The 180,871-nt window shown below is 46.9% G+C and carries 156 protein-coding genes, 6 pseudogenes and 1 CRISPR repeat array (1 of these 163 running past the window's edge); of the genes and pseudogenes, 64 read left to right on the forward strand and 98 right to left on the reverse strand.

The features are described 5' to 3' along the window. A protein-coding gene (locus B0180_RS04225; RefSeq protein WP_078255812.1) for a multicopper oxidase family protein crosses the window boundary here: on the forward strand, window positions 1-459 show its final stretch. It extends 1,089 nt beyond the left edge of the window; 459 of the gene's 1,548 nt are visible here — the last part of the coding sequence; its start codon lies off the left edge, out of view; the stop codon is at window positions 457-459. Window positions 460-781: 322 nt separating this feature from the next. Here B0180_RS04225 and B0180_RS04230 read toward each other — a convergent pair. The 9 genes and pseudogenes from B0180_RS04230 to B0180_RS10150 all read right to left on the reverse strand — a co-directional run bounded on the left by B0180_RS04230 (window position 782) and on the right by B0180_RS10150 (window position 8,140). Continuing rightward, window positions 782-2,115 (reverse strand): annotated as a pseudogene (locus tag B0180_RS04230) (IS3 family transposase). A 53-nt stretch (window positions 2,116-2,168) separates the two neighbouring features. After that, window positions 2,169-2,333 (reverse strand): alcohol dehydrogenase catalytic domain-containing protein, encoded by a 165-nt coding sequence (locus B0180_RS04235; protein ID WP_013746103.1) that lies wholly within the window; start codon window positions 2,331-2,333, stop codon window positions 2,169-2,171. A 453-nt stretch (window positions 2,334-2,786) separates the two neighbouring features. Next, window positions 2,787-4,883: pseudogene (locus B0180_RS04240) on the reverse strand (copper-transporting P-type ATPase); the annotation flags it as partial. Window positions 4,884-4,934: 51 nt separating this feature from the next. Next, window positions 4,935-5,120, reverse strand: a pseudogene (locus B0180_RS10405) (YHS domain-containing protein); the annotation flags it as partial. A 3-nt stretch (window positions 5,121-5,123) separates the two neighbouring features. Next, on the reverse strand, window positions 5,124-5,318 hold the full coding sequence (locus B0180_RS10190) for a DUF2933 domain-containing protein (RefSeq protein WP_420866056.1): 195 nt from the start codon (window positions 5,316-5,318) through the stop codon (window positions 5,124-5,126). Then, a pseudogene (locus B0180_RS10235) lies at window positions 5,304-5,516 on the reverse strand (heavy metal-binding domain-containing protein); the annotation flags it as partial. The pseudogene B0180_RS10235 and the gene B0180_RS10190, both read right to left, overlap by 15 nt. 301 nt (window positions 5,517-5,817) lie before the next feature. Beyond that, entirely contained in the window at window positions 5,818-7,302 is a 1,485-nt protein-coding gene (locus tag B0180_RS04250) for a multicopper oxidase family protein (RefSeq protein ID WP_233424922.1), read from the reverse strand. Between the two features lie 135 nt (window positions 7,303-7,437). Further along, the gene (locus B0180_RS04255) at window positions 7,438-7,923 is read right to left on the reverse strand and encodes a DUF411 domain-containing protein (protein WP_078255814.1); all 486 of its coding nucleotides are present in this window, start codon (window positions 7,921-7,923) and stop codon (window positions 7,438-7,440) included. A gap of 70 nt (window positions 7,924-7,993) precedes the next feature. Then, window positions 7,994-8,140 carry a hypothetical protein gene (locus B0180_RS10150; protein ID WP_005612067.1) on the reverse strand — a complete coding sequence of 49 codons (147 nt, stop codon included), beginning with the start codon at window positions 8,138-8,140 and terminating at the stop codon, window positions 7,994-7,996. A gap of 190 nt (window positions 8,141-8,330) precedes the next feature. On the opposite strand from B0180_RS10150, the gene cueR reads away from it, so the two are divergent. Further along, window positions 8,331-8,720 carry a Cu(I)-responsive transcriptional regulator gene (gene cueR, locus B0180_RS04260; protein ID WP_078255815.1) on the forward strand — a complete coding sequence of 130 codons (390 nt, stop codon included), beginning with the start codon at window positions 8,331-8,333 and terminating at the stop codon, window positions 8,718-8,720. Between the two features lie 48 nt (window positions 8,721-8,768). Then, entirely contained in the window at window positions 8,769-8,942 is a 174-nt protein-coding gene (locus tag B0180_RS04265; RefSeq protein ID WP_208609381.1) for a hypothetical protein, read from the forward strand. Here the strand turns inward: B0180_RS04265 and B0180_RS10045 are convergent. Beyond that, window positions 8,927-9,097: a hypothetical protein gene (locus B0180_RS10045; protein WP_208609382.1), complete on the reverse strand. Its 171-nt coding sequence runs from the start codon at window positions 9,095-9,097 to the stop codon at window positions 8,927-8,929. The two genes, B0180_RS04265 and B0180_RS10045, sit on opposite strands and share 16 nt — an antisense overlap. 171 nt (window positions 9,098-9,268) lie before the next feature. On the opposite strand from B0180_RS10045, the gene B0180_RS04270 reads away from it, so the two are divergent. The 3 genes from B0180_RS04270 (at window position 9,269) to arsB (ending at window position 11,060) form a co-directional block, all read left to right on the forward strand. After that, on the forward strand, window positions 9,269-9,571 hold the full coding sequence (locus B0180_RS04270; protein ID WP_078255938.1) for an ArsR/SmtB family transcription factor: 303 nt from the start codon (window positions 9,269-9,271) through the stop codon (window positions 9,569-9,571). Between the two features lie 64 nt (window positions 9,572-9,635). Beyond that, window positions 9,636-10,040, forward strand: coding sequence for an arsenate reductase (glutaredoxin) (arsC, locus tag B0180_RS04275; RefSeq protein ID WP_047977621.1), 405 nt, complete (start codon window positions 9,636-9,638; stop codon window positions 10,038-10,040). A 3-nt stretch (window positions 10,041-10,043) separates the two neighbouring features. Then, the gene (arsB, locus tag B0180_RS04280) at window positions 10,044-11,060 is read left to right on the forward strand and encodes an ACR3 family arsenite efflux transporter (RefSeq protein WP_078255816.1); all 1,017 of its coding nucleotides are present in this window, start codon (window positions 10,044-10,046) and stop codon (window positions 11,058-11,060) included. Window positions 11,061-11,143: 83 nt separating this feature from the next. Here the strand turns inward: arsB and B0180_RS04285 are convergent, their stop codons facing one another. Beyond that, window positions 11,144-11,758, reverse strand: a complete 615-nt coding sequence (locus B0180_RS04285) for a cation diffusion facilitator family transporter (RefSeq protein WP_078255817.1) — start codon at window positions 11,756-11,758, stop codon at window positions 11,144-11,146. A gap of 72 nt (window positions 11,759-11,830) precedes the next feature. Between B0180_RS04285 and B0180_RS04290 the strand changes: the two genes are divergently transcribed. Next, on the forward strand, window positions 11,831-12,229 hold the full coding sequence (locus tag B0180_RS04290; protein WP_078255818.1) for a Cd(II)/Pb(II)-responsive transcriptional regulator: 399 nt from the start codon (window positions 11,831-11,833) through the stop codon (window positions 12,227-12,229). Between the two features lie 50 nt (window positions 12,230-12,279). Next, the gene (locus B0180_RS04295) at window positions 12,280-12,609 is read left to right on the forward strand and encodes a bile acid:sodium symporter family protein (RefSeq protein ID WP_208609383.1); all 330 of its coding nucleotides are present in this window, start codon (window positions 12,280-12,282) and stop codon (window positions 12,607-12,609) included. A 52-nt stretch (window positions 12,610-12,661) separates the two neighbouring features. Here the strand turns inward: B0180_RS04295 and B0180_RS04300 are convergent, their stop codons facing one another. Continuing rightward, complete coding sequence (locus B0180_RS04300; RefSeq protein ID WP_005631031.1) at window positions 12,662-13,483, reverse strand: zinc-dependent alcohol dehydrogenase family protein; 822 nt, start codon at window positions 13,481-13,483, stop codon at window positions 12,662-12,664. On the opposite strand from B0180_RS04300, the gene B0180_RS10335 reads away from it, so the two are divergent. Further along, the gene (locus B0180_RS10335) at window positions 13,416-13,634 is read left to right on the forward strand and encodes an efflux RND transporter permease subunit (protein WP_276526506.1); all 219 of its coding nucleotides are present in this window, start codon (window positions 13,416-13,418) and stop codon (window positions 13,632-13,634) included. The two genes, B0180_RS04300 and B0180_RS10335, sit on opposite strands and share 68 nt — an antisense overlap. Window positions 13,635-13,683: 49 nt before the next feature. Here the strand turns inward: B0180_RS10335 and B0180_RS04310 are convergent, their stop codons facing one another. The 7 genes from B0180_RS04310 to uvrA form a co-directional block, all read right to left on the reverse strand. Continuing rightward, window positions 13,684-14,094, reverse strand: a complete 411-nt coding sequence (locus B0180_RS04310) for a hypothetical protein (RefSeq protein ID WP_078255820.1) — start codon at window positions 14,092-14,094, stop codon at window positions 13,684-13,686. A gap of 1 nt (window position 14,095) precedes the next feature. Continuing rightward, window positions 14,096-15,301 carry a hypothetical protein gene (locus B0180_RS10245; protein ID WP_233424923.1) on the reverse strand — a complete coding sequence of 402 codons (1,206 nt, stop codon included), beginning with the start codon at window positions 15,299-15,301 and terminating at the stop codon, window positions 14,096-14,098. Between the two features lie 12 nt (window positions 15,302-15,313). Then, window positions 15,314-16,132, reverse strand: coding sequence for a hypothetical protein (locus tag B0180_RS10250; RefSeq protein ID WP_233424924.1), 819 nt, complete (start codon window positions 16,130-16,132; stop codon window positions 15,314-15,316). Between the two features lie 2 nt (window positions 16,133-16,134). Beyond that, window positions 16,135-17,583: a site-specific integrase gene (locus tag B0180_RS04320; RefSeq protein WP_338065586.1), complete on the reverse strand. Its 1,449-nt coding sequence runs from the start codon at window positions 17,581-17,583 to the stop codon at window positions 16,135-16,137. A gap of 58 nt (window positions 17,584-17,641) precedes the next feature. Further along, the gene (locus B0180_RS04325; RefSeq protein ID WP_208609385.1) at window positions 17,642-18,928 is read right to left on the reverse strand and encodes a site-specific integrase; all 1,287 of its coding nucleotides are present in this window, start codon (window positions 18,926-18,928) and stop codon (window positions 17,642-17,644) included. A 144-nt stretch (window positions 18,929-19,072) separates the two neighbouring features. Continuing rightward, the gene (gene ssb, locus B0180_RS04330) at window positions 19,073-19,780 is read right to left on the reverse strand and encodes a single-stranded DNA-binding protein (RefSeq protein ID WP_078255821.1); all 708 of its coding nucleotides are present in this window, start codon (window positions 19,778-19,780) and stop codon (window positions 19,073-19,075) included. Window positions 19,781-19,918: 138 nt separating this feature from the next. After that, the gene (gene uvrA, locus B0180_RS04335; protein WP_078255822.1) at window positions 19,919-22,816 is read right to left on the reverse strand and encodes an excinuclease ABC subunit UvrA; all 2,898 of its coding nucleotides are present in this window, start codon (window positions 22,814-22,816) and stop codon (window positions 19,919-19,921) included. A 299-nt stretch (window positions 22,817-23,115) separates the two neighbouring features. Between uvrA and B0180_RS04340 the strand changes: the two genes are divergently transcribed. The 3 genes from B0180_RS04340 to rsfS are packed head-to-tail and all read left to right on the forward strand — an operon-like array spanning window position 23,116 to window position 24,528. Next, window positions 23,116-23,466, forward strand: a complete 351-nt coding sequence (locus B0180_RS04340; RefSeq protein ID WP_049238170.1) for a hypothetical protein — start codon at window positions 23,116-23,118, stop codon at window positions 23,464-23,466. Window position 23,467: 1 nt separating this feature from the next. After that, entirely contained in the window at window positions 23,468-24,130 is a 663-nt protein-coding gene (gene nadD / locus B0180_RS04345; protein WP_233424925.1) for a nicotinate (nicotinamide) nucleotide adenylyltransferase, read from the forward strand. A 32-nt stretch (window positions 24,131-24,162) separates the two neighbouring features. Beyond that, window positions 24,163-24,528: a ribosome silencing factor gene (gene rsfS / locus B0180_RS04350; protein ID WP_049238169.1), complete on the forward strand. Its 366-nt coding sequence runs from the start codon at window positions 24,163-24,165 to the stop codon at window positions 24,526-24,528. Between the two features lie 10 nt (window positions 24,529-24,538). Here rsfS and B0180_RS04355 read toward each other — a convergent pair whose 3' ends face one another. Beyond that, on the reverse strand, window positions 24,539-25,321 hold the full coding sequence (locus B0180_RS04355) for an NUDIX hydrolase (protein ID WP_078255824.1): 783 nt from the start codon (window positions 25,319-25,321) through the stop codon (window positions 24,539-24,541). 128 nt (window positions 25,322-25,449) lie between these two features. On the opposite strand from B0180_RS04355, the gene B0180_RS04360 reads away from it, so the two are divergent. Further along, entirely contained in the window at window positions 25,450-26,025 is a 576-nt protein-coding gene (locus B0180_RS04360; protein WP_078255825.1) for an NUDIX hydrolase, read from the forward strand. Window positions 26,026-26,060: 35 nt separating this feature from the next. On the opposite strand, the gene dtd is transcribed toward B0180_RS04360, so the two are convergent. The 6 genes from dtd to B0180_RS04390 all read right to left on the reverse strand — a co-directional run bounded on the left by dtd (window position 26,061) and on the right by B0180_RS04390 (window position 31,038). Beyond that, a complete protein-coding gene (gene dtd / locus B0180_RS04365; protein ID WP_078255826.1) occupies window positions 26,061-26,513 on the reverse strand; it encodes a D-aminoacyl-tRNA deacylase in 453 nt (150 codons plus the stop codon). Between the two features lie 11 nt (window positions 26,514-26,524). Then, a complete protein-coding gene (bioD, locus tag B0180_RS04370) occupies window positions 26,525-27,229 on the reverse strand; it encodes a dethiobiotin synthase (protein WP_143821268.1) in 705 nt (234 codons plus the stop codon). Continuing rightward, entirely contained in the window at window positions 27,226-28,014 is a 789-nt protein-coding gene (locus tag B0180_RS04375; RefSeq protein WP_078255828.1) for a methyltransferase domain-containing protein, read from the reverse strand. Before B0180_RS04375 ends, bioD begins: the two co-directional genes overlap by 4 nt. Then, window positions 28,011-29,204, reverse strand: a complete 1,194-nt coding sequence (locus tag B0180_RS04380; RefSeq protein ID WP_078255829.1) for an aminotransferase class I/II-fold pyridoxal phosphate-dependent enzyme — start codon at window positions 29,202-29,204, stop codon at window positions 28,011-28,013. The genes B0180_RS04375 and B0180_RS04380 overlap by 4 nt, the downstream gene beginning before the upstream one ends. Then, window positions 29,197-30,507, reverse strand: a complete 1,311-nt coding sequence (bioA, locus tag B0180_RS04385; protein WP_078255830.1) for an adenosylmethionine--8-amino-7-oxononanoate transaminase — start codon at window positions 30,505-30,507, stop codon at window positions 29,197-29,199. The genes B0180_RS04380 and bioA overlap by 8 nt, the downstream gene beginning before the upstream one ends. A gap of 105 nt (window positions 30,508-30,612) precedes the next feature. After that, window positions 30,613-31,038: a YbaN family protein gene (locus B0180_RS04390; RefSeq protein ID WP_078255831.1), complete on the reverse strand. Its 426-nt coding sequence runs from the start codon at window positions 31,036-31,038 to the stop codon at window positions 30,613-30,615. Window positions 31,039-31,207: 169 nt separating this feature from the next. On the opposite strand from B0180_RS04390, the gene asd reads away from it, so the two are divergent. Continuing rightward, window positions 31,208-32,041, forward strand: a complete 834-nt coding sequence (asd, locus tag B0180_RS04395) for an archaetidylserine decarboxylase (protein WP_078255832.1) — start codon at window positions 31,208-31,210, stop codon at window positions 32,039-32,041. 173 nt (window positions 32,042-32,214) lie between these two features. Here asd and B0180_RS04400 read toward each other — a convergent pair whose 3' ends face one another. Further along, a complete protein-coding gene (locus B0180_RS04400) occupies window positions 32,215-35,187 on the reverse strand; it encodes a hybrid sensor histidine kinase/response regulator (protein ID WP_078255833.1) in 2,973 nt (990 codons plus the stop codon). Window positions 35,188-35,304: 117 nt separating this feature from the next. Here B0180_RS04400 and cysM point away from each other — a divergent pair, with 117 nt between their 5' ends. Continuing rightward, window positions 35,305-36,234 carry a cysteine synthase CysM gene (gene cysM, locus B0180_RS04405; RefSeq protein ID WP_078255834.1) on the forward strand — a complete coding sequence of 310 codons (930 nt, stop codon included), beginning with the start codon at window positions 35,305-35,307 and terminating at the stop codon, window positions 36,232-36,234. A gap of 8 nt (window positions 36,235-36,242) precedes the next feature. Next, window positions 36,243-37,016: a 3'-5' exonuclease gene (locus tag B0180_RS04410; RefSeq protein WP_078255835.1), complete on the forward strand. Its 774-nt coding sequence runs from the start codon at window positions 36,243-36,245 to the stop codon at window positions 37,014-37,016. Between the two features lie 45 nt (window positions 37,017-37,061). Here the strand turns inward: B0180_RS04410 and B0180_RS04415 are convergent, their stop codons facing one another. Beyond that, complete coding sequence (locus tag B0180_RS04415) at window positions 37,062-37,784, reverse strand: sulfite exporter TauE/SafE family protein (RefSeq protein ID WP_049238145.1); 723 nt, start codon at window positions 37,782-37,784, stop codon at window positions 37,062-37,064. Between the two features lie 218 nt (window positions 37,785-38,002). Here B0180_RS04415 and rlmD point away from each other — a divergent pair, with 218 nt between their 5' ends. Further along, window positions 38,003-39,493 (forward strand): 23S rRNA (uracil(1939)-C(5))-methyltransferase RlmD, encoded by a 1,491-nt coding sequence (gene rlmD / locus B0180_RS04420; protein WP_078255836.1) that lies wholly within the window; start codon window positions 38,003-38,005, stop codon window positions 39,491-39,493. 52 nt (window positions 39,494-39,545) lie between these two features. Here the strand turns inward: rlmD and B0180_RS04425 are convergent, their stop codons facing one another. Then, window positions 39,546-41,363, reverse strand: coding sequence for a DEAD/DEAH box helicase (locus tag B0180_RS04425; RefSeq protein WP_078255837.1), 1,818 nt, complete (start codon window positions 41,361-41,363; stop codon window positions 39,546-39,548). Window positions 41,364-42,046: 683 nt separating this feature from the next. On the opposite strand from B0180_RS04425, the gene B0180_RS04435 reads away from it, so the two are divergent. Both B0180_RS04435 and mutM read left to right on the forward strand, forming a co-directional pair. Beyond that, a complete protein-coding gene (locus B0180_RS04435) occupies window positions 42,047-44,413 on the forward strand; it encodes a RelA/SpoT family protein (RefSeq protein ID WP_078255838.1) in 2,367 nt (788 codons plus the stop codon). 7 nt (window positions 44,414-44,420) lie between these two features. Further along, window positions 44,421-45,326, forward strand: coding sequence for a bifunctional DNA-formamidopyrimidine glycosylase/DNA-(apurinic or apyrimidinic site) lyase (mutM, locus tag B0180_RS04440; RefSeq protein ID WP_078255839.1), 906 nt, complete (start codon window positions 44,421-44,423; stop codon window positions 45,324-45,326). 42 nt (window positions 45,327-45,368) lie between these two features. Here the strand turns inward: mutM and B0180_RS04445 are convergent, their stop codons facing one another. From B0180_RS04445 to pheS, 5 genes are all read right to left on the reverse strand, one after another. After that, the gene (locus B0180_RS04445; RefSeq protein WP_078255840.1) at window positions 45,369-46,328 is read right to left on the reverse strand and encodes a cell division protein ZipA C-terminal FtsZ-binding domain-containing protein; all 960 of its coding nucleotides are present in this window, start codon (window positions 46,326-46,328) and stop codon (window positions 45,369-45,371) included. 333 nt (window positions 46,329-46,661) lie between these two features. After that, window positions 46,662-46,922 carry a type B 50S ribosomal protein L31 gene (locus B0180_RS04450; RefSeq protein WP_049238136.1) on the reverse strand — a complete coding sequence of 87 codons (261 nt, stop codon included), beginning with the start codon at window positions 46,920-46,922 and terminating at the stop codon, window positions 46,662-46,664. 212 nt (window positions 46,923-47,134) lie between these two features. Next, the gene (locus tag B0180_RS04455) at window positions 47,135-47,431 is read right to left on the reverse strand and encodes an integration host factor subunit alpha (protein ID WP_078255841.1); all 297 of its coding nucleotides are present in this window, start codon (window positions 47,429-47,431) and stop codon (window positions 47,135-47,137) included. A gap of 152 nt (window positions 47,432-47,583) precedes the next feature. Next, window positions 47,584-49,980, reverse strand: a complete 2,397-nt coding sequence (gene pheT, locus B0180_RS04460; RefSeq protein WP_078255842.1) for a phenylalanine--tRNA ligase subunit beta — start codon at window positions 49,978-49,980, stop codon at window positions 47,584-47,586. Window positions 49,981-50,034: 54 nt separating this feature from the next. Continuing rightward, on the reverse strand, window positions 50,035-51,066 hold the full coding sequence (gene pheS / locus B0180_RS04465; protein ID WP_078255843.1) for a phenylalanine--tRNA ligase subunit alpha: 1,032 nt from the start codon (window positions 51,064-51,066) through the stop codon (window positions 50,035-50,037). A 388-nt stretch (window positions 51,067-51,454) separates the two neighbouring features. Here pheS and B0180_RS04470 point away from each other — a divergent pair, with 388 nt between their 5' ends. Next, window positions 51,455-52,552 carry a porin gene (locus B0180_RS04470; protein WP_078255844.1) on the forward strand — a complete coding sequence of 366 codons (1,098 nt, stop codon included), beginning with the start codon at window positions 51,455-51,457 and terminating at the stop codon, window positions 52,550-52,552. A 155-nt stretch (window positions 52,553-52,707) separates the two neighbouring features. Here B0180_RS04470 and rplT read toward each other — a convergent pair whose 3' ends face one another. Beyond that, entirely contained in the window at window positions 52,708-53,064 is a 357-nt protein-coding gene (gene rplT, locus B0180_RS04475) for a 50S ribosomal protein L20 (RefSeq protein WP_049238130.1), read from the reverse strand. 30 nt (window positions 53,065-53,094) lie between these two features. After that, window positions 53,095-53,289 (reverse strand): 50S ribosomal protein L35, encoded by a 195-nt coding sequence (gene rpmI, locus B0180_RS04480; protein WP_049238129.1) that lies wholly within the window; start codon window positions 53,287-53,289, stop codon window positions 53,095-53,097. Window positions 53,290-53,605: 316 nt separating this feature from the next. Here rpmI and hisIE point away from each other — a divergent pair, with 316 nt between their 5' ends. The 5 genes from hisIE to B0180_RS04505 are packed head-to-tail and all read left to right on the forward strand — an operon-like array spanning window position 53,606 to window position 56,327. Beyond that, entirely contained in the window at window positions 53,606-54,394 is a 789-nt protein-coding gene (gene hisIE / locus B0180_RS04485) for a bifunctional phosphoribosyl-AMP cyclohydrolase/phosphoribosyl-ATP diphosphatase HisIE (protein WP_078255845.1), read from the forward strand. Window positions 54,395-54,447: 53 nt separating this feature from the next. Continuing rightward, on the forward strand, window positions 54,448-54,672 hold the full coding sequence (gene tatA, locus B0180_RS04490) for a Sec-independent protein translocase subunit TatA (RefSeq protein ID WP_049238127.1): 225 nt from the start codon (window positions 54,448-54,450) through the stop codon (window positions 54,670-54,672). Between the two features lie 8 nt (window positions 54,673-54,680). Continuing rightward, a complete protein-coding gene (gene tatB / locus B0180_RS04495; RefSeq protein ID WP_078255846.1) occupies window positions 54,681-55,229 on the forward strand; it encodes a Sec-independent protein translocase protein TatB in 549 nt (182 codons plus the stop codon). Then, window positions 55,226-55,987, forward strand: coding sequence for a twin-arginine translocase subunit TatC (gene tatC / locus B0180_RS04500; RefSeq protein ID WP_078255847.1), 762 nt, complete (start codon window positions 55,226-55,228; stop codon window positions 55,985-55,987). The genes tatB and tatC overlap by 4 nt, the downstream gene beginning before the upstream one ends. Before the next feature lie 16 nt (window positions 55,988-56,003). Beyond that, the gene (locus B0180_RS04505) at window positions 56,004-56,327 is read left to right on the forward strand and encodes a DUF4298 domain-containing protein (RefSeq protein WP_078255848.1); all 324 of its coding nucleotides are present in this window, start codon (window positions 56,004-56,006) and stop codon (window positions 56,325-56,327) included. A gap of 64 nt (window positions 56,328-56,391) precedes the next feature. Here B0180_RS04505 and B0180_RS04510 read toward each other — a convergent pair whose 3' ends face one another. Further along, window positions 56,392-58,092, reverse strand: a complete 1,701-nt coding sequence (locus tag B0180_RS04510; protein WP_078255849.1) for an FMN-binding glutamate synthase family protein — start codon at window positions 58,090-58,092, stop codon at window positions 56,392-56,394. Between the two features lie 307 nt (window positions 58,093-58,399). Here B0180_RS04510 and B0180_RS04515 point away from each other — a divergent pair, with 307 nt between their 5' ends. From B0180_RS04515 to B0180_RS04525, 3 genes are all read left to right on the forward strand, one after another. Beyond that, a complete protein-coding gene (locus B0180_RS04515; protein WP_078255850.1) occupies window positions 58,400-59,131 on the forward strand; it encodes a UTRA domain-containing protein in 732 nt (243 codons plus the stop codon). Window positions 59,132-59,340: 209 nt separating this feature from the next. Next, window positions 59,341-60,861 (forward strand): UvrD-helicase domain-containing protein, encoded by a 1,521-nt coding sequence (locus B0180_RS04520; RefSeq protein ID WP_078255851.1) that lies wholly within the window; start codon window positions 59,341-59,343, stop codon window positions 60,859-60,861. Window positions 60,862-60,864: 3 nt separating this feature from the next. Continuing rightward, the gene (locus B0180_RS04525) at window positions 60,865-61,839 is read left to right on the forward strand and encodes a tRNA dihydrouridine synthase (protein WP_078255852.1); all 975 of its coding nucleotides are present in this window, start codon (window positions 60,865-60,867) and stop codon (window positions 61,837-61,839) included. On the opposite strand, the gene B0180_RS04530 is transcribed toward B0180_RS04525, so the two are convergent. From B0180_RS04530 to B0180_RS04550, 5 genes are all read right to left on the reverse strand, one after another. After that, window positions 61,836-62,594 (reverse strand): iron ABC transporter ATP-binding protein, encoded by a 759-nt coding sequence (locus tag B0180_RS04530; protein ID WP_078255853.1) that lies wholly within the window; start codon window positions 62,592-62,594, stop codon window positions 61,836-61,838. The genes B0180_RS04525 and B0180_RS04530 overlap by 4 nt on opposite strands. Window positions 62,595-62,603: 9 nt before the next feature. Beyond that, window positions 62,604-63,611 carry an iron chelate uptake ABC transporter family permease subunit gene (locus tag B0180_RS04535; RefSeq protein ID WP_078255854.1) on the reverse strand — a complete coding sequence of 336 codons (1,008 nt, stop codon included), beginning with the start codon at window positions 63,609-63,611 and terminating at the stop codon, window positions 62,604-62,606. 3 nt (window positions 63,612-63,614) lie between these two features. Beyond that, window positions 63,615-64,619 (reverse strand): ABC transporter permease, encoded by a 1,005-nt coding sequence (locus tag B0180_RS04540; RefSeq protein WP_078255855.1) that lies wholly within the window; start codon window positions 64,617-64,619, stop codon window positions 63,615-63,617. A gap of 60 nt (window positions 64,620-64,679) precedes the next feature. After that, a complete protein-coding gene (locus B0180_RS04545) occupies window positions 64,680-65,687 on the reverse strand; it encodes a siderophore ABC transporter substrate-binding protein (RefSeq protein WP_233424926.1) in 1,008 nt (335 codons plus the stop codon). 263 nt (window positions 65,688-65,950) lie between these two features. Next, window positions 65,951-66,499 carry a hypothetical protein gene (locus B0180_RS04550; RefSeq protein WP_233424927.1) on the reverse strand — a complete coding sequence of 183 codons (549 nt, stop codon included), beginning with the start codon at window positions 66,497-66,499 and terminating at the stop codon, window positions 65,951-65,953. A 310-nt stretch (window positions 66,500-66,809) separates the two neighbouring features. Between B0180_RS04550 and argA the strand changes: the two genes are divergently transcribed. Further along, window positions 66,810-68,141, forward strand: a complete 1,332-nt coding sequence (argA, locus tag B0180_RS04560) for an amino-acid N-acetyltransferase (RefSeq protein WP_078255856.1) — start codon at window positions 66,810-66,812, stop codon at window positions 68,139-68,141. Window positions 68,142-68,206: 65 nt separating this feature from the next. On the opposite strand, the gene B0180_RS04565 is transcribed toward argA, so the two are convergent. The 3 genes from B0180_RS04565 to B0180_RS04575 form a co-directional block, all read right to left on the reverse strand. Further along, a complete protein-coding gene (locus B0180_RS04565) occupies window positions 68,207-69,478 on the reverse strand; it encodes a sodium/glutamate symporter (protein WP_078255857.1) in 1,272 nt (423 codons plus the stop codon). A 352-nt stretch (window positions 69,479-69,830) separates the two neighbouring features. After that, a complete protein-coding gene (gene purL / locus B0180_RS04570; RefSeq protein ID WP_078255858.1) occupies window positions 69,831-73,775 on the reverse strand; it encodes a phosphoribosylformylglycinamidine synthase in 3,945 nt (1,314 codons plus the stop codon). A gap of 214 nt (window positions 73,776-73,989) precedes the next feature. Beyond that, window positions 73,990-75,213 (reverse strand): multidrug effflux MFS transporter, encoded by a 1,224-nt coding sequence (locus B0180_RS04575; protein ID WP_078255859.1) that lies wholly within the window; start codon window positions 75,211-75,213, stop codon window positions 73,990-73,992. A gap of 156 nt (window positions 75,214-75,369) precedes the next feature. Here B0180_RS04575 and pilB point away from each other — a divergent pair, with 156 nt between their 5' ends. From pilB to coaE, 4 genes are all read left to right on the forward strand, one after another. Beyond that, complete coding sequence (pilB, locus tag B0180_RS04580) at window positions 75,370-77,067, forward strand: type IV-A pilus assembly ATPase PilB (protein ID WP_078255860.1); 1,698 nt, start codon at window positions 75,370-75,372, stop codon at window positions 77,065-77,067. Window positions 77,068-77,073: 6 nt separating this feature from the next. After that, window positions 77,074-78,360, forward strand: a complete 1,287-nt coding sequence (locus tag B0180_RS04585; protein WP_078255861.1) for a type II secretion system F family protein — start codon at window positions 77,074-77,076, stop codon at window positions 78,358-78,360. Further along, window positions 78,360-79,130: a prepilin peptidase gene (locus tag B0180_RS04590; RefSeq protein WP_078255943.1), complete on the forward strand. Its 771-nt coding sequence runs from the start codon at window positions 78,360-78,362 to the stop codon at window positions 79,128-79,130. Before B0180_RS04585 ends, B0180_RS04590 begins: the two co-directional genes overlap by 1 nt. A 134-nt stretch (window positions 79,131-79,264) precedes the next feature. Next, the gene (gene coaE, locus B0180_RS04595) at window positions 79,265-79,900 is read left to right on the forward strand and encodes a dephospho-CoA kinase (protein ID WP_078255862.1); all 636 of its coding nucleotides are present in this window, start codon (window positions 79,265-79,267) and stop codon (window positions 79,898-79,900) included. On the opposite strand, the pseudogene B0180_RS04600 reads toward coaE, so the two are convergent. From B0180_RS04600 to B0180_RS04610, 3 genes and pseudogenes are all read right to left on the reverse strand, one after another. After that, window positions 79,892-80,439 (reverse strand): annotated as a pseudogene (locus B0180_RS04600) (DUF924 family protein). The gene coaE and the pseudogene B0180_RS04600 sit on opposite strands and share 9 nt — an antisense overlap. Before the next feature lie 129 nt (window positions 80,440-80,568). Beyond that, window positions 80,569-80,811 carry a DUF2789 family protein gene (locus B0180_RS04605; protein WP_049238104.1) on the reverse strand — a complete coding sequence of 81 codons (243 nt, stop codon included), beginning with the start codon at window positions 80,809-80,811 and terminating at the stop codon, window positions 80,569-80,571. A gap of 30 nt (window positions 80,812-80,841) precedes the next feature. Further along, window positions 80,842-81,444: a glutathione S-transferase family protein gene (locus tag B0180_RS04610; protein WP_049238103.1), complete on the reverse strand. Its 603-nt coding sequence runs from the start codon at window positions 81,442-81,444 to the stop codon at window positions 80,842-80,844. 291 nt (window positions 81,445-81,735) lie between these two features. Between B0180_RS04610 and B0180_RS04615 the strand changes: the two genes are divergently transcribed. The 3 genes from B0180_RS04615 to B0180_RS04625 all read left to right on the forward strand — a co-directional run bounded on the left by B0180_RS04615 (window position 81,736) and on the right by B0180_RS04625 (window position 85,558). Further along, complete coding sequence (locus B0180_RS04615; RefSeq protein WP_078255863.1) at window positions 81,736-83,874, forward strand: circularly permuted type 2 ATP-grasp protein; 2,139 nt, start codon at window positions 81,736-81,738, stop codon at window positions 83,872-83,874. A gap of 3 nt (window positions 83,875-83,877) precedes the next feature. Further along, window positions 83,878-84,708 (forward strand): transglutaminase family protein, encoded by an 831-nt coding sequence (locus B0180_RS04620; protein WP_078255864.1) that lies wholly within the window; start codon window positions 83,878-83,880, stop codon window positions 84,706-84,708. A gap of 115 nt (window positions 84,709-84,823) precedes the next feature. Next, window positions 84,824-85,558 (forward strand): proteasome-type protease, encoded by a 735-nt coding sequence (locus B0180_RS04625; protein WP_078255865.1) that lies wholly within the window; start codon window positions 84,824-84,826, stop codon window positions 85,556-85,558. Between the two features lie 15 nt (window positions 85,559-85,573). On the opposite strand, the gene B0180_RS04630 is transcribed toward B0180_RS04625, so the two are convergent. The 7 genes from B0180_RS04630 to B0180_RS04660 form a co-directional block, all read right to left on the reverse strand. Then, a complete protein-coding gene (locus B0180_RS04630; RefSeq protein WP_078255866.1) occupies window positions 85,574-88,633 on the reverse strand; it encodes an efflux RND transporter permease subunit in 3,060 nt (1,019 codons plus the stop codon). A gap of 9 nt (window positions 88,634-88,642) precedes the next feature. After that, complete coding sequence (locus B0180_RS04635; protein WP_143821271.1) at window positions 88,643-89,848, reverse strand: efflux RND transporter periplasmic adaptor subunit; 1,206 nt, start codon at window positions 89,846-89,848, stop codon at window positions 88,643-88,645. A gap of 65 nt (window positions 89,849-89,913) precedes the next feature. Further along, a complete protein-coding gene (locus B0180_RS04640; RefSeq protein WP_078255868.1) occupies window positions 89,914-90,561 on the reverse strand; it encodes a Crp/Fnr family transcriptional regulator in 648 nt (215 codons plus the stop codon). Next, entirely contained in the window at window positions 90,554-92,650 is a 2,097-nt protein-coding gene (gene recG, locus B0180_RS04645) for an ATP-dependent DNA helicase RecG (RefSeq protein WP_078255869.1), read from the reverse strand. The genes B0180_RS04640 and recG overlap by 8 nt, the downstream gene beginning before the upstream one ends. 110 nt (window positions 92,651-92,760) lie before the next feature. Continuing rightward, window positions 92,761-94,062, reverse strand: a complete 1,302-nt coding sequence (locus tag B0180_RS04650; RefSeq protein ID WP_078255870.1) for a sulfate adenylyltransferase subunit 1 — start codon at window positions 94,060-94,062, stop codon at window positions 92,761-92,763. Between the two features lie 114 nt (window positions 94,063-94,176). After that, the gene (gene cysD, locus B0180_RS04655) at window positions 94,177-95,100 is read right to left on the reverse strand and encodes a sulfate adenylyltransferase subunit CysD (protein WP_143821272.1); all 924 of its coding nucleotides are present in this window, start codon (window positions 95,098-95,100) and stop codon (window positions 94,177-94,179) included. 87 nt (window positions 95,101-95,187) lie between these two features. Continuing rightward, a complete protein-coding gene (locus tag B0180_RS04660) occupies window positions 95,188-95,919 on the reverse strand; it encodes a phosphoadenylyl-sulfate reductase (protein WP_078255944.1) in 732 nt (243 codons plus the stop codon). 337 nt (window positions 95,920-96,256) lie between these two features. Between B0180_RS04660 and B0180_RS04665 the strand changes: the two genes are divergently transcribed. After that, complete coding sequence (locus B0180_RS04665; protein WP_078255872.1) at window positions 96,257-97,408, forward strand: patatin-like phospholipase family protein; 1,152 nt, start codon at window positions 96,257-96,259, stop codon at window positions 97,406-97,408. A gap of 50 nt (window positions 97,409-97,458) precedes the next feature. On the opposite strand, the gene B0180_RS04670 is transcribed toward B0180_RS04665, so the two are convergent. From B0180_RS04670 to fadB, 3 genes are all read right to left on the reverse strand, one after another. Further along, the gene (locus B0180_RS04670; RefSeq protein ID WP_078255873.1) at window positions 97,459-97,920 is read right to left on the reverse strand and encodes a hypothetical protein; all 462 of its coding nucleotides are present in this window, start codon (window positions 97,918-97,920) and stop codon (window positions 97,459-97,461) included. Between the two features lie 100 nt (window positions 97,921-98,020). After that, window positions 98,021-99,193: an acetyl-CoA C-acyltransferase FadA gene (fadA, locus tag B0180_RS04675; protein ID WP_078255874.1), complete on the reverse strand. Its 1,173-nt coding sequence runs from the start codon at window positions 99,191-99,193 to the stop codon at window positions 98,021-98,023. Window positions 99,194-99,222: 29 nt separating this feature from the next. Then, complete coding sequence (gene fadB, locus B0180_RS04680) at window positions 99,223-101,376, reverse strand: fatty acid oxidation complex subunit alpha FadB (protein ID WP_078255875.1); 2,154 nt, start codon at window positions 101,374-101,376, stop codon at window positions 99,223-99,225. 276 nt (window positions 101,377-101,652) lie between these two features. Between fadB and B0180_RS04685 the strand changes: the two genes are divergently transcribed. The 3 genes from B0180_RS04685 to B0180_RS04695 all read left to right on the forward strand — a co-directional run bounded on the left by B0180_RS04685 (window position 101,653) and on the right by B0180_RS04695 (window position 103,876). After that, window positions 101,653-102,774, forward strand: a complete 1,122-nt coding sequence (locus B0180_RS04685) for a J domain-containing protein (protein ID WP_078255876.1) — start codon at window positions 101,653-101,655, stop codon at window positions 102,772-102,774. Window positions 102,775-102,799: 25 nt separating this feature from the next. Then, the gene (locus B0180_RS04690; RefSeq protein ID WP_078255877.1) at window positions 102,800-103,252 is read left to right on the forward strand and encodes a surface-adhesin E family protein; all 453 of its coding nucleotides are present in this window, start codon (window positions 102,800-102,802) and stop codon (window positions 103,250-103,252) included. Between the two features lie 66 nt (window positions 103,253-103,318). Then, window positions 103,319-103,876, forward strand: a complete 558-nt coding sequence (locus B0180_RS04695) for an acyl-CoA thioesterase (RefSeq protein ID WP_078255878.1) — start codon at window positions 103,319-103,321, stop codon at window positions 103,874-103,876. Between the two features lie 21 nt (window positions 103,877-103,897). On the opposite strand, the gene clpX is transcribed toward B0180_RS04695, so the two are convergent. The 5 genes from clpX to B0180_RS04720 all read right to left on the reverse strand — a co-directional run bounded on the left by clpX (window position 103,898) and on the right by B0180_RS04720 (window position 108,873). After that, a complete protein-coding gene (gene clpX, locus B0180_RS04700) occupies window positions 103,898-105,199 on the reverse strand; it encodes an ATP-dependent protease ATP-binding subunit ClpX (protein ID WP_078255879.1) in 1,302 nt (433 codons plus the stop codon). Window positions 105,200-105,208: 9 nt separating this feature from the next. Next, window positions 105,209-105,862: an ATP-dependent Clp endopeptidase proteolytic subunit ClpP gene (gene clpP, locus B0180_RS04705; protein ID WP_049238075.1), complete on the reverse strand. Its 654-nt coding sequence runs from the start codon at window positions 105,860-105,862 to the stop codon at window positions 105,209-105,211. An 88-nt stretch (window positions 105,863-105,950) separates the two neighbouring features. Further along, window positions 105,951-107,285 (reverse strand): trigger factor, encoded by a 1,335-nt coding sequence (gene tig, locus B0180_RS04710; RefSeq protein WP_078255880.1) that lies wholly within the window; start codon window positions 107,283-107,285, stop codon window positions 105,951-105,953. A 192-nt stretch (window positions 107,286-107,477) separates the two neighbouring features. Beyond that, on the reverse strand, window positions 107,478-108,080 hold the full coding sequence (rdgB, locus tag B0180_RS04715) for an RdgB/HAM1 family non-canonical purine NTP pyrophosphatase (RefSeq protein ID WP_078255881.1): 603 nt from the start codon (window positions 108,078-108,080) through the stop codon (window positions 107,478-107,480). A 40-nt stretch (window positions 108,081-108,120) separates the two neighbouring features. Next, a complete protein-coding gene (locus B0180_RS04720) occupies window positions 108,121-108,873 on the reverse strand; it encodes an endonuclease/exonuclease/phosphatase family protein (protein WP_078255882.1) in 753 nt (250 codons plus the stop codon). Window positions 108,874-109,025: 152 nt separating this feature from the next. Here B0180_RS04720 and B0180_RS04725 point away from each other — a divergent pair, with 152 nt between their 5' ends. Then, entirely contained in the window at window positions 109,026-111,152 is a 2,127-nt protein-coding gene (locus B0180_RS04725; protein ID WP_078255883.1) for a M3 family metallopeptidase, read from the forward strand. Window positions 111,153-111,154: 2 nt separating this feature from the next. Continuing rightward, complete coding sequence (locus tag B0180_RS04730; RefSeq protein ID WP_078255884.1) at window positions 111,155-111,388, forward strand: YheV family putative metal-binding protein; 234 nt, start codon at window positions 111,155-111,157, stop codon at window positions 111,386-111,388. Window positions 111,389-111,566: 178 nt separating this feature from the next. Here B0180_RS04730 and lpdA read toward each other — a convergent pair whose 3' ends face one another. The 7 genes from lpdA to sdhC all read right to left on the reverse strand — a co-directional run bounded on the left by lpdA (window position 111,567) and on the right by sdhC (window position 121,285). Then, window positions 111,567-113,015, reverse strand: coding sequence for a dihydrolipoyl dehydrogenase (gene lpdA, locus B0180_RS04735; protein ID WP_078255885.1), 1,449 nt, complete (start codon window positions 113,013-113,015; stop codon window positions 111,567-111,569). A gap of 96 nt (window positions 113,016-113,111) precedes the next feature. Next, entirely contained in the window at window positions 113,112-114,338 is a 1,227-nt protein-coding gene (gene odhB / locus B0180_RS04740; protein WP_078255886.1) for a 2-oxoglutarate dehydrogenase complex dihydrolipoyllysine-residue succinyltransferase, read from the reverse strand. Window positions 114,339-114,433: 95 nt separating this feature from the next. Continuing rightward, on the reverse strand, window positions 114,434-117,280 hold the full coding sequence (locus B0180_RS04745) for a 2-oxoglutarate dehydrogenase E1 component (protein ID WP_078255887.1): 2,847 nt from the start codon (window positions 117,278-117,280) through the stop codon (window positions 114,434-114,436). Window positions 117,281-117,849: 569 nt separating this feature from the next. Beyond that, window positions 117,850-118,560: a succinate dehydrogenase iron-sulfur subunit gene (locus B0180_RS04760; protein WP_078255890.1), complete on the reverse strand. Its 711-nt coding sequence runs from the start codon at window positions 118,558-118,560 to the stop codon at window positions 117,850-117,852. A gap of 65 nt (window positions 118,561-118,625) precedes the next feature. Continuing rightward, entirely contained in the window at window positions 118,626-120,476 is a 1,851-nt protein-coding gene (gene sdhA / locus B0180_RS04765) for a succinate dehydrogenase flavoprotein subunit (protein WP_078255891.1), read from the reverse strand. Between the two features lie 66 nt (window positions 120,477-120,542). Then, window positions 120,543-120,878, reverse strand: a complete 336-nt coding sequence (sdhD, locus tag B0180_RS04770) for a succinate dehydrogenase, hydrophobic membrane anchor protein (RefSeq protein WP_192831320.1) — start codon at window positions 120,876-120,878, stop codon at window positions 120,543-120,545. Between the two features lie 17 nt (window positions 120,879-120,895). Continuing rightward, window positions 120,896-121,285, reverse strand: coding sequence for a succinate dehydrogenase, cytochrome b556 subunit (sdhC, locus tag B0180_RS04775; protein ID WP_078255892.1), 390 nt, complete (start codon window positions 121,283-121,285; stop codon window positions 120,896-120,898). 722 nt (window positions 121,286-122,007) lie between these two features. Between sdhC and gltA the strand changes: the two genes are divergently transcribed. Beyond that, the gene (gene gltA / locus B0180_RS04785; protein WP_049238053.1) at window positions 122,008-123,297 is read left to right on the forward strand and encodes a citrate synthase; all 1,290 of its coding nucleotides are present in this window, start codon (window positions 122,008-122,010) and stop codon (window positions 123,295-123,297) included. Window positions 123,298-123,505: 208 nt separating this feature from the next. Beyond that, window positions 123,506-124,204, forward strand: a complete 699-nt coding sequence (gene copM / locus B0180_RS04795; protein ID WP_078255894.1) for a CopM family metallochaperone — start codon at window positions 123,506-123,508, stop codon at window positions 124,202-124,204. Between the two features lie 60 nt (window positions 124,205-124,264). Here the strand turns inward: copM and B0180_RS04800 are convergent, their stop codons facing one another. Further along, window positions 124,265-126,631, reverse strand: a complete 2,367-nt coding sequence (locus B0180_RS04800) for a Tex family protein (protein ID WP_078255895.1) — start codon at window positions 126,629-126,631, stop codon at window positions 124,265-124,267. Window positions 126,632-126,896: 265 nt separating this feature from the next. Here B0180_RS04800 and ompR point away from each other — a divergent pair, with 265 nt between their 5' ends. Together ompR and B0180_RS04810 are read left to right on the forward strand one after the other, a co-directional pair. Beyond that, window positions 126,897-127,631, forward strand: coding sequence for an osmolarity response regulator transcription factor OmpR (gene ompR, locus B0180_RS04805; protein WP_078255896.1), 735 nt, complete (start codon window positions 126,897-126,899; stop codon window positions 127,629-127,631). Between the two features lie 63 nt (window positions 127,632-127,694). After that, window positions 127,695-128,720 carry a CobW family GTP-binding protein gene (locus B0180_RS04810; protein ID WP_078255945.1) on the forward strand — a complete coding sequence of 342 codons (1,026 nt, stop codon included), beginning with the start codon at window positions 127,695-127,697 and terminating at the stop codon, window positions 128,718-128,720. A gap of 49 nt (window positions 128,721-128,769) precedes the next feature. On the opposite strand, the gene sstT is transcribed toward B0180_RS04810, so the two are convergent. After that, window positions 128,770-129,981, reverse strand: a complete 1,212-nt coding sequence (gene sstT / locus B0180_RS04815; protein WP_078255897.1) for a serine/threonine transporter SstT — start codon at window positions 129,979-129,981, stop codon at window positions 128,770-128,772. 342 nt (window positions 129,982-130,323) lie between these two features. Between sstT and B0180_RS10055 the strand changes: the two genes are divergently transcribed. Then, on the forward strand, window positions 130,324-130,653 hold the full coding sequence (locus B0180_RS10055) for a hypothetical protein (RefSeq protein ID WP_143821273.1): 330 nt from the start codon (window positions 130,324-130,326) through the stop codon (window positions 130,651-130,653). 41 nt (window positions 130,654-130,694) lie between these two features. Here B0180_RS10055 and B0180_RS10155 read toward each other — a convergent pair whose 3' ends face one another. The 12 genes and pseudogenes from B0180_RS10155 to B0180_RS04875 form a co-directional block, all read right to left on the reverse strand. Further along, window positions 130,695-130,844 carry a DUF7336 domain-containing protein gene (locus tag B0180_RS10155; protein ID WP_167366919.1) on the reverse strand — a complete coding sequence of 50 codons (150 nt, stop codon included), beginning with the start codon at window positions 130,842-130,844 and terminating at the stop codon, window positions 130,695-130,697. Between the two features lie 76 nt (window positions 130,845-130,920). After that, a complete protein-coding gene (locus tag B0180_RS04825) occupies window positions 130,921-131,178 on the reverse strand; it encodes a type IV secretion protein Rhs (protein ID WP_078255899.1) in 258 nt (85 codons plus the stop codon). 62 nt (window positions 131,179-131,240) lie between these two features. Continuing rightward, window positions 131,241-131,896: pseudogene (locus B0180_RS04830) on the reverse strand (IS1595 family transposase). Window positions 131,897-131,999: 103 nt separating this feature from the next. Then, a complete protein-coding gene (locus tag B0180_RS04835) occupies window positions 132,000-133,205 on the reverse strand; it encodes an MFS transporter (RefSeq protein WP_143821275.1) in 1,206 nt (401 codons plus the stop codon). A gap of 23 nt (window positions 133,206-133,228) precedes the next feature. After that, window positions 133,229-133,738, reverse strand: coding sequence for a hypothetical protein (locus B0180_RS04840; protein WP_078255901.1), 510 nt, complete (start codon window positions 133,736-133,738; stop codon window positions 133,229-133,231). 41 nt (window positions 133,739-133,779) lie between these two features. Then, complete coding sequence (locus tag B0180_RS04845; RefSeq protein WP_078255902.1) at window positions 133,780-134,532, reverse strand: helix-turn-helix transcriptional regulator; 753 nt, start codon at window positions 134,530-134,532, stop codon at window positions 133,780-133,782. Continuing rightward, entirely contained in the window at window positions 134,529-135,443 is a 915-nt protein-coding gene (locus B0180_RS04850) for a DMT family transporter (protein WP_078255903.1), read from the reverse strand. Before B0180_RS04850 ends, B0180_RS04845 begins: the two co-directional genes overlap by 4 nt. Beyond that, window positions 135,440-136,330, reverse strand: a complete 891-nt coding sequence (locus B0180_RS04855) for a 2OG-Fe dioxygenase family protein (protein ID WP_208609386.1) — start codon at window positions 136,328-136,330, stop codon at window positions 135,440-135,442. The genes B0180_RS04850 and B0180_RS04855 overlap by 4 nt, the downstream gene beginning before the upstream one ends. A 283-nt stretch (window positions 136,331-136,613) precedes the next feature. Then, on the reverse strand, window positions 136,614-137,117 hold the full coding sequence (rraA, locus tag B0180_RS04860; RefSeq protein ID WP_078255904.1) for a ribonuclease E activity regulator RraA: 504 nt from the start codon (window positions 137,115-137,117) through the stop codon (window positions 136,614-136,616). 152 nt (window positions 137,118-137,269) lie between these two features. After that, window positions 137,270-138,166 (reverse strand): pseudouridine synthase, encoded by an 897-nt coding sequence (locus B0180_RS04865; protein WP_078255905.1) that lies wholly within the window; start codon window positions 138,164-138,166, stop codon window positions 137,270-137,272. Next, the gene (locus B0180_RS04870) at window positions 138,166-138,492 is read right to left on the reverse strand and encodes a TraR/DksA family transcriptional regulator (protein ID WP_078255906.1); all 327 of its coding nucleotides are present in this window, start codon (window positions 138,490-138,492) and stop codon (window positions 138,166-138,168) included. Before B0180_RS04870 ends, B0180_RS04865 begins: the two co-directional genes overlap by 1 nt. 414 nt (window positions 138,493-138,906) lie before the next feature. Then, window positions 138,907-139,497 (reverse strand): YigZ family protein, encoded by a 591-nt coding sequence (locus tag B0180_RS04875; RefSeq protein ID WP_078255947.1) that lies wholly within the window; start codon window positions 139,495-139,497, stop codon window positions 138,907-138,909. A gap of 162 nt (window positions 139,498-139,659) precedes the next feature. On the opposite strand from B0180_RS04875, the gene B0180_RS04880 reads away from it, so the two are divergent. From B0180_RS04880 to B0180_RS04895, 4 genes are all read left to right on the forward strand, one after another. Beyond that, window positions 139,660-140,364 carry a pseudouridine synthase gene (locus B0180_RS04880; protein WP_049238036.1) on the forward strand — a complete coding sequence of 235 codons (705 nt, stop codon included), beginning with the start codon at window positions 139,660-139,662 and terminating at the stop codon, window positions 140,362-140,364. Window positions 140,365-140,381: 17 nt separating this feature from the next. Continuing rightward, window positions 140,382-141,371, forward strand: a complete 990-nt coding sequence (locus B0180_RS04885; RefSeq protein WP_078255907.1) for a thioredoxin fold domain-containing protein — start codon at window positions 140,382-140,384, stop codon at window positions 141,369-141,371. A gap of 210 nt (window positions 141,372-141,581) precedes the next feature. Next, window positions 141,582-142,739, forward strand: coding sequence for a molecular chaperone DnaJ (gene dnaJ / locus B0180_RS04890; protein ID WP_078255908.1), 1,158 nt, complete (start codon window positions 141,582-141,584; stop codon window positions 142,737-142,739). 143 nt (window positions 142,740-142,882) lie between these two features. Further along, window positions 142,883-143,830 (forward strand): bile acid:sodium symporter family protein, encoded by a 948-nt coding sequence (locus B0180_RS04895; RefSeq protein ID WP_078255948.1) that lies wholly within the window; start codon window positions 142,883-142,885, stop codon window positions 143,828-143,830. 13 nt (window positions 143,831-143,843) lie between these two features. On the opposite strand, the gene B0180_RS04900 is transcribed toward B0180_RS04895, so the two are convergent. Then, complete coding sequence (locus B0180_RS04900; RefSeq protein ID WP_078255909.1) at window positions 143,844-144,947, reverse strand: RNA-guided endonuclease InsQ/TnpB family protein; 1,104 nt, start codon at window positions 144,945-144,947, stop codon at window positions 143,844-143,846. A 245-nt stretch (window positions 144,948-145,192) separates the two neighbouring features. Between B0180_RS04900 and B0180_RS04905 the strand changes: the two genes are divergently transcribed. Further along, window positions 145,193-146,386: a PLP-dependent transferase gene (locus tag B0180_RS04905; RefSeq protein ID WP_078255910.1), complete on the forward strand. Its 1,194-nt coding sequence runs from the start codon at window positions 145,193-145,195 to the stop codon at window positions 146,384-146,386. A 44-nt stretch (window positions 146,387-146,430) separates the two neighbouring features. Further along, complete coding sequence (dapB, locus tag B0180_RS04910; RefSeq protein ID WP_078255911.1) at window positions 146,431-147,228, forward strand: 4-hydroxy-tetrahydrodipicolinate reductase; 798 nt, start codon at window positions 146,431-146,433, stop codon at window positions 147,226-147,228. Between the two features lie 117 nt (window positions 147,229-147,345). On the opposite strand, the gene B0180_RS04915 is transcribed toward dapB, so the two are convergent. The 5 genes from B0180_RS04915 to B0180_RS04935 all read right to left on the reverse strand — a co-directional run bounded on the left by B0180_RS04915 (window position 147,346) and on the right by B0180_RS04935 (window position 153,268). Continuing rightward, complete coding sequence (locus tag B0180_RS04915) at window positions 147,346-148,200, reverse strand: alpha/beta hydrolase family protein (RefSeq protein ID WP_143821276.1); 855 nt, start codon at window positions 148,198-148,200, stop codon at window positions 147,346-147,348. A gap of 94 nt (window positions 148,201-148,294) precedes the next feature. Next, window positions 148,295-149,398, reverse strand: coding sequence for a metallophosphoesterase (locus B0180_RS04920; RefSeq protein ID WP_167366920.1), 1,104 nt, complete (start codon window positions 149,396-149,398; stop codon window positions 148,295-148,297). Window positions 149,399-149,400: 2 nt separating this feature from the next. Further along, on the reverse strand, window positions 149,401-150,387 hold the full coding sequence (locus B0180_RS04925) for a YheT family hydrolase (protein WP_078255914.1): 987 nt from the start codon (window positions 150,385-150,387) through the stop codon (window positions 149,401-149,403). A 93-nt stretch (window positions 150,388-150,480) separates the two neighbouring features. Continuing rightward, entirely contained in the window at window positions 150,481-151,320 is an 840-nt protein-coding gene (locus tag B0180_RS04930; protein ID WP_078255949.1) for a J domain-containing protein, read from the reverse strand. 7 nt (window positions 151,321-151,327) lie between these two features. Further along, window positions 151,328-153,268: an ATP-binding cassette domain-containing protein gene (locus tag B0180_RS04935; protein ID WP_078255915.1), complete on the reverse strand. Its 1,941-nt coding sequence runs from the start codon at window positions 153,266-153,268 to the stop codon at window positions 151,328-151,330. 185 nt (window positions 153,269-153,453) lie between these two features. Between B0180_RS04935 and B0180_RS04940 the strand changes: the two genes are divergently transcribed. The 6 genes from B0180_RS04940 (at window position 153,454) to B0180_RS04965 (ending at window position 160,020) form a co-directional block, all read left to right on the forward strand. Then, window positions 153,454-153,999, forward strand: coding sequence for a carboxymuconolactone decarboxylase family protein (locus B0180_RS04940; protein WP_078255916.1), 546 nt, complete (start codon window positions 153,454-153,456; stop codon window positions 153,997-153,999). A 238-nt stretch (window positions 154,000-154,237) separates the two neighbouring features. Next, window positions 154,238-155,410, forward strand: coding sequence for an acyl-CoA dehydrogenase family protein (locus tag B0180_RS04945; RefSeq protein ID WP_078255917.1), 1,173 nt, complete (start codon window positions 154,238-154,240; stop codon window positions 155,408-155,410). Beyond that, the gene (locus tag B0180_RS04950; protein ID WP_078255918.1) at window positions 155,407-156,786 is read left to right on the forward strand and encodes an FAD-dependent oxidoreductase; all 1,380 of its coding nucleotides are present in this window, start codon (window positions 155,407-155,409) and stop codon (window positions 156,784-156,786) included. Before B0180_RS04945 ends, B0180_RS04950 begins: the two co-directional genes overlap by 4 nt. 85 nt (window positions 156,787-156,871) lie before the next feature. Continuing rightward, a complete protein-coding gene (locus tag B0180_RS04955) occupies window positions 156,872-158,284 on the forward strand; it encodes a CmpA/NrtA family ABC transporter substrate-binding protein (RefSeq protein WP_078255919.1) in 1,413 nt (470 codons plus the stop codon). 1 nt (window position 158,285) lies between these two features. After that, window positions 158,286-159,170, forward strand: coding sequence for a nitrate ABC transporter permease (ntrB, locus tag B0180_RS04960; protein WP_078255920.1), 885 nt, complete (start codon window positions 158,286-158,288; stop codon window positions 159,168-159,170). Next, window positions 159,160-160,020, forward strand: coding sequence for an ABC transporter ATP-binding protein (locus B0180_RS04965; RefSeq protein ID WP_078255921.1), 861 nt, complete (start codon window positions 159,160-159,162; stop codon window positions 160,018-160,020). The genes ntrB and B0180_RS04965 overlap by 11 nt, the downstream gene beginning before the upstream one ends. Before the next feature lie 237 nt (window positions 160,021-160,257). On the opposite strand, the gene B0180_RS04970 is transcribed toward B0180_RS04965, so the two are convergent. Further along, window positions 160,258-161,376, reverse strand: a complete 1,119-nt coding sequence (locus B0180_RS04970; RefSeq protein WP_078255922.1) for an RNA-guided endonuclease InsQ/TnpB family protein — start codon at window positions 161,374-161,376, stop codon at window positions 160,258-160,260. A gap of 97 nt (window positions 161,377-161,473) precedes the next feature. On the opposite strand from B0180_RS04970, the gene erpA reads away from it, so the two are divergent. The 4 genes from erpA (at window position 161,474) to mpl (ending at window position 165,638) form a co-directional block, all read left to right on the forward strand. Beyond that, a complete protein-coding gene (gene erpA / locus B0180_RS04975) occupies window positions 161,474-161,806 on the forward strand; it encodes an iron-sulfur cluster insertion protein ErpA (protein WP_049238016.1) in 333 nt (110 codons plus the stop codon). Window positions 161,807-161,853: 47 nt separating this feature from the next. Continuing rightward, window positions 161,854-163,518 carry a glutamate--cysteine ligase gene (gene gshA, locus B0180_RS04980; protein WP_078255923.1) on the forward strand — a complete coding sequence of 555 codons (1,665 nt, stop codon included), beginning with the start codon at window positions 161,854-161,856 and terminating at the stop codon, window positions 163,516-163,518. A 114-nt stretch (window positions 163,519-163,632) separates the two neighbouring features. After that, entirely contained in the window at window positions 163,633-164,142 is a 510-nt protein-coding gene (locus B0180_RS04985) for a disulfide bond formation protein B (RefSeq protein WP_078255924.1), read from the forward strand. A 95-nt stretch (window positions 164,143-164,237) separates the two neighbouring features. Further along, window positions 164,238-165,638 carry a UDP-N-acetylmuramate:L-alanyl-gamma-D-glutamyl-meso-diaminopimelate ligase gene (mpl, locus tag B0180_RS04990; protein ID WP_078255925.1) on the forward strand — a complete coding sequence of 467 codons (1,401 nt, stop codon included), beginning with the start codon at window positions 164,238-164,240 and terminating at the stop codon, window positions 165,636-165,638. Between the two features lie 89 nt (window positions 165,639-165,727). Here mpl and B0180_RS04995 read toward each other — a convergent pair whose 3' ends face one another. Both B0180_RS04995 and B0180_RS05000 read right to left on the reverse strand, forming a co-directional pair. Beyond that, complete coding sequence (locus tag B0180_RS04995) at window positions 165,728-166,210, reverse strand: acyl-CoA thioesterase (protein WP_078255926.1); 483 nt, start codon at window positions 166,208-166,210, stop codon at window positions 165,728-165,730. 70 nt (window positions 166,211-166,280) lie between these two features. Next, window positions 166,281-166,571 (reverse strand): oxidative damage protection protein, encoded by a 291-nt coding sequence (locus tag B0180_RS05000; RefSeq protein WP_078255927.1) that lies wholly within the window; start codon window positions 166,569-166,571, stop codon window positions 166,281-166,283. A 120-nt stretch (window positions 166,572-166,691) separates the two neighbouring features. Between B0180_RS05000 and B0180_RS05005 the strand changes: the two genes are divergently transcribed. Beyond that, window positions 166,692-167,255: a cob(I)yrinic acid a,c-diamide adenosyltransferase gene (locus tag B0180_RS05005; RefSeq protein WP_078255950.1), complete on the forward strand. Its 564-nt coding sequence runs from the start codon at window positions 166,692-166,694 to the stop codon at window positions 167,253-167,255. Here B0180_RS05005 and cas6f read toward each other — a convergent pair whose 3' ends face one another. The 5 genes from cas6f to cas1f all read right to left on the reverse strand — a co-directional run bounded on the left by cas6f (window position 167,256) and on the right by cas1f (window position 174,019). Further along, on the reverse strand, window positions 167,256-167,846 hold the full coding sequence (cas6f, locus tag B0180_RS05010; protein ID WP_078255928.1) for a type I-F CRISPR-associated endoribonuclease Cas6/Csy4: 591 nt from the start codon (window positions 167,844-167,846) through the stop codon (window positions 167,256-167,258). It abuts the gene before it with no gap. A 7-nt stretch (window positions 167,847-167,853) separates the two neighbouring features. After that, window positions 167,854-168,876 (reverse strand): type I-Fv CRISPR-associated protein Cas5fv, encoded by a 1,023-nt coding sequence (gene cas5fv / locus B0180_RS05015; RefSeq protein WP_078255929.1) that lies wholly within the window; start codon window positions 168,874-168,876, stop codon window positions 167,854-167,856. Window positions 168,877-168,900: 24 nt separating this feature from the next. Next, window positions 168,901-169,842 carry a type I-Fv CRISPR-associated protein Cas7fv gene (gene cas7fv / locus B0180_RS05020; RefSeq protein ID WP_078255930.1) on the reverse strand — a complete coding sequence of 314 codons (942 nt, stop codon included), beginning with the start codon at window positions 169,840-169,842 and terminating at the stop codon, window positions 168,901-168,903. A 165-nt stretch (window positions 169,843-170,007) separates the two neighbouring features. Continuing rightward, complete coding sequence (locus B0180_RS05025) at window positions 170,008-173,064, reverse strand: CRISPR-associated helicase/endonuclease Cas3 (RefSeq protein WP_078255931.1); 3,057 nt, start codon at window positions 173,062-173,064, stop codon at window positions 170,008-170,010. A 1-nt stretch (window position 173,065) separates the two neighbouring features. Next, window positions 173,066-174,019 (reverse strand): type I-F CRISPR-associated endonuclease Cas1f, encoded by a 954-nt coding sequence (cas1f, locus tag B0180_RS05030; protein ID WP_078255932.1) that lies wholly within the window; start codon window positions 174,017-174,019, stop codon window positions 173,066-173,068. 284 nt (window positions 174,020-174,303) lie between these two features. Beyond that, window positions 174,304-180,813: a CRISPR direct-repeat array (repeat unit 28 nt; unit sequence CTTCACGACCGCATAGGTCGCTTAGAAA). Window positions 180,814-180,871: the final 58 nt, after the last annotated feature.

Below are 180,871 nucleotides of genomic sequence, written 5' to 3' on the forward strand. Positions count from 1 at the left end.
AAGCAGGTTCGCCAAATTCGCTTTAGTGAAAAAATGATGAACCATACGAATATGCCAATGATGAATCACGGTACACATCACGCTACTACAACACCAACGGACAACCCTATTCCACCAATGATGAATGGTATGTTCTTAATCAACGGTCAAACCTTTGATATGAACCGTATTGATTTTGTTGCCAAATTGAATGAAGTGGAACAGTGGGAAATTTTCAATGAAAGCCATATGGATCATCCGTTCCATTTGCACGGCACTCAATTTGAAGTGATTCAACATACATTAAACGGCAAAACCTTCAAGCCAGAAGGCAGGGCGTTAAAAGATGTAGTCAATTTGCGCCCTTATGAAAAAGTGATTATTCGCTTTAAGCAAGGACACACTGGGTTGAAAATGTACCATTGCCATATTTTGGAACATGAAAATCTCGGTATGATGGGGATGTTTAAAGTGGAATAGTGGTATCTAACCATAAAAAAAACAGAGGGATTTTCGTGAAAATTTGTAAATCGCGAAAATCCCACTGCTTATCACTGCCTATTCCAACGGTTTAACAATGCAACAAGTGAGAGCATCACAGGCACTTCAACCAATACACCGATAACAGTGGCTACATATGAACTTATTTAATAACCTATCTGGTAATTCACTTTCCGGTTATATAGATAATATTTTATGGTCTTGATGCTTTAATAAAAGTGAGTATTTTCTTCTCTTGGTTTTTTATGATTTATTTTTACAAAATTTAATTATTGATCTGCCCCCAAAAAGTTAGACTACGTTAATTCAAGGACTGAGTTCTGTATTGCACAGGGCTTAGCCCTTTTAGTCTCACTTGAATACGCTCGTGATTGTAATAATGAATATATTTGTGAATAGTTTGTTCGAGTTGCTCAAATGTTTCAAATCGTTTACCAAAATAACATTCCGTCTTCAATCGCCCGAAAAAGCTTTCCATCGCACTGTTATCCAAGCAATTTCCTTTTCTTGACATACTTTACACGATGCCATTTTGTTTCAATATCGCCTAATAACCTGCCATCTGATATTGCCATCCTTGGTCGGAATGTAAAATCGGGCTTGCTCCTTGCGGGAGCTTTGCGACAGATTGTTTCATCATTCGCATTATTTGCTCAAAGTTTGGGCTTCGGGCAAGGTCATAGGCGATAATTTCGCCATTAAATAAGTCCTTAATCGGCGAAAGATAAAGTTTGCCTTCCGCACATTTAAACTCGGTAATATCCGTGACGAGCTTTTCATTTGGAGCGTTTGTGTGAAAATCCTGTCGCAATAAATTCTCGGCAATTTTACCCACTTCGCCTTTGTAAGAACGATATTTTCTCTGCTTACATTTTCCTTTTAAATCAAGCTGTTGCATTATCGCTTGCACACGCTTATGGTTAATTGCACCGAACATTTTTCGCAATGCTAACGTAATACGACGATAGCCATAATTGCCGTCATTTTTGCGATAAATCTCAACAATTTCCTGCCTAATTGCCACATTTTTATCAATTTTAAGCTGTAAATGATAAAAGAATGAACAGCGTTTTAAACCTGTCAAATGGAGTAATATTTCCAAGGAAAAATTTACCCTCAACATTTTCATGATGGCTACTTTTTCCGCATTTTTGCTTGGTTGAGTTCCCGCAAATTTTTTAGGTAAGCATTCTCCGCTTCCAGTTCCAAAATCCGATAACGCAAGCGTTCTTCTTCGGTTTTGGGTGGGGGAGGCATTTTCGGGTATTTCGGTTTCATTGCTGGTCGTCCTTTCGGCTTTGGAAATAAGCCGTTTATACCTTGTTTTTCAAAGGCTTGCAACCACTGGCTAATCACCCCTGAATTAGCAATACCAAAATGCAGACAAGCACTTTCTGCAGAAAATTGCCCCTTTTTGACCGCTTGTATGACGGTTAATTTAAATTCTGAGGAATATTTTTGCTTCTTACCCAGTACGGCTAAACTATTGATTCCATTATAGTTATATTGCGAAATCCAACGACGTAGCGTGGAGGCTTTAAGCTGAAATTGCTGGCGAGTGAGTGAGCAATTTTTCCCGTTTTGGAGAAAAAATGCGATCACTTCTTGTTTGAAAGATTGGTTGTATTTCGTCATAAAAAATCTGCACCTTAATCAGTTGGTTTTTAGTCCAACTTTTGGGGTGCAGATCAGACGCTCACTTTGTCGCCGATTTGAAATTCGCCAGCGTCATCGCCCACCGCCACGACCACGCCTGCCCCTGCATAACCCAAAGTCGCAGGGAACACAGGGTCAATCACATACGCCCCTTCCCGATACATCATCTCGGCACGGTTTAGTCCCAAAGCGTGCATTTGGATTTGCACTTCGCCCGATTTTGGGCGGGGATTTGTACATCAACGATTTGCAGGACATCAGGCGAACCTGTTTTTGTAAATTGGATTTGTTTGCTCATTGTTTTGACCTATATTAAAAATGGGCGTATTTTAGCGTTTTAAAATAACAATAAGAATGGCGAAAAATGGGAAGTTGGTTTTTAAAAATGGAAAGATTGGGCGTTTTAGTCCGTCTGAAAAAAATGCCGTCTTAAAAAAGCATCAAAGATGTAGGGTGCAACTTGTTGCACCATTTTCCTGATGAAATATTGGGTTGGTGCAATGACGCACACTGCGAAACTGTTTGAAAAACACAATGCCGTCTGAAAAAGTATTAAAGACCTTTTCAGACGGCATAAAAAAACACCGCTTTATCAAAAGCGGTGTTTTTGAGGTCGTTTTGTCATTGGAAGAAGCCTGCGGAGCTGTGGTCTACAACTTGCTTTTGCGCAGCCGCAGTGCGTTGCCGACCACGGATGCCGAGCTTAGGCTCATCGCCAGTGCGGCAATCATCGGCGAGAGCAGCCAGCCGGTAAAGGGGTACAGCACGCCGGCGGCAACAGGAACCCCTAGGCCGTTGTATAAGAAGGCAAATAACAGGTTTTCCTTCATATTGCGCACGGTGGCCTCAGACAATTTGCGTGCGGTGGCAATACCCCGCAAATCGCCTTTGACCAGCGTGATTTGCGCACTGCTCATTGCCACATCGGTGCCGGTACCCATTGCGATGCCGACATCGGCTTTGGCCAGTGCGGGGGCATCGTTGATGCCGTCGCCTGCCATTGCGACCACCCGCCCTTCGTTCTGAAGCCGCTCGATCAGTGCCAGTTTGTCGGCGGGCTTGACTTCGCCGTGCACTTCGTCGATGCCCAGTTTTGCGCCCACGGCGTTTGCCGTGGTCAATCCGTCGCCGGTTGCCATAATGATGCGCAGGCCGGCTGCTTTGAGCGAGGCCAATGCTTCGGGGGTGCTGTCTTTTACAGGATCGGAGACGGCAAGCAGTCCCGCAAGATGTTCGTCCGCAGCCAGATATATCACGCTGGCACCTTCACTGCGCAGGGATTCGGCCTGCTCGATCAGTGGTTCGACGCTAAGCCCGTTCTGCTGCATAAACGCCGTGTTGCCCAGTGCCAGCGCACGCCCTTCAACCACGCCGCTCACGCCGATGCCGCTGCCTGAATCAAACTGTTCGGGTTTGCTCAGCTTCAGCTGTTGTGCCCGTGCGGCCTGCACAATGGCGTCGGCCAGCGGGTGTTCGCTGCCCTGATCCAAGCTGGCGGCCAAACGCAGCACTTCTTCGGCGGAAAAGCCTGCTGCCGCAACGGCACGGTCAAAGGCAGGTCGGCCTTCGGTGAGTGTGCCGGTTTTATCAATCACCAAAGTGTCTACTCGCCGCAAGTTTTCGATAGCGGCGGCATCACGGAACAATATGCCCCTGCCTGCCCCGCGTCCTGTGGCGACCATCACCGACATCGGAGTGGCCAGTCCCAGTGCACAGGGGCAGGCGATAATCAAGACCGCAACGGCGTTGATCAACCCGAACACCCAAGACGGTTGCGGGCCGAACACGCCCCAGACAAAGAAAGTGGCAACGGCAACGGCGACAACCGCCAGTACGAAATAGCCTGCCACCCCGTCGGCCATACGCTGCATCGGTGCTTTGGAGCGCTGCGCCTGGGCCACCATCTGGACAATCTGCGAAAGCACGGTTTCCAAACCGATGCGCTCGGAGCGGATGACGAGCGCACCGCCGGTGTTGAGCGTGGCGCCGATGACTTTGTCGCCGGTGGCTTTGCGCACCGGCAGCGGTTCGCCGGTCAGCATCGATTCATCTACCGAGCTTGCGCCCTCAACCACCACGCCATCGACAGGCACTTTTTCGCCGGGGCGTACACGCAGAAGGTCGCCGATGTGGATGTGGCTGAGCGGCACATCTTCTTCAGCACCGCCCGGGCCGATACGCCGTGCGGTTTTGGGCGCCAGTCCGAGCAGGGTCTTGATTGCCGCCGAAGTCTGCGACCGGGCTTTGAGTTCGAGCATCTGGCCGAGCAAGGTCAGCGAGATGATGACGGCCGCCGCCTCAAAATACACGCCGACCCGCCCCATCGATACAAACGATGCCGGAAAGATGCCGGGTGCAGCGGTGGCAACAACGCTGTAAACGAAGGCTGCACCCGTTCCCAGTGCAATCAGCGTCCACATATTGGGACTACGGTTTGCCAGCGACTGCCAACCCCGTGAGAAAAACGGCAGTCCCGCCCACAGCACGATCGGCAGCGACAGCACCAGCTCTACCCAGCTTTGTGCGGCCATATCCATCAGGTTCAGACGCTCGCCGAACATGGCCAGGATGGTGACCACCACGGTCAGCGGCAGCGTCCACCAGAAGCGCCGCTGAAAATCCTTCAACTCGCTGTTGTCCTCTTCATCCAGCGGAATGATCGGCTCCAGCGTCATTCCGCATTTGGGACAGTTGCCGGGATGATCCTGCTGCACTTCGGGGTGCATGGGGCAGGTGTAGATGGTGCCGGCCGGCTCGGGCGCGGTGTCCTCGGGTGCAGTAGATACAAGGTATTGCAGTGGGTTCGCTGCGAACTTGCCTTGGCACTTGGCGCTACAGAAATAGTAGGGCCGCCCTTCGTGCGTCAATTTGTGTTCAGACTGCTCCGTAACGATCATGCCGCACACCGGATCCTTTAGATCCTTTGGCGAGGCTGGCTCGGCAGGGGGGTGACTGCCGTGATGGTGGTGTGAATGTATGTCCATTGCTTACTCCTTGTTGTTGGTGCGCCGTGGCGGCTGCGCATGGTTGCCGTGCCCACCATGGCCGCCGTGGCCGTGCATCAGGTGCATTAGCGGACAGGCGAGCAGCAGCAGGTAGGGCCAATAACCCAGAACATGGCCCCAGTGCTCTCGCAGCAGATAAAAACCAGCGATCACGGCAGCCGTTGCCAGCACCAGCACTGCCGCCGTCAGGGGCAGCGTGTACCAAAAGCGTCGGGAAAAATCACGCAGCTCCGGATTGTCGTCGTCCAATTCAGGCATCAGCGGCTCCAATGCCATACCGCAAAGAGGGCAGTTGCCGGGGCGGTCTTGCCGGATTTCCGGATGCATCGGGCAGGTGTAGCCCGAAGCAGCCGCTGCATCGGACGGTGTCTGCACAGGGCGGTGCTGTCCGTGTCCGTGTCGGCACTCGTGGTGTTTGGGCGGTTTGTGTGTTTCTTGCTTCATCACAATTTCTCCTGTTGGGTTCATAGGGTCATCACCGGTCGTTTACCGAAAAAGCAGGTACGCATTGGGTCGGTCAGAATGACGGTTTTTTCAGGCTGCCTGCAAATACCGATGCCGTCTGAAAAAGCAGAAGGTTCAGAACATCGCTTGCCGATGTGTCCGACAAGTCGGCATCATCATTTCCTTGGGGCTTGTTTTAAAGGCTGCCTGAAAGCCGCCTTGGCAAACCCGGTTATGCTTTCACTTCCAGCATGCCCATCATGCCGAGGTTTTCATGTTCGAGAATGTGGCAGTGGAACATTTTCAGGCCGGGATGGTTTTGCCGGGTGCGGATCCATACCGTTTCGTTGGGGCGCAGGTTGACGGTGTCTTTCAGGGCGCGATACGCGGCGTTCTCGCGCTTGCCCTGCCATTCGCGGCGGATGATTTCAAACTGGGTGCCGTGCAGATGGAAGGGGTGATCCATATGGGAGAGGTTTTGCAGCATCCATTCTTCGCTTTGCCCCGCCCGGGTGTGCAGATCAATGCGCTTCATGTCGAAGGTTTTGCCGTTGACCAGAAACATGCCGGTCATCATCGGCGGCGGGGTGTCGGCGCCTACCGTGCCCGTTGCCGTGCCGTGGTTCATGCTGCCATGGTTCATGCCGCTGTGATTCATCATGTTCATCACTTCGCTGAATGCCACGGTCTGTTGCGCTTGGATGTCTCCCCATGGTGGCAGGGTGCGCAGTTTGGGCGGGATGTCGGCCTGCTCCCCGGCAAAACGGACGTGGGCCAGGGTGAGCGTGGACGGTGTTTCCTGTACCATCATTTTCTGGCGATCGTAATACAGGCTGTGCAGCGCCGCCCGGGTTGGCGCCGTGCCCTGCAAAATCACTTCCACCCGTTCGGCGGGCGCCAGAAACAGTTCGCTGACCGCAGGCAACGGTTGTTCCAGCAATCCGCCGTCGCTGCCCACCACGATCCATGAGATGCCGGGTATCTGCAAACGCAGGTAACGGGCGCTGGTGGCGTTCCAGATGCGGATGCGCTCGTTTCCCTGCACACGGATGTCGGGGCGGTATTGGCCGTTGATGAGCACAAATTCGCCTTCGCGTCCGTTCATCCAGTCGGTCGGGGTGTTGGGCGGAATGCTGCCGTCTGCCGCCAGCCGCAGATCGGAAATCAGCCAATGCTGCTCCGGCCTGCCGGCCAAGGGATCATCTTTGGCCCGGACAATCAGTGTGCCAGCCAATCCCCGGTATACCTGCTCCGATACATGCTCGTGCGGATGGGGGTGATACCAGTAGGTGCCCGCGCTGCCTTCCGGCAGGGTGAAGCGGTAGACGCGCTGGTCGCCCGGCGGCACCGGGTCTTGCGGGTTGCCGTCCGCCTGCGCCGGGACATCCAGCCCGTGCCAGTGGAGGGTGGTTGGCTGCGGCAATGCGTTGCGAAAACGGATTTCCACCGTGTCGCCTTCCTGCACCACGATTTGCGGGCCGGGCAATTGGCCGTTGTAGGCCCAGATTTCGGTTGTTTTGCCGCCTGCCAGCACGGTGTGCGTTACTTGCGCGGTCAGCTCGGCCTGAAAATGAGCGCTTCGGGCAGAACGGTTGGCCAGCAGCGGCAAGGCAGACAGGGCGGCGCCGGCGGGCATGGCTTCGGACGGCATCAATGCCGTTGCGCCTGCCGGCGCCGATCCGGCGCTGGCCGGCGTGCCGTGCATGGCGTTGCGCATGTCATGTCCCTGGTGTGCGCCGCCCGGCATCTGCTGCGTTTCACTGTTGCGCGAGCAGGCGGCCAGCCCAATGCCAGCCCGATGCCGTATTGCAGTATCCGACGTCTGCTGATGGGTTGCATATGACGCTCTCTTTCAGGGTTGGGCCGGGTAGGACTGAAAAACCTGATTGCCGCCGTTGGCTTGCACCAGCAGCACTTGATACGCCATGCGGCGGTTGCCGTAGGCGGGGCCGTCCATGCCGGGAGAACCCAAGGGCATGCCGGGCACGGCTAGGCCGACGGCGTCAGGTTGTTGCTGCAACAGCCGCCGAATATCGGCTGCCGGCACATGGCCTTCGATGACGTAGCGGCCGATTTTGGCCGTATGGCAGGAGGCGTGGCGATCGGGCATGCCCAGACGGCTGCGCGCTTCGCGGTTACCGGTTTGATGAACGGTGACTTTGAAGCCGTTGGCTTCCATGTGTTTGATCCAGTCGCTGCAACAGCCGCAGTTCGGATCTTTCCACACTTCCACGTCCGCCGCTTGTGCGGAAACGGTCGGAATCAGCGCCGCCAGACCGGCAGCGACCAAGGCGGCCGGCAGCAGCAGGCGGACGGCACGGTTTTTGATGAATGTCATTGGATTCTCCTTGTCAAAATGGGCATTGATAACATTGGGCAAATGACAGATTCGCCCAATGTCCATTTCACTATTTGGTTTTACGATTCACACGCACAGCCGTTGCAAGTGCAGTCATCACAAATGCAGGGCTTGCCGTTTTGGCATTGGCAGTCCGGACGGCAGTTTTGCCCCGTGCAAGACTGGCAGCCGCAATGGGCGTGTCGGTTTTGAACAAAATCAACGTTCATAACAGTTTCTCCGAATGTTAAGTTAAAGTGGATTATTAAAACAAAGTGCTTTTAAGCGATTAAAAGCATTGATTTTTTGTTTTGATGTGTCTATCATAAACCATAACCTTGCGTTAGGGTCAAGGGTTATTTTTACTTGATAACATTTTTTTACACACCACTCAATAAGGAGCAACAATGAACATCGGACAAGCGTCTAAATCTACCCAACTTTCCGTCAAACAAATCCGTGATTATGAGAAAGCAGGCTTATTAATTAACCCATCACGCAGTGAAGCAGGTTATCGGATTTATAACTCCAATGACATCGCTCGGCTAAAATTCATCGCCAAAGCAAGGGGCGTGGGCTTTTCGCTTGCACAGATTGGCGAGCTTTTGGCACTGCAAGACAATCCACACCGCACAAGTGCTCAGGTCAAAACGCTCACCGCCAGTCATATTGATTTTTTATCCAATAAAATCAAAGAATTAAAATCAATGCAACACACCCTGCAAGTGTGGAGCGATGCCTGCGGGGGCGATGACAATCCCGACTGCCCCATCTTAAAAGGCTTGGGCGATTTTTAACCACCATCAAAGCAAATGAATGCCATAGCTTGATAACAGCCTTTTACGATGGCACTTGTGGGCTGGTTGTTTTTTCGGGTGTTTTTTGCTGGCTGGGTAGATGAACAATCGGCAGGCGAGTACATTGCAGGTATGATTTTGCTTGGGGTGGCGCCTTGTACGGCAATGGTTTTTGTGTGGTCGCAACTGATCAAAGGCGACCCCAATTACACGCTGGTGTAAGTGTACTTAAATGATGTGATTATGATTTCTGCCTTTAGCCCCAAAGCGTGCATTTGGATTTGCACTTCGCCCGATTTGGGGGCGGGGATTTGTACATCAACGATTTGCAGGACATCAGGCGAACCTGTTTTTGTAAATTGAATTTGTTTGGTCATTTTTTTACCTTATTTATGAAATGGAATGAGCGTATTTTAATGTATTGAAATTAGGATAAGAATAGCGAAAAATGGGAAGTGGGTTTTTGGATTTGGAAAGGTGGCTTCGGACAATTAAAAAACATTTCAATCATACTTGAAATATTGAAATTTCTTGTTATAATTACGCCTATGAATACGATACAAGCAAGCAAACTCTTTGAGAGCCTGTCTTCTCCGATAAGACTGGCGATTTTTCAACAACTTACCGCCGCAGGCAGTACTGGCATGATTGCTGGCGACTTGGCAAAACAGCTTAACCTTGCCCCGAATAATGTGTCTTTTCATCTAAAAAACCTGTTGCATTCGGGGCTTGTGCGTGTGGTGCAGGAAGGACGGCACATGCGTTATTTTGCCGAGCTGGATTTGATGATGGCATTGACCCATTTTCTGACCCAAAACTGCTGTTCTCAAACAGGCGAATCTTGCCAGTGATTTTCAGGCAGCCTGAAAAATTATTGCCAAATATTTCTATATTTCTTGAAAGATTGGAGTAACTATGAACATTACCATTTATCACAACCCAAACTGCGGTACTTCACGCAATGTGCTGGCACTCATCCGCCACGCTGGTATTGAGCCACAAGTGATTGAATATTTGAAAAATCCGCCAAGTGAAACGACCTTGCGTAATTTAATCAAACGCATGGGCATCACGCCCCGCCAGTTACTTAGGACGAATGTAGTGCCGTATGAAACGCTTGGTTTGCAAAACGAAAAGTTAAGCGATGACGAACTCATTTCCGCCATGCTTCGTGAACCGATTTTAATCAATCGTCCGATTGTGGTGAGCGAAAAAGGCGTGAAATTATGCCGTCCGTCCGAAACAGTTTTGGCATTTTTACCGCCTTTTGCGATCCCGTTTGTCAAAGAAGACGGCGAAATTATTAATCATAAGGAGTAAATCATGGGGTTGTTTGAACGTTTTTTAAGCCTTTGGGTGGCGTTGGCGATTGTGCTGGGCGTGGTTTTGGGTGTTTGGTTGCCCAATGTATTTCAATGGGTTGCATCTTTGGAAGTGGCTCATGTGAATTTGCCTGTGGCGATACTGATTTGGCTGATGATTTATCCGATGATGATTCAGATTGATTGGTCGGCAATCAAAGACGTGGGCAAAAAACCAAAGGGCTTATTTTTAACCTTATTTATCAACTGGTTGGTCAAGCCGTTTACGATGGCGGTGTTCGGCTGGTTGTTTTTTCGGGTGTTTTTTGCAGGTTGGGTGGACGCACAGTCGGCACAAGAATACATTGCCGGCATGATTTTGCTGGGTGTGGCACCGTGTACGGCAATGGTGTTTGTGTGGTCGCAACTGGTCAAAGGCGACCCCAATTACACTTTGGTGCAGGTTTCGGTCAATGATTTGATTATGATTGTGGCGTATGCTCCGATTGCAGGCGTATTGCTCGGCGTAAGCGACATAGAAATTCCGTGGAATACCTTGATTTTAAGCACGGTTTTGTATGTGCTGTTGCCCTTGCTGGCAGGCTGGCTTACCCGCTCTTATTTACAAAAATCGGGTAAATCGGTGGCACAATTTTCAGGCAGCCTGAAACCTTTTTCCATTATGGGTTTGATTTTGACGGTGGTGTTGCTGTTTGCCTTTCAAGCCCAAACCATTATTGCCAATCCCTTGATTATTTTGCTGATTGCCATTCCCTTGCTGGCACAGACTTACGGCATTTTTGCCTTGGCTCACGTTTTGGCAAAATGGCTCAAATTACCACACGAAATTTCCGCCCCTGCGTGCTTGATTGGCACGAGTAATTTTTTTGAATTGGCGGTGGCGGTGGCAATTTCTTTGTTCGGTTTGCATTCTGGGGCGGCATTGGCAACGGTGGTCGGTGTGCTGGTGGAAGTGCCTGTGATGCTCTCGCTGGTGTGGTGGATAAACCGAAAATCGCTGGGGAATAAAGGGGTGTAGGTTTTTCAGGCAGCCTGAAAGTTATTTTGCAAAATTTAAAAATAAAAACACCGCTTGAACATCAATCCAAACGGTGTTTTAAATTAACTGACTTTTAATTCCGCCCAAGCCCTTTTGATGATTTCTTGACTGGCTTGTAATGCCAAAAATGCCAAAACAAACGCCACAATTAAATCAGGATATTTTGATTGAAAAAAATAAACTGCCATACCCGCCAAAATTACCGCCACATTACCAATCGCATCATTGCGAGAACAAAGCCATACACTTCGGACATTACTGTCGCCATCACGAAATTTTAATAATATCAACACCGCTGACACATTCACCAACAACGCCAAAAATCCCACAATGCTCATTTCAGAATAACTGGGCATTTCCCCATAAAACACACGATAAATGGTTGTCATTAAAATAAATAAACCAAAACCGCCCATCGTTAGCCCCTTAACCATAGATGCTTTGGCTCGGTAACTTAACGCCATTGGCAAAACAATCAAACTTATCAAATAATTGGCACTGTCGCCCAAGAAATCCAAACTGTCCGACAACAGCGAAGTTGAACCTGATTTAACCCCCATCACAATTTCCACAAAAAACATTGATAAATTTAATATCAAGACAATCCACAAGGCTTTTTTGTACTTGGGCGATTGATGAATGGGCTGATTTGAACCACAACAATTTTGGCACGCCATTTTTTTTGATCCTGTTTTAAGATGAAATTTGCTATACTATAAACTCCGTAGTCATTACAGGGTCAAGCCAAAATGTCAAAATTTTTTAAAATAAAACAAGCCAGTGAACAAACAGGCGTACATTTGGAAACCATTCGTTATTATGAAAAACAAGGCTTAATCGCCCCTACACATCAACAAAACGGCTATCGTGTGTTTGATGACAATCAGTTAGAACAATTACGCTTTATTAAAACTTGCCGTAATATCGGTCTTTCTTTAAGTAACATCAAAACGCTGTTGCAATTACAACAAACGCCTAACAAACAATGCAATGAAATCCATGCACTTGCCGAGCAACATTTGGCATATTTGGACGAACAAATCACAGAACTACAACAAGTTAAAACTTTTCTAATGCAATTTGTGGGTTGTGAAAATAAAACGGTTGATAAGTGTCAGATTATTCAAGGTATTAAAGAAAAAGAATAGCGGAATATTTTTCAGGCAGCCTAAAACCCTTTTCCGTGATGGGCTTGATTTTGACGGTGGTGTTGCTATTCGCCTTTCAAGCCCAAACCATTATTGCCAATCCCTTGATTATTCTGCTGATTGCCATTCCCCTGCTGGCACAGACTTACGGCATTTTTGCCTTGGCTCACGTTTTGGCAAAATGGCTCAAATTACCACACGAAATTTCCGCCCCTGCGTGCTTGATTGGCACGAGTAATTTTTTTGAATTGGCGGTGGCGGTGGCAATTTCTTTGTTCGGTTTGCATTCTGGGGCGGCATTGGCAACGGTGGTCGGTGTGCTGGTGGAAGTGCCTGTGATGCTCTCGCTGGTGTGGTGGCTTAATCGGCAGGTAAAATAACGATGTGCCGTCTGAAACTTATTTTTCAGACGGCACATTTACCTTAAAACAATCAAACCTTTACCAAAATCTTCCCAATCTGTGCATTGCTTTCCATATAACGGTGAGCTTCCGCCATTTCATCAAAAGCAAAAACTTTGTCAATTTCTGGTTTTAATTGACCGCTTGCTAAGCCGTCAAACACGAATTTTTTCGCTTGAGCGAGTTTTTCTGGTACGGTAGTGATTTCAAACAATTCATAGCCTCGCACGGTTAAGTGTTTGCCTAAAATTGGGAACACAGGCACGGCGATATCATCGTGGCTTAATGCACCGTAGATGATGTATTTGCCGTCTTGTGTCATTGCGTTGATAATTTTTGCTGCTTCTTTGTCACCCAAAGGGTCGAACACCAAATTCACGCCTTTGCCGTTTGTAATTTCTAGTAATTTAGCCGTAACGTCATCTTCTTTGGTGGCAATCACAAAATCCGCCCCTTTCTGTAAAAGCACATCGCCTTTGGCGTGCGTGCGAGACAGAGCAATCACGTTTGCCCCTTGCATTTTGGCGATTTGAATGGCGGCAATGCCTACCGAGCTGGTCGCTCCGCCCAATACAACAAAATCGCCTTTTTGCACCTTGCCAAATTCAATCAAACCGCCGTATGCGGTTACAAACATCATCCAACTTGCCGCAGCTTGTTCCATTGTGAGGTTTTCAGGGTGTTTTACCACAGCGTGAACGGGCATATTTACGATTTCGCCATAAGTGCCGTATTCGGAACGTGTCCGCCCGATTTTAATGACCACCATTGCAATGGTAGCGGGAATGATCCCGGCCGTGTTTGCCAGCGGTGCAGGCGCGGCATTTAGAGCACCTATGGCAATCGCTGTCATTTGTGGTTTAGTCGCCTCAACCTTGTTGAGCCTAGTATTTGTGCCTGTAGTTTATTCCTTAATGGATGACCTCAGAGAATGGCTAGCCCCGAAATTAGCCAAATTAACATCAGTAACACCGGAGGATAGAATCCCAAGAAGAGAAGGATAATCTTTTTGAAAAAATACTGTTTGAAATTTAAATTTCAAACGGTATCTCTTTATCGATGCTGGCGATTAACTGCAATAAGTGGCTTATTTAGCTTATCTTCTGTCATCCCATGCATATATGCATTATATTGCCATACAATAAATTGCTGTTTATATCGCTCATTAATTTCTTCCAAACGTTGTACTTGAGCTTTTAAATTCTTAACTTGCTTTTGCAGATAATCCATTGTTACATTCGGTTCTGGATTAGCTTTAGTACTTTCTTTTATTTTTTGTTTTCGTCTAGTAAAGGCTGTTTGAATATCTGAATAATTTGCAAGAGACTGTCTCTCAATACTTTTAACATTCAGTAGTTCTGCCACTTTATGACAGAGTAAATCCCATGTTAATTTACCCTCCCAAGTATTAATCAACATGATTATATCTTCTAAATTTTCTTCTGTAATAAGAATTTTAGGCATACTATAACTCCATTAGTTTATATAAATCATCGTCTAACTTAGCTGTTTCTTTCTTCTGTATATCTAGATCCATTCCTCTTTCCAACAAAGCTAATTTAATAGGGGAAGGATCATACTCATCAGGCATCCTTAATAATGAACCATTTGGGATGCTCTCATCTTCTAAGAATTTAATTTTAGTTTTTATGTGAGTTAGTCTCCATCCTAAATTACTTATCCAGCGATCTGCACCAAAAACACCTATTTTATGGTGCTCTTTAGCTTTATTAAATTGTTCGGTTATCTGGGATTCACGCACCTTTAAGATTTCTAAGGAGTGCTCTAAACCTTTAATACAAACAAGCTCTTTACATGTTTCACAATCTCCATGACGAGAACATGGAGACATTGCATAATCATGTTCACAGATCCCTATTTCTGTTACCGTTGCGATTCCAATTCTATCTTTCCCTAAGTCTTCATAGGTAATAGGAAGATTCAAATGAATTTTATCTAAGATAGAAATATCTTCGGGAATGAGTAAATTCCTAACTGATTCACTTTTTTCTTCTTCTGTTCTGTGATCATAAGCCTTGTTATCTGCAACTCTTGCTCGTCCTGCCCAATTAGCTAAAGTTAACTCATCCATTCCTCCTCGTTCAGCTTTTGTACTTAACCAATGTCTTGCATTGTGTGATGGTAATCTTATGAATTCTCCTTTGGATGTGCCTATACAATGTTTTTCCCATAATGATGTTTTAGGACGAGTTTCAGAATAGCAAAACCTATCATTAATTTGATTCACCGTTGGTAACACAAAAGAAAAACTTTTAGGGGAAAAGTCATCATGAAATTCATTTTCTCTAAATAATAATAAAGCTTCAGAAACCTTAACATTTTTATGTTTATCGACATAAGGCCAATTATGAAATTTTGATGTATATTTTTTATATAAAAATTTTCCTAACACCTCATAAGTTATAATTCCATCATTTTCACTTATTAAATTTTTAAACCATTTAGCATTAGTGCTATTTTTGCCAATATCTAGTACTTCAGCAATTTCACTTTTAGTTAAAGGCTTTTGGTATAAAGAACGGGATAGAGCAGCCTCTTTATTGGATAACATCAATATATTAGGATTTTCTTCTGCAAATTTAGCAACTCCTCTTGCTAGGGTGCCTATATTTGTTAAGCGTTTAACGGCTTCAACAACAATATCTTGCATACAGCTAGGAACCTATTTTAATCCCTCTTTACCATTTTTTGCAGGTATCCATCGAATACCTAACTGCTTATTTCCCAAGCTATCATCCTCCCATTCTAAGCAATTAACAGATAACGACATTAACTCAGAACAACGGGATGGAGCAACCATAAGTAGAACCATAACAGCTGTGTAATATTCAGTTTCTTTGCCTAAATTGGGAGCATCATGAAAGAGTTTAGCAACCAACATCATTTCTTCATCAGTTGGCATTTTACTTGAGCGGTATTCTTTCCCTTTTTCATCCAGTAATATAGTCAAATCTCTAGGGCGTTTGTAAGGACTTTTCCATAAAGGTAGTTGAGGTGTAATTTGATTTTCTCTACAAAAATCAAATAATTTTTGAATTTGATAACCTAATTTATTGACTGATTTTGTACCTTTTTTATATTTTTTTGATACGATATTTTCTACTTCATGAATAACTAAATAGTCAAGCTGAAGTATGTCAGCCTTTCCTTTAATATTGTAGAGAGCCATTTCAACTATACGTAAAGATTCAGTATGTCGGGCTAAATTCCGAATGGGATTTAGAGAATAAATATAACGAATATAGGCTTTGGCAAATTCAATGAATGGTGCAGCTAATGGCTCATATTTATAAGTTGTAGATTTAATTCTTTCTGTGGAAAAACGAACCTGAACTGGATAAATGCTGAATGTTGTTTTCCATTGGTTGTTTTCCCAGCAATCATTTCCAAAGGTAGTAAGCTGATTTTTACTGAAATTAATAAATTGCTCTAAATTAGATTTAGGATTATTATCTTTCGGAGTAAAAATTAGATTGTTCATAATTAGTAGCTCCCAATAGTTCTTTTCATATCATTGCAAGCTTGAACAACATACTCAACAGCTAAAATAATACGATCTTTGGATGATGCATAATCTATGCTTTTGGTTTGTTTTAAACGCTCTTCCTTTTCCTTATACAACTTATTTAAGATTTGTTGATGAGGACCATCAACGAGCGGTCTAAACTTAGGACATAAATAACAAGTTTCATAGCCAGTTATACAAAAATCATTTGTACCACAAGCACCTATTGTATCTATTCCGTTATTGGTTATTAAAGATGTTGGATCGTACCCCCTCTCGCTTTCATTTAAGTTAGAAATAATTCTACCTGTAAATGCTTGAGCTAGTTTTCCCATTTCAGCACCCATAACACGATCAATGTATTGCACTGTATCAGCTGTATTTTCAGTATAAACTTTAACGTTTTGTGTATCTGTATGATCTAGGAGCTCTGCTATAATCGTTGCCCCAACCCCTTTTCTTCCTAGATTTGTTCCTCTAGTATGGCGAAAACGTCTTGCTGTTACATGAATAATTTCACCTGTTCGTTCTGAAATTGCTTTTTGGTGAATACAGAATTTTCGTAATGCGTATAGCTCCAACGAAGAAGCAGAATAATGAAAAATATCTTTGTTTAATAATGAAAGATCAAAATTCCTATTTTTGATATTCTTCTTTAAACAATTCCAATCAATAAACATTGGTAATTTCATTTTATAACTAGAAATAAAGGTTTCATCAACCAGACTAAGCAATTTCTTATATTGATGTTCCATAAAGTTTAGGAGAATTAAATATAAGTCCTCTGTGATAGCAAGCTTTTTAAACGTTTCTCTAAATAGCCCTCCTCTTTTTTTTGCACTAGGGATATTTAGAAAATAATTCCATGTTCCTTGAGAGATTTCCTTTCTTAGGTCTTCAAATTTTAAATGGCGTATTTGAATGGGTCTTCTAGCTGTAGATTGAAGTAAGTGAATATATGCATATGTTTCAAATGAAATAAGATCTTCTCTCCAAAGTCTAGCAAGTTCAGCCATTAAAGCCAAAATTTCATTTTCGGTAAATGCTCCTGTATAAGGGCATCTCATTAATACCGATTTACCTTTATCATTTCCACTCAACGTAAAGCTTTCTAGCAATGACACAACAGATTTATCAACTCCATAATAGCCATACTCATGCCATGACAGTAAAAAACCCTTTAATGCTCCTAAATGCCACTCACGCTCTTTACCTAAAGTAGCTTTCCAATTTATTATCACAGATGTATCAATAATATTTGAGTTAGTACTTATTACGAATTCTTGGAATCGACGATGCATATTAAAAGTATGGTAGCTAGAATATTTTTCAGCATAAATAGCAAGTGTTTTTTTAAATCCTGCTAGTGTTTTATGATCTATATCTAATACAGCTTGAGAGAAATTAATTGTAATATCTTTACTTATATGCTAAGAGTTTTCATTTTCATCAAATACATACCCATCTCTTGACTGTCTAAGACGTTTATTCTGATTCATAATTATCAACCTTTTTTTGAAACTCAATCTGAAGATCTAATAATATCTTGTTAGCTTTTTCTCTTATATAACGTTGATTATAAATATTTCCTGATTTTTCGGATGTATGTCCCATAAGATGTTGTCTCATCTTTGCTTCTTTTTCGGAAGAAATAAAATCTTTATGAGAGAAATCATGATTTATATTTTGATTATTTTTATCCACCTTTCGTGAAAAATCTAAGTTCCATTCATGACGAAAAATATGCGGATGAATAATAGAAAATTTAGGATCTATCTTTTTCATTGTTGGTACAATAACGTTATCAAAAGAACTGGTACTAATTGGGTTTCCTTGCGTTTTTCCTTTTCGATGGGTTACAAATAAATATGGATGTTTATTAGCGTTAGGAATCTTAGAGCGATAGTTCATAATATAGTCATTGATAAGTTGAGCTATATTTTGTGAAATAGGAAGTCGCCTTTCTTTCGTTTTACTTACAGCTTGCTTCTTCCTTGTGTCAAATTTATCATCATGTGTTCGTCTAATTGTAATTGAGGATTTAGCTGTTCCTATATCAATAAATGGGATTTGAATTGATAATAGCTCTCCTCTTCTAATCCCTAATTCCTTTAATAAGATAAACATCAAATGGTTTCTTTTTCTAATTCCAATATCTTGAAATGGATTATTAGGATTAGAAAAGTTCGCAATAGACATAAACTCATCTAACAATCCATCAGGTAGCTCACTTTCTGGTTTGATAGATAATGTTTTATGATTTTTAGGTCTTGACTCTTTAATTAACGCAATTAGTTTCGTCAATTTTTCAATATATTCATTAGGTACATTAATTACTTTAGATAGAAATAATATGTATTCTGAAAGCGTTGTTAGTCTATTATATTGATGACTAAGAGATACGGCAGAATAAATATCAATAAATTGAGTCCTACCTTTCATTAACACACTTTTTTTTGTATTGATTACATTCTTTCGCTTTTTTACATTTATTCTCATATGTTGGATAAGAGATTCTAATTGGTTTTCTGTTAAGAGTACTTTGTTATGAATTAGATCACTAATAACAAGATTATTCTGTTTTTCCCAATTCATTATCCACTGTATAGTTCCCAGCTTATTTCTAATTGTGTTTACTGCGGATTGATTACGTAGTTCTACAGTTACCCATAAGGTTGAATAAAAATCAGGAATACCAGTTTTAACATTAACCAATATAGGAAAACGTTCTCCATTTGAAAAAAGGACTGTTTCTAATCTATGCATATTCATTTAATTTACAAAAATATCATATATAAATACTATCAAATAAAGATGTTTTGTCAAAAATAATGTAAAAAAAAGAGAACCCTTTTAAAATAAAGGGTTCTCTATATTTATATGGATTTTATTTTACAGTTTTAAATTATATGTAACTCAAAAAGGCATATCATCATCCGACAAACCTTGTGATGGCGTGATCACGGGCTTATTCGCTGGTGGCGTATTTGGCTTTTGGGTAGACGGTGCGTCTGTATTTTGCTCAATGTGCGCTGGCTGCCCAAAAGAGTGGTTTTGTGCCATCGGGTTACCCTGAGCCTGAGGCGCTCGCTCTTGGGGATAGCCTGAATTTGGGTAAGCTTGGTTTGGCTGAGGCGGCGCATATCCTGATGAATTTTGACCACCAAATTGATTGCCTTGTTGATAGGCGTTATTTGGATATTGCCCACCTTGATTTCTTGGATTTTGATATGGCTGATTACCAGCGTAGCCACCTTGAGGATTGGCATAGCCGCTATTATCACCGCTGGCACGGCTGCCAAGCATTTGCATATTATCAGCGCGGATCTCTGTTGTATAACGCTCTTGACCTGTCTGGGCATCTTGCCACTTGCGTGTGCGCAAACTGCCCTCAACATAAATCTGTGAGCCTTTACGAAGATATTGTGAGGCGATCTCCGCCAATCGGTTGTTGAATACCACACGGTGCCATTCGGTATGCTCTTTACGCTCGCCCGTATTTCTGTCCGTCCAGCGCTCAGAAGTAGCGATCGATACCGTTGCGATCATGCCACCATTATCAAAATTACGAACTTCTGGGTCGTTACCTAAATTACCCACAAGAATGACCTTATTCACACTCATAAGATTTCCTTTGCTAGTTTTTTAATAAATTTTAATCATTAAATGGTTGGAATTAAGCATACTTTACGCAATTTTTGGATAAATTGCCATCAGTTTTTGGCAAATTTACAAAATAATTCTGTAAAATCTCATCCTTGGCTAATCTTCAGACAGTGACTGCGCCTGCTCAAGCATGGGCTTTAAAAATCTGCCCGTATGTGAGCGATCATCTTGGGCGACGGTCTCAGGCGTGCCAGTAGCGACAATCTCGCCGCCGCCGCTGCCACCTTCATAGCCCAAATCCACAATCCAATCTGCCGTCTTAATCACGTCCAAATTATGCTCAATCACGATCACCGTATTGCCGCGGTCGCGCAGCGTATGCAAGATATGTAACAGCTTGGCGATATCATGAAAATGCAGACCTGTCGTCGGCTCATCCAAGATATATAAAGTTTTGCCAGTATCTCGCTTGGCAAGCTCTTTGGCAAGCTTGACGCGCTGAGCTTCACCGCCTGACAGTGTGGTCGCCGACTGACCCAAGCGGATATAATCAAGACCCACTTCGTGTAGCGCTTCTAAGCGGCGATGGATCGCAGGAATGGCTTCAAAAAACACCATCGCTTCTTCGACAGTCATATCAAGCACATCACTGATGGATTTGCCTTTGTATTTAACTTCAAGCGTTTCACGATTATAACGCTTGCCATGACACGCATCGCATGGCACATACATGTCTGGCAAAAAGTGCATCTCAACCTTAATCAAACCATCACCTTGGCACACCTCACAGCGACCACCTTTAACATTAAAGCTAAATCGCCCTGCTTTATAGCCGCGCGCTCTGGCTTCTGGCGTTTGGGTGAATAGATCACGTATCAAAGTAAATACGCCTGTATACGTCGCAGGATTTGAGCGCGGTGTCCGACCGATGGGGCTTTGGTCAATATCGACCATCTTATCCAAATGCTCAAGCCCTGAGATTTTTTCGTATTTTTCGGGGATAAGCGTAGTGGCGTTATTTAAGGCGGTGGCAGCCAGTGGCATGAGTGTACGATTAATCAGCGTCGATTTGCCCGAACCTGAGACACCTGTAATACAAGTCATCACACCGATCGGGATTTGCAAGCTGACATTTTTAAGATTATTGCCGCTAGCGCCGTCCAAGCAAATGTGCAATGGCTCTTGAATGGTTTTTTTGCCTTTGGTTTTTTCGATGGTTTTAGGCGAATGGCGAGTGCTTGGCACCTCGATGCGCCGCTTACCCGACAAATACTCACCCGTCAGCGACCCTTTGGTTTTGGCTACTTGGGCTGCTGTACCCGACGCCACAACGCGTCCGCCATGCACGCCTGCACCCACGCCAATATCAATGATATGATCAGCTTGTCTGATGGCGTCTTCGTCATGCTCGACAACCACCACCGTATTGCCCAAATCGCGTAAGTGCATCAAGGTGGATAATAAACGGTCATTATCGCGCTGATGCAGACCGATGGATGGCTCATCAAGCACATACATCACGCCCATCAAGCCTGCACCGATTTGGCTTGCCAATCGAATGCGCTGCGCCTCACCGCCCGACAGCGTCTCAGCCGATCGCGCCAAGGTCAAATACTCCAAACCAACCTTTGTTAAAAAGCCTAAGCGCTCTTTGATTTCCTTAAAAATCTTGTCAGCGACCTCGCCTTTTGCGCCTTTGATTTTTAAGTTTTCATAATATTGCCAAGCCTCTCCGATCGGCAAGTGAATGATGTCGCCGATCGCTTTATCCTCAACGCGTACATGGCGCGCGATGTCATTAAGGCGCACGCCATGGCACACGTTACACTCGGTATCCGACAGATATTGTGCCAATTCATCTCGCACCAAATTGCTCGTCGTCGTGGCATAGCGGCGCTCCAAATACGGTAAAATCCCTTCAAATGGCGCAGTCTTAGTCGTTTTGCGTCCCCGTTCATCGGTGAAATTAAACTCAATTTTTTCTTTGCCTGAGCCTTTTAAAATCAGGGCTTGCTGCTGATTTGGCAGGCTTTGCCAAGGGGCATCCATATCAATCCCAAAATGGCGGCAAACCGTCGATAGCAAGCCAAAATAATACGCATGACGCTTATCCCACCCATGGATCGCACCTTGATTGAGTGACTTTTCAGGGTGAGTGACAATGCGCTCAGCGGCAAAATACTGGCGTTTGCCCAAGCCATCACACGCAGGACACGCACCAGCAGGATTATTAAAACTAAACAATCTGGGCTCAAGCTCACTCACCGCACGATCGCATACAGGGCAAGAATGCTTGGCAGATAATATCTGCTCATCTTCGCCCTCAGGATTGCCGTCCATGTGATATAAAATGGCAATATCGTGACCCAATTTAAGTGCCACCTCTAAGCTTTCGGCGACGCGATTGCCCAAGTCCTCACGCACTTTGAAGCGATCAACGACCACTTCGATGCTGTGTTTTTTGTTTTTTTCAAGGCTGGGCAAATCATCAGTTTCATAAATCACCCCATCGATACGCACGCGCGTAAAGCCCTGAGAAGGCAGCTGTTCAAGCAGCGCGGTGTGCTCGCCTTTACGCTCACGCACCACAGGCGCCAGTATCATCAGCTTGGTATCCACAGGCAAGCTCATCACCCCATCCACCATCTCACTGACGGTCTGTGCGACCATCGGCTCGCCATGCTCAGGGCAATACGGCACGCCCACACGCGCAAACAACAGGCGCAAATAATCATACACCTCGGTAATGGTGCCCACCGTTGAGCGTGGGTTGTGGTTGGTGGATTTTTGTTCAATGGCGATCGCAGGTGACAAGCCTTCGATACTATCGACTTCAGGCTTTTCCATTTGACTTAAAAATTGGCGCGCATAGGCTGATAAGCTTTCTACATATCGGCGCTGACCTTCGGCATACAGCGTGTCAAAAGCAAGCGACGACTTGCCAGAGCCTGACAAACCAGTAATCACCACGAATTTATCTCGAGGGATATCCACATCAATATTTTTTAGATTGTGTGTGCGTGCACCGCGGATACTGATTTTGTCGTGCGCCATAGACTTACCTTTTGATATGTTAAACAGATAGTATAAGGCATAATGGGGTAGTTTTGATGCATTTTAAAGTGAGAAATTGTAAGGGTTTTATGATCTTTGCAATATTGATTTTACATCTTTCCGTAGTAAGCCAATACCGACTTTTTATATTACAGCGATCATTAAGCAATAACCTAGATAGGGTTTTAAGTGAGACATTGTAAGATGTTACAACAAATTTTATACCATAAATTGTCGTGATTTTTGGCAAATTTGGGTAAGATAATGACACATTTTTTCAATTTTAAGCATGATTAATTATGTTTTTTATCGCCGTTGATCCCAATGATTTTTCAGTCACTTATGCCAAACGAATCGCCGAGCGCATCATCGCCTACGACCAAAAGCACGCTGTACTAAGTGATGAACAGCGTCAGACGCTACACACCATTACTCGTCCGACGATGGGTAATCATGAAGATGAAATTAAACAGTTGTGTGAGCATTTGATCCAGACTTTGGTCATCACCGATTCCAAGGGCGAGACCCTGAAATTTTATCGGGATGATGAACAAGGCTTGTTGTATTTTGGTGATGAGGCGGGTTGGCACGCTGGACGAGCACTGCACAAGCACCCCACCCTTGATCCAGACCATCTCAATCAAGACTAAAATGACCCATCGCATTTATCTTGGTGGTTCATTTGACCCCATCCATCGGGCGCACCTGCAGATGATGCTAAGCGTACATGACGCCATACGCCAAAAAACTGCTGACAAGGTCTGCCTTCATCTGCTACCGACCGCCGGCAACCCCTTTAAGGGCGCGCCGACATCGCACGCGCACCGCGTCGCCATGCTCAAGCTTGCCATCGCACCCTTGATAAGGCAAGGCATGGATGTATCAATTGATGAGCGTGAGCTGTCTTTGACACCCCCTGTGTACACCATCGACACCATACGACAGCTTAAGACAGCTTATCCTGACGACTCTTTGATTTTTATTATTGGGGGCGACAGTTTGGCGAGTCTGCACCGCTGGAAGGCGTATGATGAGCTCATTTGCCAAGCCAAATTGTGGGCATTTGACCGCGCTGCTACTACGCCAGCTGATGAGACTGTGGCTACAAAATGTACCACCGATTTGGATGAATTTTTGGAAAATGACAAGACCATCTATCTGGATCCAACGCCCATCTTAAACATCTCATCCAGTCAGATCCGCGCCCTGATCGGTGCTGGTCACCCTAAGCTTGCTGCACCACTGCTGGATGAGCGCGTCTTGGCGTATATCCATGAAGAAGGCTTATACCAAAGCCCTAAAAATATGCTATAATCAAAAGTTACCCATCAAATTATCAATCAATTATGACCACATTGAATTTAGACCAAACGCTGTCACTTGTCACCAAAACGCTTGATGACTTAAAAGCAAAAAACATCACCACCCTTGAAATCGAACATCTCACCGAAGTCGCCGAACGCATCATCATTTGTGAAGCCACCAGTAAACGCCATGTCAAAGCTTTGGCGGACAAATTGGGTGCTGCAACCAAAGAAGCGGGGCTGATGCCGCTGGGTCGCGAAGGGGATAAAGACAGCGATTGGACACTGGTGGACTTGGGCTCGGTGGTAGTGCACATTATGACCCCGCAAGCGCGAGAATTCTATGATTTAGAAGGCTTGTGGTCATCTCCAGAAGCACTAAAAGCCTTAGTAGCCCAAAGAGACTAAGCCTGCTTAATTAGCGGTGTGCCTGCAAGTGATAATACCACTGATAGCGCACCCCATAGCCGATGTGCAGCAGATTGGCGATGATACGCCCTGTCAATCCCCACACCACTTCAGGCTCGCCAATCTGCCGATCATCGATCAGCCATGCTGGGGTGTGCAAGTGCGTGCGCCCAAGCTCAGGACGCTCAAAGCGATAGTCCATAGGCGGCGTTGTTTTTAGGTAGGTCAAATCAGCCCAAAATAACCGCTGAATTTCATCTTCGCTGGCGATTAAACTGTCCGCTGTGGCAGGCGTAATACTGGCAACGACAGGGCGCACCAATAAGCCTTTTTTGGAGATTTGCATCGGCAAAAACCCAAGCAGTGTACTGGCATCATTTACCAAACCCACCTCCTCAAATGCCTCTCGTATCGCCACCTCATAAGAAGATCGATCCGTCTCATCGCGCTTACCTCCCACCAGTGACACCTCGCCTGCATGGCTGGATAAATTACTTGCGCGACGAGTCAATAACAGCCTTGGGCTTGGCTCGTCAGTGATAGCAACAAGCACGCAAGCATGGGGCAGCGGCTTGTCAATGAGCAGCTGCTCATAGGCTTGATTCAGCTGCTGTCTATAAGCCCCTTCAATCAGATCATTATTCTGCGTCAAAGACAAAATATCCACGCCTTGATAGCCAGATAATGAACGGCTAAGCCTAGAGAACCGATGCTCCGATGGCAGATAGACTGCTGTTTTATCGACAAAATTTGGATCAGTATGCGCCTTAATTTGGCTTGAAAAATAGTTCATAAAGTTTGTATTTTTGGTGAAATTGGCTTAAACTGAATCAGTCACGACAATCAAAGCTATCCTTGCCAATAAGGTTTGGGTAGTATTTACTTAATTAGCCAGTTTATTATAGACCTATGCCCTACTGTATGCAATGCGGACATACCGCCACCTACACCATCCCTGAAGGCGACAGCCGTCAGCGCCTCGTCTGCCCAGCGTGTGGATTCATTCATTATGATAATCCCAAGATGATTTGTGGGGCTTTGGTGCGCCATGAGAATAAAATTTTGCTGTGTCGCCGCGCCATTGAGCCTCGGCATGGCTACTGGACGCTGCCAGCAGGATTTATGGAAATTGGTGAAACGATGATGGAAGGTGCGCTGCGCGAAACCATCGAAGAAGCCGCCGCGATCGCCACCGATGCCAAGCTGTATTGCTTATTTGACATTCCGTATTTGGGGCAGATCCATGCCATGTACTTGACCAATTTATCTCGTGATGGGCGATTTGGGGTTGGTGTTGAAAGCTTAGAGTGTGCCTTGATTGATGAGCAGGATATTCCGTGGCAGGATTTGGCATTTCGCACGATTCGCTTGACGCTTGATCGCTATCTGGCGGATAAAGCTGCGATCATCGCCCAAGGCAAGGATGCTGATGAGTTTGCCAATTATCCGATCCATCAAATCACTTTGGACGAAATTGTCGCGGACGAATTACAATAAAAGGCGCACCCCATTTTATCCCAACAGCTGCCGATTCATACTTCTAGGATAAAGTTGATCGGACCATCATTATGGGCGATCACTTGCATATGAGCGCCAAATTGACCTGTCGCCACAGGCGTATGGCGCTGTTTGGCGTACTCAACCAGCTGCTCAAACAGTAGCGCCGCTTGATCGGGTGGCATCGCTGGTCCAAAGTCAGGACGGCGACCTTTGTCGGTTAGTGCCATGAGCGTAAACTGCGACACCAAAAGCAAACCGCCGCCCACATCAGCCACGCTCTTATCCATCTTGCCAAGCTTGTCTGCGTCGGTGGTATTTTCAAAGATGCGATAGCTTAATATCTTATCCACCAAGCGCTTTGCTTGCTCAAAATCATCCGACTTGCCAATACCGATATAGGCAAGTATCCCACCATCGATCTTACCGACCACCTCCCCTTGTACTTCGACGCGCGCATGGTGCACTCGCTGTATCAATGCTTTCATGATTGCCCTTTTTAAGAGTGTTGAAGACCAAAACTGTGCTCATCCACTCTGGGAATTTCCCACCAAAGGGCGTCACTGTGGTGCGTTTTTAGATAAGCTTGTAAATACTGCTTGGTATCAGCGGCGATCACCTCATCGCTGCTGTCATCGGCTTGATTATACGCCAGTGCATGCAGATGTATGCCATAAGACTTTAGGGCGCTCAAGCTAAGCAAGGTGTGATTGATGCTGCCAAGCCTGCCTGATGTCACCAAAATGACAGGATAGCCTTGGCTTTGGATGTAGTCGATGATCAGACCATCGTTGGTATCAGCCTTGAGCGGCACCATCAGACCGCCTGCACCTTCGATCAGCACAATATCATGACGCGCCAATAATTGCTCTGTGCATGCTGTGATGTGGTCGGTATCTACAGCGATGCCATCAATGCGACTTGCCAGATGCGGTGAAGCAGGATAGCTGAGCACCAATGGCATCGTCAAGCGCGCGTCATCATCAGGCAGCATACCCACGCCCATCATTTTGCGATGCTTTTCGATGTCTTCACTGATCTTTGCATTGCCAGTTTGGATCAGTTTTTGGGTGATGACTTGCTGGTGATTATCCAAAAGCCTGCGCGCAATATAGCCTGTTACGATAGTTTTGCCGATATCGGTATCGATACCGCTGATAAAATAAGCGCCTTGCATTTGGTGAAGATTGGGTAATGTATTCATAAAGGTGAGTTTTTTGGTTTATGAGCGACAAAAAGTAGCGGCTGATAAGTCAGGGTATAGCCGCTTTGGGTATTAAATTGTTGATACTCTTGACAAAACGTCGCCAAGCGCTGTTTTGTCCAAAAAGCTTTTTGTGAGCCTGTGGCTGTTACGCCTGTAGCTTGCAGATGGCGAAGTACTGCCATCGGAGAATCAAAAGTCAGCACGCAAGCCTGAGTCTCGATGACATCAATCACAAAGCCTGCTCGGTACAGACGCTCACTGAGCACTTGGGGCGTATCATAACAGAGCCCCTGCCCTGTCAGCGCTCGTATTTCGTGCAAATTGCCTTGAACAAAAGTACCGACTGCCAAAAATCCACCTACCTTTAGATGCTCAAAAATTTTGGCAAACAGCACATCGGGTGGATAAATCCACTGAAATACCGATGAAGAAATCACGCCATCTAGCGCCAGCGGCAAATCAAGCGTCTGAATATCGCCGATCAGATATTCAGCACAAACACCTGTCGGCAGTGCATTGGCTTGAATGCCTGCATATAAGTCATTCAAATAAAGCTCATCCACACTAAAACGACTTAGTAAAGCATCGGTCAAAAATCCGCTACCCACCCCAATCTCAAGCAGTCTTGGGATGTTTTTATGTGTGTAAATGGTCTGTAGATGCGCAATGAGCTTGGTAGCCATGTCGGCTTGGACGGTGGCGTGCTGCCGATAGCCAAGATGCGCTCGGCAAAATCGCTGGGCAACCGTCGTCAGATGGGGTGTCAAAACAGGCTGAGTCACACCTCACCCCCAACGACTTGCTGCAGCGCTTGGATAAACCCTGCCATCTCATCATCACTGATCGCTTCGGTCAAGCAGATGCGCAGGCGCGACTGACCTTTTGGTACTGTCGGCGGACGCACCGCCAACACATAATAACCTTGCTGCTTTAGGGCATCGGCTGCCTTGAGCGTGCGCGCGTTTTCTCCCAAGATCACTGGCACGATCTGACTGGCAGACGGGCAGGACAGCTGCATGGCGATCAGCGCCTGTGATACTTGATCACTCATCGCCGCCAAGCGCAATCTTGCTTGGGTCATATTGACTATTTTTTCGAGCATAAACGCCGTCCAAGCCATATTGACAGGCGCCAAAGCCGTACTAAAAATCAGCGGACGCATCGTATTAATCAAATAATCGCGCAAAATCTCATGGCAAATACAGTAGCCACCCACAGACCCCATCGCCTTACCAAAAGCACCGACAATAAAATCGATCTGCTCAATCACGCCATACTCTTCGGCGCAGCCCAATCCGCGAGCGCCGCGTACACCGACGGCATGAGCCTCATCGACATACAGCATGACTTTTTGAGATGCCGATTTTAAGCTGACAAGCTGCACCAAATCGGTCACATCACCATCCATGCTAAAGATACTCTCAGTGGCGATGACGATGCGCTCAATACGGTCATCTGCGTGATATTTTTCGATGAGATGTTTTAATTGATCAAAATTTTGGTGCTGATAGCGGACAGTTTTGGTGCCATTTTGGGCAGCCAGTCGCATCCCATCAATGATACTGGCATGAACCAATTTATCCGCCAAAATCACCGTCTTGGCGTCACAGATGGCAGGCAAAATGCCGATATTGGCATGATAGCCGCTATTAAACAGCAGGCATGGGCGACCAAACAGCGATGCCATCTGAGCCTCCAAGCGCTCAAAACTGTCAAAATTCCCTGTCAACAGCCTCGATGAAGACGACCCAAATGGCTGACGCTGCTCATGCAAAACATCCAAAAATTCCTCATAAAGCTGCCGATCTTGAGCAATGCCTAAGTAATCATTGCTCGCTAAATTGAGTAAAGGCTTGCCGTCATTAACACAAATAAAGCGCCCGCGGTGTTGCAGTGCTTGAAATTGGCGGTGGTTATGGCAAGATTTTAGGGCGGACAGTTTATCGGCATAATGATTTATTAACTCACTCATCGCGCGCCTCGACACTGTCTTTGGGCGTGGGCGCAAGTGTGGTGCGTACCAAGTCTACCACCTCATCAAGTAAAGCTGCAAGCTCATCATCACTGATAATAAATGGCGGCATCAAGTACACCAGCCGCCCAAATGGTCGAATCCAAATTCCGCGCGCCACACATTCGCGTTGAATGGTCGGCATATCAACCGGATGACGCATCTCAATCACCGCAATCGCGCCCAAAATACGCACATCTTGAACATACCAAAGGCTCTTAAGATCGCCAAACGCCGTGCGGCAAGCTTGAGCGATACGCTCAACATGATGCTGCCACGGACTTTGTAATAACAGCCGAGTGCTTGCCAAAGCCGTCGCGCACGCCAAAGGATTCGCCATAAATGTCGGACCGTGCATGAACACGCCAGCTTCGCCCTCACTAATGGTATGCGCAACCTGAGCGGTCGTCAGCACTGCCGACAGCGTCAGATAGCCGCCTGTCAGCGCCTTACCCAAGCACATAATATCAGGTGTAACATCGGCATGCTCGCAAGCAAACAGCTTACCTGTGCGCCCAAATCCTGTGGCAATCTCATCAAAAATTAATAACACACCATAGCGATCGCACAATTTGCGCAGATGTTTTAAATAATTGACATGATAAAAGCGCATACCGCCTGCACCCTGAACGACAGGCTCAATAATAAACGCCGCCAAATGCTCATGGTGCTTTTCAAATGCCGATCGAATGCCGTCCATCACTGCCTCATCCCAAGGCTCATCCATGCCAATGGTAGGCGCCTCAACAAAAATACGGCTTGGCAGCGCATTTCCAAAAATCTGATGCATGCCCGTCACAGGATCACAAACACTCATGGCATTCCAGGTATCGCCATGATAACCTGAACGAGTGGTCATGATATTGTGCTTGGCAGGCTTGTCTAAGGCGTGTTGGTATTGGATCGCCATTTTTAGCGCCACCTCAACCGCCACCGAACCTGAATCAGCATAAAAGATATGCTCAAGGGGTTTTGGGGTGATGTCAAGTAGCACTTTGCCAAGCTCAATGGCAGGCTGATGGGTCAGCCCCCCAAACATAATGTGAGACATTTTGGTGAGCTGATCGGTGATGGCGTCATTTAAGACAGGATGATTATAACCGTGAATCGCACACCACCACGATGACATGCCATCAATGAGCACCGTGCCATCCATCAGATGAATACGACAGCCCTCAGCACGCTCAACCGGCAGTGCCGGCAAAGGGTGCGTCATAGAAGTATAAGGATGCCACAGGTGTTGGATATCAAATGCGTCAATCATCAGCCAACTCTTTCGTCAAATATGGCTTATCATAACGAATTTAGACAAAAAATGATAGGGCTTGAAGGCGTTAGAGTGATCGCTTAGGTAAGGTACGCTCAATCATCATGCGTCAGGCAGCCTTGCCATCCAAACGCCCACAGCAAGACAAAAAATCGCCACAAGCCAAGCCACCCAAAGCCATTGACTTGACAGCTGCAAAAAAAGCGCCACCGTTGATACAGTCATCATCAGCCAAGCCAAATATTTGGCAAATCTTGGCATGGCGCGGCGAGTCTGCCAATCAACAATCATCGGTCCAAAAATACGGTGCGCCAACAGCCATGCATAAAACCGACGCGAACTTTTTGCCCAAAAATAAGCACAAAGCAGAATAAATACCGTCGTTGGCATACCTGGCACCACCACACCAATCAGCCCCAAAATCAAGCACACCAAACCCAACACAAAAAACAGTGCGCGCATAAGACTGTTTTGGTGAATGGGCTGATCAGGCGATGAGGTCATGGCTTTGGGAGTTGGGTGGTTCATGATAACGCATTATAGCGCATTGTCCTATAAGTTTACATTTGAAAATATAAATCATTCTCATTATAGCAGTTGATTGTCACAACCAATGCTGCCGCTTTTTCAGAACTTAAACGGTTTTTGATCAGGCTTTGTGCTAAAATAAAAAATATTTATACTCTTAGGCGGTCTTATGAATCCTTTTGCACTCATCCAAAATCTCGTTCCGCAGCAAGCATTGAGCGAATTTGCAGGCAATTTAGCGGCGAGCGAAAATAAGTATGTTAAAAAAGCGCTCATTCAAGCTTTTGCCAAGGCGTATGACATTGAACTGGATGACTATGCGCGCGGTCGGTTGAATGACTATGACAGTTTTAATGATTTTTTTACGCGTGAACTAAAACAAGGCGCGCGCCCCATTGATGATCAAAAAAACCATCTCATCTGCCCTGCTGATGGCACCATCTCGCAAGTTGGTCATATCCGTCATGGGGCGATTTTGCAAGCCAAAGGTCGGGATTATGATGTCGGTCAGCTACTGGCTGATTATGATGATGGTCAGTATTTTATGGACGGCAGTTTTGCGACGATTTATTTGGCACCAAGCAACTATCACCGTGTCCATATGCCATTTGATGGCAAATTGGTGGCGACGCGCTATGTGCCAGGGACGCTGTTTTCGGTGAATAATACCACCGCAGAGCATGTCCCTGATCTGTTTGCTCGTAATGAGCGCTTGGTGTGCTTATTTGATACCGATTTTGGGCGCGCGGCTGTGGTGCTGGTTGGGGCGATGATCGTGGCAGGTATTGAGTCGGTCGCAACAGGCAAAATCCGCCGTACACCATACATTCAGCATCGTACACATGATTTGGCACTGGCTAAGGGCGATGAACTTGGGCGCTTTTATTTGGGCTCAACCGCCATTGTGTTGTTACCGCAATCAGCAAATAATGACTGGCTTGCACACATCAGCCACGGCGAAAAAGTCATGATGGGGCAAGCGATTGGGAACATGGCGCAATGATCTTTTGACTCATTTGTCATTAGGGCAGTGGTGTACGGCACTTATTTTTAAAAAGTGTTTTAAGCGCTTGCCCACCAGATTAAGCGCAGTCGTCTATAATGACCTAACAATGACCAAAACCAACTTGGTGCTAGCCGCAAGTTGGTTTTAGTATTTATTGATATGCGCGGCTATTATGTTACATCCACATCAGCAGGTACGATCTTGGATAAATCCACCGCTTGCAGCGCATCAAGTGCATCAATCAAAGCGCGATAAGTTGGGCGCATGGCGATGAATTGACTGGCGCTGACCGCGCTAAGATCACGCCGACATTCTGATTCAAACCGCTCTGATACCGCTCGCAATCTTGGCACGCCTGCATAGCGCGCCGCCCCGACCATGCGATGGCTGATGTCTGCCAGACTCTGCCTGTCGCGATCCGCCCAAGCACGCTCAATCGCTTGCCGCTCGCCATCGGCGCTGTCAATGATCATCTCAAGCAGTTTATAAGCCAGTTTGGGCTTATTGGCTGAACGCTCAAGCGCATCTTGCCAATCCACATCAATCAGCCCATCTGCCGCATCGCTTGACTGATCGGCGACATCGACCACAGGTAGCGACTCAAACACAGCGCTGACATCAAGATCATCAGCTGACTCACCGCTGCGACCAAGCCACTTTTGCAGCGTCTGCACCAGTTGCATCTCTCCGATGGGCTTGCTGACATAATCATTCAGCCCTGCTGCAACCAACCGATCTTTTTCATCCGACAGACCGTGCGCTGTGAGTGCCACGATTGGCACAGGCTCTACCAGATGCGTCTCTTCAATTTTACGGATCTCAATGGAAGCTTCTAGCCCTGACATTCTGGGCATTTGAACATCCATAAAAATCATATCAATCGGGGGTATGGCGCCTGTGATGCTTTGGGTCATTTTTTCTATGGCGTCAAATCCGCTGTTGGCTGTCACCACTTCAACGCCCAACTCCCCAAGCAGCGCATCCAACACCAAAAGATTTGGTAAATGATCATCCACCGCTAAGATACGCCGCCCCACAAATCTGGCTTGGCGTGATGACTGCATTGCCATGATGTTTTGCTGATTTGACAGCATCGCATACAGCTGCCTTTTGTCCATCGGCTCGTGCAAGGCATGGGTTTGATAGCGTGAGATGAGCTGCTCATTGATACCCACTTGATAACCAAAACTGGCAAGCTTACCCTGATAACGCAAGCGAATTTGGCGTAAAATGGCGCCGACATCATCCTTGGCGGCATCTTGACCAAAATTATCTACGATAACCCAGTCATATTCCGTGTCTTTTTTATCAAGTTTTTCTAATAAGTCTGCAAGACCGATGGCGATCGTTAATTGCACTTTGGTGCCCATCAAACTGGCTCTGAGCACTTGCAGTGCTGGTGCATGGTTAATCCACACCAATAGATGCATGGGCAGGTTTAAGGTTTCAGGAATCTGAATCGATGCCTCATCAAATGACGCTTCATGCACACCTGTGGGCATCTCAAACCAAAATGTCGCACCAGCATTTGCGATATTTTCGCTGCGATTATCAAAAAATCCAATCGCCCCACCCATCAGATGCGTCAGCTGCTTTGAGATGACCAAGCCCAAGCCTGTGCCGCCATAGCGCCGCGTTACACTCAGATCACCCTGACCAAAGCTTTGAAAGAGCTGAGCTTTATCGCTTTCACTGACGCCTTTACCTGTATCTTCAACTTCGATGCGCAGATAGCCTGATTGATCTGCTAAGCTTGCGCGGACGACCACCCCACCTGTATCCGTGAATTTAATGGCATTGCCGACTAAGTTTGTTAGAATTTGCTTAACTCTTAGGCTATCTCCGACCACGCGCGTCGGCACATCATCATAATACAAAACCGCCAAACGCAGCCGCTTCTCAAGTGCTGCAGGTGAGAGCATATCAACCACATCATACACCGCCGCATACAGATCAAAATCATGACTGTCCAAGATCAGCTTGCCTGCTTCCATCTTAGAAAAGTCAAGCACATCATTAACCAGTGCTAATAAATGGGCGGATGATTTTTTGATGGTTTGTACATATAGGTTTTGTTCGCCCGTCAGCTCGCCTTTGCGCGCAAGCAAATTGATAAAGCCATCAATGCTATTCAAGGGCGTGCGAAGCTCATGGCTGATATTCGCCAAAAATGCGGATTTGGCTTGACTGGCTGAAATCGCTGCATCACGGGCATTGCGGATAGAGATGTTTTGCATCTCCATCTCATCAAACGCTTGCTGCAAGTCGCGTTCGGTCTCGTCGGCATGATTTTTAAGCTCGGTAAAACTGGCATGCAGCCGCCGAACCGCACGCGCAAAATCATCTCGCAGCAGGGCAAACTCGCCGTTGGTTCTGAGCTGAGGCACGCGCGATAAATTGTCGGTATTGAGCCTTTGTAGATACAGGCGCATCTCATACAGCGGCGCAATCCAGCGCTTAGAATATATATTTAAAATCAAAAGCAGTAATAAAATGGTCGTCAAGCCAATGATGGTGAGCGCCAGTGCCACCCGATATGAGGTAATGGTCAGTGGCGTATTATCCATATCAACCACAAGCCAGTAGCGCTCATTATCAAAAATAAACGACTTGCCATAGGCAGTGCCTACAGCGGTTGGCACGCGATAGATTTGTTCGGCTTGTAAATCAAAATCCCCCCACGACAAATCCGTCTGCATCCCCGTACTAAACAGCACTCGCCCAATGCCATCCATCACCGCAACCCGAAGCACATGCTGATTACGCGACTGCTGAAGCTGCACAAACCAATTTTCATTAAAAAACCGTGAGTCATCTGCATTGCTGCGAATGATCACACCATTTAGGGCAGGGGCGTCGTGTGGGGCGATGGCGCTTAGAATCTCATCTTCATTCATCTGAGCCACGCGCTCATCCATGCGATTTTGGCGATGCTGAATGTCAGTCAATAAAGGGCGCACCATGGCATCATAGCGCACCAAAGCCGCTTGCGCCATCGTGTCTTGCTCAGCAAGAATGGCGCGGCGTATCTCGCTCATTACCAAATACGAACCCACGAATGCCAATACGACGATCGGCAAGAACACCAACAAAATCAGCTGCCCATAAGCGCTTTTTATGCCAAATGCTTTATTTACCTGCATGGATGATTACCCCAAGATTTTGTAGCACTATACCAAAAACCTTACCATAAGTACACCAAACCCCGTCGAACAATGCTGATGGCGCGGTTTTAATTATGCTATAATTTGGCATAATCAATGATTCATGAGACACCCAAAATGACCAAAGATTTTATCCATCAAACCACCACACTCTCTGACTGCGTGGGCAACACCCCGCTTGTCAAACTCAATACACTTGCCAAAGACACCCAATCTGTGCTACTTGCCAAACTTGAGGGCAATAATCCAGCAGGCTCGGTCAAGGATCGCCCTGCTTTTAATATGATTTATCAAGCTGAAATGCGTGGACAAATCAAGCCAGGTGATACACTCATCGAAGCCACCAGTGGCAATACCGGCATTGCTTTGGCGATGGTTGCAGCGATGCGCGGCTATCAGATGACGCTGCTGATGCCTGCCAACTCTACCCAAGAGCGTAAAGACGCCATGGCAGCTTATGGCGCAACACTCATCGAAGTGGCTGACGGCATGGAAGCGGCGCGAGATATGGCGCTAAAGATGCAGGCTGACGGTCAGGGCGTTGTGCTTGATCAATTTAATAATACCGATAATAAACAAGCCCACTATCTGACCACAGGTCCAGAGCTTTGGCAGCAAACTGGCGGTAAAATCACGCATTTTGTGAGCAGTATGGGTACGACAGGCACCATCATGGGTGTCAGCCAATATCTCAAAGAACAAAATCCAGCCATTCAAGTCATTGGACTTCAGCCAGATGAACATTCATCCATCGCCGGCATTCGCCGCTGGCCGGCTGAATATTTGCCAGGGATTTTTGATGCCTCTTTGGTCGATACGATCATGGATGTCAGCCAAGCCGATGCCGAGCGTTATATGCGCAAACTGGCGCGCGAAGAGGGGATTTTTTGTGGGGTATCGTCTGGCGGTGCAGCGTGGGCAGCCCACCAAATTGCCAAAAACACACCTGAGGCGGTCGTCGCCTTCATTGCCTGCGACCGAGGCGACCGCTATTTATCCACTGGGTTATTTGGTGTTATTGACTAAGGCTTGGTATGATTTCTACCCCTATTTTGGTTTTTGATATTGAGACCATTCCTGATATTGACAGCGGTAAGCGGCTGTATCCAAATTTGCGCGCCTTGAATGATGCCGATGCCTTGAGCGCACTCATCGCCCTGCGCCAAGCAGAAGCAGGTACGGAATTTATGCGTCTACCTTTACATAAAATTGCTTGCTTATCATTTTTATGGTTTGATGGCGATCATTTTCATCTAAAATCATTGACGCTACAGACGATGGATGAGCGTCAGATTTTGGTCAATTTTTTTAGAGCCTTTGACAAAAAGCCCACGCTCATCAGCTGGAATGGCTTAAACTTTGATTTGCCTGTCGTCATGTACCGAGCCATGCATCATAAGCTGTCAGCGCCTGCACTGTTTAACAGCGCCCAAAAACCAGATTATTTATATCGCTATGGTGAGATGCACATTAATTTGATGGACAAAACTTCCCTATACCATCACCAACAAAAGCAGTCGCTTGACACCGTGGCAAGCCTGTGTGGTTTTGCTGGCAAAGGCGATATCGACGGTACTCAGGTTCTGCCGATGGTGCAGGCATCTGAGTGGCAAAAACTGGGGACTTATTGTGAATCTGATGTGCTCAATACTTGGCTGATTTATTTAAGATGGCTGACTTTGACAGGCAAATCTTCTGCCGACGAGTGCCAAATGCTCATCGACAAAACCGACCAATTTATACAAACCTTGACCAATTCAGATGGCAAACTGCGCCATCAAAGCTTTTTGGATGCTTGGGTGCGCTAGGATTTAGCTGTTTTTGGTTTTGGGATTGTCGTTGATATCAAGCAATCAGCCCATTTTCACGATAAATCGGATGATGATCTGCACAGCAATGAGCGTCAAAATCCAAGGAATGGCTGTTTTTAGCCACGGCATGGGCAAGCGCTTGCGCAATTTGACGCCCAGCCAAGACCCTGCTGTCGCTGATACCGCCAAAATGGCAATGATCTGCCAGTATTCCATAAACACAAAACCAAGCATCACATAGGCGATGATTTTGAAAGTATGAAAAAAGGTCATCATCATCGAGGCGACCGTCACGACCGTGTGCGTATCTTCGTATTTTTTGGTCAATAGTGGCATGTGTAAAGGTCCTGGACTGCCCACAAACATGCCTACGCCCACTTGAATAAAACCAATCAAATAAAAATTTTCACGGTGTTTGAGCCAATGATTGACTGGACGCACCCATAAAGTTATCAAAATATACGCTGCGATAAATAAAGGCACCCACTCAAGATTGATAAATCGCACAACAAGCCAAAATGCCGCCACGCCTGCCAGCGCACCGACCACATAAGGCGGAATGTATCGCCAATCCATCTGTTCCCGCCCAAACCAAGTGCGACTGGCGTTGCTTGCCAGCTGTGCGGTGGCGTGCACAGGCACAATCACCGCCGCCGGTAAAAATAAAGGCAACAGCCCCACCAAAATCATCCCACCGCCCATGCCTGCGATACCCGACATCACCGAAGTCAGCAGACTGGCCAGTGCAAGCAGCATCTCATTCATGGGGCATTCCTTGAGTGTTGATAAAAGATGGGATCATTATAACCGCTGATCGTCCTTTTCCCAATCAAATTCACAGCCAAAGCGCGCTATGGTATAATATGCGTTTAACTAAAGTTTATCATGGCTTAGCTTGGTGCTTATGATTGAATCATTTTGCCAAAATCGCTTTCATGATAACCCAAGTCCAATACCCATCTAACGACAGGCATATTTTTCATATGACAGCGCATTCACTCATCGCAAGTCCCAGCAAAAAAGGCAAACCCACCGCTCGCGCGCGCAAGCGTTTGGCGGATGCGCCGCCCCTAGAATTTCATATCACAAACTTAGCGCACGATGGGCGCGGGGTGGCGGTGTATGATGCCGATAACACCGCTCATAATCCCGATAAAGCAGGCAAAAAAGTCTTTGTCAGCTTTGCTTTGCCGGGCGAAACTGTCTTGGTGAAGATGACCAATTCTAAGAAGAATTTTGAAGAAGGCGATGCCTTACAAGTCATCACTCATCCCCACCCCCAGCGCCAAACGCCGCCTTGCCCGCATTTTGGGGTGTGTGGCGGATGCAGCCTGCAGCACTGGCAAGCAGATGCGCAGATCGCCTTTAAGCAGTCCGTACTCAAAGAGCTGCTCATACACCAAGCAGGCGTAGAGCCTGATGAGTGGCTTGAGCCTTTGGTTGGTGACCGTCTTGGCTATCGCACTAAGGCGCGCATGGGTGTTCGCTATGTCGCCAAAAAAGACTCGGCACTGGTGGGCTTTCGCGAACGCGCCAGCAATTTTTTGGCAGAGCTTCATGAGTGCCATATCTTAGATGAGCGTATCGGCTTTGAGATTGAAAATTTAAAAGTGCTTATCACCAGTCTGAATGCACGCGACAGCATCCCACAGCTTGAGGTTGCGATGGGGCAGACGCTGTCGCACGTGCCTGACAGTGCCAAGTCAGTTGCGGTCATCGTGCGTCATATGGTCGAGCTTGATGATGAAGATTTGGCTAAGCTGCGCCAATTTTTTGCAGCTCGTAACTGGCAGCTGTTCTTACAGCCAAAAGGGGCGGACAGCGTGCATCGCATCGATACCGAAGGCGCGCGCCCAACTTCGCTGACTGTGCCACCTACAGGCGGTTTGTTTTATCACTTGCCAAATTTTGATTTGACTTATGAATTCTCACCTTTGGATTTTACGCAAGTCAATCTTTCTGTTAATCAAAAAATGATGGATTTGGCCAGTAAGCTTTTAAATCTACAAAAAGGCGAGCGTGTACTGGATTTATTCTGCGGCTTGGGGAATTTTAGTTTGGCTTTGGCAAGACAAGTTGGCGAAAGCGGCTTTGTGGTGGGTGTTGAGGGCAGTCAAGAGATGACCGAGCGCGCCAAAATGAACGCGGCAGCCAACGGCATCGCCCATACCGAATTTTATGCCAAAGATTTGACCCAAGATTTGAGCGATCAGCCGTGGGCGACGGGTGATAATCGCTTTGATGCGCTGTTGATCGATCCACCGCGCTCGGGTGCTTGGGAAGTCATGGCATACTTACCCAAATTTAATGCCAAGCGTATTGTCTATGTATCGTGCAATCCTGTCACGCTAGCGCGAGATACCAAAGCGCTCATAGAGGCCGGCTATCGGCTGACACACGCTGGCGTGATGGACATGTTTAGCCATACAGGCCATGTCGAGAGTATCGCGCGCTTTGAGCGCAGTGACGCTTAAGCCAAAAAACACCCTCAAAGATATCTTTGAGGGTGTTTTTTAGAGTTAAGGATTAAAAGTCGCCAAATCTGCGCTTGGCTTTTTTGTCTTGACGCTTGGCAAAAAACACTTCTTCAACCGCCTTTGGACGAGATTTGCCACCAAATTTATCAAACCCTGTATTTGGCTTGGCTTTATCACCAAAGGCTTTGCTGCGTCTTGGGCGATCAAAGTCGGCTTGTGTGCCAAATTTGGCAGGCTTATCAAATCGAGTATCGCGGCGATCGTTGTCGCGGCGGTCAAAATGACGCAGACGATCTTCTTTGTCTTGGCGGCTCATGCCATCAGCTTGATAATAACCTTGTCTATTTTTATCAAAACGGCGATCAGAGCGAGTCTCAAAACGACTGTCGCGGCGCTCACGATTTTCATGATTTTCGCGACGACCAAAGCTGCGTTCACGATCCTCAAAGCGTCCTTTACGGTTGTCAAATTGATCAGCTCTTGACTCATGACGCGGCTCACTACGACCCTCGAAACGCTCACGCTTGCCCTCAAATGGGCGCTCATGGCGATGTTCGTGGCGAGTGCGACCACCGAATTTATTGTCAGTGCGATCAAAGTTTTGTCGTCCTTCTTGACGCGTACGACCTTGAGGCTTACCACGACCACGGCGACGCTCTTGTGATTGAGCACCAAAATTACGGCGCGGCTCTAGACCTTCGATGGTCGCAACGCTCATCTGACGCTTCAGATAGCGGTTGATGTGCTCAAGCTGACGATTGTCATCAAGACTGCATAAGTTCACCGCCACGCCAGTGCGGCCTGCTCGGCCACAGCGGCCAATACGGTGTACATAATCTTCAACTTGACGTGGTAAGTCATAATTCACCACATGGCTGATCGCCGAAATATCAATGCCTCGCGCGGCAACATCGGTGGCGACAAGCAGATCACATTTGCCTGATTTCATGTCGCTTACGATGCGATTACGCTTGCCTTGTGGCAAATCACCGTGCAAATAGCGTGCCTTATGACCTGCTTCGACAAGTTGCGCTGCCAATTTTTCTGTGGACATTTTTGTTGCCGCAAAAATCACCGCTTGCTTAATTTCAGGGTTATTTAATACCTCAAGCAAGATTTTGTTTTTGTGGTTAAAATCATCACAATAATATACGCTTTCATCGATGTGCGCCGACTCCACCTTGATGGCGACTTTTTCAGGATTGACCGTGAAGCTTTCGGCGATTTTGCCAACCGCGCCATCCCAAGTGGCCGAAGACATCACCGTTTGGCGCGTCTCAGGGGTATTTTGCAGGATTTCTTTGATATCATCTGCAAATCCCATGTCAAGCATACGATCAGCTTCATCCAAAATCAGCATGTCTAATTTTGATAAATCCACGCGGCCTTCGCGCATGTGGTCAATCAAGCGACCTGGCGTTGCGATGATGACTTGCACGCCTTTTTTTAGGGCGCGCAGCTGACCGCCATAAGGCGCGCCGCCTACCAAAGGCACGCTAAACATATTGCGCATACCATCACCATAGCGTCGAACGCTGTCTTGAACTTGCAGTGCCAGCTCACGCGTTGGCGTTAAGATGAGCGCTTGTACATGCTTTTCGATGGTTGGCTTGCGGCTCATTTTATCCAAAACAGGCAAAACAAACGCCGCCGTCTTGCCAGAGCCAGTTTGAGCTGACAAAAGCAAATCACGACCATTTAGAGCGTGCGGAATGGCTTGGGCTTGGATGGGCGTAGGTGTGGTATAGCCACTTCTTGCCAGTGCTTTTAAGATGGGTTTATTCAGTCCCAAATCACTGAACTGTAGCACAAAATTTTCGGTGGCGCCGTCAGTGGTTTGGGCAGTTTGGGTGGTTGATTCGGTCATAATTATCTCAACTGATATGCCCCACTGATGAGCCAATGCAATTGTGTTTATTGAATAAAAAACACAGACCGCCGAAGTCGCCAAGCCGATGGGCTTAAGCCTTGGGTCTTATCAATGGCATTTTGAATGTGGTGGCAGGTTTGTCGCTGTTGCTTGACTACTCAAAAAAGGGCTGATCCCCAAGTCTTACAAGCCAAAATCATCGCGACAGTAAATTAAGATAATCAATCAAAAGCTGATTGTATTGAACTTATCAAAAACTGATAAAAATCTAGAATGATCGGGAAATCCCGCATCAATATCGGTGCGATGTCATCAAATAGCGAGTGTGAACGATTCACGAAAGATGAGAGTATAGCATACATTTTGGGCAAATGCTCGTTTTATTTCATCAAAATTCAACATATCCCGTTTATGATATACAGCCGTAGATTTGCGTCGATATGGATGCGGTCGGCTTATCTTGATGTTGGCTGAGTGGATCTTTTTGACGGTTGAGATTTTATGACATTTTAAGAGCATGATCGTCTTTTTTGGAATAACGATTTGTTTGAAAATTACGCTTTTGTTCTTTAAAATTTGATGGCAAGGTGCGATAATAGCCTAATACATCAACGATTTATAAAAATACACACCCAGAAGTAATTGAAATTATTTGATTTTTAGATTTACAAGGATTTGCCGTGGTTCAGATACGTGACAGCCTGCCTTTATTGGGCGGTAACACTAGCAGCATGGACAGCGCAACTTTGGCAGCAAGTCTGGTTGCCAAGCAGCTGCATCCGGATTTCAAGGCGCAGCTTGCCAATCACAAGCTTATCAGCGCAGTTGATCACAGTAGCGGCACCACCAATCCTTGTGATATCAATGTGTCAGATATCGATATTGAGGCTTGGATTTGTAATGTTGCCGCCCGCATTGGCAAAGAAGATCTGCCCATCTTGCGCCAAGCCTGCCAGTTTGTACAAATCCATGCCAACAAGCCCCATGTCACCCGATCGGGCGCCTATATCACTGGCATCGGCATGGCGGATATTTTGGCATATCTATTCCAAGATGAAAATGCCTTGGCTGCTGCCATGCTCTATCGTGCGGCGCGCCGTGAGCTGGTCAGCATTCAGACGATTCAGGCAAATTTTGGGGAGGACATCGCCCATTTGGTGATGGATGCGCTTGCCATGGGTCGGTTGTCTGAAAGTATTGAAAGCAATCAAAGACTTGAAGATTATTTTGAATCCAATCAAAGAGAGCAGCTGTCTAATATCTATAGCATGCTCATCAGCACCACCAATGATGTGCGTGCGGTACTCATCAAGTTGGCTGAGCGCACCTTTGCGATGCGCGAACTGTCCTTTGCGCCCCCTGATCGCCAAAAACGGGTCGCAAGAGAGGTGATGACCATTTATGCGCCGCTTGCGCATCGGCTCTCTATCGCTCAGCTCAAATGGGAGCTTGAGGACTTGGCATTTCGTTATCTTGCCCCTGATGAATACAAGAAAATCGCAAGCCTGCTTGCCGAAAAACGCAGCGAACGCGAAGCTTATATTCAGCTGGTCAAATCCAAGCTCAGCGAAGAGCTTGAGCGTGCGGGTATCCAAGGCGAAGTATCAGGGCGTGTCAAGCACATTTATTCCATTTGGCGTAAGATGAAGTCAAAGAATCTTTCTTTTGATCAGCTTTATGACATTCGTGCTTTGCGTGTGATGGTCAATACTAATGCCGAGTGCTACTATACGCTAGGGATTGTGCATGGTTTGTGGCGACATATTCCTGAGCAATTTGATGACTACATCACCAATCCCAAGCCAAATGGGTATAAATCACTGCATACAGCAGTCATCGCCGAGCAGCGCACGCTTGAGGTTCAGATTCGCACCTTTGATATGCACTTTGAGGCGGAGCTTGGCAAGGCATCGCATGTCAATTATAAAGAAGGTCTCAAAGCCAAAAAGGATGATTATCTCACCCAAAAAATCAGCTCGCTACGTCAGCTTTTGGGCAATGAAAAAACAGACAGCGAAGAAGATGTCGAGCTAGATATCGATAATGCCGAGCGCATTTATGTGTTTAGCCGTGATGGTGACATCACCGAGCTGCCAAAAGGCGCAACGGTGCTCGATTTTGCGTATTATGTGCATACTGAAGTGGGTAACCGTGCTCAGGGTGCGCGAGTCAATGGCCGCTATGTGCCACTGACTCATCAGCCAAAAACAGGCGATCAAATTGAAATCATCACCAAATCCAATCGTGAACCAAATCGCGATTGGTTGATGCCGTCGCTTGGGTATATCCATACCGCACGCGCCAAATCCAAGCTGCGCCAGTGGTTCAATAAGCAAGATCGCGATAAAAACATCGAGACAGGCAAGGCGTTATTGCTCAAAGAATTTGATCGTTTATCAATTTCACCCAACCAAGTCAGCTTGTCAGAATACTTCACTGATCTGAATGTCAAAACTGAAGACGATCTGTATGTGGCACTGGTCATTGGCGATATTACCGTCACTCAAATCAGCAATTTGGTCGCCCAAAAGCTCAATTTGACCGCCCCAGTACCTGATGAAGCCGAAATTGAAATCAAAAACCCAATTCGCCCTAATAAATACAAGATTGAGCTTGAGGGCTTTGATAATGTTGAGATGCATCTGGCAAGGTGCTGTAACCCTGTGCATGGCGAGCCGATTGCAGGATTCATCACCTTATCAAGCGGCGTCAGCATTCACAATGAAGGCTGCCCTGAGTATCTACGCCTGATTGAGCGTGAGCCGGAGCGCTCCGTGATCGCACGCTGGCAAGAAAGCTTTGGTCGCTATCAGCCTGTGGTCATCCATGTCGAAGCCCAAAATACCAACGGGCTGCTGCGTGATTTGGTGCATGTGATTGATCGTGAGAAGGTGAACATTCACCGTGCCGAAACTCTCTTTAACGATGGCGCGATCAGTCATATGAAGTTTTATGTTGAAGTGGCGGGCATTGCACATTTATCGCGCTTACTCAATAAAATTGAGCAGCAGCCAGGCGTGCTCCATGCTCGCCGCGCAACCGCTTAGGAGCATCATGCCAGAGTTACCCGAAGTTGAGACGACAAAATTAAGCCTAAAGCCATTGATCGGTCAAACTGTCACGCGCGTTCAGGTGAGACATCCGCGCCTGCGCTATGACATTGCCAAAGATTTGGACAGTTTGGTCGGCTTTGTATTAACTAAAATACATCGGCGCGCTAAATATTTGCTGTTAGAGTTTTATCACGCCCATGACAATCGCCAAAAAACCTTACTGATTCATCTGGGCATGTCGGGCAGCCTACAGCAGCACATCGATGAGCCACCTCGTAAGCACGACCATGTCTTGATTGATTTTGCCAATTCTCATGGTCAAATCATTACCTTGCATTATCACGATCCCAGACGCTTTGGGATGATTCTTTGGGTGGTTAATGATGATTATATCGATCAGCCAGATACCCAAGCGCGATTTTTGGCGCACTTAGGACCTGAGCCTTTGAGCGATGATTTTGATGCCGACTATTTGATTGGGCACATCATGCGACCCAAATCCCATAAAAAGCCCTTAAATAAGCCCATCAAATCCCTGATTATGGATCAGTCAGTTGTGGTTGGCGTGGGGAATATCTATGCAGCTGAAAGTTTATTTTTATCAGGCATACATCCGCTTACGCCTGCTTATTTGGTTGATGAAGACAAGCTTAAGCTGCTGACCCATCACATCAAACAAATATTGGCGCGTGCCATCACCCAAGGGGGCTCAACCCTTCGAGATTTTACTGTTGGCGGTGGTAAGACTGGCTATTTTCAGCAGACTTTACTGGTCTATGGCAGGCAGGGAGAATCATGTACCACCTGTAATAACCCCCTTGAGAATGTCAAGATCAGCGGTCGGGCAAGCGTCTATTGTCCAAACTGCCAACCTTATCACACTCACCCAAACCGTGATCAAAATTAAGTTTTAAAAAATAGCCCGTATTGGGCTATTTTGGATAAGTCATCAGTTGGCGTTATACTCTGCGACCACCGAACGAAGCTTAGCAAAATAAGTATCATCAAACAAATTACCCTGCTCATCAAGCATATCTGCTGACAGATCCTGAGCAATCATATGCGCCACCGAAACCATGCTGTCAAATCCGCGCAGTGCATGCGGATGCGGTAGTGCCAAAAATACTGTCAATCCCATAAAATGCGATTCTGGTAAGCTATTGAGATCAAAAGCACAAACGCCTTCATGCCCAACACCCATCATGCTAAACCATAAATCACCAGTACCATCTTCATTTTCGTAGCGATGAAACAGATTCATCACCCCATATTTCATGCCATAGGTGCGCACAATATCAAGCACCGTACGACCTGGTAAGCCAGCAAACGAGTTACGCGGCATGATGGTAATACTCACCGTTTCTGTTGCATGAAGCAAAGGGTCGTTATTTTGATCAAAAGCTCGGCGTTCGTCCAAATGCTCATCAAGCACAGCTGAGTGCTTATCGAATGTCATATCAACCACATACTCGGTATCATGGCTTTCATCACCATGATCTTGCCAGGCTTCATCGTACGACGGATTATCACTTGGATTATTGATGCTTGTGCTGTTTTGATCTTGTGTATAGTCACTCTGCGCCTCATCTGCCTGATCCTGCTTATCATCTTCTTTCACAGGCTGATATGCAGCTTCTGCTTGCGGTGTTTGTGTCATCACAGGCGCAGCAGCCACAGCGGCAGCCATGCTAGATAACGCATCTTCCTCTGCGCCTGTATCTAGATGCTCCACCCTGGGCGGTATTACCCTTTCATCCCTTGGAATAATCGGCAGTCCATATTTGGTTTTGACACCCAAATCTTCAGACTCTAGCGCCAAATTGTTGCGGCGCAAATTGCGCATCACAAAAAATACGCCAAGAATCACCACGATCAGCGCCAAAATTAACCAAAGACCACTCCACTGCATAGCTACCCCAAATCATTCCCAGCCATCTCATTCCACTTGATGGGCAAAAATTGTACAAAATCGAAAAACCATTCAAAAACTACAGAAAAACATCCCTAAAGTTGACACAAAACAAGCGCAATCTGGGTATTTTATGTTAGTTTAGCAGACTTACACTATTTCGTCATCCTTTGCGTGAATAATCCTAGAAATTTGTTACAATTTAACGCTTAGGCACCTGCATATATTTTCATAAATATAGACTATCTACCCAGCCTCATCTCAATTCGCCTTAGTTTAGACATAAAAAAAATCGCCCAATAAGAGCGATTTTTAGCAATAGCTGACAAAGGCTTATTTTTTGCCACGGCTTGCAAATGCGCCGAAACGCTTGTTGAAGCTTGCCACGCGACCTTCGTTAGCTGTTTTACGTTGCTCACCTGTGTAGAATGGGTGAGAAGCACTAGAAATATCTAGTGGGAAATATGGGTATTCTTGACCTTCGTATTCACGAGTTGTTTTGGTTGCAACAGTTGAGCGAGTCAAAAAGTACACATCAGCATTGGTGTCGTGGAACAATACTTCGCGGTAATCTGGGTGAATGTCTTTACGCATGATAACTCTCTATCCAATAAACCTAAGCACTAATAAGCATCGCTGATCACACTCACACGATGGAACATAGCCACGCCATCACCAACCAACTTTGGCATCGCGCACCATGCTGTTCTATGTTATTAGCCAACTTAAGTGGGAAAATAAAGCAGGTATTCTAACAAAAAGCGATTAGGCTTTCAAGTCAGATCGATGAAAAAAATCCAAGCTGATCAGCCTTCATTTTGGCTATCTATCCAACCACGCAGCTTCTGACCGGCTTTAAAGGTGACAACTCGGCGCGCCTCAACAGGGATGCTTTCGCCAGTTTTTGGGTTGCGACCAGGGCGGGATTTTTTATCTTTTAACTCAAAATTGCCAAAACCTGACAATTTGACCTCATGTCCTTGGGCAAGACTCTGACTGATTTCCTCAAAAAAGCCATCGACCAATTTTCTTGACTGCTGGCGCGTCAATCGCAGTCGAATGGTCAATTCATCAACCATATCCGCCTTTGTCAGTGCACTCATGATTTATCCTTATTTATCAATCAGCTACCGAAAATACTTTATCATTTTACAGCAGATTTATTATTTTACACTTGATGATATACTTAATGCAAATTAATTTGTGTTAAAACTCAAAAACCGCCATAAGTCATCATTATGGCGGTTTTTTTAGGTTAGTCGCGCAAATGGGCAGCGTGTTTATCTGCCAGATTTTGGATCACCTTATCAACTGCTGCTTTGATTTGCTCATCTTCAAGTGTGGCATTTTGATCCTGAAAAACCATCGCAAAAGCAAGCGATTTTTTGCCTTCGGGCAGTTTGTCGCCGACATAGACATCAAACAGCCAAACATCTTGCAAATATTTGCCCACTGCTTTATGAATGTCTTTTTCAAGCGTTTGCCAAGCGACATCCTGATCCACCAACACCGCCAAATCTCGGCGAACCGATGGGAATTTGCTAGGCGCTGTGATGGCGTTAGATCGACGGCTGAGCGCAATTAACTTATCCAAATCCATTTGAGCAGCCCACACCGTTGGCAAGTCCAAAGCCTTACAGATGCTAGGGTGCAGCTGACCAAACCATCCCAAATCTTCGCCGTCAATCATCAGATGGGCGCTTTGACCTGGGTGCAAGAAAGTCAAAGCGGTACGCTCATAGGTCACTTTGGTTTTATCCAAAGTGCTTGGTAGCAGGCTTTCAATGTCGCGCTTTAGATCATAAAAATCCATCGGGCGCGCGCCATGACTTTGTTCAGCGGTCAGATCGCCTGTCGCAACAATAGCAAGGCTTGGTGTCTGAACCAAATGCTCAACATCACCACCAACGAAACTTAAGCCAGTTTCAAACAGACGGACACGCGACTGCTGACGGTTAAGGTTATGGCTGACAATCGGCAAAAGACTAGACATCAAAGTGCGGCGCATCACCGCAAGCTCACTTGAGATCGGGTTGGCAAGTGGTAGTACCGCGCCAAGACTTTCGTCATCAAAAAGCGCCTCGATTTTGGCATCACTAAAGCTAAAGCTCACCGCCTCATAGTAGCCTGCATTTGCCAAGGACAGCTTGACCAGATGAATCAAATCCGCCGTATCATCATAGCGCATATCTACAGAAAGCTCTGGCAAGGCAGCAGAAATATTGGCATAGCCGTACATGCGAGCAATCTCTTCAACGATATCTTGATAAATCGTCAAATCAAACCGGTGGCTAGGCACCTGACACACCAAACTGTCTTGTTCCACCGTGGTGGCAATCTCAAGACGATTAAGCATCTCTGCCATCTGCTCGGGTGCGATGCTTACACCCAAAAGCTTTGAAACCTTATCCACAGGGACAGTGATCTTGTGTCTGACAGGCAGCGCGTCTGGATGTTCGACAGTGGTAAGTTGACTGACCTTGCCGCCTGCGACCGAAACAATCAAGCTTACGGCGCGATCCATGGCAAGCTTTGGTAGCTCAAAATCTACGCCGCGCTCAAATCGCTGAGAAGCGTCCGTATGCATACCAAAACGGCGTGCGCGTCCTGCGATGGTGAGCTGATCAAAATGTGCGCTTTCCAGTACAATACTGGTTGTCTCATCACTCACCGCTGAGCGCGCCCCGCCCATGATGCCTGCCAATGCCAACACACCAGCATCATCTGCGATCACCAACTCATCCCCACTGAGGGTGATGACTTGGTCGTTTAATAATTCAACCGTCTCGCCAGAGTGTGCCAGACGCACGATGATATCGCCTTGAATTTTATCAGCATCGAACGCATGTAGCGGCTGACCCAGCTCAAGTAATACAAAGTTGGTCACATCCACCAAAAAATTATGACTGCGCACACCAGATGCCACTAACGCATCGGTCATCCACTGAGGCGTCGGCTGGCTGCGGTCAATGTCATCAATGCGCTGCGCCAAATACCTAGGGCAAGCGTGGGTATCCAAAACGCGTACGCTCGGAGCGGTATCAGTGACCGCATCGGCAGCTTGGATGGCGGGACGATCTAGCGGCATCTGATTGATGGCAGCGATCTCACGCGCCAAACCCAATACGCTTAAGCAATCACCGCGGTTAGGCGTAATGGCGATCTCAAAAATCTTAGCATCTAAGTTCAAATAATCACGCACATCCATACCAATCGGCGCGTCATCGTCAAGCTCTAGTAAGCCATCGATTTTATCTTCAAGTCCCAGCTCCGAAGCGCCGCACAGCATGCCTTGTGATTCAACACCACGCAGCTTGCCTTTTTTGATTTTAAAGCCCTTATCATCCTCACTAGGTAGCACCGCACCGACAGTCGCTACGGCAACTTTGAGCCCAACACGCACATTGGGCGCGCCGCAGACGATTTGCAGCTGCTCGCCACTGCCGATATCAACCTTCGTCACGCGTAAGCGATCGGCATCTGGATGCTGCTCACACTCAGTCACCACGCCTGTCACCACGCCACTAAATGGCGGCGCGACGGTCTCAACACCATCTAGCTCAAGCCCTGCCATGGTCAGCTGCTCGCCAAGTGTCTCACTGTCGACACTTGGATTTGCCCACTGTCTTAGCCAATTTTCACTGATTTTCATTTGCTATCTCTGTAATAAATTCATCAAAATTAAATAATAATACGTTAAACAATATTAACTAAATTGCTTTAAAAAACGCAAATCATTCTGGAAAAATAGGCGTAAATCATCAATACCGTAATACAGCATGGCAAAGCGTTCGACACCCATACCAAAAGCAAAACCAGTGTATTCATCAGGATTAATGCCGCAGTTTTTGAGCACCTGTGGATGCACCATGCCGCAGCCTAATACCTCTAGCCATTTACCGCTGTCAGACAAAATATCCACCTCCGCAGACGGCTCAGTGAATGGGAAAAACGACGGACGAAAGCGAACCGTCATTTTCTTACCAAAAAAAGCATCCAAAAATTCATGGATTAGCCCTTTGAGCTCTGCAAAATTGCTTGACTTTGAGATCATCAAACCTTCCATTTGATGAAACATCGGCGAATGCGTTTGATCTGAGTCGCAGCGATACACACGACCTGGACAAATGATGCGAATCGGTGGCTCGGTCTTCTCCATCGTACGAATTTGCACACTTGAAGTATGCGTACGCAGCAAATAATGTGCATCAAAATAAAATGTATCATGCATCGCACGCGCAGGGTGATGGCTTGGAATGTTGAGCGCTTCAAAATTATAATAATCACTCTCAACCTCTGGACCTGTCGCGACGCTAAAGCCAGCTTGAACAAAAAACTGCTTCATACGCTCAGTGGTTTGGGTAATCGGATGCAAGCCCCCTGGCAAAATACCGCGCGCAGGTAGACTGATGTCAATTTGCTCGCTGGCAAGCTTGGCATTGAGTGCAGCTGCAGCAAGCTGTTGCGCCTTGGCATCTAAGGCTTGGTTGATACGCGTGCGCAGTTCATGTAGATACGCACCGTATTGTTTTTTGGCGTCAGCATCAAGTGCGCCCATCTGCTTTGAAAGCGCGGTCAAGGCTGATTTTTTGCCGCTTAAGCTAACGCGCAATTCTTGAAGTGCACGTTCATCGGCTGCCGTCTCAATCACTGCAATCGCACTGTCTGCAAATGCCAAAAAATCCTGTTCGCCAAGCGTTGCCAAAGGCTGATCTAAAGTGGGTATGGTGGTCGTCATAAAAAGCGCAACTTTCTTTAATTTGCTAAGAATATAAGGGACTCATTGTAAATAATTCACCCAAAAATGTAAACAAGCGATTCAGATTATTCATACCACTGCCCCAAATATTTTGCGATCTTCATTGTTTATCGGTATCAAGCTCATGGCTATTTTTAAATAAAAATCTGATAAATATACCCAAAAATACATGACAATTTGATGACTTTCTTGCCAATAACTATAAAATTTTTGAAAAAATGTTGCCAGATGTTAATAAATTGTGTATATTTACCTTCCGCTTATGACATGTATTACATAACTGCATAATGATATAGCGTATTCATCATACTACCTTTCGGCAGGCATGATGTTTCTATGGAATCTCAACCAAAAGGAAGAAGTCTTTATGAAGAAGTCAGTTTTAGCGACTGCTGTGAAAGCTGCAACTTTACTCACCCTAACAGCGCTATCCTCAACCGCATTTGCCGATCCTAAAATTTCAGGTCGTCTGTACACAAGCGTCTTATATGAAGATGCAGATACCACAGAAACCAATACCGTAACAGGCGCTGCAACCAAAACCAACAGTGATCGCACGACGCTAAACTCTGGCGGCTCTCGTATTCGGTTTACTGGCAGCGAGCCATTGACAAATGATGTGGATTTGGAATATTGGCTTGAGTATTCAATCTTTTTGGATAATGATGGTGGCGATAACAATTTTACTTCACGCAACACCTATCTTGGCTTAAAACATAAAGACTATGGATCGGTTCGTATCGGTCGCTTATACACCCCTGACGATGATATCGACTATGTTGACAGCGGCTATCTATATGCATCAGGTGCATCGGTACCCTACAGCTACTATGGTCAGCGCACCAACAATACCATTCAATACATCTCACCAAAAATCAATGACAAAACGCAAATTAAATTGCATTATGCCATGGATGAAGATAGCACCGATGTGATGACTGGCGTAAATAATCATGGCGGCAGCTTTACTGTCTTTAATGATCAGGGCAAGCCGACCACTCAAAAACGCGATCTGATCTCAGGTCATATCCTGCATAATGATGATAAGTTTGATGCAGGTATTGCTTATACTTATGCAGGCGATTTTAACTCACTTCGTGCGATGATTTGGGCAAAGGCAACGGATGACTTAAGAGTCGGTGTGATGGCTCAGCAAGTTGATTATAACAGTGGCGATAAAGAATTGGGCGCTTTGGTGACTGGCTACTACAACATTGACGGCATGACTGATGTCTATGCTCAAGCTGGCTATGCCGATAACTACAAAGGCTGGAAAGACGGTGAGCGCACAACAGCAAGCTTAGGTCTGATCAAGTGGCTAAAACGTGATGGAGCACGTGTGCGCGCCTTTGGCACAGTATCTTATAATGACGAAACCAGCTTTAAACACAGTGATGCCAACGAATTGGTTCGTATCGATAAAGATGCTTTTTCTGTAGAAACTGGGCTTCGTTACGACTTTTAAACTTTAACGTTTAATAAGCTTTTAATAAAACGGCTTGCTGATTGGCAAGCCTTTTTTTATCTTAATCATTTTTTATCTTAAAACGGATAAATAAAAAACCGTAATACACAGTGCGTATTACGGTTTTGGTTTAGTCATTAAACTGACTCATCAGCTTATGCCAAAGCAGCCTTTGCTTTTTCTGCGATTGCAGTGAAAGCAGCTGCATCATGCATTGCGATGTCAGCCAAGATACGGCGGTCGATTTCAATGTTTGCCTTTTTAAGGCCATTGATCAGACGGCTGTAGCTTAGACCATTTAGACGAGCACCAGCATTGATACGAGCAATCCACAGACGGCGGAAAGAGCGCTTTTTGTTACGGCGGTCACGATAAGCATATTGACCAGCTTTCATAACAGCTTGTACTGCAACACGATACACACGAGAGCGTGCACCATAGTAGCCTTTTGCACGAGCTAGAACTTTTTTATGACGGCGATTTGCTTGTACACCACGTTTTACACGAGCCATGTTATTCTCCTAAAATATCCGAAAAGTTGATTAGATGTATGGGCACATACGACGGATTGCAGCCACGTCTGATGCATGAACCATAACGCAACCACGCAATTGACGGATACGCTTTGGAGATTTTTTGGTCAAAATGTGACGCTTGAATGCTTGCTTACGCTTGAAGCCATTGGCAGTTTTTTTGAAACGCTTCGCGGCACCACGTTTGGTTTTAAGTTTCATAATAACCTCTTAAATTAAAGTTGGTATCCCAACAATGAACCTTTTTGCCTAATGCCATACGGACACTGACGGAAGGTGGGACGCAAATTATAGCAGATTAAACTTGCCAAAACAAGCACCCTTTGCCTTTACTTAGCTCTTAGCAAGCGTTACAATAGCACTATTATCTCAATGTACGAACCGAAGTGTCCATAAAATACTGATTTTATTGTGCCGAAGCTCATTCGTCATTAGATTGACACATTTTTGGCGTAAGATTTGTCATAATTTTGGTGACCAATTTTAACGCCGTCATACTTAAACCTTGGCATAAACTGATATGAACTGGCTTGAAACCCTAAAATTCAATGATGACGGACTCATTCCTGCCATCGCGCAAGACCGAGAAACAGGGCGCGTGATGATGGTGGCTTGGCAAAATAAAGAAGCGCTCAAGCTCACTTATGAGACCAAAGAAGCGGTGTACTTTTCGCGTTCGCGCGGCAAGCTTTGGCATAAAGGCGAAACTTCAGGTCATACGCAGATTGTTCATGGCATTTTTACCGATTGTGACAGTGATGTGATCATTTTGTCCATCACTCAAATCGGCGGTATTGCTTGCCATACAGGGCGCGAGTCGTGTTTTTTTAAACAGCTTGATGATCAAGGTGAATGGCAAATCATCAGTGATGTCATCAAAGATCCCAGTCAAATTTATGGGGAAAATCAGCCGACAGCCACTGATGCTGAAAGTACACCTGTGACACATCAGTCGTCATCTGATGTCCTAGCAAGTCTTGATGCGATATTAGATGAGCGTAAATCCGCCGATAAACACAGCTCGTATGTGGCAAGCTTATATCACAAAGGATTAAATAAAATCCTAGAAAAAGTGGGCGAAGAAGCAGTTGAGAGCATCATCGCCGCCAAAGAGCTTGAGCGTGCCAAAAACGCTGATGAAAACTGCGATGAGATGGCGCATGACTTGGTCTATGAAGTGGCAGATACTTGGTTCCATCAAATGGTGGCATTATCAGCATTAGGGCTGTCTGCTCAAGATGTCATCAATGAGCTGGCGCGCCGTTTCGGCGTTTCAGGCATTGACGAAAAAAATAGCCGTACAAAATAGCGCTTAATATTTAAGCTTGGCTTACTAATTTAACGACGATTAAGGGGTAGTTTATGGGTTCACTTTCTATCACACATTGGCTGATTTTGCTTGTGGTGGTGGTCATTGTCTTTGGCACCAGCAAATTAAAAAATGCTGGTAAAGATTTGGGCGGTGCGGTTAAGGGCTTTAAAGATGCCGTCAAAGAAGAAGACAAGCCAAAAATTGCTAATAATAATGATGAAAAAGTCATTATTGCCGAAGAAGTCAAAGTCGAAAAAACCAAAGACAATAGCTAAGTTTTACTATGATTGGAAGCCTTGGGTTTTTTGAGCTGACCTTATTTGGTATCATTGCCTTGATTGTTTTGGGTCCTGAAAAACTGCCTGTCGCTGCACGCACGCTTGGGCGATGGTATGGCAATTTTCGCCGTGCCAGTCAAAGACTACAAAGCGAGATCACCAGCGAGCTGCAACTGCTAGAGACCCAAGAACTGCTCAAAAAAGAGCTTGATGAGATTCGCCAGTCTGAAGCACGTATGAAGGCTCAGATGGATGCTTTACAGCAGTCGCTCAATCGCACCGAAGCGACTTTGCAAACCTCCAAACGACAAACTATGGACGCTTGGCAGAGCGATTCACCAACACACGATGCCTCGCATCAGCACAATTTGGCATCATCTGACGAGAAAAACCATCAAGAAGTCCATGCCATTGCCACAGCGATCACGCTGCCGATGACCAACCGCTGGTTTTTGTTGAGTGACTATGACCGACGTCGTCGCCTGCCGCCTGCGCCTCATTTGCCCAATTATGCTGCCGATCCTTTATTGAATCAACCTAACCAAACCCTATGAATCAAGCTGACTTACCCACAGATGACACGCCGCTGATGTCACATTTTATCGAACTGCGTGGGCGATTTATCCGCATATTTTTGGCAGTTTTGGTTGTTTTTTTGGCATTGGTTGGTTTTAGCCGCGAGCTTTATGATTTTATCTCAGATCCTTTAGTGGCTCTTCTGCCCAGTGAGGCAAGCTTGATTGCAACCGATGTTGCCTCTGGATTTCTTGCTCCGATTCGATTGACGTTTTTTATTGCGCTGTTTGTGACCGTTCCGTTTATCTTAGCTCAGCTTTGGGGCTTTATCTCACCTGGGCTTTATAAACATGAAAAGCGCGCCGCCTTACCCTTATTATTTTCGTCCATCGCTTTGTTTTATATTGGTGTGGCTTTTGCGTATTTTGTTGTGCTTGTGCCTGCGCTTAAGTTTTTTATCATGTTTGCCCCTGATAATGTCCTACCGATGACCGATATTGACAGCTATCTTAGCTTTGTGATGAAGCTGTTTTTGGTTTTTGGTATCATGTTTGAGATTCCGGTCGTGACGCTGATTTTGGTGCTGATGCGCCTTGTCACTGTGACAAGCCTTGCAGATAAGCGCCGCTATATCATCGTGGGCTGCTTTGCGGTGGCTGCCGTGGTAACGCCGCCTGATGGCGCCAGTATGCTCATGCTTGCCATTCCGATGTGTTTGTTATTTGAATTGGGATTGATGATGGCAAGAATGCTAGTAAAAGACAACCCAGACAACACCGCTATAACTCATTCTTAATCACCAAGAGTCTACCATGTCAGACATTCAACATCTACAAGAAAAACTTGACCACATCCAATCGCTGTATCGCCAATGGCTGGCTGCCAAAGAAGTGCTCGAACGCTCAAGAAGTGAGCTACAGCAAGCCCTTAAAATCATGGGTGAGCTTGAAGCTGCCTATTATAGCCCAGAGTACTCCGATCTACTTCATGCTGATGCCCAAGGCTTGCTTGACACAAAAACGCCTGGCGAGTACAGCGTCATGAGTGAAGATACCATTTTTGATGAGCTGATTGATAAAGATCAAGCCCTGTGGGCGACGCTCAGACTGTGCATTGATCATTTAGATCGCCAATAATTTTCAAAAAATAAAGCCAAGGACATTCCTTGGCTTTATGACTGGTTCCACGTGAAACCTGTTATCATTGGCAATTTTCTGCCAAACGATTACGCTCATTGACCGCATCCACAATTTCATCTGCGATCGTCATCGCCTGAAAACTATTTGGGTCGGCAAGCTTCCACATGTCATCCAAAATGCGTCTCCCGCAGTCGCCCGTCAGCAGCGAGCCTGATTCAATGAATTGATAATGCTCTGATAAAAGCTTGATCCATCCGTCGGGCTGACGACGCACAATGTGATGTGGCTTGAGCTCAGATGGATGCCAAAGCCCTGCAGAGCCGACGATTTCGGCGAGTGCCTTGAGTGTGTTTTGATGGAAATTTGCCACGCGTCGTGATTTATCAGGGACATCAATGGCTTTTTGGCGGACTGGGTCTTGGGTCGCCACGCCAGTTGGACATTTGTTGGTGTGGCATGAACGCGACTGAATACAGCCAACCGCAAACATAAAGCCGCGCGCTGAATTACACCAATCAGCGCCTAAGCTCATCATTCTTGCGATGTCGAATCCTGAAATTACTTTACCGCTCACGCCGACTTTGATCTTGTCACGGATACCCGCACCAACCAGCGTATTTTGAACAAAAATCAAAGCGTCCACCAAAGGCATGCCAACTGAGTCCATGAACTCAACAGGTGCTGCACCTGTGCCGCCTTCCGCCCCATCGACGACGATAAAATCTGGGTAGTTGTCTTCTTTGATCATGGCTTTGACAATTGCCATAAACTCCCAAGGCATGCCGATACACAGCTTAAACCCCACAGGCTTACCGCCAGACATCTCACGCACACGCTGCCAAAAATGCACAAGCTCAGTGGGTGTGCTAAATTCTGGATGAGTTGGCGGTGAAATGCAGTCAATCCCCATCGGAATGTCACGCGTCAAAGCAATTTCTTGGGTAATCTTTGAGGCAGGTAATACGCCGCCTTTACCAGGCTTGGCGCCTTGTGACAGTTTAATTTCAATCATTTTGACTTGAGGCAATGTCGCTCTTTGGCGAAAAGTCTCAGGATTAAAGCGTCCATTGTCATCACGGCAGCCAAAATAAGCTGTACCCAATTGCCAAATCAGATCGCCGCCATGCTTTTGGTGATAAGGGCTAATACTCCCCTCGCCTGTATCATGCGCAAAACCGCCTTCTTTGGCACCTTTATTGAGCGACTCAATCGCCGCCGCTGACAGCGCGCCAAAACTCATCGCCGAGATATTAAACACCGATAAGTCATAAGGCTGCTCACAGCGATCACCGCCCACGCGCACACGAAAATCATGATCGCTGATCTTGTGGCTTCTGCCTGAATGCAAAAACCAATCCGTGCCAGGCTTGGTCAAGTCATTCAAACTACCAAACGCAGTCGTGCTATCGACATCTTTGGCGCGCTGATACACAATCGAGCGCTGCATCCGCGAAAATGGCACTTCTTCACGATCACCTTCGATGAAATATTGACGCACTTCTGGACGAAAATTTTCAAACAAAAAGCGAATGTGTCCACTGATGGGATAATTACGCAAAATCGCATGACGCTTTTGGTTGATATTATAAATACCAAGACAAGTCAAGCAGGTGGCGATAAAAAGCAGCCACCAAATTTTAAATAAAATCGAAATAGGAATCAGTGCCACACAGACCCAAAGGAGCGCAAAGCGTGGCAAGACTAAAAATAGATAATTGGCTGAATCTTGAGAAGGTTTTGAGGGTGTCTTTGATGGTGTCATGAGGCAATGAGGTTAATTATGTTATAAAACGATGCGCAGATTAAATACATCTACTCTGTCAGTCGCTGATATTCGGCTATTATAACATAGCTAATTTATCATAATCATTTGCCAATAGTAATAAAGTCATCAAAGATTTTGATAAATCTTAATCCAAACAATCCAAAGTTTTAGCACGCGATTTTAAATTATGATAAAAATCAGCATTTAGCCGCTTTATTTTTAGTCAAATATTGGCTACAATGACAAGAATTTCAGTGATTTATCATCACGCATCATTCCACCTCATTTGGTTCATTAGCCGATTATGTCAAACAAAACCCCTGCTTATTTGCGCATCAAAAATGCCATTTTGGACAATATTCATGCTGGCACTTGGGCTTCTGGCACTGCCATTCCTGCTGAGATTACGCTTGCTGAAGATTTTGGCGTATCACGCATGACAGTCAATCGCGCGGTCAAAGAACTTGAAGCTGAGCGTGTGTTGGAGCGTCGTCAAGGTTCGGGCACCTATGTGGCTCAGCAAAAGTACAATAATGCGCATATTGAAATTCGCAATATCGCCAAAGATATCAATGAGCGATTTAATCACTATCGCGCTCAAGTGATCGCACAAAAGACGCTTGATTTTGAGGCATTGAATCAACCTGAAAATCATTGGCTGAATGCGCTGTTTTTTCACAGTCAGCCTGCTCACACTGACAAACTCTATCAGGTGTGTATCGTGCATTATGGCGACGACCTGCCCATTCAGTATGAAGATCGCTGGGTGAATGCTGCCATCATTCCTGAATTTATCAATCAAGATTTTAGTATTATCAATACCAGTGATTATTTGATTGACCATGTGCCACTTGAGTATGGCGATTATCAAATCCAAGCCAAGCTTGCACCCATCAATGTCTGTGAAGCGCTGCAAATGCAAGCGCATGAGCCAGCACTCTTACATGCTCGGCACACCAAATCCCAAGGGCAGCCTGTCACTTTTGTGAATATGTGGCACCCTGGTAGCCGTTTTTCATTTGGCGGTCGGTTATAATTCATCAAATACCCAACCACTGCTGAGATGACGCCGATCATCTCAGCAGTTTTTATTAGTCTTAAATTCGTAAGCCGTTTAGCTTAAGGATGCACCGACGCCTAATGGCTTAGATCAATCCTAAACTGCAGTTTGACTTAGGCAGATGAAATCTGCTCAGCGATCATAAGCTATGGTATAATAAGCTTTTGTCAATCTTTTGCCCCATGATGCACAGCGATTACCAAAGCCCTGCGATATACGGGGCAACTCAAGCCCACGACCGTCCAACGCCCACCGAAGAGCAGTTGGCGGCACTTGATATGGCAAAAACAGGGCAATCTTTCAAAATCGTTGCTTATGCTGGTGCAGGTAAAACGACGACGCTAAAGCTCATCAGCGAAAATCTGCGTGGTCGGGGGCTATATTTGGCATTTAATAAAGCCATCGCTACCGAAGCCCAGCAAAAATTTCCACCCAATGTGCGCTGCCAAACGTTTCACTCTTTGGCATTTCGTCATGTCAGCCGCGATGTGACTGCCAAAATCAGCTTGCCCAGACTGACGCCATCGCGCTTGGCAAGCGAGCTTGGGCTTGGCGCTATCAGCACTGAGCGCCTCGTGGATGGCATCAAAAAACCTGTTACGCTCACGCCTGCTAAGCTTGCTAATATCATCAGTGAAGCCATCACCACTTTTTGCAAGACCTCTTCTGCCTATCCTGCGCCGCGTCACATCACTGCGCCGAGTTGGATGAGCGAATCTGATGCCGAAGCGCTTCAGATGACTTTATATCCTGCTTTTGAGCAGCGGTGGCTTCAGTCGATCGATCCACGCCATCAAGCGGGTATCAGTCACGATATTTATCTAAAATTATGGACGCTGTCAAACCCGATCATTCCCGCTGATTTTATTTTATTTGATGAAGCCCAAGATGCCGACCCTTTGATGATGGGGGCATTGATTCGCCAAGATAAGCAAACCATTTATGTTGGCGATGCTCATCAGCAGATCTATGAATGGCGCGGTGCGCTCAATGCCATGAAGCGTCTGCCCTATCCACAGACGCTTTTGACGCAGTCATTTCGTTTTGGTGAGCCGATCGCCGAGATAGCCAATGTGTTTTTAAAGGCGCTTAACGAAGATATCCCGCTTAAAGGCAATCCCAATCAGCGCTCGGTATTAGCCAAAAGTCTCGTACATGGCGCCAAAGATGCCATTTTATGTCGCACCAATGCCACTGCGATGGGTCATTTGCTTGACGGCTTAAAGCTTGGGCATAAAGTTGCGCTGCAAGCAGACAGTCATCGGATTTTAAGATTTTGTCAAGGTGCTGAAAGCCTTAGAAATGGCAAATCGGCATACGGCATACCTGAGCTTGCTTATTTTAATCACTGGGCAGAAGTTCAAGAATTCAGCGAAACTGGCGAAGGCGGCGATCTTAAGACTTGGGTAAGGCTCATCGAAGAGCATGGCACCGCCACCATCACCAAAGCCATCAATAGCTTAACCACACCAAGCCATGCCGACTATGTCGTCTCAACTGCGCACAAATCCAAAGGGCTTGAGTGGAATCGTGTGCAGATTAGCGATGATTTTTTGTACGACATCAACCCCATGGCGGTCAAAATTACGCCTGAAGAGCTGCGCCTATTATATGTGGCTTGTACGCGTGGCAAAAATCTTTTGGACATTCACCATATCACCGACCTGATACACAGCTTGCAGCACAAAAAGCTGATCATTGGATAACACATGAGCTTTAGACATCTGTTTCACACGCCGGTGCGCTTGCTTGCGCCGATGGAGGGATTGACCGATCCTTTGATGCGCCGAATCCTGACCCAAATCGCGCACGATCTGGGCGCACCTTATGATTGGGCGGTCAGTGAATTCATACGAGTGACGCATTATCCGCTGCCTGCGCATGTGTTTTATAAATATGTCCCAGAGCTGCACACCCAAGGCTGCACCGCCAGCGGTACGCCTGTCCATGTACAGCTGCTAGGCAATAATCCTGAAACGATGGCAGCTAGTGCTTTGGTAGCAGCAAACCTTGGTGCTAAGGCGATTGATTTAAATTTCGGCTGCCCTGCCAAAACAGTCAATAATCACAAAGGCGGCTCGGTGCTGCTTGATGAACCCGAAACGCTGTATGCCATCATTCGGGCAGTGCGTGAAGCGGTGCCAAGCCATATTCCCGTATCTGCCAAAATTCGCCTTGGCTATACCGATACCAGTAAATCTGGTGAGATCGGTCAAGCTGTCGCGGACGCTCGTGCAGACTGGCTAACCATCCATGCACGCACCAAAGTTGATGGCTATAAGCCGCCTGCTTATTGGGAAAAAATTGCGCCCTTTAATAACTTGGGATTACCGATCATTGCCAATGGCGAGATTTGGAATGATGAGCACGCCATGCGCTGCATCAGCCAAGCCAACACCCCGCATCTGATGCTTGGGCGCGGTGCAGTCACTCGCCCTGATTTGACTGCGCTGATTGCAAAGCAGGCAGGCTTGGATTGGTCAAAGCTTTGTGAGCATCAATTGGCATTTTTGGCAGATCAAACAGACAATCAAAATGGGCTCATTGGACGTTATAAGCAGTGGCTTGGGATGCTCACCAAAGGCTACGATCAAGCCGACAAGCTTTGGCACAGCGTTAAAAAACTCAAAACCAGAAGCGACATCGAAGCGCTGATCACTCAAAGCGCCAACGATCACACCTAAATGGCATCAATGATGACAGGCTTACCCTGATGCTGTATGACAGTGACATCCACTTGATACAGCCTACGGATATTATCCGCGGTCAGCACTTCTTTTGGCGCGCCGACTGCAGTGATTTGTCCTGACTTCATCATGACCACAGTATCAGCAAACTGCGCCGCTTGATTGATATCATGTAATACGATGACGATCGTCTTGCCTTGGGCGGCGAGCGATTTGAGCTGTCGCATCAGCTTGCCTGCATGGTACATATCCAGATTGTTGAGCGGCTCATCCAGCAGCACATAGGGGGTATCTTGGCAAACGATCATCGCAATCAACACACGCTGACGCTGTCCGCCTGATAAATCCGATAAAAATCGCTCTGCCAATGGCTCAAGCTCAAATACCTGCATGACTTGTGCCACTTTGTCATGATCAGCTTGGGTGGGACGACCTTGATGATGTGGATAACGCCCAAACATCAACAGTTCTTTAACCCTAAGCCGACCTTGAATGTGGTTTTCTTGGGTGAGCATCGCCAAAGTCTTGGCAAGCTGTTTGGACTCGGTATGGGCAACCGATGCCCCGCCAAAACACACCTGCCCTGTTTGTAGAGGTAAAATCCGCGCCATCAGGCTAAACAATGTCGATTTGCCAGCGCCATTAGGTCCGATCAATGCGATGATTTGCCCCGCCGATAAAGACAAATTAATACCATCCAAAATCGTAAAATCCCGCCCTACTTGATACGATACACCTGACACTTCTATCATGCTGCTGCCTTATCTTGCTTTTGCATATTGATGAAAAATAATCCATAAAAAGACCAAACCGCCCACCAGTTCGATGACGACTTCAAGGACGCCTGCCATTTTAAAGACTTGCTCAAACATCAGCTGACCTGCCACCAAGCACAGCATCGCCACCAAAGCCACCAAGACCAAGCGGATGCCGTGGTGCATACTTGGGGCGATGCGGTTGGTCAAAGCACAAACCAATAATCCAAAAAAAGTCACAGGACCCACCATCGCTGTCGAAACTGCCACCAAAAGCGCGATCATCGCAAGCAAGCCAAATCCCAGTCGCTGATAATCAATACCCAGATTGATCGCAGGCAGCTTACCAAGCAGTAAAATATCCAACTGATGACGCAGCCGATACATGACCACAGCGCACAGCACGCACAGCACGACCGCCATGCCAAGCACTTGGGTGTTAATGGTATTAAATCCCGCATAACTCACCGCCTGAATGGTTACAAATTCTTCAGGATCAATCATGCGCGCGACCAAATAAGATAGGCTACGAAATAAAAGCCCAAACACCACTCCCACCAAGATCAAGCGTGTCAAATCCTGTGTCTGCCGACCAAATAGCAGCCGAAACATCGCCAAGGACAAAAGCAGCATGATGACCACTTCCAAAGCAAACTTACCAATGGCAGGAATTGCAGCCATGCCCACTGAACCTAGCACAAACACCATCAAGCTTTTGATCAAGATATATAAGCTATCAAAACCTAGCAAGGCAGGTGTCAAAATGGGATTGTGCGTGAGCGTTTGAAATAATAAAGTAGACGTACCAATCGCAAATCCCACCATCATCAAGGCAAGCAGTTTCTTACCGCGCAGCGATAAAATAAACTCCCAACTGCCTGACGCATTGAGGGTCAAAAATAAGACGCTTGCCGCAATCAGTAGCATACCCATGATAATCGCAGGATAAGATTTCATAGTCTGTGTAAATGTCGATAAATGCATGGGCTTATTAATCAATGAACGATTTGGCATGGGTTATTTTTGTTGATACAGCAGCCACAAAAACACGCCTGCACCAATCACGCCAAATATGACAGTCACAGGGATTTCAAAAGGATAAATAATCAGCCGCCCAATGATATCGGACAGTAGCACCGCCGACGATCCAAGCAGCGCCACTGCCGGCAAAGACAGTCTCAGCCAATCGCCCACCAGCCGACTGACGATATTTGGAACCACAAGCCCCACAAAAGGAATCATGCCCACCGTCGCCACGACGACTGCACTGGTGAGTGCAATCATCACCACCGAAAGCTTGAGGACAGTCTCACGATTGACGCCCAGATTGGTGGCGATATGATCACCAAGTCCGATAATTGTCAGCTTATCTGCCAAGACATACGCCAACACAGACACACCGCCAACCAACCACAGTAGCTCATAACGCCCTGCCAAAATCGCCGAAAAATCCCCAAATCGCCAGACATTTAAAAGCTGGAGCATCTCGGTCTGATAAGCGATAAAAGTGCTCACCGCCTCGATGATGCCACTAAATACAATCCCCACCAAAGGCACCATCAGATAATCTGTGGCAGGCAGGCGCTGAACGAGCTTCATAAAGATCATCATGCCGATCATCGCACAGACTGTCGCAATGGTAATTTTTATGCCGACAGCAGCGCTAGGAAACATCAAGGCAGTGATTAGCATGCCCAGTGCTGCACTTTGGGTTGCGCCAACCATGGATGGTTCAACGAAGCGATTTTTTAGCACAACTTGCATCATCATGCCGCTGATCGCCATCCCTGCGCCTGTCAAGATGATCGCAGCGGTACGCGGAATGCGGCTTTGGATAAGGATTTGGGCATCGCTGGCAGTCGCTGAAGTTCCAAATAATCCAGACACTAGACCCTGCCAGCTAAAATCCGCCACACCAACAGATAAACTGATGACAATCAGCACTCCTAAGATTACAAGGCTTAGGAGATTGGCAAAGACAGCCTTTTGCCAAGGTGCACGATGGGCTATGTGCTCAGTCATTACAGGCCCATACCAATTGCATCATCATAAAACAACACAGCTTATCTGGGGTAGTTTTATTTATTGTGAATGCTTGGCAGCGAACGCATCACGCACCAGCTGAGCGTCGGTCAGCCATTGATAATAACCACCAAATGCCAAGTAGCTGTCAGCACTCAAATAAACGATTTGCTGATTTTTCCATGCTTTGGTGCCGTGCATTAGCGGGTTATCTAGCACCGCTTCAGCCGATTGACCTTCTTCACCGATAGCAGCGCCGCGATCTAGCACAAATAGCCAGTCTGGATCGACTTTTTGTAAATATTCAAAACTGATTGGCTGACCATGGCGTGCCTCCTCAATATTACTATCTGCCATCGGAATGCCAAAAGTGGTATGCAAAAAGCCATAGCGTGAGTTTTGACCATAGGCAGACAGCTTATTACCATTCACCAAAATGGCAAGACCGTTACCCTTACCAGCGACTGCCGCCTGAGTTTCAGCGATCGCAGCATCAATCTCACTGATGGCTGCCTGTGCTTCGGCTTGCTTACCAAATAATTGACCAAAATCGGTAAGCTGCTGCTTGGTGGATTCATAAACATTTTTGGTATCGATCGTCAAATTCACCACAGGCGCCACCTTGGCGATCTCTTCGGCTTTTTCTGCCATACGCGAACCTACAAAAACCGCTTTTGGCTGCAGGGCATTGAGCGCTTCTAAATCAGGCTCAAATAGCGTCCCGACCTCCGCCGCTTCAGGCGTGTTGGCAGCCTTTAAATTGGTCAAGCGCAAATTAGTAGGCATCCCTTCTACTGGCACGCCCAGCACCGCCAAATTTTGCATCGCGGTCATATCATAGACTGCCAGCGGATGCGGATTGGCTGGCAAAGTCTGCTTGCCTGTCGCGGTCTGAATCGTCACAGTGTCGTTAGACATCGCAGTATCAGCAGTTTGGGTAGGCTGAGCGGTGGGCGCCATCGGCTCTTCGGCGACAGCTTCAGCGGGTTTTTCGCTACAGGCTGCCAGCCCAATCGCTGCCACCAAAGATGCTGCTAATGGCAGCATTTTATTTTTAGACAATGTCATAATCATACCTCAAATTTTTATCATTTATCTTACCATCACATCTTATGAGTGCATGGCTCAAGCAGGCATCTATTATAAAGGAGGCTACACAATGATTCAAATTAAATGCGAATATTTTTTATTTGCAAATGATTAATACTACAAAAATAGTACACGGGGGAGATGTTTGGTAAGTTTAAGTCATAGAATCGCTTTATCATAAAAAACACCAAATCAAAGTGATTTGGTGTAATAAGTCAGCAACAATAACGGGCAGATTTTATTTACTTAATGATTGCTCGATATTTGACAACCGCCGTTGCGCCAATGCCAAGCTCTTGGATATTCCAGCGCAGGGCTTGATATTGATTAAAAGGCAAGTTTTGGACAGAGCCATCAGCGGCGGTGGTACGAATTGGCATGAACACAAAGCGTGAACCATCAGCACTGGCTTGGGTGCCCATACTTGGTGAGACCACACCAGTAAATTCAGCCCCTTGAGGCAAGCTCAAAGCCACACGCATATCACGCACGCGATCTTTACCATTATTGGTGAGCAGCACTTGATATTCGATCAGATCGCCTGCCTTGATGGTGCTCTGAGCAGTCACAGGCTCAAGCACCTCTTGACCGTTATCCATGCGCACGATGAATGCATTCATCACGGTGCCAACCTCGTTACTCGTTACAACTGTCGGCGTGGTCTCAGGCAGCTGAACGGCTGACACTGTCGGCTGAGTGGTGGTCGATGGCGCTGTGCCCATAGGCGCTGTCGCACACGCAGACAATGCCAAAGCCATCACACCCAAAGAAAAAGCAGCAGAAATTTTCATAAATTCATCCTTTGTTTGTCAAATTTTTATGCGTCCATAAGCATAGCACAGCTGATCAGCGGTGTGAATTTCTCGACTGTTTAATTATGGTAACCGCCGACAAATGCTTAAGATCGTAGGCGATGATGACAGATATCACCCTATGTCAATCTTATCAAAAAGCAGATAAATCACTTGGCATCCGCCCAAAACTTTGCTATGGTATCTTGATGAGTATTCATAGGACATTTGACCAAAATCAGGCACCCTAGCCGCATATATTTTCCGCCATTTTATTAGTTTATCAGCCATTGAATCATTTGGAGCATTCATGAATTCTGTTAGCACCTCTGAGAACGCGCCTGCACTAACACCTGTGCATTGGTTTCGTAATTCTGCCCCTTACATCAATACCCATCGCGGCAAAACCTTTGTGGTCATGTTTGGAGGTGAGGCGGTCGCTCGTGATAATTTTAGCACGCTGATTCATGATTTTGCGCTGCTGCATAGCTTGGGCATCAAATTGGTGCTCGTGCATGGCGCACGCCCACAAGTGGAAAAAAACTTGCAAGGTCGCGGATTGATGTCAAGTCTCCATGAGGATGTGCGCGTGACACCGCGTGAATCCATGCCTGCCATCTTGGAGGCAGTCGGCTCAATTCGCCTACAAATCGAAGCGCGGCTGTCGATGGGGCTTGCCAACTCCCCCATGTACGGCTCTCGCATTGATGCCATTTCAGGCAATTTTGTGACCGCGCGCCCTTATGGCATCAGAGGCGGTGTAGATTATCAGATGACAGGTGAGGTGCGCTCGATTGATGTGGATGCCATCCGCCACAATTTGGATAATGACCACATTGTCCTACTCGGACCGACGGGTTTTTCGGTTACGGGTGAAATTTTTAATCTACTGGCAGAAGATGTGGCGCTGACCACGGCAGTTGCCCTACAGGCTGATAAGCTGATTTTCTTAGGTGAGCAAGATGGCATCATCAGCCGTGATGGTCGCTTACTGCATGAGCTGATCCCTAATGAGGTCGATCGCCTGCTGCGTGATCGTGATGATCATGAAGAGATTGCGCATTTTCTGCGCTGCGCTGCCAGTGCCTGCCGTCAAGGCGTACACCGCACCCATATCATCTCGTATGCCAAAGATGGTGCGTTGATTGAGGAGCTGTTCACGCGTGACGGGTCGGGCACTTTGGTCAGTCATGATCCTTATGAGGAGATCCGCCGCGCGACCGTCAACGATGTCATCGGTCTGCTTGAGCTGCTAAAACCTCTTGAAGAGCAAGGCATCTTAGTGCGTCGCAGCCAAGAGCGCCTAGAGCAAGAGATCGAGTTTTATAATGTGATTGAGCGTGATGGCACCATTTTGGGCTGTGCGGCGCTTTATCCGCTAGATGCCCAGTCGGCAGAAGTGGCAAGCCTTGCCATTCATCCTGATTATCGCAAAGGCAGCCGCGGCGCTGATTTGTTGGCGTTTTTGGAGCAGCAAGCCAGAAGTCATGGACGCCATCAGTTATACGCTTTGACGACTCATACCGCACATTGGTTTGTTGAGCAAGGGTTTGGCGAAGTGTCGGTAGATGAGCTGCCAAAAGATCGTCAAGACAGCTATGATCATAGCCGTAACTCAAAAGTGCTCAAAAAATTATTATAATTTAGGTATCAAAAATCCCAAGCAATGTGCTTGGGATTTTTATTGATGGGTGATCAGCGGTCAGCTTAGCCAAGCACACTAATGAAGGTTTGTAAAATTGCCACGTTCATGATATCAACAAAGAACGCACCGACCATCGGAACGATCAAGAATGCTTTATGAGAAGGCATATAGCGGTCTGTGATCGCCTGCATATTGGCGATGGCAGTTGGTGTTGCGCCCAAGCCAAAGCCGCAATGACCAGCCGCAAGTACCGCGGCGTCGTAATCTTTACCCATCACACGGAATGTCAAGAAGTACGCATAAGCAACCATCGCGATCGTCTGTGCCACTAAAATGATCAAGATCGGACCTGCCAAGTCGGTCAGCTCCCACAGTTTGAGCGACAATAAAGCCATCGCCAAGAACAATGACAGCGCCGCGTTACCAAAGACATCGATGGCGCGATCAAACATATCAAAATTAAAAATCGTGGTCAAAGTATTACGAATCACCACACCGCCAAACAGCGCCCAAACAAAGGTCGGTAGCTCAAACCAAGTATCTTTTGCCACCCCAGTCATAATATCAGCAAATGCCAAACACGCCGCAAATAGCGCCAGTGTCTCAATCGCCGATGATGCCGTGATCAGACGGATATTATCAGGTCTTTCAAACATCTCTTTGTGCGCGGTATCGTCATCAAGATCATGCTTGGTGCTGTAAAGTGAGTGCTTGGCGGCAAGCTTTTCAACTTCTGATTGATCGGCTTTTTTGGCAGTTGGTTCAATCCCCAACTGATTGGTCAATCGCTTGGCGACAGGACCGCCGATGATACCGCCTGCCACCAAACCATAGGTAGCACAAGCAATGCCCAAAGTCGTCGCACCCACTAAGCCATATTTATCTTCAAAGGTCGATCCCCAAGCGCCTGCCGTACCATGACCGCCTGTCAGCGATACCGAGCCTGCTACCAATCCCATCAAAGGATCTAAGCCCAGCACTGTCGCCAAACCGACGCCGACGGCATCTTGAAGCAAGATAAAGCCTGATACGACAAATAGGAAAATGAATAAAGGTTTACCGCCTGCTTTTAGTCGTCCAAAATCTGCCGACAAGCCAATAGAAGCAAAAAACATCAGCATACACGCTGTCTGCAATTCTCTTTGAAAGGTAAAACTGTAGCCAAAAAAGAAATTCAAACAATACACGATGACTGCAGCAATCAGACCGCCTGCCACTGGCTCAGGGATGTTAAAATCCCCCAAAAATTTAATTTTCTTGACCAAAAAACGCCCCAGCAACAATACCAGTGTCGCCAAGATCAGCGTATAATAGCCGTTTAAAGTAATTTCCATAAGTGCTCCTATCAGGGCAAATTTCACACCTTATCATGCACGCTCATACTGCTGCACCAGCCAGTCATGATAATCCCAAGTTGTTTAGTCAATTCAATAGACGCGGGCAATTATAAGGCATATTCTTTGCAGTCATCAGTGTATTTAAAAAATTACAGCATTCATTTGTTACAATATATTTCAAAAATGGCAAGTCATCGCTGTTTAAAACCTATGCTAATCCATCAAAAAGATTCAGCCAAGCCGCTAACCGCCAAATACTAAGCCAAAAACATCTAAAAAACCCCAAATCGCACAGATTTGGGGTTTGGGTCATGGTCATCATAAGCTAAATTTAGCTTACCACATTTAATCAGCGCAAAAACGCACGCGCATTGCGGAACAGTCGCATCCAAGCACCATCTTGAGCCCATTCATCAGGCTTCCACGAGTGATTGACCGCACGCAGAGTACGCTCAGGGTGCGGCATCATCAAAGTGACACGACCATCGTTACTACAGATGCCCGTCACACCTTCTGGTGAGCCATTTGGGTTTAAAGGATAATGTTCGGTAGGGTTGCCTTGGCTATCAACATAACGCAGTGCAATCTGACCATGGCGAGCCAACTCTGACAGGGATTTATCATCCAAATTGGCATAACCCTCACCGTGTGCAATCGCAATCGGCAAAATGCTGTCTTGCATGCCTTTTAGCAGTACCGACTTGGTGCGCTCAACTCGCACATTGACAGTACGCGCCTCAAAACGGGCTGATTTATTGGCAATAAAGCGTGGGAAATGTTCAGCGCCAATCATCAGGTCTTTTAGCTGACTCATCATCTGACAGCCGTTACACACACCCAACGCGAAAGTCTCAGGGCGATGGAAGAATCTGGCAAATTGCATCCGTAGCTCATCGTGGAACAGCACTGAGTTTGCCCAACCAGAGCCCGCCCCCAAAACGTCACCGTAACTAAAGCCGCCACACGCCACCAAGCCTTCAAAATCACGCAAATTAATGCGCCCGCTCATTAAGTCGCTCATGTGCACATCAATGGCATCAAAGCCTGCGCGCACAAAGCCTGCACCCATCTCTAGGTGTCCGTTCACCCCTTGCTCACGCAAAATGGCAACTTTTGGTAAGCTGGTGCGACTGTTTACATACGGCGCTTCTACCGCCAAATCCAAGTCATAATTGGCATCAGCAATCAAGCCATGATGAGTGATATCATCAATGAGTGCAAATTCTTGATCGGCGCATGCAGGATTATCACGCAGACTTTGGATGGCATGGCTGACTTTTGACCACTGCTTTTGAAGTTCGCTGCGGCTAAATGACCATGATTGGCTTGGCGTTTCGATGCTTAATACATCGATGCCAGCGCCGCCTGCAGGCGTCGTTTTGGCTTGACCAATCAAGCTGACAAACTCGCTCACCTGATGGGTTTGGGCTAATTCAACAAATGCCGCCACATCTTCAGGCAGGACTTGAACGACGGCGCCCAATTCTTCGGCGAACAGCTGACCTAGTAGATTATCATCGCTCAGCGCAAGACCAATCGCCATGCGACTGGCGAACTGCATCTCTGCAACCGACGCAATCAATCCGCCATCACCGATATCATGATAAGCTTGGATGATGCCTGCTTTTGCCGCCGCTTGAATGAAAGCAAAGAAATTAGCCAAATCCTCGGGACGCTCTAAATCTGGACACTGGTCACCAAGCTGACTTAAAGTCTGCGCTAAAATTGAGCCGCCCAAACGAAGCTTGCCTGCCGATAGGTCAATGCGATATAGCACCGAATCGGTATTTTTTAGAGCTGGGGTGAGTGTGCCTGCCACATCTTGGACAGGCGCAAATGCGGTGATAATCAAGCTCATCGGTGACGTGACTGACTTGTCTGCGCCATCCTCATTCCAAACCGCTTTCATAGATAAGCTGTCTTTACCCACAGGGATGGTAATGCCAAGCGCAGGACACAGCTCCTCGCCTACAGCATGAACGGCGTCAAATAAAGCTGCGTCTTCTTTTTCGTCGCCACATGCTGCCATCCAGTTAGCTGACAAGGTGACATCACTGATTTTGGCAATCCGAGCTGAAGCGATGTTGGTCACCGCCTCACCAACTGCCAGACGTGCCGATGCCTTAGGATCGATGAGCGCAACTGGCGCACGCTCGCCCATTGCCATGGCTTCGCCTGTGATGGCGTTAAGTGCGGTGCTCGTCACGGCACAGTCTGCCACAGGGACTTGATAACGCCCAACATATTGATCTTGGGTCACCATACCAGTAATCGAGCGGTCGCCAATAGAAATTAGGAATGACTTACTGGCAACTGTCGGATGGCGCAGAACATCTTTGATGCTGGTGGCGATATCTACCGAGGCGGTATCAAGCGGCTTGAGATTTGGTGCTGTACGGCTAAAGCTTCGCTTCATCTTTGGCGTACCGCCTAACAATACCTGCATCGGCATATCCACAGGCTGCTCTGGCAACAAACTGTCATCCACCGTCAGCTGGCGCACTGTAGTCGCTGTACCCAAAATGGCATAAGGGCAGCGCTCACGAGCACAGATACTATCAAATAACGCCTCACTTTCTGGACGGATGGCGAGCACGTAGCGCTCTTGAGCTTCGTTTGACCAAATCGCCATCGGTGACATGCCTGCCTCAAGCGACGGCACCTTACGCAGATTCAGATGCGCGCCAAGCTCATGATCATCGACCAGCTCTGGCATGGCATTTGATAAGCCGCCAGCGCCGACATCATGGATTGAGACGATTGGGTTATTATCCACTCCGTCTTTGGTCATCGCCCAGCAAGTATCAATCACCTCTTGGCAGCGGCGTTCCATCTCAGCATTGTCACGCTGCACCGACGCAAAATCAAGCCCTTCATCCAGCTCACCGCTATCAACCGAACTGGCTGCACCACCGCCCAAACCAATCTGCATGGCAGGACCGCCCAACACGATCAGCAGATCGCCTTCTTGGATGGTGTTTTTTTGGACCAAATCACGCTTGATATTCCCATAGCCGCCTGCGATCATGATGGGCTTATGATAGCCACGCATTTGGCTGCCATCTTGGGCATCGGAGGTGTCTAGCTGAAAAGTACGAAAATAGCCATTTAAATTAGGACGACCAAACTCATTGGCGAACGCAGCGCCGCCCAGCGGTCCTTCAATCATGATATCAAGTGCCGATGCCATGCGCGCAGGCTTGCCATAGTCGGCAGCAGAGACTTGACCTGAAGTTTCCCATTTTTCAGGCATATCAGGCAGATGCAGATGTGAGACGCTAAAGCCTGTCAAGCCTGCTTTGGGCTTACCGCCGCGACCTGTAGCGCCTTCATCACGGATCTCGCCGCCTGCGCCTGTCGCCGCGCCTGCAAATGGTGCGATGGCAGTTGGGTGGTTGTGGGTCTCAACCTTCATTAGGATGTCAATTTGCTCATTATGAAAGCCATACTGAGCCTCGCCCTCGGCGTTTTTGGTTGGATAAAAGCGCTCAGCCACAAAGCCTTCCATGACCGCAGCGTTATCCTTATAAGCCGATAAAATGCCGTCAGAATTTTTTTCGTGCGTATTACGAATCATCTTAAACAAAGACTTCGGCTGCACATCACCGCCGACCGTCCACTCAGCATTAAAGATCTTATGTCGACAATGCTCGGAGTTGGCTTGGGCAAACATCATCAGCTCAACATCAGTTGGGTTGCGACCAAGCTTGGTGAAATTATCCACTAAATAATCGATATCTTCAGCCGACAGCGCAAAGCCGTATTCGGTATTTGCCGCCACCAAGGCATCTTTACCAAAGCCCATGATATCCACCGCGCCCAAATGCGCAGGCTCGCCGTCAATAAATAGCGCCGACACATCCGCCAAATCATACACCAAGCTTTGGGTCATGCGATCATGCAAAATGGCTTCGGCAGCTGCAGGCAAGCGCTTGGGCAAGTTTTCACCTGTCAGCGTGTACACGATCACACGCTCGACACGCCCAATCGCCACGCCGCAGTTATTAAAAATATCGGTCGCCTTAGATGCCCAAGGGCTGATCGTCCCAAAACGCGGTGCAACCACCACCTGCACTTGTCCGTCGTCAGCACCGTTTAGGCTTGGTGCTTGACCTTGATTTAATAAATCAATCGCTTTTTTGTGGTCAGACTCTGACAGCGGTTCATCAAACACATAAACCTGCTGACTGCTCAAGGCATGAATAGCTAGCCCAGCTTTTTGTTTGAGTTGGTCGGCTAATTTTTGTGCTTGGAAATCGGTCAAAAACCCTAAGCCTGCGATGGTGCTCATCATGGTGGTTACCCTTTGCTAAAGACGCCAAAAAGGTGGCAATATCATCAAAAATAAATGTTTTTTATTATAACAGATTTTAAGGCGATGTTTTCATGAAATCAAAAAAGGGATGAAAATTTCATCCCCCTTTCATGGCATAATCGGCTTGATCATTGATCACAAAATCGGTCTTTATCAAGATCATTTTGGGCTTGGTGGCGCCCTAAAGAAGTGCTCAGTCCATGCTAGATAAATCAAGCTTTGGATCAATCAAAAACACCATAAAAGTACCAATCGCCACCAAAATACTGGTCGTGATGCCAAGCTTAGTGACAGGATCCAAATCAAACAAGCCAATGAGTAGACCGCCAAAAATACCTACCGAAAACTGTAGCGCGCCTTGTAGCGCACTTGCCAAGCCTGCACGCTTTTTTTGAAATGCTAGCGCGATGGCGGTCGCGTTCGGCTGCGTAAAACCTAGCCCTGCAATACAAATAAAGATACTGGCAAATACCCAATAAAAATTCGCCGCACCGCCAAAACTTAGACCCAGTATCAGTAGCACCGCAGCAGCGATCAACTGAATCAGCGCCCCAGTGCGTAGCAAATTCACCAAATGAAAACGCTTGGTCAAGAACTGATTCACTTGGGTTAGCGCAATGAATCCAAAGGCATTCATCCCAAAAGCGATGGCAAACTGATGCTCGGTTAGGTGATAATTCACCATAAACAGCTCACTTGAGATGGATAAATAAATAAAAAACGCACCTTGCAGTAGCCCTGCCGCCACTGCAGGCAGCATAAAGGTACGATCTTTCATCAAGCTAAGATACTGCCCAAAGCTTTCGGACATCGGGCGGGTATTGCGATTTTCAGGCTTTAGGGTTTCTTTTAAGAAAAATTTGGTCAAAAGCAAGTTTAGCACCCCAAAGCCTGCCAAAAACCAAAATACGCCGTGCCAATCTGCCACTCTTAAAATCAGCGCACCCAAACTGGGTGCCAAGATCGGCGCAATGCCCATCACCAGCACCATTAAGCTAAAAGCACGCGCCGATTGGACTGGATTAAGGGTGTCTCTGATGGCAGCTCGGGTTACGACTGCGCTCACGCAGGCGCCTAATGCTTGCAAGGTTCTTGCAGCGAATAATACATATTCGTTATTGGTCATGGCGCAGATGATCGATGCAATGATAAAAATGGTCATGCCCAAGTACATGGGCTTAACCCGTCCAACACGGTCGCTGAACGGTCCATAAAACAGCTGCCCGAACACCAATCCCAAAAAATACGCCGGCACAGATTTGGCAATGGTGCTGACACTGACGCCAAAATCTTCTGCCATGCTCGGAAAAGCCGGCAAATACATATCAATTGATAACGGTCCGATGGCGACCATCACGCCCAGCATCATCACCCAAAGTGCGGGAAACTTTGTATCGTGGTTATTTGTTGTTGTCATTTTAATCTATAATTATGTATGGGTTTATCGTAAAAATCATTATTGTATCACAGCTGTGTTAATTTTAATTTTTAGAAACTGTCAAAATACCTTGCGCACAGTTTGCGTTTTCGATGATAATAAGTCCTTTATGATCCAATCAACCTAAGCCATCTCATGACCACCGCCCTGCCGCCCCTCGCTCGCCTTATCTTACAACATCAGCTGATGGCAGAAGACGACTTATCAAAAGCCGCCGCCGACGCCAAGCAGTTGCAGCGCTCATTTGCTCAGCATTTGGTCACAAGCCAGCTCATGGACGCAGCCCAGCTGTCGCGCCTCCAAAGCTTAAGCCAAAATCTGCCCATTTATGAGCTGCCCAATCAGCTTAATCAAGCCATCGAAACTGGCCTGGACCCTGCGCTGTTTATCAAATATCGGATGCTGCCTTTAAGCTATGATGAGCACACGCTGACCCTAGCCATGAGTGATGTGACCGATAAAGATGCCATCGCTGCCATTCGCTTTCATGCGCGCCGTCAGATCCGACCTGTGCTTGTCGAAGAAGATAAGCTCTCCGCCTTATTAGATGGGCTGTATCTGGGTGCAGGCACGTTTGATGATGCCCAAAAAACAGCATCAAGCCCCCAATCTCAAGCGGACGACGCCCCCACCGTACGCTTTGTCAATCAGCTGTTCGCCGACGCCATCCGCCTAAAAGCCTCCGACATTCATTTTGAGCCTTATGATGCCAGTTATCGCATCCGCTTTCGCATTGATGGCGTGATGCAAGTGATACATAATCCACCCAAATCTTTGGCTGCCAAGATCGCCTCTTATATCAAAGTGATGGCAAATCTTGATATCGCTGAGCGTCGCCGCGCTCAAGACGGGCGCTTGAAGTTTGATGCTCAAGACGGGCGCTCGGTGGACTTTCGTGTCAGTACGCTGCCCACTTTATATGGCGAAAAGGTGGTGCTAAGACTGCTTGACTCTGCTCATGCGCTCATTGGGCTAGATGCGCTTGGGATGGATGACGCCCAAAAACAGCTATTCATTCATGCGCTCTCGCGCCCTCAAGGCATGATTTTGGTGACAGGTCCCACAGGCTCAGGCAAGACAGTTTCGCTGTACACCGCTTTGATGCGTCTCAATCAGCCTGAAATTAATATTTTAAGCTGCGAAGACCCTGTTGAGATTAATTTGCCTGGTGTCAATCAGGTTAATATCAATCCCAAAGTACAGCTGGATTTTGCCGATGCGCTCAGAGCATTTTTGCGTCAAGATCCCGATGTAATTATGGTCGGAGAGATTCGCGATACTGAGACCGCCCAAATCGCCACCACCGCTGCCCAAACAGGGCATTTGGTCTTATCAACGCTGCACACCAACTCAGCCAGCGATACCATCACGCGTATGCACAGCATGGGCGTGCCATCTTTTCATTTGGCAAGCAGCTTAAGCCTGATCATCGCCCAAAGGCTGGCTCGCCGACTGTGCGACGCCTGCAAACAGCCCACCACCTTACCAGATGATGTACTCAGATCGGCAGGATTTAGCGATCAAGACATCGCTAAGCGTCCAACGCTTTATACGCCTGTCGGCTGCCATAAATGTAAGGACGGTCATCAGGGGCGAGTGGGTATCTTTGAAGTGCTGCCCATCACACCGCCCATGGCTGAACTGATTTTGGCACAGGCATCCGCTACCAAAATCGATGCTTGGGCGCGTGCTCAAGGTCATGACAGTCTCAGACAAGCGGGCATCAAAAAAGTCATTGCTGGTCAGATCAGCCTCACTGAGATGCATCGCGTCACTTCTGAATCATGGCAAAGCCGTTCAAGCTCTGTGGATAATCCTGTGGATAAAGTATAATTTTTAATGAAAAAATTAAATAAACCTTTGATTAATCAAGGCATTAAGAATAAGATCATCTCAGATCGCCCTTCTGTGGATAACTTATCCAAATCGCCAAAAATGCTCACATTTGATTACCGTGCCAAGTCTCATGATGGTAAATCGGTCAACGGTCAAATCAGCGCCCATAATGTCAGCCTAGCCAAGGCGCGTCTGCGCAAACAAGGCTTTTATCACATCCATCTGACTGCCAAGCGGACACGGTGGCACTTTGAGCGCCCGATTGCCAATAAGCAGATTTTGCTTAGTCTTCGCACTTTGGCGACGCTGTTAAAATCAGGGGTCGTTTTGACCGATGCACTAGATATCGCTGCCAACACCACGACGAACCGCCGCCTATCAAACAAACTGATTCAAATTAAGCAGCGCATCGAGCAAGGAGAAAGCTTCGCCCAAGCGATCAGCGCTCATCCAGAATTTGGCAGCCTCACACTGGCGCTCATCGATGCTGGCGAAAAATCTGGTGCGCTTGATATCATGCTTGAGCGAGCCGCCGAACACGCCGAACACCAAGCACTTCGCCAATCTCAGCTCAATCAAGCTCTACGCTATCCTGCCGCCATCGCATTGACCGCGATCATCGTCAGCACCGTGATGCTTTTAAAGGTTGTGCCAAGCTTTGCGGCAAGCTTTGGCAGCATGGGCGATGAGCTGCCGACCGTGACGCTGTGGGTACTGTCGCTGTCGCAGTGGCTGTCAGCGTATTTTTGGCAACTGCTTTTGGTGCTGACAATGAGCATTGGGCTATTTGTTTATGTTTATAAGACCAGCGCCCGCCTAAGACTTTGGTGTGCCAAAACTGCTTTTGGCTTGCCGATTTTTGGTAAGCTGATCCAAGCGGTTGGTAGCGCGCGTTTTGCACAGACATTGTCCACCACCTTTGGCTCGGGCGTTCCTTTGGCAGAGAGTATTTTATTGGCGGGGCGTGCCTGTGATCATGTGCTGTATTTAGATGCGAGCGAAAAGATCGCAAAAGCTGTTAAAACTGGCACGCCTTTGGGGCAAGCCATGTCAGATGCCAAACTATTTTCACCCATGAGCGTGCAGATGGTGACGGTGAGTGAAGCCTCAGGTCGGCTGTCTGAGATGCTTGATCAAGTTGCCAAGCACCATGACAAAGAAGTCAAGGATAAAACCGATGCCTTAATTGGCATGATTGAGCCTGCCATCATCCTTATCATGGGCGTGCTAATCGGTGGGCTTGTGCTGGCGATGTATTTACCAATATTTAATATGAGCATGGGCGCATGATGGCTTTGATATTGGCATCTTTGCCTGACTGGGCGTGGTATGCCCTAGCCGCACTGCTCGGCGCAGGGGTGGGCGGATATCTGACACATTTGATGTATGCCCTGCCCCATCGAATGATGCTTGAGTGGCAGGCAGAGACGACGCAGATGATCGATCCTGTCGTTTCAATAGACGCTCAAGATAAGCTTTTGACAGGCTTTGGGTCGCCTTATCATCAAAAAGTGGCACCTGCTTATTTATATACCATCATGATCCTGCTCAGCGCCTTGCTCAGCGTAGGCACACTGGCTATTCAAGGCATATCCATTACTGGTGCTTTGTCGGTGATTTTTGTGTGGTTTGGTCTTGGGCTATCAAGCATCGACTATCGCGTGCAGCTGCTGCCCGATCGCCTTGTACTGCCGCTTGGCATGATTGGCTTGACGGCAAATGGCTTTGGGGTGTTGACCACGCCTTCGGATGCCATCTTTGGGGCGGTGGGTGGGTTTTTGGTGCTTTGGCTCATCAATGCCTTGTATCGCTTGGTGCGCCGACAAGATGGCATGGGGCTTGGCGATGCCAAACTCTTGGCTGCTTGTGGGGCTTGGCTTGGCGCATGGCAGCTGCCTATGATTGTGTTTATTGCCGCAGCGCTGGGCGTGGTGGCAGGCATCATCATTCAACGACATCAAGGCAAGGCATCTGCTTTTGCTTTTGGACCCTATCTGATAATGGCAGCGTGGTTGGTTTTGCTCTTTGGTGAATACTTAAAGTCTGCTGGGATCGGATAAGGGCTTTGATCAAATCTTTTTCATTGCTTTGGTCAGATATGCTACACTTTTGGTCGCAGGGCTTTTGTTCATTCATATCAAATGATAACGACAGTGAATTTAGCATAAATTTAGACATATCATAAGGAGAAAGGATGTTCATCTTGGGTTTAACTGGTGGCATTGGCAGTGGCAAAAGCGCTGTCAGCGACTATCTTGGCAAGCAAGGCATCACAGTGGTCGATGCCGATATCATCGCTCATCGCTTGACGGCGGACGGTAGCCCGCTTTTGATTAGCCTAAAAGAGGCGCTCGGGGACTGGGTGCTTGATGGTCAAGGACGATATGATCGCGCGGCGGTGCGGGCGCGGGTATTTAACGACCCACAGACTTTGGATCGGCTAAATGCCATCATACACCCTGCCATTCATCAAGCCATCTTAGATGAGCTTAACGGTTCGCAGTCTGCTTATACGATACTTTCGGTGCCGCTGTTGTTTGAGGGGCGACATAAATCGCCTAATCTTTTGTCGCTTTGTGATCATGTGCTCGTCGTGGATACCAGCGCTGAAACTCAAAGGCAGCGTGCCGCCAAGCGCGATGGTCATGATCCTGCTCAGATCCAAGCCATCATCGATAAGCAAATCAGCCGAGCGCAGCGACTGGCGTTGGCTCAAGACATCGGTGCAGATATCTTAGTCAATGATAAAACGCTGGACGACTTACACCAAGCTCTTGATACGCTTCACCAAAACTATCTGGCGATGGCAGCACAGCATGGATCAAAATGACGTATTCGGCTTTTTTAAGAACGCCTGCTCTTGTGTGCGGTAGAGGGTCGCCCAAGTATCGCATTGCGATGGCGATAGCGCCCAAATTCATCAATGATCAGCTTATGCTGACGCTCATAGTCTACTGTTGTCGCATCGGTGAATTGCTCAAACAGCGTCATGGCTTTTTCGTGAATCTGCTTAGACTCTGAATGCATATACGGCATGAGCATAAACCTGCGCTGATCTGGGTTTAAAGACTCAAACTCAGGTAATGCGATCGCTTCTTGTGCCAGTACCAGTGCCATACCATCGGTCTCAAAGGCTTGGGGTGTGTCTCGATGGATATTGCGTGAAAACTGATCAAGCACAATGATCTCAGCCAGCCGACCCAACATCTCACTGCGCCAATCCGCGCATTCGCCCGCTGCCGCCGACTCTAGCACTTCATCAAACTGATCACGAATCTTTTGATCAAATTCAGCAGATTTGGCGAACCACAGCGGCTGAGCGTCTTTTGAAAACCAAAATTCCAATACCGATTGTGCCAAAGGATGCATTATCTTCTCCTTAATAGTACAGTATGGCTGATCTAATAGGCGTTACACTAAAAGCCTATATAAAATAAAAAGATGATCATAACGACCATCTTTTTATGGTGAAGAGTCTTGGCAATGACGATGAAGTCATTAATTCCCATGAATGCGTGCGTTCAGCTCTTCTACAGCCATCACAAATACCGCATCCATTTTCCACGCTTCAGAAATAAAATTGCGCTGCGACTCATTAAAAAATGGCGCTTCATTCAACGGCACATCTTCTGGCAGCTGATTATCTGCGATAAACTGCTCAATGGCTTCATCGCTACTATCCAAGCCCAGCTGCTCAAACAGCTCATTGATGGTGTGGTGATCGCCGGTATTTAATAACATATTTTCTCCTTGGGTTGATTTTAAGCCGTCTTAGGCGTTTTTAAGCACATATTGCGTCGCTTCGTCGGCATTCATGGCGTGCATAAAGCGAGCGATGTTTGGATATGCTTCCCAAGATTTTTCTAAGTTTCTTGACCAGCGCACCATCACAAATGCCAAAGCATCGGCGACCGTTTTTTTATCTTGAAATACATGCGTGCCATCACCGATGAGCTTATCTAAATGAGTCATCGCACGGTCAATGCGCGCATACGACGCTTCTTTTGCCTTAGCGATGTCAGCATCACTTTCGCCTGTGGTATAACGCTGTGGACCAAAATATGGCCAAAATGCAGGGTGCAAATCAGAGCTTAAAAAGCTCATCACTTCATCAAATTCAAATTTATCCAAAGGATCAGCGCCTGCGCCCAAGTCTGCCTGCGGATAAGTATCCACGATATATTGCAAAATCGCACCTGCTTGCCCAAAAATGCGTCCATCAATATCCACCGCTGGCACTTGCGCCAAAGGATTGATTTTGGTGTATTCATCAGAATGCGGATCGACCTTTTGGACGGTGTAGTCAGCACCCGCCCACTCAAGCGCAATCCAGCAAGCCATCGCACAGGTACCTGGGGCATAATACAGTTTCATGTTTCTTCCTTTGTGTTGTTGAAATCAATTTGTCAGTTAGATGGTTTCATTGTAACAAGATTTAACGGTCGGTGGCAGGGTTTATTGTGTATTTTTATCAATAAATGTTGGCAAATGTTACCAAAAAATTAAGCAGTGTTTGGATAAATTTTAATCAGGCATTCGTTGGTCATTTTCGTAAAACAGCACAAAACTCGATCAGATAGTAATTTTGAATAAAAAGTTTTCATTATTTGGCTCAATGTATGCTAAACTCAAAATAACTCGGTCAGTACGGACAAGGATGATAAGATGACACCCAGTTTTGATGAATTACTCAACCCAGATGGTAGCTACAGAGCAGGTGCCCAAGGGCTTGGTGAATGGCTGTCTGCCACCAATAATGACACACTAAACGGGCTCAATGAGCAAGCGGCAAATATTTTTTATCGTAAGGGCGTGACTTTCACGGTCTATAGCGATGCCAATAACATCGAGCGGATGATTCCTTTTGATATCATCCCGCGCATCATCGAGCTGTCTGAATGGCAGACCATTGAGGCAGGCTGTCAGCAGCGTATTCGTGCGCTCAATCATTTTTTGGATGACATTTATCATCACCAACAAATCATCAAAGATGGCATCGTGCCCGCCCAGTATGTCTATGCCAGCGGCTGCTATGAGCCTTGGATGATGAATATTTCGCTTGCCAAGCCCATCTACTCTCATGTCAGTGGCATTGACTTGATCCGTGATGAGCAGGGTCAATATCGCGTTTTGGAGGATAATTTGCGCACGCCTTCGGGAGTGTCTTATATGCTTGAAAGCCGCGGCATCTCTGAAAGCCTGATGGGTGAGATTTATCATAGTATGGCGATCCAGCCAATCTCTGACTATCCGCAGCGCCTAAAAGCGTGCCTGACCAGCGCCACCGACAAATATGATCCGCAAATCGTTGTGCTGACGCCCGGTCGATTTAATTCCGCCTACTATGAGCATGCTTTTTTGGCGCGTGAGATGAATGTGCCATTGGTGCATGGCTATGATTTGATCGTTGAAGACAATAAAGTCTATATCCAAGGCGTGCGCGGTAAGGTGCAGGTCGATGTGATTTATCGGCGTATTGACGATCCTTTTTTGGATCCCTTGGCGTTTCGCTCAGATTCCATCTTAGGCGTGTCAGGGCTGATGAGCGCGTATCGCTCCGGCAATGTCGTCATCACCAATGCCCCCGGTACAGGCGTGGCAGATGATAAAAGCATGTATCCGTTCGTGCCTGCGATGATTGAGTATTATTTGAACGAAAAACCCATTTTGCCCAATGTTGAGACTTATCAATGTCGCAATCCTGATGAGCTGGGTTTTGTGTTGGATAATTTGGCTGATCTGGTGGTCAAAGAAACCCAAGGCTCGGGCGGCTATGGCATGCTGATCGGACCTGCCGCCACCAAAAAAGAAATCGATGCCTACCGAAAGCGTCTGCTTGACAATCCAGAAGGCTTCATCGCTCAGCCGACGCTGGCGCTGTCCACTTGTCCTACCGTCACAGAAGACGGCATCGAGCCGCGTCATATTGATTTGCGTCCATTTATTTTATCGCATGGCGATGGCAGCGTCGATATCACACCAGGCGGCTTGACTCGTGTGGCGATGATCAAAGGATCTCTGGTGGTCAACTCCTCCCAAGGCGGCGGTATCAAAGACACTTGGGTGGTGGATACCAAGGCATTGCCAAGCAGACAAAATCGTGCAGATGCGCACCTGACTTTAACGCGCGTCAGCCAAGCCATCTTGGATGAAACCTATCACAAAAAATCACTGATCTTACTGCTATCAACTGCCAGCTGCTTGGTGTGGCTTGGTCGCTATACTGAGCGGCTACGGCATTATGACAACTTGATCAATCGCCTCAAAAATAACGAGCTGACCTTGGCTGAGATTGAGCATATTAACACCCATCTTGGATTTGGGCTGGAGCACACTGGTCATCTACAAGACAGTGCCGAGCAGCTGTATCGCTGCCTACTGGCACACAAAATACCCGAAACTACCCAGGCCATCGACCAAAATGTCCAAGAAGTCACAGGCGTCATCGGCAAAGACAGCGCCGAGCTGTATCAATTCATCAAGCGACTGGCAAACGCCACCAAGTACCGTGCTGCCACCTTGCAACTGTATGCGTGCAACCAGTCCATGAGACAAGAAGACGCGACCGTTGTGCTGTTTTGGCGGTTGGGTCGCTGTTATGAGATTTTGGAGCGCCATATTTTACTCCAAGAAGATTGGCAAGACGCCTCCAACAACTTCCGCGAGCTGGTGAGTGCGCTGCCTGAAAACACGCGCTGGCGTGAGCTTGAGCGCTTGGCAAATCAGCTTGCCAAATCCCAAAAAGTGGTGAACTTTTGGCAAATGCGGGATGAATTTGCCGCCATTTTAGCACAAGGGGTTTAAGCCATGAGATTACAAATTACCCATCAGACCAATTATTTTTATCATGATTTGGCACAGCGCAGCGTGCAATACATCCGCATGACACCGCTGTCATTGGCTCACCAAACCATCGAATATTGGCAAGTGATGCTGCCTAAGGTCGCCAAATCGCAAGTAGACGGCTTTGGCAATCAGTGGCTGGTGCTAAGCCGCAGCGAGCCGCACGATAACCTACAGATGCAAGCCTCAGGCGTGGTGAACATCAATCCTGACACCCCTTATTTGGCTGATGACCCAAAAGTGCCGTATCTGCTATATACCGTACCGACACCTTTGACGGCATGCAGCGCTGCCATGCGTCAGTTTTATGAAAATCATCTGACAGACTATCATCACTCAGATAGCAGCACAAAACGCGCCTTACTTGAGCAGTTTGCAGCGGCGCTACTGAATCATGTGCCCTATTACCAAAATGTCACTCATGTCGGCACCACCGCCCCCGAAGCCTTTGAGCTTGCCCAAGGTGTGTGCCAAGATCATAGCCATATTTTTATCGCCTGCTTGCGTGATTTGCAGATTCCTGCACGCTATATTTCAGGCTATCTGTATGAGCCGATGGGACAGCACATGGCAAGTCATGCTTGGGCTGAGGCTTGGATTGATGGGCATTGGTACACTTTTGATGTGTCAAATCAGCATTTTACACCGCAGGCGCATGTCTATGTCGCCATCGGGCGTGATTATTTAGATGCCGCGCCCGTGCGAGGTGTGCGCTTGGGCGGCGGCTATGAAAATTTGCACAGCCAAGTGTGGATTCATCAATTAAACGATGAAGCCGCCCAAAGCCAACCTTAGCTACCAAGCGATCTATAAAAATGATTCACAAATACCCTTTGACAGGCGTATAATAGCACTGCCATCAGCGCGGCGGTGCTTGGTTGGCTTAGATTTTTGTATTTGGAAAATTTGTATGACTTATTGTGTTGCCCTGCGTCTAAAGGATGGGATGATTTTTGCCAGTGATACCCGCACGAATGCTGGCATGGATAACATTGCCACTTTTCGTAAAATGTATCAATACAGCATCGAAGGCGAGCGTTTTTTGACCTTACAAACGGCGGGGAATCTGGCGACTTCTCAAGCGGTGTTCTCCAAGCTTCAGCAAAATATCAATCTTGGCATCCCCCAGAACCTGCACAACGCCGCCACTTTGTTTGATGCAGCGCAGATGGTTGGTGAATGCGTCCGCCAAATCACCACTTATTCGCAGACGCTCGCCCAAGATACAGGTGGTTTTACCAGTAGCTTTATTTTGGGTGGTCAAATCAAAGATCAGCCGCCAGAGATTTTTATGATTTATCCTGAGGGCAATTTTATCAAAGCGACGACGGATACGCCGTTTTTTCAGTTAGGCGAAAGCAAATACGGCAAACCCATTTTGGATCGCTCCATTGATTATCATTCCAGCCTGCAAGATGCGCTGCATGCGATTTTGATTTCTTTTGATTCGACCATGCGCTCAAATTTATCGGTGGGTCTGCCGATTGATTTGGTCGTCTATCATAACGACAGCCTAGCCATCCCAGTAGGCAAGCGCATCGATGAAAACGATGCGTATTTTGGCTCACTGCGTGATCATTGGGCAGACGGGCTCAGACACATCTTATCACAGATGCCACGCTCGCCCGATGACTATTGGCAGTGAGTCTTGAGCCGCCAGTTAGGCGGCTTTTGTTTTGAACCATTTTCCCAAATCATCCATCAGTGCATAAAAGACGGGAATGACCACCAAGCTTAGCAGCGTTGAGGTCATCAGACCGCCAATCACTGCTACCGCCATCGGACGGCTGAATGTTGAATCCACGCCCCCAAAGCCAATAATCAAAGGCAGCATCCCCGCTCCCATGGCGATGGTCGTCATGATGATGGGCTGAGCACGCTTGCGACAGGCATCGATGAGCGCATCAAAGCGGCTTAATCCTTGTTCATCTTGGGCGATGATGGCATAATCAACAAGTAAAATGGAGTTTTTGGTGGCAATGCCCATCAACAAAATAAATCCAATCATCGCAGGCATCGACATACTGCTGCCTGTCACGATTAGACCTACAAATGCCCCACCAATGGACAAAGGCAGCGCCATCAAAATGGTCAATGGCTGAAGCACGCGATGAAACAGTAGCATCAGCACCGCAAAAATACAAAACACCCCAACCGCCATCGCAAGCACAAAGCCTGAAAACAGCTCCGCCATGTTTTCTGCTTGCCCTTCATCGATAATACGAACGCCATTAGGCAAGTTCTGCATGATTTGGGTGGATTTGACGCTGTCAATCAGATCTCCTAAAGGCGCATCATTGACAGGCAAGACGGTGATTTTGATGGCACGCTCTCGATTTAGGCGGCTTACGCTGGCTTCACCTGTGGCGAATTTTAAGCTCGCCACATCTTTGACCTGCACAGGCATCCCAGTTGAGCTTGGCACATACAGATTGGCTAAATTGGTCAAGTTTTGTTTATCGCTATTATTTAGGCGAATCAAGATGGGCACTTGGCGTGTATCTAGGCTAAGCTTTGGTAAGGCTTGATCATAATCGCCTTGGGTGGCGATGCGCAGTGTATTGGCTAGGTCAGTGGTGGTCACGCCTTTGTCCGCCATCGCCAATTCATTGGGGATCACAGACAGCTCAGGTCTGGGCAAAGAGCGATTATTGATGACGCTTGCCACTGTCGGCAGCGCGCGGATCTGGCTGATGATGGCTTGGGCGGTGGCGTCAAGCTGCGCTTTATCCGCGCCAGTCACCGAAAACACATACCCTGCCTCGCCGCCGCCTGTCGAGATACCGACATTAAAGCGTGCGGACGGCACTGTCAATAATACTTGATTGATTTGGGATTCGATGTCCACTTTGCTTGCGCGTAAAGTGCGGTCAGAAAGCTTAATATCCAGATTTGCGGTATTGACCGACGCGCCGCGCATACTGCTTGGGTCACCTGTGTTTTGTTCAGCGCCCACCGCCATGAGTACACTTTCTACTCCATCAATGGCTTGGACTTTTTGGGCAGCCAGTTGGCTGATGCGCAGCGTATCATCGATGGTTGCATCTGGGGTCAGCTCAATGGTAACTTGGGTTTGGTTCATCTCATCAGGCGGAATGAACGCCGATGGCAAAAGCCCTGCCAACATGAGCGAACCCACAAAAAATCCCACCGCCATCAGCACCGTCATGGCACGGTGCTTGAGCGTCCATGCTACGACTTTCAGATAATTTGTCATCAGCTTGCCGGCAGGCTTTTCGGTATGTTTAGAAGGTCTCAACATATATGCTGCCATCATCGGTGTAAGCAGACGCGCCACCAATAATGACATAAAAATAGAAATGACCGCCGTCCAACCAAATTGACTAAAAAACTGTCCAACCACCCCACTCATAAACGCCGTCGGCAAAAACACCGCAATCAGCGTAAAGGTCGTCGCCACTACCGCAAGTCCGATCTCATCTGCCGCTTCGATTGCAGCTTGCATGGGCGGCTTACCCATATTTAAATGGCGCACGATGTTCTCGATCTCAACAATCGCATCATCCACCAACACCCCAATCACCAAGGTCAGCGCCAAAAGCGAGATCATGTTCAGACTAAAGCCAAATAAATACATGATAAAAAAGGTCGGAATGATCGATAAAGGCAATGCCGTCGCCGCCACAAAAGTCGCGCGCCAGTCCCTTAAAAACACAAACACCACGATCACCGCCAAGATGCAGCCCTCGATCAGCATGCGCATGGTGGCTTGATAGCTTTCTTCGATGGGCGCGGCATAATCGACGATTTTTTCGATTTTTAGACCACTCATTTGTGCCTGCATCGCCTCTAGGGCATCATCAACCGCTGCCACCACTTCGACCTCACCTGCCCCTTTTGAGCGCGTGATGCTAAATGCGACGACCTGCTCACCATCAAGCTCTGCCAGTGATGCGATGTCTGCATGCGTATCTTCGATGACAGCTAAGCTGTCTAAGCGCACGGCTGTGCCCGTCGGCGTGGTAATTTGTAAGCCATTTAAATCTTGGACTCTTTGACCTGAACCGAGTACGCGTATGGTTTGGGTTTGATTGCCGATTTTTGATTCGCCGCCGGCAGCGTCTTGCCACTTGGCATAAACTTGTCCTGACAGCTGACTGATGGGCATGGATAAACTGGTCATCATATCAAGCTTTGGCTGCACCAAAATCTGCCGCTCAACCCCACCGATGCGGCTGATATTACCCATCCCCGGGATGTTAGACAGCTGCTTGGTGAGCGCATCATCGACAAACCAAGACAGCTCAGCCTCGCTCATCCCATCGACAGACACCGAGTAAGTCGCCACAGGAAATCCCGCCGTCGAGACTTTAGAAATCACCGGCGGATTGGCAGCAGCGGGCAGATCGCCCTGTACTTCACTGACCGCCGATCGCACATCATCAAGCGCCTCGTCGTTGGGTTTTTCAAGCTCAAATTCAGTAAAAATCGTCACCGCGCCCGTTTGTAGCGTGGTGCGGATGTTTTTTACGCCTTCGATGTTCGTGATTTGATTTTCAACTTTTTTGGCGATGTCGCTTTCAAGCTGATCTGGCGTCGCACCAGGTAAAGTAATGGTGGTAATGACGCCCGGCAAATCAATGTCGGGGAATTGCTGAATTTTCATTTGAGAAAATCCATAAATCCCCAAAATCGTCATTAACGTAAAAAATAAAATCGCAACCAGCGGATTTTTGATGGAATAGGCTGAAAAATTCATCACACCACCTTAGCGCACACTATTGGCGCTAGGCGATGCGCCCAAAGCATCAGATGGTGCGCCATTGATGGTAGCAACCGTCACCAAATCGTTATCATTCAAAAAACTGGCACTGGTTGCGACGATCAGCGCATCCGCAGGTAAGCTGACCGCGATTTGATTGTCTTGTTGGGCAATGATCGTGATTTGTTCACGCTGAACCCGATGATACGCTTGCCCATCGCCACCTGTTTCTGGCACGAGCTGCCAAACATAATCATAGCCATCAGATGTCATCAATGCGCTCAATGGCACAGCATTATGTCTTTGGGCATCAAATAAAAACTCGCCAGACTGATACATGCCAGCACTGGCACCGCTGCCACTTGGCAGACGCACATGCACTGTCATATCTCGGCTATCATTGGCGACAGGACTTAGACGCGTGACTTGTCCTATCACCTGCTGACCTGCGATCTCAACGGACGCCGTCTGCCCCACACGGATATTGGCTGCATCGGCAGGTGGCAGCGCAGCTTGCCATTCAAGCGCGCCATCTATGATGATGCTAAACAGTGGAGCGCCTGACACCACCGCACCGACTTGGGCATTTTTGGCGCTGACGATACCGCTGACTGGTGCGGTGATGTTTCCGCGCTGCTGATTGGTGCGAGCGCTGTCGACATTAGCTTTGGCGGCAGCAACATTCGCCTCGGCTTGTCGAAGCGCAGTACGATAAGCATCGACCTCTTGGCGGCTCACCGCATCAATGGCTAATAATGGCTCAGTGCGCGCCAAATCGGCAGCCGCTTTTTCTTGAGCAGCGACTGCTGTGGCAAGATCGGCTTCTGCTGAGCGCACTTGCTGAGCAAAAGTTCGCGTATCTAGCGTGGCGAGCACCTGCCCAGCTTTGACAAAATCACCAACTTCTACAAGCACCTGCTCAATGGCAACACCGCTGATCTGACCGCCAACTTCTGCCGTCTCAACCGCAGCCACGACGCCATTAGCCGCCAAGCGATTTTCGATCATTATCGGCGTAGGATAAACCGCCTCCACTGCCATCACGACAGCGCTTTGGCTTTGGTCAGATGACTTATCCAAAGCCTGCTCTTGGCTTGGTGACAGCATAAATCGCCCAATGAGCGCACCAATGATAATGCCCGCCCCAAAAAGCACAATCCATTGCCAAAGGGGTCGAGCAGTTGGTGACTTGTAATTTTGATTAGCAGTCATAAAAATACCATTTTCATCCATTTAATTAATGCTTATTTGCTCAAATCAAGCCGACCAAGCTTTAGTCATGCGCGCCGATGACCCAGTTTTTTGCGGATACGAGTGAGCATTTGGCGAGACATACCCAAATAAGAGCTCAAATCAGAAACCGAAAGCCTAGCTGCAAGCTTTGGATTTGTTTCAATAAATCTGACATAGCGCGATTGACCATCAGTGATGAGCAGGCTGTCGATACGAGCGATGTTTTGCGCCAAGACTTGGGTCAGGTTTTGGCTGATGTATCGATAAAAAATCGGATAGCGCTGACAGCAGTACTCATAATGCGCCAAATCCGTTGCAATGATGACGCTTGGTTCAATGGTTTGCAGGCTATAACGACACAGACCTTGTTCGATAAAAGCTTGATGTTCACCGACACCATCACCTGCTTGTATAAAATGAACATTAACCACATTACCATGCTGATCTTGATATTCAAGCTTACACAGCCCAAACACAAGCACGCCAATTTGATCTTGCACCCGACCTGCCACCTGCCAGTAGCTTCGCGCAGGCAGCCGCTGTATCTGAAACCCTCTTACCACATCTTTGACTTGCTCATCGCTCAGTTCAGGCATGGTATACGCCCAGTGCTGCATCCATCTGCGGATAATCTCGCTATCGGTTAAGCGATCGCTATCAGCAAATAACGCCAAGCTGTAATCATCAAACATTGACATAGTCTTTGGATTCCGGTAGCCAAGTGTTCATGATTGCCGTAGCTTTTGGCAGTTTATCGGGAGTGGCGATTAATTGGCGTGCAATGTTGCCTGCCGCTTCAAGCAGCGACTCATCTCGCACAATATCCGCCAAATAATAGCCCATGTCCCCCGTTTGGCGCTTGCCCAAAAGCTCGCCTGCGCCTCTTAGTTCTAGATCCTTTTGGGCAATGACGAAGCCATCAGTACTGTCTTTGAGTACATTGAGCCGCTCAATGCCTGTCGGCGATAACGGCAGCTGATATAGCAGCACACAAAAGCTTTTGGCATCGCCGCGCCCAACTCGCCCTCTGAGCTGATGCAGCTGTGACAGCCCCAAGCGTTCGGCATTTTCGATCACCATCAATGATGCATTAGGTACATCCACGCCCACCTCGATCACCGTCGTGGCGATCAGCAGGTCGATGTCACCCGCCTTAAAGGCTTGCATCACCGCCTGTTTGTCAGCAGCTTTCATCTTGCCATGCACAAGCCCCGTGCGGATATCAAGCCGATTGGTCAGATCCTCATAAGTCAGCTCAGCCGACTGCACATCCAAAGCCGACGACTCCTCAACCAGTGGACACACCCAATACGCCTGTTTGCCGGCTCGGCAGTTGTCTTGAATGCGCTCAATCACCTCGTCTCGGCGATCTCGGTTAATTGTCACTGTGGTGATCGGCGTGCGGTTGGGTGGCAGCTCATCGATCACTGAGACATCCATATCACCGTACATACTCATTGCAAGCGTCCTTGGAATGGGTGTTGCGGTCATTGTCAGCTGATGCGGCGTTCCGCCTGACACGCCTTTACTCGTCAAGCGTAGGCGCTGCTCCACCCCAAATCGGTGCTGCTCATCAATGATCACCAATCCCAATTTGGCAAAAACAACCGTATCTGAAAACAGCGCATGGGTGCCGACCACGACTTGCACCTGATTTTCGCTGATGGCATCCAGCGCTGCTGCACGCTCTTTGGCGGTTTGCTTACCTGCCAGCCACCCAACTCCAATCCCGAGCGGCTCAAACCACTTTTGAAAATTGATCAAATGCTGCTCTGCCAAAATCTCTGTCGGTGCCATAACTGCCACCTGCCAGCCACTATCTAAAGCATAGCATGCCGTCATCGCAGCCACCAGAGTCTTGCCAGCGCCGACATCGCCTTGGATGAGTCTGAGCATGGGGCGCGATGTCGCCATATCAGACACCGCCTCGCCGATGACTCGCTTTTGGGCATTTGTCAGCTCAAAAGGCAGGCTTGCCGCCAGTTGCTTGGCAAGTGGGCTGATTTGATCGCATTTAGGCGCTTTGTGCTGATAGACATTATTGCGCCGAAATAAAAAACTCAGCTGATGCGCCACCAGCTCTTCGATGATAATACGGCGACAGGCAGGATGAGTGCGGTCTTTGAGTCCTGTCAGTAAGGCAGTTTGGCTAAAAATATCAGCATGGATCGCCGGCAGATGGATCGCCTCTAGCGCTGGCAGCAGATCGCCTGTCAGCCCTACGCCCGCCGCCTTCAGCTCCGCGTCCGATAGGCAGTGGATGCCATCTTGCTGCACCGCTGCCAGTGCCAGGCGTACCAGCTGCCTAAGCTTATTTTGATTGACGCCTTTGACAGCAGGATAAATGGGCAAAAGCCCAGAGTCAAACTTTTTTGTGCCTGTCAGATGATAGTCAGGATGGGACATCTGTGTGCCATAGCGACTGACCTTTATCTCACCAAATGCGGTAATCTTCGCCCCCACCGTCATGGTGTTCAATAAACCAGGATAAGTATGAAAAAACCGAAGCGTCATCACCCCTGTGGCATCCTCCAAGGTCACCGACAATCCTGTGCGGTTTTTTTCAACCCAAGTCACGACGCCCGCCACCAAAGCGCTCATGCCATGACTGACATCCTTAATCGGGATAATGCGGCTTCGATCCTCATAATCTCGCGGCAGATGCATCAGCATATCAAAGATGCGATGAATCCCAAGCTCAGCCAATCGCCCAGCCAATGCCTGACCTACACCAGACAGTGCGGTCACTGGCAAATGAATGGTCATGACAGACTTGGTCATAAATTTATCCAATAATTATAAAAACTCATCATGATTGTAAAATAATTCCTCCAAAAAAGCAAAAAGCCGACCATTTTAGTCGGCTTTTTACAGATTTGTCCTAAACTGACTTAAAAATCTTCAGTCTCTTCTACCAAAATCATCCCGCCTGCCACCGTATGATAGGTCGCCTCATCAATCAAAATAAATGAGCCTGTGGCGGTGTTTTGGGCGTAAGCAGTTGCCATAATCGGCTTTTGTAAACTAATACTCACCTCGCCGATGTCATTCATATTCAGCGTCGATTGATCACTGAAATTTGACAAAGTATGCACATCCCACACATGGTCAATCCCACTAACCTTAGCAAAAACGGTTTGGGTGGTGTGTTTTAATAAATATTTACGAGCAGGATTCAAAGCACGCTCATCAAACCAGCATAATGTGGCGCGCAGACGCTTGGTCGGTAAGGTCTGAGACGCTGCCGAGACGATACTATCACCGCGAGAGATATCGATGTCATCGGTAAGCGTGATGGTGATTTGTTCACCCACAGAAGCTTGGCTGACTGCGCCATTGGGGCTAATAATCTCTTGGATGCGGCTGATGCGACCTGACGGCTCAACGCGCACCTCATCACCAACCGAGATGCTGCCTGATTCGATACGACCTTGATAACCACGAAAATCATCTTTTTTGTCGCCATCAGCGCGCAGCACATACTGAACTGGCAAATGAAACGCTGCCGCCTCAGTCTGAACCGCCTCACCCACTGGCAACTCTTCTAAGATCTCAAGCAATGCGCCGCCTTGATACCACGGCGTATTTTGGCTTTTGTGGACGATATTATCGCCATTTAGGGCAGAGACAGGTACAAATTTGACATCTTGCAAATTCAGCTGTGCCGCCAACTTTTCATAGGCGCGCACGATGGCGTTAAATTTATTTTCATCAAAATTCAATAAATCCATCTTATTGATCGCCACCAAAATATGCGGGCAACGCAAATGCTTCAGGATCGCTGAGTGGCGCTTGGTTTGTGGCAAAAGCTGAACTTCATCTTGCTCAAAATCAATCTGCGATGCATCAATGAGCACCACCGCAGCATGAGCGGTCGACGCACCTGTGACCATATTACGCGTGTACTGCTCGTGCCCTGGAGTATCGGCAATGATGAATTTGCGCTTAGCTGTCGAAAAGTAGCGATACGCCACATCGATGGTGATACCCTGTTCACGCTCCGCCAAAAGCCCATCGGTCAGCACCGAAAAATCAATGACATCGCCTGTGGTTTTGGTTTTATTTAGGTTGGAGATCTGATCGGCAAGCAGCGCCTTACTGTCATAAAGCAGGCGACCGATCAAGGTGCTTTTGCCGTCGTCGACGCTGCCTGCGGTGATAAATCTCAGCGGCTGGGTATTTAGATGACTCATCTGACTATCCTTTATGTTAATCTTTTACTAATTTTTGTTTGGAGACATTGATTGGCGATGATCTTGATATCGCTGACTTCGCCAAAGATCATGTCTCGGCGTTTATTCAATTTATTAAAAATAGCCTTGCTTTTTGCGCGCTTCCATCGCCGCTTCACTGACCTGATCGTCCAGGCGAGTGGCGCTACGCTCTGAGATCTCTACCACAGCAGTCTCTTGGATGATCTCCTCAGGCGTGGCTGCGCTGCTTGCCACAGGGCAGGTGCATGAGATATCACCCACAGTACGAAAACGCACCGAACGAATTTCGCTGACATCGCCATCAGCTTTTGGGGTCAGTGGCGTGACAGGCACCAAAAGCCCACCTTTTTCGACCACTTCACGCTCATGAGCATAATAAATCGAAGGCAGCTCAAGGTTTTCGCGCGCGATATACTGCCAAATGTCAAGCTCCGTCCAGTTTGAGATCGGAAATACGCGCATATTCTCGCCTTGATGGTGCTTGGCATTATACAAAGACCACAGCTCTGGGCGCTGAGCTTTGGGATCCCATTGACCAAACTCATCACGAAATGAGAAAATCCGCTCTTTGGCACGCGCCTTTTCTTCGTCTCGGCGTGCACCGCCCATCAGAGCATCAAATTGATGCGTCTCGATGGTTTCAAGCAAAGTCACCGCTTGAGCACCGTTTCTTGAGTCGGTTTCTTTGCGCAGTACGACTGTGCCTTTGGCGATCGAGTCTTCGACATGACCGACCACCAAGCGAGCATTGAGCTTTTTGACCTGCTCGTCACGAAATTCAATCACTTCAGGATAATTATGTCCTGTATCGATATGCACCAAAGGAAATGGCAGCGTCACATCACGACCTTCAATGGCAAATGCCTTGCGCGCCAGTGCAAGCAGCACCACAGAGTCTTTGCCACCTGAAAATAATAAAGCAGGGTTACGGCACTCAGCGATCACTTCGCGGATGATGTAGATGGATTCTGCTTCAAGCCAATCCAAATGCTCATTTTGTAGGGTAGTTTTTGTCATGATAATTACCTGTCAATCTCAATAAAATTTGTCTAAATCCTAGGCTTGTCTTATAAAATGCTTAAAACCAAATACACTCGCCCAAAATCATTTGTGCAGACCACACTCTTTGCTGTCTTTATGCTCCCACCACCAGCGCCCTGCGCGGATGTCCTCGCCTTGTTTCACAGGCATGGTGCATGGCTCACAGCCGATAGAAGGATAGCCTTGGCGATACAGCTCATTAAAGGGAATATTTTTGGTCAAAATATATGCCCACACATCCGCTTCCTGCCAATCAAAAATCGGATTATATTTGGCGATACCGCGTTCTAGATCCGCTTCTGCCAAATTCAGCTCAGTGCGAGTGATCGACTGCTCGCGGCGCTGCCCTGTCAGCCAAGCATCAGCATCGACCAAAGCACGATTTAAAGGCTCAACTTTACGAATAAAGCAGCACGATTTGCGCAGATCGACGCTTTCATAAAAAGCGTTTAAGCCATGATTTGCCACATAGTCCGCCACCGCTTGAGGATCTGGCTCATAAGTTTTGAAATTCAGTGCAGGATAGCGCGCCTTGACGGTGTCAATGAGGCTGAGCGTCTCGGCATTGAGCCTGCCTGTCTGCAAAGTAAATACTTCAGTGCTGGGATGGTGGTTAGCCAATGCATCGGTGATGACCATATCTTCTACCTGTAAGCTGCTGGCAAACTTGACGGCATGATGCTTGGCGTGGATGTCTGCTAAGCGCGCGTGCAGGGTGTTGATTTTGTCATCAAGACCTTGAATGGTCTCATCACTTGGCGCTGGGATTTGCCAAAGTACAGGTTTGATCATCATGATTTTGGCTCTCAAATTGACTAAATAGATGGCTAGATGATTTGATCTGCGGATCGGTTCATTTGGATACTGCACAAAGTACCACCACCACCAAAAAATCGAAAATAACTTTTTGTACAAAGTAAATCACTTTTTGGCATTAGTAATCCCATTTGAGCCAATCTTAACTTATCAGCGCGCCAAATAAGGCTTGCCAACCCCTTTGAATTCAGTCATATCCACCGAATGTCTGTACAATTTCTACATAATCCTTACATAAAATAGCATTTGCCAAATACCCTTGCACCAAAGATATGATATAGTTCACAGTTATTTTTTGTGAGTTTTAGGAGTTGTCATGAGATTGGCTGTCGCAGCTGTACCTGTCTTTGCACTGATACTGACGGCTTGTGGTAGCACCACGCCGCCATCCACCGCCCAAGTATCAGCCACGCCAAAAGCCGATGAGGCGCGCCCTGTCGTGGCTTTGGTGCTTGGTGGGGGTGGCACACGCGGCTTTGCGCATATTGGGGCGATCGAGTCGCTTGAGGCGCATGGCATCCGCCCTGATATGGTGGTCGGCACCAGTGCTGGGGCGTTGGTGGGCGCGGTTTATGCCAGCGGTAAGACGCCCTCTGAGCTGATCGATCTTGCCGATGCTGTCAAAGAAACGGATTTGATCGAAATCACACCCTCTCAGCAAGGCTTGATTGATGGGACGCGCCTGCGCCGCTATGTCAATGAGCAGGTCAATCATCGCCCCATCGAAGCCTTTCCTATGCGCTATGCGGCGGTGGCGACACAGATGCACACAAATACGGCAGTGACTTTTAGAACTGGTGAAGCAGGACTGGCGGTCCAAGCCTCATCCAGCGTCCCAAAATTATTCATCCCACCGCGCATTCCTGAAACAGGTGGCGAAAAATATGTGGACGGCTCACAAGTGGCGTTATTACCCACACGCATCGCCAAAAGTCTGGGCGCTGATGTCATCATCGCTGTCGATGTCATGGGCGAAAGACAAGCACCTGATTCAAACACTCCGCACACGCAAGGCAATAGTATCAATATCCAACGAAATGAGACAGGCATCAGCGCCAAATGGGGCGATAAGACCATGACTGTGCCAATCGATATCGATAAGCTCAATGATGCTGCCAAAGGCTTGCCTGTCGATATGCCACTGGGCGATCTGCTTGGCGCGGTCATGCAGTCTATCCCTGCCAATACTGACATTTCTTTGCCAAGACAGCTGCCTGCCAACGCCTCTGAATTTTCTCGATGGTTTGGTAATTTGGGCGCCAATTTGACTGCCGAGCCTGAAGATGTCCGCGCCGCCGATGTCTTGATTCGCCCAAAAACGACAGGCGCTGCGGTGTTTGACAGCACCGACCGAACGCGGCTTATCAATGAAGGCAGGCTTGCTACAGACGCGCAAATCACCGCCATCAAACAAGCCATCGAAGATGCTCGTGCGCTTAAACACGCCCAAATACAAACAACTCAATAATAAAATACCGCCAAGTATGAGCATCTTGGCGGTATTTTTTATTAGATTTATTAGAATTGACAAGAGGGTGAGGCGGTCGGGGTATGGGTGTAATCAAACAGCATGCCATCAGGAAAGGCGACAGACAAAACCTCATCATCAAAACTTTGTCTTAAGGTCAGGCTTTGCTTAGGTGTGAGACTCACAACTTGCAGATAAGAAAATTTTTCTTTGGTTTTAAGATCTGTCATTGCCATCTTATCGCCTTCGGGCATCAAAGTGTTGATGCTTGAGTCGAGCTGCTGATATCTGCCCCGTGACAAGCAGCGAAAATCAACTTTTTGGGTGATGACCATGCCGTTATCAGATCGGCGAAAGCTCACCATCGATACCATGGGCTGATCTTTGGGCGTCATCAGCCAATAGCCATCATAAATCTCATGAGGCAGCTGATAAGATTTGGACTCCAAAGCAAAACTACTTTGGATGCCGATTGCCGTCAAGATGACAGCAACATAAAAAGGTGTTTTCATAACCCATCCTAATACAGTTAAAAACCCAAGCACAAAGTCATGCTTGGGTTTTTGTTGTGGCTGTGTGTCAATTCACACACATCGTCATCTTAATCACGCTTTAGACACGCTCGATGATGGTTGAGATGCCCTGACCCAAGCCGATACACATGGTGGCAAGCCCAAGCTGCGTATCTTGCTGTTCCATGACATTCAAAAGCGTGGTCGTGATACGCGCGCCTGAGCAGCCAAGTGGATGACCCAGTGCGATCGCGCCGCCGTTATGGTTGACGATGTCTTGCTTGTCAAGTAGATCCAAGCCCTTAAGCACTGATAGACCTTGCGCCGCAAATGCTTCGTTAAGCTCAATGGTTTGGATGTCAGATAGGTTTAGACCTGCGCGCTTAAGTGCTTTTTGGGTAGCAGGTACAGGACCATAGCCCATGATCGCTGCGTCACAGCCTGCCACCGCCATGCTGCGAATGCGCGCGCGTGGTTTTAGACCCAAGTCTTTGGCTTTTTGGGCTGACATCACAAGCATTGCAGACGCACCATCTGACAGCGCTGATGATGTGCCTGCTGTCACCGAACCGCTCTTAGGATCGAACACAGGTCGTAGCGCTTGGAATGCTTCTAAATTGGCATCAGGGCGAATCACTTCATCGACAGTGCATAGCTGCAGATTGCCTTCAGCGTCATGACCTTCGACGCCAACAATTTCATTGTCAAAACGACCTGCTTGGGTAGCTGCCCATGCTTTTTTGTGAGAATTTACCCCAAAGACATCTTGCTCTTCGCGAGTAATGCCATTTAGGCGACCTAGCATTTCAGCAGTCAAGCCCATCATATTAGAGGCTTTGGCGTAGTGCTTAGAGGCTTTTGGGTTTGGATCAACGCCATGCATCATCGAAACATGACCCATATGCTCAACACCACCGATGATGAACATATCGCCTTGATTGGTCATGATTTGAGCGGCAGCGGTGTGCAAAGCTTGCATGGATGAACCACACAGACGGTTCACGGTTTGAGCTGCCACAGTTTTTGGCACGCCTGCCAACAAGGCAGCATAGCGACCAATGTTCCAGCCTTGCTCAAGCGTTTGGTTCACACAGCCCCAAATCACATCTTCAAGCTCGCTTGGGTCAATGCCATTACGCTCAATCAACGCCTTGATCAGTTCTGCTGACAGATCATCCGCGCGCACATTGCGAAACATACCATTTTTGGTTTTACCCATCGCCGTGCGCACGCCATCGACGATCACCACATCTTTTGGACTTAGAATTGTCATTGTTTTTCCTTTGATAATTTGAGCAATAATTAGTAGAAAGTCTCGCCATTTGCAGCCATGTCACGCAGTTTGGCGGGCGCTTCGTATGCCTTGCCTAGGTGCGCGTACTTGTCGCATAATGCCACATAGTTTTTCACGCCGACTTGGTCGATATATCGGCATGGACCGCCACGGAATGGTGGGAAGCCTACGCCCATGATCATCGCCATGTCAGCTTCTGCAGGGCTTGCTACGATATTATCTTCTAAGCAGCGCACCGTTTCATTACAGAACGCGATCATCATGCGGTCGATGATCTCTTGCTCATCAAAAGTCTGATCGCCAGTTTGAACTGAGTTTAGCAGCTCATAAGTGGTGGTATCGGCGGTTTTCTTAGGCTTGCCGCGCTTATCGGTTTCATATTTATAAAAACCTACGCCATTTTTTTGACCCAAACGGTTGTTTTCAAACATCAGCTCCGTTGCGCCTTTATAATCTGGCTTCATGCGGTCAGGGAAGCCTTCTGCCATCACTTTGGCAGCATGCACGCCTGTATCCATACCCACCACGTCCAGCAAATACGCAGGACCCATCGGCCAGCCAAATTTTTCCATGGTCTTATCAACAGTCACAAAGTCTGCGCCGTCTTTGACCAACAAATCAAATGCACCAAAATAAGGGAACAACACACGGTTCACCAAAAAGCCTGGGCAGTCATTGACAACGATAGGGGTTTTACCCATTTTTTGTGCCAACGCAACTGTCGTTGCGATCGCGGCATCACTGGTTTTTTCGCCGCGGATCACCTCAACGAGTGGCATACGATGCACTGGGTTAAAAAAGTGCATGCCCACAAAGTTTTCAGGGCGTTTTAGGGCTTTGGCTAAGCGAGTGATAGAAATGGTTGAAGTATTAGAAGCCAAGATGGCATCTTCTTTTACCAAGCCTTCAACTTCAGATAAGACCGCTTCTTTGACTGCAGGGTTTTCGACCACCGCTTCGATGACAATGTCAGTTTCGCCAAAGTCGCCATAGTTCAAGGTTGGGCGAATGCGACCAAGTGTCTGACCCATTTTAGCTGGCGTTGATTTACCGCGCTCAACTTCTTTAGACAACAGCTTGCTGGCTTCATTCATACCCAAATCCAGCTGCTCGGTCTTGATGTCTTTCATGATGATCGGCAAGCCCTTGCTGGCAGCTTGATAAGCGATACCACCGCCCATGATGCCTGCGCCAAGCACAGCAGCTTGTTCGATGTTTTGTGCATTTTTGCTGTGCTGTTTGGCAAGTTTTTTGACCGCTTGATCATTTAAGAATAAACCTACCAAAGCAGCTGCTTGCGGAGTCACCGCAGCTTTTGCAAAGCCTTTGGCTTCAAGTGCAATCGCTTGATCACGGTTTAGATTGACATGCTTTTCGATCGTCTCAACAGCGATCGCCACCGCAGGGTATTGCTTTGGATTGGCTTTGGCAAAAATCACGCCTTTGGCTGAATTAAACGCCATCGCCTGCTCAAGCTGATTAAGCTTAACTGGTACTTGCTTTTCTTGGCGTTTGGCTTGCCAATCAAAGTCGCCTGCCAAGCATTTTTTGACCAAATCAACCGCCGACGCTTCCAAAGACTCATCAGCGACCACCGCATCCACCAAGCCAAGCTTCAGTGCTTCAGCAGGTCGATAAGCCTTACCTGTCGCGATGGCTTCTAGCGCATTGTCAATACCGATCAGGCGCGGCGTACGCACCGAACCACCAAAGCCTGGGAAAATGCCAAGCTTGGTTTCAGGCAAGCCGATTTGGGCAGATGTGCCTGCCACGCGGTATTCACACACCAAAGTCATCTCACAGCCGCCGCCAAGTGCCGCGCCATTGATGGCTGCCACTTTTGGGAAAGGTAAATCTTCAAAACGGTTAAAGATGCGATTAATATCAAGCAGCCAAGTCTCAAGCTCGCTTTCAGAACGCTTGAAGTATTGCACAAATTCGGTAATGTCCGCCCCAGCGATGAACACAGATTTGCCCGAAGTGACGATCAAACCTTTGACATCATCGCGACCTTCAAGTGCTGCCACCGCTTCGTCAAATTCTTGGGTGGTCTTTTTGTCAAACTTATTTACGCTTTCCTCTGCGGCATCAAAATGAAATTTGACAATACCTGCTGCTTGGTCGAGAAACTCAACCTGAATGTTTTTTCCTTGATAAATCATGAATACCCCTTATGGTGTTAGTCAATCGCGCTGCCTTGTTTTTGGCAACCGTGTACCTAATATAGCACACCGATCATGCTATTTCATCTGTCATTTGACTGATCAAATATGACCGATGGGTCACCAATTTTTGGGTGATACGCCTTGCAGCGTCAAGTGGTCTTGAGTCTCTAAGTTGGCTCAAATTTAGCGACTGGATAATAATTATTTACAAAAATTCGCTATTTTAATAAGATATGCGTAATAATCCACTTCTTTAATTGATTAAGCATTCTTATGGCACAGCAAACTTATTATGATATTTTGGGCATCTCCCAAAATGCAGGCATCGAAATCATTCATGCCGCTTATCAAGCACTCAATCAAAAATACCAAACCGCGCCCAATGCCACCGAGCAGCTGATACAGATTCGCCAAGCCTATGCGGTGCTGTCTGATCCGATCAAGCGTGCAGAGTATGACTCATGGCTGCGGATGAGTCGCCAATTTGGGCAGAGCACGCCGCCGCCTTTTGGTGCTCACCCTGCCAACACGCCGCCCATCGGCACTGCTGGCTATCGCACACAGTCGCCCAAAGCCAAAGGCTCATCAGCCGCTGCATGGGTGATCGGGATACTGGCAGCGCTGATTGCGGTGGCGGTTTTGGCGTATGTTTTGGTGTCGTCGTCTGGGTTTTTTGGGGATCAAGATGAGCCAGTGACGCCCCTTGAGCAGGCGCCCTCTCAGGCGACCCAAGCGCCTGAGCTACACCCCATTGAGCCGATCGCCCCGCCGACACCTACCGCCACGCCACAGCAGCAAGCCGCGCGCGATCAAGCGCACGCTGCGTATCTGGCGGCAGTCGGTCGCATCAATGCCGTCTGGAAAAGCCTGCCCAAGACCACCCAAGACTCGCTGCGTGACGAGCAGCGCAGCATCAATAACGCACGCGAACAAACCTGTAAAGCCCAAGCTGCGAGCCAATACAGCCATCCGCTAGATATCGAAGCGGCACGCTATCACTGCGAAGTGCCCATGCTTGATGAGCGCACCCAAACCCTACGCGTCTATGCTGCCAGCATCGCCAGTCAGCCGACCATCGTCCGCGAGCCGATCTACGTCCCAACGCCTGTCTATGTCGATAGCGATGATCCTGTCAGCCACACCACGCCAAGTGAAGCGCGCGCCTTGTATGATGACGCCGTGGCGAATATCAACGCCGTCTGGAACAGCCTGCCTGACGAGATGCGCCAAATACTGCGCGATGAGCAGCGCGCGGTAAATGCCGATCGCGAACGCCGCTGCAAGACTTACGCCCAAAGCGTCTATCAAAGCCGTAGCGACCAGACTGTCGCGCGCTATCTGTGCGAAGTGCCTGAGCTTGATGAGCGCGCTGCTGAGCTTAGCCAGTATTATTGATTTTCGCCAAACCAAAGGAGTTATTATGACCCGTGTCTATCCCATCGCCCTGATGCTGATGACAGCACTCACTGCTCTGCCTGCTCAGGCAGCCGACTGGCGCTTTATTCCTGCAACTTCATCTAACAACGAGACCATCTATGTTGATTATGACAGTCTAAAGCGGCACAGCTTTACAGGGGGTGGGCGGTACTACACCGCTTGGATAAAGACTACCTATCCAAGCGCCCAAAAGACCTCTGGTGGCAAGCTGTATCGAGAACTGAAAGCCTTTCAATACTTTGACTGCTCAAACCAAAAGTGGAATGTTGATGCTTTATACTATTACACCAGCACAGGGCAGCCAGTGGATAGTACGACTCGGACAATTTCAACCACTTCATCAGCCAATTGGGATCGTGTGATACCTGATACCGTAGGTGCGGACAAGCTTGATAGCGTCTGTAGTCTGGCAAGACAGAAGTTTGGCAGTATCTAGGCATCTAGCATCATCTATCCGCCCAAGGCGGGGCGGGGAGATGAGCGATCTTATTAAGGATTAATTATGTACCCATTTATTCGTTTGGGCGTATCCATCACCAAAAGCACGCTCAGCGCGCTGCGCGGCGAGCACCTGCCCCTCACAGGGACGAGTGTCATCCACTATACGTGTCATATCAATGATATTGATAATTTTCTTGAATTGAATAATGGTCGCGTGCTGACTTTATTTGACTTGGGTCGTACGGATTTTGCGATCCGCACAGGGCTTGGCAAAGAGCTACTTCGCCAAAAATGGGGCTTGGTCGTGGCGGGCAGCAGCGTGCAGTACCGTAAGCGTGTGCGCCTGTTTCAAAAGCTGAGCATCCAAACCCACCTGATCGGTGTCGATGAGCGCTGGTTTTATATTGAGCAAGTCATGACAGTCAATGGTCAAGCCACCTCCCAAGCCCTGCTACGTACTGGCGTTACCAACATCAAAACTGGCAAGACCATCCCCACCGAGCAGGTGCTGGCTGCGGTAGGTTATGCCGATTTTCAGCTGCCGCCACCTGAGTGGGTGCAAGCTTGGATCGATGCCGACAAAATACGCCAGTTCCCCCAAAAACAATCCGCTGAGTGATATCAGCGGATTGGTTGGGTTTTAGGGTTTGGTGATCGGTGCTTCGCCACCTTCGATGACGCCTTTGGTGACGATGACTTCTTTGACATCTGTCATGCTAGGCAGCTCATACATGGTATCCATCAGCACATTTTCGATAATGGAGCGCAGACCACGCGCGCCTGTCTTACGCTCTTGGGCGCGCTTGGCGATGGCGGTGAGTGCTTCAGGCTCAAAAGTCAGCTGAACACCTTCCATCTCAAATAAATACTGATACTGCTTGACCAGCGCATTTTTGGGCTCAGTCAAAATCTGCACCAGCGCCGCTTCATCCAGCTCTTCTAGACTTGCAATCACTGGCAGACGACCGATCAGCTCAGGAATCAGACCAAATTTAATCAAATCTTCGGCTTCAACTTCACGAAACAGCTCGGTGATGCTCGATTCATCTTGGGCTTTGACATCAGCATTAAAGCCGATGCCTGTCTTTTCGGTGCGCTGGCGGATCACTTTATCAAGCCCAGCGAATGCACCGCCCACGATCATCAGGATATTACTGGTATCCACCTGAATCATCTCTTGGCGTGGGTGCTTGCGACCGCCTTGGGGTGGAATGTTTGCCACAGTGCCTTCGATGAGCTTGAGCAGGGCTTGTTGCACGCCTTCGCCCGAGACATCGCGCGTGATTGATGGGTTTTCGCTTTTGCGAGAAATTTTATCAATCTCATCAATATAAATGATGCCTTTTTCGGCTTTTTGGACATCATAATCCGAGGCTTGTAGTAGCTTTTGTACGATATTTTCGACATCTTCGCCCACATAGCCTGCTTCGGTCAGCGTGGTGGCATCCGCCATCGCAAATGGCACATCCAGCATCTTGGCAAGCGTCTGCGCCAGCAGTGTCTTACCTGAGCCTGTCGGTCCGATGAGCAGGATATTTGACTTAGACAGCTCAACGCCATCAGCATCAGGCTTATCTGCCGCAACTTTTAGGCGCTTATAGTGGTTATACACTGCCACAGACAGCGCCTTTTTGGCGGCATCTTGACCGATCACATAGTCATCTAAGTGAGCGCGCAGCTCTTTTGGCTTGGGCAGCGCTTTGTCTTGCCACTCATCTGCTTGATCATCGCTCATGCTTGGCTGAGCGCTTTCGGCGGTTTTATCGGTCGTGACAGTCGTGGCTCTGCGTGATTTGGGTTTTTGGGTCAAATCACCCAACAAATCACCGCACACCTCGATACACTCATTGCAAATATTGGCGTCATTGCCAGCGATGAGTTTTTTAACTTCGGTTTTTTTCTTACCGCAAAATGAGCAGCTTGGTATCTCTTTGGTTGTCATAACAGCCCCTTATAGAGTTTTTGGACGCTTATCAAGCACCACATCCACCAAGCCGTATTCGCGCGCTTGTTCGGCGCTCATGAAATTATCACGATCGGTATCGCGCTCAAGTTTTTCGATCGGCTGTCCAGTGTGTTCTGCCAGCAGGCGGTTTAGTTTGGCTTTGAGTTCAATGATTTCGCGAGCGTGGATCTCGATATCGGACGCCTGACCACGGAACCCACCCAAAGGCTGGTGGATCATCACGCGCGAGTTTGCCAGCGCATAGCGTTTGCCTTTTTCGCCCGCTGATAATAAAAACGAGCCCATCGATGCCGCCTGACCCATGCAGATTGTGGAGACATCAGGTTTGATAAAGTTCATCGTATCATAGATCGCCATGCCTGCCGTCACGACGCCGCCTGGTGAGTTGATGTACAGATGAATGTCTTTTTCAGGGTTATCCGCCTCCAAAAACAACAGCTGAGCGACGATCAAATTCGCCATATTATCTTCAACTTGTCCCGTCAAGAAAATCACGCGCTCACGCAAAAGACGCGAGAAAATATCAAACGAGCGCTCACCGCGACCCGATTGCTCAATCACCATCGGCACTAGCGCATTTTGCGGCGCATAAAAAGCATCAGCAAGCTGATCGTAATAAGGATTTTGTTTCATGTTCATCATCATTCCAAGGTTTATTTTTAGAACAAAAACCCCACGCATAAGCCTGGGGCATTTGTAAAATCATCAATCAATCCAACTGGCAAGATTAGATGGCTTGCTGCTGGGCTGCCGCTAATAGCTCTTGATATTTGACTTCTTTGTCGCTTACCTTAGCTTGGCTTAGCAGATAATCAACCACTTGATCTTCTAACACCACAGATTCCACTTGGGCACGCTGTGCTTGATCGTTGGTGTAATATTCGATCACTTCTGCTGGATCTTCATAGTTTTCGGCAGCTTCTGCGATAAAGGCGGTCACACGCTCTTGATCGACTTCAAGTTTTTGGGCATCGATGATTTGGCTTACCAAAACGCCCAAACGCACCGCGCGCAATGCTTGGTCTTCAAACAGCTCATTTGGTAGCATATTTGAATCAAAAGTCGCAGGATTTGCGCCGAATTGCTGTGCAAAGCGATTAAGCATCAGCTGACGCTGGCGGTCAATTTCTTGATCCAGCATGGCTTTTGGCACATCAAATTCATTTTTTTCAAGCAATGCATCAAACGCAGCTTGCTTGACTTGATTGCGACCCGCGTGCTTAACTTCACGCTCCATATTTTTGCGGACATCCGCTTTTAGCTTATCTAGCCCGCCTTCGGTCACACCAAACAGCTCAAAAAATTCTTCATTCAATTCAGGCAAAGTCGCTGCTTTGACTTCTTTGACAGTGATCACAAACTGCGCTTCTTTACCCGCCAAATGCTCTGCTTGATAATCTTCTGGGAAAGTGACGGTGATGGTTTTTTCTTCGCCAGCTTTCATGCCTTTCATGCCATCTTCAAAGCCTGGGATCATGCGACCTGAACCGATCACCAAAGTGTAGTTCTCTGCGCTGCCGCCTTCGAATTTCTCACCATCAATCGAACCTTCAAAATCAAAAGTCGCTTGATCGCCTTCTTCTAGCTCGCCTTCTTTGGTTTCAAAAGTTTGGCGCTGCTTTTGTAGATTATCAATCATCGCATCTACATCTTCGTCAGAGACGCTGGCAACTTGACGCTCAACTTCGATTTCGCCCAAGCCTTGAACTTCTACTTCTGGGAAAGTCTCAACAGTGGCTTGATACACCAAAAAATCATCTTCAAGCTTCACATCGTCAATGTTTGGCACGCCAACGACGCGGATTTTTTCGTTGCCAAGCGCTTCAAATACGGTATCACGAATGACATCGTTAATCACTTCTTGCTGAATGCCTGCGCCATACTGTGAGCGGATGTGTGATACTGGCACCTTACCTTTACGGAAACCATCAATTTTAGCTGTCTTAGCCACGCTGCGGATGCGGCTTTCAACTTTGCTTTGAATGTTGCCCACTGGTACTTTGACAGTCAGCTGCGTTTCTTTATCAGAAACCACATTCACAGATACTTGTAAATCACTCATAACTCACCTTAATTCGTTTAAAAATAAAAACAGTCGGTCAAAAGACCAAAATCTAGTTGTGAAAATATACTAATATTCCAATTAAAGAATATTTAAATATAACCACATAAATATATTAAAAGCAATACAGTATAGCCAATCATTGTGAAAAATACAACTATTAGCCTTAGTAAAGCCCCAAAATCAAGCCAGCTATTCTGCTCTTAGCTGAGCCAACAAATCTTTGAGAGCCTGCGCTCGGTGACTGATGGCATTTTTTTCGGCTTTTTGAAGCTCGGCAGATGATTTTTGAAGATTGGGAATATAAAACAAAGGATCATAGCCAAAGCCATGCTCGCCCACAGGCTTGGTGAGTATCTCGCCATGCCATTTGCCAATCGCAATGAGTGGCATCGGATCATCGCCATGTCGCACATATGCAAGCACGCACACAAAAAACGCTTGGATCGGCGCATCACCGCGATGCACCTTTAGGGCGTCAAGCAGCTTAGCGTTATTGGCGGCATCATCGCCATGTCGCCCAGCGTAGCGTGCCGAGAGAATTCCAGGGGCGTTACCCAGCACAGGCACACAAAGCCCCGAATCATCCGCCACAGCTGGCAGCCCACTTTCTTTGGCGGCATGGCGTGCTTTGATGATGGCATTTTCGATAAAACTTGCCCCATTTTCAATGGCATCCCCGATACCCAAACTGCCTTGGGTGATGATCTCAACGCCCAAGTCAGCGTCATCAAATAACGCCTGAAATTCTGCCAATTTACCCTGATTATTACTGGCTAATACCCACTGTTTCATCTGATATTCCTAGATTAAGTGATTAAGATGTCATCCAAGCTTATGATTCATTACTCAATGAGACCACAGCACTGATCGGCAAATGGTCGGATAAATTTGACCAAGGCACGCCGCCATGCACCATTGCATTATGCACATCAAGCCCACGCACATAAATGCGATCTAGACTCAGCACAGGCATTTTGGCAGGAAAAGTGGCAGGATACTCTCCATGCGATTGCAAAAACACCTCGCTTAGCCCCAGTGATGATAACGCTTGGCAAGATTTTTTTGACCAATCATTAAAATCCCCTGCCAAAATCAGCGGCACATGATCAGCCAAGGTGGTAATATAGTCACGAATGGCTTGATATTGCTTGAGGCGATCTCGGTGTAGCAGATTCAGATGGCAGCACAGCACCACCAAAGGGCGCTCCCACCCTTCAGGATGCACCTCGCAATGTAGCACGCCGCGTTTTTCTAGGCGATTGACGGTGATGTTCAAATTATGCTTAGGATCAAGCGGATGGCGCGATAAGACCGCATTGCCATGATGTCCGTGCTCGTATTCGGCATTTTTGCCATAGCTTGCCGATACGCCCAAAAACTCGCCAAACCACTCATGCTGACCGCCATCAGGAAATTCAGCAAAATTAAGCGCGCGTTTGAGATTTTGCCCTTGGACTTCTTGTAGGCATAAGATGTCAGGATCGATTTTTGATAGGGCATCTTTCATGCCCATCAATCGCACCAAACGGTTGGTCGGCGACATGCCTTTATGGATGTTATAACTGGTGATGGTAATGGTTTTCATGCAATTTCATTGACTGACTTTGAGCGATATTGTAGCACGATCATGGCTCATTGGTGAGGATTGATTGATGAAATACGCTTGCAAAACCCAAAACCGTACACATTTATATCTTATATTTTTATCAATAAATTCACACTTTAAGGGAAACTATCATGCCAACCGATCTTCTTTTACGCGACACTGTGCTTGATCCGCGTCTGCATTTGGTGGATTTTGATCAAGCCACGCCTGATAAGCTTGAGCAGCTGACCGAGCAAGCTTTGGAGGCTGCCACCAAGCGCCTTGATGAGATTGAGGGGATGCAGGCGGTGAGCGATGCGACCAAGGTATTTGACATTATCCAAGAATTTCATGACTTAGGCGAACAAGTTGAGCGGTATTTTGGCGTATTATCACATCTAAACAGCGTGGCAAGCAGTGATGAGATCCGTCAAGCGCATCATCACATTTTGCCAAAGCTGTCTGCTTTTGGGACGCGCCTTGGACAATCGGTTCAGTTATTTTCGCTGTATCAGCTGGTCGAGCAGAATTTTGATCAGCTGCCCAAAGCGCATCAAAGCATCGCCCAAAAGCGCGCCATCGAAAAAGCCTTACGCAGTTTTCGTCTGTCAGGCGTGGCACTAGAGGCGGACAAAAAAGCTGAGTTTGCCGATATCCAAAGCAAGCTGTCTTTGGCTTCGGCAAAGTTTGCTGACAATATCATGGATGCGACGCGTCATTTTGTCAGACCGCTACGCGCAGATGAGCTGTCAGGCATCAGCGACAATGGCTTGGCGCTACTAAAATCGGCAGCGCAGACTTACCGCGCCGCCCATCCAGATGCCAAGCTTGAGACGGACTATGTGGCGACACTAGACCTCCCGATGTATCTGGCGGTGATGCAGTTTGCTGATGACCGAGCGCTGCGTGAGGCGCTGTATCATGCTTATAATACGCGCGCCTCCGACCAAAGCCCAGATACCACCGAATTTGACAACGCGCAAATCATGGTGGATATCATCAATCTGCGCACTCAAAAAGCCAAGCTGCTTGGCATGCAAGATTATAGCGAGCTGTCACTTGCCACCAAGATGGCTCATGACAGCGATGAGGTTGAGCAGTTTTTGTTGGCATTAAGCCAAGCTGCCAAGCCGCAAGCTCATGCCGAGTACCAAGAGCTCAAAGAATACGCCCAAAGCTTGGGTCTAGATGAGCTTAAGCCTTGGGATGTGGCTTATGTCAGCGAAAAAATTCGTCAAGCCAAATTCAGTCTGACCACCGATGAGCTTCGCCCTTATTTTCCACTGCCGGTCGTGCTAGAAGGCTTGTTTGAGATTTGCCGCAGATTATTTGGCATTAACCTATCAATCGCCAAGCCAAGCAGCTATTCAGCTTGGCATCCAGATGTGCTGTTTTGTCTGATCCACGATGCAGACAGCGGTGAGCTGTTGGGCGGTCTGTATCTTGATTTGTTTGCCAGAGCTGGCAAGCAAGGCGGTGCATGGCTGGACGATTTTCAAAAGCGCCAAGTCAAAGGCGATGAGATGCGCCTGCCTGTTGGATTTATTGTGGGCAATTTTGCGCCGCCGATGAATGATAAGCCAAGCCTGTTATCTTTTGATGAAGCCAATACTTTGTTTCATGAGTTTGGTCATGCCCTGCATCACCTGCTGACAACGGTGGATGTCGCCGATGTCGCTGGCATCAGCGGTGTGGAGTGGGACGCGGTGGAGCTGCCCAGTCAGTTTATGGAAAACTTTGCCATCACCGATGAGGGTCTGCGCTTAATCAGCCGTCATGTGGATACGGGCGAGCCCTTGCCAAGCGATAAAAAAGAAGCGCTCATCGCCGCCAAAAATTTTCAAACCGGTCTGCAAACGCTGCGCCAAATGGAGTTTGGTCTATTTGATCTTAGACTACACACCGCCAAGATGTTAAATTTTGGACAAATAACTTATCCTGACATCTTATCGGCAGCAGACACAGTCCGCGATGAGGTCGCTGTGGTTATACCGCCTGAATATCAGCGCTTTGCCAATGGCTTTAGCCATATCTTTGCTGGGGGTTATGCGTCGGGGTATTATTCTTATATTTGGGCGGAAGTGCTCTCGGCAGATGCTTTTGGCAAATTTGAAGAAGACGGGGTGTTTAACCCCACCACAGGTCGGGCGTTTCGCGATGAGATTTTGGCACGAGGCAGCGCTCGCGACGCTCAAGATAATTATGTGGCATTCCGCGGCCGTAAGGCTACTCAAGATGCGCTGCTGCGCCATCGCGGTCTGATAAGCCAAGGAAGCTGATCATGCGTTATCAATCCAATCGCCCAAAGCGGCAGTTTTTGGCAGGGGTAGCCTGCCCAGCTTGTAAAACAATGGATGTCATCGTCCAAATCCAAGTATTTGAGCCTGACTATGATGAGTACATCGAATGCATCGAGTGTGGGCACCATGAGCGTCGCCCCACGCCTGATGAGACCGCCATCATCCAAGCCCAAAATGCCAAAGCCGATGGCGTGGGCGTGGTGAAGTTTAAATAGTTTTCAACCCTAAAAACATCCCAGCCTTAAAGACTGGGATGTTTAATCAATTTTGGATGTTTAATAAGTTAATCGTCATAGCATAGAAAGGAGGCTGTTATGCTAAGCAAAGTATCAATCATTGCTTTAAAATCAATAAAAAACCGAGCCACATAGCTCGGTTTTTTATTGATCATAATTACTTACGCTTCTTACGCTGAATCGCATGGATCGCGCGACCATCAGCAGACAATGCCGCTTCATGCACCGCTTCAGACACAGTTGGGTGTGCAAATGTCATCAGCTGCAGATCTTCGATACTCGAAACAAATTCCATCGCGATCATGCCTTGGTGGACGATGTCGCCTGCACCAACACAGACTGCGTGCATACCAAGCAAGCGATCAGTCTTGGCATCAGCCACTACCTTGATCAGACCCACGCCTTCGCCCTGCGCTAGCGCACGACCATTGGCTGACAGGCTGAACGAACCAGTTTTCACCTCATAACCTTGCTCGGTGGCTGCCTGCTCAGTCAGACCCACCCATGCAATCTCTGGATGAGTATAGATAACACTGATGATGGTGTCATAATTGACTTGAGCTTTTTCGCCATGAATACGCTCAACAGCCATCATGCCTTCTTCCATGGCTTTATGAGCAAGCATAGGACCACGCACTAAGTCGCCGATGGCATACACGCCGTCTAAATTGGTTTTGCATTGATCATCGACCGCTACCAAGCCACGCTCAGTCAGTTCAATACCACAGCCTTCTGCCAACAATTTTTCGCTATAAGCACGGCGACCCACACAAACGATCAACTTATCAAAGGTATCTGTTTGGGTTTCGCCTTTGACATCAGTAGTCACTACCACTTCACCATTGACCACTTCGGCATTGGTCACTTTGGTATCTACACGAATATCTAAGCCTTGTTTTTTAAGCAGTTTGGCTGCTTCTTTTGAGATGTCTTTATCAGCTGCTGCCAAGAACTCTGGCAAGGCTTCATAAACGACAACTTCTGCACCCAATCGACGCCATACCGAACCAAGCTCAAGACCGATCACACCAGCGCCGATCACGCCCAGACGCTTTGGCACTTCGCTGAATTCTAGTGCGCCTGTTGAATCGACGATGTATTCGCCATCAGTCTTGGCAACAGGGATTTCGATAGGCACAGAGCCTGCCGCTAGGATGACATATTTGGCAGTAATGGTGGCTTCATCACCTTCAAGCGGTGTGAATTTGACTTGCTTTTCGGCGCCTTTACCATCAACCAATGTGCCTAAGCCTTGTAGCCAATCCACACCGTTACCCTTCAAAAGACCTGCCACGCCTTGGGTCAGACCTTTGACAATACTGTCTTTACGCTCAAGCATTTTGGCGATGTCGATATCCACTTCACCTGTGGTGATGCCATGATCAGCCAATTCATGCTTGGTAGCTTCATAGCGATGCGAGCTGTCAAGCAATGCCTTTGATGGGATGCAGCCAACGTTCAAACAAGTACCGCCAAGCGCAGGCTCACCTTTGTGCACACGCTTTTCGATACAGGCAACGCTAAACCCCAATTGAGCGCCACGAATTGCTGCTTCATAGCCACCTGGACCACCGCCAATTACAACCAAATCATACGAATTTTTCATCATCTTCTCTTTTTTCTAAATTTCTAAATTTTAAAAACGCACAAAGAATTGTCAGAGCTCATCCAACAATCCTTTGCAAAAACCATCTGTTAAACCTTATAGGTCAAGTAATAGCATTGATGGATCTTCGATCAATTCCTTAATTGTCACTAGGAATTGAACCGCTTCTTTACCATCGATCAAGCGGTGGTCATAAGACAGCGCCACATACATCATCGGTAGGATAACCACTTCGCCATCAACTGCCATTGGGCGTTCATTGATTGCGTGCATACCTAAGATAGCAGTTTGTGGTGGGTTAATGATCGGCGTTGAAAGTAATGAGCCGAATACGCCACCGTTAGTGATGGTGAATGTACCGCCTGTCATCTCTTCGATGCTCAGCTTGCCTTCGCGAGCTTTGGTCGCATAATCACGGATGCCAGCTTCAACATCTGCCATGCTCATACGATCTGTATCACGTAGCACTGGAACAACTAAGCCGCGATCTGATGATACTGCCACACCCACGTCATAATAACCATGATAAATGATGTCGCTGCCATCAATCGATGCGTTCACTGCTGGGAAGCGTTTCAAGGCTTCGGTAGCTGCTTTAACAAATAATGACATGAAACCAAGTTTTACGCCATGGCGTTTTTCAAAACGATCTTTGTACTTAGCACGCAAGTCCATCAAAGGCTTCATATTAACTTCGTTAAATGTTGTTAACATGGCAGTCTCTTGAGTAGCTGACAAAAGACGCTCAGCGATACGCTTACGTAGACGAGTCATTGGCTCGCGTTTTTCGATGCGCTGACCCACAGCTGTGGCGATAACTTGACCGTTATCAGATTTTAAGGTTGGGTTGACCATGTCAGACTTGGTCACACGGCCACCACGACCTGAACCTTGCACGTCGGCAGGGTTGATACCTGTTTCTTTAGCGGCTTTGCGAACTGCTGGGCTTTGATCTTTATATTCAGCTTCTGATGCTGCTGACTCATCTTTTGGCTGCACTGGTGCTGCTACTGATGCTGGATCGACAGTGGTATTGCCATCAGCATTATCTTCACTTGCCACATGCGCCTCACCTGCTGGCGCTGCTGCACCTGCCTCAAAAATCGCAACCACTTCCGCCGACAATACGGTATCATCAACATTCTTAACAATGCTGGTAATCACGCCATCATCTGGCGCTACGATTTCAAGAACCACTTTGTCAGTTTCAACTTCAGCCAAAAGTTGGTCACGGCTAACGGCTTCACCTTCAGCAACATGCCATTCAACGATCGTGCCATCTTGTACTGATTCTGGAAATACGGGGGCTTTAATTTCAGCCATAATAAACTCCTTCAAGTTTATAAATCAAAAATGTGTTATTTTAAAATACTAAATGGTATTAGCCAAAACGCGCGCAGCACTTTGGCTAATGAATATTACTTCAAGGCTTCAACTGTCACGCCCAATGCTTCAGCAATTAAAGCTTTTTGTTGTTCGGCGTGCAGTTTTGGTGAGCCTGTCGCAGGTGCAGCGGCGGCAGGACGCGCCGAAGGCGGAATGATTTTTGCCTTCGTCGGTGCAGGTACCACCATGCGGAACAGCTCAGGCGCCAAGTAATACCAAGCACCTTGATTCAGCGGCTCTTCTTGCGCCCACATGATTTCTTCTAGGTTTGGATACTTATCAATCTCAGCCAAAATACGCTCTTCAGGCAGCGGATACAGCTGTTCAATACGAACGATGGCGATGTGCTCTTGACCCAATTTGCGACGCTGATCAAGCAGATCGTAATATACCTTACCGCCACAAAGCACCAAGCGAGTGACTTTCTCATTGTTAATTGAGTCAATCTCAGGCAAGACAGTTTCAAATTTGCCTGATGCCAATTCTTCTAAATTAGAAGTCGCAAGCGGATGTCTGAGTAAGCTCTTAGGCGACATCACGATCAATGGCTTACGGATTGGGCGTACGACCTGACGGCGCAGCGCATGGAAGATTTGGGCAGGTGTCGTTGGCGTGATCACTTGCATATTATCTTCAGCACACAGCTGTAAGAAGCGCTCTAAACGTGCTGATGAGTGCTCAGGACCTTGACCCTCAAACCCATGTGGCAATAACATCGTCAAACCACAGACACGCTGCCATTTGGTTTCGCCAGATGAAATGAACTGATCGATCACCACCTGCGCACCGTTCACGAAGTCGCCAAACTGCGCTTCCCAAATGATCAGTGCATTCGGCACAGTGGTAGCATAGCCATATTCAAAGGCAAGTACCGCCTCTTCTGATAGCAGTGAGTTATAAGTAGCAAAGCGAGCTTGATCCTCGGTGATGTGCTGCAAGGGAATATACATGCTGCCATCATTCATGTTATATAGCTCTGAATGACGATGCGAGAATGTACCACGCCCGACATCCTCACCAGTGATACGCACCAATGAGCCTTCAGCGGCAAGACTGGCATAAGCCAAAGTCTCAGCAGCGCCCCAGTTCAGCGGCTCTTCGCCAGTTTGCATCGCCAAACGCTGCTCAACGACTTTCGCCACTTGACGCTGTAGAGTAAATCCTTCAGGGATTTTTGCCATCGCGCGACCATAGGATTTGAGCTTTTCGATATCGACACCCGTTTCCCAGTCGTCTTCTAGATCGTGACCCAAATAAGGCTTCCAATCAACGAACAGCTCAGTATTCGGCTCACTGACCAAACCACCCGCAACAAACTCGCCACGATCAAGTGATTCACGGTAATCATCTTCAAACTGAGCGCCCTGCTCATGGGTGATGATGCCTTCTTGAACCAATTGCTCGACATATTGGGTACGCGTGGTCGGTAGTTTCTTGATGACCGCATACATCAGTGGCTGTGTGGCAGATGGCTCATCAGATTCGTTATGACCATTACGGCGATAGCAGAAAATATCAAGCATGACATCTTTGCCAAACTCACGGCGATAATCGACAGCCAATTGAGAAGCAAATACCACTGCTTCAGGATCGTCGCCATTGACGTGCAAAATTGGCGCATGAACCATCTTGGCGACATCGGTACAATATTCTGTCGAGCGCGCATCTTCAATGCGAGAAGTGGTAAAGCCGACTTGGTTATTGATGACAATATGAACCGTGCCACCAGTCTTATAGGCGCGTGTTTGAGACATCTGGAAAGTCTCTTGGTTCACACCTTGACCTGCCAGTGCAGCATCTCCATGCACCACCAAAGGTAGCACAGTGCTGTTATCAATTTCTAAGCCGTATTTTTCAGAACGGCGTGCTTGACGTGCGCGCACCGAACCTTGAAGTACTGGAGAGACGATCTCAAGATGCGACGGGTTAAATGCCAATGCCAAGTGCATCTCACCGCCTGGCGTCATCACGTTTGAAGAAAAACCGTTGTGATATTTGACGTCCCCTGAGCCATTGACAGGCTGAACCTTACCATCAAACTCATCAAACAAATCACCTGGGTTTTTGCCCAAAATGTTCACCAATAGGTTCAAGCGTCCGCGGTGCGCCATGCCGATAACGACTTCTTTTGAGCCTTGACCGCCCGCGCGCTGTACGATTTCATGAACCGCAGGAATGAAGCTTTCACCGCCTTCTAGACCGAAGCGCTTAACGCCTGTGTACTTACGCGCTAAGTATTTTTCTAAACCTTCAGCAGCCGTCAGACGCTCTAAGATTTCTAATTTTTTGTCTTTGCTAAATTTGATGTGACCGTGATTTGATTCGATATAATTTTCGATCCAACGCTTTTCAGCCGCTTTAAATACGTGCATGTATTCATAGCCGATACTTTGACAATAGACGCGCTCTAAGATCTCAATGATTTCACGAAGCTTAGCTTCAGATTTACCGATTGCCAAATCATTGGTTGGAAATACGGTGTCTAAATCCGACTCCGAAAGTCCGTGAAATGCCAAAGTCAAATCTTCAACTTCTGGACGTGGATGCAGTCCTAATGGATCAAGATTCGCCTTACGGTGACCGCGGCGGCGATAGGCAGAAATCAAGGCTTGAACTGCCATTTGTTTCGGGTTGCAATCGCTTGATGGACCTGCTTGGCCCGCAGCTGCCTGATTGCGCGCCAACAATAAAAACTGCTCTTTGATCGCATTGTGCGGCGCATCAGTGTCTTGGCGATAAGTTTCAAAGTACTTTTGCCACTCCTCGCTCACGCTTTGGCTGTCTGCCATATATTGTTCATACAGCGCTTCGACATAGGCTGCACTGTCTGCTGCCAACTCGGTGTTTGAAAAAGCCACCGTATCTTTACTGTTTGTCATTCGTCTTTCGCCATTTTATTAGTAAAAGTTGGGTCTGCCATGTCGTCGATCATTACCGACGGCGACGGCTGTCAATTCGCATCAAAAATTGACGCATACTCCCGTATAGTGTACGCCATTTGGTTAAAGATAACAAGGGCGAGATGCCGCGTTGGGGCATAATTATCTTAGTAAAGATACAAATGAATCTTGCGCTTTTGTGTCAGAAATCAAAACCCTTATTTTTCGTGGTACAAATGTGCTCTATTATAGTTTTTTGGCATAATTTATTATAAAATTTGATATAGTTACCGATCCCTTCTTTACTTAATTTACGCAGCTCATCTTGCCAATCATTCACCTGATTTTTCTTATATCTGTGCTTTGACAGACCAAATATCATTCAGCTGCATCATCTACCGCGCTTACCGCATCGGTGAATACACTTATTTATCAAACAACGGCTCAAGGCGCGCGCCAAAAAGTAGTAATGACATTGATTTGACCACCTTTTTTATACTGATTATTTTGGCATATAAAAAGCCGCACCCAATCAGTGATCAGATGCGGCAGTCAGATCAAATGCTCAATTAGCCTGCTTGATCCAATAGCATATTACGGATATGACCGATTGCCTTAGTTGGGTTTAGACCTTTAGGGCAGACGCTCACACAGTTCATGATGCCACGGCAGCGGAATAAGCTAAATGGGTCATCTAAGCGTGCTAGGCGTGCTTGAGTATCGGTATCACGGCTATCAATGATAAAGCGGTAGCCGTTCAATAGCGCTGAAGGACCCAAGAATTTTTCAGGGTTCCACCAAAATGATGGGCACGAAGTTGAGCAGCATGCACAAAGAATGCACTCATAAAGACCGTTCATTTTTTCGCGCTCTTCAGGAGACTGAAGACGCTCTTTTGGTGGCGCAGGCTGATTGTTGATCAAGTATGGATGTACTTTTTCGTATTGCTCATAAAATTGGTTCATGTCCACAACCAAGTCTTTGATCACAGGCAAGCCTGGCAATGGGCGAATGGTAATTTTATTTGGCAAAGTGTTCATGTTGATCAAGCACGCCAAGCCATTTTTACCATTAATGTTCATACCATCAGAACCACAGATACCCTCACGGCATGAGCGACGGAAAGTCAGCGTTTCATCTTGGCGCTTTAGGCGAAGTAGCACATCTAGCAACATACGATCAGAATCAAGCAGCTCTACTTCGTATGACTGCATATAAGGGGCTTTATCTTTGTCTGGGTCGTAGCGATAGATCTCTACGATACGGGTGCCTCGACTCATTATTTTTCTCCAGTAATTGTTGGTTGGGTTGGCAACACGCCAACCCGCCTAATTAGGCTAATCTATTAGAAAGTACGAACGCGTGGTACGCAATATTCAACCGTCAGTGGCTGCTTGCGAACTGGCTTATACACCACTTTATTGCCTTCTGAATACCAAAGCGTGTGCTTCATCCATTCGCTGTCGTTACGACCCAGTGGCGCTGGGTCATAATCTGCTGGGTGTTCATAATCAACAACCATGTGCGCACCGCGGCACTCGTGACGAAGTGAAGCAGAGATCATTGTCGCTTTTGCCACTTCGTATAAGTTGGCAACTTCTAGCGCTTCGATACGCGCGGTATTAAAGACTTGTGATTTATCCGCCAAGTGGATTTGGTTGATTTTTGGCTCAAGTGCCAAAATACGCTCAACACCTTTATCCATCAGCTCTTGGGTACGGAATACGCCAGCGTGATCTTGCATGATTTGACGAATTTCATCGCCAATTTCTTGCGCATTGTAGCCTTCGGTTGAGTCTTGTAGTTTATTTAGGCGAGACATGGTAAAGTCTAGCACGCGTGGGTTCAACGGCTTGTAGCTGTGGTCTGCTTGCGCAAAATCATCAATAATATGCTGACCTGCTGCGCGACCAAACACAACCAAGTCAAGCAGCGAGTTTGTGCCTAAACGGTTGGCGCCATGCACAGAGACGCACGCACATTCACCGATGGCATAAAGACCTTTGACGATACGACCTTCGGTATATAAACCTTGCTCATCAACTGGACCTTCTAGATTTGGTACAGTGACTTGACCGTGGATGTTGGTCGGGATACCGCCCATCATATAGTGAATGGTAGGCACAACCGGTACTGGCTCTTTGGTGATGTCTACGTTACCAAAGTTTTTACTGATTTCAAAAACTGACGGCAAGCGCTTCATCAAAGTTGCAGCACCTAAGTGTGTCATGTCCATGACGATATAGTCGCCATTTGGACCGCAGCCGCGACCTTCTTTGATTTCTTGGTCCATAGAGCGAGACACAAAGTCACGCGGTGCCAAATCTTTAAGCGTCGGGGCGTAGCGCTCCATGAAGGCTTCACCATGCTTATTACGCAAAATCGCACCTTCACCACGGCAGCCTTCGGTCAATAGAACGCCTGCACCTGCTACGCCAGTTGGGTGGAATTGCCAAAACTCCATGTCCTGCAAAGGAATGCCAGCGCGTACCGCCATGCCCAAGCCATCACCTGTATTGATATAGGCGTTGGTAGATGCTTTGAAGATACGACCTGCACCGCCAGTTGCCAAGACGGTTGTGCGCGCTTGGAATACTGAGATATTGCCTGTTTCTTGTTCTAAAGCGATGACACCGTTGATGTTGCCTTCATCATCTTTGATCAAGTCAAGCGCAATCCATTCAACAAAAAATTGCGTGCCTTTTTCAAGGTTTTTTTGGTACAGCGTATGTAGTAGCGCATGACCTGTACGGTCAGCAGCGGCACACGCACGTGGCACGGCTTTTTCGCCATAGTTTGAGCTGTGACCACCGAACGGACGCTGATAAATTGTGCCATCTGCGTTACGGTCAAATGGCATACCCATGTGCTCAAGCTCATAGACGACTTTTGGTGCTTCACGGCACATATATTCGATGGCGTCTTGGTCGCCAAGCCAGTCAGAACCTTTTACGGTATCATAAAAGTGAAAATGCCAGTTATCGTTGCTCATATTACCTAATGATGCACCGATACCGCCTTGAGCAGCAACGGTATGCGAGCGCGTTGGGAATACTTTGGTGATGACAGCGACTTTCATACCGCCATTGACCAATTGCAAAGATGCGCGCATGCCTGAGCCGCCACCGCCAACGATGACTGCGTCAAAGTTTAGCGTTGGGATATTATTAATTGTGTTATCTTGGTTTGTTGCCATGTTAGTTCCTAATTATTTCACTTGGTGTTCATGCTGCGGGTGGCTGATGCCACAAATTTTGGTCAATTACCAAAAAATCATCACACCCCAGAATAGATATACCAAAATAGCGATAATCACCAAAGATTGGATGACCAAACGCAGACCTGATGACTTGACATAGTCAGTCAATACCGTCCACATGCCTACCCAAGCGTGGAATACCAATGATAAAATCGCCACCAAGCTAAATAGCTTCATTGGTAGGCTTAGCATAAAGCCTTGCCATGTTTCAAAATTGACATCATTGAATAGGAAAAAACCTACCACAACAACGCTATAAACCGCCAAAACAACAGCACTGATGCGCTGCAAAATCCAATCACGTGAGCCTGAACCAGTTAAGCCAGTCGCACTTTTAATACCAGAATTATTTCTCATTAGAACATCACCCATACAAACGATGCGACAATCAGCACAGCCGCGATTACAAAGCTAATCACCGCAGCGGTACGCCCAGAGTTGAGCTCTTCATTCATACCAGCGTCAGCAAGTAGATGTTTTACACCCATCACAAAGTGGTATCCGGTCGCTGCGACAAAGATCCACGCCACAAAGCGTAGCGCCATATTATCAAATACAGCCGCAAAACCTTCAGCTGACGACAAAGAAGTCTGAAGAATATACAGCATCACCGGCACGAGCACAAAAAGGACGATACCAGAGATACGATGCAAAATAGAAGCCATAGCGATCGGTGACTTTGAGTTCACAGCGATGACTTGGCTTAACGGTAGGTTAATCGGTCGGTTGCTTTTCACAGCGGGCATCCTTATCTAATTTAAGCCGAAAAATGGCAAGGAGTAGCTGGCCGGCTTGTCAGTACCCTTGGGCGGTCAATATCTATCTATCAAGCGCCGCCCAATGAATACTCACGACTCATACAGTGATGAGGTCAGCGAGCACCACAAAAAAAATTGCAAAATTTCATCACGATAGGCACTGATCAAATCTTTTGCGCGCTGCCAAACTGAACAACCGCTAAATGTTTGATAACTGTCATTGATTATCGTTTAGAAAAATGCACACATAAATAACACAAATTATAAAACGCTTGTTCAATAATTACAAACAAAATCCTAAACTTTGTGCAAAATTTCCGAAATTTCTCCAAAAAATACCCCACAAATGCGTGAATTAATTGTTACAAACAGTGTCAGGCTTTGAAAACTGCTTGCCAAGCAAGCTGATTGCCCCTAAAATCAAAGTTGAGCCAGTGGGTGGATGTTCACTAAATTTTGCTATTGATGTGAAAAAGGCTTGTAACTTTGTCAAAGTTTTTGTATTATCCAAAAGGCTCACTGTTGAGCGTGTCTGTGCGCAGATGCGAATGTATAACAAAACAAGGATGCCGCACGATTTAGGCTGAAGGCTTAGCCAATTCGTGTGAAATTATTCGTCTGATTGTATGGTGCATCGCTGGCACCCACAAGGAAGTATGGTGACTGTTGTCATGTGCAATACAAGGTTTTCAGGCGTTCTTTAACCCCAAATGAGGTCAATTATGTCAAAGAAAGTTACTCTTACCGTTGACGGTACTGAATACGAAATGCCAGTGCTGGAGAGCACTTTGGGTCGTCCAGTATTGGACATCAGCGCCGTTGCCAAAGCAGGTTTATGGACTTATGATCCTGGCTTTATGGCGACTGCGCCAGTGGAATCTGCCATTACTTATATTGATGGTGAAAAAGGCGAGCTTTTGCATCGCGGCTATGCCATTGACGACCTGGCTTCAAATGCTGAATACTTAGAAGTCTGCTATGCTCTACTTTATGGCGAGCTACCAACGGCTGAGCAAAAAGAAGCTTTCTATGAGCGTGTTTCTGATCATATGTCAATTCATGATCAATTGCGCAAATTCTTCGAAGGGTTCCGCCGTGACGCTCACCCAATGGCAATCATGGTTGGCGTGGTGGGTGCGCTGTCAGCATTCTATCACAACCACCTAGATATCTCTGATCCTCAGCATCGTGACAATACTGCTGTTGATTTGATCGCAAAAGTACCTACTCTAGCTGCCATGAGCTACAAATACTCAATCGGCGAACCGTTCATGTACCCACGTAAAGATTTCAGCTACGCTGAAAACTTCCTATACATGATGTTTGCAACACCAGGCGAGCCAGATTATAAAGTCGATCCTGTGCTAGTCAAAGCGATGGATAAGATCTTCACACTTCACGCCGATCACGAACAAAACGCCTCAACCTCTACTGTACGTCTGGCTGGCTCAACAGGTGCCAACCCATACGCATGTATCGCAGCAGGTATCGTCGCTCTTTGGGGTCCATCACACGGCGGCGCTAACGAAGCTGTTCTTGAGATGCTTGACGAAATCGGCTCTGTTGAACATGTCGAAGAGTTCATGGAGAAGGTTAAGCGTAAAGAAGTTAAATTGATGGGCTTTGGTCACCGCGTTTATCGTAACTTCGATCCACGTGCCAAGGTCATGAAAGAAACTTGTGATGAAGTTCTAGGCGCTTTAGGCATCAATGATCCTAAGCTAGAGCTTGCGATGAAGCTTGAAAAGATCGCTCTAGAAGATCCGTATTTTGTTGAGCGTAAGCTATATCCAAACGTTGACTTCTACTCAGGCATCATCCTAAAAGCAATCGGTATCCCAACATCAATGTTTACCGTAATCTTTGCTTTGGCGCGTACCGCTGGCTGGATCAGTCACTGGACCGAGATGCACTCAGAGCCATTCAAAATCGGTCGTCCACGTCAGCGCTATACTGGCGAGACGCATCGTGAGTTCGTACCTGTGGACAAACGTAAATAATCCGATTCATACGGATTTACTATAAAAATTTCCCCAAGTGATCGCTTGGGGAAATTTTTTTTTGTTATAGATGTCATCATCCCTAGCACCATACTGACCAAATCGCCAGAGTGTAAATCCTAGCAAGAAAGTGTTACACACAAACACTGTTTCTACCCAAAAGCATGAGTTTATAATAATACGATCAATCACTACCAATGAGCCTGACATGATCATCAACAAATCTCTGCTTGCCATCGCTTTTGCTACTGCCTTGAGTGCTTGTAGTCAGCCCACCACTGGCACCGAGCAAACAGCTGCACTAAGTACACAAAATGCACAAGAGACGCAGCACGCAGCACACGCCCATCACGATACTACCATGCCGATGGCTGCACACACTAGCGAGTACATGCAGTCGATGAACACCATGCACGATGCGATGATGGCAGCTGCCACCAAAGTTCGTGCCGATGTCGCTTTCGTTGAAGGTATGATCCCACATCACCAAGGGGCGATACAGATGGCACAGATTGAGCTAAAATACGGCAAAGATGCCGCCATGCGTAAGCTTGCCCAAGACATCATCGATGCACAACAAACCGAGATTGAATTTATGCAAAATTGGCTGACCACCGCCCAAGATAAAGATGCCATTGATGCTAATAGCGAGCACGCCAAAGCCTATCTTAGCGACATGAGTATACATGATGCGATGATGACAGGGGTACATCACGAAGATGCTGATATCGCCTTTGCCCAAGGGATGATTCCGCATCATCAAGGAGCAGTCGAGATGGCAAAAATCCAGCTCAAATACGGTCAAGATGATCAAATCAAAAACCTTGCCCAAGGCATCATCGACGCCCAAAACCCAGAGATTGCACTGATGAAACAGTGGCTCGGCAGTCGTGGTATCAGCCAATAATCAAACAAAAAACCCATCAAGCAATTACGCTTGGTGGGCTTGGCAAGTCAGATGAGCGAATTATTTGCCCAATCCTGCCTGCTGTAACAGCGCACCAAAGCTGCCCATCGTTTTGGCAGGTTTGGCGGTAGATTTTGGCTTGTCTTGGCGAGCAGGTTTGCGATCTGCCTTGGGCTTATGATTTGCCGATTTGTCTGCTTTATCCGCCTTGGCTGACTGATTAGCTTTGGCAGATTTTTCAGATTTCATGCTAAAGCCGATGCGCCCGCGTGCTTCATCCACTGAGATGACGCGTACTGTGACGATGTCTTGCGGCTTGACCACATCGGCAGGATTGGTCACAAAGCCATCGGACAGCTCAGAGATATGCACCAAGCCATCTTGATGGACGCCCACATCCACAAAGCAGCCAAAGGCGGTGACATTTGTCACGACGCCCTCAAGGGTCATACCTACTTTTAAGTCCTTGATTTCATTAACATCATCACGGAACTTAGCCGTGCGAAACTCTCCACGAGGATCGTGTGCAGGCTTGGCAAGCTCATTCAAAACTGTCGCCAATTGGCTAAAATTATCTGAGCTGTCATTGAGTGCTTTGGTCAATTCTTCGTTACCCAAAACCTCGTCCAAAGACTTGTTATGCTTGGTTAAGATTTCATACACCAATCCATAACTCTCTGGGTGGACGCCAGTGGCATCCAGTGGCTCGTCCCCGTCTTTGATACGCAAAAACCCTGCTGCTTGCTCAAAAGTCTTAACCCCCAAGCGTGGTACATTTTTTAGCTCTTCGCGGTTGGTGAAAGCGCCATGTGCGCGGCGATACTCAACGATTTGTTGGGCGACGTTTTTATTGAGTCCTGAGATGTGCGCCAAGATCGCTGGGCTTGCTGTATTGACATCCACCCCCACCGCATTGACGCAGTCTTCGGTGACTTTATCTAGGCTGCTTTCAAGCTCGGTTTGATTGACATCATGTTGATACTGACCGACACCGATCGCTTTTGGCTCAACTTTGACCAATTCTGATAATGGATCTTGTAAACGACGCGCAATCGATACAGCGCCGCGCACCGACACATCCAGATCGGGCAGCTCTTGGGAGGCAATCTCACTGGCTGAGTAAACCGACGCGCCTGCTTCTGACACCACCAGCGCCTTAGCAGGTAGCGAAGCTTCGCGAATGATTGACTTGACCAACTCCTCGCTTTCGCGGCTGGCGGTGCCGTTGCCGATGGCTACCAACTCAACCTGATGCGCCTGAATCAGCGCCTCAATGCTGGCTTTGGCTTCGTCCAGTTTATGATGCGGCTTGAAAGGATAGACTGTGTCGGTTGCCAACACTTCACCCATGCCATCAATCACCGCCATCTTGACGCCATGACTATAGCCTGGATCCACCCCCAAAATCACCTTTCGACCCGTTGGGGCTACCATCAGCAGATGCTTAAGATTCTCTGCAAAAACGGCGATGGCATCCGCCTCCGCTGCCAAGCGACGCTCGGTTAAGAGGCGGTGCTCAATCTGTGAACGCCATTTGACCAGCCAAAGTTTTTTGGCGGTATCAGTCAAAAAATCGCCATTGGCAGCATTCGGATCGATCTCAAAATGACGCACGATCATCTCAACAAATGGCTCATCTTCGCCATCAACATGCAGCACCAGCACATTTTGCTGGCGCCCACGCAGCATGGCAAGCAGGCGATGGTTTGACAGCTTGGCAAATGGTTCAGTGTGCTCAAAATAATCTTTAAATTTCTCGCCTGCTTCGCGCTTTTCTTCGCCGATCAGCTCAGAGCGAATGCTTGCAGTGGCATTAAATCCAGTGCGCACCTTATCTAACAAGTCCAGCGCTGTCGCCCACTCATCCAAAATGATCGCCTGAATGCCATTGATTTGTTTATCAAGATCGCCAAAATCAGCCTCAAACGTTTCGCCTTTATCATCAGTGAGCGTCTCAGGTGGCACATAGCCTTCGAGCGCTTCTGCTGGGTTTTGACCTGCCAAAACCGCATGCGCGATCGGCTCAAGCCCTGCCAATTTTGCGCGCGCAGCGACAGAGCGGCGGCGCGGGCGATAGGGCTGATAAATCTCTTCAAGCTCAAGCTTGGTTGAGGCAGCATTCACACGCTCGCCAAGCTCATCAGTCAGGACATTTTGAGCAGCCAATAGCCCTAGGATTTTTTGGCGGCGCGCTGCCAAATCTCGCTCGGCGATGAGCGATTTTTCAAGTCCGCGCAAAATCTCATCATCCAAGCCGCCCGTGTGCTCTTTGCGATAGCGAGCAATAAAAGGCACGCTTGCTCCTTCATCATACAGCTTGGCAAACGCTTCAACCTGCGCGCTTTTGATGGCATGAGTTGCAGCCAATTTAGCATAGATGGCTTGATGGTCGATTTGAATATCGGTATCAGTCGTTGAGTTGGTCATATAGATTCTTTCAATGGCGCCGATTGGCAGGAAATGTTTCGCCTATTATACCAACTTTCGCTCAAAACACCAAAGCCTAGCGCTCAAAGTCTGCCAATCATCTTTGAAATATCCTTTAAAAATACTACCAAAAGTTTAAGGCAGTTTTGACTTGCTCTCAAAGAAAATTAACATAAAACTAGTGACATTTTGCTGTGCAATATTGTACACTAAGAGTATCAAGCCGACTTGACAAAGTGGGTATATAACGATAAGGAAAGATGATATGACAGAAACTTTAGACACGATGACGCACCGTATTTTGGTGGTGGATGATGATGCTCGGCTGCGCACACTGTTGCAGCGCTTTTTGGAAGATGATGGCTATGTGGTGCGTGTTGCGCACGATGGCAAGCAGATGGATAAGCTGATCGCGCGCGAGATGTTTTCATTGATCGTTTTGGATTTGATGCTTCCTGATGAAGATGGTATCGCGATCTGTAAGCGTCTGCGTGCAGAAAATTCAGGCATTCCCATCATCATGCTCACTGCCAAAGGCTCCGATGCCGATCGCATTGCGGGGCTTGAAGCAGGCGCAGATGATTATTTGCCAAAGCCTTTTAACCCAAAAGAGCTGCTTGCGCGCATCAAAGCGGTACTGCGTCGCCAAAACAGAGAGCTGCCAGGCGCCCCAAGCCAACAATTGGAAGTGGTTGAGTTTGGACCTTGGACGCTAGATTTATCCACACGCACGCTCAAGCGTGATGGCAATGTCGTTACCTTGACCACTGGTGAGTTCAGCGTTCTAAAAGCATTGGTTCAGCATCCAAGAGAGCCGTTGACGCGTGATAAGCTGATGAATCTTGCGCGTGGTCGTGAGTGGGGTGCGATGGAGCGCTCTATTGATGTTCAGGTGTCGCGCCTGCGTAGATTGATCGAAGACAACCCGTCTCAGGCTCGCTATATCCAGACCGTCTGGGGGGTGGGCTATGTATTTGTACCAGATGGTGCTGAAGGCTGATCGTAAACCTATGCTATAATGGGGCAGTTTTGTCCCATTTTTATTTTGATAAGTCAAGTCATCATGATACCGATTCGCCAAATCCCAACCACGCTTGTCACAGGCTTTCTTGGCGCTGGCAAAACCACGCTCATCAATGCCCTAATTGCTCACAAATCTCATCAAAAATGGGCATTGTTGATTAATGAATTTGGAAAAATAGGCATAGATGGCGCTCTGGTGACTGGTGATGACATCGCCATCAAGGAAGTCAATGGCGGCTGCATCTGCTGCACAGGTCAGCTACCCTTGCAGGTGGCACTGGTCAGACTCATTAATGAGCATCATCCTGATCGCCTGATCATAGAGCCGACGGGACTTGCGCATCCTGATGAGCTACTAGATCAGCTGTCAGAACCGCACTGGCAAACGACACTTAGGCTCAATGCGGTCATCTGTGTGCTGAGCGCGACTCAGTGGCAACAAGAAAAATATCGCACTCATGATGGCTACATTGCCCATGTGCGCCACGCTGATATTGTATTTATCAATCGCCATGACGCTCTTTCAGATCATGAGCGGCAAGCTTTGAGAGCATGGATCACAAGCATCAATGAACGGGCTGTCATCATCGATGAAGCGCCTTTAAGCCAAGATACTGCTGGCATGTTATTATCCACACCGCACGACGCTCAAAAAGCGACTCAGCGCATCTCTTTAAGAGCACCAAATTCGGCGATGACTCAAACTGCTGACGAAACGATCAAGGGGTCAAATGAGTTACCTTATCGGTATCATGAGCAGATGGCAGGACATCAAGTGGGCGGCTGGCGACTGCCTAGCACGTGGCAATTTGACAGCTATCATCTACAAAAATGGCTGCTGTCTCGCCCAAATTATTTGCGTATTAAAGGGGTGGTGCATACTTTAGAAGGCTGGCTTTTGATCAATATCACACCCGAAAGCATCAGCATCACAGATACTACCGCCCGAGATGATAGTAAGATTGAGCTGATATTTGATGTAAAAGACGCCAAAGATGATGACTGGCAGGTTTGGGATGATGAGCTGATGAATCTGGTGCAAACTATGGATCACACCGCTCAATAATGAAAAAATGCCTTGCACCAGCAAGGCATTTTAAGCATTGACAAAAGTATTAGCCGTAGTGGGCGTATTTTGGATCTGCCGCTGCTGTGAATAGTACGTCGGTGGATGAATTGAGCGCCGTTTCGGCAGAGTCTTGGACGACGCCGATGATGAAGCCGATGGCAACCACTTGCATGGCGACATCATTTGGAATGTTAAATAAATTACACGCCAAAGGAATCAATAAAAGCGATCCGCCCGCCACACCAGAAGCACCGCAAGCCGACAAGCTGCCAACAATCGCCAACAGCACCGCCGCACCAAAGCTGACTTCAATACCCAAAGTATGCGCCGCCGCCAAAGTCAAGATATTGATGGTGATCGCAGCGCCCGCCATATTGATCGTCGCACCCAGTGGAATGCTCACAGAATATGTGTCTTCGCTCAGACCCAATTTGCGCGCAAGGTTCATATTCACAGGGATATTCGCTGCCGATGACCGCGTGAAAAATGCCGTCACACCAGACTCACGCAAGCAGGTAAAGACCAAAGGATAAGGGTTTTTGCGAGTCATCGCTGCAACGATGATCGGGTTCATCACCAAAGCAATGAACAGCATCGAGCCGACCAGTACCGCCAATAATCGCGCATAGCCCACCAGTGCCTGCACGCCGGTTTCTGCGACAGTCGACGCCACCAAGCCTAAAATACCAAAAGGCGCCAAAGCGATGATCCATTTGACCACACTGGTCACTGCTGTGCCCAAATCTGACACCACACGCAAAGTGGTCTCCGTCACATGGCGAAGGGCAAGACCAATCAGCACCGCCCAAGTCAAGATTCCCATATAATTGGCATTGGCAAGTGATGCCACAGGATTGGCAACCAAATTCATGAGCAAATTGGTCAAAACTTCACGCAGGCTTTGGGGTGCAGCTTGCTCGACACTTTCGATATTGTTTAAGACCAATTCTGTTGGGAACATAAAACTTGCGCCCACAGCCACTAATGCTGCCGAAAAGGTACCGACCAAATAAAGAAAAATGATCGGCTTGATACGGCTGTCTGCACCGATACGCTGATTTGAAACAGCTGCCAGCACTAGCACAAATACCAGCACCGGCGCAACCGCCTTAAGCGCACCCACAAAAATTGAGCCTAAAATACCCAAACTTAAGCCAAAAGATGGGGCAACTACCCCGATAATCGTCCCGATCACCAGCGCCAGCACAATCAGCGGCACCAAACCCAGACGCAAATAAGCATCTACAATCGAACGCATAATCACTCCTAAAATGATAAGAATCCGTTCACGGTGATCTGTCTAAGAGCCCAAGGGATGATGCTATAATCCAAATGGCTTAGTTTTGGTTGAGTATCAAGAGGATCACATCTGTCACGCCAAATGCATTGATCAACTGTTTGACAGTCAGCAAATCTCATTTAGAAGCATATCATGAACGGTTCAAGCGCAAGCCAAGACTTACAAAACTGATCTACTATACCACTTTTTTATCATAAAGTCAGAATTTGTTGCGGTACTATTACAAATTGATGTGTATTAGATGAATTCTTGCCAAAGCCAATAAGTCAACCGCTTACTTGATCAATAAATCGCTTACAGGTGCATTCTGATAACCTAAAAGGGGTTCTTGATAAGATTGATAGAGCCAAAAGAGATTTAGACTGGCGTAACAACCTTTGGTATTTTGGCGGTTTTGCGGTGTTTATGGCGTGCTGTATGGGTTTTATGTTGTGGTTTGTGCCTAGCTTGGACGACATAGGGGCTAGACGAGCCGAATTAGACCACTTAACCGCCCAAATTGAGAAAGCCCGAAACCTGCAACGCCTACAAACCAGTAATTGCGATAAGCGGTTATGCGTAAAAGTCATTGAAAGTAAATGCAATTACGGCAGTAACAGCGATAGGTATTATGTGGCGGAGTTGAAGTAAAAAATGCGTTACCTTGTATTTTCAAGGTAACGCATTTTTTGTTAATCGCCAAAACCTTCCAACCATTCCTGCTTGTTGATTTCATATTCAACAGCAGAAAAGCCGTCTGGATAATCCTTAAAGCCTTTTTGTTTTAGGGCATACTGCTTGGCTTTTTCCACTTCTTCCAAGCTAGAAAACACTCCTAACATTTATCGTTATCACAACCAAAGCTATCTACTCTTGTGTGATAAAGAACATAAACTGAATTTTTCATATATATTCCAATTATTTAAATGCTCGGTCGCCATATTTCTTAATTTGATTGTGTTCGGTTCCTGGTCCAGTTTTCCAGTTTCCAGCACCATATTTTGCATCCAAAATACGTTTAGCAAATTGGTTTCCGCTTTTATTTGGATTTTTACAAGGTTTATGTCCAGCTTGTTTTACCCAACTTGGGGCATCTTTAGCCGCTTCTTTCCCAGTTTTGTTGCTAACAAAAGTTTTGTATTCGGTACAAGAAAAAGCATAGCTAGGAGTAACCATTCCCAACAAAGAGAAAGAGAGAAAAATAGGCAATATTAATTTTGGGGCTGTACTAGATTAGCCTAAATCCCACACCATCTTCTCAATACTTTAAGCTGATTAGATGGTGTACCATAGTTAAAACGACACTCACATTCTTTGATAAAAAGATGAAAGTGTTTCTTGTCAATGCCATTGTACTTTCTTAAAACACGCTTGGCTTGCGACCAAAAGTTTTCAATGCCGCTGATGTGATTATGGTCTTTTGCAAATTCTTTGGAATGGTTAATTCTAACATGCTTAAAATCACTGACATCAAGAGCATTGTAGCTTTTATAGCAATCTGTATAAACAACACTGTCAGGCTTGATTTTGCTTGTGATGATAGGCATGAGTGTGTTAGTCTTGGTGTCTTTAACCACAACCACAAAGACTTTACCGTTGCGTTTTAAAAGACCGAAAACAGCTGTTTTACCACCAGCTCTGCGACCACGCTTGCCTTTGCCAATGCCACCAAAATAGCTTTCATCAAGCTTTATTTCGCCATCAAACAATTCTTTAGCCTCAAGATTAAGATGGTATTCCATCACAAGTCTGATTTTATGGTAGAATAAAGCTGCTGAATTATGCTGAATACCAAGCAAATCAGCTGCCGAACGAGCAGTCACTTCAAGTACAAAAAAAATTCAAGCAGTCTTTTTTGTACTTTTTTACTGAGTTTACAATAGGTTATCTTCATAAAACTAGTATAACATGAGAGTTATTCTAGTACAGCCCCATTTTTTCAAATAAGGCTATTTGATTACCCCTGTACTAATGCTCATCATTAAAACAATCATCTCTCACTGTTCTATATATGTAGTAAGCCTATTACTTTCTTTTAAAGTCATAAGTAAAGGAATTAATAAAAACAGACTTGCTAAAATAATTATAAAATTAAAATTTTTATAATTTAAAATTAATCCAGCTAATAGCGAGCCTGTTATTAATCCTAATGGCGGAAATACTTCAACAATACCCCGAAATTTTGGATACATTATGCCATAGGGATTAACTGCAATTATATTTGAAGCAACTGAATAACCAAACGCCCAAACAATGCCTGCAATTAACATAGCAACTAATAAAATATTATAATTTACATCCTGATTCCAAATCATATAAGCAGAGATTAGAAAGGCTATGATGCTAATAAATAAACTAGCTTTTAAAACAGATGCTAAATGAAACTTACTCATTAGTATTGGTACTAATATTATAGGCAAATACATTGCCACCATATGCCACTGAACTAGGTTAGATATATTTGATGCTGTCATCTTTCTTGCTGTTGCTTCTAATGGAACAGAAGTCATTACTAAGGTCATAGTCACATAACTACAAAATCCTATCAAACCACCTAAATATAATAATGATTTATATACACCAAGATTTTTCTCTATCTTACTGATTGCTAAGTTTGGATTTACTCTATTGATAGAATATTTTGTTGGTAAAGTCAAACTCAAAATTAATGCTAAGACTCCAAAAATGGCAACTGCAATGTAAGCTTTATAAAATAGTTCAGGACTAGGTGCTATTTGTTGAGCAATCCAAGGTCCTACAATTGCTCCAATAATTCCACTAACTAAGACCAAATTAGTGTTCCAAGGTGATTTAATTTTCGCCATATCTTGTACTAAGAGACGATGATAGTTAGATAGCCCCATAAATATGCCTACTAGCAACAAACTAAAAGAAAAAATATAAAATAAATTATGTTGCACCGAAAATGAGGAGGTAAGTCCTGATATGATACAAAGAAGGGCAGATATAGCATAGGTTTTTCTTAAACCAATGAGGTTAATCAATGACATGCCACAACGAGAACCAACAATCATCCCAATGCCTATCATAGCATAAGAAGCAGTACCTCCAAGGTTGCTATGAGTGAGCAATTGTCCCGACCTCACTGTAATACTAAGGTCCAAACTAGCAACAGAAAAGGATATAGCGTAAAGAATTGCAAATCTTAGCGTGTTCATATTTAGCGAATTAATAATACTCATCTCGTTTCTCAACTTTTGGTCTGTTAGGCAATGTAGAAATCTGAAAAATTATAATTATTAATGTATCGTTTAACTCCTATCTGCGAAGCGACATTAATTTCGGGCTGAATTAACATACAATCATTTCCATCTAGTGTTTTTAACACTGCAATTCCATGATAAGGAAGCAATTTAGAAGCTTTTTTATACTCAGGATAAATTCTTAGACCTAATATATCTTGTTGCTTTTGATGGATTGTTGCTCTAATAGAATTAGGGAAATATTTTTCTTCCCATGAAAGTTGAGACATTGCATATTTCAAGGAACGGTAATCAATAAATGCCCGTTTAGTTCTTCTTAAAACCTCCTTACCAAATGTATTTGAAAAGTCATTATATGTAGAATATTTTTTCAGTAATAATTTTTTATCCCCTTCATATTTGATGTTTGGTGAAAGTGAGGACAAATTAGGAAATTTCTCAGACCAAGTATAGTTAGAGGTGGATAGTGAATCAGCCAATAGACTTTCTATTGTGACGGTATTGTAAGACATCCGTGTCTCCTTTTTATGTTGTCGTTAAAAATATGAATAATTTATCTTTTGTGAGCCAAAGACCGTCCTTTAGCTCGAAACTTCTGGGGTGTTTCATGGTAACAAAGAGAAAAACGCCTTATAAATGCTGAAAGATTTTGATAGCCACATTTTTCGGCAATAATAGTGATAGGCATATCCGTATTAATAATCAAACCTCTAGCCATTTGCATACGAAGCTCAGTAATATAAGCTTTGGGTGTATATCCAAATTGTTTTTTGAAGGCTTTTTTAAAATGACTCTCACTAAGACAAGCAGCCTTTGCAAGCGAATCTAGTGTATGTTCTGCACTAATATCATTTTTTATAATGTTTAAAACATTAATAAGCCGACTATCAATTCTTTTATTAGAACTAATTTTTTTCAAAAACTCCATTAGCAATTTTAACATGTAATCATTCATCACTTGGTCAAAATCTGTTAGTAATTGCCTTTCAACAACCCCAATAAATGCTAAGAGTTTATCATCGAGCGAAAAATGCAACTCATTAACTGGGTCTAATGCAACGAAATCTATATTGTCAGTATTAATTACCAAGAAACGAAAGTCTGTCCTAGCGGTAAATTGGTGATGAACACCTTTTGGGATAATACAGACCTCTCCATAGCTAACAATAATTAATTTGCCATTTATTATCAGGTTGATATTTCCTAGTAATGGGATAAGTATTTGATGATAGTTATGGCTATGCCCAATTAAATTTGTATTATAAGTTCGTATGAACAAATTATCTAAATGGTCTTGATTTATCATTTTCTACTGGTCTTATTTAATATAAATGGCTTAAATTGGTAGATAAAAAGAACGACACAAACCATAATACCACCAAAAATAGTTAACAAATTTAAGTGTTTATGAAAAAAAATACTTTCTAAAACCATTGTCAATAATGGCAATAAAAAAAATAATGTACTGACCTTCTCAGCATTACTATGTCTTAGCATTCGCATTAATAATAAAAATGCCCCTACAGAAACTACTGCTCCCATCCATAATAGTGCTGAAATAAAGTAAAAATTAAAGTTGAAGCTCAATCCTTTCATGACAGTGGTAGCTCCAAATATCATAAAAGCCACAATAGTTTGGAGTAATAAAGTTAAAATTGGATTGCTTGTAATTTTGGACTGAATGATAGTTCCAAAAGTGATAGAGATTAAGGCACAAGCTGCCATCACTATTCCCAATAGATTAATTTGTTCAATTTTATGATATCCTAAGGTAGCAATAGCCAATCCTATAAAACAACCACCGAGCAAAGCAATATCATAATAGTTGACATTATTTGAAGTTGCTAACTTCGTAATAATAGGTTGCATCCCTAGAATTAAAATAATCATCCCTAACGATAAATGAGTATTAATGGATAAAAAATAGAAAACTAGATACAGAACTTGGAGCAGTAGCCCTGAAGCAATGATACGAACAAAATCATTTTTTTTAAGTGTAGGTATTACAGCAAGATATTCTTTATTGGATAAAAATATCATGGTAAGCAGAGATAGTGCCAAAGCTGACCTTAAAAAAAGAAAACTCCAAACGTCTGCATACTGTAAACCTAGCTTAGAAAATAGAGCCCCTCCACTCCAAATTATTAAAAACACAAAAGGTACAAATTTATTTACTAGACTTTCTACTCCTAGTTTATTTGAATTAGTTAAACTCATAATTGGTACTCTAACTTAAAGTCAACTGGATAATCAGGGTGTGGATTAGTAGAATCGTAAGGAAAAGATATATGCTTCTGTAAGCAAGGTTTTCTTGTAAAAAAAATCAACATATCCCTAGTTGCTCGCTCTGTTGGATTAATTTGAAAAACAGGGCTTAAGCTATGTTTAAATTCGTTATCCTTTATCAAGAGACTATCTAAGAATTTTTTATGCTGCATTGAGTTTACAAGATTTTCATTTTTTGTTTCTTCAAAACAAATGCCACTTTTTTCAAGATTGGAATGTATATTTGTGATAGCACTATTTTCAGTCATGTTATGATGCCCTAACATGATAGTCATTGTGTGGTCAACACCATCAGAATGTACGCCTTCTAAAGCAGGCTCACCTAATAAATCCTCCTGTGTTATAGTTCTTAAATGAAACACCGTGGTAACCCAATTGACTGAACTATAATCAAGGTTTTTACGAGGTAGTATATCGATGTTAGAAATAATAGGGTTTTTTACTTTAAGCATTTCTTGAAAGGCTAAATTTCTTGTTAGTCGTTCTTCTAAGCCAACAAAATATCTGATTTTTCCTGAATCATGACGAATAAAGTCCTCATCTACTGAAAGCACAAATGGTTGAAATGCCGTTCTGTAGATTACTTTGCTTAAATTATTATGAAAAAATCTACCATTTCTGCTTTCTCTAAATTCTAAAGTTGGGTCTGAAGGAAGATTATCACTCATTTCCTTCAAATGATTAATTTCTTCAATACTGATACCCATATCTTGTAGCAACTCAATCATCTGTTCACTTGAAATAAAGAGATAACCATCCTGCTGATATAGTTTTTTAAGCTTACAAATATTTTTCAGAAATCGCTCATTGTTCTTCATTTTATTACTCCTCAAAAAATTAAAGAGTAATCAATAAAACAAACGAACTGTAACTAGAAAATATTCAAAAATGTGCTAAAAAGATTTTTTATGCTGAAAAAACTGGATATGGTTTAAATTCATTATTTTCGTAAGTGAGATGAATTTAATTGATAAGATTTAGCTTTATCTTTATATTGAAGAATACATGAGTGTTCATGTTAATAGAGAACGACTGTTTATGAGAGGTAAGAATAAAAAAGCGCAGGTGATGCCTGCGCCTTTTTAAGCTGATGATATAAGGTTAGATTAATGGCTCGCCACTGACGATGATGCCATTATTATCAGCATAAATATAATCGCCTTCATGAATGACCACACCGCCAAAGCTGATCGCAAGCCCTGTCTCACCAACGCCTTTTCTGGTTGATTTTTGGGGAATGCTGGCAAGTGCTTGGACACCCAGTGGCATCTTTGACATCTGATCGACATCGCGCACACAGCCATAAACGATCACACCCGCCCAGCCATACTTAACTGCCGATTCAGCAATCATATCACCAAGTAAAGCGCAGCGCATCGATGCACCGCCATCCACGACAAGCACACGCCCCTTGCCTTCGGTGGCAAGCAGCTCCTTGACCCTAGAGTTATCCTCAAAACACTTCACCGTCACCACTTGACCGCCAAAGCTGTGATGACCGCCAAAATTACGAAAGCTTTTACCATCAATCGATGGGCTCACCACGCTGATGGCCTGATCGCTATGATCGTCCAATAAATCACAGGTAACAAAATCGGTCGCCATAAACACTCCTTTGCTGAGTTGAGTTGATTAAACTTGATCAAAATTGTGATTGATCACACTATAACTGTGCACAAATTGTTTGTCAAACCAACTTTGACTGGATGGCATAACCTAGCGCACTAAGATCTCTGCGCTTGGCAATGCCTTTAAACTTACACTTTCGAAAAATCCAGCTCAAAGCTTGATTCAAATGACATTGGCTCATGAGTGATCGGATCGGTGAATGACAGACGCTTGGCAAGCAGCTGCAAAGGGTGATCAAAGTCATCTTCCGCGCGATGCACCACACAAGGATAATAGCTGTCATGAGCGATAGGGATGCCCAAATGATTCAGATGCACTCTGAGCTGATGCAGCTTGCCTGTGGTGGGTCGCAGCTCATATTTTGCCCATTTGCCATCGTCACTGACAGCCAAGACATCCATATCGGTGTGCGTGTTTGGCGCACCTTTACCCACCGCCATGGTATAAAAAGGCTCGCCGCGCTCAAGATGTAACTCGATCGCCAAAGGAAATCGGTGCGCCTGCGTCATGGGCGCAATGGCATGATACACCTTAGTGATCTGCTGCGTGGCAAACAGCGACTGATACAGCCGGCGTGCGCCACTGGTCTTGGTAAATAGTATCAGCCCTGCCGTCTCTCGATCCAAACGATGCACAGGCGACAGATCGCCATTGGCTGTTATGCGCTTTAAGCGAGTCAAGAGCGTCTGCTGGACATAGCGTCCTGCCGGCGCCACCGTCAAAAAATGCGGCTTATCCACCACCATCAGATCTTGATTTTCATAAATGATATGATGCTCAAAAGGCACCACCGTCTCATCAGGCAGATGCCGATAATAGCTGATGGTCTCGCCATGCCGATACGGACTATCTATCCTAAGGGCGATGCCTTGGGAGTCGGTGACCAAGCCATCTTCAAATCTGGCTTGCCAAACAGCCAAGCCAACATGCGGAAACTTTGAGTACACATACTCAAAAATGGTCGCAGGCTGAGCGGCACTCTTTGGCAGATATAGCTGGCTTGGTGAGACGCCATCACGCATCATCAGCGCGCGTGTTCGATACAGTATGCCGTATAGGGTACCGCTTTTAGGCGATTTTCATTGATCAGCTCACCACATTCGATGCAGGTGCCATATTCGCCTTCTTCGATGCGACGCAGTGCGGCATTGACATACACTAAACCTTGTTCAGCTTCGATCAACAGCGCCTTACGCATCTCATCACGACTGGCGGCGACGGCTTGGTCATCCCAGTGCTGCTGCATCTGATCTTGGGGGTGAGCGATGTGATCACTGATTTTATCAATGCGCGCTTGGTATTCTGCTTTTAGGGTTAATAAGGCGTCTTTATAAGTGTCGATATTTTGCATAATGCCTCCTGTTTTTTAGAGTTTTGTTTATTTTCATTATTCATGAATTATTCAAAAAAGGCAATACCGATTTATGCTCTTTATCGTTTTTATTTGAGTGGGTTCAGCATTGCGTGGTAGCGCGTGAATTAAGTCTCGCCAAAGCCAATGAGACCAATTTTTATCGCTGTGGTTTGTACGATATTTCTTACATGGATTGATGACATTTGCCACTATTTTTGTATAGTCAGCTTTGACATAATACATCCAACAGCACAGGAAATGGGTACAGGTAAGTACCACTGCGACGGATAGCATGGCTGTTACAAGGACGACCATAGGGAAATATGCAATGATTGCACTAAAAAACCACAAGTTTCGGCTTGTGGTTTTTGCTATGTGCGGCTTGATATTCTAAATTTTTAAGGCTAAAGTCTAATCTTCAACCGTCGCATAAACTCCCAAACTTTCCACAAAAGCCGCCAAAGCGCCACTTTCAAGCTCAGCGGTGATGCGGACATTGGCATCATAATCAACCTGCAAGATCTCGCCACCGGCTTTAGCGATCAGATAGCGAAGCTGTGCTTCGTGCGCAAATGTGGTCTGAAGCTTGATCGACGCTTTGGGTAAGAATGTTTCAAGCGTCATGGCATCTACTGCCATCTGTGCAGCAGTCGCATAAGCGCGCGTCAGCCCACCCGCCCCAAGCTTGATACCCCCAAAATAGCGCACCACGATGATGATGCAGTTGCCGATGCCTTTGTGCTGCAAGACAGCTAAAATCGGTCTGCCCGCCGTTCCATTGGGCTCGCCATCATCATCAAAGCCTGCACTGGTGGTGTTATGCGGATCGCCTAGGATGTAGCCATAGCAGTGGTGGCGTGCATCAGGATAGCGAGCGCGCAGCTCCTGCACATATGCCATCGCCGACTCGCGCGTGCTAATCGGATAAGCAAAAGCCAAAAATTCGCTTTTTTTGATTTCATACAGCGCTTCACAAGGGGCGCTTGGGGTTTGATAAGTCACTTGATATTTTCCATGATGAATGGGGTCATTTTCCCACATTTTGGCAATTTGCACAATTTTGTACATCATCAAGCCATCTCACCCAACATCAAAACTACAAATCACCCAAGCAAACTGTGCTAAAATTGGGGTAATTTATAGGAATAATTTCTGAGACCGATTATGCGTTTGGATAAATTTTTGAGTAAAGCCACGGAGCTGTCGCGCAAAGACGCCAAAAAAGTGCTCCATGCCGGCGAGATTACCGTCAATGATGTCATCATCAAAGACTCAAGCCATCACATTGATTTGACAAATGATGAAGTGCTGTGGGCAGGCGAGCCGTTAAGCGTCGCTGATGGTAATCGCTATATTTTATTGTATAAGCCGGATGGCTTTGAGTGCACGCTTAAGCCCAAAGAGTATCCGATCGTCACTGATTTGATCGCGGTGCCTGAAGTGGCAGCGCTTCGTATCGCAGGGCGACTTGATGTGGACACCACAGGCGCACTGCTGCTGTCAGATGACGGGGCGTGGCTACACCGCGTTACCAGTCCCAAGCGCCATCAGCCCAAGCGCTATGAGCTGACCCTTGCCGATCCGATGGATGCAGATGCCCAAGCGCACGCCATCAAGCAAGTGGCAAACGGTATCTTATTAGAAGGCGAAACCGAAAAAACTCGTCCTGCTGAGCTGTCGTTCATTGATGAGACGCACGCGGTGCTCATTCTCACCGAAGGCAAATATCATCAAGTCAAGCGCATGATGGCATATTTTGGTAATAAAGTCATCGAACTGCACCGCGCAAGTATTGGCGATATCTGCCTAGATGGGCTTGAGATGGGCGAATGCCGCTTCTTGACTGCTGATGAGATCGCTCAATTTTAAGAATTACTATAAGATTTATGAAACTGATTGTTTGTGTGTTGGCTTTGGTGTTCAGCTTACCCTTAAGCTTAAGCGCATCTGCCAACACGCTTGATACCCATGACGCCATCAGATCAAAGCTTACCCATTTAGGACTGACAACGCCGATCACTGCCATCGAGCCAAGCCCTGCCTTAGGCTTTCATCAGATCACTTTGGCAGATGGTAATCATCTGCTGATCAGCGATGGGCTAGACTATATCATTCAAGGCACGCCAAGTCCCAACCCAAGCCCCATCACGCCCATTGATCATCATATCCAAAAGCCCCTTGCCATGGGCACACCCATCAGCGACGCGCACCGCACCGCTTTATTAAACAACTTGAGCGCCATGAACGACATGCAGGACGCCGCCTTTTATCATACTGGCATCCAAGGGGTGCTTTGGGGCATCTCAGGCATGGGCGACACCACATTTTTGATCACTGGCGATGGGCGGTATCTGATGGATGGTGCGATGGCGAGCCTCAAAAACGGTCAGTTCATTGAGCACAGCCCCATGTTCGAAGCAGCGAAAAATCGCCATGTCTTTAGCACACTCAACGATACGCATCTGACCATCTACCCTGCCAAAACTGCACAAAAATCCGTGTTGTATATCGCCAGTGATATCAACTGCCCTTATTGTAAAGTGTTACACGAGCGCATCGATGAGCTGAATATCCGCGGCATCACGGTCAAAATCATCGGCTACCCCATCTATGATGAGTCTTTGAAGCCCATGCAGCAAATTTGGTGCGAGCAAAACAATGCCAAGCGTGCCGTCTTATTGTCCGCCGCCATGAAAGGCATGACTTTAAGCGCTCGCTCTGCTTGCCAAAGCAGCCAAAGCACCCTTTTTGCTACTCAAAAGCAAGCACTACCACTTGCCATCATGGGGACGCCTGCCGTTTTTGATGCTCAAGGCAGGCTGTTTATGGGTGATTTGACCAACCATGAAATTTACGAATTTTTATCGCTTGAGTAATTCATGCTCGGCAGCAGTTATATTAGCTTCGATGATCTAAGTATCAGTCAGGATGTTTCATGTGAAACATCCTGATGCCGTTTTGCGACTGTAGTGGTTGATTTGATGGCAATTGATGGGATTTTGTGCTTTTTTTAATGTTACAGCTTGATAAATCAGCTTGGCAACTCCATATTTAGGCATATTTTTGTATTTTTTATGGATGTTGACATGAGTAAAGATTTTTATAGCATTTTGGGTGTCGATCGCTCCGCCGACGAAAAAGAAATTAAAAAGGCGTTTCGTAAAATTGCGATGAAATATCACCCTGACCGCAACCCCGACAATCCTGAAGCCGAAGAAAAGCTCAAGGAAGCCACCAAGGCATACGAAACGCTGAGCGATGCTGAAAAGCGCGCCACCTATGATCGCATGGGACATGATGCCTATGAGCAAGGCATGGGCGCAGGCGGCTTTGGTGGCGGCGGTTTTAGCGGGGGTGATTTTAATGACATCTTTGGCGACATCTTTGGTCAGGCGTTTGGCGGTGGTGCAGGCTTTGGCGGTTTTGGGGGTGGTAGCTCACGCAGACAGGCTCGTCAAGGCGCCAATTTATTGTACAACATCACCCTAACGCTCGAAGAAGCGGTCAAGGGCTGCAAAAAACAAATCACTTACCAAACCAGCGTCACTTGTGATACCTGCCATGGCAAAGGCGCGGTCAAGGACAGCGACATCGTGACTTGTAGCACCTGTCATGGTCAAGGTCAAGTGCGTATGCAGCAAGGATTCTTTGTGATGCAGCAGACCTGTCCGGACTGTCATGGTACAGGTAAACAGATCAAAAACCCTTGCCCTGACTGCCACGGCGAAGGCAAAAAAATGAAGCAGCAAACGCTTGAAGTGTCTATCCCTGCCGGCGTGGATGATGGCGACCGCGTACGCTTGGCTGGCAAAGGCGAGGCAGGCGACCAAGGGATGCCAAATGGCGATTTGTATGTCGAAGTGCGCGTAAAACCGCACGAAACTTTCACCAGAAATGGTGCAGATCTACATATGGATGTGCCGATTTCGATGGTGTCAGCGGCGCTGGGTGATGAAATCGAAATCCCAACTTTGGATGGTAAAGTGAAAATCAAAATCGCTGAGGGTACGCAGTCGGGCAAGCTATTGCGCGTACGCGGTAAAGGCGTTACTACCGTTCAAGGGCGGATGCAAGGCGATTTGATTTGCCGTATCGTCGTCCAAACCCCAGTGAATTTGACGGGCGAACAAAAAGACCTGCTGCGTCAGCTCCAAGGCACGCTCAGCACCGAAAACAGCAGCGAATCTAAGAAAAAAGGATTTTTTGATAAAATCAAAGATGATGTCAAAGACTTATTTGACTAAATATTGGTAATTTAGGAAAGCTCCGATCATTCGGGGCTTTTTTGTGCTTTAGATTTGACAGCTTGATTGATAACATTTATGATGCAAAAAATCTTAAAACCAAACTTTTTTGTATAGTGGCTGTGACATTTGGAGCATTTTTTATGGATGGATTATTAAAACTCACCAACTTTGTCAGTAGGACATTTGCCGTTTGGGTGGTGGTTTTTGCGCTGATTGCTGCGCAGTTTCCTGATGTGTTTAAGCAGTTTGTGCCGTGGATTCCGTATCTGCTCGGCATCGTCATGCTAGGCATGGGCTTGACCTTAACTTTCAAGGACTTTGGAGAAGTCACCAAAAATCCCAAAGCGGTCATAATCGGCGTCATCGCTCAATATGTCGTGATGCCTGTGATTGCCTTTTTGTTGGTGCAGGCATTTAGGCTGCCGCCTGACTTGGCGATCGGTGTGATCTTGGTCGGCTGCTGCCCGGGTGGCACTTCGTCAAATGTCATGACATTTCTTGCCAAGGGTAATACCGCTTTATCGGTTGCTTGTACGACACTCTCGACACTTTTAGCGCCCGTTTTAACGCCGGCTGTGTTTTATTTATTTGCCAGTCAATGGCTGCAAGTCGATGCAGGCGGTATGTTTGTTTCTGTACTAAAAATGGTACTTTTGCCAGTTTTTATTGGGCTGATCATCCGCTCGGTATTCAAACAAAAAGTCCAAAGCGTGAATCAAACCATGCCTTTGATCTCTGTCATCGCGATCGTGCTCATCGTCGCGGCGGTCGTAGCGGTGAGTAAAGATCGCATCATTGAGTCTGGTTTGTTTATCTTTTTTGTGGTGGCGCTGCATAATGGATTTGGCTATTTGGTGGGCTATGCTGCCGCCAAACTCTTTAGGCTGCCCATCTACGACAGTAAGGCGATCGCCATTGAAGTGGGCATGCAAAATTCAGGCTTGGGCGCAGCACTGGCTGCCGTACACTTTAAGATGAATCCATTTATTGCGGTGCCGAGCGCGATTTTTAGCTTTTGGCATAATATTTCTGGACCCATCTTGGCGATGATTTTTAGTCGCATGAATGATGATAAAACCTCCAATTGACTTCCTCCCCGCCCTAAAGTGCGGGGATTCCTACAGCTAGACGGTCAAGCCCGACCGCAAGAATGTTCTTAGCGGCATTAATATCTCTATCATGCCATGTGCCACACTTTGCACAAGTCCATTCTCTGATTCGCAAACCTGCTCTACCTTTCGGACTACTGGACATATCGCCACAGCATGAACAAGTTTGGGTAGTGTATCGCTCTGATACGATTTCCAAGCGACAGCCTGTCTGCTGACATTTGTATTCCAGTTGTCGTTTTAATTCAAACCAACCTGCATCGTAAACCGATTTGGCGAGTTTGCCTTTTTTACTGTTAAATTGGGTGGTTTTCACATCACCGACCACGATTAGGGCGTTATCCTTGACTAATTGGGTGGTGAATTTGTGGATGAGGTCTTGCCGTGTATTTTTGATTTTGGCATGGATAGCCTTGATACGCTGTTTGTTTTTGGCTCTTTGGGCAATGGCTAACTCTTTGGCGTATTTAAGCGTTTGCTTAATATGCAGTTTATCCCCGTTTGAGGTAGTGGCACTGTCTTTTAAGCCAAGATCAATACCAACCGAACCTGTGCCACAAGTTTGTTTTGGATAGTTCTTGACGGTGAGACACGCATACCAACGGTGACGGCTGTCTTGGACAATTTCGCAAGTGTTGATTTGATATAGTGATAGGTTGTCGCTATCCCATAGGTCAATGACTAGCTTTTGTCCTTTGGCTAGGGATAGTTGCAAGGTGGATTTTAAGCCTTTTTTACCGCTTTGTCGTGTCGCTAGGTGTTTGATGGCGGATTGTTTAAACGGTATCCAGCCCAATGATTTGTGCTTAGATTTAGGGTTGTTGGTTCGCCACTTAAGCTTAGCTTTTTTAAATTGGCGACGCGATTTGGCGTGTATTTCATTGATGGCTTGAATGGTTTGAGAATGTAAGCCTAGTAGCTCACCACTGCCTTTGGTGTAGTCGTTTAAATCATAGGCAGATAAGAATTTGCCTGTGCGCTGTAAATATTTATAACCCAAGTCATTGACATAATTCCACACGAAATTGACTAAACCGCTTAGGTGGTTTAGTTGGTCTGTGTGTTTGTCTCGTATGCGTAGCTTGAGTGTTTTCATGGGTTTATTATATCATTTTATTAAGCTAAGAGAATAAAAAGTGAGATTTACCGCCTGATATCCACCGCCTAAAGTCGGTGGATATAAGGCGGTGATGGATAAACTTATTAAAACTCGATAAGCCGCCCCGACACGCTCGGGGCTTTTTGGTGATAAAAATAATACTTTGGTTTGGCATTTGACAGCACCACGCGCAACCTTTACAATCGCTGAATCTGATGATTAATCTGTATAAAGGCTTATCCATGGACAAACATACTCAGCTCATTCACGATCCCCGTCTAGCACCCATACAAATCAACAGCCTGCAGCCACCTGTGTACCGCGCATCAACGATCCTCTTTGATAATACTCAGGCGCTGTTTCAAAGACACTGGAGTGATCGCTATGATTATAGCTATGGCACGCATGGCACGCCCACGACTTATCTACTGGCGGATCAGATGGCAAGGCTTGAGGGCGGTAATCATGCGCTTTTAGCGCCCAGCGGTCTTGCTGCCATCGTATTGGTGAACACAGCGCTGCTTGGGCAAGGTGATGAGGTGTGGGTCACTGAAAATATGTACAGCCCCAATCTTGAGCATCTGCGCGAACTTCAAAAACGCTACGGCGTGGTGATCAAAATATACGACCCACTGGATGCCAAAAGCTTTCAGCCCACGCCTGCTTGTAAGCTGATATGGCTTGAGGCGGCGGGGTCTGTGACGCTTGAATTTCCTGACTTACAAGGACTGATCAAGATCGCCAAAGAGCATCATGTCTGCATCGCTTTGGACAGCACTTGGGGCGCGGGGCTGGCTTATTCGCCATTTGATCTTGATGGCGCGTCTGTGGATATTTGTGTTCATGCATTGACCAAATATCCTAGCGGTGGTGGTGATGTCTTGATGGGCAGCATCGTAACCCAAGATAAGGCTCTGCACAAGCAGCTGCTGCGTATGCATGCCGTCTTGGGCTTTAGCGTCTCAGGTGATGACTGCGCGCGTGTTTATCGTAGCCTGCCCACCTTAGCCTTACGCTACGAAACACAAAGCAAAAGCGCCATTGAGCTGATGGCACACCTAAAAGATGAGCCTGCTTTTGCTCAAGTGCTTCATCCTGCCAATCCTGATACTTTGGGTCACCACTTTTGGCAACAAAACTGCCCAACTGGGCTATCGGCAGGCTTGGTGAGCGTGGTTTTTGATGAGCGCTACTCTTGGGCGGATGTTTGCCGTTTTTGTGATGCTCTTAAGATATTTAAATTGGGCTTTAGCTGGGGCAGCGCAACAAGTTTGGTCATGCTGTACGATCTGACTAAGATACGCACTCTGCCAAGCTTGCATCTACAAGGTCGCTATGTGGTGCGGTTTTGTGTTGGACTTGAAGCACCCAAGGATCTGATCGATGACATCAAGGCAGCTTTGGGGAGCTTAAATTATGATGAAAAATCAAAATAACCTTGCTATAATCAATTAATTATCATCCAAACAAGGACATCGTTATGAGTAAGCTTAAAATTGGCATCATGGGAGCATCAGGGCGCATGGGGCGGATGCTCATCGAAGCAGCCATGACCCACCCAAAAACTGAGCTTGGCGGGGCTTATGTGCGCAGCATCTCAAGTTTGATCGGCGTGGATGCTGGTGAGTTTATTGGTGCCGATAAATCAGGCATCGCACTCTCCACATTGGATGCTGCAGGCTTAGGGGCGATGATTGATTTTAGTTTGCCCGAAGCTTTGGATGACGTACTCGATCAGTGCGTTACGCACAAAATTCCGCTCGTGATGGGCGTGACAGGTCTTAGTGATGACCAAGAAGCCAAGCTCAAGGACGCCGCCAAACACATTGCCATCGTCTATGCAGGCAACTACTCAACTGGTGTCAATCTGTCGCTTAATTTGCTTGCCACTACCGCACGCGTACTGGGGCTAGATGCCGATGTCGAGATCATCGAGCACCACCATAAGCACAAAATCGATGCGCCATCAGGCACTGCCTTGATGATGGCGCGCGCTGTCGCCGAAGCACGCGGACAAACGCTGAATAATACTGCCGTCTATGGTCGTGAAGGTGCCGCCAAGCGCCAAGCGGGCGATATCGGCATCCATGCTGTGCGCGGCGGAGAAATTGTCGGCGAACACACTGTGGAATTTATCATGGATGGTGAAATCATCGAAATCACCCACAAGGCACAAAGCCGCACCACATTTGCCACAGGCGCGGTAAGAGCTGCACTGTGGGCAGCAGATCAGCCTGCGGGTCTGTATGACATGCAAGATGTCTTAGGACTTAAATAGGTCTAAAAACCAGATTTAACTAATTTGTAGCTAATAAAAAAGCCAAGAATTTCTTGGCTTTTTGTTTAAACGCTGGCAGCGGCGGCATCAGCGTGAGTGATTAACTTAGCCTATCTGTCAGTCTTCACTGAGTGCATCAACCAGCAGCAGCCACAGCCTCTGATAAGAACGTCTAAATAGATTCATGTGACCGATCTCATCAAAACCATAGTCGGCAGGATGAAGTTCGTGATAGTGTACTTGAGCGTGCGGGTATAAGGCAAAAAAATCATGCACATTCTCACGGGTCGCAATCTCATCATCCGTGGCATAAAAGGCATGGATCGGGCAGCTGATCTTGTCATGATAGTCATCAAAGATGGTTTTGCCGATAGAATATTTGATGTATTGACCGGTGTTACAAAACTCGCGCCATTGGCGAGCGACATGTTTGGGTAAGTTTTCACCCATGCCGATGATTTTGGTCGCGCCATAGCCAAGCGTGCGACTTGACACCCGAAACAGTACTTCAAACATCAAAGGCGCCAAAAGCTTGGTGCGTCCGCTGAGCTTAGGCACATAGCCTGTTGAGCCTGCAACACTGATCAAGCGCGCGACTTTGTGATAATTATGTGCAACGCCCAAAAGCTGTGCGCCGGCACTGTGTCCGATGATCGCGACCTGCTCGGCACCGGTCATATCGGTCAGCTGATCAATCGCCGCAGGCAAATCATACACGCCCCAATCGTCAATGCTTGCCTGACTGTCCTTAAGCGCACCGTGTAAAGACGCACCAATACCCCGAAAATCAAAGCAAAGCACATTATAGCCTTGGGCGCTCAGATGCTCAGCAAAAGCATAATAAAACCCTTGCTTAATGCCCGTGGCAGGAGCGATCAGTACAGGATAGGGTTGGGTTAAGCCCCCTGATCCATTAAAAAACGTGCCACCCAAAGCATAGCCATCTTTGGCAGTAAATGTGATCTTTTGCATTATTTTTTCCATCCGTCCGCTGATCCATCAATCCATTGATTCACCAAGGTTAATCCATCCAGTCAGTTTATTATGACAAGTTATTTATTAAAATCTAGGGCGATGATTGACCTGCTAAGTCAATGATCCAAATCTCAGCTTGAGAGCCGATTCTAAGCGGCACGCCCCAAAACCCATAGCCTGATGTCACCACTGCGTGCATATCACCCACTTTGTCATAACCATATCCAATGCGATTGATGGCAGCGACGATCAAATTGGCAGGGAACACCTGTCCTCGGTGCGTATGCCCCGAAAGCTGCAAATCAATCGGCAAACGGCTATTGGTCTCAAGCTGACTTGGGCGATGATCGAGCAAAATCACAGGATGGCTGACATCTGCCATCGCCACCAACTCTGCCGTCGTTGCCCTGCTTTTATCATGATCGTCGATGCGCCCGATGATGGTTAGAGGCGTGCTTAGACCCTCTTTTGAGACGGTGATGGTCGTCACTTTATCATCCAGTAGGATCGAGCCTGCCTGCTGTATGGCTTGGATGATATCGTCTTGGGCGTGCGCACGATAAATGTCATGATTCCCCAAAGATGACACCGCCGCCGGGGCGCTGGCCACCACATCAGCAAAATGGCTCTCCATGCCTTCTTGGTGATAATAAATGACATCATCATCCATGATATCGCCAGGCATCAGCAGGACATCGACATGCTCATCTTTGAGCAATTTGGCAAGCTTATCAAGCTGCCGACTGCCCACCATCGCCCCCAGGTGCAAATCACTCACCAGCGCAATGCGCACATCAGTTGGCATGGGCTTATCCAAAGTCAAAGATAGATATTTGACTGTCGGGGTGTAAGCATGATAAACCCCTGACAGTATCAGTCCAATGAACACCAGTGGCGTGATGATTTTTGTGGGGCGATCGGCAGGTTTTTTTAGTGCCTTGAGCAGGCAATACACGCCCAAACCCACCGCCATCGCCATCATCAATACCCATAACACCGCTAAATATCCGATCGTCAGGCGAAAAATCCCAATAAACAATCCCACCAAAAACAGATTGCTGATTGCAAAACAGGCAATCATCAGACGGCGGCGCGGCTTGGGTGATAAAGACAGCCACCATCCCAAACCACGCGCGGCAAGATAGGTAAAGACCTGAAGCAAAATTACAATGGTCGTTAAAAATACAATTCGCATCATCATCCCTTATGATAGCCGAAAAACTCAAGTGCTGTACGCGGTATAAATCCCAAATCAAACTGTCTTTTTTGATAATCATAATCAACAAAGCCAATGTGTCCGCCATGGGGCGTATCTAGTAGCACCACATCTTCTGAGACATCCGTCGGCTCTGCTGTCACGCCCAAAAATGGGTCGTCTTTGGCGGTGATGATCAAGGTCGGGTACTGTATATGGCGCAGATGAGGCAGCGCAGAAGCTTGTCGATAATAGTCATTTTTTGAGCGAAAGCCGTGACGCGGCGCGGTGAATACATTATCAAAATCAGCCATGCGCTTGGCAGACTTAAGCGCTGTGATCTCCTCGCTACTCAGCCGATTGTCTAACGCTTTTTTGATGATGGGATTGAGCAGATAAGGGGTGTAGATGTGCCGCCCAAGTAAGCGCTCCATAGCAATCGACGCACTCGCCAAATCCACAGGTGCAGACACGACGACAGCACGCTTTGGGATGGCATCCACGCCGTATTCGCCCATGTATTTTGCCAAGGCATTACCGCCAAGTGACACGCCGATGGCATAAATTGTGGTAAATTTTTGTTGTAATACTTGTAAATAATGCGACAATTCAGCGGTATCTCCGGCATTATAAAATACCTTGCCTGATACCGCCACCCCGCCACAAGAGCGAAAATGCGCCACCACAAAATGCCATCCTTTGGCATGGATATGACTTGCCAATGTGCGTGCATAGTGGCTTTGGCTTGAGCCTTCCATACCATGAAACAACACCACAATGGGCGTGGTGTCCCTGCCATCCGCGCCCTTTTGCTCATCAGCCATCACATAATCGAACGCCACATCGCTTTGAGCGAGCGAATCTTTGATCAGTGCGCGCTCATACTTGGGCATATTTTTGGCGACATAGCGCGGTAAGATGGTCTGTAAGTGCGCATTTCTAAGCCAAAGTGGTGGCAAAAAATCAGTTTTTGAAAATTGTACGGTCATAAAACACTCAAATGATATATCAATGGTCCATTTATCAAGGACGAAATTAAGAGTATTGCCTAAATAAAGCATCCCATCAGACAGCAAAGGAAGCTAGGCGATGCTTAAATGCACGATGACATCTCCTACGCCTGTCGCCTGCCGAAGTCCTTGGTTGCTTAGCACGATCTTGGCAGGGTATGTGCCATTGGGCGGGATTGTCAGCGTCAGGTCAATGGGCTCTGGCAGCTCAATGGCAGAGCCCTCTGCTGCCTGCTTAGGGCTCAAAAAAATCACATAATTAACATCCAAGCTTTTAACATAAATACTCACAGGCTTGGTCTGGATACCGACGCGCACCGGCGACCCATGACACTCAACGGTGATGATATCACCATCGCTAAGCCCTGATGGCAGGACTGCCTTAAAGTGCGTGCCCTGCCAATCGATCAATACCTCACCACCGTCATACACCGTATGCAGACCGATGGCACAGGTTGTGTCATAGCCAATCTTAACAGGCGCATCAGCAAACCTTTGCCATACGCGCCCAAAGTGCGCTGCTGCTCGCTGCGCCAGTTGATCCATGTGCTTGGTGCGATGCGCATCAAAGATAATGCGGTCAAATTTTCGCTTACCAAAATTCACCAGTGCGGCATTGGCAAGATGCCCAAACTCATGCCTAACCTCAGAAAATCTAGCGCGCTGCTGTGATAGCCACTGCTTTTGGCGAATTCTTGGCAGCTGTCTGTCGTACTGACGGCGCGCTTTGTCATCTTTTAAAACAGCGTAGGCGGTGTTTAGCTGGCGTACCATATCCTCATCTGAATCCGCCTGACGGTCAGGGTGATGACGCGCGATTTGTTGGCGATAAGCGCGCTTAATGGCAGCGGTATCGGCATCATCAGCCACGCCAAGTAAGCGATAATAATCCTGACTATACACCCCTTTCATGATGATCTCACCCTGACAGCTCATCTTCTAGCACTTCAAGCTCAGCCATCGCCGTCAAAAGCTGCTCCTCGATATCGTCGATCTGTGACTTAAGTGTGCTTTGATGAGTTAATTTGTCTAATAATTCCGACTTATAAGCATCTTCGTACAGACGAGTATCGGACAGCTCATTTTCTATGATCACTAATGTATCGCTCAGCTTACCAAGCTGATCTTCAAGCTTGGTGATCTGTTTTCTTAGCGGCGCTGTCTGTTCGCGAATCTGCGCATTTTTTTTGCGGCGCTCTTCTTTACTTAAACCATCATTGACTGGCGTGCTTTGGCTGATATCGGTGCTTGGTGAGGGTGGTTTGTCTTGTTTTTGGGCAGCTTGGCGCTCTTTTTTGGCTTGGCGCAAATGCTCAGCATAATCCGCCATATCCCCCACAAATTCTTCGGCGCGACCATCAGAAACCAGCAGCAGCTCATCGCACACCGACATGATCAAATCTCGATCATGCGACACCAAAATCAAAGCTCCCTCAAAGTCCTGTAGCGCCAGCATGAGCGCATTACGCATCTGTAGATCCAGATGGTTGGTTGGCTCATCAAGCACAAGCACATTGGGTCTTTGCCAAACAAGTAGCGCAAGCATTAATCTTGCGCGCTCACCGCCCGAAAACAAGCGGCTTGGGGTGTCAATGCGTTCACCTCGAAAATCAAAGCTGCCCAAAAACGCGCGCAGATCGGCATCAGAGGTCTGACCTGCCAGTCGTCTTAGCATCACCATCGGCGTGGCATCGTCATCTAGGCTGTCCATCTGATGCTGATTAAAATAGCCAAGCTTTAGGGTTTCAGAGGCTTTATGGACACCACTGATGAGCGCAAGCTCACCTACTAATGCCTTGATGAGCGTGGATTTGCCTGCGCCGTTTGCCCCCAAGATTCCCAAGCGCACATTGGGCGTGATTTGTAGATTTACCCGACTGAGCATCGGCACGCCGTCATAGCCGATGACGGCATTATCCAAGCGAATCAGCGGAGATGCCATATGCGACGGCTCATAGAAGCGAAAACTAAACGCGCTGTCTGCCATCACAGGTGACAGCTCTGTCATGCGATCAAGCTGCTTGATGCGGCTTTGGGCTTGTTTGGCTTTGGTGGCTTTGGCGCGAAACCTGCGGATATAGTCCTCAAGGTGTGCGCGCATCGCTTGCTGTTTTTCGTAGGCTTGCTGCTCTTGGGCGAGCCTGTCGGCGCGTGTGCGTACAAATTGGCTATAATTGCCTGTGTACATCGTGATGCGCCCCTGCTCAATGTGCAAAATATGCCCGCACACCGTATCCAAAAACGCCTGATCATGACTGATCAACAAAATCAGCCCCTCAAATTTTAATAACCACTCCTCCAACCAAAGAATGGCGTCCAAATCCAAGTGGTTGGTCGGCTCATCAAGCAGCAGCACATCAGCACGATGCATGAGCGTGCGTGCCAAATTTAGCCGCATTCGCCATCCACCCGAAAACATCGCCACTTGCCGATCATGATCAGATTCAGCAAAGCCAAGACCCGCCAAAATCATCGCCGCTTTGGCTCGCGTGCGATAGCCGTCAATCTCCTCAAAGCGCTGATAAATCGGGGCAATCTGTGCCTCACTCAGCTTGGATTGGTTTTGGATCTGCTCATTGAGCTGCCACCATTCTGCATCGCCTTCAAGCACATAGTCTAGCGCACTCATGGCAGTTGCACTGACTTCCTGTGCCATGTGCGCAATCTGCCAAGACTCGGGCAGGCTGACACTGCCGACATCCGTCCCATGCTCACCCAAAATGGTCGCAAACAGCGTGGACTTGCCTGTGCCATTATTGCCTGTCAGACCGATTTTTTGACCCTTATGCAGCTGCAAAGTCACGTCGCTAAATAGCAGCCTGCCATCTCGGCGCACCGCCACATCTTTAAATTCTATCATCACAATTCATCTTGTAAAATTTCAGTCATTTTAGCATATTTTAGGGATTGCCCTTGTAAAAATTACACAGAATACCTATACTGTTATCAAGCAAACTCAAGGATTATGGCTTGGATGATATCTTAATTTACCGAGCTTCTTAGCCAACATTCTTGAATGATGATTTTAAAAACTAAGGAAAAATTATGGCACGTTTAACCGTAAACACCGTTGATTCAGCCCCCGAAAAAGCCAAAGAGCGCATTGAAATGGTTCAAAAAGCCAATGGCTTTGTCCCAAATCTGATCGGCGTCTTGGCAAACTCTCCGCAAGCGCTTGAGATGTATCAAGAAGTCGGCAAAATGAACAGCCGCAACAGCTTGACTGCCGAAGAGATCGAAGTGGTGCAGATCACTGCCGCTGCCCATAACGGCTGTGATTTTTGTGTGGCAGGTCATACTAAGATTGGCACCAAGCTTAAGATGCCTGAGACTGTACTCACTGCTTTGCGTGGTCGCACCGCCATCGATGACAATGAAAAATACCAAGCTCTTGCCCAGTTTACCATGCAGCTGATTGACAATCGTGGCAAGGTTTCTGATGATGAGCTTGCCGCTGTCAAGGCAGCTGGCTATACTGACCAAAATATTCTAGATGTAGTCATGGGCGTGGCATTGGCAACGCTATGTAATTACGCCAATAATGTCGCCCAAAATGACATCAACCCAGAGCTACAAGCATTTGCACCCTAAGGCTTGGGTCTGCTACATCGCCTTAAGCTGAGCTTAGGGCGATTTTTTTTAAGTATTGCCCATCAATGCAAAAACTTGCCTGCGGCACATAAGATTATTGATCATATCGCCAATACTATTGTTTAAATACGTGCAATGCTTATCGTTATTCTCATTTAGAATAACAAAATTTCAAAAACTATCCTTATAATTTAACATTTGCTTTGTATTTTTGGTTATTTCCAAGTTTGAGAGACGCATGAATCAATTTTGCACTTTTTATCCCGATAATGCCGCCGCCGCGAATGCTGCTTTTGAGAGCATTCAGTGCTGGCAAGACACATCGCTGCTTGATAATATCGCACAGGCATCGCGGCAGCTGCTTGACCCCATCGCCATTGATAAGGGTCATTATCCTGTGGCTGAGATGGGTCAATTGGCAAAATTGGGGGCTTTTTCGGCGCATCTGTCAGCACAAGGCAGCCGTTTTGGCGATGCCATCCTTGCCACTGCCAAGATCTCTGAGACTTGCGGCACGACAGGGTTTTTGTCATGGTGTCATCAGGTATGTGCTTTGTATCTTGATCAATCGGATAACCATGCCTTAAAATCTGAGATCCTAAACCGCCACGCACTGGGCGAAAGCTTCGGTGGGACGGCTTTGTCCAATCCGATGAAAACTTTTGCCAATATCGAGTCGATGATTCTGCGTGCTCAGCGCGTCGATGGCGGCTATGTGGTGTCGGGGACGCTGCCGTGGATCAGTCACATTGCACCCAACCAATATTGCGGCGCGATTGCCAGCGTCGAGCATGGCGGTCGGGTTGAAAAAGACATTTTTTTCTTATTATCGTTTGATGAAGCGCGCAAAGGCAGCTGGCAGCTCAATCCTTGCCCCACCTTTAGTGGCATGGAAGGCTCAAGCACTTGGCAAATCGCCTTAAATGACTACTTTGTTCCTGATGACAGCTTGATCGCTGACCCTGCCAAGCCTTTTATTGAGCGTGTGCGCGGGGCATTTGTGCTGATGCAGCTGGGCATCGGTGCCGGCATTATCCAAGGCGCGATCCATGACATCACGGCGGTAGAAGCTCAGCTTGGACATGTCAATCAGTTTTTGGAAGACCAAGCAGGGGCGCTACAAATCCGCCTTGATGCTTTGGTTGAGCGGACTTTGACGCTTGCTAAGACACCTTTTGAGACCCACAAAGACTTTTTCTTAGAAGTGCTAGACACTCGTATCCAAGGCGCTGAGCTGTCACTACAAGCCACCCAAGCATCGCTTTTACATCAAGGCGCCAAAGGCTATCTGATGAGCGCCAATCCGCAAAGACGCATTCGTGAAGCGCACTTTGTGGCGATCGTCACGCCTGCCATCAAGCATTTGCGCTATCTATCCCATCAATTATTGACCGAGAAATCTCCAAAATGAGCGATACACTTTCACATTCAGCCAAGCCAAATATGGATTCAAATGGCAATCCCACCGATGGGCGAGGACCTTGGAAGCAGTTCTTGTGTCGTGCGTGCGGCTGGATTTATGATGAAAAACTGGGCGACCCTGATGGCGGACTGCCTGCTGGCACACGTTTTGAGGATATTCCCGAGGACTGGATGTGTCCTTTGTGCGGCGTCACTAAGCGAGACTTTGAGCCATTTGTCAGCCGAGACGAAGTAGCCGCCCCCTTGATCAGTCGCCACGGCGAGACTGGCGTCATCGTCATCGGCGGCGGCACGGCAGGCTGGACAGCCATCGAAGCTTTAAGAAAGCTAAATGACACCCTGCCCATCACCTTAATCACAAGCGACTCAGGCGATCGCTATATGAAGCCGCAGCTTTCTATTGCCATCAGCCAAAACAAAACGCCTGATGTGCTCATCACCAAAAAAGCTGCCGATTTGGCACAGGCGCTCAATGTCACTTTGGTTGCCCAAACCTTTGTACTAAGCATCGATACCCATGAGCGCACAGTGCGCACCACGCGCGGTAATTTTGGCTTCCAAAAACTGATCCTTGCCACAGGGGCAGCGCCGATGTTGCCACCAAGCCTGCCTGCTGAGTATGTGTGGCGCGTCAATCACATTGATATGTTTGCCAAACTCCAAGCAAAACTCATCGCCAAACCCAATCAGCGCATCGCCATCGTCGGTGCAGGCATGATCGGCACAGAGATCGCCGAAGACATCGCCAAAGCAGGTCATCAAGTGACACTGATCAATCGAGACAGCCTACCGATGGCAGAGATTTTGCCTGCTATCGGCGGTGAGCGCCTGCGTGATGCGCTCTTGGGGATTGGCATTGACTATATTGGCGATGCTCATATCACAGGCATCAGCCCCCAAGATGATGGCTATGTGATTACTTATAATAATCAAACGCTCTACGCCGATGAGATCATCGCAAGTACAGGTCTTGTATTGGATGATCGTCTTGCCAAAGGTGCAGGCATCGAGCACATTCGCTGCGGTATCGTGGTCAATCCAAAGACACTACAAACCTCTCATCCTGCCATCTATGCCATCGGCGACTGTATCGCCATTGATGATAAGCCGTGCCGATTTGTCGCGCCCTTGCGTGAGCAGGCTGCCGCCATCGCACATCACATCAGTGATATGGCGCACGCAGGCTATCAGCATAAGTCGCCTTTAATACGCCTAAAAACCAAGTCCATCATCGTCTCTGCCACTGGTGAGATTGATCAAGCCAAAGACTGGCAAGTACAAGAAGATACCAACGATCAGCTGATTCTCACCCAAAGCAGCGATGGCATCATCACCGCCAAAATCGAAATGAAAACATCGCCCTAAGCCAGTCAAACATCAGATCAAGCCCATCTGCCGCCCAACCAAAAACGGCGCGGCGCTTGATCTTCTTATGAGTTTATAGTGTATCATGTCAAATATTTTTCACCCCGACGACGCCGACAAGCCGCTCAATTTTGGCTGCCGCTGCGGCAAACATAGCAGCCAAAGCCAGTGTGATGGCAAGCTGTCTTTGGATGATCGCTTTGAGCGCGTCTCTGATCACAGCCGTATTGAGCATACCCACACCGATTTTATTGAAGCGGTGGCGATCAAGGCTTTATTCCCCCATGAGCCGACACGCCGCGCGTTTTTTAAGACCGTCGGTAAAGGCACCGCTTTGGCAGCGATTGCCAGTGTCTTACCCATAGCAGCGCTCCAAGAAGCCGCCGCCATTGACACGCTTAAACCCGAAAAAAAGTCGGTGGATATTGGCTTTTTGCCCATTTTATGCTCAACGCCGCTTATCATGGCAGATCCACTTGGCTACTATGAGGAACAAGGCATCAAAGCCAATTTATTAAAACGGGCAGGCTGGGCACTGGTACGCGATCAGATGATGAACCGGGAGCTGGACGCTGCGCATTTTTTGGCACCGATGCCGATCGCCATCAATCTTGGACTTGGTTCAGCCAAGCAAGATATGAAAGTTGCCGCCATCCAAAACACCAATGGTCAAGCGCTCGTCATGGCACTGAAGCATAAGGACAACCGCGATCCAAAAAACTGGAAAGGCTTTACCTTTGCTATCCCGTTTGAGCACAGCATCCATAATTATCTGCTGCGCTACTTTTTGGCAGAACATGGGCTAGATCCTGATAAAGATGTCAAACTGCGCCTGACCACGCCGCCTGATATGATCGCTAATCTCAAAGCAGGTAATATTGATGGGTTTTTTGGTCCTGAGCCATTCAATCAGCGCGCGGTTTGGGATAAGGCAGGCTATATCCATACGCTGTCACGCGATATTTGGAATGGTCATCCGTGCTGCTCGTTTGGCACATCTCAAAGCTTTATTAATGATCATCCCCAAACTTTTTTGGCGATGTATCGCGCCATCATCAAAGCCAATGTGATGGCAAATGAGCCAAGCATCCGTAAAGACTTATCCAAGCTGCTCTCGCCTGCCAATTATCTCAATCAGCCTGAACTGGTGCTGCGCCAATCCATCATGGGGCGTTTTGCTGATGGGGTGGATCATGTCCAAGATGTGCCTGATCGCATGGGCTTTGATGTGATGCCGTGGCACTCAGTGGCAGCTTGGATGATGACTCAGATGAAGCGGTGGGGCTATGTCACGGGTAATATCAATTATCAAGACATTGCAAGCCAAGTATTTATGCTCACCGATGCCAAGCAACAAATGCAAGCCATGGGCTACACCGTCAAAGCAGATGAACCAAAAATCATCGTCATGGGCAAAACGTTCGATGCCGCCGATCCTGATGCGTATTTGGATTCATTTGCCATCGGGCACAAATCCACAGCATCTATAGGGGAATGACATGGCGCATAAACCGTTATCCACCAAAGCCAAAGGCTATCTGCTATCATTACTCATCGTCTTGAGCGTGATTGGCATTTGGCACGCCGCCACCTTGCCCAAACACATCACCGCACCCACCGATCCTTTGCGCTTAGAGTACAGTATTTTGATGGGTGATATTCCTGAATTTACCGAGCCTGGGGCGGTCGTCGCCACCCAAAAAAGCGAATTTCCAAGCCCAACAGACTTTGGCAAGACCGCATGGGGGCATATCTCCGATCCATTTTATGACAGAGGCTTGAATGATAAAGGCATCGGCATACAGCTTGGTTACTCCATTGGGCGTGTGCTGCTTGGATTTTTCTTGGCGATGGTGGTGGCGATTCCTTTGGGCTATGCCATCGGTATGTCGCCTGTGCTTGGCAGCGCCGCCACACCTTTTGTGCAGATCTTAAAGCCCATCTCGCCACTGGCGTGGATGCCGATTGCACTTTATACGATTAAAGATTCTAACGCATCGAGCATTTTTGTGATTTTTATTTGTTCGATTTGGCCGATGCTCACCAACACAGCCTTTGGCGTGGCGTCCGTTCGCCGAGAGTGGCGCAATGTCGCTAAGACACTTGAGCTATCGCCCCTAAAGACCGCCACCAAAATCGTCATCCCTGCCGCTGCGCCTACCATCGTCACAGGCATGCGCATCTCCATGGGGATCGCATGGCTTGTGATCGTGGCTGCTGAGATGCTTGTCGGCGGCACGGGGATTGGTTATTTTGTGTGGAATCAGTGGAATAATTTATCGCTTGCCAATGTGATTTTTGCGGTGCTGCTCATTGGTCTTGTGGGTATGATTTTGGATATGTTGTTTGGGATATTACAAAAAAAGGTGAGTTATGTTGAATGATCAAACCACATCGCCGCTGATTGAGGTCAAGGCGCTCACCAAACGCTACGGCGATGGCGAAAATGTCTTTGAAAATGTCAATTTCGACATCCAAAAAAACGAATTCATCTGTCTTATCGGTCATTCAGGCTGCGGTAAATCCACCATCTTAAATGCTTTGGCAGGGCTTGAGACGGCAAGTTTTGGTGAGATTTTGATGTATGATAAGCCAGTCACCCAACCTTCGCTTGAGCGTGGCGTGGTGTTCCAAAGTCATGCGCTGCTGCCTTGGCTGACTGTCGGTGAGAACATCGGTTTTGCACTCAAAGCCAAAACGCCAAATCTCTCAGCTACCCAAATGAACGATCAAATCGACTTTTATTTGGGCATGGTTGGACTTGCCAAGGTCAAAGACAAAAAACCAAGCCAATTATCAGGCGGTATGAAGCAGCGCGTGGGCATCGCGCGCGCTTTTGCGACCAAGCCTGAGCTTTTGCTGATGGATGAGCCCTTTGGGGCGCTTGATGCGCTGACTCGCGGTGTCATCCAAGATGAGCTTGTCAATATCGTTGAGGACACCCATCAGACAGTGTTTATGATTACGCATGACATTGACGAGGCGATTTTATTAGCTGATCGCATTTTTTTGATGAGCAATGGTCCGCGGGCATTTTTGGCAGAAATTGTTGAAAATACCATCCCCAAGCCGCGCCACAGAGATAATATCCACCATCATGCGCATTATTATAAAATTCGCAATCATTTGCTTGATTTTTTGGTGCATCGCAGTAAGGCGCTGCAGCAGTCGCCTGAACGCCCCGAAAGACCCAAAGTGATTAATTTTAATCATGCTGAGTGGGATGGTCTGTAAGTCATCCTTTGGCTTGGTGTGGGCTTGGATCGCTCGGCGACTTTGACAGATATTTATGAATTAAGGTTTATTTTCACCCTAAAAACCTTGTATAATCGACAGTCGGTCTTATTTAAATAGACACCCTCTTTCACTTGATAAGGTTAATTTGACCTCCTCCCCTTGCTAAAGCAAGAGGATTCCCAATATCGCTACTGGGTGTTTCCTAATTCAACGAGATTGGCTTATGCAGACTAACTACACAAGACTGACATTCTCTCCAAAGGCAAGCCCCGCAAGCCCTGCGGTTAATATGTTTTTGGCGGCATTGACATCACGGTCATGGGTAGTCTTGCATTCAGGGCAATCCCAATGGCGAGTATCAAGGCTTAAAAAAGGCAAGGTGTATCCACAATTACAGCAGCGTTTAGAGCTTGGAAAAAACTGGTCTATTTTGACTAAGCTTCTACCTGCCCAATCAGCTTTGTATTCTAATTGTTGGATAAGCCTACCCCAACTTGCATCCGCAATATGCTTGGCAAGCTTGGGATTTTTAATCATGTTTTTTACACGCAGCGTTTCAACACAAATCACTTGGTTATCGTTGATTAATTTGCAAGATAACTTGTGCAAGTTATCTAATCGACAATCTAAGATTTTGGCATGAATACGAGCTACTTTCATTCTTGCTTTGGCGCGATTAGCCGAACCGAGTTTTTTGCGACTCAAGGCTGTTTGAGCCTTAGCAAGTTTGGTAGCGTATTTGGCTGTCAGACGAGGATTGTCAATTTTAAGACCACTGTCGGTAACAAACATATGTTTAATGCCAACATCAATACCAACGGCGGTATCAGATTTTGGCAAAATTTGATTATCAAATTCACACAAGCACGACACAAAATATCGTCCTGCACAATCTTTAGTGATTGTGATGGTACTTGGCTTGCTTGGCAGATGCCTAGACCAACGAACATGAAGCGGTTGTTTGCTTTTGGCAATAAAAAGCTGACCGTCTGTGTATTTAAAAGCACTTTTGGTAAATTCAGCCGATTGCTTGTGAGTTTTCTTTTTGAATGTTGGGTATTTAGCACGACCCTCAAAGAAGTTTTTAAAGGCGGTTTGTTGATGTCTAAGTACTTGCTGGATGGGAACACACGAAACATCATTCAAAAAAGCAAATTGAGGTTGTTTTTTAAGCCAAGTCAATCTGGCATTGGCTTGAATATAGCCAATTTTAGTTTTGCTTTGGTCGTATTCATCAGTACGCCAACGCAAAATCGTGTTATAGACAAACCGCACACAGCCAAAGGTTTGAGCAAGCAGTTTGGCTTGTTCATCAGTTGGGTAAAAGCGAAATTTGTAGGCACGATGTTTCATAGCTCACATTTTATCATTAAAATGTGAAATATCAATTTAACAACACAGCGTTTCCTCCATGCCTTAAAGTGCATGGTTTCCACGCTAGGAGGATTTGATGAATACAGGTCTTACCCTCACGGATAATGCAGCTGCCAAGCTTGCCAAGCTAAAACACGCCGAAGGCAACGATGCCTTGATGCTACGCGTCTATGTGACAGGTGGCGGCTGTTCGGGGTTTAGCTATGGGTTTGATTTTGCCGAAGAGCTTGGCGAAGATGACGCGACTTTTGACAATGGGTCAGAGATTTTGGTCGTGGATGCCTTAAGCTATCAATATTTGGTCGGCTCAACCATCGACTACACCGAAGGCTTGGAAGGCTCGCGCTTTATCGTCAATAATCCAAACGCCACCACCACTTGCGGCTGCGGCTCATCGTTTTCTATTTAGCCGCTTAAGTCCAGTGGCTTTGCCGTCTTTATAGATGGCGCGCCTGCATGCTTGGCACAAATAATTTTGCCAACTTAGGCGCTTGGATTTATAATACCAGTATCATGCGCTCATGCTTAAGATTTGGCAGGGCGCTCCCTGACACCAATCAAGTATCCGCCATGACACCTACTTTTACACTACCTTCTTGGTTTAAACCCAATCTTGTTGCAGGGATGCAGCGTGGCATCGAAAAAGAAGGGCTAAGAATGCAGCCTGATGGCTATTCTGCCAAGACTTTTCATCCCGCTAAGCTCGGCTCAAAGCTGACGCATCCTTATATCACCACCGACTATTCTGAAAATCTTTTGGAGCTGATCACCGATCCCATGCCATCGATCAAAGAGGCGCTGGACATGCTGCGTGATCTGCATGTTTTGGTGCATCGCAGTTTAGAAAATGATGAGCTGATGTGGCCGCTATCTATGCCGTGCATGACATCTGATACCGACAGCGATATCCCATTGGCGGACTATGGCTCATCCAATATCGGCAAGCTCAAGACACTATACCGATCAGGGCTTGGGGTGCGCTATGGTCGCAAGATGCAGACCATTGCAGGGCTTCACTACAATTTGTCTGTGGGCGATGATTTGTTTGGGGCGTGGCAGCGTGCCGAAGGTGCAGAGGATTTGAGTGCCTTTAAAAATGATAAATATTTGGCATTGATTCGTAATTTTAAGCGATTGACGCCTTTGGTGCTGTATCTGCTCGGCGCAAGTCCTGCGGTGTGCGGTACTTTTGTGAGTGGGCGTGAACATCATTTGATTCCGCTTGGCACCACTTGTAGCTATCATCAGCCAAACGGCACCAGTCTGCGCATGGGCAAGCTTGGCTACACCAACAGCGTCCAAGAAGACTTAGACATTCGCTACAACCATTTGGATGAATACATTCAAGGCTTAAGAAAAGCCATCGGCACACCGTATGCTGATTTTCAGAACATCGGCGTGGATGATGCCGATGGCACACCGATTCAGATTAATAGCCATATTCTGCAAATCGAAAATGAGTACTATAGCCCCATCCGCCCAAAACAGACCACTAAAGGATCCGAAACGCCCACCCAAGCACTTGCTGCGCGCGGCATCGCTTATGTGGAATTTCGTGCCATTGATCTTGATCCTTATTCTGACATCGGCATCACGGTCGCGACGGCGTGCTTTTTGGAAATATTGGCGCTGTATTGCCTGCTGACCGACTCGCCTTATCTGATGCCCGAAGAAGAAAAGCGGCTGAATCAAAACATCGACACTGTGGTCAATCATGGCAGACAAGCTGGCATCACCATCACCACCGATCTTGGCGAACAAAATCTGCATGACTGGATCGTGCATCATCTCACCCAAATGCAAGTCATCGCCGACGCCTTTGATGCGCATCACGGCGGCAATGAATATCGCACCGCCTTGACGATGATGCAAGGCAAGGCGACCAATACAGACTTTACCTTATCCGCCCAAATTATCGCTGACTCGCATCGAGTCGGTGGTACATGGGCACTGGGTAAGCTGCTTGCCCAAAAGCACCACCGCGAACTGCTGTCTCATGCGCTTAGCTGTGCTGATGAAGCAAGATTTGATGAAATAGCACAAAACTCCCTCGTAGAGCAGGCGCGATTGGAAGCGGCAGATACGATGAGTTTTTATGAGTACATTCAAGCCTATCGCTAAACCCCATTACTGATAAGCTTGGTGCGATCATCAGGCATGAGATGCAGATTGTACTGATCTTTTGGACGATTTGCCAAGCTTTAATATGACATTGACCCACAGGACGAGCTTAACATGAATACGCTCAGTTACCGCCTATTGAATTTGATCTTATCGCTGATGATGATGGTCGGCAGCGTCTATGCCATCGGCTATCTACAAAATCATTTGATGCTAGACCCTTGTCCTTTGTGTATTTTTCAGCGGATTGGACTTTGGGTGATGGGTCTGTTTGCCATACTGGCTGCGATCATCAACCCAAGACAAAAAGCGGTGCGCTTGATACTTTGGCTTGGGAGTATGGCAGGCACGCTTTGGGGGCTTGGCGTGGCAGCGCGCCATACTTGGATTCACTATGTCCCCTCAGCTGAGCCGCCCGCCTGCGGACCAGGGCTTGAGTACTGGGTGCAGACCATGCCGATGTCAGAGGTACTCACGACCGTGCTTAGAGGCAACGGCGATTGTGGGCTGATTGATTGGACCTTTATGGGGCTGTCTATTCCTGCACAGGCGCTGATTTTATTCACTGTCATTGCTTTGATTCAATTGGTTATTTTGAAGAAAATTTTAAATAATCATCGCTAAATACGTAGTTTATATCAAATGTTTGGGCTTTGAGACATTCATACGGCAGCGCCCAAGGCTTTGGTATAATAAAAATATTGCTACTAAGGGTTATCATGCACATTCATATTCTAGGCATCTGCGGTACTTTTATGGGCTCGCTGGCGCTATTGGCTCGAGATTTGGGTCATACGGTGACTGGCTCTGATACCAATATCTATCCACCGATGAGCACTCAGCTTGCTGAGGCTGGCGTGGAGATTTTGGAGGGTTATAAAGCAGAGCATTTGATGCCTGCGCCTGATTTGGTCGTGGTGGGTAATGCCTGTAAGCGCGGCATGGAGGCGGTGGAGTATATGCTCAATGAGCGCCTGCCTTATACTTCAGGTCCGCAGTTTTTATATGAAACAATTCTCAAAGATCGTCATGTCTTGGCGGTGGCAGGCACGCACGGCAAGACCACCACAACCACCATGCTGGCTTGGATATTGCAGTTCTCAAAGATTGATACGGGTTTTTTGATCGGTGGTGTGCCACTGGTAACTACCGCCGATGATCGCCTGAAGACAGCTTTTGCGCACAGTGCTCACTTGGGCGAGCGGTATTTTGTGATTGAGGCAGATGAGTATGATTCTGCATTTTTTGATAAACGCTCAAAATTTGTGCACTATCGACCAGTGACGGCGATTTTAAATAATTTAGAATACGACCACGCGGACATCTTTGCAGATCTTGATGCCATCCAAACCCAGTTTCATCATATGATTCGCATGATACCTGCAGACGGTCAAATCATCATGCCAGCAGACACCCCAAGCCTAGAGGCGACGCTGGATAAAGGCGTGTGGACGCCTGTGGTGCGCACCCGCCTAAATGGCGATAATGACGACAATGGCGGCGCTGAGTGGCAAGCCAAACTTGGTACTGAGGACGGCTCATCTTTTGAGGTGCGTCATGGGGATGACTGCGCGTCCGTGACTTGGTCGATGAGTGGGCTGCATAATGTCAATAATGGTCTGGCTGCCATCGCTGCAGCGCACCACATCGGTGTGTCGGTTGAGGCGGCTTGTCATGCGCTGTCGCAGTTTGGGGGCATTAAGCGGCGCATGGAGCTGATCGGTGATGTCGATGATATTTTGGTGTTTGATGATTTTGCACACCACCCAACCGCCATCAGTAGCACGCTTGATGGTGCCAAAAAGCGCTATGGTGATCGGCGCATTTGGGCGGTCATCGAACCGCGCTCAAATACAATGAAGCTTGGCAGCCATCGCCCACATTTGGCACCTTCGGCTGCCGTAGCAGATCAGGTCATCTGGTATGAGCCCAAAGGACTGACTTGGGGGCTCAAAGAAGCGATCGGTGATGCGCCAAATCAGCTTGTGCTAGACAGCGTCGATGCCATCTTAAGCCACCTAAAAACGCACGCCAAGGCAGGTGATGCGATCATCATCATGTCTAACGGCGGCTTTGAGGGTATCCACGGACGCCTGGTGGATACTCTTAGCCAGCCTTGATAGCCAAGGCGGACTAATAACCAAGCCCTGCATCAAAAGGCTATCAGGTCTTAGTGATAAAACCTGATAGCTTTCATTCAATATAATCATCAAGACTGATGAAAGGTGCGTCCTTCAAACTGCTCAATCAAAGCACGCTCTTCATCAGACCACGGCATCTTCACCATGGCTGTATCTGTGCGTACGATGACCGCCTCACCGCTTGCGACCAAGGCTTGCTGGGCTTGGCTGTACATGACGTATTCTTGGACGACGCTGGTGCTACCCAAATGCTTGATGCGCACGCCAACCAGCAACGTATCAGGATAGACCACAGGGCGACGGTACTGCATGGACGACCCTGCCAAAATCGTCAATAAATCCTCGCGCGCTGCCATAAAGCCAATCGCACGCATATAAGCGATACGCGCCGATTCAGCATAGCGATAATAAGCCACATTATTGACATGATTAAAACCATCCATCTCACCCCAAGCGATCGGCTGCACATGGATGACAGGATAGTCGCGCAGTGGCTCGGGTCGGTCATCACCCGTCAATATCGGCTCAAACACACCTTCAACTTTTAGCATCTTATTTCCTTATCATTTGGTTAATGAGTCACTACAAAGTAGCTGCAATGTGTGATCAATACTAGGTCTATCAAGCCTGCGGCGGCTTATAACCTGCTGGCTGTTCATACTCACCATTATCCAAAAACTTCTCGCGCTGCTCATTGAGATATTTTTTGGCTTCTGGGTCAATCATGCTCAGATGCTTTTCATTAATCAGCATGGTCTGCAGCTCAAGCCATTCATTCCATGCTTTGGCAGAAACTGTATTTTGAATTTCTTCACCTTTGGCATTGGGAAAGGGTGGATTGGGGAGCTTTGGCAAGTTTTGTTGGTATTTACGACAAAACACCATGTGGTCAGCAGGATTAAAGGTTTGCATAATGTTCTCACTTATCAAAGGGATATGAAAGATTATAGCAAATAATCAGCGATGATCGCCAAGGATTTTGTGAAGCTTTTGCAAAGATGCTATGATACGCTTTTGTATTTGGAGAAGATCATGGGAAATCGCTTATCAAAAATCACCACACGCACCGGTGACGACGGCACGACAGGCATGGCGGATGGCTCAAGACTGTCCAAGACGGATTTACGATTTGATGCGATGGGCGTGGTTGATGGCTTGAATGCTCATCTTGGGCTATTGCAAGCCTATGTCAAGGAGGCTTCTGCTGAGATTGACCGACAGATCAGCGTCATTCAGCACAAATTATTCAATATCGGCGGCGAGATCGCTCTGCCGAATCACGCCGACATGGGCTATATCGCCATCACAGAGGCGGATGTGCAGGCGCTTGAGGCATGGATAGAGGCGCATAATGAGACATTGCCTTTTTTAAAGGAGTTTATCCTACCGGCAGGGTCGGTCGCCACCGCCCAAACGCATGTGGCACGCGCGGTGTGCCGTGATGCCGAAAGAGCCACACTTCGCCTCGCCAAACGCGACGGTAACATCAGCCCAAACACCCTTAAATACCTAAACCGCTTATCGGACTATTTGTTTGTGCTAGCGCGCGTCATCGCTCGCATAGATGGTGGCAGCGAAGTGCTGTGGCAAAAATAATCAAAACTCAGGCACGCTGCTTTCGCGGCTCAAGCCATAGGTACCAAAGCTTGTGCCAGTCAGCGCCTGCGCTGTTTGTCTGCCGATATATAAAGGATAGGACTGCTGATTGGTTTGGCTGATTAATTGGACATAAGGATGGGTAAACGGCTGCTCTTCATAATTTTCAAAGCGCTTAGCCGCCTTATCATAAGAGACGCCATGCCGTTTGGCTTGATGGGCAACGCGCTCATCAAGCGTCATTTTGGGAATGGCGCGATAATAGTGCGCATATCCTTTGATGTCGCTTGGCACAGGGCGAATGCTACTGATGTGGATGTAATCCGTCAAACGCTCAAGCCACTTGCCTAAGTTCAGCGCCTGCAGCGCCTGCTCAGTCGGTGCAAAAATACGGCATTTATACCCCAAATATGCGATGTTTTTATCAGCGATCGCTCGATACTGTGGAAATGACACGCCATACCCAACCTTGTCTTGCTCGTCTTTTTGCTCAACAAAAGCCAGATGAAGCTGGGTGTAGAGTTTGCTCCACACCGCATAAGGAGGGATGTCAGGATTTTCCATCACGGTTAATTCAATATAGTATTTCATATCACTCCTATTTTAAGCGAATGTCGGAAACATACGCCAATCCTTTTTTACCTAAATAAAATGACGACACGCCTGCATGATCTATCATCTGCTTAAGCTCCATCGCTTTTGGCAGATCAATATCTAAGGTGATTTCCAGTGTGCCACTGGCTTTGGTTAGGTTGTGCTTGATTTTCCCTTCACCTGTTACAAAGTCTTCACGGATATAAGGATTACCGTAAATCAACTTTTTATCACCTGTTGTATATTTATCCATAAAGTCTTTGGGTGTAAATCCGTTATTTGAAATACCACTAATACCGCCCCGTGGTGATTTGGCACTTGAGACATCATAGCGTTCAGACAGTCGCATTAGCTGCAAGTACAATGCAGAGCAATACAACGGCAAAGCCAAAAACTGCTCTTTGGCATTTTTTGGTTTATACTTATCAAACTGAGCAGACAGCACCTGACTTGCATGCTCTAGCATATCGCTGTCTGGCATGGGCTTGATTTTGCCAATCTCAGATAATCTTGCCAAGACAGCCACAGGGTCCAAAGCGATTTTTTGTTGAATCTCAAATGCTGTCACAGGATGATTATCGCAAATAAATTGGCACAACTGCTCAATATCAAGTGCCAATACCTGCCAAAATTCATCCGAATAATCCGACTGAAAAATCGGATCATTCACCTTGATCATACCTGTAAAAGAATTTTTAACCGTGTTACCTTTCATGTTGCGAATATACGCAACTTCTTGATTGATCACTGCCTCATTATCCACAAAATCAATCATCGGCTCAATATCAGCAAAATAATAATCATCGCTTGCTTTGGCATCGTATAGCTTTCGCTGATCACCTATCAAACGGCTCAAAATCCCCATTACCGTATTTTTGGTCACGCTACGCTGATGGAAATTTTCAGGCTTTTTTAATTCGGTCATGGATGCCACAAAATTGCGTCCCTTTTTTGGTAACGGCTCATCATTAGAGCCGTCCAAAAAAGAGTTTCGCCATGACGCTTCATAGTCAATGATAATACGCATTTTCACCCTTTTGCTATTATTTGATTATTTGGCTTCAAAATAAACAGCATAATTGGTTGTCGCTGTCGGATTGGTCTCACCATGGCGCTTGATACGCATCATCTTATTGCTGTCATTATAATCCACTTCTACACGGTCAACATACATATAGCCTTTGGCTTGGCGAATTACTAGATCTTGTATCATATCCAAAGTGGCCTTAACCAAAATATCAATGGCGGTATCATCCAACAAAATCCCTGCTTCGCCCTGCTCATAAATCGTACCGAGTCTGACATAGTTAGCATGGAAAGTAGCCTTTGGAGAACGGCTAGGATCTAAAGACTGGATAAAATCCTGCACCTGCTGTGCCACCGCTTCGCCTTGATTATCCTTGATAATCATCGCACAGCGATCAAATTTATTGTCCAGTGAAATGAACTGCAGCTGCTCGATGCTGATAGAGCCGTATGAGATATACTCGGTATCACCAAAGGTGGTTTTTGAGAAAAACGATGAGCTGTCTCTTTCGCCCGCCTGACCAAACTGCTCAAAGTTACCATTGCCAAGCTGATCCACAAAATCTTCCAGCAGTAGCGGACTGGTACGCTTACATTGGCTTGATGGCACAACATAACCACGAATCAATCCCGTGATAGATGCCAAGACTTTATCCAAGCTTCTCTCGCCCGCAAAGTGCAGATCAAACGCCTGCTCACGAAACAGATGGTGGCGAATGCAGTTTTGACTGATATAAAGTGGCGTCTGCTTAAAATCGATATCCGTGGCTTCTTTTTTATATTTATAGCCCGTCTCGTCTTTGACCTTGCCAGTTAAATTGGTATAACCACGCAGTTTTGGCAAGGTATGATTATCCACCGTGCGGCCTTCACTACTCAAAGTTGTTGGACCATTCCAATTCACCACGCCATGTCCGCAAGCATAGATTTTAAAATCAACGCTTTTGATACCTGTTACTTTTTGCATATTTACTCCTTATTTGGGTCGATTTGATAAACCTTGTTTATCATAGCAAGCATTTGGATAAAAATCAATTCCGTAGGACTTTTTCATAAATCTCTTTGAATATGCTATAATAGCAAAGATCGTATAGATCGCTTAGCAAGTAGGACTTTTTGTTTTTTCCACCGCTTAGGTGGCTTCATTGGCAAGCTCATTATCCACAGATTTTGGGCTTGCCAATATATTGATGGGCATGATGCCAACTGCCTGTTTGGGGGTGCGTACATAATACATCGCAAACTTATGTCGCTCTCGTTCGCCACCGATATATGCCAAATCATCTGGTGTATAGCTGGTATAAATCGGATATTCTGGTGAGCGAGCAAGTTTCAGCAACTCATAATCTGCAAATGATTTTTTGTGCGTATTATCACCACTGCGTCCATTTAGGATCTGATGATGTTTTTTGTGCATAAAAGCAAGCAAATCTTTTTCGCTGTCCCTCATCTCAAATCTACCGCCTTGTAGTCGATCTGTGCTTTCAGTCAAGCCGATATGCACCTGGCTGTGGTCAGTCTCTTCATCATAGGCATATTCATTGATAAAGCTTGGATTAAGCTGATTATCCACCATGCACACTGCCATCTGCACAAAGCGATTATCGCCCCGCAAAGACACTCTGGCGATTTTGGCAACTCGATCTGTTTTGGTGGATTTTTTACTACTGATACTGATAGGATCCACCAGCTTACGGTTAATCATCTGCACGCTTTGATTAAGTGATTTTTTGATGTCTTCAGTGATGGCAGATAGGATAGATTCATCTTGATAAAACGCTTGGTAAAGCTGATACAGGTCATTTAACCCCATTACATTGCCATGATCTATCAAATGATTTTGTAAATACCCAAGCCATGCGGTACTACTGTGAAAGACACACATATTTGCCAAAAATTTGGCTTTGCTACTGCTTTGTTTCTTCGCCGCCAATGACTGCGGCATCACGGTTGTGTACACGCATTGCTTGTCTTCACCGAAGCGATTAAGCCGCCCTAGGCGTTGTAGCCAGTTTTCTGGACTTGTTAGGTCGGTAAACATCTCATCACAGCTGATATTGAGTGAGGCTTGTACGATTGGTCCACTACGCAAGACTTGATAGCGTCGATTGCCTTGCCGACCGCAGCTATCTAGTACACTGGCAAATAAATCAGCCTTGTCTTGCTTGGTGAATTTTGAATGTAGCAAAATGGCATTTTCATCGTCTTGGTGAAGCAGATAGCCAAGCTGAGCATCTTGGGCGGTATTGCTAATAACAAAAGTTGTTTTGTTGTTAGTTACAGCATTCAGCACCAATGGACTGATTTGCTTGGTCTCATCATACACATCAAACACAAACTGATATTTTGCTTGATTAAAACTATCCATGCGAATCACACGACTGTCATCAATCTTTAGCACATTTTTGACAAAAAAGTCATTGGGCGTGGCGGATACAAGCAAAGCATTTGCCTTGGCACCACGCAGTTTTTTGGCTTCTATCAACTCAGCAAATAATAAATTCATCGCCGGAATGACAATCAACTCATGAAATTCATCAAATACCACATGATACTGCATGAAATCCATCATGCTGGTAATTTTTTGGTGCGAAATAATGCCATTTAAGATTTGGTCAATGGTCGTAATGATAACATCGCCGCTAAAATAATCTTCCATCTCAGTATCAGGAAGTGCTGTCAGCGGTATATCGCCTTGAGAGATTTTCTTAAACTCTCCTGTAAAAATCTCGATATGGCTATCGGGTAAATATTCTTTTTGGGTCAGATCATGAAATAACCCCAAGCACACCTGTACTCGTGGACAGACCCAGATGATTTTTTGAGCCTGCGTTTTCATCGCCCATTCTAAGGCAATTTTGGTTTTGCCGCAGCCTGCTGGCCCTTGTAGCACTGCCACATTGTCCGCCTCTTCAAGCGTTGCAATCATCGCAAGCTCAGCCAACTCTTCGGCAACTGCACTTTGTGCCTGATTGCGTTCACTGTTAGGATATCGATGCTCAAAGCCATCCAAGCACGCTTGGATATGTCTGCTAAGCTGACTGTCTTTCGCCAGCGCATCATCCAAGGCATAAGCCAGTGTGCCTTCCTTTAGGTAATCCTGCAAATCTTCTGACGGCATCTTTGAGACAATACGATCGGCCGTAATGACCGCCATTCTCACCAAATTATGCTGTGCATTGGGTGCGATGTCAGCGACAATCTCATCAATCTCGGTCGCGATGTCTTCATATGCTTTATAAAGTGGCAAATCATCTCGTGTCAGCTCATAGTGATAGGACAAAGCAGGTAATATTTTGGTCAAATCAAAGTCGTCTTGATTAAACCGCTCAGCGATTTTATGGATATCCTTAAAAATCGCTGCCAATTTAGCCATCAGCTTATCCATGCCACTCGATCCAAGCGATTTGATAAACAGCTTGTCAATGCCTTTTGCTTGATCAAAAAATTTATCATTTTTGCGATAAGGGCGTGTATGATGCCAATAAATGGCGTGGGCAATTTGTTGGCATTGTGCTGAATTTAATTCACCATCTTCTTTTAATAACGATGCTGCCATAAGCCAAGAAAGCTCATTGTGTCTTGGATGGTGCTCAAAACCAAACTTACCAAATCCCCGATCGCTTTGGTTAATATGGACGCCATCTTCGGGCAGCGCGATATTTTCTTGATCTTTGTTTAGTTTTTTGGTCAGCCACTCTTGAAACTGTGGATCTAATTTACCGATATCATGCAGCATCCCAGCAATTAAGGCAGATTGCGCCAATCTGGGTTTATTTAAATTTAAATTCACAATCATATGATATGCCAAATAGCCTACTGCAAATAAGTGCTCACTTAAAACTTGCCCTTGACTATTGGCATAAATATCTTTTACATTGATTTCAATATCCATAAAAACTTCCTGATTGGTCCAATTCACCGGCACCCAGCCCCATTCATTAAACTTATGACGATTACCCACGATCCATAACAGCTCGCTGTGCTTGCGCGTATGGAAGCGATAGCAGCTGACGGCGGTGTTTTTACTTGCCGTACGCGCTAGTAGCTTTTTGACCATGGCAAGCCCATCTTGGGTGATGACCGTCTGCCATGTGTTATCGCCAATCCGATTGGCAAAGGCATCTAGCACAAGGCGTGTACGCGCCAGCGCCTTCTTTTCGCATTGGGAAATAAAGGTCACGATCATTTTATTCCCCTGATTTAAAATATTGCGACGCCAATTTGACTTGCTCGAACATAAAATCAAGCGCCCTATGCTCCGTGAATTTTTGCAAGATTTTTTGGCGAAACTCTTGTTCGCTAAACTCATCTTTGGCGCAGACAAATGCCCACGGCAGCACGATGGCATCTTTGACCAAATCCGCCACATCGAAGACGAGTGCCCCGCGCCGAGTCTTGCCATGCATCACCGCAAATCCATGCGGAATGCCAAGCACCCACAAAGTACATGCACCAAGCCCGTACGCCAGATAATTACCATGATTCAAAAAGTTATTGGCGTCGTCGCCTGCATGAAAATCCCGCTCAAAAGACAATCCGCAATGGGTCGCTGCGTATTTATACAGCTGCTTGGTCAGCAGTGCTTCAGCCAGCAGAAGGTTATTGACGCTGGTGACTTGGTGAATTTTGTGGTCAAACGCCGCAAATGCCTGTGCCAGATCACGATCACTGACATCAAACCCAGCCTCTTGCAGCTGTTTGTCTTTTGACCAGATTTTTTGGATGAATGCTAGACGCTTTTGTTGAAACTCTTTGGCGATGATCAGCCGCTTTTGGTCATCAAACCAAAAAGACAGCCAACCTTGGACATAGTCGGTCGGGCGATATTCACTTTGGGGATTGAGCCATTCAATTTCTGCTCCTGAAAATAATGGCGTCGCCCCACCACCACAAAACCCCACCAAAACCCCTGCACTGGCAAGCATTCGCATGGCGGCTTGGGTGATGGATGTCCCTGTGCCAAGCAAGATGACTGTGGTATTGGCGATGGGGATATTATAATAGTGGTTTTCGTATTTGGTTTCGGTGAGATACAGGATGCGCCCATCTTTTTGCATGACTCGGCAATGCTCAAGATAAAATACGTTGGCGCGCTTGGAGTGCAAAATTGCCTTAAGATCCGTGGGTTTGAGCGTATCCATGACGTCAATTTCCTTAATGATGAATTTAATTTAATCACACCCATTATAGCCTGTCAAGCGATGATGCGACCAAATTATAAGCTTATATTATCCATCTGCCATATCAGTTATGCTATACTAAATTTGACATCAGATGATGATGGGTGTAAAAAACCTTTATTTTTTTAACTATTTAAAAACTTAATAAAATCAATAAGTTATAACTAGTCAACTTTTGATTGGATAAAAAGGGTCAATCCATCATAAATGGCTGTTATTTCTTAATTTTTTCGGTTATAATTACTCTTCACGACCGCATAGGTCGCTTAGAAAAAAATTGCGACTGCAGGCCGCGGTGGCATTGCCTTCACGACCGCATAGGTCGCTTAGAAAATCACGCACCATACGCGCATAATCAAGCTTTTCTTCACGACCGCATAGGTCGCTTAGAAATAAAAAAAATCCCGAAGGGCGCACTTAGGAGTCTTCACGACCGCATAGGTCGCTTAGAAACACATTTCCATGTGATGTTACTTGTGCCTGCTCTTCACGACCGCATAGGTCGCTTAGAAATTTGGAGCGTTGTACTGCTTTAACTGAACAATCTTCACGACCGCATAGGTCGCTTAGAAAAATTTATCTTTTGTGAGCCAAAGACCGTCCTTCTTCACGACCGCATAGGTCGCTTAGAAATTGAAAAAAGGCACAGCAACAACCTCACCATCCTTCACGACCGCATAGGTCGCTTAGAAACTGAGCGCTCGGCGAGCCGATTCACTTCTTTCCTTCACGACCGCATAGGTCGCTTAGAAACTTTGTTTTACCAATTCAACATACTTTGGATACTTCACGACCGCATAGGTCGCTTAGAAAATTAGTAACCATTGATGAGATGATGACATTAACTTCACGACCGCATAGGTCGCTTAGAAAATTGGCGCTTGAAGTATGTTCTAAAGCATGTACTTCACGACCGCATAGGTCGCTTAGAAATAGTTTGTGAGAAATGAACACAAGCAAGATTACTTCACGACCGCATAGGTCGCTTAGAAACTTTTTTGTGTGTAAACAAATTATATTATTGCCTTCACGACCGCATAGGTCGCTTAGAAAACACACGCACATCATTTCAATAGATTTTATAACTTCACGACCGCATAGGTCGCTTAGAAATTGCATTTATCAAAGGTTATACTGCTGTTAAACTTCACGACCGCATAGGTCGCTTAGAAAGTAACCTTGACGCTCTAATCCATGAGCATGATCTTCACGACCGCATAGGTCGCTTAGAAATTGGGTTGATGTCAGTGTGACTGCGCCATTGTCTTCACGACCGCATAGGTCGCTTAGAAAGTTCAGCTCACAATAAGATTGGAAAAGATTTACTTCACGACCGCATAGGTCGCTTAGAAAGTAACCTTGACGCTCTAATCCATGAGCATGATCTTCACGACCGCATAGGTCGCTTAGAAATTGGGTTGATGTCAGTGTGACTGCGCCATTGTCTTCACGACCGCATAGGTCGCTTAGAAAGTTCAGCTCACAATAAGATCGGAAAAGATTTACTTCACGACCGCATAGGTCGCTTAGAAATTCAGCAACATCATATTCAGCACTACGGCGATCTTCACGACCGCATAGGTCGCTTAGAAATACAACCCCAATCACCATCACAAGGACAAAATCTTCACGACCGCATAGGTCGCTTAGAAATTTTGGCGATACGCCAAGCGATACGCCCAAATCTTCACGACCGCATAGGTCGCTTAGAAATAGCACCCAGCAACAGATAACAGACATTCGCACTTCACGACCGCATAGGTCGCTTAGAAAAAAGGCGCTTTGCATAGCTTGTATATATTCGTCTTCACGACCGCATAGGTCGCTTAGAAAAAAGGCGATACCCAACTGACCATCTAAGCCAACTTCACGACCGCATAGGTCGCTTAGAAAATGCGTGATGAATTGGGTACTAGGTCACAGGTCTTCACGACCGCATAGGTCGCTTAGAAATTGCACCTTGATATTAATGGCTGCGTTAAAATCTTCACGACCGCATAGGTCGCTTAGAAATCATGGAGGGGAATAAACAATTTGCCATCATACTTCACGACCGCATAGGTCGCTTAGAAAGTAACAGGTGCGCCATGACCAAATTTTTAAGACTTCACGACCGCATAGGTCGCTTAGAAAGCCTTTTTCACGCAGTTACAATCCAGCAATAACTTCACGACCGCATAGGTCGCTTAGAAAAGCATCGAGCCAAAATTATAGTTATAATTAACCTTCACGACCGCATAGGTCGCTTAGAAACAAGATTATTGATTGCCGCTTGCTGCATGGTTCTTCACGACCGCATAGGTCGCTTAGAAATGAAGCATTGGTCAATTCGCAGGCAGGCTACACTTCACGACCGCATAGGTCGCTTAGAAATCAAACAAACCCAAATAACCCAATGTTATTGTCTTCACGACCGCATAGGTCGCTTAGAAATAACTCAGCTCAAAGCGTCACTCAGAGCGCGTCTTCACGACCGCATAGGTCGCTTAGAAACATAGCATTACCATCAGCAATGGCGCAATTCGCTTCACGACCGCATAGGTCGCTTAGAAAGAGCGTATCAGGGTAGCACTAGCTATAGCGAGCTTCACGACCGCATAGGTCGCTTAGAAAAATGCGTGATCGCATGCTCGTACTCATCGCCCCTTCACGACCGCATAGGTCGCTTAGAAAAGTTAAACCATCATAAGTGATTACTTTCTGATCTTCACGACCGCATAGGTCGCTTAGAAAATCTCGATAATCTTTGCCTTGGCGTTGCTGATCTTCACGACCGCATAGGTCGCTTAGAAATATGTTTTTGGTTTCTCGACAATTCCAATTCTCTTCACGACCGCATAGGTCGCTTAGAAAACCATCGCCTCCCAAAACTCACATGCCGTCATCTTCACGACCGCATAGGTCGCTTAGAAAAGATACTCGCCCGTGTAAGGTCTAATACTCATCTTCACGACCGCATAGGTCGCTTAGAAAAAGTCGTGCTTAAGCTCAATATAGACTGCCCGCTTCACGACCGCATAGGTCGCTTAGAAATAAGGGCGCTAAAGACGCTCTGGCGCTGATTACTTCACGACCGCATAGGTCGCTTAGAAATGCCTTTTTGCTTTAACAGCATCTCGCCATGACTTCACGACCGCATAGGTCGCTTAGAAAAAGAGAAATTTTTTGAAAGATTTAGTGAGATTCTTCACGACCGCATAGGTCGCTTAGAAAACGCTCACGATAGGTAGCTGTACAGTTAGAGACTTCACGACCGCATAGGTCGCTTAGAAAAGATTTTTTGGGGGTGCTTGACCCAAAAGATGCTTCACGACCGCATAGGTCGCTTAGAAAAAAGTGTTGCAGTTTGCCCGTCTCTACTCGCACTTCACGACCGCATAGGTCGCTTAGAAAAGTAATAAATATTGCTGCTGCCGATCTTGCGGCTTCACGACCGCATAGGTCGCTTAGAAATGTGGGTCAAATAGATTAGCTCTGCGCGCTATCTTCACGACCGCATAGGTCGCTTAGAAAATCGCTAAATTTTTGTGCTGTTGGCGGTCTTGTCTTCACGACCGCATAGGTCGCTTAGAAATTGATCTCGGTCATCCATCTTTCAATGCCGTTCTTCACGACCGCATAGGTCGCTTAGAAAAATAAAGCTTCTTGCGTTGTGCTTGTTGAAATCTTCACGACCGCATAGGTCGCTTAGAAAATCCCTGCGGATTTTGGCTGTGTGGCTGTGCCCTTCACGACCGCATAGGTCGCTTAGAAAATCACGGGCTTTGGAAATGGTTCGCCATGCGGCTTCACGACCGCATAGGTCGCTTAGAAAATGGGAACCATTTGGCTTCTTTTTGCAGTTTTCTTCACGACCGCATAGGTCGCTTAGAAAGCTGTCAATCGTGTTCATGATTTTGATCATAGCTTCACGACCGCATAGGTCGCTTAGAAAAATGAACCTTATTATTATGAGATTGGCGCAAGCTTCACGACCGCATAGGTCGCTTAGAAAATTGATGACAATGTCAGGCTCTTGCACGCACACTTCACGACCGCATAGGTCGCTTAGAAATTGTTTGATTGCTATAATAGATTTGCTTGTTACTTCACGACCGCATAGGTCGCTTAGAAAAGAATTAAAAAAAGCCGGCGTGTGTAGCAGCTCTTCACGACCGCATAGGTCGCTTAGAAAATGACATTAAAAAAGGGGCATGAAGCCCCTGTCTTCACGACCGCATAGGTCGCTTAGAAATCCTCTACACCTAACAGGCGCGCTTGCTCGCCCTTCACGACCGCATAGGTCGCTTAGAAAAGCTCTAGCGTAATAAGTTACCCAATTTGACTCTTCACGACCGCATAGGTCGCTTAGAAAATCGGCTGCTACTAATGTCGTAGATTTCTTCGCTTCACGACCGCATAGGTCGCTTAGAAATTGCCAAAAGTCGCCTATGGCAAATGGACGGTCTTCACGACCGCATAGGTCGCTTAGAAAGCTGTGCGCGGCAAAGCGTCACAAGGCTTTCGCTTCACGACCGCATAGGTCGCTTAGAAATTGCTCTTCAACAAATGCAACCAATTCATCAACTTCACGACCGCATAGGTCGCTTAGAAAAATATTACACGAGCTTTTTTGTTTTTGCAAGACTTCACGACCGCATAGGTCGCTTAGAAAAACTATCCCTGAAATACACCACCAAAAATCCCCTTCACGACCGCATAGGTCGCTTAGAAATGTAAGGTTCACCAACTATCCCTGAAATACACCTTCACGACCGCATAGGTCGCTTAGAAATAACAAAGTCGCAGACGGTGTATATCAAGCCACTTCACGACCGCATAGGTCGCTTAGAAAAGACGCAGCAAATGCGGTGAGTATGTGACAGTCTTCACGACCGCATAGGTCGCTTAGAAAACTATGCCATACGCATGACATACGATAGCCTCCTTCACGACCGCATAGGTCGCTTAGAAAGTTTTTTCATGCCGCAACTGGCATGGGATAACCTTCACGACCGCATAGGTCGCTTAGAAAATATTGTATGGTCGAGAGACGAAAAAGCCCGCCTTCACGACCGCATAGGTCGCTTAGAAAGCTTTGGTGCGTGCAATTTTCTTACCAGCTCTCTTCACGACCGCATAGGTCGCTTAGAAAAAACAGCGCATTTGCGCCTTATTGATGTCAGTCTTCACGACCGCATAGGTCGCTTAGAAATAATATGTTTAGGGTGCATTAGTTTTTCAATTCTTCACGACCGCATAGGTCGCTTAGAAAATAGTTTTTTGCTGATTTGTCCAAGGCATCAGCTTCACGACCGCATAGGTCGCTTAGAAATTTTATCGCCATGCTTAGGGCGGATGAGCCAACTTCACGACCGCATAGGTCGCTTAGAAAAGCTCTAGCGTAATAATTTACCCAATTTGACTCTTCACGACCGCATAGGTCGCTTAGAAATTTGGTGCCTTGAATGGCATCGTAAACATTGACTTCACGACCGCATAGGTCGCTTAGAAAATTCTCGTTGTGTTCCGCAATCGTCGTGTACTCTTCACGACCGCATAGGTCGCTTAGAAATTGGGCAGCATTGGGAATATCGCGAGCAACTTCTTCACGACCGCATAGGTCGCTTAGAAAAAAAATACGAACAGTTACGCCAAGAGTATCCCCTTCACGACCGCATAGGTCGCTTAGAAAATGAAAGCATATCTAGTATTTGTTACATTAGGCTTCACGACCGCATAGGTCGCTTAGAAATCGCTTTCGAGGGCGATATTGGCGGAATAGGCCTTCACGACCGCATAGGTCGCTTAGAAATCTTGTATAGCCTCAATCAATCTGTAGAGACTCTTCACGACCGCATAGGTCGCTTAGAAAGATTTGTTCAGGCGTATTGCCTGAAGGTCAGCCTTCACGACCGCATAGGTCGCTTAGAAATCGTTAATCTCCGCCACAATGTCAGCATCAATCTTCACGACCGCATAGGTCGCTTAGAAAATTATAACAGGCTTCATCAGAATGGGGGAACGACTTCACGACCGCATAGGTCGCTTAGAAATATAAAAATTTACTTATTGCTAATGCCCGCTTCTTCACGACCGCATAGGTCGCTTAGAAAAACCGCTTAGGTTAGCAAAACTGGGGGAGTTGCTTCACGACCGCATAGGTCGCTTAGAAACCGTCAATCTTTGCTCCGTCCTTACTGTAAATCTTCACGACCGCATAGGTCGCTTAGAAAAAAAAGCCCTAGAATTGATGGTGTCGAATCCTTCACGACCGCATAGGTCGCTTAGAAAATCCGTCAATTTTTTTCTATCAGATCTATCAACTTCACGACCGCATAGGTCGCTTAGAAATAAGCTGCTTTGCTGCCTCAACCCTGCCATGACTTCACGACCGCATAGGTCGCTTAGAAAACACAGGTGGCAGCATGAACGATCGCGATTATACTTCACGACCGCATAGGTCGCTTAGAAAATGTTTTGTCTCCTTAAGTTAATCCGTGATTGCTTCACGACCGCATAGGTCGCTTAGAAACTGAAGGCATGGTTGGTATTGTGCTGCAAACGCTTCACGACCGCATAGGTCGCTTAGAAAAAGATGAGATGGCGCAGCTTGAGGATGAATATCTTCACGACCGCATAGGTCGCTTAGAAAATAATGAATTTGACAGTAACGGGGATGTCATCTCTTCACGACCGCATAGGTCGCTTAGAAAATGAGATGATCACAAATCAGCTCACAGGCGCACTTCACGACCGCATAGGTCGCTTAGAAAAAATTGTGTCTTTGTTATTGATGGTGGGCGACCTTCACGACCGCATAGGTCGCTTAGA

The sequence above is a fragment of the Moraxella canis genome, assembly GCF_002014965.1.
GTDB lineage: Bacteria > Pseudomonadota > Gammaproteobacteria > Pseudomonadales > Moraxellaceae > Moraxella > Moraxella canis.

Bases quoted from the DNA above. Each gene is read 5' to 3' on its own strand.
- B0180_RS04235 (WP_013746103.1), bottom strand. From the start codon at position 2,333: ATGCACGCTTTGGGACTAAACCGTGCCGAGATGATGTATCGGGAAGGG.
- B0180_RS04250 (WP_233424922.1), bottom strand. From the start codon at position 7,302: ATGCGCAACGCCATGCACGGCACGCCGGCCAGCGCCGGATCGGCGCCG.
- B0180_RS04255 (WP_078255814.1), bottom strand. From the start codon at position 7,923: ATGACATTCATCAAAAACCGTGCCGTCCGCCTGCTGCTGCCGGCCGCC.
- cueR (WP_078255815.1), top strand. From the start codon at position 8,331: ATGAACATCGGACAAGCGTCTAAATCTACCCAACTTTCCGTCAAACAA.
- B0180_RS04265 (WP_208609381.1), top strand. From the start codon at position 8,769: ATGGCACTTGTGGGCTGGTTGTTTTTTCGGGTGTTTTTTGCTGGCTGG.
- B0180_RS10045 (WP_208609382.1), bottom strand. From the start codon at position 9,097: ATGACCAAACAAATTCAATTTACAAAAACAGGTTCGCCTGATGTCCTG.
- B0180_RS04270 (WP_078255938.1), top strand. From the start codon at position 9,269: ATGAATACGATACAAGCAAGCAAACTCTTTGAGAGCCTGTCTTCTCCG.
- arsC (WP_047977621.1), top strand. From the start codon at position 9,636: ATGAACATTACCATTTATCACAACCCAAACTGCGGTACTTCACGCAAT.
- arsB (WP_078255816.1), top strand. From the start codon at position 10,044: ATGGGGTTGTTTGAACGTTTTTTAAGCCTTTGGGTGGCGTTGGCGATT.
- B0180_RS04285 (WP_078255817.1), bottom strand. From the start codon at position 11,758: ATGGCGTGCCAAAATTGTTGTGGTTCAAATCAGCCCATTCATCAATCG.
- B0180_RS04290 (WP_078255818.1), top strand. From the start codon at position 11,831: ATGTCAAAATTTTTTAAAATAAAACAAGCCAGTGAACAAACAGGCGTA.
- B0180_RS10335 (WP_276526506.1), top strand. From the start codon at position 13,416: ATGATCCCGGCCGTGTTTGCCAGCGGTGCAGGCGCGGCATTTAGAGCA.
- B0180_RS04300 (WP_005631031.1), bottom strand. From the start codon at position 13,483: ATGACAGCGATTGCCATAGGTGCTCTAAATGCCGCGCCTGCACCGCTG.
- B0180_RS04310 (WP_078255820.1), bottom strand. From the start codon at position 14,094: ATGCCTAAAATTCTTATTACAGAAGAAAATTTAGAAGATATAATCATG.
- B0180_RS10245 (WP_233424923.1), bottom strand. From the start codon at position 15,301: ATGCAAGATATTGTTGTTGAAGCCGTTAAACGCTTAACAAATATAGGC.
- B0180_RS10250 (WP_233424924.1), bottom strand. From the start codon at position 16,132: ATGAACAATCTAATTTTTACTCCGAAAGATAATAATCCTAAATCTAAT.
- B0180_RS04325 (WP_208609385.1), bottom strand. From the start codon at position 18,928: ATGAATATGCATAGATTAGAAACAGTCCTTTTTTCAAATGGAGAACGT.
- ssb (WP_078255821.1), bottom strand. From the start codon at position 19,780: ATGAGTGTGAATAAGGTCATTCTTGTGGGTAATTTAGGTAACGACCCA.
- uvrA (WP_078255822.1), bottom strand. From the start codon at position 22,816: ATGGCGCACGACAAAATCAGTATCCGCGGTGCACGCACACACAATCTA.
- B0180_RS04340 (WP_049238170.1), top strand. From the start codon at position 23,116: ATGTTTTTTATCGCCGTTGATCCCAATGATTTTTCAGTCACTTATGCC.
- nadD (WP_233424925.1), top strand. From the start codon at position 23,468: ATGACCCATCGCATTTATCTTGGTGGTTCATTTGACCCCATCCATCGG.
- rsfS (WP_049238169.1), top strand. From the start codon at position 24,163: ATGACCACATTGAATTTAGACCAAACGCTGTCACTTGTCACCAAAACG.
- B0180_RS04355 (WP_078255824.1), bottom strand. From the start codon at position 25,321: ATGAACTATTTTTCAAGCCAAATTAAGGCGCATACTGATCCAAATTTT.
- B0180_RS04360 (WP_078255825.1), top strand. From the start codon at position 25,450: ATGCAATGCGGACATACCGCCACCTACACCATCCCTGAAGGCGACAGC.
- dtd (WP_078255826.1), bottom strand. From the start codon at position 26,513: ATGAAAGCATTGATACAGCGAGTGCACCATGCGCGCGTCGAAGTACAA.
- bioD (WP_143821268.1), bottom strand. From the start codon at position 27,229: ATGAATACATTACCCAATCTTCACCAAATGCAAGGCGCTTATTTTATC.
- B0180_RS04380 (WP_078255829.1), bottom strand. From the start codon at position 29,204: ATGAGTGAGTTAATAAATCATTATGCCGATAAACTGTCCGCCCTAAAA.
- bioA (WP_078255830.1), bottom strand. From the start codon at position 30,507: ATGATTGACGCATTTGATATCCAACACCTGTGGCATCCTTATACTTCT.
- B0180_RS04390 (WP_078255831.1), bottom strand. From the start codon at position 31,038: ATGAACCACCCAACTCCCAAAGCCATGACCTCATCGCCTGATCAGCCC.
- asd (WP_078255832.1), top strand. From the start codon at position 31,208: ATGAATCCTTTTGCACTCATCCAAAATCTCGTTCCGCAGCAAGCATTG.
- B0180_RS04400 (WP_078255833.1), bottom strand. From the start codon at position 35,187: ATGCAGGTAAATAAAGCATTTGGCATAAAAAGCGCTTATGGGCAGCTG.
- cysM (WP_078255834.1), top strand. From the start codon at position 35,305: ATGATTCATGAGACACCCAAAATGACCAAAGATTTTATCCATCAAACC.
- B0180_RS04410 (WP_078255835.1), top strand. From the start codon at position 36,243: ATGATTTCTACCCCTATTTTGGTTTTTGATATTGAGACCATTCCTGAT.
- B0180_RS04415 (WP_049238145.1), bottom strand. From the start codon at position 37,784: ATGAATGAGATGCTGCTTGCACTGGCCAGTCTGCTGACTTCGGTGATG.
- rlmD (WP_078255836.1), top strand. From the start codon at position 38,003: ATGACAGCGCATTCACTCATCGCAAGTCCCAGCAAAAAAGGCAAACCC.
- B0180_RS04425 (WP_078255837.1), bottom strand. From the start codon at position 41,363: ATGACCGAATCAACCACCCAAACTGCCCAAACCACTGACGGCGCCACC.
- mutM (WP_078255839.1), top strand. From the start codon at position 44,421: ATGCCAGAGTTACCCGAAGTTGAGACGACAAAATTAAGCCTAAAGCCA.
- B0180_RS04445 (WP_078255840.1), bottom strand. From the start codon at position 46,328: ATGCAGTGGAGTGGTCTTTGGTTAATTTTGGCGCTGATCGTGGTGATT.
- B0180_RS04450 (WP_049238136.1), bottom strand. From the start codon at position 46,922: ATGCGTAAAGACATTCACCCAGATTACCGCGAAGTATTGTTCCACGAC.
- B0180_RS04455 (WP_078255841.1), bottom strand. From the start codon at position 47,431: ATGAGTGCACTGACAAAGGCGGATATGGTTGATGAATTGACCATTCGA.
- pheT (WP_078255842.1), bottom strand. From the start codon at position 49,980: ATGAAAATCAGTGAAAATTGGCTAAGACAGTGGGCAAATCCAAGTGTC.
- pheS (WP_078255843.1), bottom strand. From the start codon at position 51,066: ATGACGACCACCATACCCACTTTAGATCAGCCTTTGGCAACGCTTGGC.
- B0180_RS04470 (WP_078255844.1), top strand. From the start codon at position 51,455: ATGAAGAAGTCAGTTTTAGCGACTGCTGTGAAAGCTGCAACTTTACTC.
- rplT (WP_049238130.1), bottom strand. From the start codon at position 53,064: ATGGCTCGTGTAAAACGTGGTGTACAAGCAAATCGCCGTCATAAAAAA.
- hisIE (WP_078255845.1), top strand. From the start codon at position 53,606: ATGAACTGGCTTGAAACCCTAAAATTCAATGATGACGGACTCATTCCT.
- tatA (WP_049238127.1), top strand. From the start codon at position 54,448: ATGGGTTCACTTTCTATCACACATTGGCTGATTTTGCTTGTGGTGGTG.
- tatB (WP_078255846.1), top strand. From the start codon at position 54,681: ATGATTGGAAGCCTTGGGTTTTTTGAGCTGACCTTATTTGGTATCATT.
- tatC (WP_078255847.1), top strand. From the start codon at position 55,226: ATGAATCAAGCTGACTTACCCACAGATGACACGCCGCTGATGTCACAT.
- B0180_RS04505 (WP_078255848.1), top strand. From the start codon at position 56,004: ATGTCAGACATTCAACATCTACAAGAAAAACTTGACCACATCCAATCG.
- B0180_RS04510 (WP_078255849.1), bottom strand. From the start codon at position 58,092: ATGACACCATCAAAGACACCCTCAAAACCTTCTCAAGATTCAGCCAAT.
- B0180_RS04515 (WP_078255850.1), top strand. From the start codon at position 58,400: ATGTCAAACAAAACCCCTGCTTATTTGCGCATCAAAAATGCCATTTTG.
- B0180_RS04520 (WP_078255851.1), top strand. From the start codon at position 59,341: ATGCACAGCGATTACCAAAGCCCTGCGATATACGGGGCAACTCAAGCC.
- B0180_RS04525 (WP_078255852.1), top strand. From the start codon at position 60,865: ATGAGCTTTAGACATCTGTTTCACACGCCGGTGCGCTTGCTTGCGCCG.
- B0180_RS04530 (WP_078255853.1), bottom strand. From the start codon at position 62,594: ATGATAGAAGTGTCAGGTGTATCGTATCAAGTAGGGCGGGATTTTACG.
- B0180_RS04535 (WP_078255854.1), bottom strand. From the start codon at position 63,611: ATGCCAAATCGTTCATTGATTAATAAGCCCATGCATTTATCGACATTT.
- B0180_RS04540 (WP_078255855.1), bottom strand. From the start codon at position 64,619: ATGACTGAGCACATAGCCCATCGTGCACCTTGGCAAAAGGCTGTCTTT.
- B0180_RS04545 (WP_233424926.1), bottom strand. From the start codon at position 65,687: ATGACATTGTCTAAAAATAAAATGCTGCCATTAGCAGCATCTTTGGTG.
- B0180_RS04550 (WP_233424927.1), bottom strand. From the start codon at position 66,499: ATGAAAATTTCTGCTGCTTTTTCTTTGGGTGTGATGGCTTTGGCATTG.
- argA (WP_078255856.1), top strand. From the start codon at position 66,810: ATGAATTCTGTTAGCACCTCTGAGAACGCGCCTGCACTAACACCTGTG.
- B0180_RS04565 (WP_078255857.1), bottom strand. From the start codon at position 69,478: ATGGAAATTACTTTAAACGGCTATTATACGCTGATCTTGGCGACACTG.
- purL (WP_078255858.1), bottom strand. From the start codon at position 73,775: ATGATGAGCACCATCGCAGGCTTAGGGTTTTTGACCGATTTCCAAGCA.
- B0180_RS04575 (WP_078255859.1), bottom strand. From the start codon at position 75,213: ATGACAACAACAAATAACCACGATACAAAGTTTCCCGCACTTTGGGTG.
- pilB (WP_078255860.1), top strand. From the start codon at position 75,370: ATGACCACCGCCCTGCCGCCCCTCGCTCGCCTTATCTTACAACATCAG.
- B0180_RS04585 (WP_078255861.1), top strand. From the start codon at position 77,074: ATGAAAAAATTAAATAAACCTTTGATTAATCAAGGCATTAAGAATAAG.
- B0180_RS04590 (WP_078255943.1), top strand. From the start codon at position 78,360: ATGGCTTTGATATTGGCATCTTTGCCTGACTGGGCGTGGTATGCCCTA.
- coaE (WP_078255862.1), top strand. From the start codon at position 79,265: ATGTTCATCTTGGGTTTAACTGGTGGCATTGGCAGTGGCAAAAGCGCT.
- B0180_RS04605 (WP_049238104.1), bottom strand. From the start codon at position 80,811: ATGTTATTAAATACCGGCGATCACCACACCATCAATGAGCTGTTTGAG.
- B0180_RS04610 (WP_049238103.1), bottom strand. From the start codon at position 81,444: ATGAAACTGTATTATGCCCCAGGTACCTGTGCGATGGCTTGCTGGATT.
- B0180_RS04615 (WP_078255863.1), top strand. From the start codon at position 81,736: ATGACACCCAGTTTTGATGAATTACTCAACCCAGATGGTAGCTACAGA.
- B0180_RS04620 (WP_078255864.1), top strand. From the start codon at position 83,878: ATGAGATTACAAATTACCCATCAGACCAATTATTTTTATCATGATTTG.
- B0180_RS04625 (WP_078255865.1), top strand. From the start codon at position 84,824: ATGACTTATTGTGTTGCCCTGCGTCTAAAGGATGGGATGATTTTTGCC.
- B0180_RS04630 (WP_078255866.1), bottom strand. From the start codon at position 88,633: ATGAATTTTTCAGCCTATTCCATCAAAAATCCGCTGGTTGCGATTTTA.
- B0180_RS04635 (WP_143821271.1), bottom strand. From the start codon at position 89,848: ATGACTGCTAATCAAAATTACAAGTCACCAACTGCTCGACCCCTTTGG.
- B0180_RS04640 (WP_078255868.1), bottom strand. From the start codon at position 90,561: ATGTTTGATGATTACAGCTTGGCGTTATTTGCTGATAGCGATCGCTTA.
- recG (WP_078255869.1), bottom strand. From the start codon at position 92,650: ATGACCAAGTCTGTCATGACCATTCATTTGCCAGTGACCGCACTGTCT.
- B0180_RS04650 (WP_078255870.1), bottom strand. From the start codon at position 94,062: ATGAGTCATCTAAATACCCAGCCGCTGAGATTTATCACCGCAGGCAGC.
- cysD (WP_143821272.1), bottom strand. From the start codon at position 95,100: ATGACAAAAACTACCCTACAAAATGAGCATTTGGATTGGCTTGAAGCA.
- B0180_RS04660 (WP_078255944.1), bottom strand. From the start codon at position 95,919: ATGATGATCAAACCTGTACTTTGGCAAATCCCAGCGCCAAGTGATGAG.
- B0180_RS04665 (WP_078255872.1), top strand. From the start codon at position 96,257: ATGAGATTGGCTGTCGCAGCTGTACCTGTCTTTGCACTGATACTGACG.
- B0180_RS04670 (WP_078255873.1), bottom strand. From the start codon at position 97,920: ATGAAAACACCTTTTTATGTTGCTGTCATCTTGACGGCAATCGGCATC.
- fadA (WP_078255874.1), bottom strand. From the start codon at position 99,193: ATGACAATTCTAAGTCCAAAAGATGTGGTGATCGTCGATGGCGTGCGC.
- fadB (WP_078255875.1), bottom strand. From the start codon at position 101,376: ATGATTTATCAAGGAAAAAACATTCAGGTTGAGTTTCTCGACCAAGCA.
- B0180_RS04685 (WP_078255876.1), top strand. From the start codon at position 101,653: ATGGCACAGCAAACTTATTATGATATTTTGGGCATCTCCCAAAATGCA.
- B0180_RS04690 (WP_078255877.1), top strand. From the start codon at position 102,800: ATGACCCGTGTCTATCCCATCGCCCTGATGCTGATGACAGCACTCACT.
- B0180_RS04695 (WP_078255878.1), top strand. From the start codon at position 103,319: ATGTACCCATTTATTCGTTTGGGCGTATCCATCACCAAAAGCACGCTC.
- clpX (WP_078255879.1), bottom strand. From the start codon at position 105,199: ATGACAACCAAAGAGATACCAAGCTGCTCATTTTGCGGTAAGAAAAAA.
- clpP (WP_049238075.1), bottom strand. From the start codon at position 105,862: ATGAACATGAAACAAAATCCTTATTACGATCAGCTTGCTGATGCTTTT.
- tig (WP_078255880.1), bottom strand. From the start codon at position 107,285: ATGAGTGATTTACAAGTATCTGTGAATGTGGTTTCTGATAAAGAAACG.
- rdgB (WP_078255881.1), bottom strand. From the start codon at position 108,080: ATGAAACAGTGGGTATTAGCCAGTAATAATCAGGGTAAATTGGCAGAA.
- B0180_RS04720 (WP_078255882.1), bottom strand. From the start codon at position 108,873: ATGAAAACCATTACCATCACCAGTTATAACATCCATAAAGGCATGTCG.
- B0180_RS04725 (WP_078255883.1), top strand. From the start codon at position 109,026: ATGCCAACCGATCTTCTTTTACGCGACACTGTGCTTGATCCGCGTCTG.
- B0180_RS04730 (WP_078255884.1), top strand. From the start codon at position 111,155: ATGCGTTATCAATCCAATCGCCCAAAGCGGCAGTTTTTGGCAGGGGTA.
- lpdA (WP_078255885.1), bottom strand. From the start codon at position 113,015: ATGAAAAATTCGTATGATTTGGTTGTAATTGGCGGTGGTCCAGGTGGC.
- odhB (WP_078255886.1), bottom strand. From the start codon at position 114,338: ATGGCTGAAATTAAAGCCCCCGTATTTCCAGAATCAGTACAAGATGGC.
- B0180_RS04745 (WP_078255887.1), bottom strand. From the start codon at position 117,280: ATGACAAACAGTAAAGATACGGTGGCTTTTTCAAACACCGAGTTGGCA.
- B0180_RS04760 (WP_078255890.1), bottom strand. From the start codon at position 118,560: ATGAGTCGAGGCACCCGTATCGTAGAGATCTATCGCTACGACCCAGAC.
- sdhA (WP_078255891.1), bottom strand. From the start codon at position 120,476: ATGGCAACAAACCAAGATAACACAATTAATAATATCCCAACGCTAAAC.
- sdhC (WP_078255892.1), bottom strand. From the start codon at position 121,285: ATGCCCGCTGTGAAAAGCAACCGACCGATTAACCTACCGTTAAGCCAA.
- gltA (WP_049238053.1), top strand. From the start codon at position 122,008: ATGAGGTCAATTATGTCAAAGAAAGTTACTCTTACCGTTGACGGTACT.
- copM (WP_078255894.1), top strand. From the start codon at position 123,506: ATGATCATCAACAAATCTCTGCTTGCCATCGCTTTTGCTACTGCCTTG.
- B0180_RS04800 (WP_078255895.1), bottom strand. From the start codon at position 126,631: ATGACCAACTCAACGACTGATACCGATATTCAAATCGACCATCAAGCC.
- ompR (WP_078255896.1), top strand. From the start codon at position 126,897: ATGACAGAAACTTTAGACACGATGACGCACCGTATTTTGGTGGTGGAT.
- B0180_RS04810 (WP_078255945.1), top strand. From the start codon at position 127,695: ATGATACCGATTCGCCAAATCCCAACCACGCTTGTCACAGGCTTTCTT.
- sstT (WP_078255897.1), bottom strand. From the start codon at position 129,981: ATGCGTTCGATTGTAGATGCTTATTTGCGTCTGGGTTTGGTGCCGCTG.
- B0180_RS10155 (WP_167366919.1), bottom strand. From the start codon at position 130,844: ATGTTAGGAGTGTTTTCTAGCTTGGAAGAAGTGGAAAAAGCCAAGCAG.
- B0180_RS04825 (WP_078255899.1), bottom strand. From the start codon at position 131,178: ATGGTTACTCCTAGCTATGCTTTTTCTTGTACCGAATACAAAACTTTT.
- B0180_RS04835 (WP_143821275.1), bottom strand. From the start codon at position 133,205: ATGAGTATTATTAATTCGCTAAATATGAACACGCTAAGATTTGCAATT.
- B0180_RS04840 (WP_078255901.1), bottom strand. From the start codon at position 133,738: ATGTCTTACAATACCGTCACAATAGAAAGTCTATTGGCTGATTCACTA.
- B0180_RS04845 (WP_078255902.1), bottom strand. From the start codon at position 134,532: ATGATAAATCAAGACCATTTAGATAATTTGTTCATACGAACTTATAAT.
- B0180_RS04850 (WP_078255903.1), bottom strand. From the start codon at position 135,443: ATGAGTTTAACTAATTCAAATAAACTAGGAGTAGAAAGTCTAGTAAAT.
- B0180_RS04855 (WP_208609386.1), bottom strand. From the start codon at position 136,330: ATGAAGAACAATGAGCGATTTCTGAAAAATATTTGTAAGCTTAAAAAA.
- rraA (WP_078255904.1), bottom strand. From the start codon at position 137,117: ATGGCGACCGATTTTGTTACCTGTGATTTATTGGACGATCATAGCGAT.
- B0180_RS04865 (WP_078255905.1), bottom strand. From the start codon at position 138,166: ATGATGCGTGATGGCGTCTCACCAAGCCAGCTATATCTGCCAAAGAGT.
- B0180_RS04870 (WP_078255906.1), bottom strand. From the start codon at position 138,492: ATGCAAAATATCGACACTTATAAAGACGCCTTATTAACCCTAAAAGCA.
- B0180_RS04880 (WP_049238036.1), top strand. From the start codon at position 139,660: ATGCGTTTGGATAAATTTTTGAGTAAAGCCACGGAGCTGTCGCGCAAA.
- B0180_RS04885 (WP_078255907.1), top strand. From the start codon at position 140,382: ATGAAACTGATTGTTTGTGTGTTGGCTTTGGTGTTCAGCTTACCCTTA.
- dnaJ (WP_078255908.1), top strand. From the start codon at position 141,582: ATGAGTAAAGATTTTTATAGCATTTTGGGTGTCGATCGCTCCGCCGAC.
- B0180_RS04895 (WP_078255948.1), top strand. From the start codon at position 142,883: ATGGATGGATTATTAAAACTCACCAACTTTGTCAGTAGGACATTTGCC.
- B0180_RS04900 (WP_078255909.1), bottom strand. From the start codon at position 144,947: ATGAAAACACTCAAGCTACGCATACGAGACAAACACACAGACCAACTA.
- B0180_RS04905 (WP_078255910.1), top strand. From the start codon at position 145,193: ATGGACAAACATACTCAGCTCATTCACGATCCCCGTCTAGCACCCATA.
- dapB (WP_078255911.1), top strand. From the start codon at position 146,431: ATGAGTAAGCTTAAAATTGGCATCATGGGAGCATCAGGGCGCATGGGG.
- B0180_RS04915 (WP_143821276.1), bottom strand. From the start codon at position 148,200: ATGCAAAAGATCACATTTACTGCCAAAGATGGCTATGCTTTGGGTGGC.
- B0180_RS04920 (WP_167366920.1), bottom strand. From the start codon at position 149,398: ATGCGAATTGTATTTTTAACGACCATTGTAATTTTGCTTCAGGTCTTT.
- B0180_RS04925 (WP_078255914.1), bottom strand. From the start codon at position 150,387: ATGACCGTACAATTTTCAAAAACTGATTTTTTGCCACCACTTTGGCTT.
- B0180_RS04930 (WP_078255949.1), bottom strand. From the start codon at position 151,320: ATGAAAGGGGTGTATAGTCAGGATTATTATCGCTTACTTGGCGTGGCT.
- B0180_RS04935 (WP_078255915.1), bottom strand. From the start codon at position 153,268: ATGATAGAATTTAAAGATGTGGCGGTGCGCCGAGATGGCAGGCTGCTA.
- B0180_RS04940 (WP_078255916.1), top strand. From the start codon at position 153,454: ATGGCACGTTTAACCGTAAACACCGTTGATTCAGCCCCCGAAAAAGCC.
- B0180_RS04945 (WP_078255917.1), top strand. From the start codon at position 154,238: ATGAATCAATTTTGCACTTTTTATCCCGATAATGCCGCCGCCGCGAAT.
- B0180_RS04950 (WP_078255918.1), top strand. From the start codon at position 155,407: ATGAGCGATACACTTTCACATTCAGCCAAGCCAAATATGGATTCAAAT.
- B0180_RS04955 (WP_078255919.1), top strand. From the start codon at position 156,872: ATGTCAAATATTTTTCACCCCGACGACGCCGACAAGCCGCTCAATTTT.
- ntrB (WP_078255920.1), top strand. From the start codon at position 158,286: ATGGCGCATAAACCGTTATCCACCAAAGCCAAAGGCTATCTGCTATCA.
- B0180_RS04965 (WP_078255921.1), top strand. From the start codon at position 159,160: ATGTTGAATGATCAAACCACATCGCCGCTGATTGAGGTCAAGGCGCTC.
- B0180_RS04970 (WP_078255922.1), bottom strand. From the start codon at position 161,376: ATGAAACATCGTGCCTACAAATTTCGCTTTTACCCAACTGATGAACAA.
- erpA (WP_049238016.1), top strand. From the start codon at position 161,474: ATGAATACAGGTCTTACCCTCACGGATAATGCAGCTGCCAAGCTTGCC.
- gshA (WP_078255923.1), top strand. From the start codon at position 161,854: ATGCTTGGCACAAATAATTTTGCCAACTTAGGCGCTTGGATTTATAAT.
- B0180_RS04985 (WP_078255924.1), top strand. From the start codon at position 163,633: ATGAATACGCTCAGTTACCGCCTATTGAATTTGATCTTATCGCTGATG.
- mpl (WP_078255925.1), top strand. From the start codon at position 164,238: ATGCACATTCATATTCTAGGCATCTGCGGTACTTTTATGGGCTCGCTG.
- B0180_RS04995 (WP_078255926.1), bottom strand. From the start codon at position 166,210: ATGCTAAAAGTTGAAGGTGTGTTTGAGCCGATATTGACGGGTGATGAC.
- B0180_RS05000 (WP_078255927.1), bottom strand. From the start codon at position 166,571: ATGCAAACCTTTAATCCTGCTGACCACATGGTGTTTTGTCGTAAATAC.
- B0180_RS05005 (WP_078255950.1), top strand. From the start codon at position 166,692: ATGGGAAATCGCTTATCAAAAATCACCACACGCACCGGTGACGACGGC.
- cas6f (WP_078255928.1), bottom strand. From the start codon at position 167,846: ATGAAATACTATATTGAATTAACCGTGATGGAAAATCCTGACATCCCT.
- cas5fv (WP_078255929.1), bottom strand. From the start codon at position 168,876: ATGCGTATTATCATTGACTATGAAGCGTCATGGCGAAACTCTTTTTTG.
- cas7fv (WP_078255930.1), bottom strand. From the start codon at position 169,842: ATGCAAAAAGTAACAGGTATCAAAAGCGTTGATTTTAAAATCTATGCT.
- B0180_RS05025 (WP_078255931.1), bottom strand. From the start codon at position 173,064: ATGATCGTGACCTTTATTTCCCAATGCGAAAAGAAGGCGCTGGCGCGT.
- cas1f (WP_078255932.1), bottom strand. From the start codon at position 174,019: ATGGATACGCTCAAACCCACGGATCTTAAGGCAATTTTGCACTCCAAG.